The sequence below is a fragment of the Halothiobacillus diazotrophicus genome, assembly GCF_001663815.1.
In the GTDB taxonomy this organism is placed as follows: domain Bacteria; phylum Pseudomonadota; class Gammaproteobacteria; order Halothiobacillales; family Halothiobacillaceae; genus Halothiobacillus; species Halothiobacillus diazotrophicus.
On sequence record NZ_CP016027.1, the window covers coordinates 1,207,792 to 1,438,477 of the forward strand.

The 230,686-nt window shown below is 60.3% G+C and carries 217 protein-coding genes and 1 tRNA gene (2 of these 218 running past the window's edge); 130 read left to right on the forward strand and 88 right to left on the reverse strand.

What is annotated here, in order from left to right; genetic code table 11:
- From lepA to rpoE, 6 genes are all read right to left on the reverse strand, one after another.
- Window positions 1-1,177 carry the 5' portion of a translation elongation factor 4 gene (lepA, locus tag A9404_RS05345; RefSeq protein WP_066099240.1) on the reverse strand. It extends 632 nt beyond the left edge of the window, so only the first 1,177 of its 1,809 coding nucleotides appear in the window; its start codon is at window positions 1,175-1,177; its stop codon lies off the left edge, out of view.
- Window positions 1,178-1,323: 146 nt separating this feature from the next.
- A complete protein-coding gene (locus A9404_RS05350) occupies window positions 1,324-2,838 on the reverse strand; it encodes a trypsin-like peptidase domain-containing protein (protein ID WP_082922759.1) in 1,515 nt (504 codons plus the stop codon).
- A gap of 106 nt (window positions 2,839-2,944) precedes the next feature.
- Window positions 2,945-3,508 carry a SoxR reducing system RseC family protein gene (locus A9404_RS05355; protein WP_197490445.1) on the reverse strand — a complete coding sequence of 188 codons (564 nt, stop codon included), beginning with the start codon at window positions 3,506-3,508 and terminating at the stop codon, window positions 2,945-2,947.
- Window positions 3,509-3,512: 4 nt separating this feature from the next.
- Complete coding sequence (locus A9404_RS05360) at window positions 3,513-4,664, reverse strand: MucB/RseB C-terminal domain-containing protein (protein WP_082922761.1); 1,152 nt, start codon at window positions 4,662-4,664, stop codon at window positions 3,513-3,515.
- Window positions 4,665-4,667: 3 nt separating this feature from the next.
- Window positions 4,668-5,348, reverse strand: a complete 681-nt coding sequence (locus A9404_RS05365) for a sigma-E factor negative regulatory protein (RefSeq protein WP_066099242.1) — start codon at window positions 5,346-5,348, stop codon at window positions 4,668-4,670.
- Window positions 5,349-5,413: 65 nt separating this feature from the next.
- Window positions 5,414-6,004, reverse strand: a complete 591-nt coding sequence (gene rpoE, locus A9404_RS05370; RefSeq protein WP_066099243.1) for an RNA polymerase sigma factor RpoE — start codon at window positions 6,002-6,004, stop codon at window positions 5,414-5,416.
- Between the two features lie 292 nt (window positions 6,005-6,296).
- On the opposite strand from rpoE, the gene doeB2 reads away from it, so the two are divergent.
- From doeB2 to A9404_RS05405, 7 genes are all read left to right on the forward strand, one after another.
- On the forward strand, window positions 6,297-7,454 hold the full coding sequence (gene doeB2, locus A9404_RS05375; RefSeq protein WP_066099244.1) for a N(2)-acetyl-L-2,4-diaminobutanoate deacetylase DoeB2: 1,158 nt from the start codon (window positions 6,297-6,299) through the stop codon (window positions 7,452-7,454).
- Between the two features lie 134 nt (window positions 7,455-7,588).
- Entirely contained in the window at window positions 7,589-8,863 is a 1,275-nt protein-coding gene (locus tag A9404_RS05380; protein ID WP_066099245.1) for an aspartate aminotransferase family protein, read from the forward strand.
- Window positions 8,860-10,137, forward strand: coding sequence for an ectoine hydrolase (gene doeA, locus A9404_RS05385; protein WP_066099246.1), 1,278 nt, complete (start codon window positions 8,860-8,862; stop codon window positions 10,135-10,137). The genes A9404_RS05380 and doeA overlap by 4 nt, the downstream gene beginning before the upstream one ends.
- Complete coding sequence (locus A9404_RS05390; protein ID WP_066099247.1) at window positions 10,134-11,510, forward strand: NAD-dependent succinate-semialdehyde dehydrogenase; 1,377 nt, start codon at window positions 10,134-10,136, stop codon at window positions 11,508-11,510. Before doeA ends, A9404_RS05390 begins: the two co-directional genes overlap by 4 nt.
- Window positions 11,511-11,648: 138 nt before the next feature.
- Window positions 11,649-13,295, forward strand: coding sequence for an L-aspartate oxidase (gene nadB, locus A9404_RS05395; protein WP_066099248.1), 1,647 nt, complete (start codon window positions 11,649-11,651; stop codon window positions 13,293-13,295).
- A gap of 307 nt (window positions 13,296-13,602) precedes the next feature.
- Window positions 13,603-15,345, forward strand: coding sequence for a phospholipase C (locus A9404_RS05400; RefSeq protein WP_066099249.1), 1,743 nt, complete (start codon window positions 13,603-13,605; stop codon window positions 15,343-15,345).
- Between the two features lie 101 nt (window positions 15,346-15,446).
- A complete protein-coding gene (locus tag A9404_RS05405; protein WP_066099250.1) occupies window positions 15,447-16,823 on the forward strand; it encodes a cytochrome-c peroxidase in 1,377 nt (458 codons plus the stop codon).
- Window positions 16,824-16,845: 22 nt separating this feature from the next.
- Here the strand turns inward: A9404_RS05405 and A9404_RS05410 are convergent, their stop codons facing one another.
- Genes A9404_RS05410 through A9404_RS05425 form a run of 4 tightly spaced genes read right to left on the reverse strand, consistent with a single transcriptional unit; the run spans window position 16,846 to window position 20,148 of the window.
- On the reverse strand, window positions 16,846-17,520 hold the full coding sequence (locus tag A9404_RS05410; RefSeq protein WP_066099251.1) for a hypothetical protein: 675 nt from the start codon (window positions 17,518-17,520) through the stop codon (window positions 16,846-16,848).
- A 53-nt stretch (window positions 17,521-17,573) separates the two neighbouring features.
- Window positions 17,574-18,038 (reverse strand): ribosomal protein S18-alanine N-acetyltransferase, encoded by a 465-nt coding sequence (gene rimI / locus A9404_RS05415; RefSeq protein WP_066099252.1) that lies wholly within the window; start codon window positions 18,036-18,038, stop codon window positions 17,574-17,576.
- Between the two features lie 33 nt (window positions 18,039-18,071).
- The gene (locus A9404_RS05420; protein WP_156521249.1) at window positions 18,072-18,584 is read right to left on the reverse strand and encodes a hypothetical protein; all 513 of its coding nucleotides are present in this window, start codon (window positions 18,582-18,584) and stop codon (window positions 18,072-18,074) included.
- A gap of 10 nt (window positions 18,585-18,594) precedes the next feature.
- The gene (locus tag A9404_RS05425) at window positions 18,595-20,148 is read right to left on the reverse strand and encodes a 2-isopropylmalate synthase (RefSeq protein ID WP_066099254.1); all 1,554 of its coding nucleotides are present in this window, start codon (window positions 20,146-20,148) and stop codon (window positions 18,595-18,597) included.
- A 424-nt stretch (window positions 20,149-20,572) separates the two neighbouring features.
- On the opposite strand from A9404_RS05425, the gene A9404_RS05430 reads away from it, so the two are divergent.
- From A9404_RS05430 to coaE, 6 genes are all read left to right on the forward strand, one after another.
- The gene (locus A9404_RS05430; protein ID WP_066099255.1) at window positions 20,573-21,595 is read left to right on the forward strand and encodes a MerR family transcriptional regulator; all 1,023 of its coding nucleotides are present in this window, start codon (window positions 20,573-20,575) and stop codon (window positions 21,593-21,595) included.
- 73 nt (window positions 21,596-21,668) lie between these two features.
- Window positions 21,669-22,127 carry a PAS domain-containing protein gene (locus tag A9404_RS05435; RefSeq protein ID WP_066099256.1) on the forward strand — a complete coding sequence of 153 codons (459 nt, stop codon included), beginning with the start codon at window positions 21,669-21,671 and terminating at the stop codon, window positions 22,125-22,127.
- A gap of 81 nt (window positions 22,128-22,208) precedes the next feature.
- Window positions 22,209-23,909 (forward strand): type IV-A pilus assembly ATPase PilB, encoded by a 1,701-nt coding sequence (gene pilB, locus A9404_RS05440; RefSeq protein ID WP_066099257.1) that lies wholly within the window; start codon window positions 22,209-22,211, stop codon window positions 23,907-23,909.
- 11 nt (window positions 23,910-23,920) lie between these two features.
- Entirely contained in the window at window positions 23,921-25,159 is a 1,239-nt protein-coding gene (locus A9404_RS05445) for a type II secretion system F family protein (protein ID WP_066099258.1), read from the forward strand.
- A gap of 37 nt (window positions 25,160-25,196) precedes the next feature.
- Entirely contained in the window at window positions 25,197-26,087 is an 891-nt protein-coding gene (locus A9404_RS05450; protein WP_066099259.1) for a prepilin peptidase, read from the forward strand.
- A gap of 43 nt (window positions 26,088-26,130) precedes the next feature.
- The gene (gene coaE, locus A9404_RS05455) at window positions 26,131-26,754 is read left to right on the forward strand and encodes a dephospho-CoA kinase (protein ID WP_082922762.1); all 624 of its coding nucleotides are present in this window, start codon (window positions 26,131-26,133) and stop codon (window positions 26,752-26,754) included.
- 15 nt (window positions 26,755-26,769) lie between these two features.
- Here coaE and A9404_RS05460 read toward each other — a convergent pair whose 3' ends face one another.
- Window positions 26,770-27,201: a hypothetical protein gene (locus A9404_RS05460; RefSeq protein WP_066099261.1), complete on the reverse strand. Its 432-nt coding sequence runs from the start codon at window positions 27,199-27,201 to the stop codon at window positions 26,770-26,772.
- Between the two features lie 87 nt (window positions 27,202-27,288).
- Between A9404_RS05460 and ygfZ the strand changes: the two genes are divergently transcribed.
- The 5 genes from ygfZ (at window position 27,289) to A9404_RS05485 (ending at window position 31,653) form a co-directional block, all read left to right on the forward strand.
- The gene (gene ygfZ / locus A9404_RS05465) at window positions 27,289-28,329 is read left to right on the forward strand and encodes a CAF17-like 4Fe-4S cluster assembly/insertion protein YgfZ (RefSeq protein ID WP_066099262.1); all 1,041 of its coding nucleotides are present in this window, start codon (window positions 27,289-27,291) and stop codon (window positions 28,327-28,329) included.
- Between the two features lie 143 nt (window positions 28,330-28,472).
- Window positions 28,473-29,264, forward strand: a complete 792-nt coding sequence (locus A9404_RS05470) for a thiazole synthase (protein ID WP_066099263.1) — start codon at window positions 28,473-28,475, stop codon at window positions 29,262-29,264.
- A gap of 32 nt (window positions 29,265-29,296) precedes the next feature.
- Entirely contained in the window at window positions 29,297-30,022 is a 726-nt protein-coding gene (gene trmB / locus A9404_RS05475; RefSeq protein WP_066099264.1) for a tRNA (guanosine(46)-N7)-methyltransferase TrmB, read from the forward strand.
- Window positions 30,023-30,026: 4 nt separating this feature from the next.
- Entirely contained in the window at window positions 30,027-30,308 is a 282-nt protein-coding gene (locus A9404_RS05480; RefSeq protein ID WP_066099265.1) for a YrhK family protein, read from the forward strand.
- Between the two features lie 451 nt (window positions 30,309-30,759).
- Window positions 30,760-31,653, forward strand: coding sequence for a phosphoribulokinase (locus A9404_RS05485; protein WP_066099266.1), 894 nt, complete (start codon window positions 30,760-30,762; stop codon window positions 31,651-31,653).
- A 153-nt stretch (window positions 31,654-31,806) separates the two neighbouring features.
- Here A9404_RS05485 and A9404_RS05490 read toward each other — a convergent pair whose 3' ends face one another.
- On the reverse strand, window positions 31,807-32,037 hold the full coding sequence (locus tag A9404_RS05490; protein WP_066099267.1) for a DUF2789 domain-containing protein: 231 nt from the start codon (window positions 32,035-32,037) through the stop codon (window positions 31,807-31,809).
- A 47-nt stretch (window positions 32,038-32,084) separates the two neighbouring features.
- Complete coding sequence (gene sohB, locus A9404_RS05495) at window positions 32,085-33,125, reverse strand: protease SohB (RefSeq protein WP_066099268.1); 1,041 nt, start codon at window positions 33,123-33,125, stop codon at window positions 32,085-32,087.
- Window positions 33,126-33,353: 228 nt separating this feature from the next.
- On the opposite strand from sohB, the gene A9404_RS05500 reads away from it, so the two are divergent.
- Window positions 33,354-34,241, forward strand: a complete 888-nt coding sequence (locus A9404_RS05500; RefSeq protein ID WP_066099269.1) for a Tim44 domain-containing protein — start codon at window positions 33,354-33,356, stop codon at window positions 34,239-34,241.
- A gap of 250 nt (window positions 34,242-34,491) precedes the next feature.
- On the opposite strand, the gene pssA is transcribed toward A9404_RS05500, so the two are convergent.
- From pssA to A9404_RS05540, 8 genes are all read right to left on the reverse strand, one after another.
- Window positions 34,492-35,313, reverse strand: a complete 822-nt coding sequence (pssA, locus tag A9404_RS05505) for a CDP-diacylglycerol--serine O-phosphatidyltransferase (RefSeq protein WP_066099270.1) — start codon at window positions 35,311-35,313, stop codon at window positions 34,492-34,494.
- 67 nt (window positions 35,314-35,380) lie between these two features.
- Window positions 35,381-36,397: a ketol-acid reductoisomerase gene (ilvC, locus tag A9404_RS05510; protein ID WP_066099271.1), complete on the reverse strand. Its 1,017-nt coding sequence runs from the start codon at window positions 36,395-36,397 to the stop codon at window positions 35,381-35,383.
- Window positions 36,398-36,451: 54 nt separating this feature from the next.
- A complete protein-coding gene (gene ilvN, locus A9404_RS05515) occupies window positions 36,452-36,952 on the reverse strand; it encodes an acetolactate synthase small subunit (protein ID WP_066099272.1) in 501 nt (166 codons plus the stop codon).
- 5 nt (window positions 36,953-36,957) lie between these two features.
- Window positions 36,958-38,658 carry an acetolactate synthase 3 large subunit gene (locus A9404_RS05520; RefSeq protein WP_066099273.1) on the reverse strand — a complete coding sequence of 567 codons (1,701 nt, stop codon included), beginning with the start codon at window positions 38,656-38,658 and terminating at the stop codon, window positions 36,958-36,960.
- Between the two features lie 280 nt (window positions 38,659-38,938).
- Window positions 38,939-39,883 (reverse strand): hypothetical protein, encoded by a 945-nt coding sequence (locus A9404_RS05525; protein ID WP_066099274.1) that lies wholly within the window; start codon window positions 39,881-39,883, stop codon window positions 38,939-38,941.
- A gap of 176 nt (window positions 39,884-40,059) precedes the next feature.
- Window positions 40,060-40,428 carry a DsrE family protein gene (locus A9404_RS05530; RefSeq protein WP_082922765.1) on the reverse strand — a complete coding sequence of 123 codons (369 nt, stop codon included), beginning with the start codon at window positions 40,426-40,428 and terminating at the stop codon, window positions 40,060-40,062.
- Entirely contained in the window at window positions 40,425-40,667 is a 243-nt protein-coding gene (locus tag A9404_RS05535) for a sulfurtransferase TusA family protein (protein ID WP_066099275.1), read from the reverse strand. The genes A9404_RS05530 and A9404_RS05535 overlap by 4 nt, the downstream gene beginning before the upstream one ends.
- Entirely contained in the window at window positions 40,667-40,984 is a 318-nt protein-coding gene (locus A9404_RS05540; RefSeq protein ID WP_066099276.1) for a rhodanese-like domain-containing protein, read from the reverse strand. The genes A9404_RS05535 and A9404_RS05540 overlap by 1 nt, the downstream gene beginning before the upstream one ends.
- A gap of 309 nt (window positions 40,985-41,293) precedes the next feature.
- On the opposite strand from A9404_RS05540, the gene A9404_RS05545 reads away from it, so the two are divergent.
- The 3 genes from A9404_RS05545 (at window position 41,294) to soxA (ending at window position 44,386) form a co-directional block, all read left to right on the forward strand.
- Window positions 41,294-42,724, forward strand: a complete 1,431-nt coding sequence (locus tag A9404_RS05545) for a beta-barrel assembly-enhancing protease (RefSeq protein WP_066099277.1) — start codon at window positions 41,294-41,296, stop codon at window positions 42,722-42,724.
- Window positions 42,725-43,033: 309 nt separating this feature from the next.
- Window positions 43,034-43,450: a sulfur oxidation c-type cytochrome SoxX gene (gene soxX / locus A9404_RS05550; protein WP_082922766.1), complete on the forward strand. Its 417-nt coding sequence runs from the start codon at window positions 43,034-43,036 to the stop codon at window positions 43,448-43,450.
- 45 nt (window positions 43,451-43,495) lie between these two features.
- Window positions 43,496-44,386, forward strand: coding sequence for a sulfur oxidation c-type cytochrome SoxA (soxA, locus tag A9404_RS05555; protein WP_082922767.1), 891 nt, complete (start codon window positions 43,496-43,498; stop codon window positions 44,384-44,386).
- 255 nt (window positions 44,387-44,641) lie between these two features.
- On the opposite strand, the gene A9404_RS05560 is transcribed toward soxA, so the two are convergent.
- The 6 genes from A9404_RS05560 to A9404_RS05585 all read right to left on the reverse strand — a co-directional run bounded on the left by A9404_RS05560 (window position 44,642) and on the right by A9404_RS05585 (window position 49,914).
- Window positions 44,642-45,403: a DedA family protein gene (locus A9404_RS05560; protein ID WP_066099279.1), complete on the reverse strand. Its 762-nt coding sequence runs from the start codon at window positions 45,401-45,403 to the stop codon at window positions 44,642-44,644.
- Complete coding sequence (locus tag A9404_RS13135; RefSeq protein ID WP_082922768.1) at window positions 45,390-47,219, reverse strand: glycosyltransferase; 1,830 nt, start codon at window positions 47,217-47,219, stop codon at window positions 45,390-45,392. The genes A9404_RS05560 and A9404_RS13135 overlap by 14 nt, the downstream gene beginning before the upstream one ends.
- A 70-nt stretch (window positions 47,220-47,289) precedes the next feature.
- Window positions 47,290-47,823, reverse strand: coding sequence for a molybdenum cofactor biosynthesis protein B (gene moaB, locus A9404_RS05570; RefSeq protein ID WP_066099280.1), 534 nt, complete (start codon window positions 47,821-47,823; stop codon window positions 47,290-47,292).
- A 116-nt stretch (window positions 47,824-47,939) separates the two neighbouring features.
- Window positions 47,940-48,188 carry a DUF3565 domain-containing protein gene (locus tag A9404_RS05575; protein ID WP_066099281.1) on the reverse strand — a complete coding sequence of 83 codons (249 nt, stop codon included), beginning with the start codon at window positions 48,186-48,188 and terminating at the stop codon, window positions 47,940-47,942.
- A gap of 9 nt (window positions 48,189-48,197) precedes the next feature.
- On the reverse strand, window positions 48,198-49,547 hold the full coding sequence (rimO, locus tag A9404_RS05580) for a 30S ribosomal protein S12 methylthiotransferase RimO (protein ID WP_066099282.1): 1,350 nt from the start codon (window positions 49,545-49,547) through the stop codon (window positions 48,198-48,200).
- Between the two features lie 22 nt (window positions 49,548-49,569).
- The gene (locus A9404_RS05585; protein WP_066099283.1) at window positions 49,570-49,914 is read right to left on the reverse strand and encodes a DUF3579 domain-containing protein; all 345 of its coding nucleotides are present in this window, start codon (window positions 49,912-49,914) and stop codon (window positions 49,570-49,572) included.
- A 357-nt stretch (window positions 49,915-50,271) separates the two neighbouring features.
- Here A9404_RS05585 and A9404_RS05590 point away from each other — a divergent pair, with 357 nt between their 5' ends.
- On the forward strand, window positions 50,272-50,820 hold the full coding sequence (locus tag A9404_RS05590) for an asparaginase domain-containing protein (protein WP_197490446.1): 549 nt from the start codon (window positions 50,272-50,274) through the stop codon (window positions 50,818-50,820).
- An 80-nt stretch (window positions 50,821-50,900) separates the two neighbouring features.
- Here A9404_RS05590 and soxB read toward each other — a convergent pair whose 3' ends face one another.
- The 10 genes from soxB to fabD all read right to left on the reverse strand — a co-directional run bounded on the left by soxB (window position 50,901) and on the right by fabD (window position 61,889).
- Window positions 50,901-52,703 carry a thiosulfohydrolase SoxB gene (gene soxB, locus A9404_RS05595; RefSeq protein WP_066099285.1) on the reverse strand — a complete coding sequence of 601 codons (1,803 nt, stop codon included), beginning with the start codon at window positions 52,701-52,703 and terminating at the stop codon, window positions 50,901-50,903.
- Window positions 52,704-53,089: 386 nt separating this feature from the next.
- Window positions 53,090-54,160 carry a hypothetical protein gene (locus A9404_RS05600; protein ID WP_082922770.1) on the reverse strand — a complete coding sequence of 357 codons (1,071 nt, stop codon included), beginning with the start codon at window positions 54,158-54,160 and terminating at the stop codon, window positions 53,090-53,092.
- The gene (tmk, locus tag A9404_RS05605; protein ID WP_066099287.1) at window positions 54,147-54,812 is read right to left on the reverse strand and encodes a dTMP kinase; all 666 of its coding nucleotides are present in this window, start codon (window positions 54,810-54,812) and stop codon (window positions 54,147-54,149) included. The genes A9404_RS05600 and tmk overlap by 14 nt, the downstream gene beginning before the upstream one ends.
- Window positions 54,809-55,897, reverse strand: a complete 1,089-nt coding sequence (mltG, locus tag A9404_RS05610) for an endolytic transglycosylase MltG (RefSeq protein ID WP_066099288.1) — start codon at window positions 55,895-55,897, stop codon at window positions 54,809-54,811. Before mltG ends, tmk begins: the two co-directional genes overlap by 4 nt.
- A 21-nt stretch (window positions 55,898-55,918) precedes the next feature.
- Window positions 55,919-56,767, reverse strand: coding sequence for an aminodeoxychorismate lyase (pabC, locus tag A9404_RS05615; RefSeq protein ID WP_066099289.1), 849 nt, complete (start codon window positions 56,765-56,767; stop codon window positions 55,919-55,921).
- Complete coding sequence (locus A9404_RS05620; protein WP_197490447.1) at window positions 56,764-58,233, reverse strand: chorismate-binding protein; 1,470 nt, start codon at window positions 58,231-58,233, stop codon at window positions 56,764-56,766. The genes pabC and A9404_RS05620 overlap by 4 nt, the downstream gene beginning before the upstream one ends.
- 14 nt (window positions 58,234-58,247) lie before the next feature.
- Window positions 58,248-59,489 carry a beta-ketoacyl-ACP synthase II gene (gene fabF / locus A9404_RS05625; protein ID WP_066099291.1) on the reverse strand — a complete coding sequence of 414 codons (1,242 nt, stop codon included), beginning with the start codon at window positions 59,487-59,489 and terminating at the stop codon, window positions 58,248-58,250.
- A gap of 264 nt (window positions 59,490-59,753) precedes the next feature.
- A complete protein-coding gene (acpP, locus tag A9404_RS05630; RefSeq protein WP_066099292.1) occupies window positions 59,754-59,993 on the reverse strand; it encodes an acyl carrier protein in 240 nt (79 codons plus the stop codon).
- Between the two features lie 176 nt (window positions 59,994-60,169).
- Complete coding sequence (fabG, locus tag A9404_RS05635) at window positions 60,170-60,919, reverse strand: 3-oxoacyl-ACP reductase FabG (protein WP_066099293.1); 750 nt, start codon at window positions 60,917-60,919, stop codon at window positions 60,170-60,172.
- A gap of 43 nt (window positions 60,920-60,962) precedes the next feature.
- Window positions 60,963-61,889 (reverse strand): ACP S-malonyltransferase, encoded by a 927-nt coding sequence (gene fabD / locus A9404_RS05640; protein WP_066099294.1) that lies wholly within the window; start codon window positions 61,887-61,889, stop codon window positions 60,963-60,965.
- Window positions 61,890-62,191: 302 nt separating this feature from the next.
- On the opposite strand from fabD, the gene A9404_RS05645 reads away from it, so the two are divergent.
- Window positions 62,192-63,385: a glycosyltransferase gene (locus A9404_RS05645; protein ID WP_066102866.1), complete on the forward strand. Its 1,194-nt coding sequence runs from the start codon at window positions 62,192-62,194 to the stop codon at window positions 63,383-63,385.
- A 168-nt stretch (window positions 63,386-63,553) separates the two neighbouring features.
- Complete coding sequence (locus tag A9404_RS05650; protein WP_066099295.1) at window positions 63,554-65,308, forward strand: DEAD/DEAH box helicase; 1,755 nt, start codon at window positions 63,554-63,556, stop codon at window positions 65,306-65,308.
- Window positions 65,309-65,432: 124 nt separating this feature from the next.
- On the opposite strand, the gene purT is transcribed toward A9404_RS05650, so the two are convergent.
- Both purT and A9404_RS05660 read right to left on the reverse strand, forming a co-directional pair.
- Entirely contained in the window at window positions 65,433-66,677 is a 1,245-nt protein-coding gene (gene purT / locus A9404_RS05655) for a formate-dependent phosphoribosylglycinamide formyltransferase (protein ID WP_082922771.1), read from the reverse strand.
- A gap of 88 nt (window positions 66,678-66,765) precedes the next feature.
- Window positions 66,766-67,083, reverse strand: a complete 318-nt coding sequence (locus A9404_RS05660; protein ID WP_231880971.1) for a DUF3301 domain-containing protein — start codon at window positions 67,081-67,083, stop codon at window positions 66,766-66,768.
- Window positions 67,084-67,272: 189 nt separating this feature from the next.
- On the opposite strand from A9404_RS05660, the gene A9404_RS05665 reads away from it, so the two are divergent.
- From A9404_RS05665 to A9404_RS05685, 5 genes are all read left to right on the forward strand, one after another.
- Window positions 67,273-67,359, forward strand: a tRNA-Leu gene (locus A9404_RS05665).
- Between the two features lie 871 nt (window positions 67,360-68,230).
- The gene (cfa, locus tag A9404_RS05670) at window positions 68,231-69,403 is read left to right on the forward strand and encodes a cyclopropane fatty acyl phospholipid synthase (protein WP_231880952.1); all 1,173 of its coding nucleotides are present in this window, start codon (window positions 68,231-68,233) and stop codon (window positions 69,401-69,403) included.
- A 107-nt stretch (window positions 69,404-69,510) separates the two neighbouring features.
- Complete coding sequence (locus A9404_RS05675; protein WP_082922772.1) at window positions 69,511-71,067, forward strand: sigma-54 dependent transcriptional regulator; 1,557 nt, start codon at window positions 69,511-69,513, stop codon at window positions 71,065-71,067.
- 416 nt (window positions 71,068-71,483) lie between these two features.
- Entirely contained in the window at window positions 71,484-73,520 is a 2,037-nt protein-coding gene (locus A9404_RS13140; RefSeq protein WP_197490448.1) for a PAS domain S-box protein, read from the forward strand.
- 2 nt (window positions 73,521-73,522) lie between these two features.
- The gene (locus A9404_RS05685; protein ID WP_231880954.1) at window positions 73,523-74,134 is read left to right on the forward strand and encodes a response regulator transcription factor; all 612 of its coding nucleotides are present in this window, start codon (window positions 73,523-73,525) and stop codon (window positions 74,132-74,134) included.
- Between the two features lie 53 nt (window positions 74,135-74,187).
- On the opposite strand, the gene A9404_RS05690 is transcribed toward A9404_RS05685, so the two are convergent.
- On the reverse strand, window positions 74,188-75,888 hold the full coding sequence (locus tag A9404_RS05690; RefSeq protein ID WP_197490449.1) for a diguanylate cyclase domain-containing protein: 1,701 nt from the start codon (window positions 75,886-75,888) through the stop codon (window positions 74,188-74,190).
- A gap of 392 nt (window positions 75,889-76,280) precedes the next feature.
- Here A9404_RS05690 and A9404_RS13370 point away from each other — a divergent pair, with 392 nt between their 5' ends.
- The 3 genes from A9404_RS13370 to A9404_RS05705 all read left to right on the forward strand — a co-directional run bounded on the left by A9404_RS13370 (window position 76,281) and on the right by A9404_RS05705 (window position 77,514).
- On the forward strand, window positions 76,281-76,541 hold the full coding sequence (locus tag A9404_RS13370) for a DUF2934 domain-containing protein (RefSeq protein ID WP_066099299.1): 261 nt from the start codon (window positions 76,281-76,283) through the stop codon (window positions 76,539-76,541).
- A 74-nt stretch (window positions 76,542-76,615) separates the two neighbouring features.
- Window positions 76,616-77,065, forward strand: coding sequence for an Hsp20/alpha crystallin family protein (locus tag A9404_RS05700; RefSeq protein WP_066099300.1), 450 nt, complete (start codon window positions 76,616-76,618; stop codon window positions 77,063-77,065).
- Between the two features lie 59 nt (window positions 77,066-77,124).
- On the forward strand, window positions 77,125-77,514 hold the full coding sequence (locus tag A9404_RS05705) for a PAS domain-containing protein (RefSeq protein WP_066099301.1): 390 nt from the start codon (window positions 77,125-77,127) through the stop codon (window positions 77,512-77,514).
- 202 nt (window positions 77,515-77,716) lie between these two features.
- Here A9404_RS05705 and A9404_RS05710 read toward each other — a convergent pair whose 3' ends face one another.
- The 7 genes from A9404_RS05710 to A9404_RS05740 form a co-directional block, all read right to left on the reverse strand.
- Window positions 77,717-79,054: a hypothetical protein gene (locus A9404_RS05710; RefSeq protein ID WP_197490450.1), complete on the reverse strand. Its 1,338-nt coding sequence runs from the start codon at window positions 79,052-79,054 to the stop codon at window positions 77,717-77,719.
- 127 nt (window positions 79,055-79,181) lie between these two features.
- Window positions 79,182-80,054 (reverse strand): hypothetical protein, encoded by an 873-nt coding sequence (locus A9404_RS05715; protein WP_066099303.1) that lies wholly within the window; start codon window positions 80,052-80,054, stop codon window positions 79,182-79,184.
- A gap of 85 nt (window positions 80,055-80,139) precedes the next feature.
- Window positions 80,140-80,895 (reverse strand): C39 family peptidase, encoded by a 756-nt coding sequence (locus A9404_RS05720; RefSeq protein ID WP_066099304.1) that lies wholly within the window; start codon window positions 80,893-80,895, stop codon window positions 80,140-80,142.
- Window positions 80,896-81,039: 144 nt separating this feature from the next.
- A complete protein-coding gene (locus A9404_RS05725; protein ID WP_066099305.1) occupies window positions 81,040-82,275 on the reverse strand; it encodes a hypothetical protein in 1,236 nt (411 codons plus the stop codon).
- A gap of 46 nt (window positions 82,276-82,321) precedes the next feature.
- Window positions 82,322-82,975 (reverse strand): hypothetical protein, encoded by a 654-nt coding sequence (locus A9404_RS05730; protein ID WP_066099306.1) that lies wholly within the window; start codon window positions 82,973-82,975, stop codon window positions 82,322-82,324.
- Window positions 82,972-83,481 (reverse strand): hypothetical protein, encoded by a 510-nt coding sequence (locus A9404_RS05735; RefSeq protein WP_066099307.1) that lies wholly within the window; start codon window positions 83,479-83,481, stop codon window positions 82,972-82,974. Before A9404_RS05735 ends, A9404_RS05730 begins: the two co-directional genes overlap by 4 nt.
- A 424-nt stretch (window positions 83,482-83,905) precedes the next feature.
- Complete coding sequence (locus tag A9404_RS05740; RefSeq protein ID WP_066099308.1) at window positions 83,906-85,528, reverse strand: methyl-accepting chemotaxis protein; 1,623 nt, start codon at window positions 85,526-85,528, stop codon at window positions 83,906-83,908.
- Between the two features lie 334 nt (window positions 85,529-85,862).
- On the opposite strand from A9404_RS05740, the gene A9404_RS05745 reads away from it, so the two are divergent.
- Entirely contained in the window at window positions 85,863-86,366 is a 504-nt protein-coding gene (locus A9404_RS05745) for a low molecular weight protein-tyrosine-phosphatase (protein WP_066099309.1), read from the forward strand.
- Window positions 86,367-86,409: 43 nt separating this feature from the next.
- On the opposite strand, the gene A9404_RS05750 is transcribed toward A9404_RS05745, so the two are convergent.
- Entirely contained in the window at window positions 86,410-87,828 is a 1,419-nt protein-coding gene (locus tag A9404_RS05750; protein ID WP_066099310.1) for an amino acid permease, read from the reverse strand.
- A 202-nt stretch (window positions 87,829-88,030) separates the two neighbouring features.
- Between A9404_RS05750 and A9404_RS05755 the strand changes: the two genes are divergently transcribed.
- Genes A9404_RS05755 through folE2 form a run of 5 tightly spaced genes read left to right on the forward strand, consistent with a single transcriptional unit; the run spans window position 88,031 to window position 92,457 of the window.
- A complete protein-coding gene (locus A9404_RS05755) occupies window positions 88,031-88,327 on the forward strand; it encodes an exodeoxyribonuclease VII small subunit (protein ID WP_066099311.1) in 297 nt (98 codons plus the stop codon).
- Complete coding sequence (locus tag A9404_RS05760; protein WP_231880955.1) at window positions 88,320-89,291, forward strand: polyprenyl synthetase family protein; 972 nt, start codon at window positions 88,320-88,322, stop codon at window positions 89,289-89,291. The genes A9404_RS05755 and A9404_RS05760 overlap by 8 nt, the downstream gene beginning before the upstream one ends.
- Window positions 89,292-89,294: 3 nt before the next feature.
- A complete protein-coding gene (dxs, locus tag A9404_RS05765) occupies window positions 89,295-91,223 on the forward strand; it encodes a 1-deoxy-D-xylulose-5-phosphate synthase (RefSeq protein ID WP_066099312.1) in 1,929 nt (642 codons plus the stop codon).
- 2 nt (window positions 91,224-91,225) lie between these two features.
- Window positions 91,226-91,633 (forward strand): 6-carboxytetrahydropterin synthase QueD, encoded by a 408-nt coding sequence (gene queD / locus A9404_RS05770; protein ID WP_066099313.1) that lies wholly within the window; start codon window positions 91,226-91,228, stop codon window positions 91,631-91,633.
- 35 nt (window positions 91,634-91,668) lie between these two features.
- Window positions 91,669-92,457: a GTP cyclohydrolase FolE2 gene (gene folE2 / locus A9404_RS05775; protein WP_066099314.1), complete on the forward strand. Its 789-nt coding sequence runs from the start codon at window positions 91,669-91,671 to the stop codon at window positions 92,455-92,457.
- Here folE2 and A9404_RS05780 read toward each other — a convergent pair.
- A complete protein-coding gene (locus A9404_RS05780) occupies window positions 92,454-93,284 on the reverse strand; it encodes a TatD family hydrolase (RefSeq protein WP_066099315.1) in 831 nt (276 codons plus the stop codon). The two genes, folE2 and A9404_RS05780, sit on opposite strands and share 4 nt — an antisense overlap.
- Window positions 93,285-93,474: 190 nt before the next feature.
- Here A9404_RS05780 and A9404_RS05785 point away from each other — a divergent pair, with 190 nt between their 5' ends.
- The 4 genes from A9404_RS05785 to A9404_RS05800 all read left to right on the forward strand — a co-directional run bounded on the left by A9404_RS05785 (window position 93,475) and on the right by A9404_RS05800 (window position 98,407).
- A complete protein-coding gene (locus A9404_RS05785) occupies window positions 93,475-94,308 on the forward strand; it encodes a motility protein A (RefSeq protein ID WP_066099316.1) in 834 nt (277 codons plus the stop codon).
- The gene (locus A9404_RS05790) at window positions 94,305-95,279 is read left to right on the forward strand and encodes an OmpA/MotB family protein (protein WP_066099317.1); all 975 of its coding nucleotides are present in this window, start codon (window positions 94,305-94,307) and stop codon (window positions 95,277-95,279) included. The genes A9404_RS05785 and A9404_RS05790 overlap by 4 nt, the downstream gene beginning before the upstream one ends.
- The gene (locus A9404_RS05795) at window positions 95,276-95,731 is read left to right on the forward strand and encodes an HIT family protein (RefSeq protein WP_066099318.1); all 456 of its coding nucleotides are present in this window, start codon (window positions 95,276-95,278) and stop codon (window positions 95,729-95,731) included. Before A9404_RS05790 ends, A9404_RS05795 begins: the two co-directional genes overlap by 4 nt.
- Window positions 95,732-95,815: 84 nt before the next feature.
- Entirely contained in the window at window positions 95,816-98,407 is a 2,592-nt protein-coding gene (locus A9404_RS05800) for an EAL domain-containing protein (RefSeq protein ID WP_066099319.1), read from the forward strand.
- 24 nt (window positions 98,408-98,431) lie between these two features.
- Here A9404_RS05800 and polA read toward each other — a convergent pair whose 3' ends face one another.
- Entirely contained in the window at window positions 98,432-101,206 is a 2,775-nt protein-coding gene (polA, locus tag A9404_RS05805) for a DNA polymerase I (RefSeq protein WP_231880956.1), read from the reverse strand.
- 158 nt (window positions 101,207-101,364) lie between these two features.
- Between polA and A9404_RS05810 the strand changes: the two genes are divergently transcribed.
- The 7 genes from A9404_RS05810 to A9404_RS05840 all read left to right on the forward strand — a co-directional run bounded on the left by A9404_RS05810 (window position 101,365) and on the right by A9404_RS05840 (window position 106,746).
- Window positions 101,365-102,084, forward strand: coding sequence for an LOG family protein (locus A9404_RS05810; RefSeq protein WP_066102885.1), 720 nt, complete (start codon window positions 101,365-101,367; stop codon window positions 102,082-102,084).
- A gap of 37 nt (window positions 102,085-102,121) precedes the next feature.
- Window positions 102,122-103,075, forward strand: coding sequence for a homoserine kinase (locus A9404_RS05815; protein ID WP_066099320.1), 954 nt, complete (start codon window positions 102,122-102,124; stop codon window positions 103,073-103,075).
- Complete coding sequence (locus A9404_RS05820; protein WP_066099321.1) at window positions 103,072-103,620, forward strand: TRAP transporter small permease subunit; 549 nt, start codon at window positions 103,072-103,074, stop codon at window positions 103,618-103,620. Before A9404_RS05815 ends, A9404_RS05820 begins: the two co-directional genes overlap by 4 nt.
- A 2-nt stretch (window positions 103,621-103,622) precedes the next feature.
- Window positions 103,623-104,996, forward strand: a complete 1,374-nt coding sequence (locus A9404_RS05825; RefSeq protein WP_066099322.1) for a TRAP transporter large permease — start codon at window positions 103,623-103,625, stop codon at window positions 104,994-104,996.
- Window positions 104,989-106,026, forward strand: a complete 1,038-nt coding sequence (dusB, locus tag A9404_RS05830) for a tRNA dihydrouridine synthase DusB (RefSeq protein WP_066099323.1) — start codon at window positions 104,989-104,991, stop codon at window positions 106,024-106,026. The genes A9404_RS05825 and dusB overlap by 8 nt, the downstream gene beginning before the upstream one ends.
- Window positions 106,027-106,037: 11 nt before the next feature.
- Window positions 106,038-106,421: a helix-turn-helix domain-containing protein gene (locus tag A9404_RS13150; protein ID WP_082922775.1), complete on the forward strand. Its 384-nt coding sequence runs from the start codon at window positions 106,038-106,040 to the stop codon at window positions 106,419-106,421.
- Between the two features lie 130 nt (window positions 106,422-106,551).
- The gene (locus tag A9404_RS05840) at window positions 106,552-106,746 is read left to right on the forward strand and encodes a PA3496 family putative envelope integrity protein (RefSeq protein WP_066099324.1); all 195 of its coding nucleotides are present in this window, start codon (window positions 106,552-106,554) and stop codon (window positions 106,744-106,746) included.
- A gap of 91 nt (window positions 106,747-106,837) precedes the next feature.
- Here the strand turns inward: A9404_RS05840 and A9404_RS05845 are convergent, their stop codons facing one another.
- The 11 genes from A9404_RS05845 to gatC form a co-directional block, all read right to left on the reverse strand.
- Window positions 106,838-108,184, reverse strand: a complete 1,347-nt coding sequence (locus tag A9404_RS05845) for a UDP-glucose dehydrogenase family protein (RefSeq protein WP_066099325.1) — start codon at window positions 108,182-108,184, stop codon at window positions 106,838-106,840.
- An 84-nt stretch (window positions 108,185-108,268) separates the two neighbouring features.
- The gene (yjgA, locus tag A9404_RS05850; protein ID WP_066099326.1) at window positions 108,269-108,832 is read right to left on the reverse strand and encodes a ribosome biogenesis factor YjgA; all 564 of its coding nucleotides are present in this window, start codon (window positions 108,830-108,832) and stop codon (window positions 108,269-108,271) included.
- 11 nt (window positions 108,833-108,843) lie between these two features.
- A complete protein-coding gene (gene glmS / locus A9404_RS05855) occupies window positions 108,844-110,685 on the reverse strand; it encodes a glutamine--fructose-6-phosphate transaminase (isomerizing) (protein WP_066099327.1) in 1,842 nt (613 codons plus the stop codon).
- A 23-nt stretch (window positions 110,686-110,708) separates the two neighbouring features.
- Window positions 110,709-111,989: a glutamate-1-semialdehyde 2,1-aminomutase gene (gene hemL, locus A9404_RS05860; protein ID WP_066099328.1), complete on the reverse strand. Its 1,281-nt coding sequence runs from the start codon at window positions 111,987-111,989 to the stop codon at window positions 110,709-110,711.
- Window positions 111,990-112,138: 149 nt separating this feature from the next.
- Window positions 112,139-112,831, reverse strand: coding sequence for a thiamine phosphate synthase (thiE, locus tag A9404_RS05865; protein WP_066099329.1), 693 nt, complete (start codon window positions 112,829-112,831; stop codon window positions 112,139-112,141).
- Between the two features lie 24 nt (window positions 112,832-112,855).
- On the reverse strand, window positions 112,856-113,872 hold the full coding sequence (locus tag A9404_RS05870) for a glucokinase (RefSeq protein ID WP_066099330.1): 1,017 nt from the start codon (window positions 113,870-113,872) through the stop codon (window positions 112,856-112,858).
- Window positions 113,869-117,078: a glycoside hydrolase family 15 protein gene (locus tag A9404_RS05875; protein ID WP_066099331.1), complete on the reverse strand. Its 3,210-nt coding sequence runs from the start codon at window positions 117,076-117,078 to the stop codon at window positions 113,869-113,871. Before A9404_RS05875 ends, A9404_RS05870 begins: the two co-directional genes overlap by 4 nt.
- Before the next feature lie 42 nt (window positions 117,079-117,120).
- The gene (hslO, locus tag A9404_RS05880; protein WP_066099332.1) at window positions 117,121-118,074 is read right to left on the reverse strand and encodes an Hsp33 family molecular chaperone HslO; all 954 of its coding nucleotides are present in this window, start codon (window positions 118,072-118,074) and stop codon (window positions 117,121-117,123) included.
- Window positions 118,071-119,564 (reverse strand): Asp-tRNA(Asn)/Glu-tRNA(Gln) amidotransferase subunit GatB, encoded by a 1,494-nt coding sequence (gene gatB, locus A9404_RS05885; RefSeq protein WP_066099333.1) that lies wholly within the window; start codon window positions 119,562-119,564, stop codon window positions 118,071-118,073. The genes hslO and gatB overlap by 4 nt, the downstream gene beginning before the upstream one ends.
- Window positions 119,561-121,033 carry an Asp-tRNA(Asn)/Glu-tRNA(Gln) amidotransferase subunit GatA gene (gatA, locus tag A9404_RS05890; protein WP_066099334.1) on the reverse strand — a complete coding sequence of 491 codons (1,473 nt, stop codon included), beginning with the start codon at window positions 121,031-121,033 and terminating at the stop codon, window positions 119,561-119,563. Before gatA ends, gatB begins: the two co-directional genes overlap by 4 nt.
- 79 nt (window positions 121,034-121,112) lie before the next feature.
- A complete protein-coding gene (gene gatC / locus A9404_RS05895; protein WP_066099335.1) occupies window positions 121,113-121,403 on the reverse strand; it encodes an Asp-tRNA(Asn)/Glu-tRNA(Gln) amidotransferase subunit GatC in 291 nt (96 codons plus the stop codon).
- A 445-nt stretch (window positions 121,404-121,848) separates the two neighbouring features.
- Here gatC and A9404_RS05900 point away from each other — a divergent pair, with 445 nt between their 5' ends.
- The 3 genes from A9404_RS05900 to mreD are packed head-to-tail and all read left to right on the forward strand — an operon-like array spanning window position 121,849 to window position 124,384.
- Entirely contained in the window at window positions 121,849-122,886 is a 1,038-nt protein-coding gene (locus A9404_RS05900) for a rod shape-determining protein (RefSeq protein WP_066099336.1), read from the forward strand.
- Between the two features lie 18 nt (window positions 122,887-122,904).
- Window positions 122,905-123,918, forward strand: a complete 1,014-nt coding sequence (gene mreC / locus A9404_RS05905) for a rod shape-determining protein MreC (RefSeq protein ID WP_066099337.1) — start codon at window positions 122,905-122,907, stop codon at window positions 123,916-123,918.
- Complete coding sequence (mreD, locus tag A9404_RS05910; RefSeq protein ID WP_066099338.1) at window positions 123,908-124,384, forward strand: rod shape-determining protein MreD; 477 nt, start codon at window positions 123,908-123,910, stop codon at window positions 124,382-124,384. Before mreC ends, mreD begins: the two co-directional genes overlap by 11 nt.
- Before the next feature lie 31 nt (window positions 124,385-124,415).
- On the opposite strand, the gene A9404_RS05915 is transcribed toward mreD, so the two are convergent.
- From A9404_RS05915 to A9404_RS05925, 3 genes are all read right to left on the reverse strand, one after another.
- Window positions 124,416-124,793 (reverse strand): diacylglycerol kinase, encoded by a 378-nt coding sequence (locus A9404_RS05915; protein ID WP_066099339.1) that lies wholly within the window; start codon window positions 124,791-124,793, stop codon window positions 124,416-124,418.
- Window positions 124,793-125,173, reverse strand: a complete 381-nt coding sequence (gcvH, locus tag A9404_RS05920) for a glycine cleavage system protein GcvH (protein ID WP_066099340.1) — start codon at window positions 125,171-125,173, stop codon at window positions 124,793-124,795. Before gcvH ends, A9404_RS05915 begins: the two co-directional genes overlap by 1 nt.
- Window positions 125,174-125,570: 397 nt before the next feature.
- Window positions 125,571-126,533, reverse strand: coding sequence for a sigma-54 interaction domain-containing protein (locus A9404_RS05925; protein ID WP_066099341.1), 963 nt, complete (start codon window positions 126,531-126,533; stop codon window positions 125,571-125,573).
- Between the two features lie 329 nt (window positions 126,534-126,862).
- Between A9404_RS05925 and mscL the strand changes: the two genes are divergently transcribed.
- Complete coding sequence (gene mscL, locus A9404_RS05930) at window positions 126,863-127,276, forward strand: large-conductance mechanosensitive channel protein MscL (protein WP_066099342.1); 414 nt, start codon at window positions 126,863-126,865, stop codon at window positions 127,274-127,276.
- Between the two features lie 61 nt (window positions 127,277-127,337).
- Here mscL and A9404_RS05935 read toward each other — a convergent pair whose 3' ends face one another.
- Entirely contained in the window at window positions 127,338-128,375 is a 1,038-nt protein-coding gene (locus A9404_RS05935; RefSeq protein ID WP_066099343.1) for an aldo/keto reductase, read from the reverse strand.
- A gap of 174 nt (window positions 128,376-128,549) precedes the next feature.
- Between A9404_RS05935 and A9404_RS05940 the strand changes: the two genes are divergently transcribed.
- The 5 genes from A9404_RS05940 to A9404_RS05960 all read left to right on the forward strand — a co-directional run bounded on the left by A9404_RS05940 (window position 128,550) and on the right by A9404_RS05960 (window position 135,331).
- Window positions 128,550-129,083 (forward strand): hypothetical protein, encoded by a 534-nt coding sequence (locus A9404_RS05940; protein ID WP_156521255.1) that lies wholly within the window; start codon window positions 128,550-128,552, stop codon window positions 129,081-129,083.
- A gap of 111 nt (window positions 129,084-129,194) precedes the next feature.
- Window positions 129,195-129,881 (forward strand): cupin domain-containing protein, encoded by a 687-nt coding sequence (locus A9404_RS05945; protein ID WP_066099345.1) that lies wholly within the window; start codon window positions 129,195-129,197, stop codon window positions 129,879-129,881.
- A gap of 63 nt (window positions 129,882-129,944) precedes the next feature.
- A complete protein-coding gene (locus A9404_RS05950; RefSeq protein ID WP_066099346.1) occupies window positions 129,945-130,553 on the forward strand; it encodes a nitroreductase family protein in 609 nt (202 codons plus the stop codon).
- 208 nt (window positions 130,554-130,761) lie between these two features.
- The gene (locus tag A9404_RS05955) at window positions 130,762-133,917 is read left to right on the forward strand and encodes a bifunctional diguanylate cyclase/phosphodiesterase (protein WP_066099347.1); all 3,156 of its coding nucleotides are present in this window, start codon (window positions 130,762-130,764) and stop codon (window positions 133,915-133,917) included.
- Between the two features lie 160 nt (window positions 133,918-134,077).
- Window positions 134,078-135,331: a GGDEF domain-containing protein gene (locus tag A9404_RS05960; protein WP_066099348.1), complete on the forward strand. Its 1,254-nt coding sequence runs from the start codon at window positions 134,078-134,080 to the stop codon at window positions 135,329-135,331.
- Between the two features lie 13 nt (window positions 135,332-135,344).
- Here the strand turns inward: A9404_RS05960 and A9404_RS05965 are convergent, their stop codons facing one another.
- The 12 genes from A9404_RS05965 to ppa form a co-directional block, all read right to left on the reverse strand.
- On the reverse strand, window positions 135,345-136,874 hold the full coding sequence (locus tag A9404_RS05965) for a SulP family inorganic anion transporter (protein WP_066102891.1): 1,530 nt from the start codon (window positions 136,872-136,874) through the stop codon (window positions 135,345-135,347).
- 146 nt (window positions 136,875-137,020) lie between these two features.
- Complete coding sequence (locus tag A9404_RS05970) at window positions 137,021-137,431, reverse strand: MazG nucleotide pyrophosphohydrolase domain-containing protein (RefSeq protein WP_066099349.1); 411 nt, start codon at window positions 137,429-137,431, stop codon at window positions 137,021-137,023.
- Between the two features lies 1 nt (window position 137,432).
- Window positions 137,433-138,413, reverse strand: coding sequence for a lipoyl synthase (gene lipA / locus A9404_RS05975; RefSeq protein ID WP_066099350.1), 981 nt, complete (start codon window positions 138,411-138,413; stop codon window positions 137,433-137,435).
- Between the two features lie 56 nt (window positions 138,414-138,469).
- On the reverse strand, window positions 138,470-139,138 hold the full coding sequence (lipB, locus tag A9404_RS05980; RefSeq protein WP_066099351.1) for a lipoyl(octanoyl) transferase LipB: 669 nt from the start codon (window positions 139,136-139,138) through the stop codon (window positions 138,470-138,472).
- On the reverse strand, window positions 139,119-139,457 hold the full coding sequence (locus A9404_RS05985; protein ID WP_082922778.1) for a YbeD family protein: 339 nt from the start codon (window positions 139,455-139,457) through the stop codon (window positions 139,119-139,121). The genes lipB and A9404_RS05985 overlap by 20 nt, the downstream gene beginning before the upstream one ends.
- Window positions 139,457-140,314, reverse strand: coding sequence for a D-amino acid aminotransferase (locus tag A9404_RS05990; RefSeq protein ID WP_066099352.1), 858 nt, complete (start codon window positions 140,312-140,314; stop codon window positions 139,457-139,459). The genes A9404_RS05985 and A9404_RS05990 overlap by 1 nt, the downstream gene beginning before the upstream one ends.
- A gap of 93 nt (window positions 140,315-140,407) precedes the next feature.
- Window positions 140,408-141,595: a D-alanyl-D-alanine carboxypeptidase family protein gene (locus A9404_RS05995; protein ID WP_231880957.1), complete on the reverse strand. Its 1,188-nt coding sequence runs from the start codon at window positions 141,593-141,595 to the stop codon at window positions 140,408-140,410.
- Window positions 141,596-141,627: 32 nt separating this feature from the next.
- Window positions 141,628-142,494: a septal ring lytic transglycosylase RlpA family protein gene (locus tag A9404_RS06000; protein WP_066099353.1), complete on the reverse strand. Its 867-nt coding sequence runs from the start codon at window positions 142,492-142,494 to the stop codon at window positions 141,628-141,630.
- Window positions 142,495-142,505: 11 nt separating this feature from the next.
- Window positions 142,506-143,621, reverse strand: a complete 1,116-nt coding sequence (gene mltB / locus A9404_RS06005) for a lytic murein transglycosylase B (RefSeq protein WP_066099354.1) — start codon at window positions 143,619-143,621, stop codon at window positions 142,506-142,508.
- On the reverse strand, window positions 143,618-144,814 hold the full coding sequence (gene rodA / locus A9404_RS06010) for a rod shape-determining protein RodA (protein ID WP_257736851.1): 1,197 nt from the start codon (window positions 144,812-144,814) through the stop codon (window positions 143,618-143,620). Before rodA ends, mltB begins: the two co-directional genes overlap by 4 nt.
- The gene (gene mrdA / locus A9404_RS06015) at window positions 144,804-146,672 is read right to left on the reverse strand and encodes a penicillin-binding protein 2 (protein ID WP_082922780.1); all 1,869 of its coding nucleotides are present in this window, start codon (window positions 146,670-146,672) and stop codon (window positions 144,804-144,806) included. Before mrdA ends, rodA begins: the two co-directional genes overlap by 11 nt.
- A 37-nt stretch (window positions 146,673-146,709) precedes the next feature.
- Window positions 146,710-147,240 (reverse strand): inorganic diphosphatase, encoded by a 531-nt coding sequence (gene ppa, locus A9404_RS06020; protein ID WP_066099355.1) that lies wholly within the window; start codon window positions 147,238-147,240, stop codon window positions 146,710-146,712.
- 166 nt (window positions 147,241-147,406) lie between these two features.
- On the opposite strand from ppa, the gene A9404_RS06025 reads away from it, so the two are divergent.
- From A9404_RS06025 to A9404_RS06065, 9 genes are all read left to right on the forward strand, one after another.
- Entirely contained in the window at window positions 147,407-148,060 is a 654-nt protein-coding gene (locus A9404_RS06025; RefSeq protein WP_066099356.1) for an adenylate kinase, read from the forward strand.
- A gap of 8 nt (window positions 148,061-148,068) precedes the next feature.
- Window positions 148,069-150,405 carry an LPS-assembly protein LptD gene (locus A9404_RS06030; protein ID WP_066099357.1) on the forward strand — a complete coding sequence of 779 codons (2,337 nt, stop codon included), beginning with the start codon at window positions 148,069-148,071 and terminating at the stop codon, window positions 150,403-150,405.
- Between the two features lie 123 nt (window positions 150,406-150,528).
- Window positions 150,529-151,911 (forward strand): peptidylprolyl isomerase, encoded by a 1,383-nt coding sequence (locus A9404_RS06035; protein ID WP_197490451.1) that lies wholly within the window; start codon window positions 150,529-150,531, stop codon window positions 151,909-151,911.
- On the forward strand, window positions 151,908-152,885 hold the full coding sequence (pdxA, locus tag A9404_RS06040) for a 4-hydroxythreonine-4-phosphate dehydrogenase PdxA (RefSeq protein ID WP_066099358.1): 978 nt from the start codon (window positions 151,908-151,910) through the stop codon (window positions 152,883-152,885). The genes A9404_RS06035 and pdxA overlap by 4 nt, the downstream gene beginning before the upstream one ends.
- 36 nt (window positions 152,886-152,921) lie before the next feature.
- A complete protein-coding gene (gene rsmA / locus A9404_RS06045) occupies window positions 152,922-153,761 on the forward strand; it encodes a 16S rRNA (adenine(1518)-N(6)/adenine(1519)-N(6))-dimethyltransferase RsmA (protein ID WP_231880958.1) in 840 nt (279 codons plus the stop codon).
- Window positions 153,762-153,837: 76 nt separating this feature from the next.
- Window positions 153,838-154,554, forward strand: coding sequence for a 6-phosphogluconolactonase (gene pgl, locus A9404_RS06050; RefSeq protein WP_066099359.1), 717 nt, complete (start codon window positions 153,838-153,840; stop codon window positions 154,552-154,554).
- Between the two features lie 4 nt (window positions 154,555-154,558).
- Window positions 154,559-154,984 carry a Co2+/Mg2+ efflux protein ApaG gene (gene apaG / locus A9404_RS06055; RefSeq protein ID WP_066099360.1) on the forward strand — a complete coding sequence of 142 codons (426 nt, stop codon included), beginning with the start codon at window positions 154,559-154,561 and terminating at the stop codon, window positions 154,982-154,984.
- Window positions 154,985-155,005: 21 nt separating this feature from the next.
- Window positions 155,006-155,623: a class I SAM-dependent methyltransferase gene (locus tag A9404_RS06060; RefSeq protein ID WP_066099361.1), complete on the forward strand. Its 618-nt coding sequence runs from the start codon at window positions 155,006-155,008 to the stop codon at window positions 155,621-155,623.
- Window positions 155,624-155,626: 3 nt separating this feature from the next.
- On the forward strand, window positions 155,627-156,472 hold the full coding sequence (locus A9404_RS06065) for a symmetrical bis(5'-nucleosyl)-tetraphosphatase (RefSeq protein ID WP_066099362.1): 846 nt from the start codon (window positions 155,627-155,629) through the stop codon (window positions 156,470-156,472).
- 10 nt (window positions 156,473-156,482) lie between these two features.
- On the opposite strand, the gene A9404_RS06070 is transcribed toward A9404_RS06065, so the two are convergent.
- Complete coding sequence (locus A9404_RS06070; protein ID WP_066099363.1) at window positions 156,483-156,764, reverse strand: hypothetical protein; 282 nt, start codon at window positions 156,762-156,764, stop codon at window positions 156,483-156,485.
- Window positions 156,765-157,024: 260 nt separating this feature from the next.
- Here A9404_RS06070 and A9404_RS06075 point away from each other — a divergent pair, with 260 nt between their 5' ends.
- The 3 genes from A9404_RS06075 to A9404_RS06085 all read left to right on the forward strand — a co-directional run bounded on the left by A9404_RS06075 (window position 157,025) and on the right by A9404_RS06085 (window position 159,726).
- Window positions 157,025-158,539 carry a leucyl aminopeptidase gene (locus A9404_RS06075; protein WP_231880959.1) on the forward strand — a complete coding sequence of 505 codons (1,515 nt, stop codon included), beginning with the start codon at window positions 157,025-157,027 and terminating at the stop codon, window positions 158,537-158,539.
- Window positions 158,540-158,561: 22 nt separating this feature from the next.
- The gene (locus A9404_RS06080; protein ID WP_082922782.1) at window positions 158,562-159,386 is read left to right on the forward strand and encodes a M48 family metallopeptidase; all 825 of its coding nucleotides are present in this window, start codon (window positions 158,562-158,564) and stop codon (window positions 159,384-159,386) included.
- Between the two features lie 97 nt (window positions 159,387-159,483).
- Window positions 159,484-159,726: a hypothetical protein gene (locus A9404_RS06085; RefSeq protein WP_066099365.1), complete on the forward strand. Its 243-nt coding sequence runs from the start codon at window positions 159,484-159,486 to the stop codon at window positions 159,724-159,726.
- A 39-nt stretch (window positions 159,727-159,765) separates the two neighbouring features.
- Here A9404_RS06085 and A9404_RS06090 read toward each other — a convergent pair whose 3' ends face one another.
- Complete coding sequence (locus tag A9404_RS06090; protein ID WP_231880975.1) at window positions 159,766-160,734, reverse strand: OmpA family protein; 969 nt, start codon at window positions 160,732-160,734, stop codon at window positions 159,766-159,768.
- 343 nt (window positions 160,735-161,077) lie between these two features.
- On the opposite strand from A9404_RS06090, the gene A9404_RS06095 reads away from it, so the two are divergent.
- The 26 genes from A9404_RS06095 to A9404_RS13520 all read left to right on the forward strand — a co-directional run bounded on the left by A9404_RS06095 (window position 161,078) and on the right by A9404_RS13520 (window position 190,145).
- On the forward strand, window positions 161,078-161,362 hold the full coding sequence (locus tag A9404_RS06095) for a pilus assembly protein (RefSeq protein ID WP_066099367.1): 285 nt from the start codon (window positions 161,078-161,080) through the stop codon (window positions 161,360-161,362).
- Window positions 161,363-161,560: 198 nt separating this feature from the next.
- Window positions 161,561-163,111: a pilus assembly protein TadG-related protein gene (locus A9404_RS06100; protein WP_066099368.1), complete on the forward strand. Its 1,551-nt coding sequence runs from the start codon at window positions 161,561-161,563 to the stop codon at window positions 163,109-163,111.
- Window positions 163,112-163,339: 228 nt separating this feature from the next.
- Window positions 163,340-163,903 carry a hypothetical protein gene (locus tag A9404_RS13375; RefSeq protein ID WP_156521258.1) on the forward strand — a complete coding sequence of 188 codons (564 nt, stop codon included), beginning with the start codon at window positions 163,340-163,342 and terminating at the stop codon, window positions 163,901-163,903.
- 42 nt (window positions 163,904-163,945) lie between these two features.
- Window positions 163,946-164,467: a hypothetical protein gene (locus A9404_RS13380; protein ID WP_156521259.1), complete on the forward strand. Its 522-nt coding sequence runs from the start codon at window positions 163,946-163,948 to the stop codon at window positions 164,465-164,467.
- 14 nt (window positions 164,468-164,481) lie between these two features.
- On the forward strand, window positions 164,482-165,030 hold the full coding sequence (locus tag A9404_RS06105; RefSeq protein WP_156521260.1) for a hypothetical protein: 549 nt from the start codon (window positions 164,482-164,484) through the stop codon (window positions 165,028-165,030).
- A 7-nt stretch (window positions 165,031-165,037) separates the two neighbouring features.
- A complete protein-coding gene (locus A9404_RS06110; protein ID WP_066099370.1) occupies window positions 165,038-165,928 on the forward strand; it encodes a TadE family protein in 891 nt (296 codons plus the stop codon).
- 1 nt (window position 165,929) lies between these two features.
- Window positions 165,930-166,619: a hypothetical protein gene (locus A9404_RS06115; RefSeq protein WP_197490454.1), complete on the forward strand. Its 690-nt coding sequence runs from the start codon at window positions 165,930-165,932 to the stop codon at window positions 166,617-166,619.
- A gap of 7 nt (window positions 166,620-166,626) precedes the next feature.
- Entirely contained in the window at window positions 166,627-166,830 is a 204-nt protein-coding gene (locus A9404_RS06120; protein WP_066099372.1) for a hypothetical protein, read from the forward strand.
- Window positions 166,831-166,869: 39 nt separating this feature from the next.
- Complete coding sequence (cpaB, locus tag A9404_RS06125; RefSeq protein ID WP_066099373.1) at window positions 166,870-167,646, forward strand: Flp pilus assembly protein CpaB; 777 nt, start codon at window positions 166,870-166,872, stop codon at window positions 167,644-167,646.
- Window positions 167,647-167,649: 3 nt separating this feature from the next.
- A complete protein-coding gene (locus tag A9404_RS06130; protein WP_066099374.1) occupies window positions 167,650-169,002 on the forward strand; it encodes a type II and III secretion system protein family protein in 1,353 nt (450 codons plus the stop codon).
- 14 nt (window positions 169,003-169,016) lie between these two features.
- A complete protein-coding gene (locus A9404_RS06135) occupies window positions 169,017-170,729 on the forward strand; it encodes an ATPase, T2SS/T4P/T4SS family (protein ID WP_066099375.1) in 1,713 nt (570 codons plus the stop codon).
- Entirely contained in the window at window positions 170,726-171,580 is an 855-nt protein-coding gene (locus A9404_RS06140) for a type II secretion system F family protein (protein ID WP_066099376.1), read from the forward strand. The genes A9404_RS06135 and A9404_RS06140 overlap by 4 nt, the downstream gene beginning before the upstream one ends.
- A complete protein-coding gene (locus A9404_RS06145; RefSeq protein WP_066099377.1) occupies window positions 171,577-172,473 on the forward strand; it encodes a type II secretion system F family protein in 897 nt (298 codons plus the stop codon). The genes A9404_RS06140 and A9404_RS06145 overlap by 4 nt, the downstream gene beginning before the upstream one ends.
- Window positions 172,470-172,823, forward strand: a complete 354-nt coding sequence (locus A9404_RS06150) for a DUF192 domain-containing protein (RefSeq protein ID WP_066099378.1) — start codon at window positions 172,470-172,472, stop codon at window positions 172,821-172,823. Before A9404_RS06145 ends, A9404_RS06150 begins: the two co-directional genes overlap by 4 nt.
- Entirely contained in the window at window positions 172,808-173,338 is a 531-nt protein-coding gene (locus tag A9404_RS06155) for a BTAD domain-containing putative transcriptional regulator (protein WP_066099379.1), read from the forward strand. The genes A9404_RS06150 and A9404_RS06155 overlap by 16 nt, the downstream gene beginning before the upstream one ends.
- Window positions 173,339-173,341: 3 nt before the next feature.
- Window positions 173,342-174,157, forward strand: coding sequence for a TadE/TadG family type IV pilus assembly protein (locus A9404_RS06160; protein ID WP_066099380.1), 816 nt, complete (start codon window positions 173,342-173,344; stop codon window positions 174,155-174,157).
- Between the two features lie 66 nt (window positions 174,158-174,223).
- Entirely contained in the window at window positions 174,224-179,452 is a 5,229-nt protein-coding gene (locus tag A9404_RS06165; protein WP_066099381.1) for a DUF6531 domain-containing protein, read from the forward strand.
- 14 nt (window positions 179,453-179,466) lie between these two features.
- A complete protein-coding gene (locus tag A9404_RS13385; protein WP_156521261.1) occupies window positions 179,467-180,165 on the forward strand; it encodes a hypothetical protein in 699 nt (232 codons plus the stop codon).
- A 261-nt stretch (window positions 180,166-180,426) separates the two neighbouring features.
- Window positions 180,427-181,119 carry a thioredoxin domain-containing protein gene (locus A9404_RS06170; RefSeq protein WP_156521262.1) on the forward strand — a complete coding sequence of 231 codons (693 nt, stop codon included), beginning with the start codon at window positions 180,427-180,429 and terminating at the stop codon, window positions 181,117-181,119.
- Window positions 181,120-181,372: 253 nt separating this feature from the next.
- On the forward strand, window positions 181,373-185,908 hold the full coding sequence (locus A9404_RS06175; protein ID WP_082922785.1) for an RHS repeat-associated core domain-containing protein: 4,536 nt from the start codon (window positions 181,373-181,375) through the stop codon (window positions 185,906-185,908).
- A 21-nt stretch (window positions 185,909-185,929) separates the two neighbouring features.
- On the forward strand, window positions 185,930-186,853 hold the full coding sequence (locus tag A9404_RS06180; RefSeq protein WP_066099384.1) for a hypothetical protein: 924 nt from the start codon (window positions 185,930-185,932) through the stop codon (window positions 186,851-186,853).
- Between the two features lie 255 nt (window positions 186,854-187,108).
- On the forward strand, window positions 187,109-187,618 hold the full coding sequence (locus tag A9404_RS06185) for an IS110 family transposase (RefSeq protein WP_197490455.1): 510 nt from the start codon (window positions 187,109-187,111) through the stop codon (window positions 187,616-187,618).
- 241 nt (window positions 187,619-187,859) lie between these two features.
- Window positions 187,860-188,492: a hypothetical protein gene (locus A9404_RS06190; protein ID WP_066099386.1), complete on the forward strand. Its 633-nt coding sequence runs from the start codon at window positions 187,860-187,862 to the stop codon at window positions 188,490-188,492.
- A gap of 234 nt (window positions 188,493-188,726) precedes the next feature.
- Window positions 188,727-188,963, forward strand: a complete 237-nt coding sequence (locus A9404_RS06195; RefSeq protein WP_066099387.1) for a hypothetical protein — start codon at window positions 188,727-188,729, stop codon at window positions 188,961-188,963.
- A 265-nt stretch (window positions 188,964-189,228) separates the two neighbouring features.
- A complete protein-coding gene (locus tag A9404_RS13390) occupies window positions 189,229-189,945 on the forward strand; it encodes a hypothetical protein (protein WP_156521263.1) in 717 nt (238 codons plus the stop codon).
- Window positions 189,946-190,016: 71 nt separating this feature from the next.
- Window positions 190,017-190,145 (forward strand): hypothetical protein, encoded by a 129-nt coding sequence (locus A9404_RS13520; RefSeq protein WP_197490456.1) that lies wholly within the window; start codon window positions 190,017-190,019, stop codon window positions 190,143-190,145.
- Between the two features lie 526 nt (window positions 190,146-190,671).
- On the opposite strand, the gene A9404_RS06200 is transcribed toward A9404_RS13520, so the two are convergent.
- Window positions 190,672-191,859, reverse strand: a complete 1,188-nt coding sequence (locus tag A9404_RS06200) for an IS110 family RNA-guided transposase (RefSeq protein WP_066099388.1) — start codon at window positions 191,857-191,859, stop codon at window positions 190,672-190,674.
- A 353-nt stretch (window positions 191,860-192,212) separates the two neighbouring features.
- On the opposite strand from A9404_RS06200, the gene A9404_RS06205 reads away from it, so the two are divergent.
- Both A9404_RS06205 and A9404_RS06210 read left to right on the forward strand, forming a co-directional pair.
- On the forward strand, window positions 192,213-192,467 hold the full coding sequence (locus tag A9404_RS06205; protein WP_066099389.1) for a hypothetical protein: 255 nt from the start codon (window positions 192,213-192,215) through the stop codon (window positions 192,465-192,467).
- 14 nt (window positions 192,468-192,481) lie between these two features.
- Window positions 192,482-193,174: a hypothetical protein gene (locus A9404_RS06210; RefSeq protein WP_066099390.1), complete on the forward strand. Its 693-nt coding sequence runs from the start codon at window positions 192,482-192,484 to the stop codon at window positions 193,172-193,174.
- 27 nt (window positions 193,175-193,201) lie between these two features.
- Here A9404_RS06210 and A9404_RS06215 read toward each other — a convergent pair whose 3' ends face one another.
- Window positions 193,202-195,112 carry a methyl-accepting chemotaxis protein gene (locus tag A9404_RS06215; protein WP_066099391.1) on the reverse strand — a complete coding sequence of 637 codons (1,911 nt, stop codon included), beginning with the start codon at window positions 195,110-195,112 and terminating at the stop codon, window positions 193,202-193,204.
- Between the two features lie 450 nt (window positions 195,113-195,562).
- Window positions 195,563-195,955, reverse strand: a complete 393-nt coding sequence (locus A9404_RS06220) for a YkgJ family cysteine cluster protein (RefSeq protein WP_082922787.1) — start codon at window positions 195,953-195,955, stop codon at window positions 195,563-195,565.
- A gap of 361 nt (window positions 195,956-196,316) precedes the next feature.
- Between A9404_RS06220 and A9404_RS06225 the strand changes: the two genes are divergently transcribed.
- Window positions 196,317-196,685: a DUF423 domain-containing protein gene (locus A9404_RS06225; RefSeq protein ID WP_066099393.1), complete on the forward strand. Its 369-nt coding sequence runs from the start codon at window positions 196,317-196,319 to the stop codon at window positions 196,683-196,685.
- 43 nt (window positions 196,686-196,728) lie between these two features.
- Here A9404_RS06225 and A9404_RS06230 read toward each other — a convergent pair whose 3' ends face one another.
- Window positions 196,729-197,643, reverse strand: coding sequence for a LysR family transcriptional regulator (locus A9404_RS06230; RefSeq protein WP_066099394.1), 915 nt, complete (start codon window positions 197,641-197,643; stop codon window positions 196,729-196,731).
- Between the two features lie 128 nt (window positions 197,644-197,771).
- Between A9404_RS06230 and A9404_RS06235 the strand changes: the two genes are divergently transcribed.
- Window positions 197,772-199,151, forward strand: a complete 1,380-nt coding sequence (locus A9404_RS06235; RefSeq protein WP_066099395.1) for a ribulose-bisphosphate carboxylase — start codon at window positions 197,772-197,774, stop codon at window positions 199,149-199,151.
- Here A9404_RS06235 and A9404_RS06240 read toward each other — a convergent pair.
- The gene (locus A9404_RS06240) at window positions 199,142-199,351 is read right to left on the reverse strand and encodes a hypothetical protein (protein WP_066099396.1); all 210 of its coding nucleotides are present in this window, start codon (window positions 199,349-199,351) and stop codon (window positions 199,142-199,144) included. The genes A9404_RS06235 and A9404_RS06240 overlap by 10 nt on opposite strands.
- Window positions 199,352-199,398: 47 nt before the next feature.
- Here A9404_RS06240 and A9404_RS06245 point away from each other — a divergent pair, with 47 nt between their 5' ends.
- The 3 genes from A9404_RS06245 to A9404_RS06255 are packed head-to-tail and all read left to right on the forward strand — an operon-like array spanning window position 199,399 to window position 202,904.
- Complete coding sequence (locus A9404_RS06245; protein WP_066099397.1) at window positions 199,399-200,202, forward strand: CbbQ/NirQ/NorQ/GpvN family protein; 804 nt, start codon at window positions 199,399-199,401, stop codon at window positions 200,200-200,202.
- 33 nt (window positions 200,203-200,235) lie between these two features.
- Window positions 200,236-202,521 carry a nitric oxide reductase activation protein NorD gene (locus tag A9404_RS06250; protein ID WP_231880960.1) on the forward strand — a complete coding sequence of 762 codons (2,286 nt, stop codon included), beginning with the start codon at window positions 200,236-200,238 and terminating at the stop codon, window positions 202,519-202,521.
- Between the two features lie 47 nt (window positions 202,522-202,568).
- Entirely contained in the window at window positions 202,569-202,904 is a 336-nt protein-coding gene (locus A9404_RS06255; protein WP_066099398.1) for a zinc ribbon domain-containing protein YjdM, read from the forward strand.
- Between the two features lie 4 nt (window positions 202,905-202,908).
- Here the strand turns inward: A9404_RS06255 and A9404_RS06260 are convergent, their stop codons facing one another.
- From A9404_RS06260 to A9404_RS06270, 3 genes are all read right to left on the reverse strand, one after another.
- Complete coding sequence (locus A9404_RS06260) at window positions 202,909-203,826, reverse strand: nitrate- and nitrite sensing domain-containing protein (RefSeq protein WP_066099399.1); 918 nt, start codon at window positions 203,824-203,826, stop codon at window positions 202,909-202,911.
- A gap of 22 nt (window positions 203,827-203,848) precedes the next feature.
- A complete protein-coding gene (locus tag A9404_RS06265; protein ID WP_066099400.1) occupies window positions 203,849-205,060 on the reverse strand; it encodes a methyl-accepting chemotaxis protein in 1,212 nt (403 codons plus the stop codon).
- Between the two features lie 202 nt (window positions 205,061-205,262).
- A complete protein-coding gene (locus A9404_RS06270) occupies window positions 205,263-206,207 on the reverse strand; it encodes a LysR family transcriptional regulator (protein ID WP_066099401.1) in 945 nt (314 codons plus the stop codon).
- A 156-nt stretch (window positions 206,208-206,363) separates the two neighbouring features.
- On the opposite strand from A9404_RS06270, the gene A9404_RS06275 reads away from it, so the two are divergent.
- The 26 genes from A9404_RS06275 to A9404_RS06400 all read left to right on the forward strand — a co-directional run bounded on the left by A9404_RS06275 (window position 206,364) and on the right by A9404_RS06400 (window position 229,626).
- The gene (locus A9404_RS06275; protein WP_066099402.1) at window positions 206,364-207,785 is read left to right on the forward strand and encodes a form I ribulose bisphosphate carboxylase large subunit; all 1,422 of its coding nucleotides are present in this window, start codon (window positions 206,364-206,366) and stop codon (window positions 207,783-207,785) included.
- Window positions 207,786-207,822: 37 nt separating this feature from the next.
- Window positions 207,823-208,155: a ribulose bisphosphate carboxylase small subunit gene (locus A9404_RS06280; protein ID WP_066099403.1), complete on the forward strand. Its 333-nt coding sequence runs from the start codon at window positions 207,823-207,825 to the stop codon at window positions 208,153-208,155.
- A gap of 62 nt (window positions 208,156-208,217) precedes the next feature.
- Window positions 208,218-210,866 (forward strand): CsoS2 family carboxysome shell protein, encoded by a 2,649-nt coding sequence (locus A9404_RS06285; protein WP_156521264.1) that lies wholly within the window; start codon window positions 208,218-208,220, stop codon window positions 210,864-210,866.
- Between the two features lie 22 nt (window positions 210,867-210,888).
- Window positions 210,889-212,469, forward strand: a complete 1,581-nt coding sequence (locus tag A9404_RS06290; protein ID WP_066099404.1) for a carboxysome shell carbonic anhydrase — start codon at window positions 210,889-210,891, stop codon at window positions 212,467-212,469.
- Complete coding sequence (locus tag A9404_RS06295; protein WP_066099405.1) at window positions 212,466-212,717, forward strand: carboxysome peptide A; 252 nt, start codon at window positions 212,466-212,468, stop codon at window positions 212,715-212,717. Before A9404_RS06290 ends, A9404_RS06295 begins: the two co-directional genes overlap by 4 nt.
- Window positions 212,717-212,962, forward strand: a complete 246-nt coding sequence (locus tag A9404_RS06300; protein WP_066099406.1) for a carboxysome peptide B — start codon at window positions 212,717-212,719, stop codon at window positions 212,960-212,962. Before A9404_RS06295 ends, A9404_RS06300 begins: the two co-directional genes overlap by 1 nt.
- A gap of 53 nt (window positions 212,963-213,015) precedes the next feature.
- Window positions 213,016-213,312, forward strand: coding sequence for a BMC domain-containing protein (locus A9404_RS06305; RefSeq protein WP_066099407.1), 297 nt, complete (start codon window positions 213,016-213,018; stop codon window positions 213,310-213,312).
- A gap of 74 nt (window positions 213,313-213,386) precedes the next feature.
- Window positions 213,387-213,683: a BMC domain-containing protein gene (locus A9404_RS13160; protein ID WP_012823794.1), complete on the forward strand. Its 297-nt coding sequence runs from the start codon at window positions 213,387-213,389 to the stop codon at window positions 213,681-213,683.
- A 109-nt stretch (window positions 213,684-213,792) separates the two neighbouring features.
- Window positions 213,793-214,125 (forward strand): BMC domain-containing protein, encoded by a 333-nt coding sequence (locus A9404_RS06315; RefSeq protein WP_066099409.1) that lies wholly within the window; start codon window positions 213,793-213,795, stop codon window positions 214,123-214,125.
- A 26-nt stretch (window positions 214,126-214,151) separates the two neighbouring features.
- On the forward strand, window positions 214,152-214,583 hold the full coding sequence (locus A9404_RS06320; protein ID WP_066099410.1) for a ferritin-like domain-containing protein: 432 nt from the start codon (window positions 214,152-214,154) through the stop codon (window positions 214,581-214,583).
- Between the two features lie 16 nt (window positions 214,584-214,599).
- Window positions 214,600-214,881: a 4a-hydroxytetrahydrobiopterin dehydratase gene (locus A9404_RS06325; RefSeq protein WP_066099411.1), complete on the forward strand. Its 282-nt coding sequence runs from the start codon at window positions 214,600-214,602 to the stop codon at window positions 214,879-214,881.
- A gap of 16 nt (window positions 214,882-214,897) precedes the next feature.
- On the forward strand, window positions 214,898-215,554 hold the full coding sequence (gene parA, locus A9404_RS06330; protein WP_066099412.1) for a ParA family partition ATPase: 657 nt from the start codon (window positions 214,898-214,900) through the stop codon (window positions 215,552-215,554).
- A complete protein-coding gene (locus A9404_RS13525; protein WP_066099413.1) occupies window positions 215,551-215,844 on the forward strand; it encodes a hypothetical protein in 294 nt (97 codons plus the stop codon). The genes parA and A9404_RS13525 overlap by 4 nt, the downstream gene beginning before the upstream one ends.
- Window positions 215,845-215,865: 21 nt before the next feature.
- Window positions 215,866-218,232 (forward strand): nitric oxide reductase activation protein NorD, encoded by a 2,367-nt coding sequence (locus A9404_RS06340; protein ID WP_066099414.1) that lies wholly within the window; start codon window positions 215,866-215,868, stop codon window positions 218,230-218,232.
- A 226-nt stretch (window positions 218,233-218,458) separates the two neighbouring features.
- The gene (locus A9404_RS06345) at window positions 218,459-220,141 is read left to right on the forward strand and encodes an NADH-quinone oxidoreductase subunit 5 family protein (protein WP_066099415.1); all 1,683 of its coding nucleotides are present in this window, start codon (window positions 218,459-218,461) and stop codon (window positions 220,139-220,141) included.
- A gap of 3 nt (window positions 220,142-220,144) precedes the next feature.
- Window positions 220,145-220,888, forward strand: a complete 744-nt coding sequence (locus A9404_RS06350; protein ID WP_066099416.1) for a hypothetical protein — start codon at window positions 220,145-220,147, stop codon at window positions 220,886-220,888.
- Between the two features lie 4 nt (window positions 220,889-220,892).
- Window positions 220,893-224,033, forward strand: a complete 3,141-nt coding sequence (locus tag A9404_RS06355) for a DUF2309 domain-containing protein (protein WP_066099417.1) — start codon at window positions 220,893-220,895, stop codon at window positions 224,031-224,033.
- Window positions 224,030-224,356, forward strand: coding sequence for a P-II family nitrogen regulator (locus A9404_RS06360; protein WP_066099418.1), 327 nt, complete (start codon window positions 224,030-224,032; stop codon window positions 224,354-224,356). Before A9404_RS06355 ends, A9404_RS06360 begins: the two co-directional genes overlap by 4 nt.
- Before the next feature lie 78 nt (window positions 224,357-224,434).
- A complete protein-coding gene (locus A9404_RS06365; RefSeq protein ID WP_066099419.1) occupies window positions 224,435-225,238 on the forward strand; it encodes a CbbQ/NirQ/NorQ/GpvN family protein in 804 nt (267 codons plus the stop codon).
- Window positions 225,239-225,268: 30 nt separating this feature from the next.
- Window positions 225,269-225,574 carry a hypothetical protein gene (locus A9404_RS06370; RefSeq protein ID WP_322098983.1) on the forward strand — a complete coding sequence of 102 codons (306 nt, stop codon included), beginning with the start codon at window positions 225,269-225,271 and terminating at the stop codon, window positions 225,572-225,574.
- A gap of 120 nt (window positions 225,575-225,694) precedes the next feature.
- Window positions 225,695-226,333, forward strand: a complete 639-nt coding sequence (locus A9404_RS06375) for a hypothetical protein (RefSeq protein ID WP_066099420.1) — start codon at window positions 225,695-225,697, stop codon at window positions 226,331-226,333.
- A gap of 111 nt (window positions 226,334-226,444) precedes the next feature.
- The gene (lgt, locus tag A9404_RS06380; RefSeq protein WP_066099421.1) at window positions 226,445-227,275 is read left to right on the forward strand and encodes a prolipoprotein diacylglyceryl transferase; all 831 of its coding nucleotides are present in this window, start codon (window positions 226,445-226,447) and stop codon (window positions 227,273-227,275) included.
- Window positions 227,272-228,066 (forward strand): thymidylate synthase, encoded by a 795-nt coding sequence (locus A9404_RS06385; protein WP_066099422.1) that lies wholly within the window; start codon window positions 227,272-227,274, stop codon window positions 228,064-228,066. The genes lgt and A9404_RS06385 overlap by 4 nt, the downstream gene beginning before the upstream one ends.
- Window positions 228,067-228,104: 38 nt before the next feature.
- Window positions 228,105-228,515: a phosphate-starvation-inducible protein PsiE gene (locus tag A9404_RS06390; protein ID WP_066099423.1), complete on the forward strand. Its 411-nt coding sequence runs from the start codon at window positions 228,105-228,107 to the stop codon at window positions 228,513-228,515.
- A 5-nt stretch (window positions 228,516-228,520) separates the two neighbouring features.
- Complete coding sequence (gene folA, locus A9404_RS06395) at window positions 228,521-229,030, forward strand: type 3 dihydrofolate reductase (protein ID WP_066099424.1); 510 nt, start codon at window positions 228,521-228,523, stop codon at window positions 229,028-229,030.
- Between the two features lie 146 nt (window positions 229,031-229,176).
- Entirely contained in the window at window positions 229,177-229,626 is a 450-nt protein-coding gene (locus A9404_RS06400) for a hypothetical protein (RefSeq protein ID WP_066099425.1), read from the forward strand.
- A 106-nt stretch (window positions 229,627-229,732) separates the two neighbouring features.
- Here the strand turns inward: A9404_RS06400 and pgm are convergent, their stop codons facing one another.
- Window positions 229,733-230,686 carry the 3' portion of a phosphoglucomutase (alpha-D-glucose-1,6-bisphosphate-dependent) gene (gene pgm / locus A9404_RS06405; RefSeq protein WP_066099426.1) on the reverse strand. 690 nt of this gene lie beyond the right edge of the window, so 954 of the gene's 1,644 nt are visible here — the last part of the coding sequence; the start codon falls outside the window, past its right edge — the gene reads right to left on this strand; its stop codon occupies window positions 229,733-229,735.

Genomic DNA, 230,686 nt, shown 5'->3' on the forward strand with positions numbered 1-230,686 from the left:
GGGCCGGATTGTGGATCTGATTGACGGTACCGTCCGTCTCTTCGATCTCATAGACAACGGTCGGCGCCGTCGTGATCAGATCGAGATCGTATTCGCGCTCCAGGCGTTCCTGGACAATCTCCATGTGGAGCAACCCCAGAAAGCCGCAGCGGAATCCGAAACCCAAGGCCTGGGACACCTCCGGCTCGAAGTGCAGCGCCGCATCGTTCAGCCGCAGCTTGCGCAGGGCCTCGCGGAGATCCTCGTAATCCTCACCCTCGACCGGATACAGCCCGGAGAAGACCCGCGGCTGCATTTCCTTGAAGCCGGGCAAGGCCTGGGTCGCGCCGTTTTCCGCATCAGTCAGGGTATCGCCGACCTTGGCCGAATCGATATCCTTGATCCCGGCAATCACGAAGCCCACGTCGCCGGCATACAAACCCTCGCGGGGCAGGGTCTTGGGCGTGAATACCCCCACCTTGTCGACGAGGAAGACATCCCCGGTGCCCATGGCCTTGATCTTCCGCTTGGGCAGGATGCAGCCATCAATCACGCGGACGAGGGCGACGACCCCCACGTAATTATCGAACCAGGAGTCGATGATCAGCGCCTTCAGCGGCCCTTCCTCGTTGCCGACCGGCGGCGGGATTTCCTCGATCAAACGCTCGATGACATCCTGTACGCCCACACCGGTCTTGGCGGAGGTGAGGACGGCATCCCGGGCATCGATGCCGATCACGTCCTCGATTTCCCCTTTCACGCGATCCGGTTCGGCGGCGGGCAGATCGATCTTGTTCAACACGGGTACGACCGTCAGACCAAGATCGATGGCCGTATAACAGTTGGCCACCGACTGCGCCTCGACCCCCTGGGATGCGTCCACGACCAGCAATGCCCCCTCGCAGGCGGCCAGCGAACGAGACACCTCGTAGGAAAAATCCACATGGCCCGGCGTGTCGATGAAATTGAGGCGATAGGTCTTGCCGTTCCTTGCGGCGTAATCAAGGGAAACGCTCTGTGCCTTGATGGTGATGCCGCGTTCGCGCTCGATATCCATCGAATCGAGCACCTGGGCATCCATTTCGCGGTCGGAAAGACCGCCGCACAGTTGAATGATACGGTCGGACAGGGTCGACTTGCCGTGGTCGATATGGGCAATAATCGAAAAATTGCGAATCAGCGAGAGCCGTTCGGACATAAATTTACTCGGTAATAGGTCAATTGATCATCGGGAAAACGTGCCCGGCCAACGGGACCGCGCCCGCTAAGAGCTTTCGCGCGACCTACTATCGCGCAACGCAAAGCGCGGCAGTATAACCGATTCACCGGCCTGACGAGGTTGACTCAATCCGGCTGGGCCGACAACGCCAGGAAATGCTGCTGGTCGCCACGGCGGATCAGCACGGCGTTGGGCGCATCCTTCCGCGCCGCATTGAATGCGGCCTCCGCTGCCGCCAGGGAGTCCAGCGGGCGCTGATTGAACGTCAAAAGAATATCCTGGGCGCTCAGGCCCGCCTTGGCGGCCGGACCATTTGGCGCCACCGCCTTGATCCGAATCTGATGCGCCTCTTCGGTCAACAGCAAGCCGTAGTCGTTGATGATCAGATCATGGGACTTCATGGATTGCACCTGGGCCGGCGCATCCGTCGGCAAGGTACCGAGCCGGACAACCACCGTGTGCTGTTTGCCCTGAGTCAGGACACGCAACTTGACATCGGAATCCGGGGGCAAGACACCGATCACCTGAGGCAGATCGCTGGATTCGGTAATGGGTTCGCCATTGGCGGATAGGATGACATCACCAGGCTGCAGGTCGGACTTCTCGGCCGGGGACGCCGCAATGAAACCGGTAATCAGCGCACCGGTCGGACGATCCAGACCCAGCGCGGAGGCCATGGCGCGATCCACGGACTGGATCTGCACGCCGAGGAACCCCCGCTCGACCTTGCCGAAACGCTTGAGCTGATCGACGACCTGCATGGCGTAATTGATTGGAATCGCGAAGGAGAGACCGTTATACCCGCCCGACTCGGTGAAAATCTGCGAATTGATGCCGACCACCGCGCCATTCACGTTGAAGAGCGGGCCGCCCGAACTGCCGGGATTGATCGCTACATCCGTCTGCAGGAACGGCACATAACGCTGGTCAGCCTCGTCGGGGAGCGACCGCCCCTTCGCGCTGATCACCCCCGCCGTGACGGAGTGATCGAACCCGAAGGGCGAGCCGATCGCCACTGCCCACTGACCGGGCTTGACGAGGTCCGAATTCCCCAGTTTGACCGGGCGCAGGCCCTTCGCGTCGATCTTGAGCAGGGCAATATCACCGGGCACGTCGATCCCCCGTACCTTGGCCCGAAACTCTCGACCATCCAGCAACCGCACGAAGACCTCACTGGCGCCATCCACCACATGCTCGTTCGTCAGAATGTATCCATCGGAACTCAGGACAAACCCGGACCCGCTGCTGGATTCCGGCTTGGGCGGTGCGGGTGGCGCAGTTTGGCCTGAGCCGCCATCCGCGGGCGGCGTTTGCCCATTGAACCCGAAAAACTGCCGGAAAAACTCATCCAGATTCTTGTCGTCTTTGGATGGGGCCTTATCACTCTGGGCATCATCGGACATGGCCGGCAACGGCACGATGGCCCGGACATTGACGACTGAATCGTTGTTTGCAGCGACGAGCGCGGAAAAATCGGGGAGCCCGCGAACCTGCGCCGTGGGCGCCTGCTCATTGCAGCCGACAACGAGACCGGTCAAGGGCACGAGCAAGGCAAGCACAAACGCGGCACGATTGCCGGCAGGTCGCCGCGACGCCAAACGACGTCGAAAAAAAGCGGAAAGCGCGAAGGGATGTGGCATGAGGTGGATCACGTCCTGGAGGGCAAATATCGACTGTTCGCGACCAGTTTACCGCAAAAACAACGAGCACCCAGCGGAATCCACGCCGATGCCCAACCCGCTTTGCTCAGTCTGCCGCCCGGAAAAGCACCTGCTCGACCCGGGGCGCAAAACGGCCCTGACGATGGGTTGCGGATTGCAGCCGAGCGACAAGGACGAGGGAAAGAACGAAGCCGGATGCACTACCCAGAATGGCGGCCCCGTTTGTATGGAATACGATCTGGCCGATCACGGCGCCCACCACCAGCGCCACCAGCGGCAGCAGGTACATCAGGAGGGCTGCGTGCACCAGGGCCGATGCCGGCAACACCAATTCCACACGATCGCCGATCCGCAGCGGAAGGGTCGTCTGAGCCGTGACGCGATGACGACGACCGCCGAATACGCCCTGTAAAACGCGTACGCCACAGCCCTTCTGCGAGGAACAGGAGGCGCAGCCGCTCGCGCGCTGGGTTTCGACCAGCACACCGCCCGGCACCAAAGCCACCACTTCCCCCTGTTCACGGATCATCTCGGTGGATGCGATCTCGCCGGTGGCTGTATCTGCCGTCGCAAATTGCTGCGTCGCATGCGCCAACGAGCCCGTCACGGGCTCCGCGCGGGACGAGGAAACATCGAGGGAATGCTTCATGGATTTACCGCACCTCACTGCCGGGTGCATGCAGGGGATTCCCCTCAGCCTCACGCCCTGCAGCCATCTTGGCCGGGACCGTGTACTGACAGATCTGCTTGATTGCAGCCATGGGCAAGTCGCCGATCACGGTAATCCGCATCGAGCCGGACTGACGCACGTAAATATTCATGCCGTATTTGGCCGCATCGGGATCAAGGCGCTGCTTTTCCGGAATATCTTCAACAAAAACCGATGCCGTTGACAGCCCGTCCGTCACGATCATGTGTTCGAAGCGATGGTGTGTTACCGGGTTTTCGCGCCAGACGCGGCTTTTGACGTGATACCCCGGAAGATCGGGAGACACGGTCCAGCCCTCATCGGCAGCCAGAGGCTTCGGCGGCTCGACATGCCGATCCTCGACCACCTTGAACCCCGGCGGGATGGTCTTGGGCGAGCCCAACGGAATCGGATCGGCCCCGGACGCCCCCCCAGACGCCGCAGGGATGGTGACCGGTTCGGCCATCTGCGTGAAAAAATCATGCTCGATCGGCAACCCGTCCTCGTTGTAGATGCTCATGCGGAGCAACAGATGGTCCGCATCTCCGATACAGAGCTTGTAGCCGTAACGCAACGCATCGCGGGGAATCAAACCAACCACGTGACAGGCGCGGTCGGCGACGCGCGAAACCCCCAACCCGACGATGCGATAGTTGGGCGTCAGTTGCTCTGGTTGGGCGAATCGCTCCCCCGACAACCGGGACCGCACGCCGGGGAAATCGCCGAAAACCACCTCCTTGCGGCTCGGCCACTGGCATTCACAGTGTGCGCCATGCCGGACGATTTCCCGGGGTTCGCCATTGAGCGTCACCAAACGCTCCTGCGGGCCATGTTCGGTCAGCAAATGCTCGATACGCGTCGTGTCGATCTGGTCACCACGTACATGGACATACGTACCAACATAGTTTCGTTGGCGCATCGCTTCGGTCATCGCCGCCAAACGGGCGACCGCATCCGGCTCGGAGGCCATCGCGTCGGCAGCGGGCACATCCGAAATCGTGTGCAGATATTCGATCTGAAAGACGTTTACGGACTGCGCCCATGCGGCCGGACCGACGAGCAACGCCGTCATCATCCACGCACCGATCATGCAGCGTCCGACATTCCCTCGCGCCATCGATTACTCCGGATGAAAATTGATCATGCGCAATGTGGGCATCACTTCGGACAGATCCGGGGAAGCGGATTCGAAATGCGTCATCAGGTACGGGTTCATCGGCGCCTTGCGTGCAGATGACGCCTGAGCCCACGCCGGCAGGACGCTGCCAGGCGCGACCTGCATCGCGACCGGCTCAAGCCCCGGGGACTTGGGCATCGTGCCCGGACTGACAGAAGCCTGAAGGGCGTTGCCGGTACCGACAGGTGCCGACGGCAGCTCGGTGCCCTGCTGCGGCATCATCCAGACACCGATGCCCACAAGCGCTGCCACGAAGGAAGCCGCAATCCCGCCGCGCCAGGCATTGATCGAGCGCCGCACCCGCGACTGCGGAAATGGCAGCACGGCGGGTGCCGGTGACTGCGCGGCATGAACAACCTCGTCGGCCCGTGCAGCATCCTGAGCCAGTCGCGCGGAAACCAGCAGGGAAATGTCCCGCATATCCAGCGGCTCATGCCGCAGCGCAGCACCGATCAGCGAATAGCTCCGGAGACTCTGGCGGGCATCACCCGTCGCCATGGCCAGGAAGCGATCGACGCACGGTACATGCTGATCGGCACACTCGCCATCCCACCATGCCGACAACGCTTCTTCAGCGGTCATCGTGGACACGGGATGAGCATTCTGTTGATGTTGCGTAGTCATTCAATCGTCCCCCAAGTTCACAGCGGGTTCCAAACAGGTCAGTTTCCAAGGCTTGCTCAACGCCCTCATGCATTGAGCAGAGGCCGTATCCGTTCTTCCACCGCCTCGCGTGCACGGAAAATGCGCGAACGCACGGTACCGATCGGGCAGTTCATCACCACCGCGATCTCCTCGTAGCTCAATCCTTCCATTTCCCGCAAGGTGAGTGCCGTACGCAAGTCTTCCGGCAATGCCTTGATCGCCGCGCGGATTTCCGCCTCCAACTCGTTCGTGGCGGCCATATCCTCGGGGCTTGCATAATCGCGCAACGCCTCTGGCTCTGGTAATGACTCTTCAGACTCGTCTCCGCCACCAGAGTTCAGTGACACGGAATAACCTTCGCGGGCATGAGCAGCCAACTGGTTTTTGGCCGTGTTGACGGCGATCCGGTACAACCAGGTATAGAAGGCGCTTTCCCCGCGAAAATTCCCGAGCGCACGATAGGCCTTGATGAACGCTTCCTGGGCGAGATCGAACGCCTGATCCGGATCACGGACGAAACGCCCGACCAGACGCAGCACGCGATGCTGGTATTTCACCACCAGCAGATCGAATGCCCGTCGGTCGCCCTGCTGGGCGCGCAACACCAATTCCTGATCAGTCGGTTCAGTGGCCATAAAGCCTCATGCTCATCAACCCGCCCCTCTCGCGTTACCGATACCCCGCCGCTGCGCTTCGTGTCGGGAACGTCAAAAAATCTCATCCATCCAGGAACAGAGGGCGCTTTACGACCAACTCCGCCAGCATGAAACGTCTTAGTATAGCCCGATCCCTCCCCGGCAATCGACTACCAATCGACCCCAGCGGCAGTGCACCGGTACTCCGGTTGCCCCATAGCACCGCCTGTGCTTAAGTAGGGGAACGAACCGGCTTTCCTTCAAGCCGTCTGCTCCACTACAAAGGCAACGTATGTCGTCGACCTGGACCCAGTACCTCGAAGATGCCACGCAGCTGCGGCGCGCCCTGCATCGGGCACCCGAACTCACCTGGCAGGAGCATGCGACAGCACGAACGATCCGTGACGCGCTGACGCACCACGACATCCCCTGGCGATCATGTGCCGGCACAGGCACCGTGGCCACGCTTGCCCCGACCGCAACGGGGCGCCACATTGCGCTACGCGGCGATATCGACGCCCTGCCCATTACCGAACAAACCGGCGCGGAATGGGCCTCCCTTACCCCAGGCATCATGCATGCCTGTGGTCATGACGGACACACCGCGGTCTTGATGGCCGTGGCCCGCTGGCTCAAATCCCGCGAACACGAATTGCCCGGTCCGGTCAGCCTCCTTTTCCAGCCCGCGGAGGAAGGTGGACACGGCGCACGCGCCATGATCGAGGACGGCGCCCTCGAGGGTGTGGACTGGATCTTCGGCTGGCACAACTGGCCAGCCATTCCGTTCGGCCGGGCCATTTGCCCAGACGGCCCGATCATGGCCGCCAACGCGGTGTTCGAGATCGAGCTCACCGGCAGCGGCGGGCATGCCAGCCAGCCCGAACTGTGCCGCGACCCGGTTCTGGCCGCTGCCGCCATTACCCTGAACCTCCAGCAGATCGTTTCGCGGCGTCTGCCACCCCAGACGGCTGCGGTCGTCAGCGTCACCTCAATCAATGCCCCAAGCGGCATTACCGTGATTCCGGAAACTGCCCGTCTGGCTGGTAGCGTCCGGGTCGCCGACACCAACACGCGCGCACTGATCGGCCACCTGATCACAGAAATCGCTGAGTGGACGGCACACAGTTACGGAGTCCGGGCACACGTCGTGTTCACGCCACGCTATCAAGCCACCGTCAACCATCCCGAACCGGCTTTGCACTATAGAGGTGCGATTGAATTTACCCTTGGCGCTGATTGGTGCAACAGCGAATTGCCTGTCCCGATCATGGCTTCGGAAGATTTCAGCTATTACCTGGAGGCGATTCCAGGGGCATTTGCACTGATTGGTGCCAACGATGGCGCGGGTCACGACGAGCCTTGCCACAGCCCACGCTACGACTTCAATGATCGGCTGCTCGACCCAGTTGGCCGAATTCTTGCCTCTTTGATTGGTGTGTCGCCACCCTGATCGCTCGGCGCTCCGCCGCGCCCGCATCGACACGCCCTGCCACTGACCGCGGACGCAGCGGTCGAGGGCAATCTCGTGGTCAGTACCGCTATCTCCCGGCATCTGATCGACATTCACCCCTTCAGGAGAGTCGTATGCAGATTTTTGAGCAATGGGAATCGGAAATTCGCGCCTACTGCCGGGTCGTTCCCACCGTATTCAAGACCGCCAGCAATGCCCGTCAGACCGACGAAACCGGAAAAAGCTTCATCGATTTCTATGCCGGAGCCGGGGTACTGAATTTCGGTCATAACAACCCCCGAATGAAATCGGCCCTGATCGACTACATCCAGAACGATGGCGTCGCCCACAGTCTCGACATGTTCACGACGGCGAAACGCGATTTCGTCGAGAAATTCGTCGAAACCATCTTGAAACCCCGCCAGATGGATTACCGGTTGCAGTTCGTCGGGCCCACGGGAACCAATGCCGTCGAGGCCGCCCTCAAGCTGGCCCGACGGGTGACCGGCCGCACGGAGGTGGTTGCCTTTCATCACGCCTTCCACGGCATGACCCTGGGCGCACTCGGGGCCACGACCAATGCGCACTTCCGCAATGCCGCAGGCGTCCCGCTCAACCATGTCACCCATCAGGCGTTCGGTTGCGAAACGCCCTGCCCCGGTTGCCAGCTCGGCTGCGGGCTGCCCTCGCTCGACCGCATGCGAGCCCTGTACAACAACCCCTCCAGCGGTCTGGCAAAGCCAGCCGCATTCCTGGTCGAGACGATCCAGGCCGAGGGGGGCGTGCGCGTGGCCAGCAAGGAATGGCTGCAAGGCATTCAGCAACTGGCGCGGGAGCTCGGCGCCCTGTTCATCGTCGACGACATCCAGGCCGGCTGCGGCCGGACCGGCAGCTACTTCAGCTTCGAGGAATTCGGCCTGGATCCGGACATCATCACGCTGGCCAAGGGCATCGGCGGTTTCGGCACACCGATGGCCATGAACCTGAACAAGCCGGAGCATGACAGGCACTGGTTGCCGGGCGAGCACACCGGCACCTTCCGGGGCCAGAACCTGTCCTTCGTGGCGGGCCGCGTGGCACTGGAATATTTCGACGACCCGGCCTTCATGGCCGACACCCGGCGCAAGGGTCAGATCATGGCCGATGCCCTGAACGCACTCGCCGCCCGTTACCCCGACTTCGCGGTGCGGGGACGCGGCATGATGCAGGCGATCGACTTCATCGACGGCGACCTGTCCAAGCGCATCGCCAAAGCCTGTTTCGATCGCGGTCTGTTGGCTGCCGTCTGCGGCGCCCGCGGACAGGTCATCAAGCTCATCCCGCCCCTGACCATTCCCGACGACGACCTCAACGAAGGACTGGCGCTGTTCGCCGACGCCGTAACCAGCCAAATGGAGACGATCTCATGAGACAACGTGACGACATGACCTTTCCCATGGACGAGTACGCCCGCCGCCTCGGCGAACTGCGGACCCGGATGCAGGAACGGCTGCTGGATGCGGTGATCATCACCGACCCCGAAAATCTGATGTATCTGACGGACTACCAGACCACGGGCTACTCGTTCTTCCAGGCGCTGGTGGTGCCCGTCAACGACGAACCGTTCATGATCACCCGGAACATGGAGGAGTCCAACGTCCATGCCCGCACCTGGGTCGAGCTGACCCGCCCCTATCCCGACGGCGGCGATGCGATCCAGATGCTCGTGTCCAGCCTCAAGGAGTTCGGCCTGTCCCACAAGACCCTCGGCTACGAGCGCAACAGCTACTTCTTCTCCGCCTACCAGCAGGACTCACTGCGCACCAGTCTGACCGATGCACGCCTGCTGGATTGCTTCGGTATCGTCGAATGCGGACGGCGCACCAAGTCCCCGGTGGAGATTGACATCATGCGCAAGGCGGCGATTGCCACCGAGGCAGGCATGAAGGCCGGGCTGGCCGCGTGCCGTGCCGGTGTCACAGAAAACGAGATCGCGGCGGAAATCTCCGCGGCCATGTTCAAGGCCGGCGGTGAGGCGCCGGCGGTGATGCCCTACGTGACTTCCGGTCCGCGGACCATGATCGGCCACGCCACCTGGGAAGGCCGGGTGGTGAAGCCGGGCGAGCACGTCTTCATGGAGGTGGGCGGCTGCTACCGCCGCTATCACACTGCCATGATGCGCACCTGCGTGCTCGGTGAACCCACCGAGTACATGCTGCAGGCCCAGGAACGCATGAAGACCGCGCTGGCCCAGGTGAAGGCGCTGATCCGTCCGGGTGTGACCGTCTCCGATGCGGACAACCTGGTGCGCAGCATCATGACCGTGGACGACAAGCACGGGAAGCTGATCACCCGGTCCGGCTACTCCATCGGCATCGCCTTTCCGCCCAGCTGGGACGAAGGCTACATCCTCAGTCTGATGCACGGCGACAAGACGGTACTGCGCGAGGGCATGACCTTCCACATCATCCCCTGGGCCTGGGGTGTGGACGGCGACAAGACCTGCGGTATCTCCGACACGATCTATATCACCAAGGACAGCTGCGAGTCGTTCTTCACCCTGGATCAGGACTTCGTGATCAAACCCGAGGAAGGGAAGCGCAAGATCGACGACACGGTCATCGATCTCGCCACCGCCAAGTCGGAAGGCAAGAAGCACAAGTCGAAAACCGACAAGGGAGACAAAAAGGTGGAGGCCGTATGACGCTCTTTGCCATCAATCCCACGACGGGCAAGGCGTTACCCGGCAGCCCTTCGCTCGATGCCGCCGGACGCGGGGCGGCGATCGAGCGGGCGCAGCAGGCGTATCTGAAATGGCGCAAGACGTCGTTCGCCGAGCGGGCGGCGTTATTGAACCGCGTCGCTGAAATCATGCGCGAGGACGTCGAGGCGCTGGCCAAACCCATGGTCGAGGAGATGGGGAAACCCATCCGCGAGGCCCGGGGTGAGGTCATGAAATCCGCCTGGTGTGCCGAGCATTACGCCAGCAATGCGGCCAACTACCTCGCGCCGGACATGCTCGATTCCGACGCCACGGTCAGTTACGTCCAGTACCTGCCCATCGGCCCGGTGCTGGGCATCCTGCCCTGGAACGCGCCGTTCTGGCTTGCCTTCCGATTTGCCGCCCCGGCACTGATGGCCGGCAACACCTGCCTGATGAAGCATGACGCCCACGTCCCGGCCTGCGCCGAGGCGATCGCCGATGTCTTCAAGCGGGCCGGTGCGCCGGACGGCGTGTTCGTCAACTTGCCGCTGGAGACCCCGGACGTGGCCGCCGCCATCGAGGACGAGCGGGTCCGGGCGGTGTCGTTCACCGGCTCGGATCGTGCCGGCGCCATTGTCGCGGCCACCGCTGCCGCGCAGATCAAGCCAGCGGTGCTGGAGCTGGGCGGCTCCGACCCGGTGATCGTCCTGGCCGATGCGGACCTCGACAAGGCGGCGGATGTCGTCGTGCTCTCGCGGATCATCAACGCGGGCCAGTCCTGCATTGCCGCCAAGCGGATCATTGTCGAGGAACCGGTCTACGCGCCGTTCCTGGAGAAACTGCAGACGCGACTGGCGAAGCTGAAGATGGGCGATCCGGCGCTGGAAACCACCGACGTCGGTCCCATCGCTCGCGAAGACCTGCGCGAGAACCTGCATCGACAGGTGACCGCGACGGTCGCTGCCGGGGCGCGTTGCCTGATCGGCGGCGAGATGCCGGACGGGCCGGGGTATTTCTACCCCGTCACCCTGTTGGCGGACGTCGGCGAGGGCATGGTCGCGAGCTGCGAGGAGACGTTCGGGCCCATCGCGGTGGCCATGTCCGCCAAGGACGTCGACGACGCCCTGCGCATCGCCAACGACACGCCCTACGGCCTCGGCGCGGCGATCTGGACGGCCGACACCGCCCGCGCCATCGCCATGGCCGCCGAGATCGACACCGGCCAGGTCGCCATCAACGGCATCGTCAAGACCGACCCGCGCCTGCCCAGCGGCGGCACCAAGCGCTCCGGCTACGGCCGCGAACTCGGTCCGCACGGCATCAAGATGTTCGTCAACGCCCAGCAGGTCTGGGTGGGGCCGGCACGAAGCTGATCGACACGAACTGGGACATCCCCCAGGGGGCTCTGACCGCAGCTGCCCTTCCGGCACCTGCGGCAAAGGAGCATGGGCGGCACGCCTTTGCACAGGTATACTCGGCCTCTCATGATTTCCAGAGCCAGCACGACTTCAATGTCCCAATCCGCAATCCCTGCCCCGTCCATCGACGTCCTGATCATCGGTTCGGGCGCGGCCGGGCTCTCTGCCGCATTGCACCTGCCGCCAGAACTCAACGTGACCATTCTGAGCAAGGGGCCGATCAGTGCGGGCAGCACACCTTGGGCCCAGGGCGGCATTGCCGCGGCACTCGGCGGCATCGAGGATATCGAGCAGCATATTGCGGACACCTGCCGCGCCGGTAGTGGGCTCCCCAAGGCGGATACCGTTCGCCGCGTGGTGGAGGCCGGATCCAGACAGATCGATTGGTTGCTCGAACTGGGCATGCCCTTCTCCAGTGATGACGGTGAATCGAGTCACCTGCATCTCACCCGAGAGGGGGGTCATGGCGCCCGGCGTGTGGCCCATGCGGCCGATCACACCGGCAGAACCCTGATGGAAACGCTGCTGGACGCCGTCCGGGCAAGACCGAACATCAGTCTGGTGGAATACCAGCTGGCGATCGACCTGATCACGACCCAGCGGCTCGGACTCACCGAAGAATCCAACTGCTGCATCGGCGCCTACGTACTCGACCTGCAGGCGGATCGGGTCCACACGCTCCGTGCACGGCACGTCATCCTCGCCACCGGGGGCGCCGCCAAGGCCTACCTGTATTCCACCAATCCCGACAGCTCCACCGGCGACGGCATCGCCATGGGCTGGCGAGCGGGCTGCCGTGTCGCCAACATGGAGTTCATGCAATTCCACCCGACCTGCCTGTTCGAGCCCCGCGCCAAATCCTTCCTGATCAGCGAGGCGGTACGCGGCGAGGGCGGCGTCCTGCTCCTGCCCGACGGCACCCGCTTCATGCCAAACTACCACCCCGATGCCGAACTCGCGCCCCGCGACGTCGTGGCACGTGCCATCGATGCCGAGATGAAACGGCTGGGGATCGACTGCGTGTACCTCGACATCAGTTTCAAGGGCAAGGCATTCATCGAGCAGCACTTCCCGATGATTCACCAGCGCTGCCTGGAATACGGGTACGACATGACGCGCCAGCCCCTGCCCGTCGTACCGGCCGCCCACTACACCTGCGGCGGCATCGACGTCGACGAACAGGGACAAACGGATATTGCCGGCCTGTATGCCATCGGCGAAACCAGTCATACCGGTCTGCACGGTGCCAACCGGTTGGCCAGCAATTCCCTGCTCGAATGCCTCGTCTACGGCGAAGCGGCGGCGCAGCATATCGCCTCGAACCATGCCGAGGCCTGCAGCCGCAACTGGCCGGTACCGGACTGGGATGAAAGTCAGGTCACCGATGCCGACGAAGCGGTCGTGGTCACGCACAACTGGGACGAACTTCGGCGTGCCATGTGGGATTACGTGGGCATCGTCCGGACCACGAAACGACTGGAGCGTGCCCAGCACCGTATCGCGCTGCTGCGCCGAGAAATTCACGACTATTACGCGCACTTCCGGATCACCAACAATCTCATCGAACTGAGGAACCTCGTCGAAGTGGCTGATCTGATCGTACGTTCCGCCCTAGCCCGTCACGAGAGCCGAGGCTTGCACTTCATTCGCGACTACCCCGAAGCCAATCCGGATTGTGCACAGCACAACACGGTCCTGACCCCGATCAATCGCAGCGTGCGCCGGGCCTGCGACGCCTGACGCCACGCCCCCCTGATCCCGCCCGCCATCCCACGCCGTTCACGCCGACACCATTGGCAGACAGGCCAAAGAGCCTCGGTACCCACAAACACGCCGGACCGCCATCCCCCCAGGCAATCCGACGAAGCGCGGTCAACACGGCAGAGCGTGAAGGCGGCAAATCCACATAACGCCCGCCAAATCGGAATCGTCACAAATATTTAGCTCATGAAATAGTTTTTAAAGATTTTAGAAATATATGACAGTCATCATGCCTGCCTCCGTGTTCTACTTTCGTTCAACCTGACCAGCAACTTAGGAGCCACGCATGTTCACTGTACGTAAAACAGCATTTGCCGTTGCTGCCACCGCACTCGGCCTGTCCCTGGCCGCCTGCAACAGCAGCAACGCCCCTGCCCCAACGGCAAGCACGACCACCACGACCACCACGCAACCGAGCGGTTCCACGGTGGGTTCCACCGCGGTCGCGGACAACCTGACCACCGCCACGCCGATCAAGCACGTCGTGGTGATCTACAACGAGAACGTCTCCTTCGATCACTACTTCGGCACCTATCCGAATGCGACGAACCCGACCGGCGAGCCGATGTTCCAGGCCGCTGCCGGCACCCCGTCGGTCAATGGCCTGACCCCTGCCCTGCTGAGCAACAACCCGAATTACACCAACACCGCCAATGGCACCGACGCCGCCAACCCATTCCGCCTCGACCGCAGCCAAGCGGCAACCGCCGATCAGAACCACGCGTATACGGCAGAAGAACTGGCCTATAACAATGGCGCAGCCGACCTGTTCCCGCTGTACACCGGCATCGCCGGTTCCGGCGGCACCGGGGCCTTCAATACCAAGGGCCTGGTCATGGGGTATTACGACGGGAACACCGTCACCGCCATGTGGAACTACGCGCAGAACTTCGCCATGAGCGACAACGCCTACACCGACACCTACGGCCCCTCGACGCCGGGTGCCCTGGAAGCCGTATCCGGCCAGACCAATGGCATGCAGATCGTCGCCACCACCAAGCAGCCGTTCACCTACGCACCGTCGACGAGCAACCCCTACTGGGCGTATGGCTCCTACTACATCAACGACGGCCAGGGCGGCTACACCATGATCAACGACGTGGATCCGGGCCACGACACCTGCTCCAAGGCCTCCGACCAAGCCATGATGAGCGGCAAGAACATCGGCGACCTGCTGAATGCCGCCGACATCACCTGGGGCAGCTTCATGGCCGGTTTCAACCTGCAGACCGTCAATGCCAACGGCACCACCGGCTGTAAGCGCAGCACCTATTCCGCCACCGTGGGCGCCACCGTCACGGATTACATCCCGCACCACGCCTGGTTCCAGTACTATGCATCCACCGCGAACCCGACCCATGCGCGTCCGAGCTCCGTGGCAGCCATCGGCTACACCTACGAAGCCGACGGCAAGACCAAGGATCCGGCCAACCACGAGTACGGCTATCAGGACTTCGTGAATGCCGTCAGTGCGGGCAACTTCCCGGCTGTTTCCTACGTCAAGGCACCGGCTTATCAGGATGGCCACGCCGGCTACTCCGACCCGCTGGACGAACAGGCCTTCACGACCAAGGTGGTCAACTTCCTCATGCAGCAGCCGGACTGGAAGAACACGGCCGTGATCGTCGCCTGGGATGACTCCGACGGCTGGTACGACCATGCCTATGCCAACCCGACCAGCGCCTCCTTCGATTCGCAGGCCGACCAGCTCAATGGCGTTGGCACCTGCGGCACCGGCACGGCACCGGACGGTGTAAACGGCAAGCCGGTCAACGGTCGTTGCGGCCCGGGCACGCGCATTCCGTTCCTGGTGATTTCACCCTATGCCAAGGTGAACTACGTCAGCCACACCCGTATTTCCCAGGCGTCCATCGTCAAATTCATCGAAGACAACTGGCTCGGCGGCCAGCGTATCGGTGGCGGCTCGTTTGACGCGACTGCCGGCTCGATCAACGACCTGTTCGACTTCACGGCACAACCGCACACCACACCGGTTCTGCTGAATCCGACGACCGGTACGACCCTCTAATCGGGTGACGACACACGACGCTCGCGTCGACTGTCGACTCGAATGATCCCGACATCCTGGCCGCGGCCAGGATGTCTTCTTTAATCGCCGAGATCCCATCGATGACAACCGAACGTTCGCTCAAGCGACGCACCAAACTCAGCCTGATTTTGTTTGCAGGGGTTTTGACCGCCTCGGGTATCGGTCTTGCGCATGCAAACCAAATCACGCAGTGGTTCTCCACCCAGTACGAACTGGTCACTGGCGAGAACCCCCATCCGGTAACCCTTATTCGTCCCAAGCAGGCGCCACTGTCCGCCATGGCCCTACTCGGAAAACAGATCTTTTTCGACAAGACCCTGTCCGGATCGGGACAGCTGTCCTGCGCCAGCTGTCATAGCCCGCAGCATGCCTACGGACCGCCAAACCATGATTCGGTGATGCTGGGCGGCCCCGGTCTTCGGCTTCAGGGCGCGCGTGCCGTACCGAGTCTGATGTACCTGGAACGTCAGCCGAATTTCAGCATCGGACCAGACAATGCGGAACAGGAAAACGTCAATCTGAATCAGCTGGCGCGCGATGGGCAATCCGCGCCACGCGCGCAGAAAAACGCTCGAAACGATGCATCGGCGAACAATGTGGTCCCGCAGGGCGGGCTGTTCTGGGATGGTCGGGTCAACACCCTGCAAGCGCAGGCGAGCGGCCCGCTGTACAACCCGGTCGAAATGGATGGGGGCACCCCGGCCATCGTGGCCCAGAAATTAGCCCAGGCGCCCTACGCGAAGGTGTTCACGCAATTGTTCGGCCCCGCGATCTTTCGGGATCCGAAACAGGCTGTCGCCGAAGCCCTGTTCGCCGTCGCCCGCTATCAGATCGAGGATCCTAGCTTCCATCCCTACAGCAGCAAGTTCGATGCCTGGCTGGAAGGCAAAACCACGTTGAGCCGCCGGGAGATGCGGGGTTATCTGCTGTTCAACGATCCCCAGAAAGGGAACTGCGCAGCCTGTCACCGCGACCAGCCGACCCGAGATCACTTGCCGCCCCTCTTCACCGACCACCAGTACGAGGCCCTTGGCGTCCCCCGCAATCCGGCCATCAAGGCCAACAGCAATCCGGCCTATCATGACCTGGGACTCTGCGGGCCCTTCCGAGATGATCTGACGAAACAGACCCAGTACTGCGGCATGTTCCTCACGCCGACGCTGCGGAACGTGGCAACCCGCCATGTGTTCTTCCACAACGGGGTCTACCACACGCTCGACGAGGTGCTGGATTTCTATGACTTCCGAGACACGGAGCCGGGCAAAATCTACCCGCGTGGCGCGAATGGGGCCGTAGAGAAATTCAATGACCTGCCGGCAGCAGACCGGGCAAATGTGGATACGGCCGATGCGCCCTTCGATCGGCATGCGGGGGAAAAGCCCGCGTTGACCGCCGACGAACGCGCGGACCTGATCGCCTTCCTCAAGACCTTGACGGACGGCTGGCAACCGGACTGACCGAGCACCACCACAGCGGTGGTCAATGGATGCCAAGGCCCTGCAGCAGTCGCTGTACGTCCACCCCCTGGGTGGGCAAGTCGAGATCGGCGGCGGCCGGGGGATTGGCGGACAAGGAAACCAGGCGGTAGTCCCGGCCATAACTCAGCACACCCAGACCGCGACGGATGACCTCGGCGCTCCGGGCATCGCCCCCCTTGTTCGCTGCTGCCCCCAGATTCTGCAGAGCGCGGGTCAATTCGACGACTGTCGGATTAGTGGTTAATACCGCCTGATCCGTATGCTCTTTGCCCTGCGCATCCTGCCAAACGACGCGATAGACCTCGCCCCGAATGCCCGCAACGACCTCATGCTGCCCCGTCGCCTTGAACGACGCCACCGAACGGGCCAGCTTTCGATCGATCTGCCCGTGAAGCCGGTTGCCCTGCCCCAGGATCTGCGCCATCTGATCGAGATTGCCGACATTGGCGACGACCGGCACCCCACCCACTTGGGTAATGGCATAAAGATGCCCCGAACGAAGCAGGATTTCGGCGGGCGGATGCGTGATGTCCATCCGCAAATGTTCGTCATCCAACCAAGCAAGCTGGGCTTGCTCAGCCTGACTGCCTTGACCGGATTGCAACACCGCCTGCCCCCCCGCCCATACGGGAACGCTGAAGAAAAACAGGACCGCAGCCTGAAAATAACGTCGCATGGCACACCTTCTCATGTTGAATCCCATACCTCGAGTCCCCGGGAACGCACGATTCAGGACGCCACAGGCCGCATCAGAACCAGAGCATCCTCCCGACCCGCCTTGGCCGGGTAGTAGCCCTTACGCAACCCAACCTGCTCAAACCCCAACGTTTCGTACAATTGTCGTGCGGCAGCATTGCCGATCCGCACTTCGAGCCAAAGACTGGCGATATCCGACTTGACCGCCTGATCGAGCACATAGTTCATCAGATACCGACCGACACCGCGCCGATGTACGGCGGGATCGACACAGAGATTCAGAATGTGCCATTCGTTCAGAATCGGCATGACCACGGCGAATCCGAGCAGACGATCGTCCTGCATGGCCCCATCCAGGTAATAGCCCGAACGGATGCAGTCCATGAATACCCGTTCGGACCACGGATAGAGGTGACCCGCCCGTTCGATCCGATGCATGGCCGGCAGGTCTGTTTCGTCCAGGGACACAAGTCCCAACGTGTCACTCAGGCCGGTCATGGCATCGTCCGGTCAAAACCCGGCCTGATCCGTTCATTCGACCTGCTGTCCCGGTAGACACAAGGCCCGCCACAAACGACGTTTCAGGCCCGAATCCTGCCTGAGATCAGACAACCGCCAATCGACGCCCTGCCAATGTAACGACGGAGTATCCGCGGCGTCAGCCGAAACAGGACGCACCAAGAGGTCGCGCGGCAAGATTTGCGCGATACGGGCAAAAAGCATCGGCGGCGTATCAGGATCATGAATCTTCAGCACCACTACGCGCGCCAATGCCTCCGAATCGAGGTTCTCCCGGCTCTCCGAAGCGCCAGCCACAGCAGCTTGTTCCTCGTCCAGCGAACGATGCGGTGTCACCATAGCCGCCAACTGATCCGTGACGAGCTCCTCGGACAACTGCTCGGTCCGTCCAAGCGCCTCATGCGCGATGCCTGCCGAGGCGGCCGATTGCCCCGTAGATGTGACCGAAGCCGTGAACAGGGGCGGCGTGACGCGCGGCCGCCATACCTCGATCCCAAGCCACTCAAGTATCGTCGCCTGGTTCATGAAACCGGACTCAGACATCGCCCATCTGGGGATGCGCGCGCATCGCGGGGTTCTGCAAGCGATCCAGTGCGCTCAGATACGCCTTGGCGGATGCCACGACGATGTCCGTATCCGCACCCTGTCCGGTCACGATCCGTCCCGCCAGTTCCAGACGCACGTTCACCTCGCCCTGCGCATCCGTCCCGCTCGTGATGTTGTTGACCGAGTAGAGCTGCAGGGTGGCGCCGGACTGCATCATCGATTCGATGCAGACGAAGGCCGCGTCCACAGGGCCGGCGCCATGGGCGGTCGCCGACTTTTCCATGCCGTCGACCGCGATGACCAGGGTGGCGGTCGGAATCTCGCCGGTTTCCGAACAGACCTTGAGGGAAACGAGCTTGACGTGCTCGACCTGCTCCTCATGAACTTCGGACACCAGGGCCTGGATGTCTTCATCGAAGATCTCGCGCTTCTTGTCGGCCAGATCCTTGAAACGTCGGAAGGCGTCGTTCAGCGCCTCCTCGCTGGCCAACTCGATACCCAGTTCCGTCAGGCGCGTGCGGAAGGCGTTCCGACCGGACAGCTTGCCCAACGACAGCTTGTTGGTCGTCCAGCCCACATCCTCGGCCCGCATGATCTCGTAGGTCTCGCGATGCTTGAGCACCCCGTCCTGGTGAATGCCGGACTCATGCGCGAAGGCGTTGGCGCCGACGATCGCCTTGTTCGGCTGCACGGGATACCCCGTGATGGTGGAGACGAGCTTGGACGCCGGCACGATCTGGGTGGTATCGATCCGGGTATCGAGCCCGAACACGTCCCGACGGGTCCGCACCGCCATCACCACCTCCTCGAGCGAGGCATTCCCGGCACGCTCGCCCAGGCCGTTGATGGTACATTCCACCTGACGCGCCCCGGCCAGCACGGCGGAGAGCGAGTTGGCCACGGCCATGCCCAGATCGTTGTGGCAGTGGGTCGACCAGATTACCTTGTCTGCCCCGCGCGTCCGTTCGATCAGCTGAGCCATGCGCGAACCCCATTCGGCCGGCGTGGAGTAACCCACCGTATCCGGCACGTTCAGGGTGGTGGCGCCCGCCTCGATCGCCGCCTCGAATACCCGAACGAGAAAATCCATGTCCGACCGCACCGCATCCTCGGCGGAAAACTCGACATCGTCCGTATAGCTGCGCGCCAGGCGCACGGCGTTCACCGCATGCTCGACCACCTGATCCGGGGTCATGCGCAGCTTTTTCTCCATATGAATGGGACTGGTCGCAATGAAGGTGTGGATGCGACGACGAGCCGCCGGCGCAATGGCCTCGCCTGCCCGACGCACGTCGCGTTCGTTGGCACGCGCCAGAGAACAGACCGTGGACTGCTCAATGGTCTCCGCGATCGCGCGAATGGCCTGGAAATCGCCCTCGCTGGCCGCCGCGAATCCCGACTCGATGACATCGACACCCAAGCGCTCGAGCTGACGGGCGATCCGCAACTTGTCCTCACGGGTCATCGCCGCGCCCGGACTCTGCTCGCCGTCCCGCAGGGTCGTATCGAAAATGATCAGGGATGATTGGCTTTGCTCACTCATGGTCTTGCTCCACACCCGCCACGGCGGCGGGCTTCAAAATCTTGCTGTGCACTATACGGTATTCGCCGGACGGTTTGACCTCGTGGGGCGGGAATTACCCGTCACTGGGGCGCATTTCTCAAACACAAGTCCGAGGCGGTCAGGATGAGTGATGGCTCGCTCATCCGTCGGATAACACTTCGTTGGACCCCACGCACGCAAGTCACCTTTGACGACACCTGCCGGTAAGCGACCGCCGAAAATAACGACCCGCAAGAATCGGGTCAAGCCGTCCCGACATCTCACGACGTGCCAGCGTCCAGGCCTGTCGGCCAGGAAAATCGCACCACAACGGCTTTTCTGCCCCGATGCATCCCGGCTAAAAAGCCTGCTACACTCCTGATACAAGAATTATACAAACCCGCCTTGGCAGACGCCGCACAGCATGAACGAGACGAAACAGAACGCATCGATGCCCGATGAGCCCCCCCTGGGGAACAACGGACTGTTCCCGATTCGTACGGTGGCACGTCTCACCGGCATCAATCCGATCACACTGAGAGCTTGGGAGCGTCGACATAATCTGATTCGCCCGATCCGGACACCCTCGGGTCATCGACTCTACAGCACCGCCGACATCGAATTGATCCGACGCATCCAATCGCTCTCGGAGCAAGGCATGGGATTCAGCCAAATCGGCATTGTGCTGAAGCGAGAAGCCCGTCTGGCCGAACGGATGCAAAACAACAAGAGCGGCGCCTCGGAGGAACGATTCGCAGCACCGCCCCCTGCCCGCTCCACGCCAGTTTCAGGTGGCATTCGCCGGAGCGCCGCAGCGGCTGTCGAGGCACCATCCGATACCCCGCCAACACTGGATGCCCTTCGGGCACATGTCCGGCAGGCCGCCATCGCGCTGGATGCTGATGCGCTGCAACAAATCGAGCGCAAGCTGCTGCTCTGGTATCCGCCGGAAACCATGATCCGTCTCTTTCTGATCGACGCCCTTCACGAGCTGGAACGACGGGAAATCTGGCCCGACCAGAACCTGGTCCTCCGTTGGCTGAGTGCGGAGATCCTGCGCCGGATCGATGGACTGCTTCACCTGCAGCCCACGTCTTCCGGCCAAATCATTGCCGTCGATGCCATCGATACGGACGGCTTTCTGCGGGCCGTCGAATTCGGGTTGATTCTCGCGCTCGCCGAACGCTTCACGATCCACCTGATCCCACAAACGTTCCCCGACGCCCTACGGGTGCGCCTGATTGCGCGCTGGAACATCACCCACTGGATCCGTTTGCAGCGAATGGACAGTCACGCCTACCAGACGCCCGCCACGCCAAACACGATTCGAATCCACCGCTGCCTGCTGATGGAAGGGGAAACCCCGGTCGAGATTACGGAAACGGGGCTGTTTCGGGGTAGCGCGCATCACTGCCTCAGCCATTTGACCGAACAACTACACCCCTAACGGAACCTCCCGTCGCCGAAAGTTCCTGATATGATCGGCCAAGACCCATTGATTCAGAGAGCGATTGCCGACGATGCTGGATCCGAAGTTACTGCTCAAGGCGGTGGAAGCGTCCCATGATGGAATAGTGATTGCGGAACGCGAGGGCGAGGACAATATCCTCATCTTTGCCAACGCAGCCTTCGAGCGACTGACGGGTTACCGTAACGACGAAATCCTGTACCAGGACTGCCGGTTTCTTCAGCTGGACGACCGCGACCAGGAAGCACGCGCCGAAATTCGCGCGGCAATTCTCGGACACCGCCCCACCCGGGTAACGGTTCGCAATTATCGCAAGGATGGTACCCTGTTCTGGAACGAGCTCTCCATCACGCCCGTTTTCAATGAAACGGACCAACTGACCTATTTTATTGGCGTGCAGCGGGATGTTACCGATCTCGTCGCCATGAAGGCTGAAAACCTTCGGCTCAAGCAACGGTTGGCCGAACTCGAAAGCGGTATCTCGGAGACGTCCGAGCCTGACCAAGGATAAATATATTGTGCAGACCTATCTGATTTTAAATATATTATGCGTTCAATGCCCATAAACGGAATTATCGGTTAGCCAAGACTCATGACCCACCCGCCCATTACCGGCCTTCTGGCAGCCCTGGTGAAAACCGGTGTTATCGATGCCCCGCGCGCCACGGAAATTCAGGAAAAGGCCAAAGCCAGCAAGGAATCCACCATCCAGGCCCTGATGGGCAACGGGATTTCGGCCGCCCAGATCGCCCGCGCCGCTTCGCGAAATTTCGGTCTACCCCTTGTTGACCTCGAGGCATTCGATACCTCCGAACTGCCCATCAAGCTCGTTCCGGCAAAACTGCTGGAAAACGGCAACGCGCTGCCTTTGCGTCAACGCGGACGTCGTCTGACCGTCGCACTGGCCGACCCGTCGGACCTCGGCATCATCGAAAGCTTCCGCTTCAGCACCAACCTGACCATCGACACGGTCGTCGCCGAAGCGCCGAAAATCGGTCGTCTGCTTGAAGAGGCCGCCAATCATTCGATGGATGCCCTAACGGCAGATCTCGATGATGATCTGGCCAACATCCAGATCGAAGGCGGCGAGGACAGCGCTGCAGCCGAACAGAGCGACGATCCGCTTCAGGACGACGTGGTGGTCAAGTTCGTGACCAAGGTCCTGACCGACGCCATTCGGCGGAAGGCCTCGGACATTCATATCGAACCTTACGAAAAGCAGTTTCGGATCCGTTTTCGGATCGACGGCATCCTGACGGAAATGCCTGCCCCACCGCGCACGCTGGCCGACCGGATCGTCTCCCGGGTCAAGGTCATGAGCCGCATGGACATTTCCGAGCGCCGCATTCCACAGGATGGCCGGATCAAGCTGAAGCTGTCCGCCGGTCGTTCGATCGACTTCCGGGTCAACTCCTGCCCCACGCTGTTCGGCGAAAAGATCGTTCTTCGTATCCTCGATCCCAGCAGCGCGCAACTCGGAATCGATTCCCTGGGTTACGAAGCGGAGCAGAAGGAACTCTATCTCAAGGCACTCAATCGCCCCTACGGGATGATTCTCGTCACCGGCCCGACCGGTTCCGGTAAGACCGTCTCGCTCTATACCGGCCTGAACATCCTGAACACCATGGACCGGAACATTTCGACCGCGGAAGATCCTGCAGAAATCGTGGTACCCGGCATCAACCAGGTCAACGTCAACGCCCGGGTGGGACTGACCTTCGCCTCGGCCCTTCGCGCCTTTCTGCGTCAGGATCCGGACGTCATCATGGTGGGCGAGATCCGGGATCTGGAAACGGCCGAAATCGCCATCAAGGCGGCACAGACCGGTCACCTCGTGCTTTCGACCCTACACACCAACGATGCGCCGCAAACCCTCACCCGCCTGCTCAACATGGGGGTTCCCGGTTACAACATCGCCTCATCGGTGAACCTGATCATCGCACAGCGCTTGGCGCGGCGTCTGTGCAATGCCTGCAAGAAGGTCGACCAGGTCCCCGAGGAAGAGTTGATTCGGGAAGGATTCAAACCCGAGGATGTCCACAACGGCCTGAAGCTGTTCAAGGCCGTCGGCTGCGACCAGTGCACCAATGGCTACAAGGGCCGCGTGGGCATCTATCAGGTCATGCCCGTTTCCGAGGAAATGGGGCGCATCATCATGCGTGGCGGCAACTCGATGGAGCTGGCCGAACAGGCGCGCAAAGAAAACATTCCCGACCTGAGAAGCTCAGGACTTCGTAAGGTTCAGGCCGGGGTGACCAGCCTCGAAGAAATCAACCGGGTGACCAAGGATTAAGGGAGAACACCATGGCAGTCGCGACCTCCGCAAAGAAAGCCAAACCGGACGAAAAGACGATTTTCGTCTATGACGCGAAGAACAAGGACGGAAAACTCGTCAAGGGCGAAATGGCGGCACACAACGAGATGGTCGTCCGCGCCGAAGTGCGCCGCCTCGGGCTCACCGTCGTGCGGGTCAAGAAAAAGCCCAAACCGCTCTTTTCGAACTCCAAAGGCATCGTCCCCCGCGATATCGCGGTCTTCGCCCGCCAGCTCGCCACCATGATGACCGCGGGCCTGCCCATCGTTCAGGCGTTGGACATCATGGCGCAGAGTGCGGAAAAGGTATCGATGAAGGAACTGGTCACCACGGTCAAGAATGATGTGGAAAGTGGCCAGACCCTGGCCAACGCCATGGACAAGCACCGCAAGTATTTCGACGAACTGTTCGTCAACCTGGTCCGGGCTGGCGAAGATTCCGGCTCGCTGGAACTCGTGCTGGATCGGGTCGCCGTCTATAAGGAAAAGACCGAAAGCCTGAAAGGCAAGATCAAAAAAGCCCTGTTTTACCCGATCGCCGTTGTGGTTGTCGCCTTCATCGTGACTGCCATCCTGCTGATTTTCGTGATCCCGCAATTCAAACAGCTCTTTGACGGATTCGGTGCGACCCTGCCGGCATTCACCCTGTTCGTGATCGGCTTGTCCGAAACATTCCAGAAGTACTGGTATTTCATTTTCGGTGGCATCGGGGTGGCCATTTTCCTGTTTACCTACGTCAAGCAGCGATCGGATCGTTTCAACCACTTCCTCGACCGCATGATCCTCAAGATGCCGATCTTCGGCCCCCTGACGGAAAAAGCCGCCATTGCGCGATTCTCACGCACCCTTGCCACCATGTTCTCGGCCGGTGTACCCCTCGTCGAAGCCATGCCGCCGACCGCCGGCTCCACCGGCAACGCCGTCTTCAAGGATGCGGTCATGAACATGCGCGACATCATTGCGGCGGGCTCGCCCCTGAAGGTCGGGATGCAGCAGTCCAAGCTGTTCCCCGTGATGGTCGTTCAGATGGTCGCCATCGGTGAAGAGACCGGCGCACTGGACACCATGCTGGGCAAGGTCGCCGACATGTACGAGGAAGAGGTCGACAACATGGTCGACGCCATGTCCAGTTTGATGGAACCGATGATCATGGCATTCCTCGGCGTCGTTGTCGGCGGCCTCGTCATTGCCATGTACCTGCCGATTTTCAAACTCGGATCCGTGGTCTAACCAAAACAACCCCCTCGGCTCAAAAGCCATCGATATCATGACGCTACTTGCCACGTGGGCTGCCTTTTTCACCGAATATCCAGCCGTGTGGCTGGGGTTCGCATTCATTCTCGGACTGCTGATCGGCAGCTTTCTCAACGTCGTGATTCACCGCCTGCCCCGCATGATGCAGGCAGAGTGGCACCGGGATTGCCGGGAACTGCTCGAACTGCCCCCCGAGCCCGATACGGCTTCTCCATTCAATCTCCTGCATCCGCGCTCGGCCTGCCCTCATTGCCAGACACCCATCAAAAGCTGGCAGAACATCCCGCTCATCAGCTGGTTGCTGCTGCGCGGGAAATGCGCCCAATGCGGCCATGCCATCAGCATGCAGTACCCCCTGATCGAGCTGCTGAGCGGTGGACTGACCCTATTGGCGGCCTGGCAATTCGGCCCCGGTGCCACGGCGGTCGCCGTCTGGGTACTCGGGTGGGTACTGATCGCAGCAGCGATCATCGACCTGAAAACCACGCTCCTGCCGGACGTACTCACCCTTCCGCTGCTCTGGCTGGGGCTTTTGCTGGCGCTTACCGGGATCGGTACAACCGTCACCCTCAAGGATGCCGTCCTGGGTGCCATGGTCGGCTATCTGTCGCTCTGGTCGATCTACTGGCTGTTCAAGCTGACCACCGGTCGCGAGGGCATGGGATATGGAGACTTCAAATTGCTGGCGGCCCTGGGCGCCTGGCTGGGCTGGCACCAGCTTCCGCTCGTATTACTGCTTTCCGCAGGCGTTGGTGCCGTCATCGGCATCGGGATGATTCTCTTCCTGAAGCACGACAAGCGTATTCCCATCCCCTTCGGCCCCTATCTGGCCAGCGCGGGCCTCCTGGCCTACTACCTGGGGATGCCCATCCTGGATTTGTATCTCGGCGCGCATCGGTTTTAGCGGATGAGCGAAGGTAAAGCCCTCTATCCCGTCGTCGGAGCCAATGTCTGAGATGGGCCTCCTGATCGGCCTCACTGGCGGAATTGCCAGCGGCAAAAGTACCGTGGCAGGGCTACTGTCCGATGCGCAAATCCCGATTGTCGACACGGACCAATTGAGCCGGGAACTGGTCGAACCCGGTACCCCCGCACTCATGGCCATCGTCGACGCCTTCGGGCCATCCATCCTGCAACCGGACCATCAGCTGGATCGCGGCGCATTACGCAAGCGAATCCTCGCGGATCCACACGCACGCAGGCTGCTGGAGGAAATCCTGCACCCACCGATTCGCCAGCTCGCCCAGGCGCGCGCCCGTCATTTGGCCGAAACCCATCCGATCGTGGTCATTGTCATCCCCCTGCTGGCCGAAGAGAGCGTCTACCCCCATTACCGATGGCTGGACCATATCGTCGCGGTGACCACGACCCCGGCATTACAACACGCCAGACTGCTGACCCGTCCTGGCATCGATGGGCAACAGGCCGATCAACTGCTGCAGGCGCAGGTTCGGGACGACCGGCGTCGTGCGATCGCGGATTTCTGTCTCGACAATTCAGGCGACCTTGCACATCTCCAGCGTCAGGTCGGGGCGTTACTGCGGGAACTGCAGAAACGCATTACCGATTAGCCCCTTCAGGGAAGTTCACTGATTCAGGTAGAGCCAGCGCTGGAGTTGCCACCAGGCAACATCGCCCACGCGCCGCCGGGTGACCCAGATATCGATCCGCCCCGCTGGCCCCGACAGGGAAAGCCCGACCAGAGCCACGCCCCGCCAGTTCACGGTCAGCGAGCCCTCTACCCAGGCACCGTCGGCAGTCTGCGCCTGCCACCGCATACGATCGCCGACCAGAGCCAATTGCCCCGACGCGAACCAAGCCGATGGTCGCCAACGAAAGGCGGAAGCGAGCACTACGCCGCCAGCCACCAGCAGCACCAAGGCAAGCAAGGGCAAGGACAACCCCATCAAGAGCGTCGTCGCCATCAACGAAACCGACACCAGCGCATGCATGGCGAACCAGACAGCGGTCAGGCGATGGTCCTCACGCAAGGCTCCCTGCCATCCCTGCTCCTTCATGACATCCTCCCTGCATCGAGATTTCCGTGCATTCGGCCCGTAAATGCTATTCTTGATAGCCTACCGAATCATGCAAGATACCCAATCATGAATACCGAGTGGACCACATTTCTGCAGCAACAATCCGTCAACACCGCACCGAGTTGCGCGCAGGCTCCGGTTCGCATGGTGCTGCCGAATCGCGCCAGCATCAGCATCGTCGGTGCCGAAGCGGGGGCGTTTCTGCAAGCCATGCTCACCCAGGAAATCCTGACGCGCACACCGGATCAGGCTGTTTTCGCCGCCCTGTGCAATGCCAAGGGCAGAACCCTCGGCACCCTGCTGGTTCATCCGGTCCAAACGGATCCCGATCAGCAGGCGTATCGGCTGACCATTCCCGCCGATCTGGCACCTGAACTGATCAAGACCTTACGGCTCTACCTGCTGCGGCGCAAACTGCAACTGGATGTGGACACGAATTGGGGTTTTCTCGGGCTCATCAACCCCTCCGAGTCGATTCTGACCGATATGGGCTTCACATCGAACACCCATTCGTCCCTGGAACAGCACGTCCTGCCCAACGGCCTGATCGCAACCTGGGAGCAGCGCAGCGAAATCGCTCGATTGTCGATACAGGGCCCGACGACCGAGCTGGTCAGCGTGTGGAACCGTCTTGCCCCATCGGAGACCGTCGATCCACAAACCTGGAATCATGCGGAAATCCTGGACGGCATCGCACAGATCGCGCCCGAAACCTACCAGCATTTCGTCCCCCAATGGCTGAATCTCGATCTGAAGGATGGCATCAGCTTCAAGAAGGGCTGCTATCCCGGCCAGGAAGTCATCGCACGACTGCACTACTTGGGGAAACCCAACCGGCGCCTTCTGATCGGGCAATGCAGTCACCCCGACATGCTCCGGCCGGGCACCCCCATCTCTCTTCGAAACGATGCGGCGACGGAAGCGGGTGAAATCGTCAGCAGCGCACCACAACCCGCCTACGCTGGCACCGGGCAGATATTTCTTGCCGTCGTTCGTCTCAAACACATACATGATCAACTGGCGATCAACGGCACGCCCTGCAGCCTGCACACCCGCTCACTGACGTTCGAAACCTCATCAGAAGAAGAGGAAGCGCAGACCCACTGATCGACGCAGCACCCTCAACCCGACATGCCGGACGCAACGAATGAACGGCTCAGTTGAAAGCCGTACGCCAGCGGCGTAAGGTGACCGCCGTCACAAAGCATCCGGCGCAAAATACCGCCCATCCCGAACCGTAGAACGAATCGATGAACCAGACCCAAAACGACCTTTTGACCATCGGCAAACGCCAATTCCACTCCCGCCTGCTGACCGGCACCGGAAAATTCAAGGATCTCGACGAAACCCAGGCCGCCACACAGGCTGCCGGATCGCAAATCGTCACGGTCGCCATCCGCCGCAGCAACATTGGCCAGAATCCGGGCGAACCGAACCTCCTCGACGTACTGCCGCCCGAGCAGTACACCATTCTGCCGAATACCGCCGGCTGCTATACCGCCGAGGATGCCGTACGCACCTGCCGCCTCGCCCGCGAACTGCTGGATGGACACAATCTGGTGAAGCTCGAGGTACTCGGTGATCAGAAGACCCTTTACCCCGACGTGGTGGCGACCCTGAAGGCCGCCGAGCAACTGGTCGCCGATGGCTTCGACGTCATGGTCTACACCTCCGACGACCCCATTCTCTGCCAGCGCCTCGAGGAAATCGGCTGTGTCGCGGTGATGCCGCTGGCCGCCCCGATCGGCTCGGGCCTGGGCATCCAAAACAAGTACAACCTGCTGACGATCATCGAGAACGCAAACGTCCCGATCATCGTCGACGCCGGTGTCGGCACCGCCTCCGATGCCGCGATCGCCATGGAACTAGGTTGCGACGGCGTCCTGATGAACACGGCGATCGCTGCGGCCAAAAACCCGGTGCTGATGGCTTCGGCCATGAAAAAGGCCATTGAGGCCGGACGTGAAGCCTTCCTGGCCGGACGCATGCCTCGCAAGCGTTACGCCAGCGCCTCCTCGCCGGTCGACGGCCTGTTTTTCTGATCCCGACGCCTATTCGAACCGCCATAATCATCATGACGACCGAACCCTTGTTGACCGACACATCGACCCCGGAATCCTTCAGCCGCCGGATTCGTTCCTTCATCCGCCGGGAAGGACGACTCACCGTGGCACAAACCCGTGCACTGGCCGAATTGATGCCGCGCTTCGGCCTGGCGGCGCAGGGGCCGATCATCGATCAATCCGCCCTCTTCGGCCGCACGGCCCCGCTGACACTGGAGATCGGCTTCGGAAACGGGGAAAGCCTGTTGGACATGGCCCAGGCGGCACCGGACCAGGACTTCATCGGCATCGAAGTCCATCGCCCAGGCGTGGGCCATCTCCTGCTCGGCATCGAACAGCGGGGTCTGACGAACATCCGCGTGATGAACGACGATGCCGTCCCGTTCATCCAGCAACGCATCGGTCCGGCCCAGCTCGATCGGCTCCTGCTGTACTTCCCCGATCCCTGGCACAAGGCCCGCCATCACAAGCGCCGAATCGTACAGCCGGATTTCGCGGACCTGATCGCCGAACGCCTCAAGCCGGGAGGAATCTGGCACCTGGCCACCGACTGGGCGAACTATGCCGAACACATGCGCGACGTACTCGATGCCCATGCGGCCTTCACGTCACTGCATCAGGGCACGGGCGTCGCCGCACGGCCGGACTGGCGCCCGGAAACGAAATTCGAACGACGCGGCATCCGTTTGGGACATGAAGTCTTCGATCTCGTCTACCGACGCAAGGAAACCGCCTGAGCCGATGACGGAAAAAGCGACAGAAAACAACACGCTTGAGCTACAGTTCGGCAACGAGGTGCTGGTGATCCGCCAGCGCTATGAAGTGGCCCTGATCCTCAACGATTTTCTGATCGCCATCTGGTTCGTTATTGGCAGCGCCTGCTTTCTCGTACCCAATATGGCCACGATCGGCGCCTGGATTTTCCTGTTCGCCTCGCTGCAATTCCTGATTCGGCCGGTGATCGGTTTAATTCGACATCTGCACCTCAAGCGACTGCAACCCATTCCTAACAGCAAAGCCTGACCTTCACTCATCCTGCCCATTAAAACCCCAGGAAAATAAGGGATCACACCAGGAATCCCGTACCCAGCCCAAACACGGCAGCGCATATCTATCGGCACTTGCCCCGCAGGCGCTTAACCCCTAATATCAGCAGGATTGTCCCCAGGTTCACGATTCCGGATTTCTTCTTGGTCAGAAACTTGGACCGGAACCGGATCGCTGCGAAAATAAGCGTTCAAGGCATGGGCATTACCCGCCTGGCCTCCTGATTCTCCCGACTTGACGAATGCAATTGTCGGTAGAGGATCTGACGGTTCGCTGATTGCGCCGAGATGGGGAATGAAAAAGCACGCCGAGTACGGTTCGAGGGCACCCAGTCGACCGAGCCCCGTACGCATGACGTTCAGGTAGCGACTCGGCTCAGTATTTCAACCCGGTTTTTATTTTGTTTAAGCTTCCTTAAGGAGTAGATATGTCCGTCAAACATCCTGTCGTTGCAGTCACCGGTTCATCTGGCGCCGGCACGACCACGGTCAAGCGTGCGTTCGAACACATTTTCCATCGTGAAAATCTGACCCCGGTCGTGATCGAGGGTGATAGCTTCCACAGTCTGAGCCGGATGGAATTCCGCGAAGCCGTCAAGAAGGCGGAAGCTTCAGGCAACTTCTCCTTCTCACATTTCGGCCCCGAAGCCAACCACTTCGACAAGCTGGGCGAACTGTTCAAGACCTACGGCGAAAGCGGTACCGGCAAAAAGCGTTATTACATCCACAGCGATCAGGAAGCGGTCGAGCACAATGCCCGACTGAACACCAACCTCAAGCCGGGTGAATTCACGCCCTGGGAAGACATTCCGGCTGGTACCGACCTGCTGTTCTACGAAGGCCTGCATGGCCTCGTCAAGACCGATGCCGTCGACATTGCCTCGCACGTGGACCTGGGCGTAGGCGTCGTGCCGATCGTCAACCTCGAGTGGATCCAGAAGATCTTCCGCGACAACGCGGAACGGGGCTACTCCGCCGAAGCGACCGTCGACACCATCCTGCGTCGCATGCCGGACTATATCAACTACATCACCCCGCAGTTCTCGAACACGGACATCAACTTCCAGCGCGTGCCCACGGTTGATACCTCCAACCCGTTCATCACGCGGGACATTCCGACCCCGGACGAAAGTTTCGTGATCATCCGCTTCCGCGAACCGGAAAAGGCCGGTGCGGACTTCCCGTTCCTGCTCAACATGATCCCGAACTCCTTCATGTCTCGATACAACACGATCGTCGTACCGGGCGGCAAGATGAGCTATGCCATGGATCTGATCCTGACGCCGATGATTCATCGCATGATCGAGAAGCGCAACGGCTAACGCCCGAGCGCGATCGGTATCACCGAAGGCCCCGACCGGCAGTAGCCGGGCGGGGCCTAGCTTATTGGCGCCGACCAAAACCCCAAGCTAAGCGGGTGAGCGGGCGGACGGCCGCCACTTCCTCAGAGTGACGGGTACCGCGTGTTCCTGCCGTCAGCGCAATAAAGCATCGAGATGATCGACCGCTTCCGCCCAATCGGCATCCTGAGCCAAGGCCTCGCGCAGAAAGGTCGACTGGGCTGGCGTCCAGAACGGTGCATCGGCAAGAGCGATCTCGGGAGACAGTGGCCCATGCGCCTGAATGAAGGCGTCGATATCCTGCTTCCGGTCCGAAAGGCCCAGTTGGGCAAACAACTCGGGTACGGCATGAAAACTCTGCTCCATGGAAACCTCCTCAAGCGACGATACGCGTAGCGCGCCGGTTAGAAACCTCAGACGCGTTCAAGCGGGTTAGTCGATTTCTCGCGAACCTGATCGATGAACAAGGATAGGATACGTACCGCCCCCTGTTCCACCGAGCCGCGCAATCGATTGGCCAAGGGCTTCGGTCGAATCAATCGCACCTCGAAGACATCCCGTTCCTGACACCGTCGTGCGATGAGTTCGTCGCTAGTCGCCAAGGCATCCACCAGCCCCAGGGGCGCAGCTTGGGTAGCGAACCAGTACTCGCCGGTTGCCAACTTCGTCAGATCCAGCTCGGGACGATATTTCTGAAGAAACGCCTTGAACAAGGCATGGGTTTCGTTGAGCTGACTTTGGAATTTCTCGCGGCCCTCCGGCGTGTTCTCGCCCAGGACAGTCAGCGTACGCTTGTACTCGCCCGCCGTCAGCAGCTCGATATCGACATCATGACGCTTGAGCAGGCGGTGGATGTTGGGAATTTCCGCGACCACGCCGATCGAACCGACGATGGCAAAGGGTGCCGCGACAATTTGCGGTGCAACGGCAGCCATCATGTAGCCGCCACTGGCCGCCACCTTGTCGATTGCCACCGTCAATGACAGACCGGCCTCCCGAAGCCGGACCAACTGAGCTGCGGCCAAACCATAAGACGTCACGAGTCCGCCGCCACTTTCGAGGCAGACCAGAACCTCGTCTCCCTCCGGTCGGGCAGCGTCCACGATGGCCGAAACCTCCTCACGCAGAGCCTCGACCTGACTGGCCCGGAGATCGCCGTGAAAGCGCAAGACAAACGTTCTGGGACGCCCTCCTTCAGACTGTGCTTGTTCGACCTTCCGCGCCTTCTGGACCGATTTACGCCATTGTCGAAACTGCTTGGCCGACAATATGCCCTTTTCCAACTGTTCGCGTCGATCAGCGTACTGATCGTTCAGACGTTTCACCGAGAGCGACCCGGCCGAAGCGTTGTTCCGCTGCCGCAGTGAAACGATAGCCGCCACCAGCACCAAAGCGGCCAAAACCCAGGTCACGGTCTTCGCCAGAAACAAACCATAATCGGTCAAAAATTCCATGCCATCCTCATTTACGCTTCACCAACTTCAAACTCAGAGTATCACCGCCCCGAACGGTTCCCAAGGCATGCCCGGACCAGGTGATCGTGCGCACGAGCAGCCTTTATCATGCAGGAAGTATTTAATTCCCCTGCTACACGAAACTTCCTGAAAGGACGTGCAACGGGGCTATCCAACCCCTAGAATGAAAACGCATATTGATCCATTTCAAGTAATCGGGAATCGCACATGATCATCAAAAAGACTGCCGCATTCATCACGACCGTCCTGGTGAGCCTCGGCCTAGTCCTGGCTCTGGGCCTGCAAAGCGCAGAAGCCAAACGACTTGGCTCGGGCGGCAGTTTCGGCTATAGCAAGCCGAATTATGCCCGTCAGGCGACGACACCGGCCACAAAACCCGCAACGCCCCCTGCTGCCGCAACACCCGCAGCCGCTGGCGCGCGCAACTGGATGGGTCCGCTGGCTGGCCTGGCTGCAGGCGGGCTTCTCGCTGCTCTCTTCTTCGGTGGCGCATTCGATGGTCTGAAGCCGATGGACTTCCTGCTCATCGCCCTGTTGGCCATTGGCGCTTACCTGATCATTCGCGCCCTGCGCAAGCCAACCGCCCCATCCGGCATGACCCCTTATGCCAACACCGGCGCACCGTTGAACGGCGTGGACCACGAGCCCATGAACCGTGGGATGGCAGGCACCGGTCTCGGCGCCGTGCCGCCGGCACCGTTGGCCGATGCGCCCCAGTGGTTCAACGAAACCAGCTTCCTGCGGGGAGCCCAACACCACTTCACCAGCCTGCAGAAAGCCTGGGATGCCAACGACCTGAATACGCTCCGCGAGTATTTCACGCCGGAGATGTTTGCCGCATTGAGTGCGGAACGCAATCGACTGGGCGATCTCAACAACGTCACGGAGGTTCAGTCTCTGGACGCCCAACTCCTGGACATCACCCGGGAGGGCAACGTCGTCGTGGCCTCCGTGCTTTTTCAGGGCCGCCTGCGCGAAAACTACGGCCTGCCGGAGGAAATTGCCGAGATCTGGCATGTTCAGCATGCGGCAGATAACCCCGAGGGCGACTGGCTGATTGCCGGCATCCAGCAGCATCAGCAGCCCATGCACTGACCTGCCAAATATTGACAAGATCTCCCAGGCCCGGTCATGTCCGGGCCTTTTCATTGGCTGAACACCCCACGCATTCTGCGTGTTCGGGTCGACACGGACTCGGGACTAAGGACTCGGGTGGCCGAGTATCGCGCCGAGGTGATTCCATCGTATCGCTCGAACTACCCCACCGCGGTCCGAACATCCCGAGAAAAAATGAAGCCCGGTCAGAGCCGGGCTTCAACTTCGACATCAATCCGTGGGGAACCTCTCAGGATCCGCTGGGCCGCCGTACGACAAGCCGCTTCAGACGACGACCCAGGAACCACAACGGTGCCGAAAGCGCATAACCCAGGGCCAGCAACCAGAGCGTCAGGGCAAAGTCCTTGAGCGCCAGCACGAAGATCAGGATCAGGACGGGCACGCTCAGGAACGAGACCCGCAAGCGCGGGCTGACGCTCTTGAAGCTGTAGTAGGGCAAGCTCGATACCATCAGCAGGCCCGTGGTCACCGTAATCACCCAGACCCAGCCGATGTTTTCATAGAACGGAATCTGCTGCTCCTCGAAAAACCAGACCATGCCCATCAGCACGGCGGCCGCGGCTGGCGAAGCAAGCCCCACGAAATAACGCTTGTCGACCGTTTCGACCTGGACGTTGAACCGTGCCAGTCGAATTGCGGCCGAGGCCACGAACACGAACGCACCCAGCATGCCCCAGCGATCGCCAATGCCGTAGAGACTCCACAGGAACACCACGACGGCGGGCGCGAGGCCGAAGGCGATCACGTCCGACAAGGAGTCGTACTGAACGCCGAACGCCGACTGCGTGCCGGTCAATCGCGCGACACGACCATCCAGACCATCGAGCAGCATGGCCACGAACACGGCAATGCTGGCCTGCTCGAAATCGCCCTGAATCGCCCGCAGCATCGCAAAAAAACCGGCGAACAGGGCGCCGGTGGTGATCAGGTTGGGCAACAGGTAGATCGCCTTTCGCGGATGCACCCGCTGGACATGATCATCGACATGACCCTGTTGCCCCGCATCCGGGGATTCGGTCATTGGGACAGGCTGTTCGGCTTCTGGTTTCATGGGCACCCCCTGACAATTCGGGGGCCCATGGCCCCCGGTCTACGCTCTGATTTTAGCGAGTCAATTCTTAATTGCGATCCTTGTCCACGATCTTGTTCGCGGAGATCCACGGCATCATGTTACGCAGACGCTCGCCGACCTGCTCGATCGGGTGGGCGGCATTCTGACGACGACGCGCGGTCATTGACGGATAGTTGGTCGCACCTTCCAGAATGAAGTTCTTGGCATACTCGCCGCTCTGGATGTTCTTCAGCGCTTCGCGCATCGCCCAGCGGGACTCTTCGTTGATCACCTGCGGGCCGGTGACGTACTCACCGTACTCGGCATTGTTGGAGATCGAGTAGTTCATGTTGGCGATGCCGCCTTCGTACATCAAGTCGACGATCAGCTTCAGCTCGTGCAGACATTCGAAGTAGGCCATTTCCGGCGGGTAACCCGCTTCGACCAAGGTCTCGAAACCGGCCTTGACCAGTTCGACGGTACCGCCACACAGAACGGCCTGCTCACCGAACAGATCGGTTTCGGTCTCGTCCTTGAAGGTGGTCTCGATGATGCCGGTGCGACCACCGCCCACGGCAGAAGCATAGGACAGCGCGAGTTCTTTCGCAGAACCGGAAGCGTCCTGGTGTACTGCGATGAGATCCGGGATACCGCCGCCACGGACGAACTCGGAACGGACGGTGTGGCCCGGCGCCTTCGGCGCGATCATGATCACGTCGAGGTCGGCACGTGGCACGATCTGGTTGTAGAGGATCGAAAAACCGTGTGCGAACGCCAGGGTCGCGCCCTGCTTCAGGTTCGGCTCGATGTCGTTACGATAGATGGCAGCCTGATGCTCGTCGGGCGCGAGAATCATGATGACGTCGGCAGCGGCAACGGCTTCGGCGATCGGCAGCACGGTGAGGCCTTCGGCCTGAGCCTTGCGGGCGGAGGCGGAACCGGCACGCAGCGCGACCGTCACGTTGACGCCGGAGTCCTTCAGGTTCAGGGCATGGGCATGGCCCTGGGAACCGTAGCCGATGATCGTGACTTTCTTGCCCTGGATCAGCGACAGGTCACAATCTTTATCGTAATAAACTTGCATCTGGAATATCTCCCCTCAAAACAATCGTTATAAATCAGTCGGAAATTCGGTCGATCAGGCTTCCGGAATCGCCATGCCCCGCGGCCCCCGGGAAATGCCCAGGGCGCCGGAGCGCACGATTTCCACGACGGGAATCGGGCCCAGGGCCGCCAGGAAGGCGTCCAGCTTGTGGCCAGGGCCGATCATCTGAATCGTATAGCTCGATTCGCTCACATCGATGATCTGTCCGCGGAAGATTTCCGCCAGACGGTAGACCTCCTCCCGTGAGCTGTCGATCGCCTGCACCTTGATCAGCATCAATTCACGCTCGATGTGCGGTGCGTCGGCCATGTCCTGCACCTTGACCACGTCGATCAGCTTGTTCAACTGCTTGATGATCTGCTCGATGATCTGGTCGTCCCCGTGGGTGACCAGGGTCATGCGCGAGAGCGTTTCGTCATTGGTCGGCGCCACGCACAGGGATTCGATATTGTAGCCGCGCGCCGAAAACAGGCCCGCCACGCGGGACAATGCGCCCGCCTCGTTCTCCATCAGAATGGAAATGATATGTCGCATCGTCGTTACACCAGAATCATTTCGTTCAGACCCGCACCGGCAGGCACCATCGGGAAGACGTTCTCCGTCGGATCCGTCTGGAAGTCCATGAACACCAGACGATCCTTCAGGGCGAAGGCTTCACGCAGCGCGCCCTCGACATCCGATGCCTTCTCGATACGCATGCCCACATGACCATAGGACTCGGCCAGCTTGACGAAATCCGGCAGCGCTTCCATGTAGCTCATGGCGTAGCGCCCGGAGTAGAAGAACTCCTGCCACTGACGCACCATGCCGAGATAGCGGTTGTTCAGGCTGACGACCTTGACGGGCAGATGGTACTGCAGCGCCGTCGACAGCTCCTGGATGCACATCTGGATGCTGCCTTCGCCGGTAACGCAGACCACCTCCTCGTCGGGATAGGCATACTTCACGCCCAAGGCGGCCGGCAAGCCGAAGCCCATCGTGCCCAGGCCGCCGGAGTTGATCCAGCGATTCGGCTTGTCGAAACCGTAATACTGCGCAGCCCACATCTGGTGCTGACCGACATCGGAGGTCACGAAGGCATCGCCCTTGGTGATCTCCCAGAGCTTCTGGACGACGTACTGCGGCTTGATGATCTCCCCGTTCGTCTTGTAATCCAGGCAACGCATGGCGCGCCATTGCTCGATCTGCTTCCACCAGGCCGCCAGGGCCTCGGGCTGCTTCGCCCCGCCGGCGTCGGCGATCAGCGGGAGCATCTCTTCGAGCACCGCCTTGACGGCGCCGACGATCGGCACGTCGACGATCACGTTCTTGGAAATGGAGGCCGGATCGATATCCACATGGACGATCTTCGCCGTCGGGCAGAATTTTGCCAGGTTGCCGGTGACCCGATCGTCGAAACGGGCGCCGATCGCGATCAACACGTCGCAGTGGTGGACCGCCATGTTTGCTTCGTACGTCCCATGCATCCCCAGCATGCCCAGGAATTGCGGGTCGCTGGCGGGGAAGGCGCCAAGCCCCATCAGGGTGTTGGTGATGGGATAGTTCAACAGGCGCGCGAACTGGGTGAGCTGCTCGGCCGCACCGCCGAGCACCACCCCGCCGCCCGTGTAGATCATGGGCCGTTCGGCGTTCAGGATGAGATCGATGGCCTTGCGGATCTGACCGGTATGTCCCTTGACGGTCGGATGGTAGGAACGGAGCGCGACCGTTTCCGGATAGCTGAACGGAATCAGCACGTTCGGATCGACCATGTCCTTGGGAATATCGACCACCACGGGGCCGGGACGACCGGTGGTGGCGATATAGAAGGCCTTCTTCATGGTTTCGGCCAACTCGTTCACGTTCTTGACCAGGAAGTTGTGCTTGACGCAGGGACGCGTGATCCCGACGTTGTCCACTTCCTGGAACGCATCGTTGCCGATGAGATGACTCGGCACCTGCCCGGTGATCACCACCATGGGAATGGAGTCCATGTACGCCGTCGCGATACCGGTCACCGCATTCGTGGCGCCCGGCCCGGACGTCACCAGCACGACGCCCGGCTTACCCGTCGCCCGCGCATAACCATCGGCCATGTGCACGGCACCCTGCTCGTGACGAACCAGGACATGCTTCACATCATCCTGTTGGAACAGCGCATCGTAAATATGCAAGACGGCCCCGCCCGGGTAGCCGAAAACCGCCTCGACCCCCTCGGCCTTCAGGCACTCAACCAGGATTTGACCACCGGACAATTCCACGCGAATTTCTCTCTATTAAATTGTGTCGTAGGGATAAGGGAATTTGGCCGGAACCTACCGACTCGCCGCGCGCGTTGAACGGGGCAAAACGGACAGGGACCAACCACTCCAGATCTGCGCTCACGCCTGTACGTGTATCAGCCGCATGAATCAAGCCGGCTAATATAGCTGGATATGGCAAGAATTGCATCGAATCATTGCAAAATGATCGAGATATCCCCATAAACCGGATGGTCAAACCCAGCACCCCGGCACCCCGATGCCAGGGGAACGCTTGGGTTCAGAACGATCCGAAACCGTTATCCGAACCGGTTGTATCGCTGATGACGGTTCCACCCAATGCCTTGCGCAAGACGCTCTGAATGGCGCCGGGCGCGTCGCGCAGCTTGAAGAAGGAAGCATCGGAACCCATCATGGGCAAGTCGGGGAAAAACAAAGCCATGCGGAACCGGAGATTCAAACCCTCCGCGTTACGGTCCCTCAGCACGACTTCGTAGGGCAGAAAGGCATAACGATGAGGCGCGGGGCCGGGATCAACCGACTGGACCAATTTAGCCCCGTTGGCATCGGGATTCTTGCCGGCCAAATCAACACCGAATACAACCTCATCCCGACCGGGAATCTTGATCTCGTAGACCAGACGGACGCCATCGGTTCCCGCCCTAAGTCGACTGGCTATCTGCTGGGTGCCGGCCTGAAACCCCTTGAAGCTCCCCAGATCCATCGGGTCGGTGAATGTTTCCATCCCGAAGGTGTACTGATAATTCCGCAATTCCGACGCCGGTCGGGGTTTTGCCCCAAAGGATTTTTCGTTACCGAGAACCGTGCTCAGCGCCTTGGCCACATCCGTGTTGTCGTTGGCCAGACGATAGCCCGCCGCCACATATTGCGGATTCATGTAGGTCACGAAGGTTTTCCCGTCAACGGATTCCAGTGCCACACTCAACGCTGCGCCGTAACCACCGCGCTCCGTGGCAGCCGCATTCCTCAGCATGCTCGGGCTCGAAATCGAAATGACCGTGACATTCTTCACGGGGGAATACCGCCCAACCACGTCAAATCCCCCCTTGCCCAATGCCGCAACCACCGTCTTCGTCGCATCCGACAAGCCCGATGAAAGCGTCGTTCCCTCGATGAAGGGCTGCAGCCCCCCTTCCGCAGCATGGGCCGCATTCAGCGAAAGCAACAAGGGGAACAACAGAAGTACACGCAATAACTTGATCATCTCACCCGCCTCTTTGGTTTTTTTGGTTCTCGACGCTGCGTCCCTGACCTTATTTACGGGTTTTCATCCCAAAAACCGCTTTCGTGATGACGTTCGTTTTGTACGAAATCCATGCAAAATCGACAAAGCCCCCGGCAACGGATCTGCCACGGCATCCACGCTCCGACGCATGCGGGTTAGATGAACAGTGAAACGGCGACCGTACGGGCAAACTGATAGAAACTGATCGCGCCGGCCACCTCGACGCCAGGGCACAACTGCTCCGCGGACAACGTCGACTGGGCCAGAGAATCCGAACAGGCGATGAATCGCACCCCCTCGTCCTGACAAAAGCCGAACAACTCCGCAAGATCCGGTTCGAGCTCAGCGTTTTGCGCAAGCCAGGCGATCCCGTGCTGCGTAAAGAAGATTGCGGCCGGATCCCCCAGCGCAACAACGGTTGCCGCCAGAGAAAAAGCCGCTCGCGCAGCTTCTGGCGCATCCTTGCTCAGGATCAGGGCGATCCCGGATCGTTCCGGGGTGGTTGTCGGGAAATCGGGAGTCATCGGCGGCAGACCAGAACAATCTTCAGCCAAGTGGCTCCTTCCTCGTCACGCCCGGGCTCCATGCGCAACAAATCATGCCCGGCCTGTTCGCAATAGGCCTTGAAATCCGCCTCGGCCCCCGGGTCGGTGGCCCAGACCTCAAGCTGAGCCCCGTCCTTCAGCGAAGAAATGGCCTTTCTGGCTTTGAGCAGCGGCATCGGACAGCGGAGTCCTCGTGCATCGACGATGAGGGTCGACATCACTCGGGGGCAACCAGCGGCAAACCGGAGCCCGCCCAATACATGACGCCCCCCTCCAAATTGAACAGCCGATCAATACCCTGCGCCGCCAGGAACTGGCAAGCCTGAGCGGAACGTGCGCCACTATGGCAATACACCACGACATCCTGATCGGTCTTGAATTGGTCGACATTCATCGGGACCAGATGCAAGGGAACCAGCTTTGCCCCCATGATGATGCCGCGAGCGGTTTCCGCCGGACCACGTACGTCGACGAGCAACACCTCGTGCATACGATCTTTCAGCTCTTCCGGAGCAATGCTTTGAAAACTAGACATTCAATTCAACTCACTATAAAAATTGATCTCATCACATTTTGGGGCAACGGAGATTGCGATTCCCAATCTGCGCACCAAACATGGTGCAGGGACTATTTTAGCCAACGAACGGCATGCGCTCACGCAGAATAGCCGCTGTTTTCCTCGCAGGCCGGATACGATGCAAAACCGATCATGCTGGTTGCCAAAGACACCAATCGGATTCCGGTCAGGACTTCATTAGCGAAGATTAATAACATAAACGGCTAGCACTACTCTCATCCAAAAATTTTCACCTCAATCAAATAATCACAAAGGCCGAATGCCGCCATGAATAAAATCGCAGCGCCCCTCATTCTGGTCTGGATCTTTTGTCTTCCCGGATTGGCCACCGCCGACAGCACACGCAGCCATTCGAACTTTTCCAGCCTGAACAGCCAATTACCGGATCTCGGAGACCCTGTAGATCAAACCTTATCGAAGGCGGAGGAGCAGAAAATCGGTGCGGAGGTGTTCGAGAAATTACGTAGCCAGGTCCAGTTCATCGATGACCCTTTGCTTTTGCGCTACCTGAATGACCTGGGGGATCGGTTGATGGCCTCGGCCCCCGGTACCCGCTTCCCGCCCAATTTCATGCTGATCAACAGCCCGACCATCAATGCCTTCACAGTGCCGGGCGGTTATATCGCCGTCTATTCGGGGCTGTTTCTGTTCGCGGATAATGAAAGCGAGCTGGCTGGCGTCCTGGCGCACGAGATCGCCCACGCCACGCATCGGCATATTGCCCAGATGCTTTCTCGGCAATCAGGCAACAGCGCGCTGGTGATCGCGGGATTCGTCGCAGCCTTACTGCTAGGCAGCATCAACCCGGACATGGGTGCCGCCGCCGCGGCATCCAGCGTCGCCGGCGCGACGCAGAACGAAATCAACTTCACCCGCATGCATGAGCGCGAGGCCGACGAGTTCGCCATCCAAACCCTGCAACGCGTCCATATCGACCCGCATGGACTGGTGAGCTTCTTTGAGAAACTGCAACGTCAAAGTGGCGACAACGGTGCGGCACAATATGCATTCCTGCTCACCCATCCCCTGAACAACGAACGCATCAGCGCCGCGGAAGATCGAATCGCAGCAATTCCTCGTGAGCAACTGGGCACGCGGGACAGCCTCTCCTTCCAGCTCGCACGTGCCCGATTAGCCGGACTCACGGGCGCGACGAAGATCCATCTCGGCACACCGGTCGGCGAATCCTATCGGCAGGCCGTACTGGATCAGGCCCATGGCAACTGGACGGCGGCCAGGTCACTGCTCGACAAACTCTATCGCACACACCCGGGAAATCTCTGGTTCGGACTGCCGCTCGCCCAGGTCCTCTTTGCCCACGGACACACCAAGGAAGCCCAGTCGCTTATGGATGAATTACTCGCACTCTATCCAGGCAACGCCATCCTGCTTCGCCAGTCCGTCCACTGGCTGATCAAGACGGGCAACCCGGATCAGGCCTACAAGACCGCTCGGGCCATGATGGAACAGGACCCGGGCAATCGGAGAATCGTGCTCTCTGCAGCAGAAGCTGCGGCGGCAGCGGGGGACCACCTCGGCAGCCATGAACTGCTCGGAAAATATTTCTTGATGGGCAACCAACTGGTGGCCGCCCACCAGGAATACGAACTGGCCTTCAGCTATTCCGCAGGGGATTCACTGGCCCAGGAACGCCTGGATGCCGCGCTCAAGCAGATCGAGTCACGAGCCCGCCCATAATCCGGAAAACGCAATACATTGTAATAAAAGAAATAAAAAAGCAGGGGCGAATTGTCATCGCGAGCAAAAGGAACGCCCGCCCCTCATCCACAGAAAGTCAACCGGCCAATGCCCCAGAAATCCGGTCAACATTAGCGATTGCTTTAGAAATGGATGCTTTCCCAACCTTAGTGAATAAACCATGTAGCCATAAAATTTTTTTTATTGTCTCAAGGAACCAGACCACTACAGTATAGGTCGTCAAAACGACAAAATAAGGCCACCAAAGCCATCTTGGCGTCTCATGCGTCTTAAGAGGAGAGGATGATAATGACATCATTGATTCGAGCAATTACCCACACGAGCACCGCCATTCTGTTCGCCAGCAGTCTGGTCGTCACCAGTCAGGTCTTCGCCACGGAAGAAGACGAGCCGGCGGATGCGCCCACTGCCGTCACCCACACGATGACCAAGGAAGAGCAGGAAGGCAAGGATCTTGCCTTCGCTAAAAGCAAAGGCAACTGCCTTGCCTGCCATGCCATCGCGGGCGGCAACCTGGCTGGCAACATTGGCCCGGCGCTGATCGCCATGAAGATTCGTTATCCCAACAAAGAAGACCTGTTCAAGGTTGTCTGGGATCCGCGCGAAAAGTTTGGTCGCGGAGTCATCATGCCGCCGTTCGGGGATCACAAGATCCTGACCAAGGAAGAAATCGAAAAAATCGTCGATTATCTGTACACGCTCTAAGCGCAGCGAAAACAGCCAGCGACCATCAACGAGGAGCTCGTGAGAATGAAAAAGTTTGTTAGCAGTATGTTAATTGTCGGCCTGATTGCCGGGGTCAGTGCGACTGCCTCAGCGGGGGGGTATAGCAGCTTCAATCCGAAGGATGATGTCAACAATCCAGCCGAATTTGCCAAGGAATTCCGAAATTTCTACTACAAGAATTTCCCCCAGATCCCACACGATAAATACAATATCGGCGTCTATGCATTCGACAAGGACTCCTACGCTCAGTATCAGGACATGATGCAGTTCCCACCACAGGATGATTTCATTGCGAAAGGGAAGAAGCTGTGGGAAGACTACCGCCTGCCGAACGGCAAGCCGCTGAGTTCCTGCGTCGGCGATGCCAAGGGCCTGCGCGCCAAGTATCCCTACTTCAACCCCAAAGATGGCAAGGTCCACAACCTGGAATTGGATCTGATCAACTGCCAGTTGAACGCCGGCGTCCCGAAGGATGAATCCTGGGAGTCGAAGAAAGGCTACAACGACCTCGTGGCCGTCTCAGCCTATCTGGCCAGCGAATCCCGCGGCATGAAGGTCAACGTACAGATCCCCAACGATCCCCGCGCGGTTAAAGCCTTCAATGACGGTAAAGAAATGTGGTTCCGCAAGACCGGCCAATTGAACCTGTCCTGCGCCGATTGCCACATGTATCACGCCACGCAACGTATTCGCGCAGAAACGCTGCATACCGGTATCGGCAACACCACCTCCTTCCCGGTGTTCCGCTATAGCAAGCAGAAAATGTTCACCCTGGACAAGCGTTTGAAAGGCTGCATGCGTGACACGCGCACCATTCCGTTCAAAGCCTATTCTTCGCATTATCTGGATCTCGAGTATTTCCTGGCCTACATCGACAACGGTCTGGAAATCAACGGTCCGGGCCTGCGCAAGTAAACCGACCCATCGTGGGGACAGGACGTTCCCACGCCAAAAAAAAGCCAGCGATTTGCTGGCTTTTTTCATGCGTGCGGATTCGGGATCCGCGGGGTCCGACCCCATTCCGCTCGAAGCGGCAGCGGCCCCCTCGCGCCCTTACCGATCGGCACGAATTGATGCGGCATTCTCCGTCAACCGCCGAAGCATATTCATACTGCAACCCCTCTCCGCGCACCACGCCGCACTAAACGTCATGAGCGGCATTGATTAGCGCTACAGGGGACGAATGAGATAAAGCACGCCAAGAATGACTCCGGCGATCACCAACAGGGAGAGGCCGAAATGCTGGCCGATGAAAAGCGTCATCTCGGCCTGCGTCCGATCCAGGCGTGAACGCCAGTCAACGAACCGGCGAATGATCAGAACCAAGATGACGAGGCCCAACAGGATCACGGCCAGGGCCAGCCCATAGCGATGCAACACGTCCAGGATCGTGCCGATATGGTTGCCGAAGAAATAGCCGATCACGATGAATTCGCTGATCCCGATAATCACGGCCGGCGTGTTGAATTGCAGAAACGTCCGGTAATCGAGGCGGAAAATACCCGCCAGCGCCGGGGTCACCCAGGAAAGCGGGCCACTGAGTCGCGCGATGAACACCGCCAGCGCCCCGCGCTTCTCGAAGAAGACGACCCCTTTTTCGTAATTTTCCCGATGGATGAGTCGACCGATCAGCGGCCAGTGTTGCAATCGGTCGAAGAGCCCCGTCCCGTAGCGGTACCCCATCCAGTAACTGAGGTTGTCACCCAGAATGCCGCCGCCATAGAGCAAGACCATGACCAGCCAGAGATCGAGCACGCCCATCCCCGCCAGAATCGCACCCGAGAGGAAAAACACCTCGCCGAGAATCAGCAGCGAGAACGGGATGACCGTCTCGAAGAAGGCACCGAAGAACAAGATACCGTAGGCGATGTTCCGATGTTGCTGCAAGAAGGGGATCGCCTGTTCAAACGAACCGAATTCAGCGAATGACATCGTACCCCCGCCGCCGCTTCATCCGCATGGGCATCAGGGCCTCCATGAGCCAACGCAGACTTTGCCTGAGGTAGCCACGTGCCTCGAAACGCCGTGTCGAGGTCGCCACCTGATTGGTGGGCACAAAGAAGAACCGACCATAACGCCGACATTCACGCGTGAACACCAGATCCTCGGCGAAACTCAATTCCGCGTGAAACCCGACCCCACGCGCGATGGGCGTACGTGCAAGCTGGAGCGCATACGAACTGTAGGTGACCCGGTGAATCACATCGTAGATCCGGAACCATAACCGCGCGTACAGGCGATCAGCCGGCTGCGGACGGATCTGGGTCGTACCCACGCTCAACCCTTCGGAGCCGTGCCGATTGATCCAGGTATTGAACTGATGCAACGCCTCTGGCCCGAGATAAGTATCCGCATCGCAGAACACGACCCACTCGGACTCGGCGCTGGCGAGCGCCAGACCGGCGTTCTTCGCACGAGAAACGCCCAACTCGCTCTGTATGACCCGGATGGGGATCAGGGTATCGACACGGGACGCATAACGTTGGGCAATGGAAAGCGTGGCGTCCGTCGAACCATTCTCGACGATGATGATTTCCATCCGGCTGGCCGGGTAGCGCTGTGCCAACAGCGCGTCCAGCGTACGCGCCAGTTCGGCCTCTTCGTTGTGCGCCGGGACGATGATCGTGAAGAAGTTCTTATAGATGAGTTCCGACATGGCATCGAGTATGCGGCGAACCGATTCCTCGGTGCGCCAGGGCGGGACGAACGGCTTTTTCGATGCGCACTCGGCCAAGGCAGTCCCCAAATCGAAATCTTCTGCCTGATCGCGCGTAGCGAAGTAGGCAAGGCTGTCGAGGTAATAGGCCAGATACTCCTGTTCGGTCTGATTCGGTGTGGGCACCAGCAACGCTTGCTTGTTGTGCTCGACCAGGTCCATCACGGTGGTGTAACCCGCCCTCGAGACGACGCAACGGGCACGACTGAACAGATCGACCCGCAAGTCGCCACTGGCCAATGGGTAGATAGTGAGATCTGCACGCTCGAACGATGTGAACTGGCGTGGATCGGCCGTGGGATCGCCGAGCACGAAGACCTTCTTGCCCGGAATGTCCGCAGCCTGCGCCAGCAGGTTCGCCACAAAGGCGCCCTTGTGTTCCTGCAGGTAGCCGCTGATCACGAACAGATAATCGATATCCTGGGTGCACTCCCGATGCGGGTAGGCGGAAAGAATGCCGATATAGTGGTGTCGTGCCTGATTAAGCACCGGTGTATGGGACAGATTACCGGCGAGATTCCGGCTGGGACCGGGATAGTCCGGAATGAAAATCCGATCGAACTTCTTCAGCGCCACCGCATTCAGGTGATCGCTCAACCAGCCGATTTCGTGCAATCCCTTGGGCGGGATGAAGGCGATCTGATGCGAGAGGATGTAGGACGGCGTCCATCGGCTGTAAAAGCCGTAACGCCCGTCGCTGAACACGAAGTCGTATTCGGCGGCCCAGGCGTCGAAAGCACGATGCTCCTCCCGAATGCGCTGCCAGGTCTTGACGAGATCGAACAGCAGGTAGAGATAGAAGCGCCAGCCCGTACCGCGCTCCAACGGCGGATAGTCCGTCATGTCGCGCCAATCCACCGCAGGGTGATCCGCCAGCTCAAGCTGCAGGAAAGCCAGCGCATTCCCGGTGGAAACAATCGTGACCTGATAGCCACGGGCCAGGAATGCCTGGATCAGGACCAGACTCCGGGTGGCATGCCCCAAGCCCAGGGAACTGACGGCAAACAACGCGCGCATGGGCAAATCTTTCATGCTGGTTCCCAAGTGGTTGACAGCCGCGGCCGGCTATGATGCCCGACAGACGCGCAAGGGATGAAACACATTACTGCTCGTTGAGGCGCGGCATCAATTCGACCATATTGCACGGCCCGGTCCGAAAATCCAGTTGCGCGCGGATAATCTGGTCCCAGGCATCGCGACAGGCACTGGTCGAGCCGGGAAGAACGAATAGGTAGGTGCCGTTGGCGACACCGGCCGTCGCCCGAGACTGCACGGTGGAGGTACCGATCGTCTGCCAGGAGAGCCAGCGGAACACCTCCCCGAAACCTTCGATCTCCTTGTCGAACAACGGCCGGAGGGCCTCGGGCGTGCCATCGCGTCCCGTCAATCCCGTCCCGCCCGTGGAAATAACGGCCTGACAGGCTGGATCGGCGATCCAGGCAGACACGGCCGCCCGGATCGCATATTTGTCATCGCGTACGATCTGGCGATCGAACAACTGATGTCCGCTGTCACGAACCCGCTCGACCAAAAGATCTCCGGAGCGGTCATCGGAAAGGCCACGTGTATCGGAAACGGTAAGTACGGCGATGTTCAAGGGCCTGAAGGCTCGATCATTGCGGGATTCGGTTGTCATGGTACCCTCTGGCGTCAATCAAGGTCGAATGGCGTATCCGAGCGATCTGAGCGCACCCGGAACCTGTGCGCATGCTGCACGCCCACCGGCGGATTCACGGTAGATCAAGCGGTCCATCACAAGACACCGGTGCCGGATTGATTCGTATCAATCAATCGCGCGCAATGCGGACAGGGCAGCAATGTACCCAACATCGCCATTCGACCGAAACTGTTTTCGACCCACGCTCTATTGATCCAGGGCGGATTGTGTCGCGTGTGCTGATGATGGCCGCATTCAAGCTTGACGTACCAGTCGCCATGCACATCCCGATGAAAAGAGTGAATCGCTCGTTGGGGCGAAGCGAACGGTTTCAACGCAACCATTGGCCAGGATCAGGCGACCGGGATCGCCCACATGTCATGGTCATCGGCATCGGTAATCTCCACTTCCACGAAGTCACCGGGGCGCACATCGGTAACCTCCGGCAGAAAAACGACTCCGTCGATCTCCGGTGCAGCGCCCGGCCCACGGCCCACGGCACCGGATGCATCGACATCATCGATCAGAACAGCCATGGTCTGTCCCACCTTGTCCGCCAGCTTCGCGGCACTGATGGCTGCCTGCTTTTCCATGAAACGCGCCAAACGCTCCTGCTTGAGCGATTCCGGTACCGGATTGGCCAACTGATTGGCCGCAGCACCCTCGACCGGGGAATAGGCAAATGCCCCGACCCGATCCAGTTGGGCCTCGTCCATGAATTCGAGCAACTGATTGAAGTCGTCCTCCGTCTCGCCGGGGAAACCGACGATAAAGGTCGAACGCAACGTGATGTCGGGGCAGATATCGCGCCAGCGGCGAATCCGCTCCAGCACGTTCTCACTGGAAGCGGGCCGCTTCATGGCCTTGAGGACAGCCGGACTCGCGTGCTGGAAGGGAATATCCAGATAGGGAAGAATCAATCCCTCCGCCATCAGCGGAATGACCTCGTCGACATGCGGATAGGGATAGACGTAGTGCAGGCGAATCCAGGCATCGAGTTGACCCAGCTCCTGCGCCAGCTCCTTGAAGCGCGTCTTGATGGGTTTTCCGCCGAAGAAATCGAGTTTGTACCGGGTATCCAGGCCATAGGCGCTGGTGTCCTGGGAGACGATCAGAAGCTCACGGACTCCGGCGTCAACCAGATTGCTGGCTTCGCTCAGCACCTCACCGATGGGTCGGCTAACCAGATCGCCGCGCATGCTCGGAATGATGCAGAAGCTGCAGCGGTGGTTACACCCCTCGGAAATTTTCACATAGGCATAGTGACGCGGCGTCAGCTTCACGCCAACCTGCTGCTCAAAGGTCGGCCGGGGCGCAGGCATCAGGTCCGTAAACGGATCATGTCTCGGCGGCACATGCTGGTGGACGACATTCATGACGTCCGCATAAGCCTGTGGACCAGTAATGGCAAGGACGCTCGGATGCACCTCCTTGATCAGCGCCCCTTCGTCCCGCCCGCCCAGGCATCCGGTGACGATGACCTTGCCATTCTCGGCCAGGGCCTCACCGATGGCATCCAGGGATTCCTGCGTCGCAGAATCGATGAAGCCACAGGTATTGACGATCACGAGGTCTGCGTCATCGTAGTCCGGCGAAATGGCGTAGCCTTCGGCCCGCAACTGGGTAAGAATCCGTTCGGAGTCGACCAACGCCTTGGGGCAACCCAGGCTGACGAAACCGACGCGAGGCGCTGATGCGTTCATGAGCGTGATAATCCGAAGTTATTTATGCCGATGGGGTGTCCGCAGGCGCCGTTCCGGGCGGCGCACCGGTGTACTCTTCCATACGGCCATCGGAATACTGAATATGCATTTTCAGATTATTGCGCTCGACGAAATGAAGCACCGACTCGAACATCGGTGCATTTTCCGCCTGGAGACTGGGTTCAATCACCAAAACCTTCTGCCCATCCAGCATGGCCGGATGCAAACGTTCGGAAAATACCAGTCGATGCTGATCGAACGTGGCATCCCAGCTGGCAAGACGATCAATCCAGTCACTGGGCCGGAAGCGAGCGCCAGACTTGGTCACCGACTCGATAAGGTAACGATAGGACGAGGGATTGTTCATGTTTGATTCTTGCCGGCGACTCGGTTCTTATAACCCGATGAATATTCAAAATAACCGATTTTATTGGCCTACATTCTAGAATATTTAATGAATAAAAGCACATGACCGACGCAGTGCGGGCATTCCGAACAAGCCTGCCAACCACAATTCCCGATGAATACCCGACGGAATTTCGAGGCATCTCACACGGACCCGGCCGCATCCCCTAAAGGATATTTTCACAATTTTTCGGCACACGACGATAATTGGGACCGCACAATATACGCGCAGCCCGTGCCGTTATGGACCTACCGACATCGCCATCGCGATGCTGCGCTGGATCCTTCCCGAGACATGCGCCCGCACAGGAGCCTCGAAGTGACGAGCAAATTTGCCATACCCACGCGACTACCGGTGGTAGTCATCAACACCGGGGGCACCCTGAACAAGTGCTACGACCCGATCGCCGGACAATTGATCGTTTCGCCCGACGAAGCAGTCATCTCGAGACTGCTTGAGTCGGCCGCGCCGAATCTGGACATCCACCTGATGGGCCTGATCCACAAGGACAGCCTGGAGATGACCGATGAAGACCGGAAACTGATCATCGCCGCGATCCGCACCCTGCCCGGCTTGTTGCAGCAGGCACCGATCATCGTCGTACACGGCACGGACACCCTTCACCAGACGGCGACAATGCTCGATCAGGCGAACCTTGATCATGTCGTGGTCCTCACCGGCGCCATGCGGCCGGCCGAACTCGAGCCTCGGGAATCGGCACTTCATATGGGATTGGCGCTCGGCTTCCTTGCCGCCGATCCGCCACCTGGTGTTTATGTGGCCATGCACGGCCGCGTGGCACCCTACGCATTTCTGCGCAAGAACTACGACCAAGGGGTTTTTCGCCCATTGCCAATGACCGATTGACCGCCCGATCAATGTAGCCACAAAAAAAGCCCCGCGAATGCGGGGCTTCTGTTTCAACCTGGACGGTGACTAAGCGCTGATTAGCACTTGGTCAGGCCCGGATTGCCCTTGACGCCGATCAGTTTCGGCTCGTTGATCTTCACCGGCTTGATGTGCTTCTTGTCACGCAGCCAATGCTCGACCTGATCCCAGATCATCTTGCCGGTATCGCCCGGAATCTGACCCGGCTTGTGCACGGAAGCCCAACCGGCAACCTTGTACTTCTTCTTCGGATCCAACGGCTTGCCGTTGAGCGCCATTTCGGAAATACGCTTGCCCTTGGACTCGTTCGGGGCACAGGCGTAGGTCATGCCGCCGATACGGACCATGTCACCACCTTGCTGGTAATACGGATCCTTGTTGAAGATGTTGTCGCAAACGTCTTCGAGGATGCCCTTGATCTGCTCGCCGGTGAACTCGTTCACGGTGACGTTCGGGTAGGTCAGACCCACTTCGGTCATCAGATCTTCGTAGGTGATCGGCTCGCCCGGAATGAGGGTGGTACCCCAGCGAACCCCCGGAGAGAAGGAGATTTCGCAATCGTTCTCGTCGATCAGGGCCTGACAGATCAGCTGATCCCAGCTGCCGGTGAAGTTGCCGCGGCGATAGAGCAGACCGTCGTTGGTGGCGACGACTTCGTCCAGACGCTTCTTGGCGTTGAACGTCTTGCCCTGGAAGGTGACGTCCTGGTTGGTCGCTTTCTCAATGAAGGCGGCCATTTCCTTGTCGGGTTCGATGAAGTCGGAGAAGACCGGCAGCAGGTGATATTTGAAATCCTGCAGCTTGCCATTGCGGTAGTCGATATCCAGCACACCGAGGTATTTGCTGTTCGAACCGGCGTTGGTGACGATGGTCTTGCCGCCCGGGTTCTTGACGATGGTCGGACGCGGGATGGCGTCGTGGGTGTGACCGCCCATGATCGCGTCGATGCCGCTGACCTGGGAAGCCATCTTCAGATCCACGTCCATACCGTTGTGGGACAGAACGATGACGACTTCGGCGCCGTCCTTACGGGCCTTGTTGACGACATCCTGCATGTCTTCCGGATTGATACCGAAGGTCCAGCCTTCAACCATCCAGGCCGGGTTGGCGATCGGGGTGTACGGGAACGCCTGACCGACGATTGCCACTTTCACGCCGTTTTCTTCGCGGATGATGTACGGCTTGAATACGCGGTCTTCGAAATCCTGGTTACGGATGTTCTGGGCAACGAAGGTCATGTTGCCGGCGGCTTCGAGCTGCTTGATACCGTCCATCATGCGGTCTTTGCCGTAGGTGGCTTCCCAGTGGGAAGTGAAGGCATCCAGACCGAAGATCTTCTGGGCGTCGATCTGACACTGGGCGTTGGTCCACAGCGCCAGGCCGGTACCCTGCCAGTTGTCACCACCGTCCATGACCAGCGCGCCGGGACGCTGGGCCTTCATGTGCTTGACCAGGGTCAGCAGGTGGGCATAACCGCCGACCTTGCCGAACTTCTTGGCCGCTTCAACGTAGTTGATGCAGGTGAACGCGTGCGCTTCCGGGGTATTCGGCTTCAGGCCGAAATACTTCAGGAATGCCTCGCCGACGAGATGCGGCGGATGACCTTCCATTGAACCAATGCCCAGGTTGATGCTGGGCTCGCGGAAATGGATCGGGTTCAGCTGCGCATGAATGTCGGTGTAGTGCAGGATGTGCACGTTACCGAACTTGGGGATTTCATACATGTTGCCCGAGGCACGATTGGCCTTGACCGAATGGGCGACGGTTTGCATGCCCGTGCCCGCTTGCGCGGTCTCAAGGCTGATGCCGGCGGCGGATGCCGCAGCCAGCATTTGCAAAAATTCCCGACGAGATAAATTCATTCGTTGATCTCCGTTATTGGATTTTTAAGTACGCACAAGCAGTTCGAGTCATTTTGCCTGGGCCAAACCAGATACACGTTTCGACACACTTGCGTGCGGCGCGAAACCGTAACCCGAAATTTAACCACACTGCTCATCGCAAAAACAGCAAAAATACTTATGTGCATAAAAGCAAAACAGGGAATCCGCACCGGCAGATCGCCTTGTTGCCGTTCCTACGATTGATAGCCGGGCAAATGGTTCCCCGATCGGTGATGAAAATGCAGGGATCCGCGTCAGACGCGCCGTTAAGCTGTCCGCATCAGGCGCCGCGAGTTCGCCTTAAGACGGCACCAGTACCCATCGCGGGAACCCAACTGCCGACGGCACTGCCGATCTCGGACGGATCAGGCCAAGCGGGCCGGCAAAGCCGGATCGGAGAGATCCAGGGCCAGCCGCTCCCGGGCCAGCTCCTCGTTCAAGGGATGACTGGCCGTCTGCAGGAAGGCCAGAAGAATCGGATGCCGCTTGAGCCAATCCTCGGCGGACAGTGCCGCTGCCATGCGCCCGATGGCCGGACACAAGGATTCGGGCGCCGTGCAGGGCAAACCAAGCGACACACCCTGAACCGCCAGCCAGACACGCAACAGCCACCGGGCCAGCGTTTCCCGATCCACGGACTGCCAAACCTTGGCCACGGCCAAGGGTGAACTGTGACCGCAGATGAGATCGCAGAAGGATTGGGTCACACCCTGCCAATCCCAGTCCGGCGCTTGACCGGCCACCAGATCGCGCCCACCCATGAACCAGAGCAGGTCCGCGTCGGCGCGCGGCAGGGCGTGCGTCGTGCACAACCAGTCGACGAGCGCGGATCGATCCGGATTGGGGACGGATAGACGCTGTACCCGAGATCGAATGGTCATCGGTAGCAAATCGGCGCGCTCGGCGGTGAACAGGAACAGACTCCCGGCCGGCGGTTCTTCCAGCAATTTGAGCAGACTGTTCGCTGCAGCCCGGTTCATGCGCTCCGCCTGTTCGATCAAGGCGATGCGCACTGGGCCATAACGGGTCAATCCGAAAGCATCGATCAGGGCGCGCACCACGTCGACGGGGATATCGCGCACCGAGAGATCTTCTGCCGCCAGAATCAGATCCGGATGCGTACCGGCCTGACGCAATCGACAGGCCGGACAAACCTCGCAGGGCGCCTCCGAACCCGGTTGCCGTATCGGTTGGCTGCAGAGCAGGTAGGCCGAAATACAGCGTGCAAGCGCACTCGAACCCAAGCCGCGCTCTCCGACGATCATCAGCCCATGGGGGACGCGTCCCTGGGCATGCATGCCGATGAACCGTTCCCAGGGCGCCAGCAGCCAGGGCGCCCGGCGAACGAGTTCGAGAGAGCGCTGCAAGGGGGGCGACTCTCCACTGTCGACAGGCGTTGCGGGTACCTTTTTCTCCGAAGCCTTACCTGCCGCCATGCACGCCTACCTCCCCCTCATCGAAACGCGCAGCCAGAGCCGCGTGAATCTGCAGCCGGACCCGATCGAGCGGTTCAGCAGCATCGATGACACGAACGCGCCGGGGATGCGCCTCGGCAATCGCCAGGAACCCCGCGCGAACACGCCCGAAGAATTCGTGCGCCTCACGTTCGAAACGGTCCTTGGCAATCATCCCCCGCCGGGCTGCCGCTCGAGCGATGCCGATGCCCACCGGCAGATCGAGCAGCAGGGTCAGATCAGGACGCACACCCTGCTCCGCGTAACTGGCCAGGGATTCGATCACGACCGGATCGATCCCCCGACCGGCACCCTGGTAGGCACGACTCGAATCGGTGAAGCGATCGCAGACGACCACCCGCCCGGAATCGAGTGCAGGGCGAATTCCCCGGGCCACATGCTGGGCCCGTGCCGCAAACATCAGCAACAACTCGGTCGGTTCGGCCAGCTCTTCCTCGGTCGCGGTCAGCAGGATGCGGCGGATGTCCTCAGCCACTGGCGTTCCGCCGGGCTCGCGGGTGCGCAGTACCTCCCTCCCCCGCCCGGAGAACCAATCGGCCACACAGGACACGGCCGTCGACTTGCCCGCGCCTTCGATGCCCTCGATCGTGATGAACACGCCCTGCGCCGTCATTTTACTCCTCCCGAGGTTGCCGCTTTCGAATCGCCGACCTGATCGGCGCGACGGTTTTCCAGCTTGCGCCAAGCCTGAACAGCCTGATTGTGCCCCTGCAAGGTTCGGGAGAAAGTATGACCGCCCGATCCGTTTGCCACAAAATACAGGGCATCGGTTTGCGTCGGATGGGTCACGGCCTGCAGGGACGCTTCCGAAGGCAGCGCGATCGGCGTGGGCGGCAGCCCGACCCGTACGTAGGTGTTGTACGGCGTATCCTGTCGCAACTCGGATTGCGTCAGACTCCGCGGCGCCGTCGCGGCATCCACGACACCCCGCCGGGATTTCGCCACGCCGTAGATCACGGCCGGATCGGTCTGCAAGCGCATGCCCCGGTTCAGGCGATTGATGAAGACACCGGCCACCTTGCCCCGCTCGTCCGCCAGACCAGTCTCCTTCTCGACGATCGAGGCCAGAATCAGGGCATCCTCGGGGGTCTTCAACGGAAGATCGGGTGCCCGGTTCGCCCAGGCTGCGTCCAGATGCGCCTGCATCGACTGGTAGGCTTTCATGACGATCTGTCGATCCGTGGTACCGCCGGTGAACACATAAGTATCCGGGAAAAGCTGCCCCTCCAGATGCTTGATCGGCAGACTCAGCGCCGCGATGATCTCGGCATGACTGAGCCCGGTCAATGTGTGCTTGAGGTGGGGATCCGTCGCCAGTCGGTTCAGGAAATCCTGTGCGGTATCTCCCTCCGGCACCGTGACCCGGTAACGAACCACGTCGCCGGAAACCAGACGGTCCAGCAGGCTGAGCAAGGTGTCCTTCGGCGAAATTTCGTATTCGCCCGCCTTGATGGCGCGCGCCTGCCCCCGCAAGCGGGCCACCCAGTAGAACAAGGTCGGATCAAGATGGGCGCCCGACGCGTCGGCCAATTCGGCAATACGTCGCGCATCCATGCCGGGGAGAATGGTCACCTGCACCGCCGGGTCACCCGTCGCCAGCAAGGGCTCGGTCAACCCGCGACCCACGGTACGGTACGTGATCACCAGGGCGAGCAACAGCCCCATCACGACCAACCAGACCACCAGATACCCCACCATGCGCTTCACGCAAAAACCTCGCTATTCGTTCATCATCGGCTCACCGCGCGCGACCCGCCACCAGGCGGTTTCCTGCACGGGAAGCGTCCCATCCGGTTCCGGTAGCGCCGCATAGCGATCCGCCAGCCCTTGCACGGGCGCCAGACTAAGGGCGCGCCCCTGAATCGCCCGAACCGGCACAATCCCCCAAACCGAATTGGTCATCGCGGCCGCCTCGGCCATGGCCAGGCGGCCCGGCGCCAGGGGCGTACGACGCACCCCCAGAGATGCGATCAACGTGGCACGCACCGTACCCGCTATGCCAGCACCACTGACCGGCGGGGTATGCCAGCATCCTTCCTCAAACCAGAAGAAATTGCTCTGAATACCCCCCGAGATCAGCCCTTCGGGGCTCATCATCAGGCATTCGTCCATAGCTTCGGAACACGTCTGGCGGCACAGCACCTGAGGCAACCGGTTCAAATGCTTCAGACCGGTCAAGTGTGGCACACCCGGAAACTTCGTGGGCTGGAGACCGACCGACACCCCCTGCGCCTGCCACGCGGCGATCCGGTCGGGAACCGGACCGCACTGGATCAGCACCGTCGGCCGAATCGGATCAGGACGCCGATAACCGCGCGCGCCCGATCCCGCGGTATAGGTCAGCTTGAGCACGCCCCGATCGCCAGACGGATTTTCGGCGACGGCGGCCGCAATTTGTGCGCACAGATCGGATGCAGAGGGCACAGGCAAACCTAGTCGACGGCAACCCCAGGTCAGGCGGGCGAAATGCTCCGACCACCACTCGGACTTGCCATGCCGGAGGCGCAGCGTTTCGAACAGACCATCGCCATAAGCGAGGCCTCGGTCCGCCGCCTCGATGGTGGTCATGGCGCCATCGCACCCAATGCCAGAAGGAGGCCACGCGCCTTTTCCTCCGTTTCGATCCGCTCCCGCAGAGGTTCGCTGTCCGCGACGACCCCTGCCCCAGCCCGGAATTCTCCCGAGCCGTCCGTCGCCAAAAACACCGTTCGAATCAATATATTGCTATCCATGCGGCCATCTAAGCTGAGGTAACCGACGCTTCCGGTGTACGGCCCTCGTCCCGTCGCCTCGAGTTCCGAAAGAATTTCCATGCAACGGACCTTCGGGCAGCCGGTGATCGTCCCGCCGGGAAATGTGGCCGCCAGGAGATCGAAGACGCTGCGGTCGGGGCGCAATTTCCCGGACACGTTCGACACCAGGTGGTGGACGTGGGCAAAGGATTCAATCGTCATCAGCTCGTCGACCTGAACGCTGCCGGGCTGACACACGCGCCCGAGATCGTTCCGCTCGAGATCGATCAGCATCACATGCTCGGCTCGCTCCTTCGGATGGGCACGCAATTCGTCCATCAGCGCCCGATCCCGAGCGCGATCGGCATCGCGACGCCGCGTGCCAGCAATGGGGCGGGTGGAAACGCGTCCGGATACATGATCGACGAGCCGCTCGGGCGACGAACTGATGATCTGCCCTTCATCCAGTCGATACCAGGCGGCAAAGGGCGCGGGATTGTAGCGCCCCAGACGACGAAAGATCCGCCAACCGGCATCCGATTGCGGTGTCGAAAAACGCCAGGCCCGAGATAGGTTCGCCTGAAACACGTCGCCCGCCTGTAGGTAGTCGAGAATCCGGGCTACGCCCGCTTCGTAGATGGCCGGATCATCGGCCGCGACGGCGCCCAGCGCAAGATCGTCGTCCATCGCATCCCCTGCACCTGATCCCGCCCGATATTCGATGATCGCCGTACGCATCGTGTCGGCAGCCAAGGATGAACGACCGTCCTGCACGAGATACATCCGGCTTGCCTCATGGTCGAAGACCAGGGCGGCGGCATGATACTGCGCCACAGCGACCGGGAAACCGGAATCATCCGGAGTGCCAACGGCGAAAGACGGCAGATCGAGACTCGGCTCGATCTGACCGGCCAACTCATAGGAGAGGTAGAAGCTCCAGCCCCCGACGAAGGGCAGTTCGTGCGCCAGGGGGGCGACTGAATCACGCGTCGGGTCAACCCATCGGCCGAAGGCGTCAAGAAAATCGCCATTTTCCGGCAAACAGGGCGGTTGCCCCTCCGTCGTCAGCGGCCGGAAATGAAGCGAGTTCCGCCTTGTCAGTCGCAGCTCCGCGGCCGGTGCCGACATCAGGATCGACCAACGGGCATTGTGCGGCGCCGAATCGGTGTCTCCCGAAGCGAGACTGGCGAACAGTTGCGAGAAAGCCGCCGGAGCGGACCGGATCAGATCCGGGAAATCCGTGGCATGAATGCCCTCGATACGCTCGATGATCGGCTGGATCATGGCTTTCGCCGAAGTCACGGCGGGATCCCGCACTAGACGCGCCGGAAGATCAACGTACCGTTCGTGCCGCCAAACCCGAAAGAGTTGGACATGACCACATCCAGGCCCTGTACCGGGCGCGCGGTATGCGGCACGAAATCCAGATCGCAATCATCGGAGGGGTTGTCCAGATTGATTGTCGGCGGCAGAACCTGGTCGCGCAAGGCAAGCACGGAGAACACGGCCTCGATGCCACCGGCAGCGCCCAACAGATGCCCGGTCATCGACTTGGTCGAACTCACCGGGCAACGCTTGGCATGCTCCCCCAGCGCCGCGCGCAAGGCGACGACCTCGGCCACATCGCCCGCCGGGGTCGACGTGCCGTGGGCATTGATGTAACCGATGTCCTCCGGGTTGATACCCGCATCGTTCATCGCGGCCTGCATGCAGCGTCGAGCCCCATCGCCATCGGTCGAAGGCGCCGTCATGTGATAGGCATCGGCACTCATGCCGAACCCGAGCAATTCGGCATAAATCCGTGCGCCACGCGCCTGTGCATGCTCCAGGGATTCCAGCACCAGCACGCCGGCGCCCTCTCCGAGCACGAAACCGTCGCGATCCCGGTCCCAGGGCCGGGAGGCATGGGTGGGGTCGTCATTACGGGTAGACAGTGCACGGGCGGCGGCGAATCCCGCCACGCCCAGCGGGGAAATGGCACCCTCCGCACCACCGGCGATCATGGCGTCGGCATCACCGTAGGCGATCAGTCGTGCCGCCTGGCCAATACTGTGCGTGCCGGCCGCGCAGGCCGTGACGGTGGCCAGATTGGGACCGCGAAAGCCATAGCGGATAGACAGCTGGCCGGACACCATATTGATGATCGCACCCGGCACGAAGAACGGGGATACCCGGCGCGGCCCCTGCTCGGCGAGTGCGATGGTGTTGCGCTCGATGCCATCCAGACCGCCGATGCCGGAGCCGATCAGGATGCCGACCCGATCCAGATTCAGCGTATCGCTGACCAGGCCAGCATCGTCAATAGCCTCTATCGCCGCCGCCAGGCCATAGTGGATGAACGGCTCCATTTTCTTCACGTCTTTGGGCGGGATGTAGTTGGCGGGATCGAAATCCTTGACCATCGCCGCAATCTGAACCGGAATGGCGCCCAGCTCGAAACGATCGATGTGCCCCACGCCCGACTGCCCGGCCAGAATACCCGACCAGGTTTGCGCCACACTGTTACCCAGGGGCGACACCATGCCCAAACCCGTAATGACTACCCGTCGCTTACTCATGCTCTATGATCCGTTTGCATTCCATAACAAAAAAGGCCGCGCCCGGTAAATCCGTAGCGCGGCCTGGAGAAGGCGCAGATTGACTCGGCGATTCTCGCTTGGATATTGAACGCCAAGATTCATGAACGATCACGATCTTCTTGGAGCGAACTATCCGATGAGCGTCACCGGCGACACGCTGAAGTCAAGATACCCCGAAATCCGGGAATGATCATCCGATCCGCGCCAGTTTCCGAAATCCACCCTCGTCCGGAGGGTAGCGGATTATGCGTCTTTGTGGGCGTTGATGTAATCAATGGCCAATTGGACGGTCGTGATCTTCTCGGCTTCTTCGTCGGGAATTTCGCACTCGAATTCCTCTTCCAAAGCCATTACCAGTTCCACCGTATCCAGTGAATCCGCACCCAGATCGTCAACGAAAGAAGCCTCGTTGGTCACTTCCTCTTCCTTGACACCCAGCTGCTCGACAACAATCTTCTTCACGCGCTCTTCGACGGTGCTCATATCGCATAAACCTCATCATGGACAAATTGGTTCCGGGGCTGTTACCCAAGATGGCAGGCATTCTAGTGAAAAGCAGACCAAGCGCCAAATAAAAATCGCACCCGACGCCCTTCATGGCAGAGAGACGCCGGGCGAATCCGCCCCGAAAAACCCCTGCATTTTGCCGCTTGGCAAAATTAGCTCATGTACATTCCACCGTTGACATGCAGGGTATGCCCGGTGACGTAAGCCGCTTCATCGCTGGCCAGGAACCGGACGCAACCGGCAATTTCCGCCGGGTCGCCCAGACGGCCCAGGGGCACGTTGGCCAGCAGCGCCTTCTTGTGCTCCTCGGGCAAATCCTTGGTCATGTCGGTATCGATAAAGCCCGGCGCCACGACGTTGACCGTGACACCCCGCGGGCCCACTTCACGGGCCAGGGACTTGGAGAACCCCATGATGCCGGCCTTGGCCGCCGCATAATTGGTTTGCCCGGCGTTGCCCATCGATCCGACGACGGACGCGATGGAGATGATGCGCCCCCACCGTGCCTTGGTCATGCCCCGCAGTACTTTCTGAGACAGGCGGAAGACCGAAGTCAGGTTGGTTTCCAGGATGGCAGCCCAATCGTCATCCTTCATGCGCATCAACAGGGTGTCGCGCGTAATGCCCGCATTGTTCACAAGGATGGCAACGGCGCCATGCTCGCTTTCGATCTTGCTCAGTACCACATCGATCTGGGCGGGGTCCGTCACGTCCAACCGGACGCCGGCACCGCCACGCGGCGCCAATCGTTCCTGAATCGTGGCGGCGCCGGTGTCGGAGGTGGCGGTCCCGATGACGATCGCCCCCGCATCCGCGAGTTGGTCGGCAATCGCCGCACCAATACCACGGGTCGCCCCCGTCACCAGCGCGACCTTACCCGCAAGGCCACCCATCGTTGTCATGTTCGTTGTCATATGATGAATCTCGACTCGTTCAGATAAAAAATCAGGTTTGCGGCAACACGGCGGACAGACTGGCCTCATCGAAGACAGCCGCCCCTTCCATGCCCCGCTCGATCCGTCGAACCAATCCCGTCAGCACCTTGCCGGGCCCGAACTCGAACTGCCGATTGCAGCCCCGCGCATGAAGGGCACGCACACAGGCAACCCACTGCACCGGACGATACAGCTGCTCGACCAGCGCATGACGAATCGCCACGGCATCATCATGCGCCTGGGCATCCACATTGTGCAGCACGGGAATGGTTGGCGGCCGGATCACGACGCGCGCGAGATAGTCGTCAAGCGACCGCGCCGCTTCCGTCATCAGGCTCGAGTGCGAGGGCACGCTCACGGATAGCGGGACGAACCGCTTGGCGCCTGCCGCCTTGGCCAATCCTTCGGCACGCGCCACGGCCGCCGCATCGCCTGCGATGACCACCTGCCCCGGCGAATTGAAATTCACGGCTTCGCAGACCTGCCCGGCCGCCGCTTCCGCGCAGACGGACAGAACCACCTCATCTTCCAGTCCCAACAAGGCCGCCATGGCACCCACGCCGGGCGCCACCGCATCCTGCATGAGCCGTCCACGTTCGGCCACGAGCGCGATGGCATCGGCAAAATCGAGGCTGTCGGCGGCGACCAACGCCGCGTATTCGCCCAGGCTATGTCCGGCCAACGCCACGGGCCGATGCCCGCCGGCGGCCAGATAGATCCGCCAGGCCGCCACGTCCGCCGCCAGCATGGCCGGCTGAGTGATTTCGGTGCGATTCAATTCCGCTGCATCGCCCGAAGCGACCAGCGCCCACAAATCGAAGCCGAGCACCGTGCTCGCCTCGGCGAAAACAGCCTGAGCCAAGGGTTCATGTGCCCCCCAAGCACCGACCATCCCGATCGATTGTGACCCCTGACCGGGAAAAACGCCTGCAATCATAGTGAAACCCTTAAACCGATGCGCAAAGTGCGTGCAATCCTACCACAGCCGAGTAATCCGGCTGCTGCCGCGCGGTGCGGATCATGAATTTGTCACATTTATCACCCAACCTGAGGGAACAAACCGTGCAGAAACCGTTAATTGCAACGATGTCCGCGAAACCGCCACGACTCGGCAACTGCACATCGACCCGGATAATATGTTGTTCCGAATGAAACGTACCTGCCGCGCACAGCATTGCCCACCAGCCGTCCGGGCCTCGCTCTTCCGCCCTACAGCCATCCTCATGCCAGGTGACCCGCGTGCACATCTTGATGATTTCCGACGTTTACTTTCCGCGCATCAATGGCGTTTCAACCTCGATCGACAGCTTTCGCAGCGAAATGCGGGCACAGGGACACCGGGTGACGCTCATCTGTCCCGAATATCCCGAAGCCCGCAATCTGGCCCGCGCCGCAGACCACACGGATGATCCCGACATTATCCGGATACCGTCCCGGTCGGTGATCCTCGACCCCGAGGACCGGATGATGCGCTACGGGGAAATACTCCGGCTCATCCCCACACTCCAATCCCAGAGTATCGATCTGGTGCACATCCATACCCCGTTCGTGGCGCACTATGCGGGCCTGAAGCTTGCCCGAGCCCTGGGCACACCCGTCGTGGAGAGCTACCACACCTTCTTCGAGGAATACCTGTACAACTACGTCAAGTGGTTGCCGAAATCCTGGCTGAAATTCATGGCACGACGATTCTCTAAGAGCCAGTGCAATTCAGTCGACGCATTGATCGTCCCCTCATCCCCCATGCGGGACATCCTCCATGCCTACGGCGTGCGGACCACCATGCACATCCTGCCGACAGGGCTCGACCTCGACCAGTTCCGAACCGCGCCCATCACGGACTTCCGGTCCGGACTGGGCATTCGTACGGATCAGCCGCTCCTTCTCTATGTCGGCCGAGTTGCGCTGGAAAAGAACATCGACTTTCTCATCGACATGTTCCCGGCGGTACGCAAGCAACACCCGGAAGCCGTTCTGGTCATCGCCGGCGAAGGTCCTGCAGAGGGACACCTTCGTCGCCGTGTGCGTGCACTCGACCTCGACAATGCCATCCGGTTTGTCGGGTATATGCGCCGGGACGGCACGCTGCAGGATGCCTATCGTGCCGCCGATCTCTTCGTCTTCGCCTCCCGTACGGAAACTCAAGGACTGGTCCTGCTCGAAGCGTTGGCGCTCGGCACGCCCGTGGCCGCCCTCGGCGCCATGGGCACGCGGGATGTCCTTGATACGGCGGGTGGCTGCCTGATTCCACCCGATCATCCGAGCGAGTTTGCCAATGCGGTCAATTCGGTACTGCAGACACCCGACAGGCTCGTGCAGATGGCTCGGGAAGCCATGCACTACGCCGACTCCTGGTCCGCCGAACAGAAAACCGCCCAACTGATTGATCACTACGTGGATCTGGTGACGGAAAAACAGCAATCCTCTTGTTGAACAAAGATAAATCGGACACGGGGCATGTTTTCGCGTATGATGCGGCGCTATCCCTATCCGGCTCGATAAGCGCGACATCTCAGACGCGCCGATGTCGCGCCTTTCCCAGAATCGTCGCCCGTGAGTCACGGCCAGACGCATTCATTTCTTGAGAGCCCTTGAGTATCCATGTCCGAAGAAAACGCCATTCTATTTTCCGACCTCGCCCTGTCTGAGCCGCTGTTGCGTGCGATCGAAGAGCTGGGTTACGAAGCCCCCTCGCCCATTCAGGCGAAAAGCATCCCGCCCCTCCTCGAAGGCAGGGACGTGCTCGGTATGGCACAGACCGGCACCGGCAAGACCGGCGCCTTTTCCCTGCCCCTGCTGAGCCGGATCGATCTGAACCTGCGCGCACCGCAGCTTCTGGTGCTGGCACCCACCCGCGAACTTGCCATCCAGGTGGCCGAGGCCATGCAGGCCTATGCCCGCCATCTGCCGGATTTCCATGTTCTGCCGATCTATGGTGGACAGGCCATGGAGCCCCAGTTGCGCGGCCTGAAGCGCGGCGTGCACGTCGTCGTCGGCACGCCCGGCCGAATCCAGGACCACCTGAAGCGCGGCACGCTCAAGCTGAACCAGCTGCAGGCCGTCGTGCTGGATGAAGCCGACGAAATGCTGCGGATGGGCTTCATCGACGACGTCGACGAAATCCTGAGCAAGACGCCGGCCAGCCGCCAGGTCGCGCTGTTCTCCGCCACCATGCCCGAGCAGATTCGCCGGATTGCCCAGCGTCATCTGCGTTCGCCCGTCGAAATCAGCATCAAGGCCAGCACCTCGACCGTCCAGACGATCACCCAGCGCTACTGGCCGGTCAGCGGCGTGCACAAGCTGGACGCCCTGACGCGCATTCTCGAGGTCGAGAACTTCGACGCCGTCATCATTTTCGTACGGACCAAGGTCGCCACCACCGAACTCGCCGAGAAGCTGGAAGCGCGCGGTTATGCGGCCGCAGCCCTGAATGGCGACATGAACCAGGCCCTGCGCGAAAAGGCCATCGATCGCCTCAAGCGCGGGTCGCTGGACATCGTCATCGCCACCGACGTCGCCGCGCGCGGCATCGACGTGGCCCGCGTCAGCCACGTCATCAACTACGACATCCCGCTGGATACCGAATCCTATGTCCACCGCATCGGCCGTACCGGTCGCGCGGGCCGTTCGGGCGAGGCCATCCTGTTCGTCGCGCCGCGTGAAAAGCGGATGCTGTCCGCCATCGAACGCGCCACCGGCCAGCCCATCACCCCGATGCGCCTGCCGAGCCAGAGCGACATCGCCGACAAGCGCAGCGCGGACTTCAAGAACCAGATCACCGAAGCCATGGAATCGCAGGAGCTCGACTTCTTCGAAACCCTGATCGAGCAGTACCAGACGGAACATGATGTCGGTCTGGCCGAGATCGCGGCCGCCCTGGCCTACATGGCCCAGAAGGACCGCCCGCTGCTGCCGGACGAAATCCCCGAAACTCCGAGCCATGCCTTCAGCGAGCGTCCGCGCCGGGATGACAACCGCCGTGACGAGCCCCGCCAACGCCGCAACGACGACATTCCGCGCGTCAAGTACCGGATCGAGATCGGCCGCGATCAGGGCGTCGCCCCGAAAAACATCGTCGGCGCGCTCGCCAACGAAGCAGGCATCGACAGCAAGTACATCGGCGCGATTCGCATCTTCGATCAGTACAGCACGGTCGATCTGCCCGAAGGCATGCCGAACGAAGTCTTCAACCAGTTGAAGCGCCTGCATGTACTCGGCGTACCGCTCAACATCAGCGAAGCCGGCCCCAACGACGGCGACGAATCCTCGCACCGGCCGCCTTCACGCAAGTTCGGCCCGCGCGGTGGCAACGACGGCTTCGGCGGCAAGCCGCGTCGCCCCAAGCAACGCTATTGATAGGGTCTGCCTGTCGGAATCGTAACCGTCCGGCAGGACTGCCAAGCGCACCAACAAAAACACCCCGAGTTCGGGGTGTTTTTTTATGGAGGGATCGGTTGGACGCCGCTTGACGATCCGGCCCTTACGAAGCCCCTGCCTGCAGCCGGATGAACTCGGCGGCGCGCCGCGCCTTGGCACGTGCTGCTTCGACCGAATCGGCCAGGGCCAGCGTCACGCCCATCCGCCGCTTGCCGGCAATATTGGGCTTGCCGAACAGTCGAACCTGGGTATCCGGCTCGACGAGCGCGTCGGCGAGTCCGGTCATGACCGGGGCGTCGGTTTCGCCCTCGCGCAGGAGCGCGCAGGAAGCCGCCGGTCCGCGGCTGCGCAGGTTGGGGATGGGCAACCCCAGAATGGCGCGCACATGCAGGGCGAATTCCGACAGATCCTGCGAAATGAGCGTCACGAGCCCCGTGTCGTGCGGGCGCGGAGAGACCTCGCTGAACCATACCTCGTCGCCGCGCACGAACAGCTCGACGCCGAACAGGCCGTAGCCGCCCAGGGCATCGACCACCGTCCGCGCAATGACCTCGGCCCCCGCCAGGGCTGCCGGGCTCATGGGTTGCGGCTGCCAGCTTTCCCGATAGTCGCCGTCGATCTGCACATGGCCGATCGGCGGACACATCGTGATGCCGTCCCGATGGCGGATCGTGAGCAGGGTGATTTCATAGTCGAACAGGATCATCGACTCGACGATCACCCGACCGCCCCCCGCTCGGCCGCCGCTCTGGGCGTATTGCCAGGCGGTTTCGATCTGCTCGGGCGTGCGGACCACCGACTGCCCCTTGCCGGACGAACTCATCACCGGCTTGACGACGCAGGGCAGACCGATCTGCGCAATCGCCTCGGAGAAATCCGCGAAGGTATCGGCGAAGCGGTACTGACTGGTCGGCAGCTTGAGGGTTTCCGCGGCGAGGCGCCGAATGCCCTCCCGGTTCATCGTCAGCTGCGCGGCGCGGGCATTCGGCGTCACGATCCAGCCCTCAGCCTCGAGTTCGACCAGGGTCTGGGTCGCGATGGCCTCGATCTCCGGCACGATCAGACGCGGGCGCTCCTGCATCACCAGCTGGCGAATCGCCGCGCCATCGAGCATGTCCACGACATGGGAACGATGCGCCACCTGCATGGCGGGTGCCCCCGCATACCGGTCGACGGCAATCACCTCGATACCCAGGCGCTGAGCCTCGATGGCGACTTCCTTGCCCAATTCGCCACTGCCCAGCAGCATCATGCGGAATGCATCCCGGCTACCGGGTGCCCCCAGTGCCGCCGCCCGATCCTCGATCGTCACTGCCACATCGGGGGATGTCTTGCTCGAATCATTCATGTCCCTGTACTCCCAACGGATGGTTCAGCGAGGCCGCAACGACGACGCCCGCATTTTTTCGTCTTGTTACCCTGAGTCCAGTCATCCTCTAACCTGCCAACAACGGGCGGGACAGATCCAGATCGACCGACTGGAGGCGTTGCCCGGAAAAGGCCACCGTACCGGCATAACGGTTTGCGCCGGTCTGGCTGAATTCGAAACCGAAAACGCGCACGATCTGCACCCCGAATTGCCCACCTCGGGCAAGGCGGAGACGGCGCAAGCCGACGGAGTCGTCCAAAAGCTGGACACTGGCACGATCGCACGCCTGCTTCGCCAGGGCCAGCGCACGTCGGTGGAACCGATCCTGATGCCACCAGAACCACGCCACACCGGCCACCAACACCAGAATGACCACATCATTCACCGTCAAAACGCCACTTCCTTCAAGGAGCCGATCAGGGCAGCATCATAAACGAACTGCGTTGCGAACAGAGCAGACCCAGGCGCAATTTCTCCACCAGCGCGCCCGTTCCTGGCAGCCCATGCATCACGCCCAACCACCCTAGACACTGCTTGCCTTTGTCATACAAACGAGATAAATTGCACGCCCTTAGCCGGGGTGGCGGAATTGGTAGACGCAGTGGATTCAAAATCCACCGAGCTAACCCTCGTGTCGGTTCGAGTCCGACCCTCGGCACCAGACATCCTGACAACCGACACACTTCATTTCTGCGAACGTCCGTTCGGTAGTCTTACCACCTTTTGCCCCATAAGCGGGCTCCGTCGCCGGATTGCATTGACGCAATCGGAATCGACGCCCCAGTGCCGTGACCAACCCCGTCCAAACTCATCTCGGACAACGACGTGTACCTTGATCCACGGATCGAGATGCGATTGTCATGCCCAAGTTGTCCGGAGAGCAATGAACAGGCGCGGGCCGTCCACAGGCTTATTCACCCCCCACGCTGATAACAGGGTTCATCTCATGCGATGCTCGAGCCTATCTGTCGATGGTTCCCCCTGCGCCCAAGCCACCCGAATCATCCCATCCGCAACAGTGCAGTCAATTAGTTTTATAACCTAATTCAATCACCACTAATTTAATAAAAAAGCCCAAATCACATACCAAGCTTAATTATTTTTATAATTCAGTCAAAATTCAATAGCCAGGCACTTAATAAATAAACCCGCCATAATAGGTGAATTCACCTACGTATTTACCCTTATTTATTTAACACATCGAAAACATAAAGTATCGACTAACGACCAGGACAACCCATCGAGCCAACGGCGTTGTTTTATCAGCGATTGCGAGATAAGCACCACGCCAGAGAAACAGAAACGATGACGCAAGAAACTCATCCGATCCGCCATAGAAACATTAATCACGAACAGCAGGACAATATCGGCTTTATCGGATCAGACAAAGATTATCCCGGAGCAACCGTACGTGCACAAACGGGGACAGAATACCGCCGTCTCAGCCGCCGGCACCCCCAATCCAAACGGCATAACCAAGAAGCTGTGTATATGCACGACGCAACTGTCACCGCTCACACCGGAGAACACTCATGCATTCCATGACGCACGCGGAAGTCACGACCCGGCAGCATTACGACATACCCCCCGCACCGCCGACCGTACTCTGGGATCTGGCCAACGAGGCCGGTATCCGGTTCAACGGTGACGCGCCCTGGGATATCCAGATACACGACGAATGCGTCTATGACCTGATTTTCAGCGAGGGTTCCCTCGGTTTCGGTGAAGCCTACATGGACGGCCTGTGGGATTGCGGCAGGCTGGACGAACTCTTTCACCGCCTGTTACGTGCAGATATCGATACCAAAATCGGCAAATGGACACGCTTGCGCTTTCTTGGGCATGCCCTGCGCCACAGACTGTTCAACCTGCAATCCAGCCGACGCGCCTTTCAGGTCGGCGAACGCCATTACGACATCGGGAACGACGTGTTCGAAACCATGCTCGACCCCACCATGAGCTATTCCTGCGGTTACTGGCGCGATGCGACCAACCTCACGCAGGCACAGTTCGACAAGCTCGACCTGATCTGTCGCAAGCTCGACCTTCAACCGGGTGAGCGCCTGCTCGAAATCGGCTGCGGTTGGGGCGGTCTCGCCCGATTCGCCGCGCAGCACTATGGCGTGGATGTCGTGGGCATCACCGTATCGAAAGAGCAGCAGAAACTCGCCGAGGATCGCTGCGCCGGCCTGCCCGTCACCATCGAACTCAAGGATTACCGGGATCTCACGGGGACGTACGACAAGGTGGTTTCCGTCGGCATGTTCGAACACGTCGGCCCGAAAAACTATCCCGCATATTTCGAGGTAGTGAACCGGGTGCTCAAGGACGACGGCCTGTTCCTGCTCCACACCATCGGTGTCACCAGCACCTCGAACCAAACGGACCCATGGATCGACAAGTACATTTTCCCCAACGGAAAAATCCCCTCCGCACAGGAGATCACGGCCGCGGTAGAACACCGCTTCGCCATCGCCGACTGGCACAACTTCGGTCCGGACTACGATCGGACGCTCATGGCCTGGTGGGGAAACTTCGACCGCGCCTGGCCCCAGCTGTCGAACAAGTACGGCAATCGCTTTTACCGCATGTGGAAATACTACCTGCTGTCCTGCGCCGGATTTTTCCGCTCCGGACAAGGGCAGCTCTGGCAGGTTGTCCTAGCCAAAAACGGACGTTCATCGATCTACGAATCGGCCCGTTGAAGCACCCATCTTCGAATGCATCGGCCTACGCCCTGCGCGATATGACCCGGGGCCAATCGGATCGTGGACTCTTTCAATCAACAAGGAACTTTGACAGGTAAATCACCATGAGCGCCATCCAACAAGCGAACACCCACCCCGAGTACACGTCGCATGCGGCGAAACTGGACTCATTAGCCACTTTCTTCAACCGTAGGGGCGACGACCACGACCCCTTTCCGGAGGAATCGAACCGCAGACGCAACAATGGACTGATGGACGATGCCATTGCCCGTACGGGCAAGCGGGCCAGCCAGGGGAAGACCCTCGAGCGCCGGCAACTCATCTATCTCTCGTTTCGCAAGGACGATATCGGTGAAGACGTGGCGCGCATCGCTTCCTCATTCATGTGGGATGTCACCCTCGTCCATGATTGCGATCAATTGCAGCGCGCATTGAAACATGCGCCGGTCAAGGTGGTTCTGGCCGATCTTCGCGACGCCGTATCCAAACTCGGCGCCTGTCTCGTACAGACAACCCACAAATACCCGAACGTCCAATGGGTCGGCCTGGTGGAACCGCAGGCAGCAGACAGCCCGACTTATGCAGCTTTCCTGCACTCATACTTCTTCGATTTCTGTTTCCTGCCCCTGGAACCGCTGCGCCTGTTCTTCTCGCTGGGACACGCCTGGACGATGGCCCGGGTCGCCGATATCCACGCCGACACGGTTTCCGTCGATGCCGGCACGGCTGGGATCAATGAACAGGGTCTGATCGGCAGCAGCCCCATCATGAAGACCGTCCGCGCACATCTGAAACGCTATGCCCGAAACGACCTGCCTGTGCTGATCACCGGCCCGACCGGTACCGGCAAGGAAATGGCCGCACGCTACCTGCACGAACACTCGGATCGGCACGACCGCCCCTTCATCGCCGTGAACTGTGGGGCGCTGACGCCGAGTCTCGTGCAATCGGAACTATTCGGTCATGAAAAGGGCGCCTTCACGGGCGCCCATCAACGCAAAATCGGGCGCGTGGAGGCTGCCGACGGCGGCACGCTGATGCTGGATGAGATTGGCGACCTCCCGCTGGAAACGCAGGTCAGTCTGCTGCGATTTCTGCAGGAAGGCGTCATCGAGCGCGTCGGGAGTGACAGGAGCATCCCCGTGAACGTACGGATCGTAGCAGCCACCCATGTGGATCTCGAACAGTCGGTCGCTGAAGGTCGATTCCGCGAGGATCTGTATTTTCGTCTCAACGTACTGCGACTGGTCATGCCCCCGCTCGCCGAGCGCGGCACGGACGTGGTCGAACTCGCCCAGCACTTCATCCACCGGTTTGCCGATGAGCTCGGCCTGGAGCACAAGGTTCTGTGCCCCGCAGCCCTGGCGGCACTCTCAGCGTACACCTGGCCGGGCAATGTCCGTGAACTCATGAACCGGCTGAAACGCGCCATCGTGCATAGCGACCGCCAGGCGATTGGCCCGGCAGATCTCGAGTTCACCACCCTGGTCTCCGAGCCTTTGCCCAGTTTGGCCCAGGCGCGCAACGAGGCGGAATTACAGGCACTGTCGCGTGCGCTGGTCACGACCAACAGCAATGTCACCGAAGCGGCGGAAATGCTCGGCATCTCCCGGGTTTCGATGCATCGCCTGATCAACAAGCACGGCCTGTCCGCCCCGTGATACGCATGAGCCAGGAATCCCCTCGCCCTTGGGCAAAGTCCCGCTCCGGTGCACGCTCCTGGCTGACGTCGAACCAGCCGCTCTATGATCCCCGTCCATCCGATGGCAATCTCGTTCTCGACCGGGAGAACCGTCCAGGACTTCCCTCCGGGCGCAACGCACCTCATCCCCCCCCAGAACACGATGACCAAGGTGCCTCCGCAACCGGATGGCTCGATCCCCCGAAGCGCATACCTGCTGCAATGACACGTGGCATACCGCGCGGGCCTGCATGGACTATTGACATAGGGTCCAAACAGGTAACACCCTACCGAAATGGCAGGTTATTGAAAAAGCACGATGAAGTGCGCGGATCGATGGGGCAATCGGATGACCGGCAGCCCCCAATCATGTACGAGGATCAGGGAGCGCGGAAGATGGTCGATCGCAAAAAACGCTACAAGACGGAGGCTGGCGCCTTACCTGCCGAGGGTAAGAGCAAGATGCCCGGCATGACCGCACAACCGTCGCCCGATAGCGACCCGAACACCGTGATCCGCAACTTGCAGGCCCATCAGATCGAACTGCAGATGCAGAATGAAACCCTGCGGCACGCTCATATCGAACTGGCGGAATCGCGGGATCGCTACGCCGAACTCTATGACCTGGCCCCCGTCGGTTACATCGCCCTCAACCGCGATGGTCTGATTGCCGAAGTGAACCTGACCGCCACCGCCATGCTCGGTCTTCCACGGCGTGCGTGCATCGGACGCCGCTTCGCTCAGTTCGTCGTTCCCGATGAGCAGGCGTACTGGTCCGCACAGTTTGCGGACATGGTGAAGCATACCGACCGCCAGCGGTTCAATCTGACCCTGGCGGGTGCCGACGGCACCATCATCCATACCCGCTTTGTCGGCATCGTTCGAGCCTCCAGCATGTCCGATATGGTCGTCTGGCTCATGTTTCTCGACGTCTCGGACCGACGGGCGACCGAAGATCAGCTCCGCAAGGTCTCCCTCGCCGTGGAGCAAAGTCCGGACAGCATCATGATCACCAATCTTCAGGGAATCATCGAATTCGTCAACCCCGCCTTCACGCAGATTTCCGGATATACGGCCGAGGAAGTCATCAATCGCACCCCCCGGATGCTGCAGTCCGGATTGACGCCTGAGGAAACTTACCGATCACTGTGGCAATCTCTTGCCCGTGGCGAAATCTGGCGGGGCGAATTCGTCAACCGGCGCAAGGATGGTCTGTACTCCATCGAATCCGCAACCATATCCCCCCTGCGACAAGCCGATGGCAAGGTGACTCATTACGTGTCGGTCCAGAAGGATATTACCGAGCTCAAACGCACCCTGAGCGAACTGATTGCGAGTCGGAATCGACTCCAATTGGCGCAAGAAGCGGCGGGTTTTGGCATCTTCGATCGGGACATTGCATCCGGACGACTGGAGTGGGACGCGCGTGCGCGCGCAATATGCGGAGTGGATCTGGATACCCCGATCAATTTCACAACGTTCCTGGATCTGGTTCATCCGGATGATCGCAGCAAGATTCATGCAGCCATCGAGCGCGCGATGAAACCCGATCAGGGTAACGGCGTCTACCGTGTGGAGTACCGGATCATCAACCCGAAAACCGGCGAGGAACGCACCCTGATGGCCAACGGCCAGACCTTTTTCGAAGGGGGACGCCCAACCCGGATTGTCGGCACAATTCAGGACATCTCCCAGCAGCGTGCCATGGAAGCCGAACTGAAAAACCGCCGCCGCGCCATGGATCGACTGGTTGATCAGCAGGTTGCGGCACAGACGGCCTCGGCCATCGCCCACGAGATCAATCAACCCCTCGCCTCGATTTCCGCCTACAGCGAAGCGGCAATCAACATGTTGCGCGCCGGTCATCTGGACAAGCTCGAACATGCCCTGCTCGGTGCAGCCGCTCAATCACAAAAAGCCGGACAGGCTCTGCACGAGTTGCTCGAATTCCTCCAGGATGGCGAGATCATTCTCGAGCCGACGGATCTGAACGAGGTGATTCATGAAGCGCTCGCGGAAGTCGAGGATAGCGGATATACCGACTTTCATACCGCGGTGGAACTGATGCCCGATCTGAAGCCGGTCATGGCCAACCGGCTGCAACTGCAGAAAGTACTGATCAACCTCGTCATGAACGGGGTGGATGCCATGCGGGAAGCTGGAATCTCCCCGGCACACATTACCATCCGGGTCCGTACCATGATCGATGACGGAATGGCCATGACCACCATCCAGGATTCCGGGCCGGGCGTGAGCGCCGAGACGGCCAAGCGAATCTTCAACCCATTCTTCACCACCAAGACTAACGGCATCGGCCTGGGTCTTGCCATCAGCCGGGCCCTCATCGAAGCCCAGGGCGGGCGACTCTGGGTCGATATCGAGGCGGGTGAACGGGGTGCCGTTTTCCACTTCACACTACCCTTCGCATCATGAAAATGCACGACACCGTTTTCGTCGTCGACGACGACCCTGCCATTCGCGACTCGCTCTCCCTGTTGCTGGAACAGGAGGACATGACCGTGGTGAGTTACGAGAGCGCGGCTGAGTTCCTCAAGAACATCGATGCCCTCGTGCCCCGATGCTGCGCCATCATCGATATCCGGATGCCGGATATCGACGGCCTGCAATTGCAGGCGGAAATCATCAACCGAGGCATTCTGCTGCCGGTGATTTTCCTGACGGGTCACGGCGACATCCCGATGAGCGTCCGGGCAATCAAATCCGGCGCCGTGGACTTTCTCACCAAACCCGTCAGCGGCCACACTCTGCTGGAAAGCGTGCATGTCGCCCTGCTGGAAAGCGAACGGCTGTTCTCCCAAGCCGAAGCCAACCACTCGGCCCGATCCGTACTGGAAAGCCTGACCGACCGGGAGCGGGAAGTGATGAGCCTGGCGATCGAGGGCCGATCGAACAAAGAGATCGCCCGCCAGCTGGGCATCAGCCATCGCACGGTGGAAATCCACCGCGCACGTGTCATGCACAAAACCGGCGCCGACTCCCTCGTCGAACTCGTGCGCATCGCCGAGCTGGGTACAATCCCGTCCTAGCGCCATACGGGTGCCAACCTGGCACCGCGTTTCGCGTCCGATCCCGAGCATCGTCATGCCTTGCGTACCAGCATCGGGCCCGGGGCGGGAACAACCTCCGGCGCGGGATGATGGATGACGAATCGATTACCTCCGGCGCGCTTGGCCACATACATGGCCTCATCGGCATTTTTCAGCAGGGCAACAGCATCGCGCGCATCCTCGGGATAGATACTGACACCGATACTCGCCCGGACCCGCGCAGCCGGATGGCAGGCCAGCGGTCGGGCCAGTACGCGCAAGATTCGTTCGAGCACCTCCCGCAATTGCCGTTGATCCTCGAAGTCATCCATGACCAGAACAAACTCGTCCCCACCATAGCGGGCCACCATGTCGCTCTCACGCAGGCCCCGCTGAATGCGCCGGGATACCTCCTGCAGCACCCGATCGCCGATCAGGTGACCGAAGGTATCGTTGATGGGCTTGAACCCGTCAAGATCGAGCAGGCAGACTGCCACCTCCCGCCCACTTCGCCTGGCCTGGGCCAGGGCAAGCGTCAAGCGTTCCTCAAGCAGCACGCGATTCGGCAGTCCCGTCAGAACATCGTGATGCGCCATAACCTGCAATTGTGCCTGCGAGGCGTGCAGCGCCCGGTTCACCCGACGCGCATGCCCGTACATCAAAAGCAAGGTCAGGAGGAACAGGGCAAACAGACCCATGATCGCCTCGAACGAATGGTGATCGATGTAGCGATGCCACGCCTGCCACTCGCCCTGTACCGCGGCGGCGGCTGGGTGCCTGACGGCGGGCGACACGACACGCGCCGACGTTATCCCGGACATACCCTCAAACCCCGCTGGCGACAACGGTGGCGACCAACCGGCGTAATTATTCTGCCGGGCGGCCGGGTCATCCGGCTGCATGACCAGCAAAGCGGCCGCCACCTGATTGATCAGCTTCATGGAAACATGCGACGCCGCAGTCAGGATCCACTCCGGGTAAAGTTGAGTCGACAGGCGAAACGGAAACTCCGGCCGGATCATCTCGTTGAGCACGCGTATCCGCGATAGATCCAATCGTCCGGCGCGCACCATGGATTCGAGTACGCCGGTTCGGACAAACCCTGCATCGGCGTGTCCTTCCAGCACAGCAAGTACGCTCCGATCTTGCGGATTGCCCAATGCCATGAGCCGACTGTCCCGGACCACATCCACGCCATGACGGCTGAGGAGTCCCTGCTGGATCTGGAATCCATCGAACGAATCCCGAACGGAAAATGCGATGGTTTTGCCGCGCAGATCTTCAAGATGCTGTATATCCTGGCGTTGGCGCTGCGTGAACACGACACCGCCAAACTTGTTCAAGGGTACAGACTGACCTTGATTGATCAGCGTACTGACATTGGATAGTCCGTAGGCCGCCTTCAGCCGGTTGGTATAGGCCGGATGCACCAGCAGGAAATCCAGCGTTCTGGCCTCCAGGGCGCGCTGAAGATCGGAGACCCCGACCGGCAACAGGACAAAGCGATGCCCAGGGACATGCGTGGACAGATAGCGCATGGTCGGTAACCACTGCTGATGAATCGCGCTGCGATCGAAATCGCTCAGAACGCCCACATAGACGGTCTGCTCGGCCATCCGCTCCTGGGCATGTGCAGCAGCGCCCCCGCCCAGTATTCCCCACATCACGACCACAATCAGCCAGCACACGGGCGACATCCGGTTCGCACCCGCCAGAAGAATGGAATGCAGCAGTTTTCGCGGCGTATCGGTCATTTGTTCCCATTCCTCATCTTCCCCGCCCATCCCCGTGATACGGCGGTACGTAAACCGAACGTGATCCGGCCCCACGCCCGCGACTGGATCTGACCATGCGGCTTCGGCAAACCACGGCATCGCACCAAGCGGCGATATACGCGCCGGGCGATGATTCACTCTCTGAGACCGTTACCGTAGTCCCCCCCCTGTGGCCATCCAATACGGGTGACTCCCTAAGGGCGATCCCCTACGGGTCCCACCTTACGCAGCCGCCCTTATTTGCCGGACCCTCCAACGAATCTAGAGTGACTCAAGATATGGCGTCTCGTCCCAACCCAATGGCCTGGGCCGCCATCCCTCATCCGTATCGAGCATCTTCGGGCGGACGTTTTTTCAGGAGGAGAAATCTCATGGCAACTGTCCAGAAACCGAAACACGACAGCCTGGCTGCCAACGAACCCGACACGGCAGCAACCTCGCCCACAGATCAGCATGAACGAATCGCCACTGCCGCCTATTACCGGGCGGAAGCTCGCGGCTTTTCGTCGGGCAACGAGCTGTCGGACTGGCTGGCGGCCGAAGCCGAGATCGAAGGCATGGCCGATGTGGGGCCGCTCAAATCCCGACCAAGCCGGTCGGCACATCCTGATATGCGGCTTGCCGACGGATAGCATGCCGCCACGTCCGTCCAGGGCCGGGCATCTCGTCCGGCTCCTGGCTTTCCTCATGCAACGGAGAAAACACCATGACCGATCTAACACGCTTGAACCCCTTCAAAGGATTAACCCGTGTCGAACCACTCCCGCGAGACATGGACGACCTGTTCCAGGGCTTTTTCATGAAGCCATTCTCCTGGCCGCAGATGTCCCGCCACCCGTTTCCCATCGATGTCACGGAAAACGATGGCGCCTATACGGTATGGGCAGAAATCCCGGGCTTCCGGAAAGAGGACATTCAGGTTTCGGTTCATGGAGATCAGGTCGTCATCAGTGCTGAAGCCAAGCAGGAAAAAGCGGAAAAGGAAGGCGACCTGGTCGTCCTGAGGGAATGCAGTTACGGACGGCAATACCGGTCTTTCACCCTGCCCCAGACGGTCGATGACACCAAGACGACGGCCAGATACGAGGACGGCATCCTGAAACTGACCCTGCCCAAGAAGGCCGACGGCGCCCTGAAAAAAATCACCGTGCAGTAATCCCGCCGACACCCGGCATCACCGGCGAAAGCCATATCGACGACAAGCGAGAGGTCAACATGATCACCACCAGCCTGAACACACTGCCCCTGTCCACCCATCGTCGGCAATATTTCCCCCCCGACGAACAACGGCAACCCTGCCGGGTCTGGGTCGACGAACAGGGGCACATTCTGGATTGCTGCGCGAATACGCAGATCATCTTCGGCTACGACCGCGACGCCCTGAAGGGCCGGCACATTGCCGTACTCATTCCCAGTCTGGGGCACGTTTCCCTCCTGGACGGCGGCGCGGTTAACCCCCGTCTCGCCTATCGTTGTCGCTGTGCGGTGCCGTTCCAGGTGGTTGATTACGATGGGCGGAAAAGCCGCTGCCACCTGTTCATGAACCGCGTGACGCTGCCGAACGGGCCCGCACTGGCACTCATCTGCGTCCCGCTCCTGTATTGAATCCGCCCGGCGTGGATTGGCGCGCCAGGCAGGAACCCGCACGATACGGGCAAGCACTCGCAGCGATGCCGTGCTTGCCCGTATCACGTTTCCGACAGGAAAAAACGGTCCGCAGATCCCGGGTAATACCCGAGCAGCACGACCGGCCACACCGCAGATGCGGCATGGCCGGCCCAGAAACCCAGCGCGCCAGGCTGTGCAATCAGAGGATAAAGGGAATCTTGATACCGAGCGTGAAATCCGGCGCGTCGGGCGTCAACCCCACGCCCAGCGTCGTCACCAGGGTGGTGCGTTTGTTCAACGCGTAGGTCATCCCCAGATTGAAGGTCGCGGCGTTGGCATTACTGCCGATCAGCGCCTGCCAGGGTTGCCCGTCGTACTTGATCCGGGCCTGACGCGAAATCTGGTCGCTGACTGACAGGGACAGGCTGGCCCGATCGTTCAGCGCGAAGGCCAGGCCGAGCGCATAGGAGAACGACTCACCCAACTTCACGCGTCCGGGGTTCTGCACGGAGGGATCGATGCCGATGTCGTTGAAATGCCGGGAGAGGTAGCCGGTATAACCGAAGTTCGTGAAGATGAGGGCCGGATCCATGGTCTTGACCATGGACAGGGAAACGCCATATCCCCACAGGCCGTTCCCCGTGGCCTGCTTCGTCGGCACGGAAAACTGCACGAAGGAATTCCCCGAGGCGTCCTGCCCGGCGTTGATCGTTTCCCAACTGATGCCGTAAGGGGCGCGTCCGGTCGGCGCAATGACGCTGCCGGTCAGTACGATGTCGGGCCAATCCTGGGTTTCTGGCAGCAACCGGTAGCTGAGGTTGAATGTCGTATCGCCCGGCGTGACGGTGCTGCCCTGGGACAACTCCGCATAACTCGCCGCCGAACCGCCCGCCCCGCCTTTCTGATAGGTGATCTGACGTTGCAGGAAAGGCGTCGACACGCCGATGTTCCAGCGGGGCGTCAGGCTGTACCGGGCGGCCAGACTGTAAGTCAGGGTGTCGCTGGCCACCTTGTCCACGGAAATATTCCCCAGGAAAATCGAATCCAGCGCGAGAAAACCGTTCAGCGCCAGTTGATTGCGATCGTAACGGCTATAGGTGATCCCCCCCTCGATGACCAGTCGTCGATCGAAGGCCACATGCTCCTGCTGCAGAAAATCGTCCACGCTGCGCTTGGTCGCCTTTTCCTTGTCGGCGGCGGTATGGCCGACTTCGGAAGTCTCGCCGGCAGTCGTGTTGCTCGACGCTGCCGTGGGGCCGCCCGAGGGTTCGGCACGGGTCGTCTGTCCGTCCGGCTGGACACCCGCCGCCTTCAATTGAGCCTGTATCGCCAGCAATCGCGCATCGACCTCGCGCAGCCGACGGACTTCCTTGACGTAGCTCTCGCGGAGCGTTTGCAGCTCGGCGCTCAATGCATTGACATCATCCACCTCGTTCGCCTGCGTGGCCTGCGGTGCGGCCACCATGCCCAGCCCGACCGAAACAGCCAAGGCCAGGCCCTGCTTCAGGCCCGTCTGCATCACATGTTCCTTTCTCATGATTATTCCTTTTGTTTTTTGGGATTGATTGTCGGATCAGTTGAACACCACCCCACCCACTCGCCCTGACCCAACCGACCTTCCGACGTCCAGAAGGCCGACGCCGGAAGCAGAATCGACAGTGGGATCAGAGGCCGCGCAAGGTCGCCAATGCCATACCCACCTGTTGCTTGAGATCCGCGCCGGGCAGGCCGGAAGCCTGACCGACACCGACCATCAGTCGTAACTGGTTCTGAATCTGCTGCTGATCGCCCGAGAGCTGGATCAACTGCATCGCATTACTGCCTCCACCAATCACCTGGCGGACGGTCGAGTCGCCGAGTTGAAGGGTGACGCCCGCCTGGTTGCCGCCGATGATCCCCGCGCTGGCCGTGGCGCCACCCTGGCTGATCACGACCTGGGACGGCCCGCTGCCGGTGTTCGAGGCGTCGGTTGTCGGGACTGCACCACGCGCCCCGTAGGGTTGCACGGCCACCTGAAACTGGTTGGTGGCCCGATTGTCGTTACCGGCCACCTGGATCTGCTGACGCACCCCCCGGGTATCCTGCGCGGAGTGATCCTGAACCACGCCATCGGCGGCCACCTGGGTCGGCGTTCCCATGATCGTTACCATCGGCTGGAAGCTGACTGAAGGCTGCCCCTGGGAACGGTCGATGCCCAACGTCATGCCCGCGCTCATGGCGCCACCGGCGGTTTGCCACTGGGACACCATCTGCACCCCGAAAAACACGACCTGCTGATTGTTCGGCAGGAATTTCCCGCGCAGAACCGACAGCTCGGGGTCGGTCAGCGCCACGATGGCCGATTTTTTGGCGAAGGTGCCACCGGGGATATGCCCCGACACGGCGGTGTTGTCGGGTACGGGCGAGGCCGAGGCCAACCCGGCAAACAGGACACAGGACACGAGGGCGCCACCGACCACCCACGTCACGTCCCGTACGGTTTCCCGGTACTGTCGGTCCGGGGCTGCACGCCGAAAATTGCGCTTCGTATGATTCATCGTTGACATCTCTCCATGCGGGGCAGTTGTCATCTGCACGGTTAAAGCAGCCGATCTGTCGCCCGCTCTTGCGACTGCTGAGCGGCTAGAACAGATCGGCATGGGTAAATCCGAAATCCAGCAGTTCGGCCTTGGGGACGCCACCCGACCGTTCCTGCAGGTTTTTGGCACTGGGAATATCCGTAGCGTCCAGCAACGCCGTATGGCGATCGAAACCGGGGCCGATCACGGCAAAAATGGTTCGGGATGGCCAGGTCTCCAGAAATTTGGCCAGGGGATAGCGCCGATTGCCCAGGGCAGGATCGGCAATATGCACATACCCATCGCTGACGCTTTTCAGCACGACGAAATGGTTGTAGCCGTTCACGTTCATCAACACGATCGTCGGGACGTGGATCGACTCCAGACGCGCCAGATCGATGCGATAGCCGCGACCGCGATAACCCAGCTCAGCCAAGTATTCCTTCATGTCCAGCAGGGAAAAGCCCCGGGTCCGCACCAGTTCCGGATTGGCCACGCCCAACATGCCGGAAAGCACGGTTTCCTCCCCGAGGCGCAACCCGTAGGCGTAACGCAAAATCGTCGCCAGCGCCGCAGCACCACAGGAAAAGTCGTACTGCTGACGAACCACGTTCAGGTAACGCCGCTCCTGCATGCTGATGACCGGTTTGGTCAGAATCGCGCCGTTCGGCAGGATGTCGCCGAAGCGGATCTCCGCCGCCCGAGCAGGTGCACCGACCATCCCGCCGGCAGTCAGAAGCACGACGAGCGTCACTGTCGCGAGCTGCGACTTTTTCGACGCCCGTTGGACCACAAGCCATTGGTTGAATAAACGCCGCATCGATCAATCCCCTGCGTTCTAGCCAAACATCCCCCGTAGGTCGTTGGAACCGGCCCCGGTGTCGTCTTTCCAGACAATCTCCTTGTCTGGAAAGACGGGGCAACGCCAGAAGCGTGCCCCGCCGATAGCCATCAAGCGGCGCAATTACTCGCCGGTGCCGCCCTTACCGCAGCTCACGCAGGAGACCGCCATGGACAGGCTGTTGCTCTGCAGGTTGCCGGTACCGGCTGCCACGTTCACGCCGATGTTGCCGGCTGCCTTGGAGAAGGCATTCCCGCTCAGGGAAGCGTCATTCTCGGCATTGATCACGACATAACGCGTGGTGGCAACGCTACCGCTCATCACGGAGCTCAGACCGATCATGCCCTGCTCCTTGAAGCCCAGGCTGCCGCCTTCGGAACCGCTTGACTTCATGTCATGGGTACCGAATGCCAGTGCGCCGCCATCGCCATTCAGATCGGAGCCGCCCTGAGTTGCCGTATCCAGATCGATATGGCCGGTGACAGAACCGCTCGGATGGCTCGCACCGCTCCAGGTATCGGGATAGACATTGCCGATCTGGTCCATCTGGCCGGTGATGGTGGAGCTGGTGCGACCGCTGTACGATCCGCTGCCAGCGCCCTTATAACCGCCGATGCTGCCGCCCTTGAGGGTGACATTCACGAGATCGGTGTATTTCTCGGTACGGCCTTCGTTGCGGATGCTGTTGCCCGCAGAAGCCTGCGTGCTGTTGATGGACGCACTGGCTACCCGTGAAGTCGATACGGAAGCCGCCATCGTGTTCTTCTGGCCGTTGCCGGTACCGGAAGCCACGTTCACGCCGATGTTGCCGGAAGCGCTCTGGAAGGCGTTGTCCGCGATGGATGCGGTGTTGGTGACGCCGCTGTTCATGGTCGTGTTGCCCATGTTGGTCTGACCGACATCCACCGTTGCGGTGGACTGGCCGAACACGAAACCGGCATCAACTGCTGCCAGGGCAGCCGCATTGTCCTGCACGTTGGTATCGCCTGCAGCCACGTTCATGCCGATGTTGCCGCTCGCGTTGGTGCCGACGTTGTCACCGATCTTGGCGTTGTTGGTCAGCTTGACGTTATCCACCTCGTTGTTGGTGATGAGTTGCTGATCCATGGCATTGGCGGCTGCTTCCGCATTCACCGTGATGTCGCGGACATCGTTGTTGACGATGTTGTCCGTGACGTTCTTGTTGATGGTCTTGTTGACCTTCAGGTTGATGTCTTTCTTGACACTGATGTCCTTGCTGATCTTGATCTTCACATCCGGCTTGCCGTGATGCCCTTCGTGGTCATCGGCCATGGCCGGAGCAGAAACCAGTGCCGCGATGGCAGAGGCGATCAGCGTCATCTTGATTTGCGTTTTCATAGTAACTATCCTTCTTGTTGGGTTTACATCGATCATGAAACCAGCCTCAGGGCATCGAGATTGAGAAGTGATTGGCCGTCATATTCCCGATCCCTGAAACCTGGTTGATTTGGAGTACACCGCTGAATCCGGATAACGCGCCCTCGCCGATGACGGCGCGATACCGATCCGGGATGTGCCCCGCCCTCCGCCCAGTATCCTGGCCGGAGAGATTCGGCAACGGCTTCGGGATTCCCGCGCCCATTGCACGAATTCCTGACGACGACGAGCCACCGCCCCCCATCGACATCGTGTTCACCTGTGCATTGCCTGCACCACTGACCTGATTGATGCCAAGCACACCGGCCGAGTGGCTGAATGCCTGTCCGCCGATTTCCGTTTGCGCGTCCAGCGCAGCGCCGCCCGACACATTGCTCGGCTTGTGGACGCCAAGGGGTGTCACCGGCCCGGCAACGACGCCACCGCCTACCCCGATTTGTCGCTGATTTGCCTGGATATTGCCGTCGCCGGCCGCCGTGTTTACCGCCATATTCCCGGATGCGCCGCTCCCGACCTGCCCATTGATACGAGAACTGTCCAGCACCTGGAGCATCCAGTCGTACTCGTCCGCCTGCGCGGTGGTACCGAGCAGCCCCAGAACCAGACCCAAGCTCAGAATGAGTCTGCGCGGGCGAATCTGCCGGGACAGGTGTGGGCTCATGGCCGGGCGCCTCCCGACAACAGCCCGCTGGCACCCAGAGCACCGGAGACGGTTGGCGCGATTCCACCCGTTGCCGAACGAATGGCACTACCCGCAGTGCCCGCAGATGCGCCGCCCTGCGTGGGTGTCAACAGGCCGGTCGTTGTGGCCTGAACGTTCTCCCGAACCAGTTGCGCAGTCAGCGGCCCTTGGCGAGGCGACGTGACCACCCCCGGTGCGTTGGCTGAGAGCGCGGCGTAGTCGGCATTCGACAATTCCGCCGACCCCAGACCCTGTGCGATTTCCGCTAGCGGACTCGGGTTCAGCATCACGGCCTTCGATGGCGGCATGGCACGAGCGGCCGGCCGTGCCGGCACATTGCGCAGGATAACGATGTCGCCCGGATCGGCCTTGACCTGATTCTTGACGCCCGCCGCCTGGGCTTCGCGCCAGAGCGGGAGGCTGAGAATCAGTGCCGCGCCACTGAACAGGCAGCCCTGCCAAACACATTGAATTCGATTAGCCATGACCTGACGTCCTCGCGTTGCCCCAGGTGGGAATCACCTTGCATGTCTTGGATTGAGCAACATCGATGCCAGAAAATGAATCGCTTTCAGATCAGCGAATTACATCGAATAGCCAGGCAAACGGATGACGTTTTGTTTCAGTTTCGGAACAGTTTTTCGGTACGAAAAAAAGGAAACCGCGCCAAAGCGCGGTTTTGAGTGCAACTAATTTGAGACAGTACGCTGGGGTACAACACGGATTGGTACAGGCGCTCACAAGGCGCCATCAAACAAAGCCCCTAGAAAATCAAGGGATAAACGCGGGATGACAAGACCCGTCACCCCATGTAATAAGCCCGCAAAAAAGGGGCATGACGCCCCCCATCGATAAAGGCAGCGGCACCCTGCCCGGAATACCGCTACTCAGCGATGTGCGGTGACGGGCTCAGGCCTTGAAACGACCGACCTGTCGATCCAGGTTGGCGGCCAGGCGGGTCAGATCGGCGCCGGCAATGGAAACCTGCTCTGCCGAATCGTCGAGGTGTTCGCTCTGCACCCGGATTTTCGAAAGGTTCTGATTGATCTCGGCCGCCGCTGCCGATTGCTCCTCGGTTGCGGCTGCGACTTGCAAGGTCATCTGGGTAATGGCGTTCACCCGCGTAATGATCACATCGAGCAGTTCATCGGTTTCTGCCGTCAGCTTGATGGTTTCCTGACCATGCGCCTCGCTGGTCTGCATGGCCTTGGCTGTCTCGCTGACGCGCTCCTGGAGCTGTTCGATGATTTCCCGGATCTCCTCCGTTGAGCGCTGAGTCCGACTGGCAAGATTGCGGACTTCCTCGGCCACCACGGCAAAACCGCGACCGTGTTCGCCAGCCCGGGCCGCCTCGATCGCGGCATTCAATGCCAGCAGGTTTGTCTGCTCGGCGACACTCCGGATCACATCGAGCACACCACCGATTTTCGCGGTCTGCCCTTCCAGCTCATGCACCGACTCCGTGGTCGTGTGCATATGGTTCACCAGCTTGTTGATGCTTTGGACCGAGCGATTCAGAACTTCCTTGCCGGCACGGGTCGCCTCATCGGTTTCCTGGGCGGCAAAGGCGGTTTCGTTGGTGTTCTGGGCGACGGTTTTGGTCGTTGCCGTCATTTCGTCGATAGCGACGGCAACCAACTCGGTCTGTTCGGTCTGGTGTCGGGTATTCTCCCGTGACATCTGGGTGATGGTCGACATTTCCTCTGCGGAGGCAGCCAGATGTGTTGTGGAATCGGTAATTTCGCGGACCAGGTCCTGAATCTTGATCACGAACCGGTTGAAGGTTCTGGCCAAATCGGCGATTTCGTCGCGCCCGGTATCCGGCAGTCGTTTGCGCAAGTCGCCATCCCCGGAGGCGATTTCATGCATGGCGCGTGTGACCGAAGACAGTCGGCTCGATACCGAACGCATGACCAGCACGATCAGGGTCAATCCGATCGCCAAGGCGATCACGCCCACCCAGATACTCAACTGGCGCGCCTTCTCCGCACGTTTTTTGATGTCGCCTTGCATCTGTAACGCCTGAGCTTTCCAAGCTTCGGTCAACGCCTGGAGATCCTTTCGAATCTGCTGCCAGTTGGGAAACTCCGATTCCAGTAGCGTCTGCGTGGCGACATCCAGATTGCCGGCTTCGACGTCCTTGAACACGCCGATACGCGCCGCTTCCACAAGCGCCCAACGCTTCGCGACATCTTCCAGCAATTCGTTGCTTGCCTTGTCATCAGCCGGTGTCAGAGAACGCACCATTTCCAGATCTTTTTTGAAGATCTCATTGGTTTTCATCATTACCTTGTACGGCGGCGCGTACTTGGGCTTGAACACCTTGTTACGCGTGGCCACACCGCCGAGCAAACCGTTGCTACTCATCTCCTGTAGGAGATCCAATCGCGCATACTGCGTCGTGTAAAGATTCTGATAGGAGGTCGTCACCGAGCTCATATTGCTCAGGATATAGATCAGGACACCGACGAACAGAAGCGCCGATGCCATAAACGAGATCAGAATCTTCGCCGTGTTGCTGTAAATATTCATGTCTGGTGGTCCATCCTTTTAAGGATTTGTGATTGTCGTCTGAGTTCCTCGACCGGTATCGGCTGGGTATGGAATTACTTTAACCAACCAATCGGGTAAGGCATTTTTTCATGGGGACTATCCAAGATCAAAGTCTCATCCGGCTTCCGCCGCGTTGCGATCAAAGACACAGCATAATCCTCAACAAATATAGCTGTACATATATTTACCTATGCAAACTATATTGGGTCGCGGGCTTTCTCGGACACAACCCAGGACGCGGCGCCCCTCGTCCCGCTGGAGGCGGGTTTGTTATGATTTCCCATAGACCCCTATCGAAAAACGAGGATGCCCCATGCCCAGTTCCCCGCAAATGCGCGTTCTATTCGTCTGCATGGGCAATATTTGCCGTTCGCCCACAGCAGAGGCCGTGTTCCGCAAACTCGTTCAGGATGAAGGACTCGAAACACACATCGAGATCGACTCCGCGGGCACCCATGCCTACCACATCGGCAACCCACCCGACACCCGCTCGACAGCCGTCGCATTGCGACGCGGTTACGAAATGGACGTACTCCGGGCACGACAGGTGACCCGTTCCGACATCGAAACCTTCGACTATGTGCTGGCCATGGATCGCGACAATGCGGCCATCCTCCGTCAACTGGCACCCGAAGGACTCAAGGAAAAACCGCAACTCTTCATGCGTTTTGCCGCCGACTACGGCATAGCGGAGGTGCCCGATCCCTACTATGGCGGGGCCCAGGGCTTCGAGCAGGTTCTCGACATGGTGGAGCAGGCCAGTGCTGGCCTGTTGACGGAGATTCGGCGGAATCTCGTGGCGCCCCGAATCCGTTAGATCGGGCAGGACGGTATGCGGCGGGCAGGCACCGAGGGACGAATCACTCCGGCTTAAGCGACTGTGCTTGTCCCAAATGACTATTCCGATACGAGTAGGTGAAATAGATCACGACACCGATCGCGAGCCAAGCCAGAAAACGGATCCAGGTCACCATCGGCAGGAACATCATCAATGCACCGCAGGACACCACGCCTAGCACCGGCAACAGGATACCGAACGGGTTCCTGAACGGGCGCGGCAGATCCGGCTGACGGAACCGAAGGACGATCACACCCAGGCAGACCAGCACGAAGGCCGCGAGCGTGCCGATGTTCACGAGTTCGGCCAGTTCGCCCAGCGGCACCAGCCCCGCGATCAGAGACATGGCGACCCCGCAGCCCAGAATGATCGGCACCGGGGTTTTGGTTTTGGGATGCACCTTGGCCAATCGCGAGGTGATCAAGCCATCCCGGGACATGGCGAAAATGATGCGGGTCAGCGCGTAGTAGAGCACCAGCATCACCGTGGTCAACCCGGTGATCACCCCGGTAGCCACGAGCGCCGACGCCCAGTTGTAACCAAGGAGTTGCAACGAATGGGCGACCGGCGAGGCGACGTTCAGGTCCTTGTAGGAGACGATGCCGGTCAGCAGGCCGGACACCACGATATAGATCAGGGTACAGAACACCAGCGAGGCGATGATGCCGATCGGTACGTCCCGCTGCGGGTTGCGCGCCTCCTCGACGGCGGTGGAAACGGCATCGAAACCGACATAGGCGAAGAACACGATCGAGGCCCCGGCCAGCACCCCGATGGGCTTGCCCCCCGTGCCTTCCGAAAACCAGCCGAAGGGCATGAAGGGCGTCCAGTTTTCCGGATGCACGTTAAAAGCGGCCACGGCAATGAACACCGAAATGGTCAACACCTTGACGAACACCATGACCACGTTCACCCGCGAGGACTCGCGCACCCCCAGGATCAACAACCCCATGAGGATCAGGATGATCAGCGATGCCGGCAGGTTGATCACTCCCCCCATGGAGGGCGCCTTGGTGAGCACGGCAGGCAATCCCAGCCCGATGGCCGTCAAGGCATTCTCGAAATAGCCGGACCAGCCGTTGGCGACCGCAGCCACGGAAACCGCATACTCCAGGATCAGGTCCCAACCGATGATCCAGGCGATGACTTCGCCGAAGGCCGCATAACTGTAGCCATAGGCACTGCCCGACCCGCCGACCGACGAGGCCAGTTCTGCGTAAGCCAGAGCGGCGAAGGTACAGGCAATGCCCGCCAGAATGAAGGAGAGCACCACGGCCGGTCCCGATTGGTTGGCGGCGGCGATACCGGTCAGCACGAAAATCCCCGTACCGATAATCGCACCGATCCCCAGAAAGGTCAGGTCGAAGGCCCCCAGGCAACGCTTCAGGCCGGTATCGCAAAAGGCATTCGGGCTTGCCGCCTTGGTCCGAAAAATATTCATGGGATCGGGTCGCTCTCTTCCGTCATTGAACCGCGGTCCAAGGTATCACCACCCGGCCATGCATCACAATGCCCAAAGTCGCATTCCCACTGGTGGTGCGGCCAAATTCACAATGGTGGTGCGAACAATACGAAGAGTTTTTCAACAGACGGGGCGTTGGGCGTTATAATTAACAGCTTGTAGATATCGAATGAGACCCGTCATGGCTGCCAGAAAAACCGCCGCCAACACCCAGATCGTCCAGACCGGCAATCCGGAAGTCATTGCCCAGTACGAGCAGGCCATGGCAGAACTGGAACAGATCGTGACGCGTCTGGAACAGGGCGAACAGACCCTTGAACAATCCCTGGCAGACTACGAGCGCGGGACCCGACTGGCCCGGCAATGCGAGCAGGCCCTCAAGGAGGCCGAGCGCCGCATTGACGCACTTTCGTCCCCCGACGACGTCGAGCCGTCTCCAGACGGCGTTGCGCAGGCAAAAGATTTATTCAATGAGTGACTGCCTCGTTACGCCGATCATGAAGGCCCCGCTGCCTGCCATCCCCTTCACGCAATGGCAGGCGACGTTCCGGGATGTGTTCGAGCAACGCCTGATCGAGGCACTCGACGCGCGTCTGGCCGACATGCCACCCCGCCTGAGCGACGCCGTCCGCTATGCCGTCCTCGATGGGGGCAAGCGATTAAGACCCATGCTGGTCATGCTGGGCTACGCACTGACCGCCAACCCGGACATATCGGGCGCTCTGCCCGATCCGACAGACGAGGCGTTCACAGCGGTTTGGCCGGCAGCCATCGCCATCGAATTGATCCATGGCTATTCCTTGGTCCATGACGACCTGCCCGCCATGGACGATGATGACCTGCGCCGGGGAAAACCCACCGTGCACCGCGCCTTCGACGAAGCAACCGCGATTCTTGCCGGCGACGTCCTGCAGACCTTGGCCTTCGATCTCCTGCTCCAGGAGATACCGGATCATCCCGTGGCCGCCTCGGTCCAGCTGGCCTGGACGCGTCTGCTGGCCAGGGGGTCCGTAGACATGGTGAGCGGACAGCAACTCGACCTGAACCCGTCGACGACGCCAAGCGAACAGGAACTTGGTCACATGCACGGTCTGAAGACCGGTGCCCTGCTCCGCAGCGCCCTGCTGATGGGTGCCGCCGCGGGCCGGTCTGATATAACGGTTCACGCGTCACTGGAAGCATTTATCGCCCCCCTGGGTCTCGCCTTCCAGATCCAGGACGACATCCTGGACGAGACGGGCACTGTTGCGCAGTTGGGCAAGACGCCGGGCAAGGACGCCGCTCAGGCCAAATCGTCCTACGTCACCGTTCTCGGACTCGAGCGCGCCCGTCAACGCCTGACGGAGACCATTGATGTCGCGCTTGCCGCGCTGGTCCCCTTGGGTAATGCCGCAGACCCGCTGCGCGCCTGCGCTCATTTCGTGCTGACACGGAATCACTGACTGATGTCGCCTCGGATTCCCGACTCGACCGACGCCGATCTGCTCAGCCTGATCGAACTTCCTGCCGATCTGCGGCGCCTGCCGAAGCGCCAACTTGCCCAGCTGGCCAACGAATTGCGCACGCAACTCATTGAGAGTGTGGCTAAGACGGGGGGACATCTCGCCGCCAATCTGGGCGTGATCGAGCTGACGATCGCCCTGCACTACGTCTTCGACACCCCGAACGACCGTCTGATCTGGGATGTCGGTCACCAGGCCTATGGCCACAAGATGCTGACCGGACGCCGGGCCGCCATGACCCGTCTGCGCATGCGCGATGGCCCGTCCGGATTCACCCGCCGCAGCGAGAGCGCCTTCGATGCCTTCGGCGCCGGTCATTCGAGCACTTCGATCAGTGCGGCGCTCGGCATGGCCGTCGCAGCCGGACTACAACACGAATCCCGGCGATCCGTCGCCATCATCGGCGATGGGGCGCTGACGGCAGGACAGGCCTTCGAGGCGCTCAATCACGCGGGCGAACTGCAGAGCGATCTTCTGGTCGTGCTGAACGACAACGAAATGAGCATCTCGCGCAACGTCGGCGCGCTGACCGAACACCTCACGCGCCTGCGCAGCAATCCGATGATCAACAAGTTGCGTCAGGGCGGGCACACGCTCCTTGCCCATGGCGGACCGTTGGGCGAGTTGCTGAACACGACCCGGGTCGGACTGCGTGATGGCGTCAAGCACCTGCTGGGCGTTACCAGCCTGTTCGAGGAACTCGGTTTCCAGTATTTCGGCCCGATCGACGGTCACGACCTGGGAACCCTCGTCGATACCCTGCAGAACCTGCGCGAACAGACCGGGCCGAGACTCCTGCACGTGGTCACGCAAAAAGGTCGCGGGTTCAACGCCGCCGAACGCGATCCGGTCCGCTACCACGGCGTCGGCCGATTCGATCCGAAGATCGAGCCACAGCCCGCCGCTTCCGGCCCGTCCGCCAAGACCTGGACGAACGCGTTCAGCCAGTGGCTGGCCGATCAGGACGACAACGAAAAACTCGTGGTCATTACACCCGCCATGATCGAGGGGTCGGGACTTGCCGAATTCGGCCGACGCCATCCCGATCGCTGTTTCGACGTCGGCATCGCCGAACAGCACGCCGTCACCTTTGCCGGCGGACTTGCCGCCGAGGGATTGCGCCCCCTTGTCGCCATCTACTCGACCTTTCTGCAACGCGCCTGGGATCAGGTGATTCACGACATTGCCCTGCAGAACCTGCCGGTTCTGTTCGCCGTTGACCGAGCCGGCCTCGTCGGCCCGGACGGCGCCACCCATGCCGGCAGCTTCGATCTGGCCTTCGGCCAGGCCATTCCCAATCTGATGCTGGCGGTACCCGCCGACGAACGGGAACTGCGCACGGCGCTCGATCTCGGCACCGAGCTCGATGCCCCGGTACTGGTTCGCTATCCTCGCGGCGATTGCCCCGCCGATCTGGGTGGAGAACCGCCAACCACCCCCTTCGGTCTACGCGTCCGACGCGCCGCAGAGACCCCTGCCGACAGCCTGCTCGTCGTCGCCCTGGGTACGAAGGTGGCCACGGCGTTGAACGCCAGCGAGAACCTCCCCGTGACCATGGTCGATCTGCGCTGGGCAAAACCGATCGACTGGGCGGCCCTGGCGCCACTGATCGAGAACCATGCCGGCTGGATGATCGTCGAGGAAGGCAGCAAGCTCGGCGGCATCGGTGCCACGCTCATCGCCACGGCGACCGAACGGGGCCTGTTCAAACCGGTTATGCATCTGGCACTGCCGGATGTCTTCATCGAGCACGGCACACGCAACGAATGTCTTGCAGATGGCGGACTTGACGTCGGTAGTCTAAACAGTAGGATGTGCGATTTTTTACGGCGGATTCTTCCTGCCCGTCAACCGTGTAACGCCACCCCATGAACATGAACGATTCCGCCGCCCTTCCGATACCCGCCAACGCTCAATTTACCCTGACCGTCGAAGTGGAGTTCGCCGCCGCCCATCACCTGCGCGGCTACGAGGGCAACTGCGCCCGCCTGCATGGGCACAACTGGAAGGTCATCGTGGAGGTGACCGGCAACAAGCTGGACAAGGTCGGCATGGTCATGGACTTCAAGACCATGAAGAAAGCCGCACGCGCCACGGCGGAACAACTCGATCACTACTATCTGAACGAGATTCCGCCGTTCGACACGGTCAACCCGACGGCAGAGAACATCGCCGTGTGGTTCTTCGATGAATTGAGCAGCACCCTGAACCGGCCGAATGCCCGGCTCAGCGGCATCACCATCTGGGAAAACGACCGCTCCGCCGTGACCTATCGCGCCTGAACCTTCCCTTAGCGCCCCTAGTCCAGGAACCTGCCATGACGCTTTCAGCCATGCCCGATGTGCAATCCGCCTTCGATCCCCGCAACATCGCGATCGATCAGGTGGGCATCAAGGCCATCAAACACCCCTTGACCCTGACTGATGGAACCCACCAGCAGCATACGATCGCCGAATGCGAACTGACCGTCGGACTGCCCGCCGACAAGAAAGGCACGCACATGTCCCGCTTCGTGGCCCTGCTGAACGCCGAACCGCTGCAGCTGTCCCTGGCAAATCTTCCGGACTGGACCCGCCGGATGGCGAAACTGCTGGATGCCCATCAGGCCCAGGCGCGCTTCACCATGCCCTTCTTCCTCGAGAAAACCGCCCCGGTGAGCGGCCAGAAGGCGCTAATGGACTACGAACTCACCCTGAGCGGCCACCTGCAGGCCGATGACAGCGCCGAAACGCACCTGCAGCTCGTGGTTCCCGTCACCAGCCTCTGCCCCTGCTCCAAGGAAATCTCCGCCTACGGTGCCCATAACCAGCGCTCGCACATCACCGTCACCGCGCGAGTCGCCAACCCCGACCTGTCGCTGGCCGACCTGATCCGCCGCATCGAAGACCAGGGTTCCTGCGCACTCTGGGGTTTGCTCAAGCGAACGGACGAGAAATTCATCACCGAACATGCCTTCGACAACCCGAAATTCGTCGAGGACATGATCCGTGACGTCGCAGGCACACTCGCCGACTATCCGGGGCTGTCGGGCTTCCGCGTCACGGTGGAAAACTTCGAATCCATCCACAATCACTCGGCCTGGGCGGTGATCGACCGGATGGGCTAATCGCCCGACGACTCCCGCATATCCCGCGGACCGGGCACCAGCCAGTCCGTGCCGAACAGTGTCAGGGTGTTCCGATACATCTGGTCGGCCAACACGACCTCGTCCTCTGCGCGAATCGACGCCAGCACGGCCAGAACCTCGCGGATATAGGCCGGTTCATTGCGTTCGCCCCGATGGGCATGGCCCGGCTGGTTCGGTGCGTCCGTCTCGATGACAAGCGAAGACAATGGCAGACCGGCCACCATCTGACGCATCCGTGTCGCCCGAGGGTGCGTGATTGCGCCGCCCACACCCAGAGAGAACCCCCGTTCGACGAATTGCCGCGCCTGCTGGGCCGAACCCACGAAGCCGTGCACCACGCCCCGCAGCCCCGGCCGCAGCCGGATGGCCTTCAGCAACAGGTCGGCGGATTTGCGCTCGTGGAGGATGACCGGCAGATTCCGTTCCCGCGCGCGATCGAGCTGACCGTCGAAGAGTCGATGCTGTACCCCGGGATCCGGCATATCCGGGCCGAAATCCAAGCCGATTTCGCCAATGGCCACGGTCGACGAGGCGTGGCTCGCCAACCAGCGATCCAATGCCGCCAAGCCGGTAAGGGCATCGATTCGATCGGCCCACCAGGGATGAATGCCGAAGGCCAGCCCCACCGACACACCACCTGCGCGAATCCGTTCGGCCGTGACACATTGCTGCACCCAGCGATCCGGCGCTACGCCAACACCCAGGATCCCCGTCACACCAACCGCCTGCATGCGCGCGATCAGGCCGGCCCAGTCGTCGGCGAACACCGGCTCTTCAAGGTGACAATGGGAATCAACTATGCGCATAATCGGTCTCGATAGAGTTCGGGTTGATCGCACCGCGATGTCAGCCACCCAGCCGCACCGCGCATGCAACCGGCTAGCCGGGGCAATTCGCCGGTGCCGCTCAGGCTAACAGCCCCTCAAGGAATCGTCAGATCTGCCGATAAGCAATAGCGCAGACCTTGCCACGAAAATCCTGGAAAAAGGAGTCTTTTTGAACCTCACGACCCTGATTGGCATCCTGAGCGGCTTTGGCATCGTGGTCGGTGCCATCTTCCTGTCCTCGAACAATGTCGCCGATTACTTCAATCTGCCGAGCCTCTTTCTCGTGCTCGGCGGCACCATTGCCGCGACCCTGATCAGCTACCCGCTGAACGAGGTGCTTCGGGTCTTCCGCATTTTCGCCATCGTACTGCGCAACGAACGACTGTATGCCGAACGGGACATCGCCGAACTCGTCGAAGTCGCCAAGCTCAAGTTCCAGGGCGAGATCAACCGAGCCGACGAAAAGCTGAGCCGCATCAAGAATCCCTTCCTGCGTACCGGCACGCAGATGGTCCTTGACGGTGCATCCAACGACGACATCCTGACGCTGCTCCAGTGGCGAATTGGCCGCATGCGTGCCCAGGAACGCGCCGAAGCGCAGATATTCCGCACCATGGCGACTTTCGCACCCGCCTTCGGCATGCTGGGCACGCTCCTCGGTCTGATCAACATGCTGCACGCCATGGACGCCGCCCACTTCGCCGCCATCGGCCAGAACATGGCGCTCGCACTCATCACAACCCTCTACGGAATCCTGCTGGCCAACATGGTCTTCAAGCCCATCGCCCTGAAGCTGGAGCGGCGAACCGAACAACGGGTGACCGTGATGAACATGATGGTCGAAGGCGTGATGCTGATGCAGCAACAACGTTCCCCGGCCTTCATTCGTGAAACCCTGCAATCCTTCCTGGCCCACAGCGAGGACGAATTGCGTGAAACCGCCGCGGGCGGGGCCGGCAGGAAAACCGCATCTTCCGGCAAATCCCGCATCCGCACCCGATGAATACGGCCCACGAACCCGCCCTGGAATCCAGCAAGGATTCGGCGGACACGGAACTGACCCGCCAGCAGATCCAGGCCGAAATCACCCTGGCGAACCAGAACGCCACGTTTACGCGCCCCTGGCACGAAGGCTGGGAGGCGGATGTCCAGATCATTGAGGACGATCAATCCTATTGGTTGCTGACCATGGTCGATCTGATGACCCTGTTGCTCACGCTGTTCGTCCTGCTCGCAGCCTATGCCTATCAAAGCAAGGACGTTACAGCCACCGTACCCAGCAGCAGCGGCAGTGCCGTCGAAGCCCAGGCCAAGGTCGACCGGACGCCAACACCGCAAACCGGGCCCATGCCAACGACGGCGACGTCCCCCGGGGAAACACCGACACAGGGCAACATTCCCCAGTCGGGCAACGCACTGATCGGCAAGGCCGGCACCAGTGCGCTCGAAGCGACACCGCACCCGCCCACCGAAACCCATCCGGGCGAATCGCCGCTCAGTCCGTCGGACGCCGACCAGCAGGCCCAACAGCTGTTCTCCGGACTCGGCGAGGATGTGGACGTTTCCGTGGTCAAGGGTCGGGTGAATCTGCGGGTCAAGGACAATATCCTGTTCTCCTCGGGGGATGCCACGCTTTCCCCATCCGGGCAATCGCTGATCGACCGACTGGCCGATCGGCTCAAATCCGGCAGCTACCCCATATCCGTTCAGGGCCACACGGATGATCGCCCTATCCATACGACACAATATCCGTCCAACTGGGAACTTTCCGCCGCCCGAGCCGCTTCAGTGGTACAACAGCTGATCGCCCAAGGCGTTCAGCCGGACCGACTCAGCGCCGTGGGTTACGCAGATACGCGTCCCATCGCGTCGAACACCACCCCCGCCGGACGCGCCGAAAACCGTCGGGTCGATCTGGAACTGCAACTCCCTGCCCCGACAGCCCCCACCCGTCCCCCAGCAGGCACGCCATGAGCCAATCAAAAACGACCGAGGCAAGCGCCCACTGGCGCCTTCACCCCCAACTGCTTTCCGACAGCATTCCCATCTGCCAACTTCCCGTGTGCAGCGTGCGTCTGCTCGACGATCAGCGTTACCCCTGGGTCCTGTTGATTCCGCGGATTCCGGATCTCGGTCAATGGCTGGACGTCCCGCTGGAGACGCAGCATCTCGTACTGGAAGAAATACACCAGGTCAGTCAGGTTCTGCAGAAACTTTATGCCCCGGATCGGATCAATCTGGCCACCATCGGCAACCGCGTGGAACAACTGCACATTCATTGCATCGCCCGTCACCAGCACGATGCCACCTGGCCGGACGTGGTCTGGGGACGGGGACAGCGCGAAGCCTACAAACCCCTGCAACGTCTGGCACGCGCCAACGCAATCGGCGCTGGACTCAAATCGCTGTCTCAGCCAAACTCTTGACCATCGTCAGTGGGGCTTGTCTGGATTGAACACGCCCGGTCGCAAACATAATGGATCTCAAACTTGCCATAAGGATGTCGGGTTATGCGAAGTCTTCCTCTCTCCATCCAGTTCTTGCTGTTTCTCGGCCTGCAGATTGCCCTGAGCGTCGGTCTCGTCTTCTATCTCAACACCCTGGCCGACAGCAATTACCAGACCTTTCAGCGCGCCAGCGCAGGTTTCGTGGAATCCAGCAAAACCATCGAGTCCCTGCGTAAGGCATTCGCGCAGACCAGCGCCGACATCGAGCAGGTCGTCGCCTCATTACGACCGGGTGAACGCATCGATGTCCGGGCACAGGTCGTGAGCCTGCAACAACTGGCCGCCGCGGTGCGCACCGATGTCGCCCTCGACAATCTGCGCAGCAGCGCCTATGGCCAGATCAAGCAACTCTCGGACAGCATCGATCATCAGGCACAACTGCTGATCGAAGCGGCAGCCAAGGCGGCGGCGGCCGGACCCGCAGAGGTCCGCGACCTGCAAACCAAGCTGCGCGTAGAACGCAACCGCATCATGGTGGACGACTTCGGCGGACTGATCACGGCCGCGAACAACAACCTGGAAGACACCATGCTCCTGTTGCGCGGATCGACCGCCACCCTGAGCCAGCAATATCGCACCCTGCTCATTCTGTTCATCGTCCTGCAGATCGGACTGATGGTTACCGCCCTACTCTACTTCAATCACCAACTCAAGCAGCTGGCGGACATCACGGATCGGCTGATCGATGGCGAGGCCGCAGCCGCATTGCCCCAACAGAAACGGCATGACCAGATCGGGCGCCTGGCACGGGCCGTGCAGCACTTCCGGACCACCCTGATCACGCTTTCCGATTCGCGCGAGCAACTGAAGGCGATCCTGAAGAAACACGATCAGGAAACGCTCAACCGCCGCAAGGCGGAAAAACAACTGGCACTGGCCGCATCGGTCTTCGACAACGTCCAGGAAGCCGTTCTGCTGACCGACATGACCGGGCACGTCATCCGTGCCAACCAGGCAGCCCTGGACCTGCTGAAATCCACCGAGAAGGAACTGGGCAGCAAGCCGTTGCTGCACTTTCTTCTCAAGGGGAGCGAACAGATTGTCGAGCCCTTGTGGACGCAGGTTCTCGAGCACGGCCGCTGGCAGGGTGAAGTGGCGTTCCAGCCAGACAGCGGCAGCACGCCGATCACGGCGCAAATCTCGATCAAACTCGTGGGCGAAGCCCGCGAAGGGCGTGGTCATGTGATCGTGGTGCTCAATGACCATACCGAAATCCGCAACCGGGAGGCGGAGATGATCTTCCTCGCCCAGCAGGATGTGGTCACCGGGTTGTACAACCGGCACTACTTCTCTTCGCAGGGCGAGGCGCGAATCGCCGGCAGACCGGGCGACACCTTCGGACTCATTCTCGTGGGTCTGGACAACTTCAAGGCCGTCAACGATGCCCTGGGTCACCGCGACGGCGATCGCGTCCTGTGCGAAATCGGACGACGACTCAGCGAAATCGTCTCGGCCGATGCGGCCCTGGCTCGCGTGGGGGGGGACGAGTTCGCCTTTTTCGTCACGCCATCGGACGACGACAATCTGGAAAAAGAAACGATTGACAAGGCCCAGGAAGCGCTGACGGTCATCCGCCAGCCCCTCCAGATCGGCGGCTACCACATCACGTTGAAAGCCAGCGCCGGAATGAGCCTGTTCCCGAACGACGCGGACAACATCGAGGATCTGCTCAAGACCAACGACATCGCGCTGCATATGGCCAAGAGCCAGGGCGGGAACCAGCTCTACGTGCGGGGCACCCAGGCGCACAGTCAGGCCCGTCGCCGATTCGTGCTCCAGCAGGCCCTGGAAAAGGCCCTGGGCAACCGGGAGCTCCGTTTGGTCTACCAACCCCAGGTATCCCTGGCCAGCGGAGAGATCGTGGGATTCGAAGTACTGATGCGCTGGCGACACGGTGGCGAGTGGATTTCGCCCAACGAATTCATTCCGCTGGCCGAGGAAAACGACCTGATCAGCCAATTCACCGAATGGGCCTTCACTGAAGGTTGCAAGCGGATTCGCGAATGGCAACGCCAGACGGACAAGCAATTCATGCTGTCGATCAACATCCCGCCACGACTCCTGCTGATCGACAAGATCGATCAGCGTCTGGATGCGATTGCGCGTAAGGAAAGTTTGTCTCTGTCTTCCATCAATCTTGAAATCACCGAGAGCAGCTTCGGCAGCGACCCGGGTCTCATGTCCACCCAGCTGCACCAGCTCGCCATGCGCGGTTTCACGATCGCGATCGACGACTTCGGCACCGGGTATTCCTCTCTGGCCTACCTCAGCTCGCTGCCGATCAGCAAAATCAAGATCGACAAGAAGTTCGTCGACAACATCTACAGCAACCGGGAATCCTACAAACTGCTGGGCTCCATCCTCGCCATGGCCCAGTCGCTCGAGTTCGACGTCGTGATCGAAGGCGTCGAGGAGGAGAAGCAACTGCTGCTCCTGAAGAAGCTGGACGTTCGTATGGACGTTCAGGGCTTCGTTTTCGAGCCGCCGCAAAACGAGGATTTCTGGGAAGGGATGTTCATCAACAACCGGGTGCCCACCTATCCCGTACCGGAAATCATGTCGACCAAATCCCTCAAGCCCCAACCGTCGAACTGATCTGCCGGGAGCACCGGCTGCAGCTTAATGGGCCTCGGCCCAACTGTGCCCGATGCCGATCCCGACTTCGAGAGGAACATGCAGATCGGCCGCCTGACTCATTTCCTGCCGAATGATTTCCCGGACTGAATCAACGGCATCCGTCGGCACTTCGAAGACCAGTTCGTCGTGCACCTGCAGGATGAGGGCCGCCTTGTCTGTCTCCACCAGCAACGCGTGCAGTCGGATCATGGCGCGCTTGATGATGTCGGCCGCCGTGCCCTGCATCGGCGCGTTGATCGCGGTTCGTTCCGCATACTGGCGCCGTTGACCGTTCCGGCTGTGGATTTCGGGCAGGTAGAGACGACGACCGAACAGAGTTTCCACATAGCCCTGCCGCCGCGCCAGCTGACGCATCCGTTCCATGTAATCGGCCACCCCGGGATAGCGGGCGAAGTAGCGATCGATGTAGTCCTGCGCCTCGGCCCGCCCCACGTCGAGCTGCTTGGCGAGGCCGAAGGCCGACATGCCGTAGATCAGGCCGAAATTGATCGCCTTGGCGGCCCGCCGCTGGTTGTCGCTGACCGCCGACTCCTCGAGACCGAAGACCTCGGCCGCCGTCGCACGGTGGATGTCCTCGCCGCGTGCAAAGGCGGCCACGAGGCGTTCATCGCCGGACAGATGCGCCATGATGCGCAATTCGATTTGGGAATAGTCCGCCGCGATCAGCGTCTTGCCGGGCGCCGCCACGAATGCCAGGCGGATCCGACGCCCTTCCTCGCTGCGAATCGGAATGTTCTGCAGGTTCGGATTTGATGAAGATAACCGCCCCGTGGCCGTCACCGCCTGGTGGAAGGCACTGTGCACCCGTCCGGTGTCGGGGTGGATCTCCTCCGGCAGGCGATCGATGTAGGTGCTCTTCAGTTTCGTCAGCCCCCGGTAATCGAGAATCAGTGCGGGCAACGGGTGCCGGTCCGCCAGTTCCGACAGAGTCTCCTCATCGGTGGACGGTTCGCCTTTCGGGGTCTTCTTCACCACCGGCAACTGGAGTTCGTCGAACAGCAATTCCTTGAGCTGCTTGGTCGATCCCAGATTGAAGGGTCGACCGGCCACCTGGATGGCTTCCTGTTCGATGGCCTCGATCCGGGCGCCGATCACGGCACCCTGCTCGGCCAACTGCTGCCGATCCACCAACACGCCGACCCGCTCCATGGCGCACAACACCGGAATCAGGGGCAACTCGATCTCTTCATAAACCGTTTTCAGGCGGCCGCCCTGCTCGAGGCGCGGCCAGAGGGTCTGATGCAGCTGAAAGGTGACGTCCGCATCTTCGGCGGCGTAGGGCGCTGCCTGTTCGAGATGAATCTGGTCGAATGTCAGCGCCTTCGCCCCTTTCCCGGCGACTTCCTCGAAGGTGATCGTCGTACGGCTGAGGTATTTCGCGGCCAGGGAATCCATGTCGTGCCGGGATGCGGTGGAATCCAGCACATACGACTCCAGCATGGTGTCGAAGGCAACACCCCGCAGCGTGATACCGTGGTTGGCCAGCACATGGCTGTCGAATTTGGCATTCTGCAGGATCTTCGGACGCCGGGCATCTTCGAGCCAGGGTTTGAGTTCCGCCAGCACCCGCTCCCGGTCCAGCTGTTCGGGCACACCGGGGTAGTCGTGCGCCAGAGGCAGGTAGGCGGCCCCGCCGCGCGCGACCGCAAAGGAAACGCCCACGATGCGTGCACGGAACAGATCCAGGGAATCGGTTTCCGTATCGAAGGCCACCAGGGGGGCGGCACTCAATTTCTCGCGCCAGATATCCCAGGCATCCCGGGTCAGAATCGTCTCGTAGGCCGTGTCCGCCTCGGGCAAATCCAGACTGGCCTGCCCCGGTTCCGCCGATGGGGACCGAGCCCCTGCCTCCGGATCATCCGCCATTTCCTTCGTGGCCTCGGAGAACTGGCGGCGCAGCGTATTCAGCCCGTACCGCTCGGCCAACGCACGAACGCGGTCGGCATCCGGCGCACGCAGGTTCAGGTCACCCTCGCCGATATCCAGCGCGCAGTCCGTGCGGATCGTCACCAGATCCCGGGCGACCGGCAGGAACGCCAGGGACGCGCGCAACGATTCGCCCACCTTTCCCTTGACCTCGTCGGCATGCGCCATCAGGGCGTCCAGACTGCCCCACTGATTGAGCCATTTGGCCGCCGTCTTGGGCCCGCAGCCGGGGACGCCGGGCACGTTGTCCACCGTATCGCCGACCAGCGCCAGGTAATCGATGAATTGCGCGACCGTCACGCCGTATTTGGCTTCGACCGCCGCCGCATCCAGGGTCGTGTTCGTCATGGTGTTCATCAGCCGGACACCCGGCGTCACCAGCTGGGCGAAATCCTTGTCGGCCGTCGCCAGCAGCACGGGGATGCCCGTTTCGTGCGCGGCACGCATGAGGGTACCGAGCACGTCGTCGGCTTCCACTCCGGGCACGCACAGCAGGGGATAACCCAACGCCTCGACGAGTTCGTGCAGGGGCGCGATCTGCACCCGAAGATCGTCCGGCAACGGCGGCCGATGGGCCTTGTACTCGGGATAGATATCGTCGCGGAAGGTGGGCCCCGGCGCATCGAAGACCACGGCCATCTGCGCCGGGGCTTCCTCACGCCGCAGTTTCTGCAGCATGTTGATCACGCCATGGATGGCACCGGTGGGAAAACCCTCTGGACCGGTCAACGGCGGCAAGGCATGAAACGCCCGGAACAGGAAGGAACTCCCATCGACCAGAATCAACGGTTTATGATCGGATATTCGGGACGGAGCAAACAGATCTGGCATGATTAACCATCGAAATTTGGTCTGAAGATCGGTACTATGCCACAGCCTGCGCGCCCGTACGGGGATCGAAGGGACTCAGGCCACCGTCCCGGTGCCGATTTCGTCGGCCCGTCAACGATATGCCAGAACGCCAGTCAGGCCAACAGTACACAGACACCATGAGCCCAACCATTCCCAACCATCCCTCGCGACTCGACAAGCGGGAGCGACTGAGCCACGAATCCTGGAAGGTGTTCCAGATCATGGCCGAGTTCGTTCAGGGCTACGAGACGCTGGCGAGCATCGAGCCGGCCGTGTCCATCTTCGGCTCCGCCCGTTTCCCCCCCGAACATCCCCATTACCAGATGACGGTCGAAATCGCGCGATTGCTCTCCAATGGCGGATTTGCCGTCATCTCCGGTGGCGGGCCGGGCATCATGGAAGCGGCCAACAAGGGCGCGAAGGAAGGCGGCGCCCCCAGCGTCGGTCTCAACATCAGCCTGCCGCATGAAACGCACGACAATCCCTACCAGGACGTATCCCTGCACTTCCAGCACTTCTTCGCGCGCAAGGTCATGTTCGTCAAACATGCCTCGGCCTACGTCATCATGCCGGGCGGGTTCGGCACGCTGGACGAAATGGCGGAAATCCTGACCCTCGTGCAGACCGGCAAATCCCGGCGGATTCCCATCATCCTGGTCGGTTCGGAGTTCTGGTCCGGTCTGCTGGCCTGGTTCCGCAGCACCCTCCTGACGGCCGGTGCCATCAGTCCGTCGGACATGAACCTGATGACCGTCTGCGACACGCCCCAGGCGGTCATCGACACCATCTTCGATTTCTATCGCAATCGGGATGTCGGTGCGACCGCCGAAGAGCAGCAGAAGCTGCTCGATCTCTAAACCGTTCAAGACTCACGCACTATCGGAACAAACGGCCATGTCGGTATTCACCACGGTTCACGAACATCAGCTCACCGAATTCCTCCAGCAATTCGACGCGGGCACGCTCCAGTCCTTCGAAGGCATCGCTGCGGGCATCGAGAACACCAATTATTTCGTCACCACGGATCGCTACACCCTCGTACTGACGCTGTTCGAACACCACCAACCCGACGAACTGGGCTACTTTCTCGACCTGATGGCCTTTCTGGCCGAGCACGACGTACCAACCGCCCACCCGCTGCCCACCCGGGACGGCTCGTTCCTGAGTACGCTGAACGGCAAACCCGCCGCCCTGGTCAAGCGACTGTCCGGTCGGGCGATTGAGCGACCGAGTGCCCGGGCCTGCCGCACCGTCGGTGAAGTCCTGGCCGGCTTCCATCGGGCCAGCGGGGCATTCCCGGAATTCCGCACCCCGGATCGCGCCTTGCCCTGGGCCCAGGAGATGCAGATGGTCCTGGCCGACCACCTGAATGCGGCGGATCGCGCACTTCTCGACGAAGAACTGGCCCTGCAGGTTCGCCATCCACGGACCCACCTGCCGCAAGGCGCGATCCACGGCGATCTCTTCCGCGACAACGTGCTGTTCTCGGACGAGCGGCTGACCGGCATCATCGACCTCTATTACGCCTGTAACGACGCATTTGCCTACGACCTGGCCGTCGCCATCAACGACTGGTGCCGCTCGGACGACCATGGCCTGGACGAAGCACGAGCGCACGCGATGATGCAGGGCTACCTCGCCGTCCGTCCCCTCAATCCCGATGAAACGGAAGCACTGCCATTGCTGTTCCGGGCCGCCGCCCTGCGCTTCTGGCTCTCGCGGATGAAAGACCTCTGCTTCCCCCGCGCGGGCGAGCTCACCTTCAGCAAGGACCCCGCGGAATTCCGCACCCTGCTCCTGCACCACCGGCAGGACCCGACCGCCACCCAGCGTTGGATCGCCGCATGAACCCGATACAGACCCTGATTCGCATTCTCGACCCCATCAACGAATACATCGGCCGGGCCGCGGCCTTCCTGGCACTCGCGCTCGCCGCGATCGTCTTCGCCGTCGTCGCCCTGCGCTACGGATTCCATACCAGCAACCAGTGGCTGTCCGAATCGGTGATCTACGGCCACGGACTGCTGTTCATGCTCGGCATGGGCTACACCCTGCGCCATGACGGCCATGTCCGCGTGGATGTCCTGTCGCGCCGCTTCAGTCCCCGTGGCGCGGCCTGGCGCGAGCTGTTCGGCACTGTGTTCCTGCTGTTCCCGGTCAGCCTGTTCCTGCTGATCATGAGTCTCAACTATGTCTCGTCCAGCTGGGCGATCCACGAAGGCTCCATGGAGCCCGGCGGCATCCCCTACCTGTACCTGCTGAAAACCCTGCTGATCGTCATGCCCATCCTGCTCATGATTCAGGGGCTCGTCGAAGCCCTGCGCGCCGTCGAAACCCTGCGCAACCATCGGCCCGACGCGCCGGAGCACACCGATGCACGGGAGGGCGTGTAATCATGACCTTCCTGCTTGTGCTCATGGTGCTTGCCGTATTCGGCGCACTGATGCTCGGCTACCCCGTGGCCTTCACCCTCGCCGGCGTCGCGCTGATCTTCGCGGCCATCGGTTCGGCCCTGGGCCAGTTCGATGCCAGCCTGCTCCCGGCCATTCCGAACCGTGTGTTCGGCATCATCAACAACCCGCTGCTGGTGGCGGTGCCGCTGTTCGTCCTGATGGGCGTGCTGCTGGAAAAGGCCAAGGTAGCCGAGGAACTGCTGGAGAACATGACTGCACTGTTCGGCGCGAAACCCGGCGGCCTGGGCTTCTCGGTGATCGTGGTGGGTGCGATTCTCGCCGCCAGCACCGGCATCGTCGGTGCCACCGTCGTCACACTCGGCCTGATCGCCCTGCCGGCGATGATCAAGCGCGGCTACGACGTCCGCTACGCCACCGGCACGGTCTGCGCCTCCGGGACCCTCGGCCAGATCATCCCCCCGTCCCTGATCCTCGTCCTGCTGGGCGATCAGCTGAGCGCCGCCTACACCCAGGCGCAGCTCCAGCAGGGCATCTTCGCGCCGAAGACCGTGAGCGTCGGCGATCTGTTCATGGGTGCCCTGGTGCCCGGCCTGCTGCTGGTTGCCGCCTATCTGCTCTACACGCTCTATCTGGCCCTGCGGCATCCGGATCGCGTGCCGGGACTCAGCGCCGCCGAGGTTCGCGAACGTCCGCACTGGGGGCGTCTGCTCGCCGCCCTGCTTCCGGCACTGGGGCTGATCGTGGCCGTGCTCGGCTCCATCATGACCGGCATCGCCTCGCCCACCGAAGCGGCCGCCGTCGGTGCCGTCGGCGCGCTGCTCCTCACGCTGGCCAAGCGGCGCATGACCTGGGCGCTCCTGTTCGAATCGGCCCGCGCCACCCTGCGCGTCACCGCCATGGTCTTCATGATCTTCATCGGTGCCTCGATCTTCTCCCTGGTCTTCCGCGGATTCGGTGGCGACAGCACCATCTCCGCCTTGCTCACCGGCCTGCCGGGCGGCGAATTGACCGCGCTGGCGATCGTGATGCTCGTCATGTTCCTGCTCGGGTTCATTCTCGACTTCATCGAAATCACGTTCGTCGTGGTGCCGATCGTGGCTCCGGCCCTGCTCATGCTCGGTATCGACCCCGTCTGGCTGGGCATCCTGTTCGCGCTCAACCTGCAAACGAGCTTCCTGACGCCGCCGTTCGGTTTCACCCTGTTCTACCTGCGCGGCGTGGCGCCCGCAGAAGTACAGACCACCGACATGTACCGGGGCGTCCTGCCCTTCATTGCCATCCAGCTGCTCGTGATTGCCCTGATCGCGGCCTTCCCCGCCATCGCCACCGGACTGCCGCACTGGCTTCATGGCTGAGTCTTCCATCCAGAATCTGACGCCCATCACCCTGACCGGACGCAAGGGTACGCCGGTGATCATCGACCCACCCATTGCCCTCGCCCCGATGGCTGGCGTGTCCGATCGGCCGTTCCGACAGCTCTGTCGGCAAATGGGCGCGGGCCTCGTGATCACCGAGATGGTGAGCGCCAAACCCGAACTGAGAGATACGGCCAAGAGTCGCCTGCGGCAGATCGACGCGCGCGATCCGGAACCGCGCGCCGTCCAGTTGCTCGGCAACGAACCCGACGATCTTGCGGCCGCTGCGCGGGACGCAGTGGCGCAAGGTGCCCAGATGATCGATCTGAATCTCGGGTGCCCTGCCAAGAAGGTGTGCAAGAAGGCCGCCGGTTCCGCGCTGATGGCCGAACCCGATACCGTGGCCCGGCTGCTGGACGCCCTGGTGGCGGCCGTCGACTGCCCGGTGAGTTTGAAAATGCGCACCGGACCGGACCGTAATCGGCGCAATGCCGTAGCCATCGCACGCATCGCCGAACAGGCCGGGCTTTCGATGCTGAGCATCCATGGCCGGACCCGCGCCGATCGTTACGAAGGCGAAGCCGAATACGACACCATCGCCGCCGTCGTCGATGCGGTATCGATTCCCGTACTGGCCAATGGAGACATCACCTCGCCGGAAAAGGCGCGTGTCGTTCTGTCTCAGACGGGTGCAGCCGGCATCATGATCGGCCGCGGGGCGTTCGGACAACCCTGGCTATTCGCGGCCTTACGGGCCGAACTCATCGAGCATCGGCCCTATTCCCCCCCCGATCTAACCGAGCGATTCGAAATCGTGCAGAAGCAATTCGAAAATATCTATGAACACTATGGGGCATCATTAGGAATTCGAATTACCCGAAAGCATCTAGGCTGGTATGCTGAGCCCCTTCACATTGACGACAAGGAACGTGCGGTGTTCAACGAGCTCGATCATCCCGACCTGCAACGTCAATGGCTGACCCGCCAGGCAGCCAAAGCGGCCGATTCGTCTTGTTCCCAACCAGCCTGATTAGAAAAAATATGACAGCTGAACACGCCCTCGCCGATCAACCGCCCTCATATACCAATGGCTATACCAATGGCCACCGATACTGGCTTACCGCCGAGTCGGAGCAGGATGAAAGCGCTCCGGCCGGCACAGCCGAATCGGCAGAACCCGCCTGCGACAATCCCGTCCAACACGCCGTCCGTGCTGCATTGGAAGCGCTATGGGAAACCCTGGAAGGCGATCAACCCAACAACCTCTACGATCTCGTGATCTCGCAAATCGAGCGCCCCTTGCTGGAAACGGCCATGCTGCGCTGCGGGCAAAACCAATCCAAGGCGGCCGAGTGTCTTGGCATCAACCGCAGCACCCTGCGCAAGAAACTCCGCCAGCACCGTCTGATCGATACGAACGACTGAGACTCACCCGCGCTCGATCCCCACGAGCGCATCCCGCACACGATGAATGAGCGGGCACACACGTTGCTCTTTTCAGTTGCTGAAAAACACGGTATAAGGCTGCAAAATTTTCATTTGCGGAGATGCTGAAATGAGCAATGACGACGATCTGAACGAACTCGACGAACATTGGGAAGAAGAGGATAACGACGACAATGTTGGCGACGCCATCGCGCCCAATGCGACGGACAAGACCAAACCGGCGGATTCGAAGGACTCCCGCCGCCGCCTCGAAGCGCTGCTGGAACAACAGCGGATCAAACGCGAAATCGACGACATCTTCTGATTCCAGCTACAGGCCGAACTGGCTGAACTGCCCCCTCAGTGCCGGCCGGATCAAGGGACTCGCCTAGGCCGCCGCCACGACGACCGTGTTGCTACGGACGATCCACACTCAATCCCCGACCGATGCCGTAATACCGCCAACCCTGTTCCGCTAGCCGCTGCGGATCGTAGACGTTGCGGCCATCGAAAATCGTTTTCTCTCGCAGGGATTCGGCCATCAGGGCAAAATCCGGCGCGCGGAACGACTTCCACTCCGTGCATACGATCAGGGCATCTGCCCCTTTCAGCGCCGCATCGCGCGTTCCGCATAGCATCAGGTCGTCACGCTGACCGTAGATGCGCTGCGTCTCTTCCATCGCCTCAGGGTCGAAAGCCTGCACCCGCGCACCGGCTGCCCACAGCGCTTCCATCACGACCCGCGACGGTGCCGCGCGCATGTCATCCGTATTCGGTTTGAAGGCCAGCCCCCACAAGGCAAACGTCTTGCCGGCCAAGGCCGCCGCCCCGCCGTAATGCCGCTGGATCAGGTCGATCAGTCGGGATTTCTGGCGGTTGTTCACCGCCTCCACGGCATCGAGCAGCGTGGCCTCGTAGCCGACTTCTCGCGCCGTGCGGTGCAAAGCCTGCACGTCCTTCGGGAAGCACGAACCGCCGTACCCGCAGCCGGGATAGATGAAGTGATAACCGATCCGTGGATCGGAACCGATGCCGATCCGTACCTGTTCGATGTCCGCGCCGAGCCGCTCGGCCAGGTTCGCGAGTTCGTTCATGAAGCTGATCTTGGTGGCCAGCATGGCATTGGCCGCGTATTTGGTCAGTTCGGCGGAACGCAGATCCATGACGAGCATCCGGTCGTGGTTCCGATTGAACGGCGCATAGAGCTCGCGCATCAGCCGCTCGCTATGGGGGTCGGTCGTCCCCACGATGATGCGATCCGGTTTCATGAAATCGTTGACGGCCGCGCCTTCCTTCAGGAACTCAGGATTGGACACGACGTCGAAAGTCAGCGACAACCCACGCTGGTCCAACTGCCCCTGGACCTCCGCCCGCACCTGATCGCCCGTGCCGACGGGCACGGTGGACTTGTTCACCACGACCTTGGACGTGGTCATGTGGGCGCCGATGGAACGGGCGACGGCACGGACGTACTGCAGATCCGCCGAACCATCCTCATCCGGCGGCGTGCCCACCGCGATGAACTGAATGTCACCGAACGCGACGCCTTCGGCCGCATCGGTCGTGAATGCCAGCCGGCCGCTCGCATGATTCTCTCGCACAATAGGTTCGAGCCCCGGTTCGTAGATCGGGATGATCCCTTGCTTGAGGCGCTCAACCTTGCCCTGGTCGACATCCACGCACAGGACGTTGTGCCCGACTTCCGCCAGACAAGCCCCCGTGACAAGCCCGACGTAGCCGGTACCGAAAATCGTGATCTTCATGATGAGTCAGTCCTGAAAAGCCTGTGAAATAACCTGTGAAATAACCTGTGAAATAACCTGTGAATTCGTGGGTGGTTCGATGAATCAGTCGGTCTCGGACGAATGGGCCAGCACGTCGCGGACGAAGCGGTACAGTTCTCGGTAATAGCGGGGCGGCTTCTGCTCGGCCTGCTCCTTGGCCACCTGCCGAAGCAGCTGCCGCAAGGCCTGCACATCCGTACCGGGATTGGCCGCAACGAAGGCGGTCACGGCATCGGGGCCCGACTCGAGCAAACGGGTTCGCCACTGCTCGCTCTCGTGCATCAGGCGGACGTTGTGTGGTGCGTCGGGGTCGACCAATGCCAGTTGCCGCTCGATCTCGTCTACCTCATGTTGACGCATGAGTTTGCCGATGTACTGGAAATGCCGCTTTCGCGCGCCGTGGGCGGTAATGCTCCGGGCTTCCTTCAATGCCGCCATCAAGGCGTCGGACAAAGGGAAATTCGCCAGCTGCGCCGGTTCGAGTTCGGCCAGGCGTTCGCCGAGGTCGCGGGCGGCGTGCGCTTCGCGCTTGCGCTCGGACTTGCTGATCTCGCCGACATCCTCCTCGGGCGGGGACAGATCATGAGGCGCATCGGCCGGTACGGAAAAGGAACGACGGTCACTCATTCAACGGCCACTCATTCGACGGTTACGGATTTGGCAAGGTTGCGCGGCTGATCCACGTCGGTCCCCTTCAGAACCGCGACGTGATAGGCCAGCAACTGCAGGGGGATATTGAAGATGATCGGCGCGGAGATGCGACCGACATGCGACGTGACCGGCAACACGTGCAGGCGTTCCTCGCTCGCGAGCGCCGTCCGCTCGTCGGCGAACACGAACAGTTCCGCACCACGCGCGGCCACCTCGGCCATGTTCGACTTGAGCTTCTCCAGCAGATCGTTCTGTGGCGCGATGGTAATCACCGGCATGTTCTCGTCGATCAGGGCCAAGGGGCCGTGCTTCAGTTCACCGGCCGGATAGCCCTCGGCATGGATATAGCTGATTTCCTTGAGCTTCAGGGCACCCTCCAGGGCAATCGGGAACATGACGCCCCGCCCCAGGAACAGAGCATGCTGCTTGTCCACCAGCCGTTCCGCCAACGCGAGGATCGCGGAGTCGTGGGTCAGGGCCGCCTGGGCCAGAGCCGGGATCTTCTCCAGTCCGGCCACGATGCGCCGCTCGATTTCCTCGGAAAGCGTTCCCTGAACGCGCCCCATGGCCAGCAGCAGCAAGGCCAGCGACACGAGCTGGGTGGAAAAGGCCTTGGTGGACGCCACCGAAATCTCCGGTCCCGCGTGGGTCATCAGCACGAGATCGGATTCCCGGACCAGCGACGATTCGGGCGCATTGCAGATTGCCAGGACAGGGACGTCCGGATGACGGCTCCGCACCATGCGCAAGGCTGCCAGGGTATCGGCCGTCTCCCCCGACTGGGAGAGCATCACCAGCAGCGTGTCCCGGCTAACGACCGGATTGCGGTAATGGAACTCGGAAGAGACTTCGACGGACGTCGGCAGACCGAGGATATCCTCGAACCAGTAACGGGCCACCATGCCGGCATGATAGCTGGTGCCGCAGGCGACGATCTGGATCCGCGCCACATCGGCGAAGCGCGCCTCGGCGGTGACGCCAAACGCAGCCGGTAACACCCGGCCCTCGCTGATACGCCCTTCCAGGGTATCGGCGATGGCGCGGGGCTGTTCATGGATTTCCTTCAGCATGAAATGCTTGAAGCCCCCGCGATCGGCGCTGTCGGCGCGCTGAGTGGACTCGTGAACCGGTCGCTCGACAGCCGCACCCTGCCGGTCGATGATCGTCCAATGGTCGCGAGTGAGGATCGCCCGATCCCCCTCGGCCAGATAGATGAATCGCTGGGTTACCGGCAGTAGTGCCAGGGCATCCGAGGCGGCAAACAACTCGCCGATGCCGACGCCGATGACGAGCGGGCTGCCCTGCCGCGCCACGAACAGGTGATCCGGGGCATCGGTCATGAGGATCGCCAGCGCAAAAGCGCCATGCAGGCGATCGAGCGTCGCATGGAAGGCCGCCGTCGGCGAGATGCCCTGCGCCAATTGGACATCGAGCATATGCGCAATTACTTCGGTATCCGTATCCGAGGAAAATGTCCGACCCTGCGCCTGCAACTCGGCGCGCAGTTCGGCATGATTCTCGATGATGCCGTTATGCACGACGGCCACCCGATCGCTGGCGATGTGCGGGTGCGCGTTACGCTCCGCCGGCACCCCATGGGTCGCCCAGCGGGTGTGCGCCACGCCAGACAGCCCGGGCAGACCATCCGCCCCGATCCGCTCGGCCAGGGCGTCCACCTTGCCGACGGCACGGACGCAGGCCAGTTCGGACGGGTTCCGCAACACGGCCAGACCGGCCGAATCGTAACCGCGATATTCCAATCGACGCAGGCCCTCAAGCAGAATCGGCCAGACCGGTCGTTGCGCAATGGCCGCTACAATGCCGCACATAGAAGATTTCCCGAAATCACTGGTTAAAGAGCGCGCAGTACCCGCTCGGCCTGCGCGATGGTTTCGTCGATATCGGCATCCTGATGCGCCATCGAGACGAAACCGGCCTCATAGGCCGAAGGTGCCAGATACACGCCCGCGGCCAACATGCCATGGAAGAAGCGGTTGAACGCCTGCGTATCGCATTGCGTGGCCGCCTCATACGAGGTGACGGCAGACTGTTCGGTGAAGAAGATCCCGAACATGCCGCCGACCTGCTGGGTGATCAGCGGGACGCCGGCGGCCTGGGCGGCCTGGTTGAGACCGGTGCAGAGGCGTGTCGTCCGCTCGGTGAGCGTTTCGTAGAAACCCGGCGCCTGCAACAGGCGCAGGGTGGCGAGGCCCGCCGCCATGGCGACCGGATTGCCGGACAGCGTGCCTGCCTGATACACCGGCCCCAGTGGGGAGATGTGCGCCATGATCTCGCGCTTGCCGCCGAAGGCGCCCACCGGCATGCCGCCGCCGATGATCTTGCCCAGCGTCGTCAGATCCGGCGTGATGCCATACAGCGCCTGGGCGCCACCCATCGCCACGCGGAAGCCTGTCATGACCTCGTCGATGATCAGCACCGCACCGTACTCGTCGCAGACGGCCCGCAGTCCTTCGAGGAACCCCGGCACCGGCGGAATGCAGTTCATGTTCCCGGCCACCGGCTCGACGATGATTGCCGCGATCTCCTGCCCCACCTCGGCGAACGTCGCGCGCACCTGCTCGATGTCGTTGTACGGTAGCGTGATGGTCAATTCGGCCAACGCCTTCGGCACGCCCGGCGAACTCGGCATGCCGAGCGTCAGAGCCCCCGAACCGGCCTTGACCAGTAGCGAATCCGAATGGCCGTGGTAATTGCCCTCGAATTTCACGATCCGGTCGCGCCCGGTGTAACCCCGCGCCAGACGGATCGCACTCATGGTCGCCTCGGTCCCCGACGAGGTCAGGCGCACCATCTCCATGGAAGGCACCATCGCGCAGATCAGATCCGCCATGTGGGTTTCCGCGACGGTCGGCGCCCCGTAGGAGAGGCCGTTCAACGCCGCCGATCGTACCGCCTCGATCACCTCCGGATGGGCATGCCCCAGGATCATCGGACCCCAGGATCCGACATAATCGATATAACGCTGATCGTTCTCGTCCCAGAAATAGGCGCCCTGGGCCCGCTTCACGAAGACGGGATCACCGCCCACCGAGCGGAAGGCACGCACCGGCGAATTGACGCCGCCCGGAATGTGTTTCTGGGCGTGTTCAAACAGATCGTGATTACTGGACATGGACGGGACTCTCGTACTTCAAATGGGCGAAAATGGGCACCAGCAGGCGTGGAATGGGCAAGGATTATAACCGACCACACCGGCGAACACCGTATGCCGTGTCGAATGCGCGATGCCTCGGGCAGGTGGCCGCGGGACGGACAGGCAAGTCAGCGGGTATCGCCACCCCCTGCGGGACGGGAAAAGACGGCGTGAAATCGGGCGGCCGCAAGACGACGGTCCGGTGCCTGGAAAACGGCGGAAATCACCGCCAGCATGTCCGCTCCGGCGGACCGGACTACAGGTGCGGTCTCAACCGTCAGGCCACCGATGGCGCAGATCGGGACGCCAAGTTCCTGATGGGCCTGTTGAAAAAGATCCAGGGACGCCCGGGGCGCGTCCGGCTTGATCCGAGTCGGAAACACAGCGCCGAAGGCCACGTAGTCGGCACCGGCATGGACCGCCTGCCGGGCGAGTAACAGCTGGTCGTAACAGGATGCGCCGATGATTGCATCCGGCCCCAGTCGCTTTCGGGCGGCCGCCAGCGCCGCATCCTCCCGCCCCAGATGTACGCCGTCGGCGCCGATGGCTTCGGCCAGCGTCACATCGTCATTGATCAGGAACAGCACCTGGTGTTCGGCGCACAGGTCCCGCAGGGCAGTCGCCTCGAAAAGACGTCGGGCCTGATCCGTCGACTTGTCCCGGTATTGCACGATACGCGCACCGCCCAGAATGGTTTCCGCCACGGCCGCCACCAGCGCATCGCGCTGCAAGTCCGTGGTATCGGTGATCACATAGAGGCCGGAAAGGCGCCGAGTGCGCGACAGCGGTGATGCGGCGGGGTTCAACGTACGCTCCGCCATCAACGCAGTCCGTCGCCCGGCCGCTCAGCCACGAACATGCTCTGCTGCCAGACGGGCCGCGCCCTGCAGGGCCAGATCGGGATCGCTCACCATCCAGACCGGTATGCGCCGCAGCAGATCGGCAAAGCGCCCCTTGTCCGTAAAGCCGGTCATGAACTCGGTCTGCATGAACGGGAGAATGTGCCCGGCGATGGCGCCAGCAACGAACACGCCGCCGTACGGCAGGCATTTGAGTGCCAGATTGCCGGCCTCGGCGCCATAGATCCGGGCGAACAGCCGACAGGCAATCTCGCTCAGGGTGTCGCTGCCCGCACAGGCCTGCTGGGTGATCACCACACTGGGATCATCGGCTTCGGCAAGACGCGCAATCATATGCGGGGTTTCCTGAGCCAGGCCCTCGGCCCGCGCGAATTCGTAGAGGTAGAAGAACCCTTTACCGGACAGGATCCGCTCGTAGCTGACATGCCCGTCCAGGCGCGCCCGCAGGAAGGACCACAACTGATCCTCCACGGCACTGTTCGGCGCAAAGCTGCAATGCCCGCCTTCGGTCGGCATGGGATGGTAACGCTGGCCGTCGTAGCAGAACACGGCTTCGCCCAGGCCGGTACCGGCGGCGATCACCGCCACATGGCCGGCCGAAGCGCGCGTGACAGGCTCCGCCAGCGGGTTCAGGGTCGTCCGGTGTAGCGGGGTCGAGGCGATCGCCGCCGTACCGCTGGCCACGAGATCGTTCGCGAACACGACCGGCACGCCGCCCAGCTGACGGGATAACGCCACGCTATCCAGTTGCCAGGGCAGATTGGTCGCATGGACCCGCTGGGCGCCGGGCTCGCCTTGAATGGGGCCGGCGATGCCGAAACCGGCCGCCGTCAGCATCATCGTGTGATTGTTCGCCGCCGCATCGAGAAAACCCTGCAGCAACAGATCGAACTGCCCATAGGAACCACTGGCGTAGCGTTGATGGTAGATCCGCTGGGTACCGCTGTCGTCATAGAGCGCCAACAGGGTCTTGGTGCCGCCGATATCGCCCGCGAGAATCATTTGCCAACCTCCGTCAGAACGGCCATGGTGCGTGATTCGCCCTTGCCCAGCAGGGTTTCCAGCGCTTCGGTCACGTAATAGGCAACCTGGTGGGGCGGACGCTGATAAAAGGCCGCCCAGGCCTGATCCCGAACCTCGTCGTAGCGCACGTGTTCCGCCGAACGCCCGTTGCACCACGCCAGCCGGACCGCATGCCCGATCAGCACGTCCGTGATCAACGCATCCTGGAGCTGAAGACTCGGATTTTTCTGCACCAACCGGATCAACGCCTGAAGGGCCTCAATCACCAATTGCCGATATTCCGGCGCCACGATCCGATTAAGCACATGCTCCACCGCGAGAGCAAAATTCTTTTCGCCAGCCGTGGACTGGCTGCGGAACAGGGAACTGTCGAGGGTATTGCGCGGGTTGTAGCGATCCCCGATCACCAGAGCCGGCGTATGGGCCAGCAGTTCCCAGACATCCCGATAGAACGTATCCGGCAAGCGGCCGATCGCGCCTTCGACACAACGCCACTGCAACCAGTCCGCCGCCGTCGATTCGGGATCGTCCTCCGCCCGAAACTCGATGGCATCCCAGGTGATCGACTCGTCCACCAGACGCAACCCCTCCAGTCGGGAAGAGCCACCCCGCCAGTTCAGGGCATCGCGCAACTTTCGCCGGACCACGCTGGGCGGCTGAGCCATCAGCCAGTCGAAGGCCGCACTGGGCGTCAACTGGGCATCGCGGGCATGCAGGGCGATCACCGTCTGCAACAATGGCCCGATCCGCAGGGTAATGACGTCCTCGAACAGCGCCGGCTCGGAACGGATCAGGCTGCCCAGATGGATGATCAACTCCTGGGTCAGGATGCGCTCTCGCGGGTCCTCCCCGCAGAACTGACGGATGCGCTTGAGAATCTCGTGATTCGACAACGGCTCGGAAATCAATGCCTTGCTTGTGTACGAACGACCCACCGCCAATCGCTTCTGCCGCACGATGAGATCCATCAGCGCGACGTCCAGGTAGGCATCCACCTTGCCGAGCAGCTCCGCGCTGCGTCGCATCACGCCCCAGGCGCGCGCCCGTTGCGCCATGCGGAACAGGCCATCGATCAACTCGAGCAGCGTCGATGTCCGACCCTCGTCATTGACCGCGTGCAAATCGAGATTGGGATAACGCCCGGCGAGCACGCCGAGAATATCGAGTCGCTCGTAGATCGCCTCGGTGGCGAAATAGCGTTGCAGCAGCGTCTCGTCCGATGCCTGGGAGAGCGACCAGGTTTCGGTCGTACGACTGTAGGCATCGTCGTCCAGCGACAACGCCAGCGCCTTCGGTCGAGGTGCCCAGCCGGCCATCATGCCGGGCAAACGCACGCGCTGTCCCCGTGAAACCAGCGACTCGACCCGATCCAGATGGACCGGTACCCCATTGACCGAGCCCCGACTCAACTCATCGCGCAGGAAATTCAACATGACCGCGAAATCCGGGGCCGCCAACATCCATTCGCTGATCATGATCGTCAGGATGGGGCGCCCGGGCTGACGCCAGTAACGGTGCAGATAGCCGATGGTGGAGCGGAGCTCCTGGACCAGTAGCGCCAGATCCTGCGTGAGATAGAAGTCATCCGTATCGAACAGCTGCGGCACGATCAACCACTGCTGACCATCGATCTCGTAGACTTTCGCGGTACTCAACCCCAAGACCCGGCGTCGCGGCCGACCGGTCAGCGCCAGACGGTCATTCGCGCCGAGATCGACCAAGTTCTCCACCAGCGCGCGTACCGAGCCGATGCGCACCCGGGATTGCCCGACGACGATGTGACGTTCCGAACCCATTTCCACCAACGCCGCTTCCACCCCACTGGTTTCCGCCACCAGGGCGACGGACACGGCACGGCACACGGTCTGCCCGCTGAGCGGGCGTCGGCGATTGATGGGGTCGAGGTCGCTCACGTCGATCGCACGACTCAACAGCAGGCGACCAACGATCCAGAGACTCTGCGCCCAGACGAGCGGCTGGTTCTCGTTGGGCTGACGATCGGCGCTCCCCGGACTGAGGCGCTCCTCGTCGATGGCTGGCTCCGGCACGAAGTACAGTTCGGGCAGAACATACTGGCCATCCCGCTGCACCGCCAGGTCCGTCAGCTGGCGATTGAAACGCTCGGCCGTCTCGAAGTCGCCGGAAAACCAGCTGTTGATCAGACGATAGGTGAAGAACAGCGGCCATTCGGACTCGATGCCGGCGAACCGTTCCAGCTCCTCCGGCTCGTAATGCAGCTTGTTTTCGTCCTCCAGGACCGTCTGGTGACCATCGCGCAGGAACCGCTTGCAACCGAAGCGCCCGGTCAGCTTCTGCGTTAGCGCCTGGTCGACCGTGGCCACCATCTCGGCATCGCGTACGGCAAAGGCGGGAAAGCCGATCACGGAAAGCAGCGCGGCATCCACTTCCTTGGAACCCGATTCCCGGGGCAGAAGGGCATTCAGCGTCATCTCCGTACGCGCGATGTCGTCGGCCAACACGAGAATCCGGCTTCGGTCATCGCCGTCGCCGCCGAAGAGGTCGAATCCGTCGATGGCCTGCAGGGCGGCCAGCACCATGCCGAGGGAACTGGCATTCAGTTCCCGCTGACCATGATTGATCTTGTTACCGCGCTCCCAGATACCATAATCGGGTGTGGTATAGGCACGCGACAGGTACCAGACGAGATTCTGGACGAAATCGACCTCCGCCCGGCTGGCGATGATGCGCAGACCGCTGAGGGTCATCTGCACCAGCATCAGCACGAACAGGGAGGTGGCATCCAGTTGCAGATGGCCCCATTCGGCATCGCCCACGACGGCCAGCCCGGTACCCGTATCGTATTTCGCATGCAGGGCGTCGATGGGTTGTTGCGTCCGCTTGAAGCGCTCCACGCGATCGGCCTGACGCATCATGGCCGTGAGCAGCCCACGCATGTTCTTGATCGTCGCCTGTTCCAGTTCGTAGGCTCGGGCATCGGCCGTATCCACCCGACGATAGGCCAGACCCAGCGCCCAGGCCGCGAGAATGCTGTAGACGTTGTCGCGCACCCAGGCATCGGTGTAGTCGCCATGGGCATTGACCGCCGTGCTGGCCGGCAACAACCCGCTGATGGGATGCTGCCGATCCAGGATGTTCACGCAGACTTCTTCATACAACGCATCCAATCGCGCAAGGCGATCGGACCGGGCGGACTGGGCATTCATGCGGATAATCCCTGCGCAGATGAAACGAGGCCGAAGGACCGCTCAGTGTCGGGTGGCATCGGGCGGTTCAGTCGAAGTGTCTAGCAATATCTGCTCCACATCAACCGCATCGAAGTTGTACCGCTGGCCACAAAACTCGCAACGCACCGACACGTGATCCGGAACCTCGGAATCCGACAGGGCGCCCTCCAATTCCGTCCGCCCCAGAGAGCGCAACATGTTACCGACACCGGCCCGCGAACAGCCGCAGTAAAAGCGGATCGGCCGGATGTCGGTGAACCCCAGGGCATCTTGATGAAACAGCCGGTGCAGCAGAACGGGCACTGGGGTCGTGCGCAATTCGGCTTGGCCGGCCGGGGTGTCCAGCGTGTCCACCAGGATCGATAAATGTGCAAATTCGTCGTTCGCGGCCCCGTGACGCACCATAGGCGTGCCCCCCTCGCCGGGAATCTGCTGGATCAGCAGTCCCACCGCGCGATGGGCATCCGCCGCCAGCTCAAGTCGAGTTGGCAACTGCTCGGACTGGCGGAAATAACCTTCCAGCGCCTCGGCAATCCGCTGCCCCTCGATGGGGACCAACGACTGATAGCGCACACCGTCGGCAGGTTCGATCGTCAGCGCCATCTGCCCCTGACCGAGCAGCACCTGAATCGATTGATCCAGGGCATCCGCATCGAGATCCGCCGACCACTGGGCCGTCACGCGATAACTGAGATCCGAGCGAGCCTGCACGACCAGCAGAGAAATCGGCCCCTCCCCCCGAAACTGCAGAATGAGCCGTCCCTCGAACTTCAGCGTCGCCACCATCACCAGGGCCGCGGCGACGCACTCGCCGAGCAGCTGCGCCACGGCAGGCGGGTAGTCGTGCCCCTGCCCGGCCGTTGACCAGCTCCGATCCACGCTGACGGCCACGCCGCGCACCTGCCCGGAGCCGAAACCGAAGCGGTACAGCTGATCGATATCCGGCAACTCTTCCGGGGTGCGCGTCTCGGTCATTCCGACCCTCCGGGCGTGCCCAGGCGCGCCTGGAGGATCTCGTTCAGTTGCTGGGGATTGGCCTTGCCGCGTGCCGCCTTCATGGCCTGCCCCACGAAGAAACCAAACAGCTTGTCCTTGCCGCCCCGATATTCCGCCACCTTGTCCGGGTTCGCGGCCAGCACCTCATCCACCAGCGCCTCGATCGCCGAGGAATCCGTGATCTGCTTCAGGCCGCGCGCGTCGATGATGGCATCCGCCTCACCCTCGCCCGCCCACATGGCGTCGAACACCTCGCGGGCCAGCTTGTTCGACAAGGTGTTGTCGGCGATGCGCAGGAGCAACCGGGCCAGGGATTCGGCCGATACCGGGCTCTCGTCGATGGCGAGCCCGGTCTTGTTGAGCTGCGCGGCAATCGCCCCGGTCACCCAGTTGGCGCAGAGCTTCGCATCGGCCGACTTGCCGGCCATCAAACCCTGAAGACCAGCCAGCGTCTGCTCGAAGTAAGCGGCCGTGGCCTTGCTGCTGGTCAGCACGGCGGCATCGTAGGCCGAAAGCCCGTATTCGCGCTGGTAGCGATCGGCCTTGGCATCCGGCAGTTCGGGCAGACTGTCGCGCCATGCCGCCAGGGTTTCCGGCGCGATGACGACGGGCAGCAGATCCGGATCGGGGAAATAGCGGTAGTCGTCCGCCGCTTCCTTGGTCCGCATCATCCGCGTCTCGTCCTTGTCCGGATCGTAGAGGCGCGTCTGCTGCTGGACCGTGCCGCCGTCCTCGATCAACTCGATCTGGCGCTCGATCTCGAACAGGATCGCCCGCTCCAAAAAGCGGAAGGAGTTGACGTTCTTGATCTCGGTTCGCGTGCCCAGTGTCGTCTCGCCCTTCGGCCGAATCGACACGTTGGCATCGACCCGGAACGAGCCTTCCTGCATGTTGCCGTCGCAGATCCCGAGATACTGCACGATGGCATGGATCTTCCGGGCATAGGCCACCGCCTCCGCCGCCGAACGCATGTCCGGCTCGGACACGATCTCGATCAGCGGGGTGCCGGCCCGGTTGAGGTCGATGCCGGTCATGCCGGCGAAGTCCTCGTGCAGGCTCTTGCCGGCATCCTCCTCGAGGTGCGCGCGCGTGACCCGGATGGTCTTCTGCACCGCATCCTCGCCCTCACCCAGTGTAATCACCACCTGCCCGCCGCTGACGATCGGCTGGGCCAGCTGGCTGATCTGGTAGCCCTTGGGCAGGTCGGGGTAGAAGTAATTCTTGCGGTCGAACATCGACGCCAGGGCCACCTCGGCATTGATGGCCAGACCGAACAGTGCCGCCATGTGCACCGCTTCGCCATTCAATACCGGCAGCACGCCCGGCAGGCCGAGATCGACCGCGCAGGCCTGGGCGTTGGGTTCGGCGCCGAATCGGGTCGAGGCGCCGGAGAAGATCTTCGACTGGGTCGCCAACTGGGCATGAATTTCGAGGCCGATCACGACCTCCCAACGTGAATGCGCACTCATGCCGCGCCCTCCTCATAAGCCGTGGGCACGCGCTGATGCCAGTCCGTCTGCTGCTGGTATCGATGGGCGACGTTCAACAGTCGCGCCTCGGTGAACGGCGCGCCGATCAGCTGCATGCCGACCGGACGTGCACCGCTGAACCCGACCGGCACCGACATGCCGGGCAGCCCCGCAAGATTCACCGGAATCGTGTAGATATCCTCCAGATACATCGTGGCCGGATCGCTGGCATGGGCACCCAGATCGAAAGCGGGTGTCGGCGCGACGGGCCCCGCGATCACGTCGCACTGGGCGAAGGCCGCGGCGAAATTCTCGGACACCTGGCGCCGCGCCCGTTGGGCCCGGCCGTAGAAGGCATCGTAATAACCTGCCGACAGGGCATAGGTGCCGATGAGAATGCGTCGCTTCACTTCGGCCCCGAAGCCTTCCGACCGGCTGCGCTCGTACAGATCCATGAGATCACGGGGCTCGGCACAACGATACCCGAAGCGCACGCCGTCGAAGCGGGACAGGTTGGACGAGGCCTCGGCCGGCGCGATCAGATAATAGGCGGCCAGCGCCAACTCGGCGTCGGGCAGATCGATGTCGACCCGCACGGCACCCTGCTGAACCAGAATCTCGATCGCCGCCTCGATCCGGGCGGCCACCGTCGCATCCAGCCCATCGGTGAACCACTGGCGCGGCACGCCAATTCGCAGACCGGTCAGGGGCCGATCCAGCTCGGCGGCGTAATCCGGCACGGGCTGATCGGCAGACGTCGAGTCGCGGGAATCGTGTCCGGCCATAGCCCGCAGGGCGATGGCGCAATCCGCTGCCGAGGGGGCCAGCACCCCGCCCTGATCCAGGCTGGAGGCATAGGCGATCATACCAAAACGCGAGACTCGGCCATAGGTCGGCTTGATACCCGTCACGCCGCAATAGGCCGCCGGCTGACGGATCGAACCGCCGGTGTCGGTACCCGTCGCCCAGGGCACCAGTCGGGCCGCGACAGCTGCCGCCGAACCGCCGGACGACCCGCCCGGCACCGCAGCATGATCCCAGGGGTTCTTCACCGCGCCGAAAGCACTGTTCTCGTTGGAGGAGCCCATGGCGAACTCGTCCATGTTGGTCTTGCCCAGCAACACGGCACCGGCCTCGTTCAGGCGCTGATGCACCGTGGCATCGTACGGAGCCACCCAGTCGCCAAGCATCCGCGAGGCGCAGGTCGTGCGCACACCCTGCGTACAGAAAATATCCTTGTGGGCGTAGGGAATACCGAGCAATGGCGCACGCTCGCCAGCGGCGATGCGGGCATCGGCGGCATCCGCTGCGGCAAGCGCCATTTCGGGGATCCGGGAAATGAAGCTGTTGAGCGCGCCATCATGGGCGGCCACGCGCGCCAGAAAGGCCTCGGCGAGTTCCCGGGCGGAGAACCGCCGGTCGTCTAGTCCGGCACGCAACTCGGCCAGGGATTGTTTGTATAAGGACACGTCGAACTCTCTACTTGATCGAATGATTGAGACACAGGCGGATACGGCAACCAAGCGGCCGCATCCTGGGTGAAGCCCGTCAGGACTCGATGACCTGAGGAACGAGGAACAGGCCCCGCTCGACTGCCGGGGCCCCCGCCTGCAGACGGGCACGCTCGTCATGCTCGGTCACGAGATCGGGGCGAAGCGGCTGTGTTTGGTCCAGCGGATGCGCCATCGGCGCCAGATTGTCCAGACGAGGATCCTGCAACTGCTCGGCAAAGGCCAGGATGGCATTGAGATCCTCCAGCATCGCAGGGACCTGGGCCTCGTCAACCGCAATGCGCGACAAATGCGCCACGTGTTTGAGTTGGGTGGAATTCAGCGACATGAAGCATTCCTGAAATTGATGTGAGTGACGGCGGACTCGCCCAGCCTGTTACGCGGGCGAAGTTCCGCAGCATTTTAACGCGAATTTATCCCGGCCATGTACCCGATCGCGCCAACAGGACGCTGAAGCACCGCAGATCGAGAGTGCAGGAGGGAAAGCAGCCTCACCAGAGTCCCCGATCCGACCGCGCGAAATGCCACACGAAAAGCGGAAAACCGGCCTGCACCAAAAAGAGCAGGAGTGCTTGCTGGAAAATGGACAGATTGGTATCGTGGGCGGTGTTTTATGCAGATGCTTTACGAGACTGCTGTTATCTCATTTCAGGATGCATGTACGAATTCCCGGGCGTTCCGGTCCTTGTCTCGATCTTGGCCGGAACCTGTGGGCAGAGAACGCGCTCCAACCCCCTCATAATTACTTATAGTCATACCGGTATACATCCATCATGTTCAAGCGTTTTCGTGGCATTTTCTCTACCGATCTCTCCATCGACCTGGGCACCGCCAACACCCTGATTTACGTCAGCGGCCGCGGCATCGTTCTGGACGAACCCTCGGTCGTTGCCTTGAGAAACGAAGGCGGTCACACCGCAATTCAGGCCTATGGCCTCGAGGCCAAGCAGATGGTCGGCCGGACGCCCAAGTCGATCCAGGCGGTTCGTCCCCTGCGTGACGGTGTGATTGCCGATTTCCATGTCACCGAGAAAATGCTGCAGCACTTCATCAAGAAGGTACACGCCAACCACTGGTTCCGCCCCAGCCCGCGCGTCCTGGTCTGCGTGCCGGTGGGTGCCACCCAGGTCGAACGGCGCGCCATCCGCGAATCGGTCCTCAGTGCCGGCGCCCGCAAGGCCTACATCATCGAGGAACCGATGGCCGCCGCGATCGGCGCCGGCATCAACGTCGACGAACCCCGCGGCTCGATGGTGGTCGATATCGGCGGCGGCACCTCCGAAGTCGGCGTGATCTCCCTGGACGGCATCGTCTACTCATCCTCCGTCCGCATTGGCGGCGACAAGTTCGACGAAAGCATCATCGCCTATGTGCGCCGGCACTATGGCATCCTGATCGGCGAAGCCACCGCCGAACGCATCAAGAAGGAAATCGGCTCTGCCTACCCCGGCAAGGAACTGCTGGAAATCGACGTCAAGGGCCGCAACCTGGCCGAAGGCGTCCCGCGCAGTTTCACCCTCAACAGCAACGAAATCCTCGAAGCCCTGCAGGAGCCCCTGTACGGCATCGTGCAGGCCATTCGCACCGCCCTGGAACAGACGCCCCCTGAATTGGGTTCCGACATCGCCGAACGCGGCATCGTGCTGACCGGCGGCGGCGCCCTGCTCCGCGACATCGACACCCTGATTCGCGAGGAAACGGGTCTGCCCGTCGTGATCGCCGACGACCCGCTGACTTGCGTCGCCCGGGGGGGCGGCAAGGTTCTGGAATTGATCGATCAGCGGCACAGCTCCCTGTTCGCGACGGAATAAGCGTCACCGCAGACCCTGATGTCCCTGTTCGAGTCCCACCGCCCCGGCATCACCAAACTCATGATTCTGGTGCTGGCCGCCCTGATGCTCATGGCGCTGGATCGAGCGGGTAGCAGTGTGGCCACCCGCATCAATACCGGCCTCGGCAGCATCACCGACGGTATTGCCCGGGCGGCGCACGCCCCCAGCGAATGGGGCACCGACCTCTTCCTCTTTTTCCAGAACCGTGCCGATCAGGTCGCAACCATCCAGCACCTGAAGGAAGAAAACTTGCTGATCAAGGGACAGATGCAGCAGTTCTTCGATCTGAAACAGGAAGTCGATCACCTCAAGTCACTGCTGCATGGCCAGACCACGGTCGTGCCCAATGTCCTCCTGGCCCGGATGACGGCCATCAATGACACACCGGAGCACCGGAACTTCACGATCAATCGCGGCCTGAACGATGGCGTGAAGCCCGGCCAACCGGTCATCGACGGGCATGGTATCGTGGGTCAGGTGCTTCGCAGCAGCCTGACCGGCGCCGTGGTCATCGAGATCGTTTCTCGTCGACACAACCTGTCCGTCAGCCTGGGCGACACGGGCTTCATCGGCCTGCTGCGGGGTACGGGGACACGTGACACGCTTACCATGGACCGGATTCCGGACCGCTACGACGTCAAGGTCGGTGACCTGCTGACCACCTCCGGACTCGATGGCGTGTTCCCGAAGGGATATCCCGTCGCCCGGATCAGCCAGATCCACGACGACCGGGGACAGGCATTTCTGAACATCGTGGCGACGCCCGTGGCCAATCTGGATCATCTGAGCGAAGTCCTGGTCCTGACCGCACCACCGGATGCGCCGCCACCGCCCAGTGCCGCAACCGAACAGGCCAACACGATCGACCAACCGGGCAAGGCCATCATCGATGCGGGCAAACCGGCAGTCCCAAGCAGCGAGCCAATTGCCAAACCGCCGACCACGCCCCCACCGGCAGCGGCACATGCCAAGACCACCCCACCCAAGCGGGATGCATCTCATGCGCGGTGAATGGCTGGCCATCCTGCTCACGACGACCCTGGCGCTGGTACTCACCCTGGTGCCGTTTGGCGACTGGTACCAGCAACATGCGCCTCAATGGTTGCTGCTGACCGTACTCTACTGGTGCATTCACAGTCCTGGCCGCGTGGGCTTGGTCTATGCCTGGCTAATGGGGTTACTTCTCGATGTCGGTACTGCTGGGCTACTGGGTGCCAATGCACTGCTCTTCACGCTCGCAGCCGCACTAGTGCTGGCGCTACGCCAAATGCTTTCGGTCGCCAGCCCGATTCAGCAGGCCCTGTTCATCGCGGGACTCAGCACCGTCTATCTGCTGTTTTCATTATGGATTCAGGGGGGAATTACCAGCAGCATGGCCCTGCTGGACTATCTGTCGCGCGCATTGGCGAACCTGCTGGCTTGGCCAGTGATCACCCTGGTGTTCTACCTGATACGAGCGCGCCTGAGTCGCCTTTGATACGCCCCCCTTTCAGGGTTGAACGTCCCGATCAGCCGTGTGGTACAAAATGCGGCCACAGGATGGACAGCCAGACCATCGCGGCCAGAATCAATGCGGTAAACACGGCGGCCGACCCCATATCCTTGGCGCGACCCGAGAGCTTGTGCAGGTCGGTGCCCACCCGGTCCACGACATTCTCGATCCCCGTGTTCAGCAGCTCGACGATGAGGATCAGCAGAATCGACCCGACGAGCAGAGCCCGTTCGACACCGTCATGGCCGAGATAAAAACCGAGGGGGACGGCAACCAACGCCAGCCAGACCTCCTGCCGGAATGCCTCTTCCTTGCGGTACGCCGTCCGGAACCCCTGCCAAGAGTACTTGGTTGCGAGCAATATCCGCTTGAAACCCAAATTGTTGGATGCCATCACGCCCCCGCAGACAACATCTGTTGGTAGGCATCGGCCGTCATCCACGCATCCGGGGTTCCGGCCGGTTCGATCTTGAGGATCCAACCCGTATCCAGCGGATCGTCGTTGATCAGTTCCGGCGAATCCTCCAGAGCCTCATTGACGGCGATCACGGTCCCATCGACCGGAGAAATCACATCCGAAGCCGCCTTCACCGACTCAAGCGTCGCGCAGGGTTCGCCCCGGCGCACCTGCGCGCCCACCGGGGGCAACTGGGCATAAACCACATCGCCCAACATATCCTGGCCCTGCTCCGTCACGCCCAACCACAGGACGGAACCGTCCTGTCGATACCACTCGTGGGTCTCGCCATAAAACCGGTCAGTTCGCAACTCCATCGAAAACTCCTCAACTCGACATGCCGTGGCACCGTGCAACGGCCTTAGATAATCGCCAATTTTCGCACATCTTTGATCCGGCATTCCGGCCCCATCGACAAACAATACGCCGGAATCGACGCGGGAATTCCCACAAATCCATCACGGTTATCGCCATGCATGCGAAGATCCCGATGAGACAAAGGCTGATCCTCGCCTGGATGGAAGCACAGTTTCGATAACAAAATCGTGACGATGATCAATGAGCGAAGCCACGACCCTCCAGAAAGAGAAATCCCCCGATGGCACGGGGGATTGGCGGTCGCGCAGAAATGATCAGTGGATCGTCCTGTCGGTCAGCAGTGCCCTAAACACGGTCAGGATCACCAATTAGGATCGCTCGGGACGGCAACCCGAATTACTGAATCGAGAATTTCTTCAACCGGTAGAGGAACGTATCGCGCGACAGACTCAACAGGCGGGCGGCGCGACTTTTATTTCCGCCCGTCCGCGCCAAAGCCTGGCGCAGCAGGTCGGACTCGACGGCCTCCAGATCTACACCGTTCTCCGGCAGGCTGAAACGACGGGTACTCTCCGCCGACTCCACCGCGCTACGAAGGGCAAACGGGAGGTTTTCCACATCCACGACCTTGCCCGCGTGCAGAATGACCAAACGCTCGGCCAGATTGCGCAATTCGCGAATATTGCCGGGCCAGGGGTGACGCCGTAACACCCCCCGGGCATTGGCCGTGAGCCGCGGGGGTACCAGCCCGTAGCGGGCACTCAGTGTCTCGATGAAGCGACTCAGCAGCCAGTCGATATCGCCCTGACGCGCACGTAGGGGCGGCAGTTCAATCGGCACCACCTGCAACCGGTAGTAGAGATCCGCGCGGAAGCGCTCCTGCTCGGCCAGCGCCGACAGATCACGGTGCGTCGCAGCGATGATCCGCACGTCCACGCGCTGTACACGACTGTCCCCGAGACTCATGAACTCGCCGGTTTCGAGGAAACGCAGCAGCTTGGCCTGAACCGGCAGGCTCAGTTCGCCGATTTCGTCAAGAAACAGCGTACCGCCGTCAGCCGCCCGAATCAGGCCGGCGTAGTCCGCCTGAGCACCAGTGAAGGCACCTCGCTTGTGGCCGAAAAGTTGGGACTCTGCCAAGGATTCGGTAAATGTCGCGCAGTTCACAGTAATAAAAGGCGCGTGGCGACGATCGGAACCCTGGTGCAGCGCCTGAGCCACCAACTCCTTGCCCGTGCCCGATTCCCCAAGAATCAGCGTGGTGGCACCGGTGGCCGCGACAATCTGGACACTGCGCAACACCGATTCGAAAATCGGGGACTGTGTCCAAATCTGTTCGAGAATATTATCTTCACGCATGGGAAAACACCTACGCCGGACTATTGCAGTAAGCGGTCATTATAACGCACCCAATTTAAACTCCAGAAAAAAATACCGATCAATCCAACCACAGAAACGCCGCATGAAGCCCAGGATCCACCCCAGACAAAACCTTCATAGACAATCGGTTGGCGCCATACCCGAACGCTCAGGGCTGCCCAGCATATTCCGCTGAAACACCACGTCCCACATTTAAATGCTATCTCCATTTAATAACCAAGCGATTAAATCGGGTATTACAGCCCCCTGATTTCATGCAATAATCCGGGCGATTCAATGACTCAAGTCACCCGCACAAGGAATACATCATGTCCATGATCAAAGAGTTCAAGGAATTCGCCATGAAAGGCAACGTGCTCGACATGGCGGTCGGTATCATCATCGGCGCCGCGTTCGGCAAAATCGTCTCATCCCTGGTCAAGGACATCATCATGCCCCCCATCGGGCTGCTGATCGGTGGGGTGGATTTTCAGAACCTCGTCATCGTACTTCAACCGGCGCACGACAAGATTCCGGAGGTGGCCATCCGCTACGGCCAATTCATTCAGACCGCGCTGGATTTCCTCATTATCGCACTCGCCATCTTTATGGCACTCAAGGTCATCAACAAACTCAAGCGACCCGAGCCTGCGCCTGCACCGGCCGAACCGCCCGCGCCGCCGGCCGATGTCCAGCTGTTGACGGAAATTCGTGACCTGCTCAAGGATCGCAACGCATCCTGATCGCCTCCGGCGCGCTGCATCCGAAACCCGTCTCAGACTGCTCTGAGGTGGGTTATTTCGTTCAGGGCGCCGGATTGGGCCAGCGCTGGTCGATCTCATCGACTTCCGCCAACAATTCGGCGGACAGCGTGACATCGGCCGCCCCGATGTTTTCCGCCAATTGCGTGATGGACGTCGCGCCAATGATCACGGAAGTCGTGAACGGTTTCTGACGCGTGAAGGCGATGGCCATCTGCGCGGGCGATAATCCATGCCGCTGTGCCAATGCCACATAGGCTCGGGTAGCTTCGGCCACATTCGGCTTGGCATACCGCTGACCGAACCCGGGGAACTCGGTCAGACGCCCGGCAGCAGACGGATCGGACAGATACTTGCCGCTCAACAGCCCGAAGGCCAACGGGCTATAAGGCAGCAGTCCGATATTGAGTTGCGTGCTGACCTCCGCGAGGCCGCCGGTCTCGAACGTGCGGTTCATGAGGTGATAGGCATTCTGAATACTGACGACGCGCGGGAAACCGTGTTCCCGCGCAGCCTGCGCAAAGCTCATGACACCGTAGGGCGTCTCGTTGGATAGTCCGATCGCCCGAACCTTGCCGGCCTGGACCAGTTCGCCGAGGGCGCGCAGCTGGTTCTCGATCGATTCGGCGGCGCGTTGCCGTGCCGGTTCATAGTAACGCTCGCCGAACATCGGCACGTAACGCTCCGGCCAATGAATCTGGTACAGATCGACATAATCGGTACGCAGACGACGCAGGCTGCCGTCGATAGCCGCCCGGATCTGGGGGGCAGTGATCTGCGGGCCGCCTCGGATCCATTTCATGCCGCGGGACGGCCCGGCGATCTTGGTGGCGACGACGACGGAGTCCCGGGCCTGCCGCACCAGCCAACTGCCGATATAGGATTCCGTCCGGCCCTGGGTTTCCGCCTTTGGCGGCACGGGATACATTTCCGCCGCATCGATGAAATTCACCCCCTGCGCGACGGCGAAATCGAGCTGGGCATGGGCCTCCGCCTCGGTATTCTGCTGACCGAAGGTCATGGTTCCCAGGCAGATCGAACTCACGGAAATCCCGCTATCCCCCAACAAACGCATTTCCATGACGCGCTCCTCTTAAAACAAGTACATCGAACAGATCCCGATCGCCGATTCCCACGACCAACAACGTAAATTCGGCCGCGCCTGGGACATCCCGATCGGCACCAGGCCGGAAATTATTGGTTATCATGCGAACAATCACTATAGCAATCGATTCACCAACATTTGGGGCCGCTCTTGAATCCGATACCCTCTGGCCAGATTTGCGCGACACATCAGACCCTGATCACAGCCATGGTCGATGCCCTGAACGGCAGTGACGACGAACAGGCACAACGGCTCATTGCCCAATACCGGGAAGACGGCTGGGTGAACCTGGCGAGTCAACTCGAAAACTGGCTGCATGGTGCCGAACCGGCCACGGCCGCCCTGGACGACGAGGATCGCCAGATCGTACAGGGTATCCGGCAGGCGCAAACCGACCCGGACTGGCTATCGCGCCTGACCGAACAAGCACGAACCGATGCTGCCGAAGGCATTGCCCGGCTGATCGTTGCCGCCACCTGGGGCGATCCGGCCGCGCTGGAACTCCTGTCGAACCTGCGCGAGGCCGCCACCGAGGACGGCATCGAGGGCTCCCTCGCCCACGCATTCGTCGCCATGGTGGAAGGCGAGCGCGATATCGCGGCGCTCGTAGCGCGCTACCCCAAGGCGGAGTCCACGCTCCTCAGCGCTATCGTGCAACAGGTCCGGGTTCAGGAAACCGAGTGACAGGTCACAAAAACGACAGGATCCTGACGATAAATGCACCCTGCGGCCGTGTTGCAAAGCCCCAAGACGCTGTCTAGGCTTGAACCTCGTCACCACCGGTAGATTCTGCGTATGAGCGAACACCCGCTTACCCCCCGCCATGCCGACCTTTTTCTGCGGGCCGTCGTCGACACGACCGCCCTTCCCTGGGTGGCCTCGCCCGAACCGACCGTGCAGCGCAAGCTGATCGAACGTGCCGGCGGGGATGGGACCCGTGCCACCAGCCTCGTGCGTTTTGCACCGGGGGCCCGATTTCCCGAACATATTCATCACGGCGGGGAGGAATTCCTGGTACTCGAGGGCAGCTTCTGCGACGAAACGGGATGCTTCCCGGTCGGCAGTTACGTCCGGAACCCGCCGGGATCCCGCCACGCACCCTCGGCACCGGACGGCTGCGTCATCTTCGTCAAGCTCCATCATCTGCCCGATGGCGAAACCGAACAGATCGTCGTCAATACAAGGGAGACGTGCTGGCAACCCGGGCTGGTGGATGGACTCGAGGTCATGCCGCTCGGCAGTTTCGAGGGAGAACATACGGCTCTGGTTCGCTGGCAACCCGAAACCTACTTTCAGCCGCACCACCATTTCGGCGGTGAGGAAATCTTCGTTCTGGAAGGCACGTTCTCAGACGAACATGGCGATTACCCCGCCGGCTCCTGGCTGCGCAGTCCGCACTGGAGTCGGCATGCGCCCTTCAGCCGAACGGGATGCACCATCTGGGTCAAAACCGGACACCTACCGATTCCAGATCACTGGTGATGCAACGCCTGTCGCATCCCACCCGCTCGAAACCCTTACCACCCAAAAACTGGAGTTGATCACATGAACGTATCCGAAGCCATTCGAAGCCGTCGCTCGGTCAAACATTTCGATCCCGACTTCAAACTGACCCCGACGGCGCGAGACGAACTGCTCGGCCTTGCGCTGCAGGCACCGACCGCCTTCAATCTTCAGCACTGGCGCTTCGTCGTCGTTGACGACCCGGCCCAGCGACAGGCCATCCGCCAGGCAGCCTGGGATCAATCCCAGGTGACGGATGCCGCCCTATTGGTCATTCTCTGTGCGGATATGGCCAGCTGGGAAAAGCATGCCGCACGCGTCTGGCAAAACGCGCCCGATGCCGTCCGTGAAATGATGGTGCCCGCCATCGACGCCTACTATCGTGACAAGCCGCAAGTACAACGCGACGAGGCCATGCGCAGTTGCGGGATCGCCGGACAAACACTCATGCTGGCCGCACGGGAAATGGGGTTGGACAGCTGCCCGATGGACGGCTTCGATTTCGATGCCGTCGCCCGTCTGATCGACCTGCCCGACGATCATGTCATTGCCTTCATGCTGGCCATCGGCAAGAAAACGAAGGACGTCTGGCCCAAACCCGGACAACTCGCCCTGGAAGAAGTCGTCGTCGCCAACCGCTTCTCCCGTTGATCTTCCCGGATGCGGACGCCCGTCCGCATCCGGCCATGACCGCGTCAAACGGCGGAAATGGCGTTCTGTCGCATTATCCTCCCCCTGATGTTAACCTTCATCTCACAAACCACCTGACGTGGTAGGGTTAAGACCGGCCACGGCCATCAGGGCCGCACCGAATAGAACAATACAGTCGCGACGGGATGGAATGGGAACCTGAGATGTGATGGATGCCTACCGCAGCAAAACCAGATTCACCCGCAACCTGTGGCTGACCTTCGGTCTGTTCTGCGCGCTATCCGTCGCTTTTATCGTTTACGTGCGTGCCGAACAAGCCATCGGTGATGCGAATGACCTGCGATGGCGATCCATCCTTCTGGGCAGCGAATTGCGTGAAGCGTCCAATGACCTGACCCGGACGGCCCGGTCCTATATCGCCACCGGCAACCCCGTCTTCAAATATTGCCATCAGAGAATCCAGGCCATGCTGAGCGGGGCAGCGCCCTTTGCCGAACAGTATGAAAGCCCCTGCTGGAATCTCAATACTCAAGGCGTCCATGCCAAGTCGATGCTCCAGAATCAACCTGCACTGACCCTCTCCGCTCTGATCGAAGCCGGACGCTTCACCGAGGAAGAGAAACGCCTGCTCACCGAGGCCATCACCCAGATCACGCGACTCAACCAACGAGACGTACGAGCCATTGCCTTGGCCGATACCCCCCGTTCACCATCGGATGATCCCGAGGAAGCGGCACTGGGCCCACTCAGAAGCCCCGCCTATTACGAGGAAAAGAACGCGGCACTGCAGCGGATCCATCAGTTCATGCAACTCGTTTCCGAACGCACCCGCGCGGATGTGGACCATGCCAAGCAGATCGCACAGGAAATCCGCTGGCTCTTCATTGTGCTGGCCCTGGCTCTCATGGGGCTTCTGATCACCACCTACCGAGCTTTGAATACCACGCTCGGCGGCACGATCGATCTCATCCATGAACAATTGGAACGAATGGGTCGCGGCGATTTCACACAGCCGATTGCCATCGGCCCCGATCAGGAAAACAGCGTCATGGACTGGCTCGGCCGAACTCAGGTGCAACTCAGCGAACTTGAGCGCACCCGGCACGAGAACGAAGCCCAGATTGCCCGAATCACCCGATTGTATGCGGCGATGAGCCAATGCAACCAGGCCATCGTACGCTGCCACAACCAGGAGGAACTGTTCGCACAGATTTGCCAGGATGCGGTGCGCTTCGGAGGCATGAACATGGCCTGGATCGGCCTGATCGATCCGAAGACCCAGAGCATTGGCCCCGCTGCGGCCTACGGAGATAAAACCGGCTACCTCGAGAATTTCCGCATTCCCCTGAACCCCGAAAAACCCGGAAGCCACGGCCCGACGGGCACGGCCATTAGAGAAAACAGACCGTATTGGTGCCAGGATTTTCAACATGATCCGAGCACCCTTCTCTGGCGGCCGGGTGCCGCAAAAGCCGGCTGGAAATCCTCCGCCGCACTGCCGCTCCATCGTGGCGGGCGTATCATCGGGGCCTTCATGCTGTATTCCGAGGAAACAAACGCATTTGATGACGCGGCGCAGCAACTCCTGATCGAAATGTCCGCGGACATCAGTTTTGCCCTGGACAACTTCGAACGGGATAAGCAGCGGGAACGTGCCGAAGCCGAGCGGATAGCTGCACTGGACCGACTCCAGAAAATCACCCACCACGTACCTGGCATGGTCTACGAATATCGACTGGATGCGGATGGTCGATCCAGCTTCCCCTTCGCCAGCGACGGCGTGCGCAAAATCTATCAGGTGGCCCCTGAGGATATCGTCGAGGATGCAAGCATCGTCTTCACACGAATTCACCCGGATGATCTGGCAAGCGTCAGTGCCTCGATCGCGCGATCCGCCCGGGATCTCACCCCCTGGCAGCACGAATACCGCGTCTTTTTCGAAGATGGCAGCGTTCATTGGCTGTACGGCAACTCTCTGCCCGTCCGAGAGCCGGATGGCAGTACGGTTTGGACCGGTTTCATCACCGACATCAGCCGACAGAAGGCGGACGAGGCCCGGATTGCCCACCTGTCGAATTTCGACGTACTCACCGGCTTGCCCAACCGCATCCTGCTCCAGGAGCATATCCAGTACGATCTCGCCAGTGCTGCCCGGAGCAAGACAGCCCTGACCCTGATGTTCCTTGATCTCGACCACTTCAAGAACATCAACGACACGCTGGGTCATGCCGTTGGCGACGAGCTCCTGATTTTGGTCGCCCGGCGGCTTCAAGGCCTCCTGAGACCCCAGGACACCCTCTCCCGCCAGGGCGGCGACGAATTCATTCTGGTGCTCCCGGAATGCGATGCCGACCACGCAGCGCGGATCGCCCGCCGGATGCAGGAACAGTTCGTTCAGCCCTTCGTCATCGATCGTCACGAGCTGACCATCGCCCTGTCGATCGGTATCGCGCTCTATCCGAGCGACGGCCAGGATTTCAATACCTTGTCGAAACATGCCGACATCGCCATGTACCGAGCCAAGCAATCCGGTCGCAATGACTACCGATTCTTTACCCCAGAAATGCAGACGCATTCCGATCGGGTCATGCGCCTGGACAGCGCCCTGCGCAAGGCATTGGCGCGTGAAGAATTTCACCTGATGTATCAGCCACAGATCGAGATCGCAACCGGCAGGATCATCGGTGCGGAAACCCTATTGCGTTGGCAGCATCCGGATCTCGGTCAGATTTCTCCGGCCGAATTCATCCCCATTGCCGAAGACAATGGCCAGATCCTCCCCATCGGCGAGTGGGTTCTGAAGACGGCGGCCCGGCAAACCCGGCAGTGGCTGCAGGATCGGGATCACGCCTTCCTGATCGCCGTGAACCTTTCCGCCATCCAGTTTCGGCAGCCCAATCTCCCGCAGCGGGTACTGGAAATCCTGCATGAAACCGGTCTCCCCCCGGAACATCTGGAACTTGAACTGACCGAGCGGATTGCCATGGACGATCCGGTCACCGCGATCGAGATCATCTCGACCCTCAGAAAACAGGGCGTCCGGCTGTCGATCGACGATTTCGGCACGGGATACTCGTCCCTCAGCCTGCTCAAGCGGTTCCAGGTCTACAAGCTGAAAATCGATCAATCCTTCGTTCGCGACATGACGGAGGATCCGGAAGATCGGGCAATCGTGCACACCATCATCACCATGGCACACAGCCTGGGACTCACCACCATTGCCGAAGGCGTGGAAAATGCTGAACAACTGGCCCTGTTACAGGAAATGGGCTGCGAGGAATCCCAAGGTTACTTCACTGGCCGGCCCATGAGCGCCGACAGTTTCGGCGAATTGCTGCAAGCCCAATTCGGAGCACAGACATGACAGACGACTACCCTTTCATCCGCGCTGGCCGCAGGATGCTCAAGGAGAGAAACAGGGGGCTTGTGGGTCGATCAAGCCCACAGAAAGATCTCCGTGAAGGCGCCGATCAACGACGGCAGATGATACGCGCATGCCGCCATCCGGCCCGGGAAGGTTACTCATGAACCTCGGCATCACCTCGGTTCCACCGGATATACTCGATCATCTGCCCGTCTGCGTGGTGATCGTGAATCGGGACACGGTGGTCTACGCCAACCCGGCGGCTCAGAAGCTTTTCGAGGCCGCGAATCCAGAAGAGATTCTGGGCCACTCGATCAACGAATTCATTCATCCCCTCGATCAGCAACGCGTTCTGGCCCGCGTCCGACGGGCAGAAGAAGGCCCTTACACCAACCCGCCCACCGAATATCGGATTTACACCTGCAAGCGCAATCTCGTGGTCATCGGCATGACCAGTACGACCTACATTTTTCAAGGGGAAATCAGCCTCCTCGCCGCGTTCATGGATATGACCGAGCGTACGGCGATGGAGGCGCGCCTGCGGGAAACCGACGAACAATTCCAACGCATGATGAACACCATGCAGGACGTGTTCTACCGCACGGATGCCGAAGGCATCACCCGCTATGTCTGCCCTGCCGTCAAACAGGTATTGGGGTTCAGTGCAGAGGAAATCATGGGCCGACCTGCCGCCGATTTCTATCCGGATCCGAGCGACCGGCAGGTACTCAAGGAGGCGATCCTACGCGAAGGCTTCGTGCGCGACTTCCCGGGACAGATGCGACGCAAGGACGGCAAGATTATCGACATCTCGATCAGCAGCACCGTCATACTCGACGAAGAGGGCAAATATGCCGGGGTCGAAGGCATCTGGCGGGACATCACCGAACGCCGCAACCTGGAACGCGAGCTCGAGCGTCGAGCGACCACCGACGAACTGACCGGCATCGCCAATCGCCGCACGATCCTCGAGCAGCTCGATTACGCCCATAAACGATACCTGCGCTACCGCCACCCGCTGGTCCTGTTTATCCTGGATCTGGATTTCTTCAAGAGAATCAACGATCAGCATGGCCATATCGCCGGCGATCGACTGCTCGTCCAGCTGGTCGAATGCGTCCAACACCAACTACGCGAAATTGACCAATGCGGCCGACTCGGTGGCGAGGAGTTCATCGTGATCCTGGATGAAACCTCAGTGGAGCAGGCACAGGAAATCGGGACACGCATTCTGCAGACAGTCCGCAATCGGGCATTCGACATCGGGATTGATGCCCCGATCCACATTACCGCCAGCATCGGTGCGACCTGCGCCCTGCTGAGCGACCGGACGATCAGTCATCTGATGGAACGTGCAGACAATGCGCTGTACGCGGCCAAGGATTCGGGGCGGGACAGAATCTGCTGGAACTGACACCCCAAGTGCGTTAGCGGACCTCGTCGGCCACGTGGTAGAGCGGATCCTCCTGAATATTGACCTCCACGAGATCCCCGGCCTTCTTGAGCAACGAGCGGCACTCCGGCGACAAATGCCGCAGGTGGAGCTGCTTGCCCACGCAGCGGTATTTCTCGGCCAGATTGTCGATGGCCTCCAGCGCGGAATGATCGACAACCCGGGAATCGGCGAAATCCAGAATCACATCGTCGGGGTCGTTGCGAAAATCGAAGGACTCGGCGAACTGGGCAGTGGACGCGAAGAACAACGGTCCCTTGATGCGATAGACGCGACTACCTTCCGGCGTCGATTCGGAGGTAATCCGCAATTCTCGGGCATGCGCCCAGGCAAAGACCAGTGCCGACACGATCACGCCCGTGATCACCGCGATCGCCAGATCCGTCACCACCGTCACGAGCGCCACCAGAATGCCGACGAAAATATCCTGGCGCGGCACCTTGCCGAACAGGCGCAGCGAGCCCCATTCGAACGTGCCGATCACCACCATGAACATGATGCCGACCAGCGTGGCGAGCGGGATCCTCTCGATCAATGGCGAAAGGAACAGGATGAACATCAGCAGGAAAATCCCCGCCACCATGCCGGACAGCCGCCCGCGCCCGCCGGACTCCACATTGATGATCGTCTGTCCGACCATCGCGCAACCGCCCATGCCGCCGAAAAAACCGCTGGTCATGTTGCCCAGCCCCTGCGCCACGCATTCCCGGTTCGGTTGGCCGCGGGTTTCCGTCAGGTCGTCCACGAGCTGCAGACTGAGCAACGACTCGATCAACCCGACCCCGGCCATGATCAGCGAATAGGGCAACACCGTCATGAAGGCATCCCAGGTCAGCGGAAAATCGGGCAGATGGAATTGCGGCAGGTCACCCGCGATGGACGAGAGGTCACCGACGGACTTCGTATCGAGCCCGAGCCCGATGGCCAGGAGGCTGGTGACCACGATGGCCACCAGCGCGGCAGGCACCGCCTTGGTGAACTTGGGCAGGAAATGAGCAATCGCCATGGTGACCACGATCAACCCGGCCATGATGGCCAGGGGCTGACCGGTGATCCAGTGCATCTGTCCATCGGCGCCCTTGGTCTTGAAATGCTCCAGCTGCGCCATGAATATCACGATCGCCAGGCCGTTTACGAACCCCAGGAAAACGGGATAGGGCACGATCCGGATGTACTTGCCCAGACGGAACAGGCCCACGGCGATCTGGATCACGCCCATCAGCACCAGGGCCGCCAGCAGGTACTGCACGCCATGCGTCACCACGAGGCCCACCATGACCACGGCCGTCGACCCGGTCGCCCCGGAGATCATCCCCGGTCGACCGCCGAAAGCCGCCGCAATGAAGGCCATGATGAACGCACCATACAAACCCATGATCGGACTGACGTGCGCCACGAAGGCGAAGGCCACCGCTTCCGGCACCAGGGCCAGGGCGACGGTCAGGCCCGACAGAAGTTCGGTACGTGTGTTGCCCGCGTTATTCAGGCCCAGAAGATGAAACATGGCGATATCCGTACGTCGATGCACGATGAAAGAACAGGTCGGCGCAAGCATGGCTTTGGGTGCCGGATTGCCGTCGACAATCGCGGATCACGGACCGCGGGTCAGTCGGCCATGCTCAAGAGGTCCGTACGGTAAACAAGGGAATGCTAATGGTCAAGGCATTCGGCCTTCGCCAACCGATACCGTGCCAGCTGTCGGGCCAGGGGCTCCCGCGACAGATCGCTGCCTTCGGACCAGGCCGCCTGCTCCATGGCCTGGAAGCGTCGCGTGAATTTCCCGTTCGTCGATGCCAGAGCCGATGCCGGGTTCAACCCTGCCTTGCGCAGCAGATTGATCAGCGCGAACAGCACATCCCCTGCCTCGTCCTCGATCGCCGCCGAGTCGCCGCTCTGGAGGGCGGCAGCCAACTCGGCTACTTCCTCGTGCAGCTTGTCCTGCACGGCCGCCAGATCCGGCCAGTCGAAACCGACCGAGGCCGCCGCGGCCTGCAGCTGCTCGGCACGATCGAACACGGATACCTTCGCATCGACCTCATCGAGGGCGGATACCCGCTTCATGTCACGCGTCTGCCGCAACCTGAGTCAGGGCGATTTGCCCACCCCGATCCGCATGATAGGAAGACCGAACCATCGGACCGCTGGCCACATGGCTGAAGCCCATCGACTCGGCCTCGCGCGCGAAGGCAGCGAACTGATCCGGCGTGACGAACCGCTTCACCGGCAGGTGGTTACGGGAAGGCTGCAGATACTGGCCAAGCGTGAGCATGTCCACCTGATGCGCACGCATATCCGCAAGCACCGCCCGCAGCTGATCGTCCGTCTCGCCCAGGCCCAGCATCAGACCGGATTTGGTGGGCACCTCGGGACAACGGGCCTTCATGGTCTGCAGCAAACGCAGCGAGCCGAGGTAATCCGCGCCCGGCCGGGCCGCGCGATACAGCGACGGCACCGTTTCGAGGTTGTGGTTGAACACATCCGGCGGGTCATTCGCCAGGATGTCGATGGCGACTTCCTCGCGCCCCCGAAAATCCGGCGTCAGGATCTCGATGGTGAGGCTTGGGCAGCGTTCGCGCAGGGCCCGGATTACGGCCGCGAAATGGGCCGCGCCGCCATCGCGCAGATCGTCCCGATCCACCGAGGTGATCACGACATACGTGAGGCCCATGGCCGCGACGGTTTCCGCCAGGCGCGTCGGTTCCTCGGCATCGACCGGACGCGGTTTGCCGTGTGCGACATCGCAGAACGGGCACCGACGCGTACAGATGTCGCCCAGAATCATGAAGGTGGCGGTACCGCCGTCGAAGCACTCGCCGAGATTCGGGCAGTTGGCCTCCTCGCAGACCGTATGCAGCCCCTGATCCCGCAGGATCTTCTTGAGGCGCTGGACCTGCGCGCCGCCCTGCGGGCGAGCACGAATCCACTCCGGCTTGCGCGGCATCACGACGGTCGGCTCGATTTTCACCGGGATGCGCGACACCTTGTCCGCGGAGCGCATGGCAGGTGTCGGTCGATCCATCGGTGGCAGGGTATTTTCGGACATAAAAGCAGGCTCTGGCAGGAAAACTCAAGGAATGGCGACGGTCCGGCTGTCGAGGCTCAATCGCCCGGGGCCGACAGCAGCTCGACCAGTTGACGCGCGATGCCCTCAATGGACAAGGCGGATGCCGTCGCGCCCTCGGCACAGACATCGCGCAGCTGCGTGACGGGCAGGCGCGCCATGCCGCAGGGGTTGATCCGCGCAAACGGCGCAAGATCCATATCGATATTGAACGACAGGCCATGATAGCAGCGGCCCTGGCGAACCTTAAGCCCCAGCGCCGCGATCTTGGCACCGGACACGTAGACACCGGGGGCGCCCGAAAGTCGCTCGGCCGACACCCCGAACGTCGCGAGAACGTCGATGATCGACTGTTCCAAGCGGGACACCCACTCCCGCACGCCTATCCCGCGACGGGCCAGGTCGACCAGGGTATACAGCACGAGCTGCCCCGGACCGTGATAGGTGACCTGACCGCCCCGGTCGGTCGGCACCACGGGAATCCCCCCGGGATCCAGCACATGTTCAGGCCGGCCGTTCAACCCCTGGGTGAACACGGGGGCATGCGTCAGGTACCAGTATTCGTCGGGTGTTGTCGAATCCCGTTGCCGGGTGAACTCGACCATCTGCCGATGGATGGTCGCGAAATCGCAGGCACGGCCCAGATCGCGAAGGACGGGGTTCGGGACAACCGATGCCGAAGCAGCCTCAGAGGCACATCTTGACATCGGGGTGTGCGGTGATGCCGCGATAGATGGCATCCAGCTGACTCTGGGAGACGGCCGCGACCATCACGGTCATGCCCACGAAATTGCCCTTGGCGCTCGGCCGGATCGTCCAGGCCGATTCCGGCAAACCCGGCGAATGGGTGTCGACGACCGCGCGGATATCCGCCATGAAGGCATCCGTAGCCGGACCCATGATCTTGATGGGAAACTGGCAGGGAAATTCGATCAGGGTTTCCCGCTCAAGCGCCGCTTCCTCGGCCTTGACCGCCGCGGCATGCGCCTGCTCGGCGCGGGACTTGTCCGTCTCAAAATCGCTCATCACACCACCTGCTCTGTCTTCATCTGTTGGAAATCCCGGTTCAAGGTCGTCCAGACCGGACCGATCCGCCCATCGCCCACCGGTCGCTCATCGATCCGGGTGATCGGTAACAGATCGCGCGTGGAACTCGTAACGAACACTTCACTGGCATCGAAGAGGCGATCCAGGGGAATGGCCGACTCGACCACCGCTAACTGACCCTGGGCACGCAGCATTTCCAGCAGCTTCTGGCGGGTGATCCCGCCCAGGATATGCGGACCGAGCGGTGCCGTGTGCAGCGCGCCGTCGATAACCGCGAACAGGTTCGAGGCCGCGCCCTCCAGAGCCATGCCGTCCCGCACGAGAATCGCCTCGCTGGCACCGGCCGCCACGGCCTGTTGGCGAGCCATGATGTTCGGCAGCAGATTGACGCTCTTGATGTCGCAACGCGCCCAGCGCAGATCGGGGACCGTGATCGCCCGCGCACCCTCTCGGCGGATCGTCTCGGACAGGGCTGCCATCGGACTGGCACTGGCCAGCACCGTCGCCGCCACGGGCGGGTTCGGGTAGGCATGGTCGCGCTTGGGCGCCGTACCGCGCGTCACCTGGATGTAGATCGACACGTCCGGACTCGGGCAATCCCGGACCAGTCGCTCGATGATCGCGATCCATTCGTGCCGTTCAAGCGGTTCCCGAATGTCGATTGCCGCCAGGCTTCGGCCCAGTCGATCGATATGTTCCATCAGTCCGAATGAACGCCCCGCGAAAACCGGGATGACCTCGTACACTCCGTCACCGAACAGGAATCCCCGATCGAATACCGACACCTGGGCCTGTTCCGGCGCCACCCAACGACCATTGAAATAAACCTGCGTCATGATCCGTCCAAAGTAAAAAATCGGGACGACCGACAAACCGCGAGGGCGTCGGCGATCCCGTCATGTTCTGCCTAATACGCCACCGGGATTCGGTCAGAACCACAACTTGACGCTGTCCACCATGCTCTTGAAGAAACCGCCCTTCGGCACCGCCTTGAGCGCAACCACGTCGCGGGTCGCAATGACCTTGTCCCCCTGCTTCACGGTGATCGTGCCGACCGGCTGATCCACGGACAGCGGCGCAATGAGCTTGGGCTTCAGCGTCATGGATACCGTCACGTTCTTCGCCTGGTCCTTCGGCACCAGCACGATCATGTCCTTGGCCAAGCCAACCGGCACACTGTTACTGACGCCCTTGTAAACGGCCGGCGTCGCCAGGACGTCACCCGCCTTACGCACCGGGACATTTTCGAAAAAGCGGAAGCCATAGTTCAGCAACGCTTCGGCCTCGTTGTTGCGCGCCTCGTCGCTCTCCGTGCCGAGCACCACGGCAATCAGACGCATGCCATTCTGCTGCCCCGAGGTTGCGAGACAGAAGCCCGCTTCATCCGTATGACCGGTTTTTCCGCCATCTACCCAGTTGTCGCGGAACAGCAATTTCTCCCGGTTGTATTGCTTGATCCCGTTCCAGGTGAACTCCTTCTGCCGGAAGAACTCGTGGTAGTACTCGGGGAATCGCCGGACGAGATCATCGAACAGGATACTGATATCCCGTGCCGACATCACATGGCCAGGGGCGGGCCAACCGGTGGGATCCTCGTAATGCGTATGCGTCATACCCAGCTTCTTCGCCGTGGCATTCATTTCGGAAACGAAGGTGGCCTGGTTGCCACCGACATATTCCGCCAGGGCGGTGGCCGCATCGTTGCCGGATTGCACGATCATGCCGCGCAACAGGTTCTCGACACTGACCTGCTTGCCAACCTCGATGAACATCTTCGAACCCTGCATCTGCCAGGCATTCTTGCTGATGGTGACCATGTCGGTCAGGTGAATCTGACCGGATTTCAGGGCACTGAACACGAGATAGGACGTCATCAGCTTGGTGATGCTGGCCGGCGGCACCGGCTGATCGGCGTTTTTCTCGACGATCGTCTGGTCGGTATTGGCATCCAGCAGGATGTAGGACCGGGCGGAAAGCACCGGAGCGCCGGGAATCGGCATGGCTGCCGGCGCATCGGGGACCGGTTCCGCCGCCATCACCGTCGACATCAGCGACGTCGAGATCACGGCAGCCGCGAAAATGCGCATCCCCGAACGCAGGATTGCTGCGTTTGTCATTGCCCGACTCAACCGATACCCAAACTTAACCATCATTGTTCAACCACCATCTGCGCGTTTTCAAAACCAATTCTTCTGAGCTGATCCATCGTCCGGTCGAATGCCTCCAGAGAGGGAATCGGTCCGACACGGACCCGGCTCAAGGAACCGACCGGCACGGTCAGTACCGGTCCGATATTTGCCTGTTCCAGGCGACGGCGGGCGTCCATCACGTGGCCAATCTCGCCAAAGGCGCCCACCTGGATATAGACGTCCGAACCCCATACGGCATGCGGAAGCGATGCTGCCGAGGAACCGCCGCTCACCGGTGGGATGCGCGCCGGCATCGGCGGCGCGGATACGGTTCGGTTTGCCACGGTGACGGGTACGGGCGCGGCAGGCTGATCGGGCGTGACCACCCGGACATCGACCATGGCCGTGCCCCGTCCCAGCATGCCGATCTTGCGCGCCGCGGCATAGGACAGATCGATGATGCGGTTCGACACGAACGGTCCGCGATCGTTCACCCGAACCACGACCTGCTTGCCGTTTTCCAGATTCGTTACCTGCACGTAGGATGGAATCCTCAGGGTCTTGTGTGCCGCCGTCATCGCATACATGTTGTACCGCTCGCCGCTGGCGGTCGGACGGCTCTGGAAATTCGGTCCATACCAGGACGCGACCCCCTGCTCGTCATAGCCATTGTTGCTGGCCAACACCCGATAAGTGCGACCATTCACTTCATACGCGGGCGGGTTCAGGCGGCTGGGTTGGCTCTCAAAGCGCGGCGTCGCATTTTCGGTCGCGGCCTCGTTCGGGTTAAGCCGAGGTCCCGTGGAGCAACCGGCCAGCATGAACAGCAGCACAAGGAGACCAACCACCCCGCCGCGCCACAGAAAGGATCGATGGGCATCGCCCATGTTCGCTCCCCTCACGGCTTGTCGTCCCCCGTGGTTCCGTCATCGGCCTGGGGTGTTGCCTGGGACGCTGCCTGAGTCGTCGCCCGGGCGGCAGTGATCGCCTGACTCAACTGCCAGACCGCCATGGCATAGAGCGTGCTGTGGTTGTAGCGGGTGATCACGTAGAAGTTGTCCAGCCCGACCCAGTATTCGACCTTGTCCGGCCCGGTCAGGGTGAACACCATGACCTTTTCCTGATCGGGCAGATACAGATCCTTCGGCAACGCGATGCCCATGGCCCGCAACTGTCCAACCGTCACCCTGGGGGTCAGATTACGGCCCGTATTCAGATAGGGCTCGAGGGCTGCCTGCTGGGTCGTGACCTCAATCGGGAAACCGACCGGGCCGTCGTGCACCCAGCCGTGCTTGGCGAAATAGTTGGCGACGCTCGCGAACACGTCCGCCGGACTGTGCCAGAGATCCGCCCGGCCGTCGCCATCCCCGTCGATCGCAAACGCGAGATAGCTGGACGGAATGAACTGGGGCATGCCCACTGCCCCCGCATAGCTGCCGACCGCATCGTTGATGTTGAGGTGGTCCGCGCTCGCCATCTTGAAGAAATCGATCAACTGCCCCCGGAAGAAGGCGCCGCGCTTCGGATAATCGAATCCCAGCGTGGCCAGTGCATCGATCACCCGATAGGTACCCATGCGCCGGCCATAGAAGGTTTCCACGCCGACGATCGCCACGATGATTGCCGGCGAGACGCCGTACTTTTCGGAAATCTGCGTCAGCAGGTCGGCATGGGCATCCCAGAACGCGACCCCCTCTGCGATGCGCTTGGGCGTGATGAAAATCGGGCGGTACTGAGCCCAAGTCTTCGACTCGGCCGGCCGATTCATGGCATCGACGATGCTCTGCTGGTAGCGCGCGTCATCCAGCCACTGCTGGATTTCCGCCTGAGGAATGCCCGATTTCTGTGCGGCCTCCGCCGCAAACGCCCGGACATCGGCGCGCTGCGCGTACTGCCCCGGGGACGGGTCCGCCTGCACTGTACCGAGCCCGGATGCCAGCCCCAGTAGCCCGGCAATCAGTCCTCGCCCGATTACCCCAAAACCCTTCGATCGTTCGTCGCCCCGGTTGCTCATCGTTCATGCCCCAAAAAGCTGCGCTGTGTGCGAATACTCATCAGCATACCCAAGGCGATCATGATGGTCACGAGTGCCGTGCCGCCATAGCTCATCAAGGGCAACGGAACGCCAACGACCGGAAGAATGCCGATCACCATGCCGGCGTTCACGAACACGTACACGAGGAAGGTCATGGAAATGGCCGCCGCCAACAGACGCCCGGCCACGGACTCCGCATAGGCGGCGATATAGAGCCCGCGCCAGATCACCGCCAGGTAGAGACTGAACAGGATGATCAGCCCCATCAACCCGAACTCCTCGGCATAGACCGCGAGAATGAAGTCCGTGGTGCCCTCGGGCAGGAAGTTCAGGTGCGACTGCGTCCCCTGCAACCAGCCCTTGCCCCAGATACCCCCCGAACCGATGGCGATCATGGACTGGATCGTGTGGTAGCCCGCCCCCAGCGGATCGGCCATCGGGTTGAAGAGCGTGAGCACCCGTTCCTTCTGATAATCGTGCATGACGTAGAACCACATCAGCGGCGCCGCCGCGGAAACGGCGGCCACGAAGGCGAGCACGTAGTACCAGGACAGGCCGGCGAAGAACAGCACGAAGAGGCCCGCCATCATCACCAGAATCGCCGTGCCCAGGTCCGGCTGCATCACGATCAGCACGGTGGGCACCGCCAGCAGGGTCAGGGCGACCACCACGTCGAGGAATCGCGGCGGCAAGGGCCGCTTCGCCAGGAACCAGGCCAACATCATCGGCATACCGATTTTCAGCATCTCGGCCGGCTGAAACCGGATGAACCCGAGATCCAGCCAGCGTCGGGCGCCCTTGCCGATATCCCCCACCAGCCAGACAGCCACCAACATCAGCACCACACTGACGAACAGCCAGGGCGCGACCGCGAAGAAGACCCGCTGCGGGATCTGGGCGATCACCAGCATCAACAGGAAAGCCAAGGCAAAACGGAACGCGCTTTTCTCGACCCAGACCACACTCTGCTCCGAGGCGGAATAACCGGCCACAAGACCGATGGCCGCAATCAGCATCAGGAAAAAAAGCAGGACCGGGTCGTAACGGATCCGACGCAACACCCCGAACAGCTGACCGGGCACACGCAATGCATCCTGCCGTCCGGCCAGGCCGGTGGCCGAATCCAGCCGATCGGGCGTCCGCGGGCGTCCGCGATGGTCCTTAATCCCCATGTTGAACAAACTCCGGCTTAACGGTCTGACTGGGCTGATATCCGAGATAGTAATCCATCACCTTCCGGGCCATCGGCGCCGTCGTGCCCGATCCGCTACCCCCATGTTCCGCCAGCACCGCCACGGCAATCTTGGGATCGTCGTAGGGCGCGAATGCGATGAACACCGCATGATCGTGCAGTTTCTTCGCCAGTTCCTTGGCGTTGTACTGGGCGTTTTGCGCCACCGTGAACACCTGTGCGGTACCGGTCTTGCCGGCGATCAAGTACGGCGCGGCGATTCGGCGTGCCGTGCCATGCGGACTGTTCACCACATCCAGCATGCCATGGCGGACATCCTGCCAGAAACTCGGGCTCTTGAGCTCGATCGGCGGTTCCTTTTCCTCGTTGTTCTTGACGAGCCAGGGCCGATGACGCTTGCCGGATTCGGCCAGAATCGACGCCGTCTGCGCCAGTTGCAGGACGGTCGACAACATATAGCCCTGACCGATCCCCGCAATCACCGTTTCGCCGGGGTACCAGCCCTGCCCCTTGGTCTTCCGTTTCCAGGCACGGGAGGGCACGAGGCCGGAGGACTCGCCGGGCAGATCGATGCCAGTCTTCTCGCCCAGGCCGAACTCGGTGAGGAAATCGTGCAACTTGTCGATCCCCATCCGATAAGCCAGATCGTAGAAATATACGTCGCAGGACTGGGTAATCGCCTGGTCCAGGTTCACCCAGCCATGCCCCCATTTGCGCCAGTCGCGATAATGGTGGCTATCGCCGGGAATCTGGAAATACGGGCCGGCAAAAAACTTCTTGTTCGGATCCAGCAACCCGTATTGCAGGCCGGCCAGCCCCATCACCGGCTTGATCGTCGATCCGGGCGGATAGGTCGCCGTGATGGCTCGGTCGTAGAGCGGCCGCTCGGGGTCGTTCAGCAATGCCTGGTAATTCTTGCGACTGATGCCGTCGACGAACAGGTTCGGATCGAAACTCGGGCGGGACACCATCGCCTTGATCGCCCCGGTGCGCGGATCCTCCACCACCACGGCGCCGCTGTAGGTGCCCAGCGCGGCTGCCGCAATGCCCTGCAGCGGCACGTCGAGCGTCAGGTGAATATCCTTGCCCGGAATGGCCGGGGTGATGTGCAGCACCTTCACCACCCGACCGAGGGCATCCACCTCCACTTCCTTGTGTCCCGGCGTACCATGGAGCAGATCCTCGTACTGGCGCTCGATCCCCGATTTCCCGATGTATTGCGTCCCCTGGTACAAATCCGGGTTGATCCGCTTGAGATCGGCCACGTTGATCCGCCCCACGTAACCCACGACATGGGCCAACAGATGGCTGTAGGGATACACCCGTTTCAGGCTGGACACGATCTCGACACCCGGCAGCCAGGGCTGGAGCTGCGCCAGCTTGGCCTTCTCGTAGGGGGTGAGATCGGACTTGACCAGAACGGGATCGAACGACCGACCGAACCGGATGCGCTCCCGCAGATCGTGAAGCGTATCGGCGTCGAGACTGAGCACATCCTGCAGGATGGCCAGCTCGTTCTTGAGATTCGTGGCGTCTTCCGGCGTGATCTGTGCCTGGAACGTCGCGATGTTGCCCGCGACGACCCGCCCGCCGTCGTCGAAGATCCGACCCCGTTCGGGGGGAATGACCAACGTCCGAATCCGGTTCTTCTCCGCCAGTTCGGAAAAGTGCGCGTGACGGTCGACCTGGAGGAACGCCGCCCGCCAGATCAGCACCGAGAAGACGATTAATGCGATGAGTGCGGCCAGAAGCACCCGGCGCCGGAAGATGCGCCGACTGCGGCTACGATCGTTCAGGGCATCGCGCTGCGAATCGCGTAGAGAATCACGAATACTCATGACACCGGATCAGCGCGCTCCTTGGCCGCAAGTGCAATCAGGAAGCGGTATGACGCGCGATGGACGCATCGATCTCCGCACAGGCCGCCGCCTTGTCCGCCCAACCGTCGACACGGACCCATTTGCCGGCTTCCAGCGCCTTGTACTGCTCGAAGAAGTGCTTGATCTGCCCCAGCAGCAGCTCCGGCAGGTCCGTGGCTTCCTGAATGTCGTTGTACAGGGGCGTCAGCTTGCCGTGCGGCACGGCGACGATCTTCGCATCCACGCCGGATTCGTCCGTCATTTTCAGCATGCCCACGGGACGGGCACGAATGACGGAACCGGGCATCAGGGGGGTCGGCGTAACCACCAGCACGTCGACCGGATCACCGTCATCCGACAGGGTGTTCGGGATGAAGCCGTAGTTGGCCGGGTAGAACATGGCCGTCGCCATAAACCGATCCACCAGCAGGGCACCCGAATCCTTGTCCACTTCGTACTTGATCGGAGCACCCTGAGCCGGGATTTCGATCACGACGAAAATATCTTCTGGGGTCGCCTTGCCGGCGGGAATCTTGGCTAAATCCATGTTTTTCTCCTGAAAACGGAACAGATAGGTGGATAAATAAAGCAACGGGCGGATACACGCGCATACCGCCCGGACACAAACTTTGCGTATTATACGGACTTTATTTTTATCGCGCCGGTTCCGCTGGCAACAACCAACTCTTTCGATTTTTCAGGAAAACCCGCTCATGCGTATCGTTCTTCTCGGTGCCCCCGGCTCCGGCAAAGGCACTCAGGCTAAAAAACTGGTCGACCACTATGGCGTCATCCAGATTTCCACCGGCGACCTCCTGCGCGCTGCCGTTGCGGCGGGCACCCCGCTCGGCGTAGCCGCCAAGGCAGCGATGGACAACGGCCAGCTCGTGAGCGACGACATTGTCCTCGGCATGATCAAGGAACGGTTGAACCAGGCCGACACCCAGCGCGGTTACATTCTGGACGGCTTCCCGCGCAACCTCGCCCAGGCGGCCGCCCTGGACGAGCTGCTCGGCGAACTGAACCAGACGCTGGAAGCCGCCATCCTGCTCGACGTTCCCTTCGCGGATCTCCTGCGTCGCCTGACCGGACGTCAGACCTGCGCCAGCTGCGGTGCGGTCTTCAACCGTTACACCCATCCGAGCAAGGAACCGAATGTCTGTGATGCCTGCGGCGGCCCGCTGATCCAGCGCGACGACGACAACGAAGCCACCGTGAGCAAGCGACTCACGGTGTTCGAACAGCAGACCGAACCCCTGATCGCGTTCTACGAACAGCAGGGCAAGCTGCATCGCATCGACGGCACCCGCCCCATCGACACCATTACCGACGACTTCCACGACGTGATCGAACGCATGCAGTCGTGAGTCGCCGCATGTCCCCGCTGCCGACCCAGACCGCGCATCCGCACCATGACACCAGCACCGGGATAACCCGGCGCGTGTTCTCGGTACGCGTGCTGGCGCTGGCGATCGTTGCGGGCATGTATGGCCTATCCCCGACCGGAGGCTGGGCAGCCTCGACCGACGACAACGTCAATCCGGACTTCGTGCTCTGCCCACCCTTCGGCCCCGACCGGCCGCCGCTCCCGATCCAGCCGATCGATACGCCGACCCAGGCGACTGCCGATCATATCCGGCTGGCTCAGGATGGCACGATCAACATGACCGGTGACGCGCTGATTCAGCGCCCCACGGACCGCGTGACTGGCGACGAACTGACGTACCGGAAGAAGCCCGCCGAGAAAATCACCGGTTCGGGCAACCTGTGGTACGAGACCCCGGACTTCATCATTCAGGCCAAACGGGGCTGGCTGCTGCCCCAAATGCATCAGGGGCAACTCAGCGACACCCGATACTGGCTGGCCACCCGGCAGGCAACGGGCACCGCCGCTCAGGTGGAACAGCAAAGCGCGTCGACCTATCAGCTGAACTCGGCGGACTATTCGACCTGCCCGCCCGATCACCGCTCCTGGGATATCGCCGCCCGCCGCATCACCCTCGACCGGGCAAGCGGCAAAGGCGTCGCTCGCGATGCGGTACTCCATGCGGGCGGCGTCCCCATTTTCTACTTCCCGTACTGGACGTTCTCGCTCGACAAGCAGCGTCAGAGCGGATTTCTCCTGCCTTCATTCGGCAGCAGTACGACCGGCGGGCTGGAATACGCCCAGCCGATCTACTGGAACATTGCACCCGATATGGACGCCACGATCGGCCCGCACCTGTTCACGCGGCGCGGACTCGGGCTGGATACCGAATTCCGCTACCTGCACACCTTCGGCGGATCGGGACTCGGACGCGATCAGGTCAACGTATTCTGGTTGCCGCACGACCGCGTCTACGGTGACCGACGCTGGTCACTGGCCCTCAAGGATCGGGCACAGATCAATCCCAACCTGAATTACAGCCTGACCATCAATCGGGTTTCGGACAACCAATTCTTCCGGGATTTCTCGACCAATCTCACCCAGTCCGTCACCGACAACCTGGCCAGCCAGTTCACGCTGAATACCCAGGCAGGCGGATGGGGTCTCGGTCTATTTGCGCTCCGCTATCAGACCGTCAACCCACTGATCCCGGAGTCGGCCTATCCCTACCGGATCATGCCACGACTCACCGCCGTCCGCGGCTGGGATTTCGGTCCGGTCAGCCTGTCCCTGAGCGCGGACGTCACCCGATTCTCCCACCCGGACAGCGGCAATACCGTCGGCGATCGACTGCATGTCGCGCCGTCGCTCTATCACGTCTATCGTTCCAGTTGGTACGAAGTCACCCCGCGTCTGACGCTGGATGCCACCACCTATCAGCTGACCCGGGGCGTGAACGATCCGCTGTACGGTTCGGCCGATCCCCAGACACACCCCAATCGGGTGCTGCCGATCACCAGCGTGGATGCGAAACTGTATTTCGAACGCGCCTATGGCAGCAGCGGACGCTACCGGGCCGAACTGCAACCCCGGCTGTACTACCTGAACGTGCCCTATCGTGACCAGAACGCCATTCCGCTCTTCGATACCGGCCTGACCGACCTCAGCTACAGCCAACTGTTCACGGCCAACCGTTTCTCGGGCGGCGACCGGATCAGCGACGCGAACGCCCTGACCTATGGCATGTCCTGGTCGCTGATCGATGTTCAGGAAGGCACCGAACCCCTGAGTCTGCGAGTTGCCCAGCGCTACAACTTCCGGGAAAGTCGCGTGACGCCAATAGCCGCCCAAGGCGGCACGACCGTGGTCGCCGAAGCCTATTCGGACATCACCCGAAACTGGAACGGCGCCTTTACGGCGGAATACGACACGGATTCGGGCCATATCGGACGCACCCAGACCCGTCTGGGCTATCGGACCGATCACGGCAGCGTGGCCAACCTGAGCTACTTCACCAAGCCCCAGGACTACACCGCACCGTATCGCCAGACCGATATCTCCTTTGCCTGGCAGGCCAGTCCGCACTGGCAGATTCTCGGCCGTCTGGGCTACGATTTCACCCAGAAGAAGATCGTGCAATCCCTGCTGGGCGTCGGATACGACTCCTGTTGCTGGGCGACCCGCATCGCCCTCAAGCGGTACGTCGTCTCGCCGCAGACGATCACCGCCACGGCGAACCCCGTCAATTATTCCAATGCCATCATTTTCGAAGTGGAACTCAAGGGATTGGGTGCCTTTGGCAAACGCCGCGGATTGCAGCGGGAAATTCTCGGCTACGATCCCTGAAGGCCATGACGACGGCCGGCCAAACCCGGTTTGGCGACTGTCGTCGGGCAGGATGCCCATATTGCCGACAATTTGTTATTGTGCTTACCCCGAATACCCATGCCAGCGATCCGGATCATCTCTATGCCAGCCAAACGCTTCAATAGTCCCCTTTCACGCCGTGCCGCAAAACCGATCCTCGGACTGGCCCTGACCACCGCGCTGCTGTTCGGCGGCGCCGCGTACCCGGCCGAACCCCCAACCAATCCCCTGGCTGGCGCCGAGATGCTCGACCGCATCGTGGCCGTGGTCAACGAGAGCGTCATCACCCAACGTCAACTCATCGAACAGCTCAAGCGGGTCGCCAGCCAAGTCAACGTGGCCAGCCTCTCCCCGCAGGATCGCAAGCAGCTCGAAGAGCGCGTGCTCGACCGCATGATCACCGAGGAGGTCGAACTGCAACGGGCCAAGCAGCTGGGCATTACCGTGGACGACACCCGACTGGACGATGCGCTCAGCGGCATCGCCAGCCGCAACGGCATGAGTCTGCCGCAACTGCAACAGGCCGTCGTCCGCCAGGGCGAAAGCTGGCCCGAATACCGCGAATCCATCCGCAAGCAGATCATCGTCGAGGACCTGAAGCGCCGCGAGGTCTTCGAGCGCATCAACATCTCGGATCGTGAAGTCGACGACTATCTGAAGCAGTACACCGGCGCCAACACCGACACCACCGAATACCATCTGGCCCAGATCCTGATCAGCGTGCCGGAGAACGCCACGCCCCAGCAGGTCGAAACGGCCAAGAAGCGTGCCGAGGCCGTTCTGGAGTCTCTCAAGTCCGGTCAGAGCTTCGACAAGGTGTCCGCCGAGCGCTCCGATGCGCCGGACGCGACCAAGGGCGGCGATCTCGGCTGGCGGGACCTGTCGCGCATCCCGAGCCTGTTCATCGATACGGTCAAGTCCATGAAACCGGATGAGGTGAGCGGCCTGATCCGTAGCCCCAACGGCTTCCACATCCTAAAATTGCTGGGCGAACGCACCGGTGCACCGAGCAGCACCGACCTGACCGAATACGATGTCGAGCATGTTCTGATTCAGGTTTCCAGCCAGATGAACGCGCAGCAGGCCGCTGCAGAGGCCCAGACGCTCCGCCAGGAAATCATCTCCGGCAAGGCAAGTTTTGCGGATATTGCCCGTCAGTACTCCGCCGACAAGGGATCCGCAGCGCAAGGGGGCGAACTGGGCTGGATCAAACCGGCCGACATGGTGCCGGAATTCGCGGACATGGTGGAAAATACCCCGGTCGGCCAGATCAGCCCCGTGTTCCGTACCCAGTTCGGCTTCCATTTCCTCAAAGTGTTGAAGACCCGTCAGGTCAAGGTATCCACCGAATCGCTCCGCGCCCAGGCACGTCAGGCCATCGGCCAGCGCCGTGCCGACGAGGATCTCGTCAACTTCATCCGTCGCCTGCGTGCCGAAGCCTATATCGACAACCGCCTGACCGGCACCGTGAACGACGCGCAATGATCCCGCGGTTGGCGGTCACCAGCGGCGAACCGGCCGGCATCGGCCCCGATCTGCTGCTGACCCTCTCCCCCGCCGAATTCCCCGCCGAACTCGTGGTGATGGGCGACCGTCACCTCTTCGCCGATCGCGCCGCGCAACTGGGCGTCGCCTTCGACTGGCCCGACTACGATCCGCAACAACCGACCGCCGCAGGGGTAATCCGGTTCCACCATCACCCCTTGGCACAGCCGGCCCGCGCAGGCCATCTGGATGCGCACAACGCCCGATATGTCCTGGCGATGCTGGACAGTGCCGCGGACGGCTGCGTTCAGGGCGCCTTCGCGGCGATGGTGACGGCACCTGTCCAGAAAAGCGTGATCAACGAGGCGGGGATCGCTTTCTCCGGGCATACCGAATATCTGGCCGAGCGCGTGGGTGGCCACCCCGTGATGATGCTCGCCGCAGACCAGCTGCGCGTGGCACTGGCGACCACTCACCTGCCCCTGTCGGCCGTACCGGCAGCAATCACGTACGATACGCTCCTGCAGGTTCTGCGCATCCTGCACGCCGATCTGGCCCGCTGGCTCAAGAAATCGCAGCCGCGCATCCTTGTCACCGGGCTGAATCCCCATGCGGGTGAATCCGGCCATCTGGGTCGGGAAGAAATCGAGGTGATCGGCCCCGCACTGGAACAGGCGCGCAGCGAAGGCATCCAGGCCATCGGCCCCCTGCCGGCGGACACGTTGTTCACCCCGACCCATCTGAACGGGGCTGATGCCGTGCTGGCCATGTATCACGACCAGGGCCTGCCGGTGCTGAAGTACGCCGGATTCGGCGAGGCGGTCAACATCACCCTGGGTCTGCCGATCATCCGAACCTCCGTCGATCACGGCACGGCCCTGTCGCTTGCCGGAACCGGTCGGGCGCAGGGCGGATCGCTGCGGGCGGCCATCCGCGCGGCGCTTTCACTGACGGGTGCCGATGACGCAACCTGATTCCCACACCCCTTTTGCCAGGCAGGAACAAGACCGTTGAACGTTTCCGGCATCCAGGACGGCCACCGCGCCCGCAAGCGCTTCGGTCAGAACTTTCTGGTCGATGACGCCATCATCGCCCGCATTGTTTCGGCCATCGGCCCTCGCCATTCCGACCGCATGATCGAGATCGGGCCGGGCCTCGGCGCCCTGACCTGCCAGCTCATCCAGCCCCTGTCGCATCTGACCGTGGTCGAGCTGGATCGGGACATCATCCCGAAACTCAGTGCCCGCTGCCGGCAACTGCTGGGGCCCTCGGTCGACGAACGGCTGACCATCCTGCCCCAGGATGCCCTGACCCTCGATCTCGCCCCACTGGCCGCGGACGGCAAGCTGCGCATCGCCGGCAATTTGCCCTACAACATCGCCACACCGCTCATCTTCCACCTGCTCGACCAGGCCGGATTCGTCGCGGACATGACTTTCATGCTGCAAAAGGAGGTGGTGGATCGGCTCGCCGCCGGCCCCGGTAGTCGCGACTATGGCCGCCTGTCCATCATGGTTCAGGCCGTGGCCGATGTGGAGGCGCTGTTCGTGGTTCCGCCCACCGCCTTCAACCCACCCCCCAAGGTGGATTCGGCCATCGTTCGTATCACGCCCCTGGCCGAACGCCGCGTACCGGCCGACCTCTGGTCGCTGTTCGACGACATCGTCGCCCAGGCCTTTGCCCACCGGCGAAAAACCCTCGGCAACAACTTGAAACATTGGCTACCAGCGTCAACAATCAGTGAGGCGGGGCTCGAGCCGGGTATTCGCGCCGAGCAAGTCCCCCTATCGGGGTTCGTTGCCCTGGCCCAGGCGGCCCGGTCCGTGCCGAGACCGACCACGAACGCCTAACCGCGGTCGAACGGGACAGCACTTCTGCCCCCGTTTCGACCCAATCAGCGAGACCTGAGCAGCAACGAATCCGGCCATGAACATACAGATAAGCGAACGCCCCGAACAACTGGTCGCGGCCTGTGCCGAGCATCTGATATCCGTGCTGGCAGAAAGCATCGAGGCAAGGGGCCGGGCACGCATCGCGCTGGCAGGGGGCAGTACGCCCAAATCACTGTATGACCATCTGGCCAGTCCGGCACTGGCCAACCGAATCGACTGGGGCCGCGTCGACTGCTATTTCGGCGACGAACGGGCCGTGCCGCAGGGTCATCCCGACAGCAATTTCGGCATGGCCCAACGCCATCTGTTTGTGCCGCTCGGCCTGCCCAGGGACAACCAGTTCCCCATGATCAGCGCCCCCATGGGCGATCTCGACGCCGAGGCCGATCGCTACCAGGCCCTGCTCGCCGAGTGGGCCGAACCGGAGGGCCCCGTGTTCGACCTGATGCTCAACGGCATGGGTACGGACGGCCATTTTGCCTCCCTTTTTCCCGGCACGCCGGCCCTGACGGAGCGCGACCGCTGGGTCGTCGTCAATCCGGTACCCCAGCTGTCGACCCAACGGCTGACCCTGACTTTCCCGGTATTCGAACGGGCGCGGCATGTCTGCTTTCTGACGGCCGGCGCGGACAAGAGGCCCGCCTTTCAGGCCATACGGCAGCCGGACAGCGACCTGCCCTGTGCCCAGCTGGTCCGACGCCGCCCCACCGACTGGTTCGTCGACCGCGCCTGCACGGACACGAGTGACTAAGGACATGAGTTTTCTCAACGATTTTTTCTGCAACGCACCCAACGACCCCCGAGCGGAAGCCATCGAGGTGATCCCCCGTGCGGTCTATGTACCGCAACACTCGGATCCGGACAGCAACCGCTTTGCCTTCGGATACGAAATCCGCATCATCAACCATGGCGAGCAGACCGTGCAGCTCATGAACCGCCACTGGCGGATCGACATGGGCAACGGCTGCATCCAGGAAGTTCGAGGCGACGGCGTGGTCGGCGAACAACCCAAGATCGCACCCGAGTCCGAGCATCGCTATCAATCCGGCGCCGTGATCGAAAGTCCGGCCGGTCGGATGTGGGGCGACTATGGCTTCATCGACGAACAGGGCGACTCGTTCAAGGTGTGTATCCCGATCTTTCACCTCGTAGCCCCCAGCGACTATCGCCCCCTCCACTGAACCCGGCAGCGTCCCGCCATCATGAGCCTTCGCCAAACCTACACCCTCTGGGCACCGATCTACGATCGGATGCTGAGCCGGGCAACCCGACAGGCGCGCATCGCGAACCTCGAGACCCTGCCCGATCTGGCGAATCAGGTCATCGGCCTGATGGGCGTCGGCAGCGGGCTGGATATCGAACTGCTGCCCAACCACGCACCGCCCCGATGCTGTATCGGGCTGGACGTGACCCGCGCCATGCTGGACCGGGCCCGGCCACGCGCGGCGAATGCCCCTTGCCCGGTTGCCCTCGTCGAAGGGGATGCCATGAACACGCCGTTCGCGGATGGGGTGTTCGATACCGTGATCCTGCATCTCATTTTGGCCGTGGTTCCTCATCCCGCAGCAGCACTGGCCGAGGCCAGCCGTCTCGTCAAACCCGGTGGGCAGATTCTGATCTTCGACAAATTCCTCCGCCCCGGACAGAATGCCTGGTTTCGGCGGGCGGTGAGTCCGCTGATGGGACAACTCGCCACCCGCACGGACGTCGAATTCGAGCCGCTACTGGGCGCGCATCCGGAACTGACCCTGACCCGAGACGTGCCACTGCTGGCCGGCGGATGGTTTCGCGGCATCACGCTTCACAAGAATAAGGACTGATTCATGTCGACCTACGCGATCGGCGACCTGCAAGGTTGCCTGGACCCGCTCAAGGCCCTGCTCGACCGCATCCACTTCGATCCGACCAGCGATCGGCTGTGGTTCGTCGGCGATTTGGTGAATCGCGGCCCGCAATCGCTGGAAGCCCTGCGTTTCGTGCGGGATCTCGGCGACTCGGCAATCACGGTTCTGGGGAATCACGATCTGTATCTGCTCGCCTGCGCGTTCACGGACAAGCAACCCAAACCGGGGGACACGATGGACGAGATCCTCGAAGCCCCGGACCGGGACGAACTCATCGACTGGCTGCGCAATCAGCCGCTGATCCATCATGATCCCGAGCTCAACTGGACGCTGGTGCACGCCGGCATCCCGCCCACCTGGGACATCCCGATGGCCATGGCACAGGCTAAGGTGGCGCAAAAGGCATTACGGCAATCGGACCCGATGCCCTTTTTCACGGCCATGTTCGGCGAGCACCCGGCCTACTGGTCGGACAGCCTGAGCAAGACCCTGAAAATCCGCTACACCATCAATGCCCTGACGCGCATGCGCTACTGCACCGCCGACGGACGTCTGGACCTGAAGGAAAAGCGGCCGCTGGACGAAGTCTCGCCCGACCTGATTCCCTGGTACGACATGCCGCGGCGCGCCAGCCGCGACGCACGCATCGTATTCGGGCACTGGTCATCATTGGGGGAGGCGCGCGATCGGCGCAAGACCTGGGGCATCGATCAGGGGTGTCTATGGGGTCGCTCGTTGACGGCATTGCACCTCGATACGCGACCGGCCACCGTCATCAGCGAGCCCTGTCCCCGCTACCGGGAACTGGGCAAGCACAAGGAATAAACGGGCGACCTCATTTCCCGCCGCTGATCACCCAACCGGTGATCCCGGTGAAGGCGATCAGGAAACCGGCCGGTGCGAGCATCAACAGGTCGAGGAAGATCGAATGCCCGCCGCCCTTCACGAGAAACATGGTGCTGAAGCCACCGATCACGCCGATGGCGGTCATGACCGCCCCGATGATCAGCAACCATTTGGAGAACTGGCCAAGCCCCGATGCCCGAACCTTGGGTTCGTAACGATAGGGGTCCTGGATACCCGGTTCGAATTCGTCATCTTGTTCAGTATTTGCCATCTCATACCGTCCTGTTGAACGACCGTCGACAGCGGGAGGCACGTCGCGCATCGTATCCGGTCGAAAAGAAGCTCAATGCCCACCGGGCAGAACTTGTACGTCAATACCCCCTACCTTAACACCGCAGGGAACCCCGCGCATGACGATGTGCATCGGGGCCGGGAAATCGGCGGATCACGTCTCCGCATCGCGCTGCCTGTCGTACGGCTTCTGCTAGAATTGCTAACGTTATGCCCAGCCCTCAGATCAGGAGAACAGCCTTGTTAGAATTTTCAGTCAAAAGTGGTGCACCGGAAAAACAACGCACATCCTGCTTGATCGTCGGCGTTTATGAGGCCCGCAAGCTATCCGAGGCAGCCGAGGCCATCGACAAGGCCAGCGACGGACATCTCAGCGCCTTGACCCGTCGGGGCGACATGGAGGGCGAACTGGGCGACACACTCCTGATTCACGCCGTGCCCGGCATCCAGGCGGAACGCGTGCTGCTCGTCGGCCTCGGCAAAGAGCGGGAATTCGATCTGAACGCGTTCAACAAGGCGACGGCCGCCGCCGTCAAGGCCCTGCACTACCGCGGGACCACCGAGTGCGTGAGCCACCTGACCGAGCTCGACATCAAGGGCGTCGAACTCGAACAGATCCTGCGCCAAAGCGTTCTGAACGTCGATGCAGCCCTCTACCGCTTCGATCAGTTGAAATCCAATCCCGACCCGGGTCCGCGTCGTCCGCTGCGCAAGGTCACCTTCATCACACCCAGCCGCCGTGGGCTGCTGGAAGCGGAAGCGAGCCTTCGCGAAGCCATGGCCATCAGCGCCGGCATCCATCTCACGAAAAATCTCGCCAACATGCCCGCCAACTACTGCACGCCGTCCACCCTGGCAGAAGAGGCACGCAACTTGGCCGTTACCCACCCGAACCTGGTCGTCGACGTGCTGGATCAGGCTCGGATGGAAGGATTGGGCATGAACGCACTCCTGGCCGTGGCCAAAGGCAGCCGCGAAGCGCCGAAGCTCATCGTGATGGAGCACAAGGGCGCCAACCCGGACGATGCACCCATCGTGCTCGTCGGCAAGGGGGTCACCTTCGACAGCGGCGGCATCTCCCTGAAACCGGGCCTGGACATGGATCAGATGAAATACGACATGTCGGGCGCCGCGGCCGTCGTCGGCATCATGTCGATCGTTGCCGAGCTGCGTTTGCCGCTCAACGTCGTCGGCATCGTGCCGAGCGTGGAAAACATGCCCAGCGGCGGTGCGCTCAAGCCGGGCGACATCATCAAGAGCATGTCCGGCCAGACCATCGAAGTACTGAACACCGACGCCGAAGGCCGACTGATCCTCTGCGACGCCCTCACCTACGCCAAGCGCTACAAGCCCGAAACCGTGATCGACATGGCCACGCTCACCGGCGCCTGCGTGATCGCCCTGGGTCGCGTACCCAGCGGCCTGCTCAGCAACACCAAATCCCTGGCCCAGGAACTGCTCAAGGCGGGCGAGGCTAGTCACGATCGCGCCTGGGAACTGCCCCTCTGGGACGAATACCAGCCCCAGCTCAAGAGCAACTTCGCGGACATGGCCAATATCGGTGGACGGGAAGGCGGCGCGCTGACCGCCGCCGCCTTCCTCGCTCGCTTCACCAAGGACTACCGCTGGGCACACCTCGACATCGCCGGCACCGCCTGGAACGTCGGCGAGAACAAGGGAGCAACCGGCCGCCCGGTCGGGCTCATCAGCGAATTCCTGCTCCGACGCGCCCGTGCCAACGGGCATACGGGCTGATATTCCGGCAACCCTCGGCAGGATGAATGCCCTTCGCGACTGGATCCGCGCGCGCGGATCCAGCCAGCCGACCGCCCCGGAATTGCAACCCCGTGGCGGCACAAAGGCCAGCAGCCGGCGCAAGCCTGACGCCACTACCCAACACACTCTGCCGAGCACGGACCTCAACTTTGAACTGACGCGAAAATCCATCAAGCGCCTGTACCTGCGCATCAAGTCGCCGGACGGACGCGTCTCGGTCAGCGCACCGCACCATGTGCCGCTCAAACAGATTCACGCACTCCTGATCGAACGACAGGACTGGATCCGCCAGCATCAGATCCGGATTCAACAGCAACCGCGCCCCCATCCCGTCGAACCACTCGGCGCAGGAACCGCCATCCATTGCCTCGGCCAGCCCCTCACCCTGCGGCTGGCCACCAACGCCCGAACCAACCGTGCCGAAATCGATGCGGACATCCTTCGCCTTCATCGACGCGAAATCACCCCGACACCCGAGCAGATCCAGCACGGTCTGAACCGATTCCTGCGGGAAATCCTCCAGCAGACACTCGATGCGCGGGCGCGCCCGTGGGCGGAACGCATCGGCGTTGCCCCGAGCTTCATCGGCATCAAACGCATGAAAACCCGCTGGGGTAGCTGCAACACCCGGGACCGGCGCATCTGGCTGAATCTGGAACTCGCGCGCATGCCGGTCGAATGCATCGACCTCGTGCTCGTCCACGAAATGGTCCATCTGCATGAACGCCACCACAACGCCCGGTTCTATGCCTTCATGGATCAGTACCTGCCGGACTGGCGCCGGTGGCAATCGGAATTGCAGCGCTACGGCATGGCCGGCCTGTAAGACAGCCGCTGTGTAACAGCTGGTAACAACTGGGCAATAACCCCGAAATCCTCCCCGGAGAAACTACAGGCATCGCATTTCTCAGGGAGTTCATGCCATGTATCTGTTCAAAGCACTCGCGTTGGGCACGATCCTGATGGGCAATTTCATGCTGAGCAGCATCGGTATCGGCGATCCGGTCGCCGATACCCCGTCAACCCAAACGGAGCCTAAGCAAACCTACGGCTCCAAGCACGCCAGGAACCCGGCCACACCGACCCCGCCACCGGGCTCGCATAAACTGCGTTATGGCGACCGGATCACCCCACCAGCAAAACCCGCCCCCGCGACGGCAGATTAGCCGGATGCCCGAATCCCAGGAACCCTTCTCGACCTGGGATTACTGCAACACCATCTCCACCCGCCGGTTGCGCGCGCGCCCCGCCTCGGAGGCATTACTCGCTACGGGCGAAAATGAGGCGACACCCTCGGCCATCAATCGATCCGGCTGAATGCCGTATTTCGTCACCAGCGCATCCACAACGGCTTTGGCACGGGCCTTGGAAAGCGCGAGGTTGTGAGCCAGCTGCCCCGTATTGTCCGTATGCCCGACGATGAACACCTTCGCCTTCGGCTCAGCAACCAGCATTTTCGCCATCTGCGCCAACGTACCCTGGGAATCATGCTCGATCTGGGCGCTATCTGTCGCAAATTGGATCCCATACAGCGCGATATGACCATCTTTCGCCAAGCCTTTGCTCATCGCCCTGGCATCCACCGTCACCTGCCCCGAAGCCATCTGCTGGCGTTCGACCACACGCAACACGACCACCGGCATCGACAAGCCCGAACCTTTATCCCGGTCAACTACCATGAGCGACACACCCACCTCGCCCTGAGGCCGATCGAGAAAGGCCGTCAGAAACGAAAACTTACCCTCACCACTCGCCGCAGAAATCACATGGCTCACGAGATTGGGGCGCTTCGCCAAGGTATCCCGCACGCCACCAAGCAGCTGCTCGGCAAAACCGTAACCGCAATCCTCAAAACCGTGACAGGAAAATGCCAGCGTGAACCCACCCGCTTTCAGCGCGGATAGATAACTCTGAAACACCTCCTGACCACCGGCCTGCCCCGGCACGGTATACACCAATCGGGAGACTCGACCCGACAGATCCCGCGCTGCCGTCCAGGCATGCTTGTCGTCGGACCACCGCCCTGTCGGCAACGTCAGCGCCTCGAATCGCACGGCACGACATCCCGCAATCTCCGAACCCTTGAAGCGCGAAACAATCGGATTGTCCGCGCACCCCGAAACGTCGGAAGCCAAAACGTTGCCAAAGACAAGCAGACTCACGATCAAGAGCATCACGCGCCCCAAATCATGGACAGCCACCACCATCCCATTCCCATACAAACTACATGGCATATTGTGCATTTTTTCTCCTCCCTGACGAACGAAACATCCATGAAACAGGCCATCGAATCGCTGCCGTCGCAAGCCTTTTCAGGCAAAAAACCCCATTGCGGCACCAGCCTAACGACGGGTTTGCAAAATCACAAGTCCATGATAGGGTGAAAAAAGGATCGGGGTTCAACCCGACCTCCAGCGGCGTAATTCAAGGATTAGTATTAATTGCCGCTTGGACTAAACCCCCTTTGAGGTGCAGTCACTTTACCTCTGCATGATTTCGGTTTTACAGGAGTTGAACATGAAATTTTCACGCATCGCGCGCCCTTACGGCCTTCGTACCCGTCAACACGGTCAGGGCATGACCGAGTACATCATCATCACGGCACTCATTGCGATTGCCGCGATTGCGGCCGTGACCTACTTCGGACAAACCACCCGATCACAGGTTGCCGGCATGGCAAATGAACTGGCGGGGAAAAACTCCCAATCTGATATCGATAGTGCTGCCCAGGCAGCGGGCAAAGCCCGTGGCGAAGATAAACAAAAAACGCTGGATAGCTACAAGAACTCGACGGCTCACTAACACAGTTAAGAAATTCACTCCCGGCGAAGTATTGCTAGTCCCATTATTCGTCCTATTTTTTAGGGTAAGGGGAAGGGCCTACTGTTAGTCGCCAAGAGTGACTTGACCATCTGACAAAGCCATTTTGTCGTGCGAGGAGTTGCCGTGAAGCTTGTTGGGCCCAGGAAAACTGCCCCTGTTTTTTTGCCCCCCAGACCGATGCGAGGGCAAGCATTGGTACTTGCCCTCGTGACACTCGTCACCCTCGTGATTGGCGTCATCGTTCTGTTCAACACCGGACAAACGGTCGGCAAGAAAATCCAAATCGTCAACACCGCGGATGCCGCCGCCTATAGCGCCGCCGTGCAGCAGGCACGCGCCTTCAACATGATTTCGTACATGAACCGCGCGACCATCGCGAATCAAGTCGCCATGGCCCAAATGGTGAGTTGGTATTCATGGACGAATTTCGCCATTAGTGCGACCCATAACCTCAAAACCGCCTTGCGCGTTGTCGGTGTCGTACTGACTTTTTTTGGTGTGGGCGTGGAATTGCAAATGGTCGCCAACGCCTTGGAAAACGTCGAAAGTGGTCTCAAATCAGGGAGGGACATTGAACAAACGATGTTCAAAGCTGCCGCAAAAGCAATTTCCATCTTAGATGGCATCTACGCCCGTACCACTCAGCTCTTAGCGAATGTCTCGTCAACCGACGTGATCAATTTAGCCAGTCGGGTCGTACAACTGAATGACCCGAATGCCCACATCCCTCCTGAGGGGATTCTGATTCTCGCAACCAATGCCCGTACGGTGAATGGCTATATTCAACAATATCGCATTCCGAAGAACGGCGACCGATCAGCGGGGGCGGATCGATTAACCAACGTCGTTATGGAAGCGCGGGATCCGTTCTCGCGAGCGCGCAACGGAAACTTACTGGGGGTATTTCATAAGCGCGGGGGTACCGACCTAGTCAACTATCGTAACTGGGTTGGCGTAGACACCCTTAACTTCACGTTTTCCTGCCCCGTCTGGTTATGTGGTACGACGGGTTTTCCTCCTCATGCGGTGAGTTTCAATGTGCCCTTGGCATGGGGAGGCGGGGCCGCAGTCGACAAAAAACCATCTTCCTTCAAAAGTCTGGCCAATAAAAACAATGGCTGGTATGGGCCATATCGGGGAAATGGTCACGAATACGCAGGACAGGGGCACTACCGCCCCTATTCCGACGCCACCCAAAATGGCTTCTCCGGGTGGCTAGCTCTTTCCAGACCCGCCGAAGGTGCTAGTGACAAGGCATTTATCGAACCCAATAGCGGTGCGGGCTCATTTCTATCCAACACTTTGAGTAGCACGGTTGGGCTTCCCGACTATGTCGACATTCAGAAGGACAAGGCAACCATTCCCTACCTGAATGGCAAAAACGCCTCCGCCAATGGCGTAAATCATTTAGATGTCGGCCCCAGGTTCACCGTGCTCGTCGAAGAGTCCATGAATGATATCCGCACCAGTAGTCATATCCCCGGTATCGGGGGGGCACCGGATTTCGACATTCAGGACAAAACGGTTCGAAACAAAATGACAGCCCTATCATCCGCCGAAGTTTATTTCAGCCGTCCGCAAACCCTTTTCCCAAATTTGGTCAATTCACACCGAGAAATGGGCAGCCTGTTCAGTCCGTATTGGCACGCCCGTCTGGTGGAAACACCCTGTGTGACGCAAATAGCGGTTGCGGCCACCTATGGGGTGGTCGGCGTGTGCATACCATGAACAGATTACCTGCAATGCCCCGCGGCAACCGAGAACGTCATTCATGAAAAACCATCCGTTTAATATTAATTATATGAGTGGGCCAAACCACAGATAATCTTGGCCAACATGCATTGATTGGGGGCATTCATGACTCAGCTCACCATGAGGAATATTGACAATATCGTCTCGCGGCGGAAAATCAACAAAAACCAATAACGGAACAATAATCACGAACGAGAAACAACAATGAATACTAAAAACATACAGAAAATGCTTCTAAATAGGCCAGGAGTACTCAGTATCGCTCTCCTGGGTATCGCACTCATCGGATCGATCACAATTACAAAGGCTGCGCCAAAACTCCCTGATGAGGCCACGGGCAATGCCGGCACACTAAGCTACTCAGGATTTATCAGCGGAAAAATCACTTTTCATTCATCGGAATGCGCACATATTAATAACACTCTAGGCATGACTCTTCCCTATCAACCCAGATACCCGGACAACATTCAGCCACCGCCACCCGATCCAGGACCTTATTTGCTTTTTTCCAGTCCCGGTCATGGCGTCGACCTAAGATTAAATATTAGAAATCAAACGGCGACAAATACATTTTTCTCGATGAACCGACCTGCCGGTATAACTTGGGGAAGCAAACAGGGCATCTGGTTTGTCACTTTCAATAATTTCGAAATTTATGATTCTGAATACAAAGTGGGGAAAGAGGCCAGACCAATAACGCTGAATGGCACATTGACCTGCCTGTATGACGAGAAGGATAGATATAAACCCATTACCCCGTATCCTTGAAATTCTTCGACAAGACCTTCAATTAACCGACTGGGAGCAATTATGAACAACTTATCTACATTGTCACTACACGTACAGAAACCCACCAATCGTGATCTCCTGAAAAAATCAGCGGTATTTATGATCGTCCTAGCCACGTATTCCGGGATCTCTCCACCAAACCTCGTCCACGCGGAAAGCACCGTAGCAACCAAAGATATCCTGCATTACTCGGGAGCCGACAACGGATCGATAACCTTTCCTCATGCCTCCTGCCTCAGCAATGGCGGCAAGTTGATCATGCTTACGGCAGGATCCGAAACGGAGATTGGCCCTAAATTCGCCCTTTCAATCAACAAATCAGGCTCAGCTATCCTGGAATTTGTACCGAAAGGAAAAAACGAACTGAGTAATAATTTCGTCGCATCCTCCTCAAGTCGGCACGGTATTGCCGGGGTGGCATGGTCCCAGCGTCACAAAACCTGGTCAGTCGTCTTTACTCATGCGCAGCTTCAAAACCCCAGGGGCAGCGGTGCCCTAGTGCTCAATGGCTCGATTGCCTGCACCGAACAGGTACCGGGATAAGGAGGAGGCACAAAATGAGCTTTACCCGCACCGCAGCATGGCTAAACCCAACAACCGACCCGATTTATGCACGCGCAGGGGGGAAGCGCAGCATATGGAAGGGCCCCATGATCTTCGCTCTGTTCGCGGGCTTCGTCGTCATCTGCACATCCGGAAATGCCGAAGCAAAGAGTCCTTCCTCAAAAAACAGTTTACTTCATTACAGTGGTGCCCTAGCTGGCTCTGCCTCGTTCAATGCCCTCAATTGCACTCTACGTTCTGGCCATTTGGTTGGCCTGGGTGACTATGCCGCCATCGGGAAATCCACGGGGCCCAATATCACTTTTTTTGCAGCACACGATGATGGCACGGGCCAGCATCTGGGCTTCGTGCCCACCGGGAAAAACCAGCAGCATTTTTATTTCAATACCCGGGCGACCGATACGATCACGGGACTTGATACCACTCAGATCACAAACAACGGCACGATCACGTTCAAGCACGTCGAATTACATAACCCCGGGGCAACCCATGACCGGTTGACGCTTAGCGGCACACTCCGTTGCACGAGTATTACCCGGTGATTCGGTCATGACTCGCTCCACCCTCCCCCCTCGTATCCAGAATGCCCATCGCCGCAGGCAAAACGGGCAAAGCCTGGTCGAAATGGCGATTGCCCTCACGGTACTGGTGCCACTGGCGGCGGGCATCATGCTCTTGGGACAATTTATACACATAAAATTGCAAACCCAGAACGCCGCCCGTGAAGCCGCCTGGGCAGCAACGGTAGACCCCGCACTGGCCACGGCATCATTGCCGAATCGGACACAGGAAGAAGCAAGACTGCGTCAACATCAGTTTGCAAATGCCAATACAGCCCTGCGTAGTGGCGGGGCGTCGCCCGCACAATTGCCCGACCCCATGCTAACTACGTTCGCGGGCAGAGCCTTACTCAAACCGGGTGACCTGACGTTAACCGTCTACCAGCAGCAAGCAGCGCCAAGTTACCTGAGTAATGTCATAGGCATATTCGGAAACGCCCTCTCTCAATTGGGTTTCGACAGCACCCTGCCCCCGAATCGTCAAGGACTGATCACTGCTGAAGTCCATGCTAATACCCAAAAAATCCGAGGGCATAGTGGGTCGCCATTGACGTTTTTGGGCGACCTTGCGACTCGTCGTCTGGACTTCTCGTCCAAAACCGTTTTATTAGCTGACCCCTGGGATGCAGCAGGCAGCGGCGAAACCTTGAATGGTCAAATGGCGGGCGGAGCCTATGCCAATCGCACGGTTCGCGGTGTCATCGAACCCCTGGTACCAACCACATGGCTGAAAGGCGGTTTCAAATCAGCAATCCTGAGTTCGGTTCACCTGCTCGGAAGCATTCCGCTGATGGATCAACTCATTACCCCGGGTCTTAATAATTATGAGCTCGGCCGAACCGCCCCGGATGTCGTCCCTGTCGACAAGCTGGTGAAGTAGCATGAACGCTCAAAGACCGAACAAACGACTTTGGCGCCAGATGATTATCCATCTCGGTCTCTGGCTACCAATTACGGCCATGGCCGGGTTGTTCTCCTGGCCTACGCCCCCATTGCCCCCAGACACCACGACCCAAAACGTAGCGGGGCGGATCGTCTTCAACGGCCTGGACATGCACGCCCAGACATTTTCGTCGCCCCGATCGCCGGACGAGATTCTGGCGTTTTATCGCAAAGCTTGGGCAGGACAAGTCGTCGTCAACCCGATGGGGCATGAACAGGTCATCGGTCACCGTCAGGGCGATTATTTCATGACGGTCCAGGTCAGTGCGGCGGGCGGCGGGAGCAAGGGCAATATCGGGGTGGTCGATATCACCTCCGCCCCCGCGCATTTCGTGCCGGGCGAGGGCCTGCCCAAACCGATGGACTCCAAAGTGTTCAACGACATCCGTTACCCCGACGACCCCATCCCCTCGCGCATGGTCGCCCTGCAGAACCACTTGTCACCGCGCCAGAACGCCGGCTTTTACCGCGAGCGACTGGCGGGTGACGGCTGGAAGCCCGTGGACGATCATTGCAGTGCGTCCGGCTGCGTGCTGGATTATCAGCGGGGCGACCAAAAAATGAATCTGGCGATCACGCCGGGTCCACAGGGTCGATCGCAACTCGTCATGACGATTCAGAACCCTTAGGTATCCGATGAAAAACCACCCATGCCAACCCGGTGCCCCCAAACGACTGCCGCGATATCGCCGACAGCATGGTGCGGCCCTGGCCGAATACGCCATCGTCACGTTTTTGTTCGTGCTGGTGCTGGTGGGCGGGCCGAATGTACTTCATCAGTTGGCGCAGGCATTGAGCGATGCCTACCAGAGCTTTGTGTTCGCCTTGTCGGCCCCCTAACCCCGAAGACTCCCTGAAATCTCTACAAAGGACTTGTCGATGCCAAGGATCAATCGAAATGTTGTTTACATTCTGGTCGCTCTGTTGCTGGGCGTTCTGGCCAGCTTCATGGCCATCCAGTACATCAATGGACAGGTCGCCGCGCGCACCCACGCCCCGGTACAGGCGAAAACGCGTGCCGTCGTCGTACCGACGCACGATCTCAAGGCGGGAGACACGCTGACCGCGGACGACGTTGCCTCACGGGATATCCCCCAGGACTTCGTACCGGCCGACGTACTGACGCCAGATAACTACGGCAGTTACCTGGGCCAGGTGCTCCGCACGCCTCTGGCCCAGGGCGCCCCCATTCCCACAACGGCTCTGGAGCAGATCGCCGACCACTTCTCCGCCATCATCAACCCGGATGACGTGGCTTACACGATACAGGTGAACGAAACCAACTCGATCTCGGGCTTGATCGTGCCGGGCGATCACATCGACATCTTGCTGCTGGTGTCCAAAAACGAGAAAGACACTATCCGTCCGCTGTTGAGCGACGTGCTCGTTCTGGCGACCGGCAAACGCGCCCGAGGGCTGAAGACCGGCGACCATGCCACCGACAGCAGCTTTTCCAATGTCACGCTGGAACTCAGCCCCCGCAATGCGCAGCGCCTCAGCATGGCCAAGAAAATCGGTCAGTTGCGGGTCATGCTGCGCTCGCCGGAAAACCGGGGCGATCTCAATCTGAAACTACTCAGCGAAGCGGATCTGCTGGGTACCGGCCGACCGGGATACGGTCGAGGCGTTCAATTCATCATAGGCGGGAGTCACTAGCTCATGGATTCGAGTTTTCATCACGGCATTTTCCGGCGAGCGGCAGGCATACTGTATTGGATCGGCCTCATTGGCCTGTTTTCCACCGCGGCCATAGCCAGCCCCCCAACGCCCCAGATACCCGAGACACTCACCCTATACGCCGGGCAGGCGGTGGTGCGTGATGCCCCCGGCCCCCTCAAGCGCGTGGCCGTGGGCAATGGCAGTCTGGTCGAAGTACGTGTACTCGATCACAACCAGATGGTGATCATTGCCAACAAACCGGGAGATACCTCACTGCAGCTTTGGATGCGCAATGGGCAGCAACGCAACATCTCACTCCATATCGTGACGGGGAACACCGATCAGGTGGCCGATCTGGTGCGTCGGCTTCTTGATCACAATCCGGCCATCGCCGTGAATACGGTGGGCGGCAATGTCGTCTTAACCGGGACCAATCTGACACAAGAAGATCTCACCCAGATCGCCGCCATCAAGAAGGTCTATCCGCAGGTACTGGATTTCACCCAGGCCAACGCAGTGCAGATGAAACCCATGGTGATGATGAAAGTGCGCATCATGGAATTCGACAAAAACGCCATGAACAAAATCGGTATTCAGTGGGGATCGGTGCTGGATGGTCCCGGTGGAGGTCTGGCCCACGACTGGTCGGGCAATTCGCAATTCCGCATGACACCGAGCACCTTCGGCGGTATCGATGGCACCGGCCAAACCGTGAAACTGCCCCTCGCGCTGTCCGGCACCCCCGCCTACTTTGGCCTGGTGACGTCGATCACCTCGAAAATCAACCTGATGATGCAGACCGGCAATGCCTGGGAACTGGCCACGCCACAGTTGGCGGCGCGTAGCGGCGGCGTCGCGGATTTCCTGGTGGGTGGTGAAGTCCCCATCCCGGTCACCCAGGGGCTGGGTCAAACCTCGGTCGAATACAAGCCCTACGGCATCAAACTGCACATCGAACCCGTGGTCAGTAGCGACGGCAACATCACCACCAGCGTCAAAGCCGAGATCAGCCATATCGACCCCAGTGTAACGGTACAGGGTTACCCAGGGTTTCTGACTCGAAAAGCCAGCACCGAAGTCAACGTGCATGAAGGGCAGACCATCGTCATTTCCGGCTTGGTCGACTCTTCCGGCTCCAAAGCCCTGGACGAAGTCCCAGGGCTGGGTCAGATACCGGTGCTGGGCGAGCTGTTCCGCTCGCACAATTTCCAAGCCAAACGCACCGATCTTGTGATTTTCGTCACGCCCTACATCGTCACGCCCCACTCGCCGCGCAATCAGAACCTGATCGACAAGAGCAACCATTTGCGCGACGACTTCCAGAAAGCCATGGGCGACAACATCATCAACTGAACGGGAGGGAAACCATGTTCGTGGTAGAGATCGAAACGTCGAATCGGGCCCCTCGTCAGGTTCGATGCCTGAACGACAGTTGCGGCATCGGGCGGGGCGAGGACAACCTCATCATGCTGCAGGGCTGGAACATCGCCGGAGAACACGCCCGAATCCACGCGCGGCACGACGGTGCCTACATTCAGGCACTCAGCGGCCGGACGCCCATCATCGTGAACGGCGACCGGGTGCAGGAACAGCACGGTCCCCTGCGCCGGGAGGACATCGTCGCCATCGGGGCCTATCGGTTGCGCATCCTGGCCGAGTCGGAACACACATCGCCGGCACCGGCCGAGAAGGAACCCGTGCAAGCCGTGCCTGATGGCGCCCCACAGGCGGGGGAAACAACGCAGGTTTCGAATTCGACGGCGACTGTCAGGCCACCTCTGCCATTGCAGAACTCCGAGATGCTGTCCTGGCGACAGCGTATCCATTTCGCCCTGGTCAAACAGATGGATCTGCGCCGGGTCGACGTTCACGGCATGTCCGATGAGGAGCTTCGCGCCAAAACGGCAGCCCTTATCGAAGAAATCATCGAGAGAGAAGCTACGGAACTGCCGTCCGACATCGAACGCAGCCGGCTGGCGAAGGAGGTGCTGGACGAAGCCATCGGTCTGGGACCGCTGGAAGATCTGATCGCCGACGACAGCGTGACCGAAATCATGGTCAATCGGTCCGACGAGATCTTCATCGAGCGCGCCGGCCGAATCGAACGTTCGCCGGTCATCTTCACCGGCGACAAGGCGGTCCTGTCCGTCATCGAACGGATCGTCGCTCCGCTGGGTCGACGGATCGACGAAAGCTCGCCCATGGTCGATGCCCGACTGCCGGACGGTTCCCGCGTCAATGCCGTCATTCCGCCCGTGGCCCTGCGCGGCCCAAGCCTCAGCATCCGGAAATTCAGCAAGCGCAAGATGAGCGGAAGAGATCTTCTGGCCTATGAATCCTGCAATGCCGCGATGCTGGAATTCATCGAGATGGCCGTGCGGGAAAAAAGGAACATCATCGTCACGGGAGGTACCGGCTCGGGCAAGACCACCCTCCTGAACATCCTCTCGAACTACATCCCCGAACACGAGCGGATCGTCACCATCGAGGACGCCGCCGAACTCAAGCTGACTCAGCCCAATCTCGTCGCGATGGAGTCCCGGCCACCCAACCTAGAAGGCAAGGGGCAGATCGTGATTCGCGATCTCGTCCGCAACAGCCTGCGGATGCGTCCGGACCGGATCGTGGTGGGCGAGTGCCGTGGGGGCGAGGCACTGGACATGCTGCAGGCCATGAACACGGGCCACGAGGGCTCGATGACCACCGCCCACGCCAACACGCCGCGCGACGCCCTCTCGCGACTGGAAGTGATGGTACTGATGTCGAGCATGGATCTGCCGGTCGCCGTCGTTCGCGAACAGATCGCCTCTGCCGTCGATCTCATCATCCATCAGCGTCGCTTTCCCTGCGGTTCACGCAAGATCACTCACATCTGCGAGGTGACGGGCATCGAAAGCGGCACGATCCAGACCCAGGACATCTTCCTATTCCGGGGGCGAGATCATGGCAACGCCGACAAGAAGGTCCGCGGAAAATTCGTCGCCACCGGTGCCGTGCCCGAGTTTTACGAGGAGTTGGCAGAACGGGGGGTCGCGGTCGATCTGTCGATCTTCAAACCTGCCGACGGGGAAACCCCATGAACGACAACCTCATGGCCGTCGTCCTCGTCGTGTTCCTCAGCGTGACGCTGTTCGGCTACGTGCTGATGCGCGGCACGATCGCATTCATGGGGCGTTATCGAGAAACCTTCACCGAACAGGCCAGCTTCACCCTCGCGGACATGTTCCTGTTCCTGGACACCCATGTTCTGTGGCGCATCAACCTCGTCGCCTTTATTGCCATCCCGCTGCTGCTGTGGTTTCTCACGAACAACCTCGTGCTCGTGGCCGTGGCCCTGGGGGTGATCGCCATCCTGCCGAAAAAACTGTACGCCGTATTGCGTCAACGACGAATCGACAAGATCCAGCAGCAGTTACCCGATGGCCTGATGATGGTCGCCGGCAGCATGCGGGCAGGTCTCGGCTTCGCACCGGCGCTTGAAAGCCTCGCCCGCGACACCGATCCGCCCTTGGCTCAGGAGTTCGCGCTCGTCCTGCGCGAACAGCGCATGGGCATCAAGCTGGAAGAAGCGCTGGCCCACTTCAACCAGCGCGTGCCGGTTCAGGACGTCACGCTGTTCGTGTCGGCCGTGAGCATCTCGCGCGAGGTGGGCGGCAACCTCGCCGAAAGCCTTGCGTCTCTGGCGGAAACCCTCCGACGCCGCCTGATCATGGAAGGTAAGGTGAAATCCCTGACCGCTCAGGGACGACTCCAGGGCATCGTCATGGCCCTGATGCCGGTGGGGCTGATCGCCTTTCTCTCGCTTGCCTACCCCGACACCATGCACGACCTCTACCACACGCCCATTGGCTGGGGCATCGTCGGCATCGCCGTCGTCATGGAATACCTCGGGTACCGGATGAGCCTCAAGATCGTGACCATCGACATATGAATACCACCACCTTCGTCCTACTTATCGGCCTACTCATCAGCAGCTCCGTCGGACTGCTGTTCTGGGCCGTCACCGGTTTCCTTCGGGACGTCCCGGAATCCGATCGCCAGTTTCATGATCCGCTGCCCCTTGGCCTGCGCCTCATCTGGCCCCTGGTCAATGCCGTCACCTTCGTGATCGCGCCCAGACTCTCGCCGGACAAGCTCGAGAAGGCCCACCACGACCTGCAAACCGCCGGACAGGACTTCGTCCTCACGCCGGAACAGCTCTACGGATTACGCGTCGTGGCCATGGTACTGGTCATCGGTTTTCTCTGGCTGATCCTCACCATGCTCCACAAACAGACGCTCCCCCTCTATGGCGGCGCGCTCCTGTTTGGCGGCCTGCTGGGTTGGCTCTATCCCAGCCTGTGGCTCACGGAGCGGCGCAATCAGCGTCGCCGTCTGATCATCAAGGATCTGCCGATCTATCTCGACTTCATCACCATGGCCGTTGAGGCCGGCCTCAACATGACCGGCGGCATCGAACAGGCCACCCTCAAGGGCCCCAAGGGCCCGCTGTCCCAGGAATTCACGCGCCTGCTGCGTGACATGCGCTCGGGACTCTCCCGCGCCGAAGCCTTGCAACGCCTGGCCGATCGAGTCGACATGCCGCAGATCTCCACCTTCACCGGCACGCTGATCCAGGCAGACCGGGTGGGCGCCAGTCTCGGCAGCAGCCTGCGTGCCCAGGCCGAACAGCGCCGGGAAGAACGCTTCCTGCGCGCGGAAAAACTCGCGCTCGAGGCCCCGGTCAAGATGATGCTGCCGCTCGTCATGTTCTTCTTTCCACTGATTTTTCTGTTTCTGGCGTACTTCATCTATCTGCGGATGCAGCAGGAGGGCATTCTATGAATCCCGGCAGTATTTACCGTCACGGTCAACCCATCGTTCCCCTGGCCTGGCAAGCCGACCGTCCCTGGAGCCGTTTGCGGGGCCTGCTCGGGCGACCGCCCCTGGCCAACGATGCACAACAGGCCCTCTGGCTCGTACCCTGCGGCAGCATTCATACCTTCGGCATGCGTTATTCGCTGGATATCGTTTTCCTCAATCGCGACGGACATGTGCTCGACTGGCACGAACACGTCAAGCCTTGGCGAATGCGGCAATGCCACGGCGCCCATCAGACCGTCGAGCTTGCCCCCGGCAGCCTGTCTCGATTGACCCCGCAATGTGGAGAGCACTGGCAATGGCGCTGCAAATGACTTTCCGCGGCATGGCCCTGGGCCTCGTCATCCTCGGAGCGGGCCTGACCGGTTGCGCGACACAGCCGCACTCGGAAAATCTCCCCGACGTCATGGCCTTGCAGCAACATGCCCGTCTCGCCTACGCCGAAGGTAATCTGCCCCAGGCCCAGGCGGACTATCGACAGCTGACACACCTGCTGCCGGAAGACGAAGACACCTGGTTTCATCTGGGCAACGCCTACGCACGCGGCAATCAGCCAGCCCTGGCCGTCGAAGCCTATCGACACGTGCTGGGTCACGATGCGGCCTATGCCAAGGCATGGCACAACCTCGGCATCGTGCTGATGCAACAGGCCGAAGCGGCGTTCGCAGAAAGCGCCCGTCACGCCCATGGCGACCCGACGCTCCAGAAAGCAAGTCTGGTGATGGCCCAACGAATCGCCCGATTGACACAACCCGAACCGAACGCGGCGCCGAACAGCGTACCTGAAGCCGCCACACCACCCCCGTCGCCGGCCGTACCGGAGAATTGAATCATGATCCGTCACCCCACCAACCGTAGCCAGCGCGGCCAGGGATTGGTCGAAGCGGTGATCGTCATTCCCGTTTTCGGCGTGCTCCTGCTCGGCATCTTTCAAGGCGTGCTGCTCTACCGAGCCAAGGCCACGCTGGACTACGCCGCCCTCATGGCCGCCCGCAGCGGCGCCACGCATTTCGCCCAACCCGGCCCGATGCTCGACGGCCTCGCCCGGGGCCTCATGCCCCTCTACAGCCACCAGACAGGCGGCACCACATTGATCGCCGCCTACGCCAAAGCCAAGGCCGACCTGCAACTGGCCCAGGCAGCAAGCATCCACATCGCCAGCCCCACCCGGGCGGCCTTCAACGACTTCCAGCAACCCGAATTCGACGGCGTGAAGGCCATCCCCAACGACAGCCTGCCCTTCCGCGGCAGCCACATCGGCCCGCAGAGCCACCTCACCGTACAGGACGCCAACCTGCTCAAGATCCGCGTCACCTATCAGTACCCCCTGATCGTGCCGATCATCGACCGGCTCATCGGCCACCTCGATCTGGCCCGAACCGCAGCCGCAGGACACAAGGTGTACAGCCTCGGTATCCAGGCCCAGGCCACCGTCTATATGCAAACGCCAATTCGCGATCCCAAGCTGCTGCCGACGGGCACTGGCACTGGCGGAAATGGAAATGCCGGAGGCGGAAATAACAAACCGGGAGCCCCTCAAGGGAGTGGGAATACCGCACCACCACCAGCTCCACCACCCAGCGGATCTGGCGGCTCGACGCCCCCAACTGGCTGCACCCCAAGCGCAGGCATCTGTTGCATTACTTGAGTCCGAAACCCACCGCGCCATTGAAGGCACCGCAAGGATTGCAGATCAAACGGAATAGATGGATCTATGATGAACACGAACAATCGCCTCCGCCCCATCCTCCTGTGGCTTGCCCTGCTTGCCAGCGTCACGCCGCTCCCCCAAGCAGCCCATGCCTGTGGGGCTGGCAGCTCGGGCGCCACCTGTGGCGGCGCCGGGGTCGCCAGCCTGGGCAATAGTTCCGGCACCAATCAGGGGGGCGGCAATCCGATCAATGTCATCACCGGCAATAAGTTTGAGCAGGAAGTGGATTTGCCTGCCCTGCCGGGGGTGCTCGGGCTGGAGATCGTGCGCTATTACAACAGCGCCCTGGCGTCCCCTCAGGCGACCGGTCGGACGATCGGCCGGGGTTGGCGCCTTTCTTATGAAACGCAGTTGTATCCGGTGCGCAATACTTTGCAGATCATGCAGGCCGATGGCACTCGGATTATTTTTGTCCGCAATGCCAAGGATCCCAGTCAGTGTGCGACGAAAGACCCGACCAACGGCTCGGTGCGGGAACTGCCGTCGTCCGAGGGCGGCGGCTATGTCTGGACCTGGGCCGATGGCCGCAAGCTGAAATTTAACTGGCAGGGCAAGCTTGTGCGGATTACGGCCCCCACGGGGGAGTTCGTTCGCCTTGAGCACAATATGGCGGGGGCGCTGGTGAAGGTGACCGATCCCGAGGGACGCAGTCTGACGCTGCATTATCCGAAGGTGTCGTCCGGCTCCCCGAGCGGGTCTGTCAATCCGACGTTCGATGGGGTGCACGCTATCGATAGTCCGGTGGGTCGGTTTGTTTATACCTATGGCAGCCCGGTACCCCAGGGTTTTACGGGCGATCGGGGTCTGTTGGCGGCTAATCTTTCGGCGGTGACGCTGCCCAATGGGGTCAGCCGGCATTATCTGTATGAGGATCCCCGCCATCCGAGCTTTTTGACGGGGTTGAGTGTGACGGCGAAGGCCGTGGATGGGGTGGCGCCGCCGAGCCGGCGCATCCGCACCTGGGCTTATGACAAACAGGGTCGGGGGATTCTCAGTGTCCTGGGCAAGCCCCGGCAGTTGGATGACAAGGGGGATGTCCTGCCCGGCACGGGGATTGGTCAGGTGGATTTCGCGTACCCCTCGCCATCCAAGACGGTGCTCACCAACAGTCTCGGTCAGAAGACGGTCTTTACCCATACGGTCATCGGTCAGGAGAATCGCCTGCTGGAAGTGCGAGGAGCGGGCTGTACGGGTTGCGGCACGCCAAATCGTCGTTATGGCTACGATAAGCTGGGGCGGATGATCGACGAAACTCGGCTCGCCCCGGAAGGGCGCCCTCTGAGTTCCACCCAAACCCGTCGGGACGCCCTGGGTCGCCCCATCGAAATCCGCCAGATCGAGTACCTCCACGGCAAACCGCAGCCCGCCCGTCCGTTGGTGCGCTACACCTATGCCGGCGAGGCCATCGAGCCAAACCAGATCATTCGCCCCAGCGTGGTACCGGGCAAGGAATTCGTCACCCACATCGCCTACAACGCCGTCGGCCAACCCACCCAAGTGACGGAATCGGGCTTCAGCCCCATCGATGCCCAAGGCCACCCGCAACCCACCGCCCTCACCCGCACCACCACCTATACCTATCAAACCATCAACGGCCGCAGCCTGCTCACCCGCATCGATGGCCCCCTGCCCGATGGGCCAAAACAATCCCCGGCCGATTCGGATATCACGCAGTTGGAATGGGATCAGAAAAGCACCCGACTCATCCAGATCATCGACCCGATGAATCGGACTGTACGGTTAACCTACGATGCACAGGGACGCCCTCAAACCATCACCCGCCAGTTTGACAACGAAGTACATCGCGATGTCATGCACTACACGGCGCTGGGTCAAGTGGCCACGCTGTCGGAGGAAATCCTTTCACCGGGCAAACACGACGTTTTGGTCGAACGTACCCGTCATGCCGGCTTCGATGCCGAAAACCAGCTCACCCAAATCATCTGGCCGGATCAAAGCCGAACGCGAATCGACTACAGCGCCGCCGGCCGCCCGAAGCCGATCCCATTGGCCGATGGGCAAGTGCTCCGTTTTCTGTCTCAACCCCCGGGCAATACTCAGCCACCGACGGGCAAAATCAGCACGTCGGCCAAGGTAATAACTTCCGCACAGAAACTCGACACCACCTGGGGCAAACCCGGTACGGCGGCACAAAATCACGTACTGCAATTCAAGGCAGACGGCAAAACCGCCGAGCGTCGCTTTGATGACTTCGGCCGTGTCGTTGCCATCAAGGATCCGGGCCAAACTTGGCAGACAGCCCGCTACGATGCGGCAGACCGTCTGATCGAAAAAACCGATCCGCTCGGCAATCGCAGCCAGGCGCAGTACGATTTGGCTGGCAGACTGATTCGCATGTTGCGAACGGCAGCCGGTGCGAATGAGCCCGAGCAAACCGTGCAACTGCACTGGGTCGGCCCGAATCTGACGGAAGAAACCGTCCGCAACGGCGGCGCTCACGGCCCCCTACTGCACCGTACCCAACGCAGTTATACCCTGTGGGGACAACTGGCCAGCGAACAGGTTACGATCCCCACGCTGGATCAAACCCATCCGGTCCGCATGCAGCGGCATCTGTACTACAGCAGTACCGGACAACTGCTCAGCCAGACCCTGCCCAACGGCCAGCGGCTGGCCTACCGCTACTATGCCGCCAATGCCCAACACCCCGATGTTGAGGGCCAGCTTGCCGAAATCGATTTGATCAATTGGCCAGCATGGCTCGATCCGTTGCTCACCCGACTGCCCGAAGCCAACCAACCCAAAACAGTGCTGGTCCACTTCAGTCCAAATGTTGACCCGCAGCCCGCCGGTAATAGCGACGCCACCGCCCTACCCCCCGAGCCGCAACCGGGTATGGCCCTGCGAGCGCCAGGGCAACAATTCGATGCCGCCGGATTGCCGCATCGCCTGAATACCGACAAAGGCAATCTACAGCTGATCTGGAATGCCGCCGGACAATTAACCGCCGTCAACGATGCGACAGGGCAAAGCCTCGCCCGCTATACCTACGATGCTCAAGGTCGGCGAGCCAGCAGCCGCACATCTGAAGGCATCACCTATTTCTTCTATGCGGGCACCCAATTGCTGGCCACAGCCACACAAAGCCCCGAAGGCCATACCCGCATCACCGGCGAATACGTCTATGCCGGCTATCGCCCCATCGCCTGGCTCAAACCCCCATCAGCCCCGAACAATCTGACCGAGCTGTTGGCAGCAATCGGCCTAAAATTCCCAGCCACAGCTTATGCCTTGAATACCGATCACCGGGGTGCGGTGCTGACCGTCACCGCTCTGAACCACAATGGGGTACAGCAAAGCCCGCTCTGGCAATCGCATATCAACGCTTGGGGCAAAGCCTCACCCGAAGGCAACACCCAATTCGACCCGCACCTGCGCCTCGTCAACCAGTACGCCGATACAAACACGGGCCTGAGCTATAACCTCGCCCGCTACTATGATCCAATCACCGGGCGCTACATCAGCCCCGATCCCGCCGGCATCGCCGACAGCATCGATAGCAAAACCCCGCAAAACCTTAAACTTGACACCACCGCCTATGTCAGCGGCCAACCTCTGCTGTACTTCGACCCAGACGGGGCAGCGAAAATTACTTATTACCTCATTGATTCAACACCAAATAGAATACTTTCAGCAACACCCGGAACAGTGAATACCCAGGGGCGGTGGGCATTTTGGATTCGTGGAACCAAGGATGGGGGCAACTTACTTTACGATGCGGGGGGCTCATTTTTCGCCCAGTCAAACCTCTATCAAGATAAGGCCTTATTTAACAAAACGTCACCAGATAACGTCTATGCCAACTGGCTGGACAGCACCATGTCAACCTTTGCCCCGAAAGGCACAGACCTGGTACGAGATTTCATAAATTACTATCTGTACGACATGATCTCACCGCCGAGCTTTACACTAAACATAAGCGATCAACATGCAGCCGCACTCATCGCAGACGTACTTAACGCCGGAAACGTACATTCAAAATATTGGTGCAGTAGCAGCAAACCCCAGCTCCTCTACCCTTCCGTGACATTAGCAAATCATGGACCGCTCTATCCCGGAGGGAAAAAGGGGCAAAACGATACGTCTACCGGCGCGGTGGTACCACAAGGGCAGGATACCGTGCAGTGCACGGAAGCAATGACTCCTAATCGCCGTTTCGACCGACTGAAAGCAGCAATTGAAATGCAGGAAACCAAGGGCAAAAGTTGCGCCAAAACAGGCTGCCCGACGAATACCAGTAATTTCCTGGGCGAAGTCAGTAAACGAAATCACAACCCTAAACAACCAGCAAGTTATGGCAAGACGCAGTTCACCGCAGCGACACTTATCGATGAAGTCTTAATCAGTTCAGCTCCACCGGTAAAACTGCCCGCCAGCAACAGTAAAAAACCTTTGAGAGCATTACTACATCCACGCTACAGCAAGCGCGAATTAGTAATCCTAGGTCTCGAAGATGCAAATGGGAACGACACTGGATTAATCAGGAGATTAAACCAAGCAAAAATACGCATATCAGCTGTGAAAAACTGGATAGGTAACAATATTTATGCCACCACAAACATCATCAAGATTCCACAGCCAACCCTATATAATTTTGCACGAGACACAGGGCTAGGATGGCGAGAAATCAACGTAGCTCCGCCTGCCACAGCAAATTATTCCATAACAAGACAGTATTATGTTCGCATAATAAGATACTTGAAGCTACAAAACCTAATAAATCCTTACATAAGACAGTCAGGGGGGAGTTCAAAAACGGCCTGGAGCAGCATTAAGGCGAATCCATCAGATTACAAAAAAATCAAGAAACTGCTCTCTGAATTAGGCATGAGTGAGAGGGGGCTCAATCCTTACCTGACGGTAAAAATGTGGAATGAAGGCTGGAATGCCCTATACAATGCCGCTATATTCACGGACAACGACCTGAAAAAGTGGATGCTAACCCATTCAAATTCAATTTTCAAAAACATGCATAATTTCAATACGGTTTCTGGCTTAAGAATGAGAAGAATGATTGCCAGATATCACGACCAAAGACCCAAAGAAACCGAAGAAACGATCGTAAGGCGATACGCAAATTTCCACAATGGATACGGATCAACAATTTCACATACAAGCTACAGCAACAGTGTAGTGAAATACTGGAAACAAGCCGACTGCATCAATATAGATACCACACGATTCAGCCTAGACCCCAAGCGAACCCCTTAATGAGGAAACCAATTATGCGCCCACTCCTTTTATTATTTATTGCACTTAGCCTGTCCGCAGCCCTAACGCCTGCAGCATCCGCACTACAAGAAAGTGATCTGACAACTACACCACCCTCTTGCAATGGAAAAATAAAACACCCAAGGGACAACAGAGGAGAGCTTATAACAGATCCCCACTGGATAGACATCAACGGTGACGGGGAATGCGACATCATCTCAGGAGGAAAAAAACTTAGCACTGGATTCATTAAAAACCCTGACTCATATTATTTACAAAAAAATGGCTATTTTGCTTACCATGGTGTTTTTCCAATGGGTGACGAAGGAATTTTAGCAATATATTACGTTAAATTAGAAAGAAAACCATACCTAGTCACTCAAGATACTGGCCGAAACAATATTCCAGGCACATCAATCCTGCACTGGAACTCCACAAAAAACAACTTCGACTGGATCGGAGGTAGCAATGAAAACCCCATAGCGCTTACTGTGCTAAAATTCCACGTAAATTATTTAATAAATAGATCTAAAATCGCGATCAATAAACACAATGATGAAGCAGTCTCACTCTATGATGATTTGGTTGGATATATTGTAGATACGCTGCGATTCAACGACGCACCAAAATCAGTGCAAAACTATTTTCAACAAAAACAAGAACTACTAGGAGACTTAATTAGAGACGCAAACCTTAAAGGGTATATTCAATAACACAAATATTCTGCTCAATCCCCGCAGATCAATCCCAGCCTCAGCCTGACGGAGCCGGTCTCCCTCATCGTTTGGACACTGATAATGGCAAATTTAAAATGGGACCATGATGTTAGTTGCTCTACCAGACAACCCGCACAAAATAGGATGATTTTTCCTTGGAATAATAAAATTGGCGCATTTAAAATAGTGGATAAACCCGATACTTGCGAAGTCGTGGATTTCAACTATTGGACAATTCAGCCACGTTGCACAAACTAAGTGATTTACCCCGCATTGCTTGAAAAGGAGTTCTCGATGCAGTATTTCTTACCCATTCCAACAGTTCTGAGCATCCTGCTTGTCATTGTGTCGCTTTCAGGATGTGCACAGTTCCTCGATCAACCCGGATCTGCCGACGGACCACACCCCGTCGACTGGGCGGTTCAGAAGGATTTTTATACCCGCCTGATGGCTTTGCCTGGCATCGATACAGGCTCGGTGTACTGCGATAGACATATGGTGATTCTGTTTGATCCGGACTGCCCGGCATGTACCGAGCAGTGGCGCATATTGCAGCCTTATTTCACCCGGGCTCGCATTCACTGGGTACCCATAGGAATGACCGAGACAAGTATCCAGCGTGGGGCTGCTTTGCTTGCCGCCATCAACCCATCTGCCGCTTTGTTTGCGAATTTTGACCGGTTCGACTCATCAGGACAGACCGGTGGCTACCCCATCGGAGACCCGCCGCAGTGGGCGGTGGAAAACGTCCGGGCGAACACGCAAAGCGCGGTGGTCCGTGAATACATCTGGGGCACGCCTACATTGGGCATTGAATTGGCACCCGATCGTTACTTTGGTTTCACGGGGGTGATGCCGGCCGATGAAATCGGCCCCATCCTGAATTCCGTCCGTTTTATCCGTGCGGCGCCGAACCACGGGTTCATGGCCATCAAGCACCGCCATCACTGAATCAAGGCGTGATCGGTATCCGTGCGATCAAATCTTGAACCGTTTGACCAGCGATTCCAGTTGTTCGGCCAAAGAACGAACCTCGGCGCTAGACTGCGCCGTGCGGCTCGCGGCATCTGCTGTTTCGTCGGCGATTTTTGCGATCCGGTTGACTGAACGGTTCGTCAATCAATGGGGTCGAAGTCGTCGATTCAAAATACATACGCGCCTAGCCCGTTTTGCCCCACAACCTTCATTCTAAATAGATGGATCTATGATGAACACGAACCGCCGCCCACTGCTGCTTGTCTTCTGCCAGATCTGCTGTTTGGCCCTCTCGGCCATGACGGTCTTCGTTCCGATTGAGGCTCATGCCTGCGGCGCCGGCAGCTCGGGCGCCACCTGTGGCGGCGCCGGGGTCGCCAGCCTGGGCAACAGCTCCGGCACCAATCAGGGCGGCGGCAATCCCATCAACGTCATCACCGGCAATAAGTTCGAGCAGGAAGTGGATTTGCCCGCCCTGCCGGGGGTGCTCGGGCTGGAGATCGTGCGCTATTACAACAGCGCCCTGGCGTCCCCTCAGGCGACCGGTCGGACGATCGGCCGGGGTTGGCGCCTTTCTTATGAAACGCAGTTGTATCCGGTGCGCAATACTTTGCAGATCATGCAGGCCGATGGCACTCGGATTATTTTTGTCCGCAATGCCAAGGATCCCAGTCAGTGTGCGACGAAAGACCCGGCCAACGGCTCGGTGCGGGAACTGCCGTCGTCCGAGGGCGGCGGCTATGTCTGGACCTGGGCCGATGGCCGCAAGCTGAGGTTTAACTGGCAGGGCAAGCTTGTGCGCATCACGGCGGCCACGGGCGAGATACTGCGTCTTCAGCACAACATGGCCGGCGAATTGGTGAAGGTGACCGATCCCGAGGGACGCAGTCTGACGCTGCATTATCCGAAGGCGTCGTCCGGCTCCCCGAACGGGGCGGTCAATCCGCCGTTCGATGGGGTGCACGCTATCGACAGCCCGGTGGGTCGGTTTGTTTATACCTATGGCAGCCCGGTACCCCAGGGTTTTACGGGCGATCGGGGTCTGTTGGCGGCTAATCTTTCGGCGGTGACGCTGCCCAATGGGGTCAGCCGGCATTATCTGTATGAGGATCCCCGCCATCCGAGCTTTTTGACGGGGTTGAGTGTGACGGCGAAGGCCGTGGATGGGGTGGCACCAACGAGCCGGCGCATCCGCACCTGGGCTTATGACAAACAGGGCCGGGGGATTCTCAGTGTCCTGGGCAAGCCCCGGCAGTTGAATGACAAGGGGGATGTCCTGCCCGGCACAGGGATCGGTCAGGTCGATTTCGCGTACCCCTCGCCATCCAAGACGGTGCTGACCAACAGTCTCGGTCAGAAGACGGTCTTTACCCATACGGTCATCGGCCAGGAAAACCGCCTGCTGGAAGTGCGAGGAGCGGGCTGTACGGGTTGCGGCACGCCGAATCGCCGCTATGGCTACGACAAGCAGGGGCGGATGATCGCCGATACTCGGCTCGCCCCGGACGGTCACCCCCTGAGCACCACCCAAACCCGTCGGGACGCCCTGGGTCGCCCCATCGAAATCCGCCAGATCGAGTACCTCCACGGCAAACCGCAGCCTGCCCGTCTGTTCGTGCGCTACACCTATGCCGGCGAGGCCATCGAGCCAAACCAGATCATTCGCCCCAGCGTGGTACCAGGCAAGGAATTCGTCACCCACATCGCCTACAACACCGTCGGCCAACCCACCCGGGTCACCGAATCGGGCTTTAGTCCCATCGATGCCCAAGGCCACACGCAACCCACCGCCCTCTCCCGCACCACCACCTATACCTACCGAACCATCAACGGCCGCAGCCTGCTCACCCGCATCGATGGCCCCCTGCCCGATGGGCCAAAACAATCCCCGGCCGATTCGGATATCACCGAAATTAAGTGGGACAAGCAAGGTAACTTCCCAACAAAGATCATCAATCCAACTGGTTTAACCCAACAAATAAACACACGGGATGATGCCGGCCGCCCTACCCTCGTGACAAATATCGATGGCCAGCCGACCCGGCTGGCCTACGCCTACACAGGTCAGGCTACGCAAATCGAGCACGAGCAACGCAAGGTGCAGATCACCTACGATGCACGCATGCAACCGGTTGCACTACAGAACAATGCCGGTCAGACCATCCGCATCAACTACCAGCCCGAACAAGGCAAGCTCAGTTATACCCTGCCCGACGGACAAACACTGGCGGAGCACTACAACACCGAAATGCGAGTTACCGCCACAGACTGGCTGGGGCATCAGGGGCAAACGCTGGGCAACCCCACGCGCTACCACTATGACACCCAAACCGGCTTGCTGAGTGGCATCACCCAGCCAAGCGGCCTTCAAATCAGCTTCAATTACAACGCCCTTGGTGAATTGAATCATTGGCAACAAGGCAAGATCAAAGGCCAACAACATTTCGACCCTATGGCAAGGCTACTGAGCGCCGATGTCTCAGGTACAAAATATAGCGCGGGCGTGGACAAACGAAATGGCGCACTGGCACTGACTCTACCCACAGGGGCGGTGCATACCCAACTGACAGACGATTTTGGCCGCGTGGTACAGCAAACAAGCCCAGAGCGCGGTACACGCACGGCACGCTACGACCTTACCGATCACACGATCGAAGTTCGTGATGCGTTGCGCGTGATGACAGCGCGCTACGACATGGCTGGCCGAATCGTCGAGCGTGAGCACAAAGATCTGATCGACGGACGGACGCAGGGGGTTCGCTACGTCTGGCATGGCGCCTTGCTAGTAGAAATCGATGATGACGCCCAGCAGACCGAATACACCTACGATCAATACAGTCACCGCACCAGCGAACGGATCACATACAAAGCCACGCCAAACGCGGGCGCTACCAGCTACACCACCCTCTACCATTACGATCAACTGGGACGGCTCAATCGGGTCAAACTGCCCGAAGGCGCCACGCTGATCTACCGTTTCGATGCTATCAGCCGGGTGGTACAAACCGACTATCAGCCACCAGCCCTCACAGAGTGGGCCAAGGCTAGCCACCAGATTTGGAAGAACGAGGGCACGCGCCCCCTCATTTCAAATCTGAAAACCGATTCGGCACACGGACTATTGAGCTTCACGCACAGCAACGGCGAACGGGCCACCGCCCGTTATGATTCCGCCCTACGGCTCGTCGGGTGGCAAGACGGCTCGGCCCATACCCAGCTTAAATACAACCCCGATGGCGACATCAGCCAACTGGTGCGCAACCGGCAAATCCTGGGGCTTGATTACAACCCGCAGGGGCGTCTCGCGAAGGTTGTCGAAGGTAACCAGACCGAACACTTCGATCTGGACACCAACGGAAATCGGCTCAGTCAAACTCAGCCATCCGGTCAAACAGAAACCTACAAATATCGGCACGCCAGTGACCAATTACTCGCCGCTGGCTCCCAGAGTTACCGCTACAACAGTGTCGGCGAACCCGTTCAGATCGAAACGGGAACCGACACCCGTCATCTCAATTACGGCCCGATGGGCGAACTCGACTCGGTGTCGACCCAACAGGCGGGCAAGAAGCCATCAATTGCGATTTACCACTATAACCAGGATCTGCAACGTATCGCCAAAACGGTGAACGGACAAACGACCTTTTTCCTATGGCAGGGTGGACGGATATCGGCAGAAGCCGATGCCCACGGCCACATTCGCACCCGTTACCTGTATTTAGGCAACCGCCCGGTAGAAGTCATCAAATACAACACGCGAGGCCAGCCCCATATCTATGCGGTGCTAACCGACCATCTCGGCGCGCCACTCGCAGTGGCCGACGAGCACAAAAACATCGTATGGCAAGCGCAATACAACATTTATGGCCGTGCCACCGTGCGCGATCACAGCCTGCATAGTGGGGCCAGCCCACCGACTAATGCGATCTCGCGAATCTTCGGCATTACCGACGCCCAAGACAATATTCCCTCAGCAAACTTCCAATTCAACCTACGCCTCCCCGGCCAGTACGAAGATACCGAAACCGGCTACTACTACAACTTCCATCGCTACTACGACCCGAAAACCGGCAGATACCTCACACCCGATCCCATAGGGCTGGAAGGGGGTACGAACCTCTATGGGTATGTGGATGGGAATCCGGTAATGGCAAGCGATCCGCTTGGATTGGATTGGGAGGCGGCAGACGGGAACGTTCCTGGATGGGCTAACCGGCTTATCGTGGGCTATCGTGTACACCAGATGTTTTCTAAATATATAAAAAAAAGAAATTTAGGATTCTTTACCGACTCTACTTACGATGGCACATTTGGCAGTCTGCGCCCTGATGTATACGACCCTATAGAAAAGAAAATCTGGGAATTGAAGCCGCTTGGCAATCGTGACAACCCAGCCGCCTATAAGATAATCACGAATCAAGTGGACAGATACGTGTCTATCGCCAACAGAGCAGTTAAAGTTAATGACCCGCAGGCCCGGGAATGCGGGGGATGGAGCAAAGGAGCAACAAATGCTTTGTTTAATCAGGGTCAACGATTGGGGTATGTGCAAATTGGGGAAGGGCCGTTTCGTCGAGTCTACGAGATTACATTGTGGCGGGATAAAGCTAGCCATGGGGTTGACACAGGTCTGGTTTTTTATCGTGCTGATTTGATAGAAAATCCGGCAGGTAAATTTTTCGATTCTGTATTAAAAACCCTGGCCAATGCACCAGTAAAATGGGTTATCACACCACTACCCTTTCGCATACCAGTTTTACCCTAGTCCTTAGCGAGGTACTGATGAATGGAAAATGAAAGCAGGCAACTGCCGGTAGCATTGACCCAGAGTGCAGAATATGCAGACCAATGGCACACCTACTTCAGCAGCGTCAAACCGATCGACGACGCCTTCATCGCCCGCGGCTTTAAGGCCGTCAAGGCTTATATAGATCGCGATGAGGAACTTTGCGGAACGGGAAGCTATGCCACGATGATCTATCAACTTTCTCATCAACAGAAAATCGACGAGTGGCGGACAGTGGGCGATGCCTTATTTCAAGAAATGATGGTTTATGAGGAGCAAGGCGAGATAATCCCAAGTGGCTACATAAAACGTATTATCGATCATCCCGTTTTGGCATGCCACGCCAAGCTGAATTTATTAAGCCGGTGCTTTAAAGAAGAATATTATTCGCGTGTTATACCTCATTTGCCAGCCCTACGCGATGCAAGACTGGAAGAGCGCAGGCAGTTAGCTACAATATGGGGACAGCAGCCCCTTGCGCGACTTCAAGAGAATAGTGCCATTAACTTACGCAAGGAAGTAATGAACAGCGTATTCACCGATGCGTTTGGTGCTTTGGGCTTCGAGAAACGAAGCACAAAGGCAGGTGTGATTCGCATGCATAAACCCCTTACGAGTCAATTCGCAATGATTGTAGAGCCGGATAATTACTGTTTGCTTCGCAGGGGTATTTGCGACTCCGGGGAGAAATACGATGAACTATATGGCGCCGATAATTTGAACTGGATGACATATATAGGCTCGACCAATAAAAAAGACCGAACCAATTGGCTGACCTTCATCCCTCCTTTCCATAGTTACCCTTTTTCTCTTTACGGATACTTCAGAAGCACCCATGAGATGGAGGTTTCAATCAGGGCAAAGGCTTTGATATATGAGTTACTCATCTCTCCTTTTGAGAAAATATTTAAGAAATATGGATAAATAGGGCCGGACAACTGGGGTCTATCTTAGGATTTTGCAGGGCAAGGGCGTGTCAGATCGTCTAAACTGAGCCTGTGATGAGGGTGTGGCTCATGGGGTTCGCGCCTCTTCTCGGATGCTCAACTCTGAAATGCCGCCCTCGTCACCCTGCATCATCCGAAACGTCTGCCGTGGATGATGCCAGCCGAACCGGCCGTGGCTACGAGATAGACAAGACGTTGGATGATTACCAACCTTGTTTTTCTGGAGGATGCCATGAACGACAGCATTCGTGTGGCCGTTGATGTCGGTAGCCGTCAGCATCGGGTGGCGGTCAGTGACGCGACCGGGCACCTGCTCGATGAATTTTCCATCGACCATCATCACCTCGGTTTTTCCCATTTTTTTGATCGCGTCGGGCGCCATGGCGCCGCCGATGTACGCGTAGCGATGGAAGGTTTTAATGGTTGGGCCCGGCCGTTGGATCAGGCGGTGCTCGCCCGCGGTTGGCGTCTTTACAACGTCAACAACCTCAAATTGGCTCGGTACAAGGAGATTTTCCCCGCGCCGGCCAAGACCGATGCCATCGATGCCCGGCGCATGCTCGAATTGTTCTCCCTGGCCGAGCAGCGTCCCTTGGCACGTAATGCGCTGGTGGAGATCCAATCGGCCAGCGCGGCCCAACGCCAACTCAAATACCTGACGCGCCGCCGACGTATTCTCGTGACCGAACGCGCTCAGAGATCAATAGGGTCAGAGCCATTGATAATCAAATTGCCGAACTAATTATTTTATCACCGCACGCAAATTTAGCCTACTTAACCAGGAACCAGGAACCAGGAACCAGGAACCAGGAACCAGGAACCAGGAACCAGCTTCCTTATTGCATTTAGATCATACTTTGTCAACCACATGATCCAATCTGAAGCCTTTTTAATCAAGTAATCAATGGCTCTGACACCATTGATCCAATCTGAACCCATTGATCCAATGAAACCACTCAAACTCAACTAAGGATCATCACGCGATGAAAATCACTCGATATCTATTAATCACACTGGTTTTAGTCATCATGGTGGTCGGGCGGCAGGCTGCATCCGCCGAAACCGCAACGGCAGGAAGCATGACCGATCAGGAAATCCTTCAGCGATTCCAATTAATGAAGCCGCAGCAATGTAAACGAGTTGGGCAAAAAAATGAACCGCCCGAGCATATCGACACGCCTGTATATGGTGAGCGGTTTCACCTAGACCTAGATGGCGATGGCACATGCGAAATACTAGATGTGTGGGTTGATCGAGTCACTCCTGATCCAGACGATTATCGCCTGGATGGGATGAGCGCCATTTATAGGTACCACAAGAAACATTGGGTTCAGTCCTATGGACTGCCATGTAAACCAGAATATCAAATCTTTGACAGGGAAAATAAGACGATATATTACCTACTCGATTTTCACGGCAATACTTATAACAGCGCTGAAGGTATTTATTATATGGATGGTGGGTGGGAAATTAGTCATGCTGGACTACGTGGCGGAATTCGGCCATGTAGTGTCAGCTTTGTGTGCAAGGGCGTGAATTTCGAACATGTTGCCAACGTACTCTTGAAAAAGCAAAAGTCCGCCGAAGCTAATAAGCTGGAATCCAAAAAGCAATGAGATTATTGGGATACACCTTTTTAATCAACGACAATTGGGGTCGACAACTGGGGTCAGAGTAAAATTAAACATGACTTCATGTCCCTTGGCTTCCGCCCTCGCCGTTATGTCAGCGTCCGGAACTCGATAATCTCGGTAAACTAGCCATCGCGAATTTCTTTCTCTGAAGGGATTTCATAACTCAGAAGTCGGTAATTTTACTCTGACCCCAATTATTCGCGATAGGAGAAAGTCATGTGGAAGTGTATTGGTTGGGTCGCTGATGGAGAACCCCTGACCATCGATGGGGTAAACGTGTGGAATTATAAATGGAAAATGCTAGATAAGATGGTGACCGTGAAGGATCCTCTTTATGGAAAAGAGCACAAATTTGAAGTTTGGAGAATAGAACCAGGTAAGGGGAAATATCCCATAGAATTCGCGGCAGGAGAATTTTCTAACTTAATATGGGGCTTTTACGTAGAGATATGATCGACAATTGTGGTCAGAGTAAAATTAAACATGACTTCATGTCCCTTTGCTTCCACTCTCGCTGTTTTGTCAGCGACCGGAACTCGATAATCTCGGTAAACTAGCCATCGCGAATCTCTTTCTCTGAAGGGATTTCATAACTCAGAAGTCGGTAATTTTACTCTGACCCAATTATTCGCAACAGTGTAGTTAAATACTGGAAACAAGCCGACTGCATCAATATAGATACCACACGATTCAGCCTAGACCCCAAGCGAACCCCTTAATGAGAAAATTAATTATGCGCCCGCTCATTTTATTATTTATTGCACTTAGCCTGTCCGCAGCCCTAACGCCTGCAGCATCCGCACTACAAGAAAGTGATCTGACAACTACACCACCCTTTTGCAAGGGGAAAATAGAACACCCAAGGGACGATAAAGGAGAACTTATAACGGATCCCCACTGGATAGATATCAACGGTGACGGGGAATGCGACATCATCTCAGGAGGAGAAGAACTAAGCACTGGAGTCATTAAAAACCCTGACTCATATTATTTCCAAAAAAATAGAAATTTTGCTTACCAGGGCGTTTTCCCAGAAGGGGATAAAGGAATCTTAGCGATTTATTACGTTAAATCTGAAAAGAGGCCATACCTCGTAACACAGCATACGGATTCTCTCAGCACTGGGGCACCATCGATTCTACGATGGAACCCCAAGAAAAAAAATTTCTCTGGAGTAGAATTATGGATTAATGGAGATCCAGCAGCACTAACCGTCCTAAAATTCCACGTAAACCACTTAATTAAGCTAACCAAAATAGCAATTAAAGAACATAACGGCGGAACAGCATCACTCTATGACGATTTGGCTGACTTTGTTGCAAATGCAGTCTCGGACACCTATTTACCTGAAGCCGTGCAACACTATTTTCAACAAAAACAAGAACTACTAGGAGACTTAATTAGAGAGGCGAACCTTAAAGGGTACATTCAATAACACAAGTATTCTGCTCAATCCCCGCAGATCAATCCAAGCCTAAGCCCGACGGAGCCGGTTGCCCTCATTGTTTGGACATCGATAATGGCAAACTCAGGCTGACCTGGGATGCGGCCGGGCATCTGACCGCTATCGACACGGCCGACGGTCAACGCCTGGCAACCTACACCTACTATGCCGAGGGACGACGCGATCAATAGGTTCACGACAATTTGGGTCAGAGTAAAATTAAACATGACTTCATGTCCCTTGGCTTACGCCCTCGCCGTTTTGTCAGCGTCCGGAACTCGATAAACTCGGTAAACTTGCCATCGCGAAGCTCTTTCTCTGAAGGGATTTCATAACTCAGAAGTCGGTAATTTTACTCCGACCCCAATTATTTCAACAAATCCCTTACGATATAATTTGTGTTGAGATATCGACGGTTGAGGACGATTGGATGCGGAAGAACGGCCAGCTGAGTTTTACGGATGCGGAGTTGAGGCTGAAGAAGAAGCAGACCCGTCGAAGGATCAATAGGGATCAATAGGGTGGGATCAATAGGGTCAGAGTCGTTGATAACCCACTTGCTGAACACATTCATTTGCCACGGAACGCAAATTTAGCCTACTTAACCAGGAACCAGCTCCCTTATTACATTTAGATCATACTTTGCCAACCACATGATCCAATCTGAAGCCTTTTTAATCAAAATAATCAATGACTCTGAACATCCCTCTTGTATTTTCAAGTTGTTTTCGCCGTTATTCTGTAATCACGTTGCTTCGTGAGCATACGCCAGATCACACGCGTCAAATGGCGGCCCAAGGCTCTGACGGCTTGGTTGTGTCGTTTTCCCTGACTTCGTTTACGCTCGTAGAAGGTCCGTGACTGCTCGACGCACCGCATGTGCCTGACCACGCAGGTCATCATGGCACTTTGACATCGGGTGTTGACGCATTTGGGCAAGGCGGCGCGTTGCATCATGCCGGAACTTCGATCCAGGGGGGCCATACCCAAGTACAAGGCGAGGCTGGCCTCGCTGTTGAATCGCGATAGATTGCCGATTTCCCCGGATAGTTCTGCCGCGCTGATCGGGCCGAATCCCGGTATCGTGCACAGGCGCTGCGTCATCGGGCAATCAGCTGCTGTGGCTTCGATGCGCTGATTCAGTGCGTTCAGGCGCTCATCGAGTTCGAGTATGGCCTGGGCGTCGGCGACGATATCGGCATCGTACAGGTCGATATCTGGGCCGAAGGTGGCCTGCGCCTGCCAGGTGCGTATGCGTGGTGCCGTTTTTGCGCCGACCCCAGGCAGGGCTGCGATCGTTTTCGCCTGCAATCGGGGCAATGCCGTCAGGCGCTGGCGACACGTGAGGAAACGAAGAAACCAGCGGTTGGAAACGGCGCCCGTGAGGGCCAACAAGTCGGGACAGACCGCCTGCAGATCGACGCGAAGACGGACCAAGCGCTGAGCGCGTTCGGTCACGAGAATACGTCGGCGGCGCGTCAGGTATTTGAGTTGGCGTTGGGCCGCGCTGGCCGATTGGATCTCCACCAGCGCATTACGTGCCAAGGGACGCTGCTCGGCCAGGGAGAACAATTCGAGCATGCGCCGGGCATCGATGGCATCGGTCTTGGCCGGCGCTGGGAAAATCTCCTTGTACCGAGCCAATTTGAGGTTGTTGACGTTGTATAGACGCCAGCCGCGGGCGAGCACCGCCTGATCCAACGGCCGGGCCCAGCCATTAAAACCTTCCATCGCTACGCGTACATCGGCGGCGCCATGGCGCCCGACGCGATCAAAAAACTGGGAAAAACCGAGGTGATGATGGTCGATGGAAAATTCATCGAGCAGGTGCCCGGTCGCGTCACTGACCGCCACCCGATGCTGACGGCTACCGACATCAACGGCCACACGAATGCTGTCGTTCATGGCATCCTCCAGATATAACAAGCTTGGAAATCATCCAACGTCTTGTCTATCTCGTAGCCACGGCCGGATCGGCTGGCATCATCCACGGCAGACGTTTCGGATGATGCAGGGTGACGAGGGCGGCATTTCAGAGTTGAGCATCCGAGAAGAGGCGCGAACCCCATGAGCCACACCCTCGTCACAGGCTCAGTTTAGACGATCTGACACGCCCTTGCCCTGCAAAATCCTAAGATAGACCCCATTGATCTATAGATGCCCTACTTTACCGACAGCAATTTGGCTGCGTGGGAATAAAATTTGCCACTTATTCGCCCGAGTCTTCTGCCCCCAAAGTGACGTACGTATTCGATCGTATGTATCGACAAAAGCACCTGCTCTTTGTGATTGTTGCGTGGAAGATCAACAACCGGGGTGCGGGTGTGATCGGAACGTTGTATCAAGTTTATGCCTATGAAAAGGATGGGAAAGGTGGGCTCAAGGTGGACAAGGAGATCGTGACCAGGAATGACATGACCGGGATCGAAGGAACCGATCAAAATTTGCCATCCCATTTCCACGGCAAAACCCCGTCAGAAGTCGACGAGCTTCTGGGCTTAAAACCGAAATAACATCCACCACGTATATGGTTCAACGCACATTGTTTGAAATGGAGTTCACAATGCAGTTTTTCTCAGCCATTCCACCCCTTCTGAGCATCCTGCTTGTCGTTGTGTCGCTTCAAGGGTGTGCACAGTTCCTCGACCAACCCGGATCTGCCGGGGGACCACACCCCGTCGACTGGGCGGTTCAGAAGGATTTTTATACCCGCCTGATGGCTTTGCCTGGCATCGATACAGGCTCGGTGTACTGCGATAGACATATGGTGATTCTGTTTGATCCGGACTGCCCGGCATGTACCGAGCAGTGGCGCATATTGCAGCCTTATTTCACCCGGGCTCGCATTCACTGGGTACCCATAGGAATGACCGAGACAAGTATCCAGCGTGGGGCTGCTTTGCTTGCCGCCATCAACCCATCTGCCGCTTTGTTTGCGAATTTTGACCAATTCGACACATCAGGACAGGCCGGTGGCTACCCCATCGGAGATCCGCCGCAGTGGGCGGTGGAAAACGTCCGGGCGAACACGCAAAGCGCGGTTGTCCGTGAATATATCTGGGGCACGCCTACATTGGGCATTGAATTGGCACCCGATCGTTACTTTGGTTTCACGGGGGTGATGCCGGCCGATGAAATCGGCCCCATCCTGAATTCCGTCCGTTTTATCCGTGCGGCGCCGAACCACGGGTTCATGGCCATCAAGCACCGCCATAACTGAATCAAGGCGTGATCGGTACCCGTGCGATCAAATCTTGAACCGTTTGACCAGCGATTCCAGTTGTTCGGCCAAAGAACGAACCTCGGCGCTGGACTGCGCCGTGCGGCTCGCGGCATCTGCTGTTTCGTCGGCGATTTTTGCGATTCGATTGACTGAACGGTTCAGGTCTTCGGCCACGGAGCTTTGTTCGTCGGCCGCACTGGCGATATGGGTCGTCATGTTCGTGATCGATCCGACCGAGTCGGCAATCAGGTCGAGTGCGCCACCCGCCTTTTGCGCCTGGCTCACACAACCTTCGGTTCTGGCCTGCCCTTCTGCCATTTTGCTTGCGGTATCCACGGCGGCCTGTTGGAGATGTTCGATCATGTGCTCGATCTCCTGCGTCGACTTGGCAGTGCGCTGTGCCAGCGTACGGACCTCTTCGGCCACCACGGAGAAGCCTCGTCCGTGCTCGCCGGCTCGTGCCGCTTCGATGGCGGCATTCAGGGCCAGCAGGTTGGTTTGCTCGGCGATGTCTCGAATCACGTCGAGCACAGCACCGATCTTTTTACTATCGGCCTCAAGTACCTGCATGGCACCGGCCACTTCGCGAACCTCGGCAGCCATGGTCTTGATTTCCTGAATGGTGCGGTTGACCTCTTCGTGGCCGTTTTTCGCTTCCCGATCCGCACTGGCGGCTGATTCCGCTGCACTGGCCGCGCTGCGGGCAACTTCCTGCACGGTGGCGGCCATTTCCGTAATTGCGGCGGCCACCTGCTCGGTTTCGGAGGCCTGTCGGGCGGCATCTCGACCTGTTTCGGCAGTGATTTCCCCCATCTGGTTGCCGCTTTCATCCAGGCTTCGCGTCAATTCGAAGATGCGCCGCACCAATTCCTGAATCTTGGTCACAAACTCGTTAAAGCTCACCGAAAGCTCGGCGACTTCATCACGACCGGTCACGGTCAGGCGCTGGGTCAGGTCGCCCTCGCCCTGAGCGATCCCCTGCAGCATGGCGACCGTCTCCTTCATCGGCTTGGTGATTCCCCGACCGATCAAGGCTGCCACGGAGGCACCGATCAGCAATGCCAGCAAGGCGATGCCAAGCACGGTATCCCGCGCCGCACTGATCATGCTGGCGTAGTGGCTTCGATCCATGGCGATTTCCAGAACACCCATCGGCTTACCGGAATAATCGCGAATCACATTGGCATAAATCGCGGTGGGAACATCCTGGAACGTGATCTGGCGAATGACTTCCTTACCCTCCAGGGCTTGACGCATTTCATCCGGAGAAAACAGGGACTCCTCGCCAAACGTGCTCGCAAATGGCTTGAACTTGTCGCCATCGGGCAGCCAGAGACCGACGTTGACTGAGTAACGGCGCTTGAACTGTTCAAGGAATGGGAGACCGAAGGATGAGCCCAGCTCGACCGAACCAATCTGTTTGCCCTGATAAGTCACGGGCACCACACCACGGATACCGATACCTGCCACACCACGTTCGAGACCCCGTACGGCCTTGCCGTCCTTGTTGACCTCGACCACGGTATGGCGAAATGAGGAGAGATCATCGCCAAACTTTTCCGGCTTGTGTACGCGGAAAAACGACGTGGCCGGCGGGGTGTGAAACTGCATCTGCCGCGCGCCGTAATCCTTCTTCAGCACCTTGAAGGCGGGCACCAGCATGGCGCCGATTCGGTCGCGATCACCATCGGCCATCGCCTTCTGCAAATCCGGGATGTTGGCCAACAGGGTTGCCACCACCTCGGATGTCTTGCCCTCTGCCGCAATATCGGCCTGCAGACTCTCGTAGAGCCTGCTCATCTCTCGGTGCTCGGCATCGCTGCCCAGGGCATTCAACTTGGTCAACATGATCGGCACGATCACCGCCAGGGCGAGTATGAGCACCAAGCCAGAACCGAGGCTGATACGGGTACCCACCTTAAAATTGCGCAGCATGACTTCGTCTCCTAATCGCCAGCATGAATCTGATGCCGCAATGAGTCACGGCAGATTGAACGAGTGCCGCATTGCGGACAGCACCTATCGTCAACAAGGCATGAATCCATACCCGGCTACCCGGGCGTCGCCTAATAATGCGCGGCCCGGACACCGCACTGAGTAATATAGTCGGCAATTATGCCGCGCCCTTGAGATTTTTTTCGATCCGTTGACCATTGACACGCCAAAGCGGCCAATAAAAACAATATGTTAATTTATTAGAATATTATTATTTACAAATCAAACGGATCGAATGAAATAATCTCCTGACAATAATTTCTGGCGATAGATTTCCGCAACCCTATTCCGGCCATGCGGCTATTTTTTACTGCACAGAGAAAATTACCCGTCGTAATTAACCAACATCGACGGGCTTATCGCGTATTGCCAAACAGGCCTGCGAACAGATTAACCGGTGCCCGTACGACGCGGATCCTCGGTTTCCGGAGCGTCCGGCAGAACAGGTTCGATCGGTTCGAGGGGCGGCAGCCCATGCGCAGCGCGCGCACGGCCGCATTTCTCATCCGGCTGGCCGTTTTCGTCCCAGGGTTCCAGTTCCCGGCATGGCGTCGGGCGATTGGGGTAGATGGTGCAACTGACGCAATCGCCGATCTCGCCATCGAGGGCGACGCAGCGGAGCGGTTCGACGAGGGTACCTTTCATGGCCAGTCGATGCGGGTTGATCTGTTCGGTCATTTCGGGCGGCACGCGACCGTCGAGAAACGGTACCGATTCTGCCCAGTAGAAAGACACGCGGAAATAGGCGCAACACGCACCACAACCTTGACAGGGACTGCCCACGATCGCCTCGATTACTGTTGGATTTAGGGGATGGATATTGGGGGATGCACGGCGGAGAACCCGACGGCGGTGCGGATTCTAGATCCCGCCTGAAAAAAAAGAAATAGCGGTGTCGTTTGCCGTATTTGGGGCGCTCTGGAAGCGCGGGGTGTCAACGCCTAGCGAATGAAAAATCATGCCCTATCAGCCGGATATGCCGGGTCATCGATGAGCAGAAACGGCGCGGAGAAATTTCCCTCGCGGATAGCCCGATCATCCATCAATCAGCAACGGAAGCCCACGTACGCTTTCCTGGCACGGGGTGGGGAATGAAATATAATTTTCCGCGTCTGTCGGTCTTTCATTCAGGAGCAGGTAGCGAATGGAGCGGATGTTTTTTGTCTTGGGTGCGTTGTCGGCGTTCTTCGGCGTCGCGGCAGGCGCGTTTGCCGCGCACGGTCTGAAAGGTCGCATGAGCATGGAGATGCTGTCCGTCTTCGAGGTCGGGGTGCGGTACCAGATGTATCACGCCTTCGCACTGCTCATGGTCGCCTGGGCGCTGACGAAGTGGCCCTCCGCATTCATGACCGCGGGCGGAGTCCTTTTTGTGATTGGCACGATCCTCTTTTCCGGCAGTCTTTATCTGCTGAGCCTGACCGGGGTGACGTGGTTGGGCGCCATCACGCCGTTGGGCGGGGTCGCCTTTCTGGCGGGCTGGCTCTGCCTCGCCTGGGGCGCTTGGAAGGGCTGAGGGCGGGGCCCCGTGGTGCGGCCAGAGTTGCGCTCGAAATGCACTAGGGCTGCGCCAAGATCGGCGTCTCGCTCACCTCGGACAGCAAATAATCCTTGAATGCCTGGGATACCGGCGACAAACGCTTGTCGGCGCGCTGCACCACATACCAGTGCCGAATGATGGGGAATCCCTCGACCGGCAACACCACGAGACGCTTGAGCGCCAGTTCCAGTTCCAGGGTTTGCAGCGAGATGACGCCCAGTCCCAGTCCCGCCTGAACCGCCAGCCGCAACGCTTCGTTGCTGTTCATCTCCATGCTGGTACGGATCTCGATGTCGCGTGCGGCGAAGAATCGCTCCATGGCGGCTCGGGTGCCCGAACCTTCCTCCCGCACCACAAAAGCCTCGCTCGAGATTTCCTCGATGGACACCTGCGTTCGACCCGCCAGCGGATGATCGGGCGGCGCGATCACGACCAGGGGATTTTCCATGAATCGGGTCGCCGTCAGGCCCAGTTCCCGGGGCACCTGCCCCATGACGGCGAGATCGACCTTGTTGGCGGTGAGCAAGCCGAGCACTTCGGCCCGGTTGGACACGTCGAGATGAATGGCAACCTGCGGATACTGGTCGCGAAACCGAGCCAGTATGCCGGTAGCAACCGCATTGACGGTCGATGTCACCGCGAGATCGAGCTGCCCCTCGCTCACGCCTTTCATGCGGGACAACGCCGCGCCGAGATCCCGCAACTGCGCGGTGATGTTCTTGCTGGCGTGGAAGACGACGCGACCGGCATCCGTCAGAAAAATCCGCTTCCCCACCTGTTCGGTCAAATCCAGGCCCACGAACTTTTCCAGCTGCCGCACCTGCATGGAAACCGCCGGCTGGGTGAGGTAGAGCTCCTCGGCCGCCTTCGAGAAAGAGAGATGACGGGCAACCGCTTCGAAAACCATCAATTGGCGCAGGGTCAGACGACGCATATATCAAGCAAACCTTATACAAATCGTAATTACTATTGATTATCAATTATACAAGCGCGCTTTTATAGTCCCCACACATTTCAGGGGAATCTATCTCCTGAGCGTTTCCAACCTACAGGAGTCCGACCATGGATCAATCCGCACGTTATGCCGACCTCAGCCTGAGCGAAGAGGAACTCATTGCCGGTGGCAAGCACATTCTCGTTGCCTACAAGATGAAGCAGAAAGCCGGTTACGGCTATCTGGAATCTGCCGCCCACTTCGCGGCCGAGTCTTCCACTGGCACCAACGTCGAAGTGTCCACCACCGACGAATTCACCAAGGGTGTCGACGCGCTGGTCTACCACATCGACGAAGCCACCGAAGACATGCGGATCGCCTACCCGATCGAGCTGTTCGACCGCAACATCACCGACGGTCGCATGATGATCGTGTCCTTCCTGACGCTGGCCATCGGCAACAACCAGGGCATGGGCGACATCGAACACGCCAAGATGATCGACTTCTATGTCCCGCCGCGCGCGCTGCAGCTGTTCGACGGCCCGTCCAAGGACATTTCCGACATGTGGCGCATCCTCGGTCGTCCGATCGTTGATGGCGGCTACGTGGCCGGCACCATCATCAAGCCGAAGCTGGGCCTGCGTCCGGAACCGTTCGCCGAAGCGGCCTACCAGTTCTGGCTGGGCGGCGACTTCATCAAGAACGACGAACCGCAGGGCAACCAGACCTTCGCACCGCTGAAGAAAGTCATGCCGCTGGTCGCCGACGCCATGAAGCGTGCCCAGGACGAAACCGGTCAGGCCAAGCTGTTCTCCGCGAACATCACCGCCGACGACCATTTCGAAATGTGCGCCCGTGCGGACTTCATTCTCGAAACCTTTGGCCCGGACGCCGACAAGGTCGCGTTCCTGGTCGACGGTTACGTGGGCGGCCCGGGCATGGTGACCACCGCCCGTCGTCAGTACCCGAGCCAGTACCTGCACTACCATCGCGCCGGTCACGGTGCCGTGACTTCCCCGAGCGCCAAGCGTGGCTACAGCGCGTTCGTCCTGTCCAAGATGTCCCGTCTGCAGGGCGCTTCCGGCATCCACGTGGGCACCATGGGCTACGGCAAGATGGAAGGCGACGCCGACGACCGTCAGATCGCCTACATGATCGAGCGCGATGAAGCGCAGGGTCCGGTGTACTTCCAGAAGTGGTACGGCATGAAGCCGACCACCCCGATCATCTCCGGCGGCATGAACGCCCTGCGTCTGCCGGGCTTCTTCGAAAACCTGGGCCACGGCAACGTGATCAACACCGCCGGCGGCGGCTCCTACGGCCACATCGACTCTCCGGCAGCGGGTGCGCTGTCCCTGCGTCAGGCCTACGAGTGCTGGAAGGCCGGTGCCGATCCGATCGAATACGCCAAGGAGCACAAGGAATTCGCCCGCGCGTTCGAATCCTTCCCGGGCGACGCCGACAAGCTGTTCCCGGGCTGGCGCGAGAAGCTGGGCGTTCACAAGTAATCGGCCAAAAACCCGAAGGGGGCATTGCCTGCCAAGCCTCCTGAGGTCCAGACCGAATGCCCTCGGTTCGCCGAGGGTTTCTCATTCAATAAATCCTTTTGGGAACCGTTTTTTCGAATCGTCCTCGTGACGGCCATCTGGGCCATGTACATCCCAACGATGTGTGCATCGCCCAGCTTGCCGCCTCCGGCTTCACTCATGACCCATCGCCTGGGCCAACCAACCCAAATGCACAGGGAATCACGCCATGACCGATAAAGAACAGTACCGGATCCAGCAGGAGCCTTTTTATCAGCAGCAGACGAACGAGGTCGCGCTGTATGAGGCAGCCTACCGCCGGCGCCTGCCCGTGATGGTGAAGGGGCCGACCGGCTGCGGCAAATCCCGGTTCGTCGAATACATGGCCTGGAAACTGGGCAAGCCGCTGATCACCGTGGCCTGCAACGAGGACATGACCGCCTCGGATCTCGTTGGCCGTTACCTGCTCGACGCGAATGGTACACGCTGGTTGGACGGTCCGCTCACGACGGCCGCACGGATCGGTGCCATCTGCTATCTCGACGAGATCGTCGAGGCCCGTCAGGACACCACCGTGGTAATCCACCCGCTCACCGACCATCGGCGCACCCTGCCGCTCGACAAGAAAGGCGAGCTGATTCATGCCCACCCCGATTTCCAGCTGGTGATTTCCTACAACCCGGGCTACCAGACCCTGATGAAGGATCTGAAGCAGTCCACCAAGCAGCGATTCACCGGTTTCGATTTCGACTACCCGTCAGCCGCGCTGGAAACAGAGATCGTGGCGAAGGAAAGCGGTCTGGAAGCCGCCTCCGTCGCCCTTCTCGTCAAGATCGGCAACGTGGCCCGCAACCTGAAGGGCCACGGACTGGACGAAGGGATTTCCACCCGTCTGCTGGTGTATGCGGCCACCCTGATCCAGGACGGCGTAGCGCCACGGGATGCTTGCCGCATGGCGCTGGTTCGGCCGATCACCGACGATGCCGATATTCGCGAAACGCTGGATCACGCGATCGACGCCACGTTTGCGTAACGTGCCGCACACCCGACCCGCGGATCGATGCCCATGCCCGATGATCACATGACCGAGACGAAGCACCCCGACCCCGCCCTGGCGGCGTATTGGCAGCAACTCGACACCCGCTTCCCCCAGGCCGAAGCGGTATTCGCGGACTGCATGGCCGACGCCCTGAAGTGCCTCACTGCCGAGGGTGTAACGGCCTATGTTGCGGCTGCGCGCGTGATCGGCAAGCTGGGACGCGGCGTGGAGCCGTTGTTGGCATTCCTGGAAGAATGGCCGGATACCGCGGCGGCCGTGGGCGAGGCCGCGCTGCCCGATGTAATGACCGCCATCCAGACGATGCAGAAATCGCCCAATGGCCGGGCCATCGATCCCTTCATCCGCGCGCTGGCGCCGGTCGCGCGTCGTCTGCAATCCGCCGAACTGCTTCGGGAATATCTGGCCATCATGCTGGATCTGATGACGCGTACCACGGGCTCGATCCATGGTCATCACACCACCTTCCCCAGTCCCGGGCTGCCGGACTTCCTGAATCAGTCCGCACATCTGCTGGGACTGCTGACGCTGGGCGGGCTGAAGAACTGGGTGGATTACGGCATCCGCAACGACAAGAACCATCCCGAACGGCAGAAGGATTTCTTCAGCCTGCAGTCGGCGGACAGCCGCGCCGTGCTGCAACGCGAACGCCACGGCACACTGCTCGTGGACGTGGAGCGCAAGCTGGATACCTACCTGCGCGGCCTGTGGCAGGACAGCGAGCACCTCGTGCCCTATTCCACCGCCTTTGACGAGATCCGCAAACCGATCCCTTATTACGATGTGCTCGGCATCCGCCTGCCCGATGTCTGCGACGACCGAAACGGTGTCCCGGGGATCGACCGCTATCGCGCCATGCTGGCGCATATCGTAGGGCATCGCCGCTGGTCGGAAGCCCAGGTGGCCGACAACTGGAGTCCCTTCCAGCGCATGGCGGTCGAATTCTTCGAAGACAGCCGGATCGACACGCTGTTGATTCGCGAATATCCCGGCCTGCGGCGCCTGTTCCTCGCCCTGCATCCGAAGCCCGAGGAACACGCCTGCGATCCGGAGACCACCTCCTGCCTGCGCCACCGACTGGCCATGCTTTCGCGGGCGTTTCTGGATCCGGACCACGGCTATCGCGACGCCGACCTCAATGAATTCGTTGCCCGGTTCCACGAACTCATGGCCGAGGAAACCATCACGCCCCAGGCGAGCGCCCGATTGGCTCTGAGCTACGTCGCAAGAACCCGGCGCCCCAGCGACCAGTTCGCCCAGGTGCACTTCGACGATACCGAGGTCGAGTACCGCGACGATAACCGGCAGTTGTGGAAATTCATCGAAGCAGGCGACGAGGAGGAGGCCTTCGACGAGGCGCGCAAGGTCGAGCAGCAGGAGGTTCTGGGCTTGCCGCCGCGCCACTATCCCGAATGGGACTATCATAGCCAGAGCTACCGACCGGACTGGGTGAGCGTGTACGAAGCCCTGCACCCGAGCGGGAACCCGGCCGATATCGATCGACTGCTGCAAAAGCATGCCGCCCTCGCAAAGCAACTCAAGAAACTGCTCGATATCCTCAAGCCGCAGGACAAAGTCCGCATCCGCTATCAGGAGGAAGGCAGCGAACTCGACCTCGACGTCGCCATCCGCTCGCTGATCGACTACAAGAGCGGCGCCACCCCCGATCCGCGCATCAACATGAATCACCGCACCAACGGGCGGAGCATCGCCGTCATGCTGCTGCTCGATCTCTCGGAATCGCTCAACGAGAAGGCGGCAGGCAGCGAACAGACCATCCTCGAACTCAGCCAGGAGGCCGTGTCCCTGCTGGCCTGGGCCATCGACAAGCTCGGCGACCCCTTCGCCATCGCCGGTTTCCATTCGAACACCCGGCACGAAGTCCGCTATCTGCACATCAAGGGGTATGGCGAACCCTGGCAGGATATGGTGAAAGCACGGGTGGCCAGGATGTCGGCAGGCTACTCCACCCGGATGGGCGCTGCGTTGCGCCATGCCGCCCACTACCTCGGCGCTCAGAAGGCCGACAAGAAACTCATGCTCATCCTCACCGACGGCAAACCCTCCGATGTGGACGTCGCAGACGAACGCCTGCTGATCGAAGACGCGCGCCAGGCCGTGAAAGCGCTTGATCAGGAAGGCATATTCCCCTATTGCATCAGCCTGGACGCCAGCCTGAAAGCCGGGGATGATGACTACGTCCGCGACATTTTCGGCCAGCAGTACACCATCATCGATCGTATCGAGCGACTGCCGGAACGGCTGCCGGAGCTCTTCCTGTCCCTCACCCGCTAACCGATCTTCCGATCATCGGCACTCATCACCATTCAAGGAGCCCATCCATGACGATTCCACCCTGCCCCCAATGTGGCCAACCCAACACCTACCCCGACGGCGACCTGTTCATCTGCGCGGATTGCGGTTACGAGTGGCCGGCACAGGCAGAAGCGGATTCGGCAGAGACCGAACGGGTGGTTAAAGATGCCAACGGCACGGCGTTGACGGATGGCGACACGGTCACGCTGATCAAGGATCTGAAGGTCAAGGGCTCGTCGATCACCCTGAAGGTTGGCAGCAAGATCAAGAACATCCGGATCGTCGACGGCGATCACGAGCTCGACTGCAAGACGGAAGCCGGCCCCATGATGCTCAAGGCCTGCTTCGTGAAGAAGGCCTGACGCGCTACGCCGTCTGGGCGGCGCCGAACCCCGACGGGACTTCACGTTGGCCTTTTGGGTGGGCAAGGCCCTCCGAGGCGCTGTCATACAGATGATAAACGACCTCCAGCGCATCCGTCGCCGCACTGAAATAGGTCGCCGCCGCCAATTCCGGCTTATTGACCGCAATCAAATCGTGCTCAATCATCTCCAACAAACGCTGTACGGCTGCATCAACGCGATGAATCAACTGATGGGCCTCAACCCCCAGCTGCTTAGCCTGATCCTGCTGGACAGCACGATGCATGATCTCCAGCCCAGCCCGGATACGATTCACCAGGAAATGCAAACGGATCCGGTCGACGCCGGCGACCTTTCGCGCTGCCGCGATTCCCGAACCAATCGCCCGGGCCTTGCCCAGATCCTCGGCCAGCTCCGGCAGGCGGCGCCACAACATCTCGCTCAGGGGACGCGCGACCGGGGTACCGAGATCGGAATGGCTCCGTTCCGCCACGTCCGCCATCAGATGCACCACGCGCAACACGAGCGCACTGTGCGCCTCGAAACTTTCGGGCACGCTCATCTGCAACACTTGGGACTGTAGCTGCGCCCAACCGCTCTGAATCACGGACCAGGGCTCGCCGACCACCAGATCGCGATTCTCAGCCAGACGGTCCGTGAGGCCCCGCAGTTCATGGGTGATTTCGCTCTGCTTAACTTTCAGACGCGGCGTGAACGACACATCGCCATTGAGGACGATGCTGGCCATGCCCCGGTGCAACTGGATATCCTGCACCAACTTGCGCAAACCCGTATTCAGGGCGATGCCACGCTGACTCCGACGACTCGGCGACTCCACCCGCCAGGCGCGCAGGATCGCCAGACCCAGCAGCAGGCCAATCAGTGCAAGACTTGCGGCAAGAAACATTTGAAAAAAAGTCATGGGTGATACTCCTCGGGGTTGCTCAGGCCGATCCGGTTTCGGTCATGCCCGTTTGTGCCAGACGCAGCCGGCGCGCCAACTGATCCAGATAGTCCGCAACTTCCGATGTCTCATGGGCCGCCGCGCTGTTTTCCCAGGCATTACCCGAAATTTCCTCGACATGACGGGCGATCTCCGCGCTGACCTCACGCTGCTGGCGCGTATTCAGACCAATCTGCTCCACGCTGTCCAGGGCGGCATGCACGCGCTTATGGATATTCTCGAGCGATGTAACCACCTCGTTAACGTGCGTGACGTTGGCATCGGCTTCCGTGCTGGCGGCACCCATGCGATCCACCGCATGATGAATGTCATCCTGAATGGCGTCGATGATCCGGGAGATGGTCTCCGCCGAGCTGTGCGAGCGCAGGGCCAAACTACGCACTTCGTCAGCCACGACCGCAAAACCGCGCCCATGTTCCCCGGCGCGGGCGGCCTCGATGGCGGCATTGAGCGCCAGGAGATTGGTTTGCTCGGCAATGCTGCGAATAAGCTGAGAAACGGCGCTGATCTCGCTGGACCGTTCCTTCAGTTGCTGCATGTCCTGAGACATGATCTTGATCGTGCCTGCAAGACCAACCAGCCCGCGGGTCGTGTCATTCAGGGTCTTGCTGCCCGATTTGGCCAAATCGCTGGCGTCGGCCGCACGACGCTCCGTATCCTGGGTCTGCTCTGCCACCTCGCCCAGGCTGACCGTCATTTCTTCCATGGCCGCTGCCGTGGAAGTCGCGGCATCTCGCTGATGGGCCGCTGCATCATCCACACGCTTGGCACTGGCCTGAAGTTCACCCACCGCATGAGCCACCTCGTCCAGCACGCCTGAGGTTTGCGTCATACGCCGCTCCACGCTGCGCACCATGTCATTGAACGCCACGGCCAGCGCCCATCGACCGTCCTGCCCCGTCACCGGCAATCGGGTGTCATAATGCCCTTGAACCACGGCCTGCATGGCCTGGGTCACCATCGTCATGGCACGCCGACTGGCACGCACCCAACTGGCGGCCAGATAAAAACCGAACAGCACGAGGGATACCAGCAGCCCCATGCCAACGCCACCGGGATGAGCCCCGGATTCCACCATGACGACCAGATCCACGAGGGGAACAAGAATCAAGCCCCAGATGAGCGCCAGCTGCAGACGATCGGGCAATCGTCTCAAGAACAGCGAAGCCCGGATGGGCGGGACATCGGTCATATACGGCTCCTCATACGGTAATCGTTCTGCTTTCATCGAATGAATTAGCAATTTCCGATCCACCCGTGATTTGCCCCAAGGACGGTCATAGAACGCCCTATGCCCCATGACAGCGCCCCACATTAGAGCGAATGCACAAGGGGGCGCACCACGGGAAGGCGCCCACAGGAGACCACGAGAAATTGACAGGGAAAAGCAACCGTTATGGTGCGGAGAGAATCATGGGGACATCCGTCCGCTCCCCAGGAAATGGCACCTCCTGCTCACGGTGCAGGAGGTAATCGAGAAAGGCGCGGGTCGCCACGGAAAGCTGACGACCCGCCGGATAGATCGCATACCAGTGGCGAATGATGGGAAAACCCTGTACATCCAGCACGGCGAACTGCCCCGGATGGTTGAGGGCAAGGGTGTGCCGGGACAGGGCCGAAATACCCAGACCGGTCAGAATGGCCTGCTTGATCGCTTCGTTACTACCCAACTCGAGCCGAGGCCGCATGTCGATGTTTTCTCGGGCAAAACAGCGTTCGATGGCAATCCGGGTGCCCGAGCCCTTTTCGCGCATCAACCAGGGTTCCTGGGCCACGCGCGCCAAGCTGATGTCCTTTTCATTGGCCAAAGGGTGATCGGGCGGCGCCAGTACGACGATCGGGTTGTCCATGATGGGGGTCGAAACCACGTCCATGTCTTCCGGCGGCTGACCAAGCAGATACAGATCGTCGAGATTGTTCGCAATGCTGGCGAGCACCTGCTCCTTGTTGGTCACGCGAAGACTCACGTCGATGCCCGGGTACAGCTTGGCGAATTCGCCGAGCAGGCGCGGGGCAAAATAGGAAGCCGTGGTAATGGCCATCAGCCGAAGCTCCCCTTTCTTCAGACCCTGACGCTCCGCAACGGACATGATATAACGGTCCATGATGCCGAAAATGTCCCGGGTCGCCTGCGCCAGCTCCTGACCGTCGGGCGTCAGGTGGATTTTCTTGCCGACTTGCTCGATCAACGGCACGCCCACCATGTCCGATAACTTCTTCATTTGCATGGACACCGTGGGTTGCGTCAGAAACAACTCCTCGGAGGCGCGGGTGAAGCTGCCAAGCCGCGCAATCGCCTCGAAAATCTCCAACTGCCTGAAAGTGGTGTAGTGACGCATTAGCCGATCCTGAAATCATCGATGAACATAGATCATATTCTATGCAATGGATAGAAAATATCGACTGGTATTGATAATTGGCAGCAGGCACTATTCCGGCACGCGACAAGCCACAGGGGCGTTGCGCGAATCCCCCATCCTTTTTAGGAGGAACTCATGGCAGTTAAAAAGTATAGTGCTGGTGTCAAAGAATACCGGCAAACCTACTGGATGCCGGAATACACACCGCTGGATTCCGATCTCCTCGCCTGCTTCAAGATCACCCCGCAACCCGGTGTTGACCGTGAAGAAGCCGCAGCCGCGGTGGCAGCAGAATCATCAACTGGTACCTGGACCACTGTGTGGACCGACCTGTTGACCGACATGGACTACTACAAAGGCCGTGCCTATCGCATCGAAGATGTGCCGGGTGATGATAGCGCCTTTTACGCGTTCATCGCCTACCCGATCGACCTGTTCGAAGAAGGTTCGGTCGTCAACGTATTCACCTCCCTGGTTGGTAACGTATTCGGCTTCAAGGCCGTACGTGGCCTGCGCCTCGAAGACGTTCGCTTCCCGCTGGCCTACGTCAAGACCTGTGGCGGCCCGCCGCACGGTATCCAGGTTGAGCGTGACAAGATGAACAAGTATGGCCGTCCGCTGCTCGGCTGTACCATCAAGCCCAAGCTGGGCCTGTCTGCCAAGAACTACGGCCGCGCCGTTTACGAATGTCTGCGTGGCGGTCTGGACTTCACGAAGGACGACGAGAACATCAACTCCCAGCCGTTCATGCGCTGGCGTGATCGCTTCCTGTTCGTACAGGAAGCCACCGAAACTGCCGAAGCTCAGACTGGCGAGCGTAAGGGTCACTACCTGAACGTTACTGCGCCGACTCCGGAAGAAATGTACAAGCGTGCGGAATTCGCCAAAGAAATCGGCGCGCCGATCATCATGCACGACTACATCACCGGCGGCTTCACCGCGAACACCGGTCTGGCCAAGTGGTGTCAGGATAACGGCGTTCTGCTGCACATCCACCGTGCGATGCACGCGGTAATCGACCGCAACCCGAACCATGGTATCCACTTCCGCGTACTGACCAAGATTCTGCGTCTGTCCGGTGGTGACCACCTGCACACCGGTACCGTCGTAGGTAAGCTGGAAGGCGACCGCGCTTCCACCCTCGGCTGGATCGACCTGCTGCGCGAATCCTTCATTCCGGAAGACCGTTCACGCGGTATCTTCTTCGACCAGGATTGGGGTTCCATGCCGGGCGTATTCGCCGTGGCTTCCGGTGGTATCCACGTATGGCACATGCCGGCGCTGGTCACCATCTTCGGCGACGACTCCGTTCTCCAGTTCGGTGGCGGTACGCTGGGTCACCCGTGGGGCAACGCTGCTGGTGCAGCTGCAAACCGCGTGGCGCTCGAAGCTTGCGTACAGGCACGTAACGAAGGTCGCGACCTGGAGCGTGAAGGCAAGGAGATCCTCACAGCCGCGGCGGCTAACAGCCCCGAGCTGAAGATCGCCATGGAAACCTGGAAAGAGATCAAGTTCGAGTTCGATACGGTCGACAAGCTCGACACGCAGAACCGTTGATCCCTCCTGTCAGACAACTTTGAAAAGGTGAACAACCATGGCTGAAATGCAGGATTACAAACAAAGTCTCAAATACGAGACCTTCTCCTATCTTCCGCCCATGAGCTCGGAGCAGATCCGCGCTCAGATCAAGTATGCGATTGCCCAAGGCTGGAACCCTGGGATCGAGCACGTCGAGCCGGAAAACACCATGAACCACTACTGGTACATGTGGAAGCTTCCGTTCTTCGGCGAACAAAGCGTGGACAACGTCCTCGCCGAGCTCGAAGCATGCCGTCGGGCCTATCCGACTCACCAGATCAAACTGGTGGCATATGACAACTATGCGCAGAGCCAAGGCCTCGCCTTCGTGGTTTACCGCGGCAGCTAATTAGTTCGTCATCGCTGTGCGCGTCCTGCGCACAGCAAATCATCAAGACAGAGGTAGAAAACATGCCTTCACAGTCAGGAATCAATCCAGCCGACCTGAGCGGACTTTCTGGCAAGGAACTCGCCCGCGCACGCCGCGCAGCGCTGTCCAAGCAAGGAAAGACAGCCGTAGCAAAAACGGCCCCAACAAGAACACGCGCTCAATCTCAGGCGGCATCTTCGATCAACCAGCCCAAGCCTGTGGCCTATAGCAGCGAGCCGACCCAGGCAAGCAACATCGCCGACGAGCTCTGCGCAACGGTGGACACGGCCGATTTCGGCACCGAGAGCAATCGGGTTCGCAACCTGTGCCGCGCTCGTCGCCAGGCTCTGGCCACCCAGGGTCGCAGCGCCCAAGGCGGAAACAGTGCACCGTCCGGTCGTGTTCGTCCGAGCAAGCCGGCTGTCAGCAGTGCTGCATCAATGATCGAAAATGCCGGAGCACAGCAATCCGTCGATGACTCACCGTTCATCACTCAGGAAGTGAACACGGTTTGCGATATCGCAGAAAGCACCCCGGAGCGCTTTGGCGCCCAGGGCAAAACCGTTCGCGACATCTGCCGCGCACGTCGTCAGGCACTCGCCGATCGCGGCCAGCGGGCGGTACCGCCCAAGCCGACCTCCCAGGGCGGCCCCGGCCGCAATGGTTACCAGATCGACGGCTACCTCGACACAGCCCTGCATGGTCGTGAAGCTGCCAAGCGTCATCGCGAAATGCTGTGCCATTACGGCCGCGGCACCTCGCCTTCCTGCCGCCCGACCGGCCGCGTGAAGAAGAACGGCCAAGCTGAGACAGAGACCATCGCCCCAAAAAAGGTTGAAACCGGTCACACACTCTCTGGCGGTCTCGTAACAGGGACACAGGTCGAACGTAAAGACCGTGTGACCGGTAATGAGCCGGGCAGTTGCCGGGCAGTCACGGGCACCGAATATGTCGGTTCCGAGCAGTTCCAGTCATTCTGCAAGACCAAGCCGGAAGCCAATCCAGTCAAGGTACAGGTCACTTCCACCGCACGCGGCCACAAGGTCAGCGGCACCGAGGTTGCCCGCACCGAAAAACTGACTGGCGGCGAGGCGGGCACCTGCCGTAACGTCACGGGCACCGAATACCTCAGCAACGAGGCACACCTGAGCCTGTGCGGCACCGCAGCGCGTCCGATGAACGCCGAAAAGGTCATGATCGGCGCCACGGCACGGACACACCAGATGATCACGGGCAGCGACGAGTTCCGCCCGTCCGGCGTCACCGGCAACGAATCCGGTTCAGGCCGAACGATCACCGGCTCCCAGTACGCCGACGAAGGCGTTGCACGGCTGACCATCAACGGCGCACCGGCCAAGGTGCCGACGACCCATACCTTCGCGGGTAACGACGTCACGGGTACCGAAGTTGGCCGTTCCGTCAAGGTCACGGGCGACGAGCGTGGCTCCTGCCGTCAGATTTCCGGTACGGAATACCTGAGCAACGAACAGTTCCAGTCCTACTGCGGCACCAAGCCGGAACGCGGCCCGGTCAAGGTTGGCCTGGACCGTTCCGACCGCGGTCAGCAGATCACGGGCAACCTCGTTGACCGGACCGAGAAGGTCACCGGCAACGAGCCCGGCTCATGCAACCGCGTCACGGGCTCCCAGTACGGCAAGAGCAGCCTGTGCGGCGGCGGTGTCGACAAGGTTCGCAGCATGCGCACCCTGACCGGCAATGCCGTCACGGGTCAGCAACTGGATCATGGCCCAAAGATGTCCGGTGACGAGCGCGGCGGGTGCATGCCCGTCACCGGAGATGAGTACTATGGTGTCGAGCACTTCGAACCATTCTGTACGAGCACCCCTGAACCTCAACCGCAAAAGGTCGAGCAGTCGATGACCTGCCATGGGCAAGTCGTCAGCGGCACCTCCGTCGATGCCAGCGACATTGTCACCGGCAACGAATTCGGTGCCCACCGGCCGATCAGCGGCACGCCCTACCAGGGCGCGCAGCAGACGGGCTGTATCCAGCCTTCTGCCATGAACGGCGCCATGGGCGCAGCACGACAGGTCAGCAATCGCTATGTGCGGTTTGCGAACCCCGAGCTTGCCAACCCGGCTCCGGTCGAGGAAGCACCGGTTGACTTCAGCATCACGACCCCGGCCCGGGCCGCCCAGCGCCGCATCACCGGCAGTGCGATGGATCACTCCCGTCGCATCACCGGCCCCGGCATGCTGGCCAATGGTCTGATCACCGGCACACCGGAATTCCGGCATGGCGACAACCAGGCACGCGGTTTTGCCCAGCCAATGGCCATGGCCATGGCGCAACGCCCGGCACCTGCTCCGATCGAAATGGCACCGACACCTGTGGTTGCCGAACCGGCTCAGGAGCCGGCTCCGGTCGCTGAAGGACTGGCTTGTGCCCCGCGATCGGCAGGTACCGAGCGTGTGACCGGCGAAGGCAAGGATCGTTGCCGCATTACCGGCGATGACTGGTCCGTCAACGACCACATCACCGGAACCGCCGGCCAGTGGGCCAGTGCACGTAACCCGTCGATGCGTGGCAATGCACGCGGCGCCGTGGTCAATGCACGCAACAACCGCGACGTGGCTCGTCCCGAAGCACCCGGATCTCGGATCACGGGCAGCAGTGGCAACGACACCAGTGGCAGCCTGATCACCTATTCCGGTGGGGCGCGCGGTTAATTAGGCAGTGGACTCGTAAGCGATGAACACCAGAAATTCACGTCAGATGCAGCGTTCCCGACTCGGGGGCACCAGTGCGAAAAATCGCGCGCCGGTGGGCCTTGGTTCGAAAACGCAGCCGCGCCTGGACTTGGCCGAAACGGTCCAGCCCAACCCGGCCTATGACCGCCACCCGGCCTGCAGAACGCTGCCGGATCGTGGCTGTCAGCATCCGTTGACGGATGTCGCTGCCAACGAACAACTGGGACGTTGCGAAGATACGGTCAAGAACCGCTTCGATCGCATCGTACCCTTCCTCCGCGCTGTCGCGGGGATCCCCCTGGGCGTGGAGTACGTCACCCGCGTTCAGGAACTGGCCCAGTCCTCCCTCGGACACACCCTGCCCGAGCACCTGCTGGCCGACAACTGGATCAATGGACATAACCTGAAGGGCATTTTCGGTTATGCCACGGCCAAGGCACTGACCGCGGCCACGGAGCAGTTCAGCCGTCGGCTTAAGTCCGAGCAGGACGATGCTGCCTCCGCCATCGGCATGCTGCTCGATTGCGGCTTCCATGCCGTCGATATCAGCCCCTGTGCGGACGGTCGTCTGAAGGGTCTGCTGCCGTATATCCTGCGGCTGCCGCTCTCGGCCTTCACCTATCGCAAGGCCTATGCCGGCGCCCTGTTTGATGTCGAGACCGATCTTCAGCAATGGCAGTCGACGGAATTGCGTCGTTTCCGCGAAGGCGTGCCCAACTATGCCGACTCGCCGACGCACTATCTCAAGATCGCCGTGTACCACTTCAGTACCTCCGATCCGACGCATGCCGGCTGCGCTGCGCACGGCAGCAACGATCGCGCGGCGCTGGAAGCCGGGCTCGCGCGGCTGATGCAGTTGCGTCAGGCTGTCGAAAATGCCTTCTGCTGCGGTGCCAGCCTGGAAATCCTGCTGATTGGCGTAGATACGGATACCGACGCAATTCGCGTGCATATCCCCGACGGGGACGGTTTCCTGAACCCCCATCGTTATGTCGATAACGCTGACCTCTACGCGAATACGCTGAACATGACGCCTGACGCAGCGCGGATGGCCGTGCACGAGGCAATCCTCGCCGCCAGTGCCAGCGAAGGCTGGGCGAAGGGGCACGGAGCACCGCACGAAGGCATGCGTCGTTTCATCGCCCATCTGCTGATCAACAACCTGTCGCAGATCGATTATGTCGTTCAACGCGCCGGTGGCCGCTATCCGCAAGACGACATCGGGCACGCGGAACGCTTCATCAGCGCCGGCGATGGTTTCGACGAGGTTCAGATCCGTAACCTCGCCTACTACGCGCATCTGCAGACGGTCGAAGAGAACACGGCAGACATCGATGTCGGCATCAAGATCTTCAAGAAACTGAACGTGGCACGGGGTCTGCCGATTCCCATCGCCGTTCACTACCGCTACGACAGCGGCGTTCCCGGCGCGAGAGACCGGATGGTTGAACGGGCGCGACGTGTACATCGTGCCATCGCCGCCCGCTTCCCCGAACTTAATGATGCGGGCATGTTGCAATTTCGCTTGAGTGTCCAGGATCGCGAAATTGGCAGCCCAATTGAAGAGGTTGCACCAGCATGAAGATCATGCAAGTCGAAAAAACGTTGGTATCGACCAACCGGATCGCCGACATGGGTCACAAGCCGCTGCTCGTGGTCTGGGAAAAGGTTGGTGGCGCCCGTCAGGTGGCGGTCGATGCAATCGGCTGCGTACCCGGCGACTGGGTACTGTGCGTCGGGTCATCGGCTGCACGTGAGGCGGCCGGTAGCAAATCGTACCCCTCTGATCTGACGATCATTGGGATTATCGATCAGTGGAATCCCGACTGATGGAAATCATGCGGGTTCGCTCTGATCTCATCGCCACACGTCGCATCGAGGGGCTGAAGCACATCTCCCTGCGCGTGCTGGAGGATGCATCAGGGAAACTGAGTGTGGCCTGCGATCCCATCGGCGTTCCCGAGGGTAGTTGGGTGTTTACCATTAGCGGCTCTGCTGCACGGTATGGCGTGGGTGATTTCGACATTCTCACGGATATGACGATCGGTGGAATCATCGATCACTGGGAAGCGTAACCAAAAAGTTATGTGTTGATATTTGATTGGGTCTTTATTGAGGAGAGTACAAAATGGCTGCAGTAACAGGTATTGCACTGGGTATGATTGAAACTCGTGGTCTCGTGCCGGCAATCGAAGCCGCCGATGCCATGACCAAGGCGGCGGAAGTCCGTCTGGTTGGTCGTCAGTTCGTTGGCGGCGGTTACGTGACCGTCCTGGTTCGCGGTGAAACCGGTGCCGTCAACGCAGCAGTTCGTGCAGGCGCTGACGCCTGCGAACGAGTCGGCGACGGTCTGGTCGCGGCGCACATCATTGCCCGCGTCCACTCTGAAGTCGAAAATATCCTGCCGAAGGCTCCGCAAGCTTAAGGATCAGGATACGCGAACCGGCGCAAGCCTTGTTCCGGTTCTTTGCATCAAGTGACAGCTTAGGAGTTAATTAAATGGCTGATGTAACTGGTATTGCTCTGGGTATGATCGAAACGCGTGGTCTGGTTCCCGCTATTGAAGCGGCGGATGCCATGACCAAGGCTGCAGAAGTCCGTCTGGTTGGTCGTCAATTCGTTGGCGGCGGCTACGTGACCGTTCTGGTCCGTGGCGAAACGGGTGCGGTCAACGCCGCCGTTCGTGCCGGTGCAGACGCTTGCGAGCGTGTTGGTGACGGTCTCGTCGCTGCGCACATCATCGCGCGTGTTCACTCAGAAGTAGAAAACATCCTGCCGAAGGCTCCGCAAGCCTAAGACAGAGATTCCTAAGACGGCTCACTTCGGCGGCCTCGGCCGCCGATACCGTCTACCCTATTCCTTGAGCGCGTATTGCACGAGCTCATAGCATTCAAGAGGATGTGTTATGGCAACGACTCATGGCATTGCCCTGGGCATGATTGAAACCCGTGGTCTGGTTCCGGCCATTGAAGCCGCCGACGCCATGACCAAAGCGGCCGAAGTCCGTCTGGTCGGACGTTCATTCGTTGGTGGCGGCTACGTCACCGTTCTGGTTCGCGGCGAAACCGGCGCGGTCAATGCAGCCGTTCGTGCTGGTGCGGACGCTTGCGAACGCGTTGGCGACGGTCTGGTGGCCGCGCATATCATTGCCCGTGTCCACTCCGAAGTGGAAACCATTCTGTCTGAAGATCCTTCGGAAACCGCTTCCGCCTGGTGCATCGCCAACCTTAACGGTTGAGGCGAGTGTGACTGAGGTTTGATCGCATGCGAATTCATCCTCGAATCACCGCGTATGTGATGCGCGGTCTTGAACACGAGTTCAACACCGTTCAACAATTCCAGACGCGCGCCGCGCTTGCCGAGCTATGGTCCGAGACCGAACTCGCCGAGAGTTATCGCCACAAGGCGATACACGCGCTCAGTCACGTCGAACGTCTCACGCAGACGCTTTTCCTGATGGGCGTCGCGCCGAACAGCTTCACGGTCGGCGCGGTCCGGCCCGGACAGAATCCGGCCGAAATGCAGGCGTTATCCATCGCGCAACTTCAGCAGACGGTTCATCTGTATGATGACGCCTGCCAGTTCTGCCTGCGTATTCGCGATGCCGAGCATCACGCGCTGTTCCAATCGTTCCTGGACGAAGCGCTGAAGCATTATTGGCAGGAATTGCAGACGCAGGCAGCGCAAGCCATCTAACCGGGGAGAAATCGTCATGGCCGAATCCACCACACCACCCATCTCGGTTGAAGGTTGGGAGACCCGCAAACTGCCGCCGCAGTTGACGCGTCGCTTCGATTTCGACACATATGCGCAGACGCGCGGGTTTCTGGACGACCTGGCCGAGCTCTCCGAGGCAGTGGGCAACTACCCCAACCTGCACTTCGCCAAGGATTTTGCCACGGTGACCATTTCCGCGGCCGATGACGGCGCCCTGCAGGAATCCGAGGCTACCTTTGCCCGTCAGGTCAATGACCTGGCGGCCAAATTCCGCTGATTGTCGGGTGACACCCATGGCACGCGCACAGGCACCGGCCTTCAGCATCGCGATCGCAAACCTCAAAGGCGGCTGCGGCAAAACCACGATCAGTACCAACCTCAGCGCCGGTCTGGCTCGCCGCGGCTCCGTCGGGCTGGTCGACGCGGACCCGCAGGGCGCATTGAAGCATTGGGTCGACTGGGGCAGTCGGGAGGCGGATGACGCCGTACCCACGCTCTATGCGGAACACGCCGACCCCGTCGAAAACCTCAAGGTTGCCCAACCGCATCACGAATATGTGGTCGTGGATTGCCCGCCATCGCTGGACATGGCGATCACGCGGCAATTGATGGCCGCCTGCGATTTCGTCCTGGTCCCGGTTCTGCCCTCCCCGCTCGATCTGTGGGCCAGCGCGCAGACGATCGACGTGATTCGCAGCGCCCGTGAAGAGCGGCCCTCACTCAAGGCTGCCCTCGTCCTCAATCAGACCGAACCCCGCAGCGCCATGTCGCGGGCCATGAAGACGGCGATCGAGCGACTGGGCGTGCCCGTATTGTCCACATCGGTGCGGCGTCGTGCCGTGTATCGCAATGCCGTGGTGGAAGGCGTCAGCGTCTTCCAGCTCGGCGGCCGGGGCCAATCCGCGGCCAATGAAATCAACCAGATCATCCAAGAGGTCATACCCAAATGAGCAATCTCGAAGACAAGCTGAGCGCCAGCATCCAGACCGACAAGCCTGCAACCGCAGCCCCGGCCAAGGCGGCTCCCGCCGCGAGCAAGCCTGCAACAGCCGCCGCAAAGGCACCGGCCAAAACACCCGCGAAGCCCGCAGCCAAGCCCGCAGCCAAGCCGGCGGCTCGCGCTTCGGCACCGGCGCGCCGTCCGGCAGCAGCTTCGGCCAAGCCGACGGTTGCCGCAGATGACGTTCAGGTTCCTGAGCACGACACCAGCGCGCACCCGCGTCGCGTTTGGCCGGACTAAGTCGGAAGAAGCCGCCAAAGCATGAGCATTTCCATGGATCAGCATCAGGCGCTGTTCGACGACTTGGGCGAGCCCGTCGCCGAAGTCCTCAAGCAGCACTGGCACGACTTGACGCGTCTGCTCAGTCCGTTGGGTTTCCAGACCTTTCTGGAAAGCACGGCGAACCTGAACGCATTGGGTCGTGGCGACGAACTGGTCATCGCCTTCATCGAGTCATCGGTTCCGGTGGCACGGGAAATCGGCGAGACCTCGGTGTTCGAGCTGTTGTCCTCCGTGATCCAGATGTTCTCCAAGGCCAGCGGGTCGGTGCTGGCGCGCGTGTTCCAATCTGCGCCGGTGGCGGTCAGCCGCCTGGGTGAGGCGGAGCTGTTCAATGCCTACCTCTCCCTGCTCGATCATGTCGCTGCCAAGGCACCGCGGGCGTTGCGGCCGCTGCTCGATCACATCGAAGAGTTGCTCGGCAGCCTGACCCTCGGCGGTCTGCGGCGCTGGATCACCTGGGGCATCCAGGCGCATCGCAACGACTTCGCCGCCCAGGACGCCTATTTCAGCTTGTCCACCCCGGAATCCCGGGCCGTGCTTCAGCGCGAACGACGCGGCGTCCTGTTCGTCGACGTTCAGCGGCGCCTGGTCATGTATCTGCGCGCACTCTGGGGACGCGATTTCTTTCTGCGACCGACCTCCGGGGATTTCGAAACGCGCACCGGTTATCGACCATTCATCGATGAATTGTTCATCAACCTGCCCGATGCCTACGACGACTACAAGGTCGAAGGCCACGAACCGGTCGATGGTCTGAGTCTGTACCGCGCCGCAGCGGCACATGCCGCCGCCCATCAGATCTATTCCCGGATTGATCCCAAGGCCAAGGACACCGGTCCCCTGGAGCGGGTACTGGTCGGGCTGATCGAGGACGCGCGGGTCGAACGCCTGGCCATGGCGGATTTCCCGGGGCTCGTGCCGCTCTGGCTCAATTTTCACCGACTGACCCTGGCCGCCCTTCCCGATGAGGATCGTCTGGGCTCATCCCCGCGCATGAGCGCGCTGTTCGACCGCATCGCTCTGGCGCTCTGCGACGACGCGTACCTCGACGACCATCCGCTGGTCCAGGCGGCACGCCACGGTTTTGCGGCACTGGGCGAGGACATGCAATCGCAGGAGGCGGCACGGACCCTTGGCCTGACGCTGGCCGAACAGGTCCGCGCCCAGAATCTCCCTTTCCAGAGCCGAACCGATATCCCCAGCAGTCCGTATCGGGACGATAACGCCTATCTCTGGATCGAGCCGGACGCGAAGCCGAACACGGCCGTTGCCGCCAGCATCCACGACAAGCGCAAGTACGTCAGCGTCATGGAAATGCTGCATGCCCTGGACGTGGAGTTCGCCACCGCGGAGAGTGCCGACGAGATCTGGGTACTGGCTACCGAACTCTACGACGACGACGGCACGACCTTCAACGAGTTGTACGGCACGCCACCGATGGCCTCGCCGCGATACTACCCGGAATGGGACTATCAGACCCAGCTCGAGCGCCCCCTGTGGACGACCCTGACCGAAAAGAAACCAGCACTGGGCGATCCGGAAACCATCGAGGAAATCCTGGCCGAACACGCACCCATGGTGCGGCGCCTGAAGTACCTCATCGAGGCCCTGCAGCCTCAGGGCGTGGTTCGTCAGAAAAAGATCGAGGATGGCGACGAGGTCGACCTTAATGCGGCCATTCAGGCGATGACCGATATCCGCATGAACCGTCAGCCCGATCCGCGCATCGGCATTCGTCGCCGCATCCAGGTCCGTGACCTGTCGGTGATTCTGCTCATCGACCTGTCCGAATCCACCAATGACCCGGTGCGCACCGGCGACGGCGAGAAAACCGTGCTCGATCTGGCCCGGGAAGCAGCTGCCCTGCTCGGGGATGCGCTGGACCGCATCGGCGACCCCTACGCGATCCACGGTTTCGATTCCAACGGTCGCAGCGATGTCGAGTATTTCCGCTTCAAGGATTTCGACGACACATTCAACGACCTGGCCAAAGCCCGCCTGGCAGGCATGACCGGCCAGCTGTCCACCCGTATGGGCACGGCGTTGCGTCATGCCGGTCGACTGCTGGATGCCCGAGCCAGCCAGCGCAAGCTGATCCTGCTGCTGACCGATGGCGAGCCATCCGATAACGATGTGCGGGATCCACAGTATCTCCGACACGACACCAAGCGGGTGGTCGAGGAACTGCGCCGCCGGGGCATCGAGACCTTCTGCGTCACGCTCGACCCCCACGCGGACGAATATGTCGAACGGATTTTTGGTGCCAAGCATTACATGGTGCTGGATCAGGTTGCACGACTGCCGGAAAAGCTGCCGGCGTTGTACCTGTCCATGACGCGCACCTGAGCCCGGCAAAGATACGCCCGCGACGCTGTTGGGGGAAAGTCGTGTCGTCAGTGCGTTCAACGCCCCGCGTGCACGCAGACAATGCCACGACGTTCGGTGGCATGCGCACCACAGCCCAGGACCGAGGGCGCCCCACCCTGAGGTGAGCGCCATGGACAGTGTGCGCCGAGCTGGTTGAAAGACGGTATTTGCAATCAGGTATTCCTAACGGAACCGGAGAACCATCATGATACATAGCCAATGGTTGATTCCATTGTTACCCATCGCCTCCGCCGTGCTGGTGCATCTGCTCGCCGGGCGGTTGGGCAAGCGGGTCGCCAAGCTGAGCGTCGCGGTCAGCACGCTGACCGTGGTGGTGGCGCTCTACAGCCTGATCGGTTACATCACGACCCAGAGCAATCCGTACTGGGCCAGCCTGGGCGGATCCTGGGGCAGCCTGATCCTCGACCCGCTGAGCAGCATCATGTCCCTCGTGGTTGCCGGGATCAGCCTCATCGTGCACATCTATTCCGTGCGGTACATGGCGGAAGAACCTGGCTACCCCCGGTTTTTCATGCTCCTCGACCTGATGACCGCGTCGATCCTCCTGATGGTCTCCGCCGGCGATCTGATCACGCTGCTGGTTGCCTGGCATCTGGTCGGCGTGCTGCTGTACTTTCTCCTGGGACAGAACACCGAATCCTGGCCAAGCCAGCGCTACGCCTTCTGGACATTCATCACCTATCGGATCGGCGATCTGCCTCTGGTGCTTGCGGCCGTCCTGCTTTATCAGGCCTACGGCGCACTGGATTTCCCGACGCTGTTCGCCCGTATTGCCGAAAATCCGGACGCCACCAGCGTATTGGGTCTGCCGGTGACCGCCACCGTCGCCCTGATGGTCGCCTTCTCGGCCTTCGCCAAATCGGCCCAGTTCCCGCTGCACACCTGGTTGCCGTACACGATGGAAGGCCCGACCCCCGTCTCGGCACTGATGCACGCGGGCATCGTCAATGCGGGCGGTTTCATCATCAACCGCTTCGCCCCCGTTTTCGTCCACAGCGACGGGGTACTTCATCTGCTGTTCATCGTCGGCCTCATCACCGCCCTCATCGGATCGGTACTCATGCTGACCCAGAACGACATCAAGAAATCACTGGGCTATTCGACCATGGGCCAGATGGGCTTCATGGTCATGGAGTGTGGCCTGGGCGCGTTCTCGCTGGCCGTCTTCCACCTGATTGCGCATGGCTTGTTCAAGGGCACCATGTTCCTCGGCTCGGGCAGCATGATCGGTGAGGCGCGGCAGCATGATGGCGTCCCGCACAACCCGTTGTACACCTTCCTCGTCGAACGCAAGTCCGCCAGCACGAAACTGCCCTGGCTGATCATCGGCGTGGTCACCCTGGTCGTGCCGCTGGCCATTCTGGTGCTGGCCCATTGGGTGGTTGCCGCCGACTTCTTCCAAAAGCAGGGGGCGATCGTGCTGCTGTTTTTCGGCTGGATCACCGGCGTTCAGGTACTGTTCGCCACCCACCGTCTCGACGCCAGCAACCCCATCCGCATGATGATGCTGATCCTGCTGTCATTCACCCTGATCGTGGTGGGCTACACCTTCATCGGTCACGCCTTCGAGAACTTCCTCTACCCGGATGAAGCGTTCCGAAACGCGATCTATCACACGGCGGGCATCGATGCCCTGACCTTCGACGGTCTCGTGGTGCTCCTTGCCCTGATCGTCATCGGTGGCTGGATCAGCAGCTACCTGACCACCCGAGACGAATCCCTGTTCGGCAACCGCTTCGGCAATCTGCAACTCACGCTGTACTCGCTGATTTCCCGCGAATTCTACGTGGCAGATCTGTATGACCGCATGGCCCATACCCTGCTCGATGTCTCCAAGCGGTTGAATGTCTGGCTGAGGTGGTACTGACCCATGAACTCCCTACTCTTGCTGATGGCGGGTTTCTTCCTGCCGCTGTTCCCGTTGAGCATCGTGTTTAATGCCTTGCTCAGCCGACTCTGTCATCCGGTGCTCCGCGTCATGCTGATCCTGGTCTGGCCGCAGATCGGCGTACTGCTGCTGGCAGCATCCGGACTGCCGCTCAGCTCGGACTTCTTCCTCGGTTGGGGCCTGCTGACCGCCCTGTTCTACGCCTGGCGCCTGCTCACTGTCCGTGATCTGGGGCAGTGGGCCGCCATGCTGGCCACCTCCGCCTGGGCCATGACCTGGGCCGCCGCCACAGCGAACGACAGTCACAGCCTGCATGCCTTCGTTCTGTGGCTGTCCGTGGCACCGGCACTGCTGATCCTGATCGGCGTCGCCCTCAAGAAGCGCTTCGGTGCCGCCTATGCCGGTCTCGTACTCGGTTTGGCCCGCGATCTGCCGCGTCTGTCCGCCCTGATCGTGATCGTGGTACTTGCCGCCATGGCCCTGCCCCTGTTCCCCGCGTTTTTCGCCCTGCTTCAGCTTCTGATGCACACCAGTATCGGTGTCGCGATCCCCGTCCTGCTGACCTGGTTGCTGTGGAGCTGGTCCGGCACGCGTCTGCTGAACGGTCTCGTGTTCGGGCCCCGTTCCGGCGCCATTGCCGACGATCTCGACCTGCGCCTGACCTGGGCGTTTACGGGCCTGATCGCAGCCATCGTTCTGTTGAACCTGATCTGGACAGGAGCCTGAGCATATGAGCCGTCTTCCTTTGGGTCACCGCCTGAAAATCCGATCCATGGTCCATATGGCCGCCGAGCCGATTCCGAATTTCTGGCCGATGCGGACCTTCATCCATCACAATCCGTTGCATGGTCTCGAACACTTGCCGTTCGAAGAGGCCGTTCGCCAGGGCGAGCACCTGTTTCATGCCCGCGGTTTTCTACCCAGAGCGGATTACCAGCATTATCTGAACCAGGGGCGGGTCGATCGCGACAGCCTGCGTCACAGCATTCAGGAATTTCTCGCCGATCGTGATGCCATCGGCGATCTCGACCGTACCGAGTTGCTGGAGACGCTGCTCTGCCAGACACCGGAAAAGGTTAGCCGGATGCGCTCGCTCGCGGATGCGGACGACATCCATCACGCCCTGCGCGGCGAGACCCTGAGAAACGGGGAAATCACCGACCTCGAAGCATTGAATGCGCGTCTTCAGGCCCAGTTTCCGGCCGACCGGCCGCTGTACGAGGCCATTGATGCCCTGTTCGGCACCGACATTGGCACCACGCTGGACGAACTGGTCGTCAAGAGCTGTCTCGACTTCTTCGACGAAGGTCAGTCGACCTGGGGCATGCCGGGCCGCCGGGATGGTCTGTTCACGGCCTGGAGCGCACTGGCCAAACGCAACCTCCGTCTGTTCCTGCGCGGCCTGCATATCAAGCAGATCCTGGCGCAGGACGACACCCCGGAAGGCACGATTGCCTACATCCTGAGTGAACTCGGAATCGACGAAGATCACTGGGATGGTCTGATCACCCGCGAATTGACGCGCCTGCACGGCTGGGCCGGTTTTCTGCGCTGGCGCTCCTCGGCCAAGAACTACTACTGGTCGACGCAGTACCCCGCCGATCTGATCGATTTCCTGGCGATCCGCCTGGTTCTGGGGCTGGCGCTCATCCGCGAGCACGCCCGGCGGAAGCGTACGCCGGACACCCTCCCGAAACTCTCGGCCTATATCGAACAGCACACGGCGGAATGTTATCTGCGCCTCGCCTATCACGGCGGCTGCGTCCTGCCCGAATTCGCGCACGACGTCGACGATGCGCTGGCGCATCGTCATCCCGCTCGCGTCAACCGCATCCTGCCCGATTATCTACAGGCCCAGCGGGTCGCCGAAGCCCGCCGTCAGGCCAAGGCGCTGGTGGATCTGGCCTCGGCCGCCGGTCAGCTCGATGCCCTCAAGGCGCTCGACAGCGCACAAATCGCATCGCTCCTGGCACTGCTGCAGACCTTCGAGGAAAACGAAGGCATGGCTTGGCTGCGGGCCATGGAAACCGTATACCGGAACGAATTGCTGGCTCGCCTGAAGCCCGCGCCGACCGTCCAGCGCGAGAAGCGGCCCTTCGCCCAGATCCTGTTCTGCATTGACGTTCGCTCCGAGCGGGTGCGCCGCCAGCTCGAAACCGTCGGCGACTACCAGACCTTCGGCATTGCCGGTTTCTTTGGGGTACCGGTGAGCTTCATCGGCCTCGGCAAGGGCAGCGAAGTCAATCTGTGCCCCGTCGTCGTGACCCCCAAGAACCTGGTCCTCGAAGTGCCCACGGGCGCCGAGCCGATGGATGCCCAGTTCTACACCTCTGCCGGACATATCCTGCACGAAATGAAAAGCTCCGTGCTCTCGCCGTATTTCACGGTCGAGGCGGCAGGTCTGCTCTTCGGTTTCGACATGATCGGCAAGACGGTCGCCCCGTACACGTATCACCGTCTGCGCGACCGGATCGAACCGGAAAAGACCTCGACCCGACTGCTCGTCGACAAGCTGACGCGCGAACAGGCCGACTCCATCGTGCGTGCCCTGCAGCGGGTGATGATCGTCCGTGCCATTCACCAGGATTTCGGCATCGAGCGCGAGGCCCTGACCGATGCCATCGTGCGGGAGCTGCGCGAGGTGGCGATGGGCCATCAGAGCGGCCAGACGGAATTCGCCCGACAGTTCGCCCTGAGCCAGACCGCCGAAGAACAGTTCATCGAGCGTCTGCGCGAGGACTACAAGATCAACCGTTCCTACGTCGACCTGCAGATGGAACGACTGGGCCGAATCGGCTTCACCCTGGACGAACAGACCTACTACGTCGGGCAGGCACTGCGCTCCATCGGCCTGACCGAGAACTTCTCGCGGTTCGTCATCCTCTCCGGCCACGGCAGCACCTCGGACAACAACCCCTACGAATCCGCCCTGGACTGTGGCGCCTGCGGCGGCAGTCACGGCCTGGTATCCGCGCGCGTACTCGCACACATGGGCAACAAGCCGGAAGTGCGCCGTCGCCTGCGCAAGCAGGGCCTCGACATCCCCGACGACGCCTGGTTCGTGCCCATGCTGCACAACACCACCACGGACGCGCTTGAGCTGCACGATCTGGATCTGCTGCCGGCGAGCCACCTCGTCTACCTCGAGCGGTTGCGCAACGGCCTCCGGGCTGCGTCCCGCCTGTCCGCCGCCGAACGCCTGCCCACCCTGGTGGAGCGCGTCACGCCGAATACCGATGCACTCAAGGCCTATCGCCTGATCCAGCGCAACGCCTCGGACTGGACCCAGGTTCGCCCGGAATGGGGTCTGGCGCGCAATGCCTCCGTCATCGTCGGCGGGCGCCATCTCACCGAAGGCGTCAATCTGGATGGCCGCACCTTCCTCCAGTCCTACGATTACCGGGTTGACCCGAAGGGACGCCTGCTCGAGAGCATCCTCACCGGCCCCCTGATCGTCGGCCAGTGGATCAACCTGGAGCATTATTTTTCCGCCGTCGACAATGCCCACTTCGGCAGTGGCAGCAAGGCCTACCACAATGTCGCCTGCCGCTTCGGCGTGATGACGGGCAACCTGAGCGACCTCCGCACCGGCCTGCCCGCCCAGTCCGTACTCAAGGACGGTCGTCCGTACCACGAACCCATCCGACTGCTCGCCATCGTCGAGGCGCCGGTCGAACACACGCTCGCGGCAGCCAGCCGTCTACCGAAGGTCATGTCCCTGATCACCAACGGCTGGATCACCGTCGTGGTGATCGATCCGGAGACCGGCCACCGCCATTTTTATGACCGCGGAGAATGGTATGATCTGGGCGAAGGCCCCATTGCCGCGATTCCGAAACAACCTCCGCTTGCAGAAGAGCTCAGCGTATGAACAACCTCAATCTCACCCCCCTCAAAAAGCTGGAAATCATTCTCGAGGGCGAGCACCAGGCGTTCGCCACGGATCTGCTCGATCGTGCCGGCGTGAAGGGTTACACCATCGTCGGCAACCTCTCGGGCAAGGGTAGCCAGGGCTACCACGAAGGACACCTGATGTTCAACGAGGACGAAGTGCTGATCATGATCATCGCCGCCGTCCCCGAGGAACTCGTCAAACCGCTGCTCGAAGGCTTCGCGCCCTTCTTCAACAAGCACAGCGGCGTCGTGTTCCTCTCGGACATCCAGGTCAGTCGACTGGTGAAATTCAAGAGCTGATCCGCCCGTCGACAGGACGCGCGGATCTGCCGGGGCAGAACCGAATCAACAAACATCATTTTCAGACAAGGCAACACCATGACTCAGAACGTCGATCAATACCGCGTGCAACGCGAGCCGTACTATCGTCCCGTACATGATGAAATCGAACTGTACCGCGCCGGCTACGAGGCCCGCATCCCGATGATGCTCAAGGGCCCGACTGGCTGCGGCAAATCGCGCTTCGTCGAACACATGGCCTGGAAACTCAACCGGCCGCTGATCACCGTCGCGTGTAACGAGGACATGACGGCTTCCGACCTCGTCGGCCGCTACCTGCTCGACAAGGACGGCACCCGCTGGCAGGACGGCCCCCTGACCGTCGCAGCCCGCATCGGCGCCATCTGCTATCTGGACGAAGTGGTCGAGGCCCGTCAGGACACCATCGTCGTGATTCACCCGCTCACCGACCACCGTCGCGTGCTGCCCCTGGAAAAGAAAGGGGAACTGGTCGAAGCCCACCCGGACTTTCAGATCGTGATCTCCTACAACCCCGGCTACCAGAACCTGATGAAGGATCTGAAGCAATCCACCAAGCAGCGTTTCGGCGCCCTGGACTTCGACTACCCGAAACCGGACATCGAAGCGGAAATCGTGGCCCACGAGACGGGTGTGGATGTCGGCACGGCCGAGAAGCTGGTTCAAATCGCCCAGCGGGCCCGCAACCTCAAGGGCCACGGCCTCGACGAAGGTCTGTCCACCCGTCTGCTGGTCTACGCGGGCAAGCTGATCGCCAAGGGCGTGGAAGCCCGCGCCGCCTGCACCATGACCCTGGTCAACCCGATCACCGATGATGTGGACATGCGCGATGCGCTCGACACGGTCGTCAAGACCTTCTTCTGATGTCGGCCGCCACTTGAGGTAATCACTGTCATGATGAAACAGATCAATTACGTCGGCCTGGACGAGGACGAACAGGGCGGCCTGACGCACATCGGCAAGATCATCCGCGATGGCTGGCTGTTCGGCTTCATCCCCGAAACCCAGACCGGTGCCGGCTGGAACCAAGGCCAGATCCAATCGCTGTACGAGAAGGTCTGGGCGGCCTGGGAACCCTACGCCCACCTGCCGAGCCGTCTGCCGCCCGAGTTGCAGGAAAAGTACATGCGCATCCAGAACGAGGCACTGGCAAAAGCCAAGGCCAAGGGCTGGGATCCGGAACTCGAAGACGATGATTGAGGGCGCGCTTCGACGCAATCCGGCAAACGCTGACGAACGCCAACTGAAGGCTGATGGTTCGCGGATCGCCGTCGGCGTGGTAAAATATCGCGCGTTTTATTTCACCCGGTCCGTCCTTTTATGAACAATGTCAACCTGCGGGTCTATTCGTTTATCGACTCGCTTCAACCGCAGTTGGCATCCTATCTCGCCACGTCGTCGCAGGGCTTCCTTCCGGTGCCCGGCGATGCCTGCCTGTGGGTGGAGGTCGCCCCCGGCATGGCCGTACATCGCCTGAGCGACATCGCACTGAAGGCCACCAGCGTGCGCCTGGGCGAGCAGGTGGTGGAACGGGCGTTCGGCTCCATGGAAATTCACTTCAGGAACCAGAGCGAAGTACTCGCCGCGGGCGAAGGCATCCTGCGCGAGATCAACCACGAGGTTGGCGACCGCCTCCCCTGTCGCATCGCCTGGAAAGAGATCATCCGCGCCATCTCGCCCGACCACGCGACGCTGATCAACCGACAGTTCCGCAAGGGGTCGATGTTGTTGCCCGGCAAGAGCATGTTCATTCTGGAAACGGAACCGGCCGGCTATATCGTGCAGGCCGCCAACGAGGCGGAAAAGGCCGCGCATGTCACCCTGATCGATGTGCGCGCCTTCGGGACCTTCGGTCGACTCGTCATGATGGGCAGCGAGGCCGAGACCGCCGAGGCGATGCGCGCCGCGGAAGCCGCCATTGCGAGCATCAATGCCCACGCCCGCGACGACGGCAGATAATTGCTGCCGACGGCCCAAAGAAACATTCGGGCAATGAGCCGGACATGAACGGCGAACCGATTCGTTCCCTGCGTACTGCCATCCCACATTAGCCATGTAGTAGGCGACATCATGCTGACCTATCCAGACATCAACCCGATCGCCGTTGCCATCGGCCCATTCAAGGTTCACTGGTATGGGCTGATGTACCTCGTGGGCTTCGTCGGCGCCTGGGCGCTGGGCCGGTACCGCGCCGCCAAACCGGACTGGCCGCTAACCCCCGAGCAGGTCGACGATCTGATCTTCTATGGCGCGCTGGGCGTCGTCCTTGGCGGGCGCATCGGCTACATGGTCTTCTATCAGACACCGGAACTGATCACCCACCCCCTGAGCCTGTTCCAGGTCTGGGACGGCGGCATGAGCTTCCATGGCGGCCTGATCGGCGTGATGACAGCCATGGCGCTGTTTGCCCGAAAATACCATTACAACTTTTTCACCCTGATGGATTTCGTCGCGCCGCTGGTCCCCATCGGCCTGTTTGCGGGGCGCATCGGCAACTTCATCAACGGCGAACTCTGGGGGAAGGTGACCACCCTGCCCTGGGGCATGGTCTTCCCGACCGGTGGCCCGTTGCCCCGGCACCCCTCCATGCTCTACGAAGCCTTCTCGGAAGGCATTTTGCTGTTTCTGATCCTGTTCATCTTCTCGCTGAAACCGCGCCCGCGCATGGCCGTTTCCGCCCTTTTCCTCATCTGTTACGGCACCTTCCGCTTTCTGGTCGAATTCGTCCGGGAACCGGATCCCCAGCTGGGCTATCTCTGGGACGGCTGGCTGACCATGGGACAAGTGCTCTCCGCCCCCATGATCGTGATCGGCATCGGTCTGATGATCTATGCCTACCGCCGTCGGATCATGGATCGTCCCGTTCAACCGATCACCTCATCGGAGGAATCCGCATCATGAAGACCTACCTGGACCTGATGTCCCACGTACTGACGCACGGCGTCGACCGGGGCGACCGAACGGGAACCGGCACCCGCTCGGTCTTCGGCTACCAGATGCGCTTCGATCTGGCGGAGGGGTTTCCGCTGCTGACCACCAAGAAACTCCATCTGCGCTCGATCATCCACGAGCTTCTGTGGTTCATCCGCGGCGATACCAATATTGCCTACCTCAAGGAGCACGGCGTACGGATCTGGGACGAATGGGCCGATGCCGAGGGCAATCTGGGTCCGGTCTACGGGAAGCAATGGCGCTCCTGGGCTACGCCCGACGGACGCACGATCGATCAGTTGGCGGAGGTCATTGAGGCCATTCGCAAGACCCCCGAGTCTCGGCGACTGATCGTGACGGCCTGGAACCCCGCGGACGTGCCCAACATGGCCCTGCCGCCCTGCCATCTGCTGTTCCAGTTCTACGTTGCCGACGGCAAGCTCTCCTGCCAGCTCTATCAGCGCAGCGCCGATATCTTCCTCGGGGTACCCTTCAACATCGCGAGCTATGCCCTGCTCACCCTGATGATCGCGCAGGTCACCGGCCTGAAGCCGGGCACCTTCGTCCACACCCTGGGCGACGCCCACCTCTACCACAACCACTTCGAGCAGGCGCGGACCCAGCTGACCCGAACGCCGAAGGCCCTGCCCACGATGCGGCTCAACCCCGCCCGTACCCGGATCGAGGATTTCGTGTTCGAGGACTTCACGCTGGCGGATTACGATCCCGAGCCGCATATCGCCGCTCAGGTTGCCGTATAATCAAACGCTGATTTCACCCGTTCAGTCAGGATGCAGAGATGTTAGGAATTCGAAATAGTCATCGGTTTATCGAGAAACTGGGCAACGACCTGAACATGCTGGCGCACATCATCCTGCTGTTCATTCTCTGGATCGGCGTCGTCTGGTCGACCGGGGCGGCTGTTTTGGAAGTCATCCACAAGGGCACGCCCTCCCTGGATGACCTGCTCCTGTTCTTCATCTACCTCGAAATCCTGGCCATGATCGGCATCTACTTCCAGACCAAGCGGCTCCCCGTACGCTTCCTGATCTATATCGCGATCACGGCACTCACACGGGTTCTGGTCGTTGACGTCAAGATCATGACGAACCTGACCCTGCTGACCTACACCGGCGCCATCGCGATTCTTGCCATCGCCGTGCTGGTCGTGAAGTACGGCTCCACCCGCTTCCCCAGCGAAAACGGCTGAACGACATGAAGATCGGACTGGTAACCGCACTATCCCGCAATCAGGTGATTGGCAGAAACAACGAACTGCCCTGGCACCTGCCAGCGGATCTGAAACGCTTCAAGCGCATCACGATGGGCAAGCCCATCATCATGGGGCGCAAGACCTACGAATCCATCGGGCGCGCGCTGCCGGGCCGCAAGAACATCGTCATCAGTCGAAATCCCGACTATCAGGCGGCCGAAGGCGTCATCGTGGTCGATGGCCTGGATGCCGCCATCGAGGCCGCGGGCGATGCGCCGGAAACCATGGTCATCGGCGGAGCGAACATCTATTACCAGTTCCTGCCGCGGGCGGATCTTCTGTTCTTCACGCTAGTGCACACCCGCATCGAGGACGGCGACGCCTTCTTCCCGGCCTACAACCGGCGGGAATGGCGACTGGTCATCGAGGAACATCACCCGGCCGACCCGGAAAATCCCTACCCCTACAGCTTCATGACCTGGCAAAGGGTCACGACTCAAACGACCTCCTGAACGCCCCCCTGCCCATTCATCCGAAAATATCGTCCGTTGAGCCGGACACACCGGGAATAACCTAGCGCTGGGCTGCGGCGTGTCATATCATCGTCATATCAATAGCAATTACCGTATGGTTCGAAGATACGGTCAGGGGAGGCGCCATGCTCGATCTGCGCGACGAATTCCACTACCAACCCGAGTTGGTCGATCGCCTGAATCGGCTACACGCGGTCATCAGTCAGCACCGGTACACCTATGCATCGCTCATGGCGCTTGCCGGCGGGCTCTTTCTCATGCAATGGGCGCTACTGGCCGATCAGGCTGCAGGCTATCCCCTGCTGGGCATTCCGGTCCTCGTTGCGGCCGTCTGGTTGAGCATCACGCCCGCGGAAAACGTAGCCAAATGGCTGTCCTGGTCCGTGCGTCTGAGCACGGGCTTTCTCTCTTTCCGCGATCTGAACTGGATCCAGGCGATGACCAAGCGACATCCCAGCCTGAAATCGCGCGCGGAAGCGTACCTGCTATCATCGACGCCGGTACCTGTCGACGCGTTGCGCCACTTCTGGACCCAGCTGGTGCGCGAAGAAGAAAAAGGGCAGACCGGCAACTAGGCCCGGTACGCCCAAAAATCATCCAACGCCCATTCAATCCGGTGCTGCCGCCCCGCCAACTGGAGCGGAAAGCGGCAGAGACCCGCCGCATCCGCGGATCGAGCGGTCACCCCGCCAACACCGCTCCGACCAGTTGCTTCGCCTGAGCGAGGATTTCCTCCAGGTGCGCGGTTGAAATGAAGCTTTCCGCGTAGATCTTGTAGATATCTTCCGTACCGGAGGGACGCGCGGCAAACCAGCCGTTCGCCGTTTCCACCTTGAGACCACCGAGGGGCGCGCCGTTCCCCGGCGCATGGGTCATGATCCGCGTCACGCGCTCGCCGGCGAGGGCATCGATCGTGACGGACTCCGCAGTCAGGCCCTTGAATCGGGCCTTCTGCTCGGGACTGATTGGGGCATCGGCCCGCGTGTAGTACGGCTGACCATACTGATCCACCAGATCATTGAAGTAGACCCAGGGATCCTTGCCAGTCACGGCCAGGATTTCCGCAGCCAACAGGCCCATGATCAAACCATCCTTGTCCGTGGTCCACACCGTGCCATCCCGACAGAGGAACGTGGCACCCGCCGATTCCTCACCACCGAAACCGAGCTCCCCCGCCGTGAGCCCCGGCTGGAACCACTTGATACCCACCGGCGTTTCATAAACCTTGCGCCCGAGGCCGGCGGCCACGCGATCGATCATCGAACTGGACACGACCGTCTTGCCGATGGCGAGATCCGCACGCCAATGCGGGCGATTGCGGAACAGATAATCGATGGCCACCGCCAGGAAGTGATTCGGGTTCAGCAAGCCCCCGTCCGGCGTGACGATGCCATGCCGATCGGCGTCCGTATCGTTACCGAATGCGACGTCGAAGCGATCCTTGATCTTCAGAAGCCCCGCCATGGCATACGGCGACGAGCAATCCATCCGGATCTTGCCGTCATGATCCAGCGGCATGAACCGGAAATCCGCTTCGATCCGTTCGTTGACCACGGACAGATCCAGCTGGTACCGCTGGGCGATTGGCGCCCAGTAGGGCAAGCCGGCCCCACCCATCGGGTCGACACCGATCGA

Excerpts from the sequence above, each read along its gene's own strand:
- A9404_RS05960 (WP_066099348.1), top strand. The coding sequence starts at position 134,078 with ATGAACCTCGGCATCACCTCGGTTCCACCGGATATACTCGATCATCTG.
- A9404_RS13150 (WP_082922775.1), top strand. The coding sequence starts at position 106,038 with ATGACAGCTGAACACGCCCTCGCCGATCAACCGCCCTCATATACCAAT.
- A9404_RS05585 (WP_066099283.1), bottom strand. The coding sequence starts at position 49,914 with ATGAACAATCCCTCGTCCTATCGTTACCTTATCGAGTCGGTGACCAAG.
- A9404_RS06190 (WP_066099386.1), top strand. The coding sequence starts at position 187,860 with ATGAAAATCACTCGATATCTATTAATCACACTGGTTTTAGTCATCATG.
- A9404_RS06295 (WP_066099405.1), top strand. The coding sequence starts at position 212,466 with ATGAAGATCATGCAAGTCGAAAAAACGTTGGTATCGACCAACCGGATC.
- A9404_RS06130 (WP_066099374.1), top strand. The coding sequence starts at position 167,650 with ATGGATTCGAGTTTTCATCACGGCATTTTCCGGCGAGCGGCAGGCATA.
- A9404_RS05470 (WP_066099263.1), top strand. The coding sequence starts at position 28,473 with ATGAACCAGACCCAAAACGACCTTTTGACCATCGGCAAACGCCAATTC.
- A9404_RS05900 (WP_066099336.1), top strand. The coding sequence starts at position 121,849 with ATGTTCAAGCGTTTTCGTGGCATTTTCTCTACCGATCTCTCCATCGAC.
- A9404_RS06185 (WP_197490455.1), top strand. The coding sequence starts at position 187,109 with ATGAACGACAGCATTCGTGTGGCCGTTGATGTCGGTAGCCGTCAGCAT.
- A9404_RS05350 (WP_082922759.1), bottom strand. The coding sequence starts at position 2,838 with ATGCCACATCCCTTCGCGCTTTCCGCTTTTTTTCGACGTCGTTTGGCG.
- glmS (WP_066099327.1), bottom strand. The coding sequence starts at position 110,685 with ATGTGCGGCATTGTAGCGGCCATTGCGCAACGACCGGTCTGGCCGATT.
- A9404_RS05535 (WP_066099275.1), bottom strand. The coding sequence starts at position 40,667 with ATGTCGACCCTCATCGTCGATGCACGAGGACTCCGCTGTCCGATGCCG.
- A9404_RS06090 (WP_231880975.1), bottom strand. The coding sequence starts at position 160,734 with ATGCTCTTGATCGTGAGTCTGCTTGTCTTTGGCAACGTTTTGGCTTCC.
- A9404_RS05575 (WP_066099281.1), bottom strand. The coding sequence starts at position 48,188 with ATGGTTGCGTTGAAACCGTTCGCTTCGCCCCAACGAGCGATTCACTCT.
- A9404_RS05845 (WP_066099325.1), bottom strand. The coding sequence starts at position 108,184 with ATGAAGATCACGATTTTCGGTACCGGCTACGTCGGGCTTGTCACGGGG.
- A9404_RS05970 (WP_066099349.1), bottom strand. The coding sequence starts at position 137,431 with ATGAAGCGGGTATCCGCCCTCGATGAGGTCGATGCGAAGGTATCCGTG.
- pssA (WP_066099270.1), bottom strand. The coding sequence starts at position 35,313 with ATGAAACCAGAAGCCGAACAGCCTGTCCCAATGACCGAATCCCCGGAT.
- pdxA (WP_066099358.1), top strand. The coding sequence starts at position 151,908 with ATGATCCCGCGGTTGGCGGTCACCAGCGGCGAACCGGCCGGCATCGGC.
- hemL (WP_066099328.1), bottom strand. The coding sequence starts at position 111,989 with ATGTCCAGTAATCACGATCTGTTTGAACACGCCCAGAAACACATTCCG.
- A9404_RS06245 (WP_066099397.1), top strand. The coding sequence starts at position 199,399 with ATGACCGATAAAGAACAGTACCGGATCCAGCAGGAGCCTTTTTATCAG.
- coaE (WP_082922762.1), top strand. The coding sequence starts at position 26,131 with ATGTCTGAGATGGGCCTCCTGATCGGCCTCACTGGCGGAATTGCCAGC.
- A9404_RS05745 (WP_066099309.1), top strand. The coding sequence starts at position 85,863 with ATGCCCAGTTCCCCGCAAATGCGCGTTCTATTCGTCTGCATGGGCAAT.
- A9404_RS05435 (WP_066099256.1), top strand. The coding sequence starts at position 21,669 with ATGCTGGATCCGAAGTTACTGCTCAAGGCGGTGGAAGCGTCCCATGAT.
- hslO (WP_066099332.1), bottom strand. The coding sequence starts at position 118,074 with ATGACCGAGACGCGCACCCCGGAAGAGTTGCCGGATATCGATCAGCTG.
- A9404_RS05935 (WP_066099343.1), bottom strand. The coding sequence starts at position 128,375 with ATGGAAATGCGTTTGTTGGGGGATAGCGGGATTTCCGTGAGTTCGATC.
- A9404_RS05995 (WP_231880957.1), bottom strand. The coding sequence starts at position 141,595 with ATGACAAACGCAGCAATCCTGCGTTCGGGGATGCGCATTTTCGCGGCT.
- lipA (WP_066099350.1), bottom strand. The coding sequence starts at position 138,413 with ATGTCCGAAAATACCCTGCCACCGATGGATCGACCGACACCTGCCATG.
- A9404_RS06360 (WP_066099418.1), top strand. The coding sequence starts at position 224,030 with ATGAACAACCTCAATCTCACCCCCCTCAAAAAGCTGGAAATCATTCTC.
- folA (WP_066099424.1), top strand. The coding sequence starts at position 228,521 with ATGAAGATCGGACTGGTAACCGCACTATCCCGCAATCAGGTGATTGGC.
- A9404_RS06150 (WP_066099378.1), top strand. The coding sequence starts at position 172,470 with ATGAATCCCGGCAGTATTTACCGTCACGGTCAACCCATCGTTCCCCTG.
- mreD (WP_066099338.1), top strand. The coding sequence starts at position 123,908 with ATGCGCGGTGAATGGCTGGCCATCCTGCTCACGACGACCCTGGCGCTG.
- A9404_RS05870 (WP_066099330.1), bottom strand. The coding sequence starts at position 113,872 with ATGATTCTCGCGGGCGATATCGGCGGCACCAAGACCCTGTTGGCGCTC.
- A9404_RS05985 (WP_082922778.1), bottom strand. The coding sequence starts at position 139,457 with ATGAGCGATTTTGAGACGGACAAGTCCCGCGCCGAGCAGGCGCATGCC.
- A9404_RS06115 (WP_197490454.1), top strand. The coding sequence starts at position 165,930 with ATGAACGCTCAAAGACCGAACAAACGACTTTGGCGCCAGATGATTATC.
- A9404_RS06370 (WP_322098983.1), top strand. The coding sequence starts at position 225,269 with ATGATGAAACAGATCAATTACGTCGGCCTGGACGAGGACGAACAGGGC.
- A9404_RS06315 (WP_066099409.1), top strand. The coding sequence starts at position 213,793 with ATGGCAACGACTCATGGCATTGCCCTGGGCATGATTGAAACCCGTGGT.
- rimO (WP_066099282.1), bottom strand. The coding sequence starts at position 49,547 with ATGAACGCATCAGCGCCTCGCGTCGGTTTCGTCAGCCTGGGTTGCCCC.
- trmB (WP_066099264.1), top strand. The coding sequence starts at position 29,297 with ATGACGACCGAACCCTTGTTGACCGACACATCGACCCCGGAATCCTTC.
- yjgA (WP_066099326.1), bottom strand. The coding sequence starts at position 108,832 with ATGAGTGACCGTCGTTCCTTTTCCGTACCGGCCGATGCGCCTCATGAT.
- A9404_RS05420 (WP_156521249.1), bottom strand. The coding sequence starts at position 18,584 with ATGAACCAGGCGACGATACTTGAGTGGCTTGGGATCGAGGTATGGCGG.
- A9404_RS06320 (WP_066099410.1), top strand. The coding sequence starts at position 214,152 with ATGCGAATTCATCCTCGAATCACCGCGTATGTGATGCGCGGTCTTGAA.
- A9404_RS13140 (WP_197490448.1), top strand. The coding sequence starts at position 71,484 with ATGGTCGATCGCAAAAAACGCTACAAGACGGAGGCTGGCGCCTTACCT.
- A9404_RS06060 (WP_066099361.1), top strand. The coding sequence starts at position 155,006 with ATGAGCCTTCGCCAAACCTACACCCTCTGGGCACCGATCTACGATCGG.
- A9404_RS05530 (WP_082922765.1), bottom strand. The coding sequence starts at position 40,428 with ATGACTCCCGATTTCCCGACAACCACCCCGGAACGATCCGGGATCGCC.
- A9404_RS05715 (WP_066099303.1), bottom strand. The coding sequence starts at position 80,054 with ATGAATCATACGAAGCGCAATTTTCGGCGTGCAGCCCCGGACCGACAG.
- A9404_RS05950 (WP_066099346.1), top strand. The coding sequence starts at position 129,945 with ATGAACGTATCCGAAGCCATTCGAAGCCGTCGCTCGGTCAAACATTTC.
- mrdA (WP_082922780.1), bottom strand. The coding sequence starts at position 146,672 with ATGAGTATTCGTGATTCTCTACGCGATTCGCAGCGCGATGCCCTGAAC.
- A9404_RS05650 (WP_066099295.1), top strand. The coding sequence starts at position 63,554 with ATGTCCGAAGAAAACGCCATTCTATTTTCCGACCTCGCCCTGTCTGAG.
- lgt (WP_066099421.1), top strand. The coding sequence starts at position 226,445 with ATGCTGACCTATCCAGACATCAACCCGATCGCCGTTGCCATCGGCCCA.
- A9404_RS06000 (WP_066099353.1), bottom strand. The coding sequence starts at position 142,494 with ATGGGCGATGCCCATCGATCCTTTCTGTGGCGCGGCGGGGTGGTTGGT.
- A9404_RS05780 (WP_066099315.1), bottom strand. The coding sequence starts at position 93,284 with ATGCGCATAGTTGATTCCCATTGTCACCTTGAAGAGCCGGTGTTCGCC.
- queD (WP_066099313.1), top strand. The coding sequence starts at position 91,226 with ATGAACGATTCCGCCGCCCTTCCGATACCCGCCAACGCTCAATTTACC.
- fabG (WP_066099293.1), bottom strand. The coding sequence starts at position 60,919 with ATGACAACGATGGGTGGCCTTGCGGGTAAGGTCGCGCTGGTGACGGGG.
- A9404_RS05955 (WP_066099347.1), top strand. The coding sequence starts at position 130,762 with ATGGATGCCTACCGCAGCAAAACCAGATTCACCCGCAACCTGTGGCTG.
- A9404_RS06085 (WP_066099365.1), top strand. The coding sequence starts at position 159,484 with ATGTATCTGTTCAAAGCACTCGCGTTGGGCACGATCCTGATGGGCAAT.
- A9404_RS05700 (WP_066099300.1), top strand. The coding sequence starts at position 76,616 with ATGACCGATCTAACACGCTTGAACCCCTTCAAAGGATTAACCCGTGTC.
- gatC (WP_066099335.1), bottom strand. The coding sequence starts at position 121,403 with ATGTCGCTGAATTCCACCCAACTCAAACACGTGGCGCATTTGTCGCGC.
- A9404_RS05430 (WP_066099255.1), top strand. The coding sequence starts at position 20,573 with ATGAACGAGACGAAACAGAACGCATCGATGCCCGATGAGCCCCCCCTG.
- nadB (WP_066099248.1), top strand. The coding sequence starts at position 11,649 with ATGTCCCAATCCGCAATCCCTGCCCCGTCCATCGACGTCCTGATCATC.
- rodA (WP_257736851.1), bottom strand. The coding sequence starts at position 144,814 with ATGGGGATTAAGGACCATCGCGGACGCCCGCGGACGCCCGATCGGCTG.
- A9404_RS05450 (WP_066099259.1), top strand. The coding sequence starts at position 25,197 with ATGACGCTACTTGCCACGTGGGCTGCCTTTTTCACCGAATATCCAGCC.
- A9404_RS06280 (WP_066099403.1), top strand. The coding sequence starts at position 207,823 with ATGGCTGAAATGCAGGATTACAAACAAAGTCTCAAATACGAGACCTTC.
- folE2 (WP_066099314.1), top strand. The coding sequence starts at position 91,669 with ATGACGCTTTCAGCCATGCCCGATGTGCAATCCGCCTTCGATCCCCGC.
- polA (WP_231880956.1), bottom strand. The coding sequence starts at position 101,206 with ATGCCAGATCTGTTTGCTCCGTCCCGAATATCCGATCATAAACCGTTG.
- A9404_RS05525 (WP_066099274.1), bottom strand. The coding sequence starts at position 39,883 with ATGATCAAGTTATTGCGTGTACTTCTGTTGTTCCCCTTGTTGCTTTCG.
- apaG (WP_066099360.1), top strand. The coding sequence starts at position 154,559 with ATGAGTTTTCTCAACGATTTTTTCTGCAACGCACCCAACGACCCCCGA.
- rpoE (WP_066099243.1), bottom strand. The coding sequence starts at position 6,004 with ATGGCCACTGAACCGACTGATCAGGAATTGGTGTTGCGCGCCCAGCAG.
- A9404_RS06165 (WP_066099381.1), top strand. The coding sequence starts at position 174,224 with ATGATGAACACGAACAATCGCCTCCGCCCCATCCTCCTGTGGCTTGCC.
- A9404_RS05480 (WP_066099265.1), top strand. The coding sequence starts at position 30,027 with ATGACGGAAAAAGCGACAGAAAACAACACGCTTGAGCTACAGTTCGGC.
- A9404_RS06065 (WP_066099362.1), top strand. The coding sequence starts at position 155,627 with ATGTCGACCTACGCGATCGGCGACCTGCAAGGTTGCCTGGACCCGCTC.
- A9404_RS13380 (WP_156521259.1), top strand. The coding sequence starts at position 163,946 with ATGAACAACTTATCTACATTGTCACTACACGTACAGAAACCCACCAAT.
- A9404_RS05840 (WP_066099324.1), top strand. The coding sequence starts at position 106,552 with ATGAGCAATGACGACGATCTGAACGAACTCGACGAACATTGGGAAGAA.
- A9404_RS13135 (WP_082922768.1), bottom strand. The coding sequence starts at position 47,219 with ATGAAAGATTTGCCCATGCGCGCGTTGTTTGCCGTCAGTTCCCTGGGC.
- A9404_RS13375 (WP_156521258.1), top strand. The coding sequence starts at position 163,340 with ATGAATACTAAAAACATACAGAAAATGCTTCTAAATAGGCCAGGAGTA.
- A9404_RS05400 (WP_066099249.1), top strand. The coding sequence starts at position 13,603 with ATGTTCACTGTACGTAAAACAGCATTTGCCGTTGCTGCCACCGCACTC.
- A9404_RS13370 (WP_066099299.1), top strand. The coding sequence starts at position 76,281 with ATGGCAACTGTCCAGAAACCGAAACACGACAGCCTGGCTGCCAACGAA.
- A9404_RS13385 (WP_156521261.1), top strand. The coding sequence starts at position 179,467 with ATGCGCCCACTCCTTTTATTATTTATTGCACTTAGCCTGTCCGCAGCC.
- gatB (WP_066099333.1), bottom strand. The coding sequence starts at position 119,564 with ATGAGTGCGCATTCACGTTGGGAGGTCGTGATCGGCCTCGAAATTCAT.
- tmk (WP_066099287.1), bottom strand. The coding sequence starts at position 54,812 with ATGACGGCGCAGGGCGTGTTCATCACGATCGAGGGCATCGAAGGCGCG.
- A9404_RS05945 (WP_066099345.1), top strand. The coding sequence starts at position 129,195 with ATGAGCGAACACCCGCTTACCCCCCGCCATGCCGACCTTTTTCTGCGG.
- doeA (WP_066099246.1), top strand. The coding sequence starts at position 8,860 with ATGAGACAACGTGACGACATGACCTTTCCCATGGACGAGTACGCCCGC.
- A9404_RS06285 (WP_156521264.1), top strand. The coding sequence starts at position 208,218 with ATGCCTTCACAGTCAGGAATCAATCCAGCCGACCTGAGCGGACTTTCT.
- A9404_RS06180 (WP_066099384.1), top strand. The coding sequence starts at position 185,930 with ATGGAAAATGAAAGCAGGCAACTGCCGGTAGCATTGACCCAGAGTGCA.
- A9404_RS05965 (WP_066102891.1), bottom strand. The coding sequence starts at position 136,874 with ATGTTTCATCTTCTGGGCCTGAATAACGCGGGCAACACACGTACCGAA.
- A9404_RS06345 (WP_066099415.1), top strand. The coding sequence starts at position 218,459 with ATGATACATAGCCAATGGTTGATTCCATTGTTACCCATCGCCTCCGCC.
- mreC (WP_066099337.1), top strand. The coding sequence starts at position 122,905 with ATGTCCCTGTTCGAGTCCCACCGCCCCGGCATCACCAAACTCATGATT.
- A9404_RS06265 (WP_066099400.1), bottom strand. The coding sequence starts at position 205,060 with ATGACCGATGTCCCGCCCATCCGGGCTTCGCTGTTCTTGAGACGATTG.
- A9404_RS06140 (WP_066099376.1), top strand. The coding sequence starts at position 170,726 with ATGAACGACAACCTCATGGCCGTCGTCCTCGTCGTGTTCCTCAGCGTG.
- purT (WP_082922771.1), bottom strand. The coding sequence starts at position 66,677 with ATGAATGATTCGAGCAAGACATCCCCCGATGTGGCAGTGACGATCGAG.
- A9404_RS06400 (WP_066099425.1), top strand. The coding sequence starts at position 229,177 with ATGCTCGATCTGCGCGACGAATTCCACTACCAACCCGAGTTGGTCGAT.
- A9404_RS06230 (WP_066099394.1), bottom strand. The coding sequence starts at position 197,643 with ATGCGTCGTCTGACCCTGCGCCAATTGATGGTTTTCGAAGCGGTTGCC.
- A9404_RS05460 (WP_066099261.1), bottom strand. The coding sequence starts at position 27,201 with ATGAAGGAGCAGGGATGGCAGGGAGCCTTGCGTGAGGACCATCGCCTG.
- A9404_RS05540 (WP_066099276.1), bottom strand. The coding sequence starts at position 40,984 with ATGTCTAGTTTTCAAAGCATTGCTCCGGAAGAGCTGAAAGATCGTATG.
- moaB (WP_066099280.1), bottom strand. The coding sequence starts at position 47,823 with ATGACAACCGAATCCCGCAATGATCGAGCCTTCAGGCCCTTGAACATC.
- A9404_RS06030 (WP_066099357.1), top strand. The coding sequence starts at position 148,069 with ATGTCCCCGCTGCCGACCCAGACCGCGCATCCGCACCATGACACCAGC.
- ppa (WP_066099355.1), bottom strand. The coding sequence starts at position 147,240 with ATGGATTTAGCCAAGATTCCCGCCGGCAAGGCGACCCCAGAAGATATT.
- cfa (WP_231880952.1), top strand. The coding sequence starts at position 68,231 with ATGCATTCCATGACGCACGCGGAAGTCACGACCCGGCAGCATTACGAC.
- A9404_RS06095 (WP_066099367.1), top strand. The coding sequence starts at position 161,078 with ATGAAATTTTCACGCATCGCGCGCCCTTACGGCCTTCGTACCCGTCAA.
- A9404_RS06255 (WP_066099398.1), top strand. The coding sequence starts at position 202,569 with ATGACGATTCCACCCTGCCCCCAATGTGGCCAACCCAACACCTACCCC.
- mltG (WP_066099288.1), bottom strand. The coding sequence starts at position 55,897 with ATGGTGGGGTATCTGGTGGTCTGGTTGGTCGTGATGGGGCTGTTGCTC.
- A9404_RS06305 (WP_066099407.1), top strand. The coding sequence starts at position 213,016 with ATGGCTGCAGTAACAGGTATTGCACTGGGTATGATTGAAACTCGTGGT.
- A9404_RS06235 (WP_066099395.1), top strand. The coding sequence starts at position 197,772 with ATGGATCAATCCGCACGTTATGCCGACCTCAGCCTGAGCGAAGAGGAA.
- A9404_RS05705 (WP_066099301.1), top strand. The coding sequence starts at position 77,125 with ATGATCACCACCAGCCTGAACACACTGCCCCTGTCCACCCATCGTCGG.
- A9404_RS05380 (WP_066099245.1), top strand. The coding sequence starts at position 7,589 with ATGCAGATTTTTGAGCAATGGGAATCGGAAATTCGCGCCTACTGCCGG.
- A9404_RS06105 (WP_156521260.1), top strand. The coding sequence starts at position 164,482 with ATGAGCTTTACCCGCACCGCAGCATGGCTAAACCCAACAACCGACCCG.
- A9404_RS06270 (WP_066099401.1), bottom strand. The coding sequence starts at position 206,207 with ATGCGTCACTACACCACTTTCAGGCAGTTGGAGATTTTCGAGGCGATT.
- A9404_RS06155 (WP_066099379.1), top strand. The coding sequence starts at position 172,808 with ATGGCGCTGCAAATGACTTTCCGCGGCATGGCCCTGGGCCTCGTCATC.
- A9404_RS06215 (WP_066099391.1), bottom strand. The coding sequence starts at position 195,112 with ATGCTGCGCAATTTTAAGGTGGGTACCCGTATCAGCCTCGGTTCTGGC.
- A9404_RS06240 (WP_066099396.1), bottom strand. The coding sequence starts at position 199,351 with ATGAGTGAAGCCGGAGGCGGCAAGCTGGGCGATGCACACATCGTTGGG.
- A9404_RS05425 (WP_066099254.1), bottom strand. The coding sequence starts at position 20,148 with ATGAGTGAGCAAAGCCAATCATCCCTGATCATTTTCGATACGACCCTG.
- rimI (WP_066099252.1), bottom strand. The coding sequence starts at position 18,038 with ATGACCGGCCTGAGTGACACGTTGGGACTTGTGTCCCTGGACGAAACA.
- A9404_RS05685 (WP_231880954.1), top strand. The coding sequence starts at position 73,523 with ATGCACGACACCGTTTTCGTCGTCGACGACGACCCTGCCATTCGCGAC.
- A9404_RS06355 (WP_066099417.1), top strand. The coding sequence starts at position 220,893 with ATGAGCCGTCTTCCTTTGGGTCACCGCCTGAAAATCCGATCCATGGTC.
- A9404_RS05355 (WP_197490445.1), bottom strand. The coding sequence starts at position 3,508 with ATGAAGCATTCCCTCGATGTTTCCTCGTCCCGCGCGGAGCCCGTGACG.
- A9404_RS06160 (WP_066099380.1), top strand. The coding sequence starts at position 173,342 with ATGATCCGTCACCCCACCAACCGTAGCCAGCGCGGCCAGGGATTGGTC.
- A9404_RS05925 (WP_066099341.1), bottom strand. The coding sequence starts at position 126,533 with ATGCGTGAAGATAATATTCTCGAACAGATTTGGACACAGTCCCCGATT.
- A9404_RS06325 (WP_066099411.1), top strand. The coding sequence starts at position 214,600 with ATGGCCGAATCCACCACACCACCCATCTCGGTTGAAGGTTGGGAGACC.
- A9404_RS06200 (WP_066099388.1), bottom strand. The coding sequence starts at position 191,859 with ATGAACGACAGCATTCGTGTGGCCGTTGATGTCGGTAGCCGTCAGCAT.
- A9404_RS05360 (WP_082922761.1), bottom strand. The coding sequence starts at position 4,664 with ATGGCGCGAGGGAATGTCGGACGCTGCATGATCGGTGCGTGGATGATG.
- A9404_RS06375 (WP_066099420.1), top strand. The coding sequence starts at position 225,695 with ATGAACAATGTCAACCTGCGGGTCTATTCGTTTATCGACTCGCTTCAA.
- A9404_RS05675 (WP_082922772.1), top strand. The coding sequence starts at position 69,511 with ATGAGCGCCATCCAACAAGCGAACACCCACCCCGAGTACACGTCGCAT.
- A9404_RS06210 (WP_066099390.1), top strand. The coding sequence starts at position 192,482 with ATGGTTCAACGCACATTGTTTGAAATGGAGTTCACAATGCAGTTTTTC.
- A9404_RS06385 (WP_066099422.1), top strand. The coding sequence starts at position 227,272 with ATGAAGACCTACCTGGACCTGATGTCCCACGTACTGACGCACGGCGTC.
- A9404_RS05810 (WP_066102885.1), top strand. The coding sequence starts at position 101,365 with ATGAGCCCAACCATTCCCAACCATCCCTCGCGACTCGACAAGCGGGAG.
- A9404_RS05815 (WP_066099320.1), top strand. The coding sequence starts at position 102,122 with ATGTCGGTATTCACCACGGTTCACGAACATCAGCTCACCGAATTCCTC.
- A9404_RS05730 (WP_066099306.1), bottom strand. The coding sequence starts at position 82,975 with ATGAGCCCACACCTGTCCCGGCAGATTCGCCCGCGCAGACTCATTCTG.
- A9404_RS06275 (WP_066099402.1), top strand. The coding sequence starts at position 206,364 with ATGGCAGTTAAAAAGTATAGTGCTGGTGTCAAAGAATACCGGCAAACC.
- A9404_RS05485 (WP_066099266.1), top strand. The coding sequence starts at position 30,760 with ATGTCCGTCAAACATCCTGTCGTTGCAGTCACCGGTTCATCTGGCGCC.
- fabF (WP_066099291.1), bottom strand. The coding sequence starts at position 59,489 with ATGAGTAAGCGACGGGTAGTCATTACGGGTTTGGGCATGGTGTCGCCC.
- A9404_RS05825 (WP_066099322.1), top strand. The coding sequence starts at position 103,623 with ATGACCTTCCTGCTTGTGCTCATGGTGCTTGCCGTATTCGGCGCACTG.
- A9404_RS13525 (WP_066099413.1), top strand. The coding sequence starts at position 215,551 with ATGAGCAATCTCGAAGACAAGCTGAGCGCCAGCATCCAGACCGACAAG.
- A9404_RS06175 (WP_082922785.1), top strand. The coding sequence starts at position 181,373 with ATGATGAACACGAACCGCCGCCCACTGCTGCTTGTCTTCTGCCAGATC.
- A9404_RS06100 (WP_066099368.1), top strand. The coding sequence starts at position 161,561 with ATGCGAGGGCAAGCATTGGTACTTGCCCTCGTGACACTCGTCACCCTC.
- mscL (WP_066099342.1), top strand. The coding sequence starts at position 126,863 with ATGTCCATGATCAAAGAGTTCAAGGAATTCGCCATGAAAGGCAACGTG.
- A9404_RS05690 (WP_197490449.1), bottom strand. The coding sequence starts at position 75,888 with ATGACCGATACGCCGCGAAAACTGCTGCATTCCATTCTTCTGGCGGGT.
- A9404_RS05490 (WP_066099267.1), bottom strand. The coding sequence starts at position 32,037 with ATGGAGCAGAGTTTTCATGCCGTACCCGAGTTGTTTGCCCAACTGGGC.
- A9404_RS05735 (WP_066099307.1), bottom strand. The coding sequence starts at position 83,481 with ATGGCTAATCGAATTCAATGTGTTTGGCAGGGCTGCCTGTTCAGTGGC.
- A9404_RS06300 (WP_066099406.1), top strand. The coding sequence starts at position 212,717 with ATGGAAATCATGCGGGTTCGCTCTGATCTCATCGCCACACGTCGCATC.
- pgl (WP_066099359.1), top strand. The coding sequence starts at position 153,838 with ATGAACATACAGATAAGCGAACGCCCCGAACAACTGGTCGCGGCCTGT.
- A9404_RS05710 (WP_197490450.1), bottom strand. The coding sequence starts at position 79,054 with ATGAGAAAGGAACATGTGATGCAGACGGGCCTGAAGCAGGGCCTGGCC.
- A9404_RS06225 (WP_066099393.1), top strand. The coding sequence starts at position 196,317 with ATGGAGCGGATGTTTTTTGTCTTGGGTGCGTTGTCGGCGTTCTTCGGC.
- A9404_RS05445 (WP_066099258.1), top strand. The coding sequence starts at position 23,921 with ATGGCAGTCGCGACCTCCGCAAAGAAAGCCAAACCGGACGAAAAGACG.
- soxX (WP_082922766.1), top strand. The coding sequence starts at position 43,034 with ATGACATCATTGATTCGAGCAATTACCCACACGAGCACCGCCATTCTG.
- A9404_RS06145 (WP_066099377.1), top strand. The coding sequence starts at position 171,577 with ATGAATACCACCACCTTCGTCCTACTTATCGGCCTACTCATCAGCAGC.
- sohB (WP_066099268.1), bottom strand. The coding sequence starts at position 33,125 with ATGGAATTTTTGACCGATTATGGTTTGTTTCTGGCGAAGACCGTGACC.
- ygfZ (WP_066099262.1), top strand. The coding sequence starts at position 27,289 with ATGAATACCGAGTGGACCACATTTCTGCAGCAACAATCCGTCAACACC.
- lipB (WP_066099351.1), bottom strand. The coding sequence starts at position 139,138 with ATGTCAAGATGTGCCTCTGAGGCTGCTTCGGCATCGGTTGTCCCGAAC.
- A9404_RS06080 (WP_082922782.1), top strand. The coding sequence starts at position 158,562 with ATGAATGCCCTTCGCGACTGGATCCGCGCGCGCGGATCCAGCCAGCCG.
- A9404_RS06390 (WP_066099423.1), top strand. The coding sequence starts at position 228,105 with ATGTTAGGAATTCGAAATAGTCATCGGTTTATCGAGAAACTGGGCAAC.
- A9404_RS06350 (WP_066099416.1), top strand. The coding sequence starts at position 220,145 with ATGAACTCCCTACTCTTGCTGATGGCGGGTTTCTTCCTGCCGCTGTTC.
- ilvN (WP_066099272.1), bottom strand. The coding sequence starts at position 36,952 with ATGCGACATATCATTTCCATTCTGATGGAGAACGAGGCGGGCGCATTG.
- parA (WP_066099412.1), top strand. The coding sequence starts at position 214,898 with ATGGCACGCGCACAGGCACCGGCCTTCAGCATCGCGATCGCAAACCTC.
- A9404_RS13160 (WP_012823794.1), top strand. The coding sequence starts at position 213,387 with ATGGCTGATGTAACTGGTATTGCTCTGGGTATGATCGAAACGCGTGGT.
- thiE (WP_066099329.1), bottom strand. The coding sequence starts at position 112,831 with ATGGCGGAGCGTACGTTGAACCCCGCCGCATCACCGCTGTCGCGCACT.
- A9404_RS05750 (WP_066099310.1), bottom strand. The coding sequence starts at position 87,828 with ATGAATATTTTTCGGACCAAGGCGGCAAGCCCGAATGCCTTTTGCGAT.
- A9404_RS06205 (WP_066099389.1), top strand. The coding sequence starts at position 192,213 with ATGTATCGACAAAAGCACCTGCTCTTTGTGATTGTTGCGTGGAAGATC.
- mltB (WP_066099354.1), bottom strand. The coding sequence starts at position 143,621 with ATGAGCAACCGGGGCGACGAACGATCGAAGGGTTTTGGGGTAATCGGG.
- A9404_RS05410 (WP_066099251.1), bottom strand. The coding sequence starts at position 17,520 with ATGCGACGTTATTTTCAGGCTGCGGTCCTGTTTTTCTTCAGCGTTCCC.
- A9404_RS06195 (WP_066099387.1), top strand. The coding sequence starts at position 188,727 with ATGTGGAAGTGTATTGGTTGGGTCGCTGATGGAGAACCCCTGACCATC.
- A9404_RS05545 (WP_066099277.1), top strand. The coding sequence starts at position 41,294 with ATGAATAAAATCGCAGCGCCCCTCATTCTGGTCTGGATCTTTTGTCTT.
- dusB (WP_066099323.1), top strand. The coding sequence starts at position 104,989 with ATGGCTGAGTCTTCCATCCAGAATCTGACGCCCATCACCCTGACCGGA.
- A9404_RS05760 (WP_231880955.1), top strand. The coding sequence starts at position 88,320 with ATGAGTGACTGCCTCGTTACGCCGATCATGAAGGCCCCGCTGCCTGCC.
- A9404_RS05405 (WP_066099250.1), top strand. The coding sequence starts at position 15,447 with ATGACAACCGAACGTTCGCTCAAGCGACGCACCAAACTCAGCCTGATT.
- A9404_RS05500 (WP_066099269.1), top strand. The coding sequence starts at position 33,354 with ATGATCATCAAAAAGACTGCCGCATTCATCACGACCGTCCTGGTGAGC.
- A9404_RS06120 (WP_066099372.1), top strand. The coding sequence starts at position 166,627 with ATGAAAAACCACCCATGCCAACCCGGTGCCCCCAAACGACTGCCGCGA.
- cpaB (WP_066099373.1), top strand. The coding sequence starts at position 166,870 with ATGCCAAGGATCAATCGAAATGTTGTTTACATTCTGGTCGCTCTGTTG.
- A9404_RS06260 (WP_066099399.1), bottom strand. The coding sequence starts at position 203,826 with ATGACTTTTTTTCAAATGTTTCTTGCCGCAAGTCTTGCACTGATTGGC.
- A9404_RS05600 (WP_082922770.1), bottom strand. The coding sequence starts at position 54,160 with ATGGCGGCAGGTAAGGCTTCGGAGAAAAAGGTACCCGCAACGCCTGTC.
- A9404_RS05875 (WP_066099331.1), bottom strand. The coding sequence starts at position 117,078 with ATGAATGCCCAGTCCGCCCGGTCCGATCGCCTTGCGCGATTGGATGCG.
- A9404_RS05365 (WP_066099242.1), bottom strand. The coding sequence starts at position 5,348 with ATGACTACGCAACATCAACAGAATGCTCATCCCGTGTCCACGATGACC.
- soxA (WP_082922767.1), top strand. The coding sequence starts at position 43,496 with ATGAAAAAGTTTGTTAGCAGTATGTTAATTGTCGGCCTGATTGCCGGG.
- A9404_RS06025 (WP_066099356.1), top strand. The coding sequence starts at position 147,407 with ATGCGTATCGTTCTTCTCGGTGCCCCCGGCTCCGGCAAAGGCACTCAG.
- fabD (WP_066099294.1), bottom strand. The coding sequence starts at position 61,889 with ATGATTGCAGGCGTTTTTCCCGGTCAGGGGTCACAATCGATCGGGATG.
- A9404_RS05800 (WP_066099319.1), top strand. The coding sequence starts at position 95,816 with ATGCGAAGTCTTCCTCTCTCCATCCAGTTCTTGCTGTTTCTCGGCCTG.
- pilB (WP_066099257.1), top strand. The coding sequence starts at position 22,209 with ATGACCCACCCGCCCATTACCGGCCTTCTGGCAGCCCTGGTGAAAACC.
- gcvH (WP_066099340.1), bottom strand. The coding sequence starts at position 125,173 with ATGGAGTTGCGAACTGACCGGTTTTATGGCGAGACCCACGAGTGGTAT.
- dxs (WP_066099312.1), top strand. The coding sequence starts at position 89,295 with ATGTCGCCTCGGATTCCCGACTCGACCGACGCCGATCTGCTCAGCCTG.
- A9404_RS05915 (WP_066099339.1), bottom strand. The coding sequence starts at position 124,793 with ATGGCATCCAACAATTTGGGTTTCAAGCGGATATTGCTCGCAACCAAG.
- A9404_RS13390 (WP_156521263.1), top strand. The coding sequence starts at position 189,229 with ATGAGAAAATTAATTATGCGCCCGCTCATTTTATTATTTATTGCACTT.
- soxB (WP_066099285.1), bottom strand. The coding sequence starts at position 52,703 with ATGAATTTATCTCGTCGGGAATTTTTGCAAATGCTGGCTGCGGCATCC.
- A9404_RS05720 (WP_066099304.1), bottom strand. The coding sequence starts at position 80,895 with ATGCGGCGTTTATTCAACCAATGGCTTGTGGTCCAACGGGCGTCGAAA.
- A9404_RS06340 (WP_066099414.1), top strand. The coding sequence starts at position 215,866 with ATGAGCATTTCCATGGATCAGCATCAGGCGCTGTTCGACGACTTGGGC.
- A9404_RS06250 (WP_231880960.1), top strand. The coding sequence starts at position 200,236 with ATGCCCGATGATCACATGACCGAGACGAAGCACCCCGACCCCGCCCTG.
- A9404_RS05560 (WP_066099279.1), bottom strand. The coding sequence starts at position 45,403 with ATGTCATTCGCTGAATTCGGTTCGTTTGAACAGGCGATCCCCTTCTTG.
- doeB2 (WP_066099244.1), top strand. The coding sequence starts at position 6,297 with ATGTCGTCGACCTGGACCCAGTACCTCGAAGATGCCACGCAGCTGCGG.
- pabC (WP_066099289.1), bottom strand. The coding sequence starts at position 56,767 with ATGACCACCATCGAGGCGGCGGACCGAGGCCTCGCTTATGGCGATGGT.
- A9404_RS06365 (WP_066099419.1), top strand. The coding sequence starts at position 224,435 with ATGACTCAGAACGTCGATCAATACCGCGTGCAACGCGAGCCGTACTAT.
- acpP (WP_066099292.1), bottom strand. The coding sequence starts at position 59,993 with ATGAGCACCGTCGAAGAGCGCGTGAAGAAGATTGTTGTCGAGCAGCTG.
- A9404_RS05390 (WP_066099247.1), top strand. The coding sequence starts at position 10,134 with ATGACGCTCTTTGCCATCAATCCCACGACGGGCAAGGCGTTACCCGGC.
- A9404_RS06070 (WP_066099363.1), bottom strand. The coding sequence starts at position 156,764 with ATGGCAAATACTGAACAAGATGACGAATTCGAACCGGGTATCCAGGAC.
- A9404_RS05795 (WP_066099318.1), top strand. The coding sequence starts at position 95,276 with ATGAGCCAATCAAAAACGACCGAGGCAAGCGCCCACTGGCGCCTTCAC.
- A9404_RS05990 (WP_066099352.1), bottom strand. The coding sequence starts at position 140,314 with ATGACGCAGGTTTATTTCAATGGTCGTTGGGTGGCGCCGGAACAGGCC.
- A9404_RS06110 (WP_066099370.1), top strand. The coding sequence starts at position 165,038 with ATGACTCGCTCCACCCTCCCCCCTCGTATCCAGAATGCCCATCGCCGC.
- A9404_RS05755 (WP_066099311.1), top strand. The coding sequence starts at position 88,031 with ATGGCTGCCAGAAAAACCGCCGCCAACACCCAGATCGTCCAGACCGGC.
- A9404_RS05725 (WP_066099305.1), bottom strand. The coding sequence starts at position 82,275 with ATGAAAACGCAAATCAAGATGACGCTGATCGCCTCTGCCATCGCGGCA.
- A9404_RS05820 (WP_066099321.1), top strand. The coding sequence starts at position 103,072 with ATGAACCCGATACAGACCCTGATTCGCATTCTCGACCCCATCAACGAA.
- A9404_RS06035 (WP_197490451.1), top strand. The coding sequence starts at position 150,529 with ATGCCAGCCAAACGCTTCAATAGTCCCCTTTCACGCCGTGCCGCAAAA.
- A9404_RS06135 (WP_066099375.1), top strand. The coding sequence starts at position 169,017 with ATGTTCGTGGTAGAGATCGAAACGTCGAATCGGGCCCCTCGTCAGGTT.
- A9404_RS06290 (WP_066099404.1), top strand. The coding sequence starts at position 210,889 with ATGAACACCAGAAATTCACGTCAGATGCAGCGTTCCCGACTCGGGGGC.
- ilvC (WP_066099271.1), bottom strand. The coding sequence starts at position 36,397 with ATGCAAGTTTATTACGATAAAGATTGTGACCTGTCGCTGATCCAGGGC.
- A9404_RS05790 (WP_066099317.1), top strand. The coding sequence starts at position 94,305 with ATGAATACGGCCCACGAACCCGCCCTGGAATCCAGCAAGGATTCGGCG.
- A9404_RS05740 (WP_066099308.1), bottom strand. The coding sequence starts at position 85,528 with ATGAATATTTACAGCAACACGGCGAAGATTCTGATCTCGTTTATGGCA.